This window comes from Bradyrhizobium sp. RDM12 (assembly GCF_051917485.1).
In the GTDB taxonomy this organism is placed as follows: Bacteria; Pseudomonadota; Alphaproteobacteria; order Rhizobiales; family Xanthobacteraceae; genus Bradyrhizobium.
On the sequence record NZ_CM133064.1, the window covers coordinates 1,373,020 to 1,602,383 of the forward strand.

Consider the following 229,364-nt stretch of genomic DNA (forward strand, 5'->3'; position numbering starts at 1 on the left):
CGTAGCTGAGCGCGAATTCGGTCTGCCAGACCGGCAGCAGCACGTAGATCAGATCGGTGTAGCCGTCGTGCAGGGCATGGTTGACGCCGGTCGCCGCGAGGGTGCGGCGAGCCTTGCTGGCCGTCTCGCTTCCGGGAGTGGATGTTCGCCATTGCGACAGAAAACCTGAAGGCACGATCGCCACGGCCAGAACCTCGAGGCTGCTAAAAGGGAGAGCTATATGAGTGCTTTGGCCTCTATTATGCGGCCTTCAAGAAACCGTCACAAACGAGTAATATTCGGTTCATGCGCTAGAAATTCTCTTGTATGTCCCCATGTTCGTCCCTCGCCGCAGCCTGCCGCCGTTGAACGCCGTCCGCGCTTTTGAGGCGGCGGCGCGGCTTGGCAGTTTCAAGGAGGCCGCGGTCGAGCTAGGCGTGACGCATGGCGCGGTGAGCCAGCAGATCCGTCTGCTTGAGACATGGCTTGGACCGCCGGCGCTGTTCCGGCGGTCGGTGCGGCGGGTGGTGCTGACGCCGGCCGGAGCCGCGATGCTCGCGGAGTTCGCGCCCGCGCTCGACCGGATTTCGGCTGCCGTGCAGCAGCATCGCAAGCGTCGCGGCGAGGCGCCGGCGGCGGTGTTGCGCGTCAACGCGCTCGCGACCTTCAGTCTGCGCTGGCTGCTGCCGCGCATGACCCGGTTTCGCACCGAGCATCCCGACATCGAGGTGCGGCTGTCGACGTCGAACGATCAGGTGGACGCGCTGCCCGAGCTGTTCGATGTCGTGATCCGCGGCGGTCCCGACACCTTTCACGGTTTCGCGTCGCGCTTCCTGTTGTCGGAGCAGCGGCTGCCGGTGTGCAGTCCCGCACTGCTTGCGAGGCTGCCGCTGACGGAGGTTGCCGACCTCGGCCGGCATACGCTGCTGCACGTCACATCGATGCCGCGGCTCTGGCGTGACTGGCTCGCCGATGCCGGCGAGTCAGCACTGGAGCCGGCGTCGTCATTGACCTTCGATCATTTCTATCTGACGCTTCAGGCCGCGCTCGACGGTCTCGGTGTCGCGATGGGGCCGACGGCGCTCATTGCCGACGATCTCGCTGCCGGACGCCTCGTGACGCCGTTTCCGAACGTCAGTCTGCCCGCCCGCAGCTATTTTGCCTATTTCCCCGAAGGCCGCGACGACGATCCGCATCGCGCGGTGTTTTGCGACTGGCTGGAACAGCAGGGCCGTCAGACGAGCTAGCGCTCCTCGCCCTCGACTTCCTGCGGCAGCTCGATCACGACGCGGCCGCCGGCGATATCGACCTCGGGCACCACTGCGTTGGTGAACGGCAGCAGTATCGTCGCGCCCTTGAGAGGCGCGATCTCGATGATGTCGCCGGCACCGAAATTATGGATTGCGAGCACGCGGCCGAGCGCATCGCCTGCCGCGCTGACGGCGGCGAGCCCGATCAGATCGGCATGATAGTATTCGTCCTCATCGGTCACGGGCAGTTTTTCGCGCGCGACATAGAGCTCGATTCCGTTGAGGCGCTCGGCCTCATCGCGGGTCGTGACGCCCTTGAAGGTCGCGACCAGATGGTCCTTGGCTTCGCGGGCCTGCGCCAGCTCGAACTGGCGCTTGCCGTCCTTGGAGAGAAGCGGACCGTAGCGCTTAACGGCAAAGGGATCTTCGGTGAAGGTCCACAATTTGACCGCGCCGCGCACACCATGCGCGGCGCCGATCCGCGCGACGCAGATCAGCGCCGACATGGATGAGCCTTAGCCCTTCGCAGCGGCTTCGGCCTGCGCCTTGCGCTCCTTGCGCGGCACGGCCTTCTCGGGGTTGTTGCGCGCTTCACGCTTCTTGACGCCGGCGGCGTCGAGGAAGCGGGACACGCGGTCCGACGGCTGCGCGCCCTTGGCGAGCCAGGCCTTCACCTTGTCCATGTCGAGCTTCAGACGGGTCTCGTTGTCCTTCGGCAGCAGCGGGTTGAAGTAGCCGAGACGCTCGATGAAGCGGCCATCGCGGGGGAAGCGCGAATCGGCGACGACGACGTGATAGACGGGACGCTTCTTGGTGCCTGCGCGGGCGAGGCGGATAACGACGGACATTCAGTTCTCCTTCAAAGTACGTTTTGTTCGGTTGATTGTTCGGTTGATTGGTATTCCGCGTCGCGCGGGACCGATGCGATCCCGTGCGACGAATTCCTCATTTCTTCTTGCCTGGAAAACCGCCGAGGCCCGGCAGCGTCGGCTTCCCGCTCAGCCCCGTCAGTCCAGGAACGTTCGGCAGGCCGGTGCGAAGACCGGCCGGCAAATCCTTCGGCAGGCTGGGCAGACCCTGTCCGCCGCCGCTCTGCATTTTCTCCTGCAGCGCCTTCATCTCGTCAGGAGACGGCATCTTCATGCCGCCGCCAAAGCCCATGGCTTGAGCGATGCCGGCCAGCGGGCCGCGCTTGCCCGAGCCCATCGCCTTCATCACGTCGGCCATATTGCGGTGCATCTTCAGGAGCTTGTTGACCTGCTCGACGCTCTGGCCGCTTCCGGCCGCGATACGCTTCTTGCGGCTGGCTTTGAGCAGGTCGGGATGACGGCGCTCATCGCGCGTCATGGAATCGATCACCGCGACCTGCCGCTTCAAAATCTTGTCGTCGATGCCGGCGGCCGCAATCTGGTTCTTCATCTTGGCGATGCCGGGCATCATGCCCATCAGGCCGCTGATGCCGCCCATGCTCGCCATCTGCAGCAGCTGCTCGCGCATGTCGTTGAGGTCAAACTGACCCTTGCGCATGCGCTCGGCGGTGCGCGCGGCTTTCTCGGCGTCGATGTTGGCGGCGGCGCGCTCGACCAGCGAGACGACGTCGCCCATGCCGAGGATACGGCCGGCAATACGGTCAGGGTGGAAATCTTCCAGCGCATCGGTCTTTTCACCGGTGCCAATCAGCTTGATCGGCTTGCCGGTGACAGCGCGCATCGAGAGCGCAGCACCGCCGCGACCGTCGCCGTCGACGCGCGTCAGCACGATGCCTGTGAGGCCGACGCGCTCGTCGAAAGCACGGGCGAGATTGACGGCGTCCTGGCCCGTCAGGGCGTCCGCGACCAGCAGCACTTCATGCGGATTGGCCGCCGCTTTGATCGCAGCTGCTTCCGCCATCATCTCTTCGTCGAGCGTGGTGCGGCCGGCGGTGTCGAGCAGCACGATGTCGTAGCCGCCGAGCTTGCCGGCTTCGAGTGCGCGCTTTGCGATTTGCGGCGGCTGCTGACCGGCGACAATGGGCAGCGTCGGAATGTCGAGATCGCGGCCGAGCACGGCCAGCTGCTCCATCGCCGCCGGGCGATAGATGTCGAGCGAAGCCATCAGCACCTTGCGCTTGTCGCGCTGGACCAGACGGCGAGCGAGCTTTGCGGTGGTGGTCGTCTTGCCCGAGCCTTGCAGACCGACCATCATGATCGGCACCGGCGGCACGGAATTGACGTCGATGGTCTGGCTTTCGGCGCCGAGCGTGTTGATCAGCTCGTCGTGGACGATCTTGACCACCATCTGGCCTGGCGTGACCGACTTGACGACGGTGGCGCCAATCGCCTGCTCGCGGACGCGCTCGGTGAAGCTGCGCACGACCTCGAGCGCGACGTCGGCCTCGAGCAGCGCGCGGCGCACCTCGCGCATCGCGGCGTCGACGTCCTTTTCGGTCAGCGCACCGCGCCCCGTCAGACGATCGAGAATGCCGCCAAGCCGTTCCGACAGATTGTCGAACAATGCAATTGTCCCTTGTCCTGCTTGTGCAGGGTTGCCGCGTTCACCACTGTCATGCCCCGGCTTGACCGGGGCATCCAGCACGCCGCGGCATCTCGGTTCACGCCGAATTGCCTCTGGGGTACTGGATCCCCGCCTTCGCGGGGAATGACCACTTCCTTGGGGAAGCGATCTTCCAAACACCCTTGCGCCCGAGGGCGCACAGCGCTGTCGGGCGTTGGCCTCCGGCCTCAAGGGCCAGGCGGCGGGTCGAAAAGAAAGCCTTTCCGAGAAAGTGGCGGGGTTAAACGCCGCTCACGCCCAAAAGTCAAGGAAAGTTAGGGCGTGCGGACGGCTCTGCCAGGGCAAGGGCTTGAAAACAGGACGTTTCCAGCGATGGGTTCCTTTTCCGGCCGGCCCGCCCATATAGCCCGTCATGTCTTGCCGTGCCAACCCTGCCTAAGACCTGCCCATGTCGATCACCCGCCGCCGCCTGTTCGGACTGCTTGCCGGGACCGGCGCGCTGGCCGGTGTTCCCCTCTGGATGTTCCGCATGAAAACTTATGACGGTCCCGTCTCCGACCATTTTGATGGTCTGCACTTCTTCGATCCGGACGGCGCGCCGCCGAGATCGCTCGGTGAAGTGTTCCGCTGGCAGTTCGGCGGTGGCCAAAAGCGCGCGAAATGGCCGGATTGGGCGCCGAGCCCCCATGCCGATAGCCCGCCGGAGCGCGTCGATGGCAGCAAGGTGCGGCTCTCCTTCGTCGGCCACGCCAGCTGGCTGATCCAGACCGGCGGCCTCAACATCCTCGTCGACCCCGTCTGGTCGATGCGGGTCTCGCCGGTGGGGTGGGCCGGACCAAAACGCCACAACGATCCCGGTATCGCCTTCGACAAGCTGCCGAAGATCGACGTCGTGCTGGTCTCGCACGGGCATTACGATCATCTGGACATCGCGACGCTGTCGCGGCTGGCAAGAATTTTGCGCCGCGCGTGGTCACCCCGCTCGGCAACGACGTGACGATGCGCGGCGCAGACGCCTCGATCAAGGCGGAGGCGTTCGACTGGCACGACCGCGTCGAGCTCGGCAATGGTATCGCCGTGACGCTGGTGCCGACCCGGCACTGGTCGGCGCGCGGCATGTTCGACCGCAACAAGGCGTTATGGGCGAGCTTTGTGCTGGAGACGCCTGCGGGGAAAATCTACGTCGTCTGCGATTCCGGCTATGGCGACGGCGGCCATTTTCGCCGGGTTGCCGAGAAGCACGGGCCATTACGTCTGGCGATCCTGCCTATCGGCGCCTACGAGCCACGCTGGTTCATGCGTGACCAGCATATGAACCCGGAAGACGCGGTGAAGGCGCTGGACGATTGCGGCGCGCAAGCCGCGCTCGGGCATCATCACGGCACGTTCCAGCTCACCGATGAAGCGATCGACGCGCCGGCCAAGGCCCTGGTGGAAGCGCTCGATGCCGCCAACATTCCGCAGGAGCGGTTCGTGGCGATGAAGCCCGGGCAGGTGGTGGAGATTTAGTCCTTTCCACGTCTACCGCTCGTGCCCCGCACGCAGCGCAGCGTCTTTTTGACGGTGCGCTGCCGAGCCGGGGCCCATGTCGCCGTATTGCACCGTGGTACTTGCTGCGTCCCGGCCCTGCGCAGCATCGCTACGCGCTGCAGCGCGTCCGGGACGCGAAACCTATTGCTCTTTCGGCTTGATCGCCCAGCTCACATTCACCGTCACCGACAGCGTTTCCTCGCCCGGCGCAAGGGCGGCAGGCGCGGCCATCGGGGCCGCGGCCATGCGGCCCTTGAACAGCGGCATGGGAGCGCCGCCTTCGGAGACGCTGAGCGGCGCGCCCAGCGTGACGCCGGTGGCCTTGGCATAGATTTCGGCCTTGCGGCGGGCGTCGGCGACCGCCTGCACGCGGGCGTCGTCGAGCAGCTTTGACGCCTGCGTCACTTCAAACGAGATGTTGCCGATATCATTCGCGCCGGCGCCGACCAGCGTGTCGATGATACCAGCGACCTTGGTCACGTCGCGGATTTTTACGGTGACGCGGTTGGAGGCGCGGAAGCTGACCACGGGCGAGGCGCCGTTCGAGCGGTTCGGCGCATATTGTGGCTGCAGTGACAGCCGCGAGGTCTGATAATCCTTTTCGTCGATGCCGGCGCCCTTCAGCGCCAGCAGCACCTTGCCCATCGCGGCGTTGTTGGCGTCGGACGCTTCCTTCGCCGACTTGGCATCATTGGCGACGCCGGCATCGATGTGCGCGAGATCGGGTGCCGCCGAGACGGTCGCCTCGCCGCTCACGGAGATGGCGGACGGAAAATCGTCGGCGAACGCGGGCGCGGCCGGCAGGGTGGCTGCGACAATTGCGGCCAGCGACGTAAAGAGGGCGGCGGTTTTATTCATCGGTCTCACTTCAGGGGCACGAACACATTGATCACGAGCTTGTCCTCGGCCGTCTTCAAGGGATCGGTCAAGTACTCCTCGATGAACGTGTCCTTGGCTTCCAGCTTCTTGTCGTCGAGATGATTGGTGATCGCCTCATAGGTGTTGTCCATGTTGTCGTAGGAGCCGCGATGGACGAATTTCAGCGCCTTGCCCTCCGGCGATTTGCCGATGCTCATGTCCTTGGGCAGGTTCTTCGGATCCTGCTCGACAGGAATTTCGGCGAGGAAGGTGAAGCCGGTGTCGTCGGTCGAAGTGTAGACGATCATCGAATTGCCGGCGTGCTTGATGCCCTGCTTGTCGAGCAGCGCGTTCAGCGCCTTGAAGGCGTCGACCAGGGTGTCGAAGGCCGAGTCCCAGTTGGCGGTGCCCTTGAGCATCACGACCTTCTTGGCTTCGAGCGTTGTCTCCAGGCCGAAGGGATCGGCGGTCTGCACCGGGGCGGGAGTCACGGCCGCGGCGGGCGGGGGTGCCGCCGGGCTCGGCGACGGTGAGGCACTGGCCGCCGGCGATGGTGCCGGCGAGGGAGTTGCTGCGGGCGCAGGCGAGGCACTTGCGGCTGGGGAGGGCGCGGCTGACGGGGCCGGCGAGGGACTAGCCGACGCCGCGGGCGCCGGACTTGGGGTCTGCGCCAGAGCGCCGGACGGGCCAAGCGACAACGCGACTGCCGGGATCAACGCGGCCAGAGCGAGACGACGAAAACCATTCATTTTATTCTCCCCAGACCTTGCCCGCCAAGGCCTTAACCCGGCCGCGCATCCCGGTTTGCGCGAACTCCGCCGTTCTAACACGCGAGCGCCGAATTCGTCCCATGACAGATGCGTCATGGCAGACGCCATGGTGGGCCTCGACGGCAAAACACTGGCCAAGCCGGCAAGGATCGCCATATAAGGCAGGCGAAATTCGGGAATTTTCATGAGCGCGCTGGCCAATCACGCATTTGCCAAGATGAACGGCATCGGCAACGAGATCGTCGTTGTCGACATGCGCGATTCCGCAGGAAAGGTCACGCCGGACGACGCCCGTGCGGTGGCCTCCGCGGACGGCGGCGTGCCCTATGACCAACTCATGGTGCTTCAGAAGCCGCGGCTCGACGGCACCGAAGCCTTCATCAGCATCTACAACAGTGACGGCTCGGAAGCTGGCGCCTGCGGCAACGGCATGCGCTGCGTGGTGCGGCAGATTTTTGGGAAGAGCGGGCAAACCACGGCGACCTTCGAGACCGCGGCCGGCCTGCTCAATGCCTGGCAGGGGCCGGCGCCGGACCTCTACACCGTCGACATGGGCGCGCCAAAGTTCGGCTGGCAGGACATTCCGCTGGCGGAAGAGTTTCGCGACACCCGCTACATCGAATTGCAGATCGGGCCGATCGACCAACCGATCCTGCATTCGCCGTCCGTGGTCAGCATGGGCAATCCGCATGCGATCTTCTGGGTCGACGACGTCAACGCCTATGATCTCGCGCGCTTTGGTCCGCTGCTGGAAAATCATCCGATCTTCCCCGAGCGTGCCAACATCACGCTCGCCCACATTGTCGATCGCGAGCACATCACGATGCGCACCTGGGAGCGCGGTGCGGGTCTCACCAGGGCTTGCGGCTCGGCGGCCTGTGCGACTGCGGTTGCGGCTGCGCGCCTGAAGCGGACCGAACGCAAGGTCGAGATGACGCTGCCCGGCGGCAAGCTCGGCATTGAATGGCGCGAGCGCGACGACCACGTGCTGATGACGGGCACGGCGACCTTCGAGTATGAAGGCAAATTCGATCCGGCGCTGTTCGCGCCGGCCGGGTAATGGCTGTCGAGGTCGTCACTTTCGGCTGCCGCCTCAACGCCTTCGAGGCCGAGGTGATCCGCCGCGAGGCGGAGGGTGCCGGTCTCTCCGACACCATCGTCATCAATAGTTGCGCCGTCACCAACGAGGCGGTGGCACAGGCGCGGCAGTCGATCCGGAAGTTGAAACGCGAACGGCCCGGGGCGCGCATCGTCGTTACCGGCTGCGCGGCGCAGACGCAGAGTGGCATGTTCGCTGAAATGCCCGAGGTCGACCGCGTCGTCGGCAATGACGACAAGATGCGCGGCGACGCCTGGCGCGAGGCGCGCGAGGCCTTCGATCTCGGTGCCAGCGAGAAGATCGCCGTCAGCGACATCATGGCGGTGAAGGAGATGGCGCCGCATCTTCTCGACGGCTATGCGAACGGCCTGCGGCGCGTGTTCGTGCAGGTGCAGAACGGCTGCGACCATCGCTGCACCTTCTGCATCATTCCCTATGGCCGCGGCAATTCGCGCTCGGTGCCGATGGGCGCGGTCGTCGATCAGGTGCGGACGCTGGTCGAGCGCGGCCATGCCGAGATCGTGCTGACAGGTGTCGATCTCACCAGCTACGGTGCCGATCTGCCGGGTGCGCCAAAGCTCGGCCTGCTGACGAAGCAGATCCTGCGGCATGTGCCGGAGCTGAAGCGGCTGCGTATCTCCTCGATCGATTCGATCGAAGCGGATCGCGATCTGTTGGATGCCATCGCCGACGATGCGCGGCTGATGCCGCATCTGCATCTGTCGCTGCAATCCGGCGACGATATGATCCTGAAGCGCATGAAGCGGCGGCATTCGCGGCAGGACGCGATTCTCTTCTGCGATCAGGTGCGTCGCCTGCGGCCGGACATCGTCTTCGGCGCCGACATCATCGCGGGCTTTCCGACCGAGACCGAGGGGATGTTTTCCCGCTCGCTCGATCTGGTCGAGGAGTGCGGGCTGACGTTCCTGCACGTTTTCCCTATTCCCCGCGCCCCGGCACGCCGGCCGCGCGGATGCCGCAGGTCGCCGGCGGTGCGATCAAGGCGCGTGCAAAGCGGCTGCGCGCGGCTGGCGCGGTTGCGTTACGGCTGCGGCTGCAAGCCGAGATCGGCGCGACGCGTGAGGTGCTGATCGAGAGCGACGGGCAGGGGCGCACGGAGCACTATCTGCCGGTGGCGATTGCGGGCGAGCGCGTGGGAAGCGTCGTGCCGCTCACGATTGCCGGCAGCGATGGCGCGCGGCTGAGGACATAAATAAAAGGTGTCGTCGCGCGGCTTGACCGGGCGACCCAGCAAGCGCAGCTTCTCCGTATCCCACTAATGTCCCTGGAATACTGGATCACCCGCTTTCGCGGATGATGGCACCGTCAGTTTGACGAATGGCGCGTCGCTACGACGCCCGCACCTGCCAGAATCGCAGCGTGCGCCGTGCATTTTCCGGCGACATGCGTGAGAAATTGTTCTGCGCCCTCGCAACATCCGCCGGCTTCATTGCACCTGTCGCAAAGCGGCTTTCGAGCACGGCGGCGGTGGTCTCCCAGCTCAGCTGCGCCGCCTTGCACGGCACCAGCATGCCGTCTTCGCGCAGGCTCTGCATCAGCGGGCGAATCACCTCGACCGTCGATCCTGACAGTGCCGCCAGCGCGGCCACGGCCTCTTCGTAGCGCCGCTGCCTGGCGAAGCCGAGCAGCGTCGCCTCGTTGAGCTGACCGGATGCCTTGAGATCTCGCGATCGCGCGCTTGGCGCCCTCGAAGTCGCGGACCCCCGACATCTCGCGCTCGACGCCGACGGTAACGGCGGCGATCGCACTCTGGATTTCGTCGAACAGATCGGGCGGCGCGCGCGACAGCAATCGCGTGCGAACCGTGTCTGTCGCCGAGCGCAGCAATTGGCGGCGCAGCTCCGACGGCAGGTCGACCCGGACGCCGACGCTCACCGCGAGTTCGGGATCGCTCTCGGCCTGTCCGACGACAACGGCGAATCCCTTTCCGGACATGCGCGCGCCGGGATTGGCGGCGAGACGGCGGCTGACGCTCGGATAACGGCGCGCCAGCAGCGCGTCGGTGACGATCTCCCTCAGCCACCAGCGGCCGGCGACCGCGAGCAGATGCGGCTCGCCTTTGGACGATGCGATCTTGACCAGCTCGCTATCGTGGAGGCGCGCGGATTCCTGCAGCACGGGGCCGGCAATGCGGATCTCGTCATTGTTGGCGAGGCGGCGGATGACGGACGGCGGGGCCTGCGCGATCGGCGCAAGCTGGGCACTGATTTCGGCGAGCGCCACGCGTGCACCCATGTCGGCGATGGCGCGCAGCTCAATGGTGCCGATCAGGCGCTCGAGCACGTCGTCGAACAGCGCGATCTGCTCGTCGTCAAAACTTCCGGCGGAGGACAGGAACAGGTCGGTGACGCGCCGGGCCGTTTCGAGGCCCTTTTCCGCCGAACCGACTCGAATGGCGGCTTCAATCTCGTCGATGATCGATAGTTCGGCCGTGGGCATGACGCGTTGCTCGTCCTGAGCGGATGACGGAAGCTTGTTCTAAGCAACCGCTATCATTAGAGACGAGCACTGAACGTTTCGTAAACCATCGAGCAATGACCTCGCCCTGGGGAGCCGCCAAAGTGGGTGTCTCGAAGGCTGGCCATGGGCGAGATCGGGTCTTTCATGGTTCGAGACGGCCGCTACACGGCCTCCTCACCATGAGGCACTGACGCGCCTATTCCCCGTTCCATCCGCAGGCGCGGAGCTTCTTATGCATGTGGGGCGGGGCCGGTGCGACGACGCGGACCGGCTCCTTGTTCCGGGAGATCGGCACCACGATCTCGCGGGAGTGCAGGTGCAGCTTCGGCTCACCGAAACGCGGGCCGTTGCCGTAAATGTTATCGCCGAAGATCGGCCAGCCTGTCGCAGATGAATGCACCCGCAACTGATGGGTCCGGCCGGTCACCGGTTCCATGGCGAGCCAGGTGAACCCGTCACCCCGACCCATCACTTTCCAGTTCGTCACGGCCTTCTGCCCCTTCGGATCGGGCTTCTGCCACCAGCCGCGTTCGGCGTTAAGCCGGCCCAGCGGCATGTCGACCGTGCCTTCGTCCTCTGCAGGGCCGCCCTCGACCACGGTCCAGTAGGTCTTGCCGATCTTGCCGTGCTTGAACAGCAGGCCGAGCGAAGCGGTCGCCTTGCGATGGCGGCCAAGCACAAGGCAACCGGAGGTGTCCTTGTCCAGCCGGTGGGCCAGCACCGGCGGACGCGGCAAGCCGAAACAGAGCGCGTTGAAGGAGGCTTCCAGATTGGCGCCGCCCTTGGGGCCGCGATGCACCGGCAGTCCGGCCGGCTTGTCGATGACCAGCATCAGCCCGTCGCGATGGAGCACGCGCGACTGGATCTCCTCAGCGGTCAATTCGGGAACATCGAGCAATTGCAAGACTTTCGTTTAAGAGCCGGAACGGCTAACACACCGCCACCATGAACGATACCACCCCCGAGACCCCCAAGCTGAGCTGGTGGCGCCGCCTGTCCAACGGGCTGAAGCGCACCTCGTCCTCGCTCGGGACCGCGGTCGCCGACCTCGTCATCAAGCGCAAGCTCGACCGCGCCATGCTCGACGACATCGAGGACGTGCTGCTGCGCGCCGACCTCGGCACCTCGGTCGCGGTGCGGATCGCGGACGCGGTCGGCACCGGGCGCTATGACAAGGCGATCTCGGCCGACGAGGTCAAGGACGTGGTCGCGACCGAGGTCGAGAAGGTGCTGGCGCCGGTGGCGAAGCCGCTTGAGATCGATACGGCCAGGAAGCCGTTCGTGATCCTCGTGGTCGGCGTCAACGGGTCCGGCAAGACCACGACGATCGGAAAACTCTCACAGAAATTCGCCTCCGAAGGCCGCAAGGTGATGCTGGCTGCCGGCGACACGTTTCGCGCAGCAGCGATCGAGCAGCTCAAGGCGTGGGGCGAGCGCACCAGGACGCCCGTGATATCAGGCGCGCAGGGCTCCGACTCGGCGAGCCTCGCCTTCAATGCGCTGACGGCGGCAAAGGAGCAGAGCATCGATGTGCTCCTGATCGACACCGCCGGCCGCCTGCAGAACAAGGCCGAGCTGATGAACGAGCTCGAGAAGGTCGTGCGCGTCATCCGCAAGGTCGATGCTTCGGCGCCCCATGCGGTGCTGCTGGTGTTAGATGCCACCGTCGGCCAGAACGCGCTGTCGCAGGTTGAGGCCTTCCACCGCACCGCTGGGGTGACGGGCCTCGTGATGACCAAGCTCGACGGCACCGCGCGCGGCGGCATTCTGGTGGCGCTCGCGGAGAAATTCAAACTGCCGGTGCATTTCATCGGCGTCGGCGAAGGCGTCGACGATCTCGCGCCGTTTACCGCGCGTGATTTCGCCCGTGCGATCGCCGGAATCGAATCGTAGGTTTCTTTCGTCGTGCCCGCCTCTAGTGCGCAATTGCGCACGGGGGCGGGGCACCCAGTACGCCGCGCCGCTGATTGTAGATCATGGGCCCTCGGAATACTGGATCCCCCGCCTTCGCGGAGGATGACAACAAAAAAGGTCAGGTAATGGACAAAACCCAGCCGCATCCGCTGTTCAAGCTTGCGACCGAGCTCGGTCCGCTGCTCGTGTTCTTCTTCGTGAATGCGAAGTTCAATCTGTTCGCCGCGACCGGCGCGTTCATGGTCGCGATCGTGGCGGCGATGATCGCCTCCTATGTGGTGACGCGCCATATCCCGATCATGGCGATCGTGACGGGCGTCATCGTGCTGGTGTTCGGCACGCTGACGCTGGTGCTGCACGACGAGACCTTCATCAAGGTCAAGCCGACCATCATCTACGGCCTGTTCGCCGCGATCCTCGGTGGCGGCCTGTTGTTCGGCCGCTCCTTCATTGCCGTGATGTTCGACCAGATGTTCAACCTGACCCCGCGGGGCTGGCGCATCCTGACGCTGCGCTGGGCGCTGTTCTTCGCCGGCATGGCGGTGCTGAACGAGATCGTCTGGCGCACCCAGAGCACGGATTTCTGGGTGAACTTCAAGGTGTTCGGCGTCACCCCGCTGACGATGATTTTCGCCATCGCCCAGATGCCGCTGACCAAGCGTTACGGTGTAGAGCCGGTGTCGCTGGAGACCAGCGAGGCTGAGGCGGGGGATGTGAGGAAGGGCTGAGGCTCGCCACACGCACAGCTGTCGTCGCCCGGCTTGACCGGGCGATCCAGTAGTGTGCCGAGTATGAACGACAGCTTGGAGGTGGAAGTCCTCTATCCAGCCTGATGACGGCGAAGGATTAGCAAAGCGCAAGGGCGTCATCGCGAGGTGGGGTCTGAAGACAGCGTGGAGCAAAGCCGCGGCCCGATGAACAAACACCGGATAACGAGGCCTACCCGACCGGACGAGCGAGCTACTGATCGCGAAGTCCATAGTCATCAAGGGCCGGGGTGGTAGATCCGGCGGGCGTGCGGCGAAGGCGGTCGATCTTACCTCGGGAGGTCTGCACGGTGTCCCGGCAACGGGACTGAGGTCGCCGCAAGGCGGCCTGACCGCAGTGCAGAAGTCAGCAGAGGGCATAGTAGGCGGCGGCGCGCCGCCGAAGGCCTGAACGGTGGAAGAGGCCAGTAGAGCGGCGATCTCGTGCGAGCCATGCGGCAGAAGAATCAGGTCGAGCTGAACTTGGGCACCGGGGCGGAGGGTGAAGCCCGAAGCGCTGCCGCCCGAGAGCCTGAAGCCTGCACGGCGGAAGCCTGTCTCGAACGCCCGGCGGTCGCGGGACCGTCGATGGAAGACGTTGTCGGGCGTGAGAACCTGAAGGCAGCGTTGGCGCGAGTGAAGCGCAATAAGGGTGCGGCAGGCGTTGACGGGATGACCGTCGGCGAACTGCCGGCCTATCTGAAGGAGCACTGGCTCACGATCCGCGTCCAGTTGCTTGACGGCACCTACAAACCGCAGCCGGTGCGGCGGGCGGAGATACCGAAGGCGTCGGGTGGCCTGCGGCCGCTCGGCATTCCGACGGTGCTCGACCGCTTCATTCAGCAGGCGGTGATGCAGGTGCTGCAGGCGGATTGGGACGGAACATTCTCCGAGACGAGCTTCGGCTTTCGGCCGGGCCGCTCGGCGCATCAGGCGGTGGAACGAGCGCAGGCGTATATTGCGTCCGGGCACACTGTCGTCGTGGACATCGACCTGGAGAAGTTCTTCGACCGGGTCAACCACGACATCCTGATGGGGCTCATTGCCAAACGGGTTGCTGACAAGCGTCTCCTGAAGCTCATCCGCAGCTTCTTGAATGCGGGTGTGCTGGAGGGAGGATTGGTCAGTCCGACGGAAGAGGGCACGCCGCAAGGTGGACCGCTCTCGCCGCTGTTGTCGAACCTGATGCTGGATGTGCTGGACAAGGAGCTGGAGAAGCGCGGCCATCGCTTCGTGCGCTACGCCGACGACTGCAACATCTATGTGCGCAGTCAGAAGGCGGGTGAGCGGGTGCTGGCGGGCATCGAACGTTTCCTCGAAAAGCGCCTCAAGCTGAAGGTCAACAGGGCCAAGAGTGCGGTGGCCAAGCCGAGCATCCGCAAGTTCCTGGGCTTCAGCTTTACCCGCGAGCCGCTGCCACGACGGCGCATTGCGCCGCAGGCGATCGCCCGCTTCAAGGCGAGAGTTCGGGAGCTGACGCGACGCACGTGTGGCCAAAGCCTTGCGCAGACTGTCAAGGAGCTGTCACGCTATCTGATCGGATGGCGTGGCTACTTTGGCTTCTGCCAGACGCCGTCGGTGATGCGCGCACTTGACGAATGGATCAGGCGGCGGTTGCGCGCCATCGCCTGGAAGCAGTGGAAGCGTGGACCGGCTCGCTTCGCCGAGCTGCGACGCCGCGGCGTCGGCCGGGTTCTGGCGGCAAAGACCGCCGGCAGCCCACGTGGCCCTTGGCGGCTCAGCAACAGCCCCGCGCTCAACATTGCCGTGCCAAAAGCTCTCTTCGGTTCGCTCGGTCTGGCTTCCATCGCGGCACAGCGGCCTGCATAATCCATCGAACCGCCGTATACGAGACCCGTACGTACGGTGGTGTGGGAGGGAGTCGCGAGACCTCCCCTATCCCGATCCCCGAGACGATTGTGGTTCAACGATAGGCTGCGGCGTACTGGATGCCCCGCCTTCGCGGGGCATGACAGCAGTGAGGGATAACGATCAGCTCCCCGCCTTCAACGCCTTCTCCATCTCCGGCAACAGCACCGTCCGCAAATTCTCCGGCGTGATCGGGCCGACCAGCTTGTAGACGATAGTGCCTTCGCGGCCGACGACGAAGGTCTCGGGCACGCCATAGACGCCCCATTCGATCGAGGCGCGGCCATTGGCGTCGGTGCCGACACGGCCGAACGGGTTGCCGTAGCGGCCGAGGAAGCGCCGCGCGTTGTCGGGCGCATCCTTGTAGTTGATGCCGACAAGCTGGAACCGCTTGTCCTTGGCGAGTTCGGTCAGCAGCGGCGCCTCGTCGTGACAGGGCACACACCAGGAGGCCCAGACGTTGACGAGGCTGACCTTGCCCTTGAACGCGGCGGGATCGAGCCCGGGCACCTGCGCGCTGTCGGTCTGCAATCCCTCGAGCGGCGGCAGCGTGGTTTGCGGCGCGGGCCGGCCGATCAGCGCAGAGGGAATTCGCGAAGGATCGCCGCTGCCGAGGCGAAACCAGAACAGCACGGCAAGGGCGATGAAGGCGAGCAGCGGCAGCACCATCAGGAAGGTGCGGCGCTGCGGCGGTGCCGAGGTCGATTGCTCGCTCATAATGTGTTCACGGCAGTTCGGCCCGAGCGGCGGGTGACGCCGCTGCGGTCGAGCTCGCGCAGACGCTGCGTCTGGTTGCGATAGTCGATGAAGACCCAGCCGATCAGGATCGCGACGACGATGGCGGCGGCGGCATATGACGTCACGATAAAGAACGCGTAGGGACCAAGCGACATGATCACGCAGCTTTCTGACTGGCCTGCATCATCTGCAGCGAGCGCACGCGGCGGCGCAAGATCTCGTTGCGCATCGCAGCCAAATGAAGCGTGACGAACAGCAGCGTGAATGCCACCGCCATCACCAGGAGCGGAATCAGGAATGCTTGGTCGAGGGTCGAGCCGCCCATGCGCATCACCGAGGCCGGCTGGTGCAGCGTGTTCCACCAGTCGACCGAGAATTTGATGATGGGCAGATTGATTGCGCCGACCAGCGTCAGCACGGCGGCGGCGCGCGCCGCGCGCGAGGGATCTTCCACCGCGCGCCACAGCGCCATCAGGCCGAGATACATCAGGAACAGGATCAGCACCGAGGTCAGCCGCGCATCCCATTCCCAATAGGTGCCCCACATCGGCCGGCCCCATAGCGAGCCCGTGAGCAACGCGAGGAAGGTGAAGCTGGCGCCGATCGGTGCTGCGGCCTTGGCGGCGACGTCGGCGAGCGGATGCCGCCACACCAGCGTGCCGAGCGAAGCGACGCTCATGACACCCCAGACGAACATCGACAGCCACGCATTGGGCACGTGGATAAACATGATCTTCACGGTTGCGCCCTGCTGATAGTCGTCGGGCGCGAGAGCGGATTGATAAAGGCCGATCGCGAGCAGGATGACGGTCGCGGCCGCGAGCCACGGCAGCACCCGCGCACTCAGCGCGAGGAACCTGGTGGGGTTGGCGAGGTCGATCAACGTCATTGTATCCTGATAATCACAGGGCGGCGCTCACGCAATCAGCATGAAAGCACGCAGCGAAAGTTGATCGGGCTCAAGGTCAATCCAGTCCATGCTTCAAGCTCGCCGCCGCCGCAAACGGGCCGATCACGAGGCTGGCCAGCGACAGCGCGCAGAGAATCGAGAACGGGGCGCCGAATGACAATGGTCTGGTGATCGCCGCCTGCGAGGCCGCAACCCCGAAGATCAGGACGGGAATCGACAGCGGCAGCACCAGCACGGCCATCAACAGCCCGCCGCGATGCAGCGTCACCGCCAGCGCCGCGCCGATCATGCCGGTAAAGGTTAGCGCCGGCGTGCCCGCCAGCAACGTCAGCGCCACCGCACCGGTCGCGACCATGTCGAGGTTGAGCAAGAGGCCCAGCACCGGGGTTGCGACAATCAGCGGCAAGCCGGCGGCCAGCCAATGCGCCAGTGCCTTGGCCGCGCACGCCAGTTCCAGCGGCGTCCGGCTCATCGTGATCAAATCGAGCGAGCCGTCCTCGTGGTCGGCCATGAACAGCCGGTCCAGCGTCAGCAGGTTGGCCAGCAGCGCGCCGAGCCAGAGGATGGCGGGCCCCAGCCGCGACAACAGCGCCAGGTCCGGCCCCACCGCAAACGGCATCAGCACCACCACGGTCAGGAAGAACAGCGCGCCGATCAGCGCCCCGCCGCCGACGCGGAGCGCGATCCGGATGTCGCGGCGGATCAGGGCGGCGAGGGCGGTCATGGAACGCTCCCATCCTGCTGCAAAGGCAGTGCGCTCCCTCCCCCTTGTGGGGAGGGCGGGGAGAACCGCGGGGAAGGTGCTCGTCGGAGATACGCCGCCAGCAAAGGAGCGCCTGCTTCCCGAGCGCCAAAATCGGAATGCCCTGCCGTGTGGCCCCCCCCCCCTGGCCCTCCCCCACAAGGGGAGGGAACGGAGAGAGCGGAGGCTGGGCGCTTGAAAAGCTGAGGGTCCATCGGAATCACACCATTCCCCCGATCCGCAGTTCGCGCGGATCGATCCCCAGCGGGGCATGCGTCGCCGCGATGATCAGGCCGCCGCGCGCCAGATGGTCGCGCATCAGGCTGCCGAACATATCCTGGCCGGGGAGATCCAGCGCATTGGTCGGCTCGTCCAGCAGCCAGACCGGGCGGCGGCTTGTGAGCAGGCGGGCCAGCGAGAGCCGGCGGCGCTGGCCGGCCGACAGGAAGGCCGCGGGCAGATCGGCCGCGTGGTCGAGGCCTACGGCGGCGAGGCTTTCAGCTGCGTCAAAACGCTCCCCGCCCAGAAAATCGGCCCAGAATGACAGATTTTCCGCCACGCTTAGCGCCGGTTTGAGGGCATCGCGATGGCCGAGATAGTGGCATTGCTCGGGCAGCGTCATTTCGGCGTCGCCCCCGTCCAGCACGATCCTGCCGCCAGCCGGAATGAGCAGGCCGGCAATCAGCCGCAATAGCGAGGTCTTGCCCGATCCGTTGCGCCCCGTCACCGCCACGGCCTCGCCGGAGACCGCTTCGAAGTCGAGCCCGGAAAACACCTCGCGGCCGCCCCGCACGCAGGTGAGCCCCTGTCCAGAGAGCCGCATCTCGCCTCGTTTCAACCCGCTCAAAACCGGGCCTCAGGAAATCTTGGGGTAGCGCATCAGAATTTTTGGCTCGCGAATTGCTGCGGTACGATTGAGGCTGTGGCGGCGCGGTTAGAAAGCTTCTATAAGCCCGGAACTACTTGATGCAGCAACTCAACCTGCCCCTGCAAGCGACGCAGCCTGCTACGCTGACGGTGTTAAGATACCCCTTGCCGGGTATAACTAACAATTGGGATTTCCTACATGACCTCGCTCGACAGCTTCAAATGCAAAAAGACCCTCAAGGTCGGCGCCAAGACCTACGTCTATTACAGCCTGCCTACGGCCGAGAAGAATGGTCTGAAGGGGATTTCGAAACTTCCCTATTCGATGAAGGTCCTGCTCGAGAACCTCCTCCGCAATGAGGACGGCCGCTCGGTCAAGAAAGAGGACATCGTCGCGGTCTCGAAGTGGCTGCGCAAGAAATCCCTGGAGCACGAGATCGCGTTCCGCCCGGCGCGCGTGCTGATGCAGGACTTCACCGGCGTGCCGGCGGTGGTCGATCTCGCCGCGATGCGCAACGCGATGCAGAAGCTCGGCGGCGAGCCTGAAAAGATCAACCCGCTGGTGCCGGTCGATCTCGTCATCGACCACTCCGTGATCGTGAACTTCTTTGGTGACAACAAGGCTTTCGGCAAGAACGTCGCCGAGGAATACAAGCAGAACCAGGAGCGCTACGAGTTCCTGAAGTGGGGCCAGAAGGCGTTCTCGAACTTCTCCGTCGTGCCGCCCGGCACCGGCATCTGCCATCAGGTCAATCTCGAATATCTCTCCCAGACCGTGTGGACCAAGAAGGAGAAGATGACGGTCGGCAAGAAGACCGGCACCTTCGAGGTCGCCTATCCCGACTCGCTGGTCGGCACTGACTCGCACACCACGATGGTGAACGGTCTCGCCGTGCTCGGCTGGGGCGTCGGCGGCATCGAGGCGGAAGCGTGCATGCTCGGTCAGCCGCTGTCGATGCTGCTGCCCAACGTCGTCGGCTTCAAGCTGAAGGGCGCGATGAAGGAAGGCGTCACCGCGACCGACCTCGTGCTGACCGTCACGCAGATGCTGCGCAAGCTCGGCGTGGTCGGCAAGTTCGTCGAGTTCTTCGGCCCCGGCCTCGACAATCTCTCCGTCGCCGACAAGGCGACCATCGCCAACATGGCGCCGGAATATGGCGCGACCTGCGGCTTCTTCCCGGTCGACGCTGCCGCGATCGATTACCTCAAGACCTCCGGCCGCGCCGCACCGCGCGTCGCGCTGGTGCAGGCCTATGCGAAGGCCCAAGGGCTGTTCCGCACCGCCAAATCGGCCGATCCGGTGTTCACGGAAACGCTGACGCTCGACCTCGCCGATGTCGTGCCGTCGATGGCCGGTCCGAAGCGTCCCGAAGGCCGCATCGCGCTGCCGTCGGTCGCCGAAGGCTTTTCGCTCGCGCTCGGTACCGAATACAAGAAGACCGACGAACCCAAGAAGCGCTTTGCCGTCGAAGGCAAGAACTTCGACATCGGCCACGGCGACGTCGTCATCGCCGCCATCACCTCCTGCACCAACACCTCGAACCCGAGCGTCTTGATCGGCGCGGGTCTGCTCGCGCGTAACGCAGCCGCGAAGGGCCTCAAGGCAAAGCCGTGGGTAAAGACCTCGCTCGCGCCGGGCAGCCAGGTGGTCGCGGGCTATCTCGCCGATTCCGGTCTGCAGGCTGATCTCGACAAGGTCGGCTTCAACCTGGTCGGCTTCGGCTGCACCACCTGCATCGGCAATTCCGGCCCGCTGCCGGAGGAGATCTCGAAATCGATCAACGACAACGGCATCGTCGCCGCCGCCGTGCTCTCCGGTAACCGCAACTTCGAAGGCCGCGTCTCGCCGGACGTGCAGGCGAACTATCTCGCCTCGCCGCCGCTGGTCGTCGCCCACGCGCTCGCCGGCAGCGTCACCAAGAACCTCGCCGTCGAGCCGCTCGGCGAAGGCAAGGACGGCAAGCCGGTGTATCTCAAGGACATCTGGCCGACGACGAAGGAGATCAACGCCTTCATGAAGAAGTTCGTGACCGCGTCGATCTTCAAGAAGAAGTATGCCGACGTGTTCAAGGGCGACACCAACTGGCGCAAGATCAAGACGGTCGAGAGCGAGACCTATCGCTGGAACATGTCTTCCACCTATGTGCAGAACCCGCCCTATTTCGACGGCATGAAAAAGGAGCCGGAGCCGGTCACCGATATCGTCGAGGCGCGCATCCTCGCCATGTTCGGCGACAAGATCACCACCGACCACATCTCGCCGGCCGGTTCGATCAAGCTCACCTCTCCCGCTGGCAAGTATCTCAGCGAGCACCAGGTGCGTCCCGCCGACTTCAATCAGTACGGCACGCGTCGCGGCAACCATGAAGTGATGATGCGCGGCACCTTCGCCAATATCCGCATCAAGAACTTCATGCTGAAGGGCGCGGATGGAAACATCCCCGAGGGCGGTCTCACCAAGCACTGGCCCGACGGCGAGCAGATGTCGATCTACGACGCGGCGATGAAGTACCAGCAGGAGCAAGTGCCGCTGGTGGTGTTCGCCGGCGCCGAATACGGCAACGGCTCCTCGCGCGACTGGGCTGCGAAGGGTACGCGTCTGCTCGGCGTGCGCGCCGTGATCTGCCAGAGCTTCGAGCGCATCCATCGCTCCAACTTGGTCGGCATGGGCGTGCTGCCGCTGACCTTCGAGGACGGCACCTCCTGGTCGTCGCTCGGCCTGAAGGGCGACGAGAAGGTGACGCTGCGTGGGCTTGTCGGCGACCTCAAGCCGCGCCAGAAGCTGACCGCGGAGATCGTGTCCGGTGACGGTTCGTTGCGGCGCGTTTCGCTGCTGTGCCGCATCGATACGCTGGACGAGCTCGATTATTACCGGAACGGCGGCATTCTGCACTATGTGCTGCGCAAGCTCGCGGTCTAAGCGCGAATTTGTGAACGGTGGCTCACCGCGACGTGAGTAGAAGGTTAAACGAAGGCGGCCTATCACAGGGTCGCCTTCATGCGTTACGGATGCTTCGGATGGATTCGCCCCACCGTACACTTCGCATCGGACGGTTGAATGTGCCGCGCCCGTAAGACTACGGTGACCATCAGGCGATAGAATATCCCTCCACGAACACGAGATGTGACGTTCGACATGACTGGAATGATGGCTTCTCATTTGGTTTCGCGATGGTCCGGCGCACTCTGGTCGGGAGCACTCGGCATCTGCGCAATCTTCGCCGTCATCCGTCCCGCCCAGGCCGATCCCCGCGCCGTGGTCGAGCTCTTCACCTCCCAGGGCTGCTCATCCTGTCCGCCCGCCGACAAGATCATCGGCGACCTCGCCAAGGATCCCTCGATCATCGCGCTGAGCATGCCGATCGATTATTGGGATTATCTCGGCTGGAAGGACACGCTGGCAGATTCACGTTTCTCGGCGCGGCAGCGCGCCTATTCGCGCATGCGCGGTGACCGCGAGGTCTACACGCCGCAGGTCGTGGTCAATGGCGCTGTGCATGTCATCGGCAGCGATCGCGCCGGCATCGAGAGCGCGATCGGCAAGACCGACAAGGGCACGGGCGTGATGAGCGTGCCGGTGACGATGTCGCTGGCAGGCAAGCAGATCAACGTGTCGGTGGCCGCGGGCAACGAGCCGGCGGTCTCGCACGGCGAGGTCTGGATCTGCTCGATCGCGAAGGCGGTGCCGATCGAAATCAGCCGCGGTGAAAATCGCGGCCAGCAGATCACATATCACAACGTCGTGCGCAATCTGCTCAAGGTCGGCGACTGGAACGGACATCCGGAAACCTGGACCGTGCCGCTCGAGAACCTCACCTCGCGCGAGGGCGTCGACGGTGCGGTGGTCTATGTCCAGGACGGCAGCCGCGAGAAGCCGGGCGCGATGCTGGGTGCGGCGTACACGTCGCTGCACTGACGCAAGCTTCGCATTCTCTCTGACACGAACTCACTCTCAACCCTCATGGTGAGGAGCGCGCCTTTGCGCGTCTCGAACCAGGCAGGCCTCCCGCTGCTACGGCTCGGCCGCGCGGGCGTTCGGAGGGATGTTCGCTGCGGCAACTCCCCGACATAAACAAAAAAGGACCAACTTGCGTTGGCCCTCCTTGTCGCGCGTACAGACCCGATCCTGTCCGGCCCCGGGGGGCTGGGGGCTGAGGAATCCGGAACCGAAAGGACCGGGTCAACGCACATAAGCCTTTTCGCAACGCAGGGCGGCGGGCGGTTGGCGGAAAAGCGGCGATCCTGTGATTCCTGCTAACGATCCCGTGACGGTTTGCCGCTGAGAAGTTCCACCGTTGCGTGTGTCATGATTGCAACCAGTCGGCGAGACGAGCCCAAGGTCCTTCAAGAAGCCCCAAGAGCCTCTTGCGGCGGGGAACAGTTGGCGCAATCATGCAACCGTCATGATCCGCGGCTCCGGGGACGGCTTTCGCGGAGGCGGTTCATGCTGATGCGACAGGAGGCGCTGCATGAGTTTAATGCCGGAGGATGCGGATCCGAGCGAGCAGCGCGCAGTGGCGCGCCCCGCCGCTGCGAATGCCCAATTGAGCCGGGTGACGTTCAACCGGCTCGAGTTGAACCGCATCCTCAACCTCTACGGCCGCATGGTCGCCGACGGCGAGTGGCGCGACTATGCCATCGACTTCCTGAAGGACCGCGCGGTGTTCTCGGTCTATCGCCGTGCCTCCGAAGTGCCGATCTACCGCATCGAGAAAGATCCGCGGCTGGCCCGCAAACAAGGCATGTACAGCGTGATCTCGGCGACCGGCCTGATCCTGCGCCGCGGCCACGAGCTCGACCGCGTGCTGCTGGTGATCGACCGCAAGCTGGCGGTGGTGTAGCGGCCTCAATCGCCGAGCATGGTGGGCACGCTACGCTTTGCCCGCCCTGCGAGACCGGATTATTTCTCCGGCACCGTGCGCGCGCCCTCGCCGAGATCGCGCTGCATCATCACCGTATCCAGCCAGCGGCCGAATTTCAGGCCGACATTCGGATGCGTGCCGATCATCTTGAAGCCGCCTCTGGTGTGCACGCCAATCGAGCCGGCATTGGCGGAATCGCCGATGACCGCGATCATCTGGCGGAAGCCGCGCGCCTCGCATTCGATGATCAGCCGCTCCAATAGCAGCGCGCCGATGCCGCGGCGGTGGAAGGCGGGATCGAGATAGATCGAGTTCTCGACCGTGAAGCGATAGGCCGGGCGGGGCCGGTAGGCGCCGGCATAGGCGTAACCGGCAACACGGCCGTCGAGGACGGCGACGAAATAGGGATAGCCGCCGTCGACCAGCGTGCGATAGCGCCGCGTCATCTCGGCAAGGTCTGGCGGCTCCAGCTCGAACGTCGCGGTGCCCTCGCGGACAGCCTGCTGATAGATGGCGGTGATGGCGGGGAGGTCGGCCTCGAGGGTGGGCCTGATTTCGGGTGTGGACATGGGCGAAGATTAGAGCGTTCGCGCTGCGGCTGGAAGAGGCAACGGTGCTTCCACGCCCCGTCGTTGTGAGCGCAGCAATCCAGAAATGCATCCGCGGAGGGACTCTGAATTACTTCGTCGCAAGGGCTTCTCGCAATGACGGAGCGCGAGGAAACACCGGGCCGTAAACAAAAACCCCGGCCTCACGGCCGGGGTTCGTGTCCATTCGCTCGGGTGGCGCTCAGTCGCGCTGGCCGAGGAGCTGCAGCAGCAGCGTGAACAGGTTAATGAAGTTCAGGTACAGCGACAGCGCACCGGAGATCGCCGCACGCTCGGCGATGTCACCGCCGGCCGAAGCGTAGCCGTAAATGTAGTCGTTCTTCAGCCGCTGCGTATCCCAGGCGGTGAGGCCCGCGAACACCAGCACGCCGACCACCGACACGATGAACTGCAGCGCCGTGCTGGCCAGGAACAGATTCACCAGGCTCGCGATGATGATGCCGATCAGGCCCATGAACAGGAACGAGCCCATGCCGCTCATGTCACGCTTGGTGGTGTAGCCGTAGAGGCTCAGCGCGCCGAATGTCGCCGCGGTGATGAAGAACACCCGCACGATCGACGTGTGCGTGTACACCAGAAAGATCGAGGACAGCGAGATGCCCATCAGCGCCGAGAACACCCAGAACAGGATCTGGGCGGTCGAGGGAGCGAGACGGTTGATGCCGGCCGAGATCACGAACACCATCGCGAGCGGCGCGAGCATGAACAGCCACTTCAGCGGGCTGACGAACATCGCGTAGCCGAACGGCGTCAGGAACAGCTTGCCGACACGGACGGCTTCCGGAGTTGGAACGTCAGTCACGGCAGCCATGTAGACACCGAGCGCGGCGAGGCCGGTGATGGCAAGGCCGATGCTCATGTAATTGTAGATGCGCAGCATGTAGGCGCGCAGGCCGGCATCGACCGTCGCGGCGTCAACACGCCCGGCGGCCCTGCCGAAAGGAGAAGCGTAATTGCGGTCTAGGTCCGACATGGTCGAATTCCCGTTGGTTGGCCCGGTCCGGCATGAGGGTCGCCATGCCGCCGGTTCGTCAAACTCTATCTCGGATACCGATGTCTGCCGACATTAAATTTGGCTAACAATCGGGGCTCCGAACCCATTCGATATGTGGGAAACTAACACATTCGCTGCAACCGTCCACGCGCGGCCGAATGTCGCCCTCCGCGCTCACTCCTGACGCGAGCCTGACAAGGGCGTGGTTAATCGCTCGAATCGCACGATTCCGGTCCGGCGCAGCCTCCCGCTACCTTTTGTCACAAATTGCGCAACACCGTGGCAGGCTTTTTGTTCAACGCCAGCAGCGTGCCGGCAAGCCCCAGCCCGACCGTGACGACCAGGGCGGCCGCCACCACGCCGGCCGCGCTGCCGGCCTGCCAGACGAAGCTCAGCGTCATCAGCCGGGTCACGATCATCCAGGCCGCGATGCTGCCGGCGATCACGCCGAACACCGCGGTGGCGAGGCCGATCAGGAGATATTCGAGTGCATAGGCGCCGAGCAGCCGCAGCCGCGTCGCACCCAGCGTCTTCAGGATCACCGCGTCATAGACCCGGTGGCGATGGCCGGCGGCGAGCGCGCCGCCCAGCACCAGGATCGCCGAGATCAGGGTCACGGCGCTGGCGCCGCGGATCGCGAGCGCGAGGTTGGTCACGACCGCGCCGACCGTTTCCATCACCTCGCGCACGCGTACGCTGGTCACCATCGGGTAGGCATCCGCCACCTGCTTGATGATGTTGCCGTCGCCGGTCGCATCCCCGCCGGCTTCGGTCAGCGTTGCGATGTGGGTATGCGGCGCGCCCTTGAAGGCGTTCGGCGAGAACACCAGCACGAAATTGATGCCGAGCCCCTGCCAGTCGATGATGCGGAGATTGCCGATTTTCGCCGGGATGTCGCGGCCGAGCACGTTGACCACGATTTCGTCGCCGAGCTTGAGGCCGAGGCCCTCGGCGATCTTCTTCTCCATCGAGACCAGCGGCGGGCCGGAATAGTCGGCGCCCCACCATTCGCCCTCGACCACCTTGGAGCCCTTCGGCAGCTCGCCGGTATAGGTCAGGCCTCGGTCGCTCTGCAGCACCCATTCGGAATCCGTGGTCGGCTTGAGGTCCTCGGCCCGGACGCCGCGGGCGGCGACGATGCGCCCGCGCAGCATCGGCACGTCCTCGACCTTCGCACCAGGGGCGATCTGGCGCAGATAATCGTCGAACGGTGCCGCCTGGGTACTCGGAATGTCGATGAAGTAGAACGCCGGCGCGTGCTCGGGCAACGCCGCCAGGAATTGCCGGCGCAGATTGCCGTCGATCTGGGTGATGGTGACGAGCACGGCGAGCCCAAGACCGAGCGAGAGCACGACCGAGGGCGTCAGTGCGCCCGGCCGGTGAATATTGGCGATCGCAAGCCGCAGCATGGTGAAGCGCGTGCGCGGCAGCCGTCGCGCGATGGCCATCAGCACGGCCGCGACACCGCGCAGCACTGCGAACACGACGACGGAAGAGGCCACGAACACCGCGGCGATGCGCTTGTCGAAGGACAGGCCGATCACGACCGCAACCAGCAGCGCGACGACGACGCCCATGAATACGAGATAGCTCCAGCGCGGCCGGTGCCATTCGGCAGCGATGGTGTCGCGGAACAGCGCGGCGACCGGCACGTCGTGCACGCGGCCGAGCGGCCACAGGCCGAAGGCGAGCGCGGTCAAGAGACCGTAGACAAAGGACAGCGCGAGCTCGTCGGCGTGCACGGCCGGCACCACCGGCAGCGGCAACAGCTTTCCGAACAGGCCGACGATAGCGAAGGGCATCGCCGCGCCGAGCGCCAGCCCAATCACCGAGCCGATCGCCGCGAGCAGGACGACCTGCGCGAGATAGATGCCGAAGACGTCGCGGCCCGTGGCACCGACGGCCTTGAGGGCCGCGATCACCTCGAGCCGGCGATCGATATGGCTCTTCACGGCATTGGCGACGCCGACACCACCGACCAGCAGCGCGGCGAGGCCGACCAGCGTCAGGAATTGCGTGAAGCGGCCGATATTGCGTTCGAGTTGCGGTGAGGCATTGGAGCGGCTGCGGACTTCCCACCCGGTCTGCGGCGCGGCGTTGCGCGCATCCGCAATGAAGGCGTCGGTGGCGCGGTCGCTGTTGGCGGTATCTGGCAGCTTCACCCGGTAGACCCAGCGCACCAGGCTGCCGGGCTGGATCAGGCCGGTGGCGCGCAGGGCGGCCTCGCTGATCAGGAAGCGCGGACCAAAACCGATGCCGCTGGCAAGCTTGTCGGGCTCGGCCTCGACGCTGCTGCAGATCTGGAAGGTCGCAGAGCCAATGGTGACGCGGTCGCCGATCTTCAGCGACAGCCGCGCCAGCAGCGTCGGATCGGCCGCGGCGCCGAATGCGCCGTCGCGCATCGCGAGCAGATCGGTCAGCGGCAGTTGCGGCGCCAGCGTGAGTTGGCCGAGCATCGGATAGGTGTCGTCGACCGCCTTCATCTCGACCAGCGCAAGCTTGCCCTCGGCCGAGCGCGCCATGCCGCGCAGGGTGGCGGCGACGGAGACGGTGCCGCGCGAGCGCAGGAAGCCAACTTCCTCGGGCTTGGCCTCGCGCTGGAACAACACGAAGGAGACGTCGCCGCCGAGCAGCGTACGCCCCTCACGCGCAAGGCCGTCGCTCAGACTCGCCGACACCGAGCCGACGCCGGCGATCGCCATCACGCCGAGCGCGATGCAGGCGATGAAGACGTAGAAGCCGCGCAGGCCTCCGCGCAATTCGCGCAGCGCATAGCGCAGCGACAGCGCGACGCCGTTCGGCTTCGCAAACGGTTCGACAGCTATGCTCATGCGTTGGTCGTCTGGGTGTCGATGCGGCCCGAGCGCAGGCGGATCACGCGATCGCAACGATGCGCGAGCGAGGAATCGTGCGTGACCAGCACCAGCGTCATGCCGCGCTCGGCATGCTTGGTGAAGAGCAGATCGATGATCTGCTGTCCCGTGGTCTCGTCGAGATTGCCGGTCGGCTCGTCGGCGACGAGAATGGCGGGATCGGGCGCGAGCGCGCGCGCAAGCGCCACGCGCTGCTGCTCGCCGCCGGAGAGCTGGGTCGGATAATGATGCAGGCGATCACCGAGCCCGACCGATTGCAGCTCCTCGGCTGCGCGCTTGCTGGCATCCGGATTGCCGGCGAGCTCGAGCGGCACGGCGACGTTCTCCAGCGCCGTCATGGTCGGGATCAGATGGAAGGATTGGAAAACGATGCCGACCTGACGGCCGCGGAAGCGAGCCAGCGCGTCCTCGTCGAGGGCATTGAAAGGCGTGCCGTTGACCACCACCTCTCCGCTATCAGGACGCTCCAGCCCCGCCATCACCATCAGCAGCGTGGATTTGCCCGAGCCTGACGGGCCGATCAGGCCGATCGTCTCCCCCGAGCCGACGCGCAGGCTGATATCCTTGAGGATGTGAACGCGTGCCGCCCCCGATCCCAATGAGAGATTGACGTTGGAAATGGCGATGGTGTCCGGCGCGGTGCCGGCGAGCGAAGAGGATTCGATGCGACTGTCCATGGTCCGGTCATATGGCAACTCCGCACGCGCGGTCGAGAGGCGTTACGGTTTCTTCATGCACATAGCCGTGTTGATGCTCGCTTTGATGACGGTCGCGAACCCGGCTTCGGCAGAAACGACAAAGCCGATCAAGCTTGTCGTCTTGGGCGATTCCTTGAGTGCCGGTCTCGGCCTTCCGGCCCAGGACGCGTTTCCGGCCAAGCTGCCAAAAGCCTTGCAGGCCAAAGGTATAGCCGTGGACATGACCAACGCGGGCGTGTCCGGTGACACCTCGTCGGGGGGCCGCGACCGGCTCGACTGGTCGGTGCCCGACGGAACCGGAGGCGTCATCGTCGAGCTCGGCGCCAACGACGCGCTGCGCGGCGTCGACCCCGGCTTGACGCGGACGGCGCTGACCGACATCGTTGGGCGCCTCAAGGCGCGCAAGATCGCCGTGATGCTGTGTGGAATGCAGGCGCCGCCGAATTTGGGCGCGGATTATGCCGCGCGCTTCAATTCGATTTATCCGGATCTGGCAAAGCAGTTCGACGTGCCGCTCTATCCGTTCTTCCTCGACGGTGTCGCGGCGGACGCCAAGCTCAACCAGGCCGACGGCATTCATCCGACGGCAGCCGGCGTCGACATCATCGTCAACAACATGCTGCCCACGGTAGAGGCATTCCTGCGCACGATCGGCGAGCAGCGCCGTTGAAAAGCAGGCAGCGCCAACCCTGACAACCAGGGTTTTCCCGGTGTAGCCTTGGTCACCCTTCGCAGAGTCACACAACTGCGATGGAATCAGGGTACCGGTGATTCGTCGCTGGCTCTAAATTTGGATATGCTTCTTCCCAAGAATCATACCCAAGCATCGGGAGTGTGAAACGATGCCGCGTTTGTTCACTGGTCTGGAAATTCCGGCCGAGATCGGCCAGTCGCTTTCCAATCTGAGAGGCGGCCTTCCCGGCGCCCGGTGGATCGATCCCGAAAATTATCACGTCACTCTGCGCTTCATCGGCGACATCGACGGCGTCTCCGCCAACGAGATCGCCTCGATGTTGTTCCGTGTCGACCGCAAGCCCTTCGAAGTGAAAGTGCAGGGCTTGCAAAGCTTCGGCGGTCGCAAGCCGCGCGCGGTGGTCGCCACCATCGCGCCGAGCAAGCCGCTGATGGATCTGCAGGCTGAGCTCGAACGCCTGATGCAGCGGATCGGTCTCGATCCGGAGGGGCGCAAATTCATTCCGCATGTCACGCTGGCCCGGCTGCATGACGCCACCGACCGCGATGTCGCCGACTACCTCTCGCTGCGCGGCTATTTTCCGAGCAAGACGTTCATGGCGGAGCGGTTCGTGCTGTTCTCGTCGCGCGCATCGACCGGCGGCGGCCCCTATGTGGTCGAGGATGCCTATGAGCTGTGTGAGTGAGCTTGGCTCGCAAGAAGATGGGGCCATATGGCGCTTAGACGCGTAACGTCCATAGCGGCTAGAATGGCAATCCGTGTTTATCGTAGGCAACAATTTCGTCTGCGGCCTGGTCGGCTACCACCGGCAGTTCACTCCAGCGTCGGCGGATCGCTGCCATCTCTTCCAGGAGAGCAGCCTTGCAGTCCTGATTGTCGATCCGGCTAAGCCGCTCCTCGATAGCTCGCTTCGTCGCCATCGCTACGGTCTTGCCGGTGAGTTGCGCAAGTCTCCACGCGAGATGCTCGATCTCGGGGTCCTCGATACTGAGAGCCATCTCCAGGAACCTCAAAGTAGCCGCTTAAAACCTCTGATAGTTCAATTATCCGCCCGCATCACCCTTGACGAGGGTAAGCGCATACGCCCCTTGCGCCAATACGCAGTTGCAATTTCCGCCGGTCTCTGGCGGTAAAGAGCGATGCTCTCCACCCAAAATTCCTCCTTCAGCGAAGCGTACGAGGCCGAGATCGCGTCCGGCGCGATCGAGCCTGACGCTGCGCAGGCCGAGGTGGCCGAGGCCTATGCGGCGCTCGACCTCAGGCTCGCGAACTACAAGCCGCCGCGCAAGCAGGGGCTGCTCGCCCGCCTGTTCAACGGCAGTGACAAGGATGAGGCGCCGCGCGGGCTCTACGTCCATGGCGAGGTCGGCCGCGGCAAAACCATGCTGATGGATCTGTTCTTCCAGCACTCGGCCGTCGAGCACAAGCGGCGCGCGCATTTCCACGAATTCATGGCGGACGTGCACGAGCGCATCTACGACTATCGCCAGAGCATCGCGCGCGGCGAGACCGCCGACGGCGATGTCATTGCGCTGACCGCGCATGCGATCTTCGAGGAGAGCTGGCTGCTCTGCTTCGACGAATTCCACGTCACCGACATCGCGGACGCGATGATCCTGGGACGCTTGTTCGCAAAGCTGTACGAGCTCGGCACCGTCGTGGTCGCGACATCCAACGTCGCGCCCGACGATCTCTACAAGGGCGGCCTGAATCGCGCGCTGTTCCTGCCCTTCATCAAGCAGATCACCGATCACATGGACGTGCGGCGGCTCGATGCGCGCACCGATTTCAGGCTGGAGAAACTCCAGGGCGTGCCGATGTGGCTGACGCCGGCGGACGGCGATGCCGATGCCGCGCTCGACCGCGCCTGGTCGAAGATGACCGGCAACGCCAAATGCAAGTCGCGCGACATTTCGATCAAGGGTCGCATCCTGCACGTGCCGTGCTCGGCCCATGGCGTGGCGCGCTTTGCCTTCGCCGATCTCTGCGAGAAGCCGCTCGGCGCATCCGACTACCTCAGGCTGGCGCACGACTATCACACCATCCTGGTCGACCATATTCCAGTGATGGATTTCTCCCAGCGCAACGCCGCCAAGCGCTTCATCACGCTGATCGACACGCTCTATGACAATGCCGTGAAGCTGATGGCCTCGGCCGATGCCAACCCGATCTCGCTCTATCTCGCAGATGAGGGCAACGAGGCGAACGAGTTCAAGCGGACCGCGTCGCGCCTGATCGAGATGAGTTCGGATCCTATCTGGCGCTGGCTCACGGCCGCAAGGATTCCACCGCGAGCGGCTCGACCAAGGGCCTCGTGGAGACTTAAGTCCTATTTCTCCGCCTTGACCGGTGTCCTTCCGGGGCGCGACAAAGTCGCGAGCCCGGTATCCATCAGGCCACCAAATTTGACCGCCCGATGGATTCCGGGCCCGCGCCTGTCGGGGCATCCCGGAATGACGGACGGGGTATGCTGGCTGCTCTCTCGGCAAGCCCGACAATTGGGCATTCGGCGACTTGAACGGCGGAAGCGAAAGGGATAACCACCCTCTCAGTTTTCCCCTCCTTATGTGTCTAGAGGACAGGTTCACATGGCGCGCGACAAGATTGCTTTGATTGGCTCCGGCCAGATCGGCGGAACGCTGGCTCACCTCATCGGCCTGAAAGAACTGGGCGACGTCGTGATGTTCGACATCGCCGAGGGTGTGCCGCAGGGCAAGGCGCTCGACATCGCGCAGTCCTCGCCGGTCGACGGTTTTGACGCGCACTACACCGGCGCCAATTCCTACGAAGCGCTTGATAACGCCAAGGTCTGCATCGTCACCGCCGGCGTGCCGCGCAAGCCCGGCATGAGCCGCGACGACCTCCTCTCCATCAACCTCAAGGTCATGGAGCAGGTCGGGGCCGGCATCAAGAAGTACGCCCCCGACGCATTCGTCATCTGCATCACCAACCCGCTCGACGCCATGGTCTGGGCGCTGCAGAAGGCCTCGGGCCTGCCGCACAAGAAGGTGGTCGGCATGGCCGGCGTGCTCGACTCCTCGCGCTTCCGCTACTTCCTGGCCGACGAGTTCAACGTCTCCGTTGAAGACGTCACCGCTTTCGTGCTCGGCGGTCATGGCGACACCATGGTGCCGCTGGTGAAGTACTCCACCGTTGCCGGCATCCCGCTGCCCGACCTCGTCAAGATGGGCTGGACCTCGCAGGCGCGCCTCGACGAGATCGTCGACCGCACCCGCAACGGCGGCGCCGAGATCGTCAATCTGCTCAAGACCGGCTCGGCCTTCTACGCGCCGGCGGCCTCGGCAATCGCGATGGCCGAGAGCTACCTGCGTGACAAGAAGCGCGTGCTGCCTTCGGCTGCGTACCTGAACGGCGAATACGGCGTGAAGGACATGTATGTCGGCGTCCCCGTCGTGATCGGCTCCAAGGGTGTCGAGCGCGTCGTCGAGATCGAGCTCGCGGGCAAGGACCGCGAGGCCTTCGACAAGTCGGTCGGCGCGGTGCAGGGCCTCGTCGACGCCTGCAAGAAGATCGCTCCGGACCTTCTCGGCCGCTGAAGACCAACAATTCCCGCCGAAGATCGAAACCCGGTCTTCGGCGGTTTCATTTCGGTCCCCGGCTGCAACTCTTGTTCGAGGCTGGGCGGGTTCCGGGGCAAGTCCAGATTTCGATGTCGAGAATCCGGGTTGCAGTTCCTGTGGTATATGGTATGCCAGCCACAAGACTGAGGTGGCCCCTGGGGGTCATCGCCCGCGGGTTCAGGGAGCGACCATATGAATATCCATGAATATCAGGCCAAAGCGCTGCTGAACGAGTTCGGCGTAGCGATCTCGAAGGGCGTTCCGGTCCTGAAGCCCGCGGACGCGGAGGCTGCTGCCAAGGCTCTCCCGGGCCCGGTCTGGGTGGTGAAGAGCCAGATTCATGCCGGCGGCCGCGGCAAGGGCAAGTTCAAGGAAGCCTCGGCCGGCGACAAGGGCGGCGTCCGCATCGCCAAGTCGGCCGCCGAGGTCTCCGAATTCGCCAAGCAGATGCTCGGCGCCACCCTCGTGACGATCCAGACCGGCCCCGCCGGCAAGCAGGTCAACCGTCTCTACATCGAGGACGGCTCCGACATCGACAAGGAATTCTATCTCTCGATCCTGGTCGACCGCGAGACCTCGCGCGTTTCCTTCGTGGTCTCGACCGAAGGCGGCGTCAACATCGAGGACGTCGCGCACAACAGCCCTGAGAAGATCGTGACCTTCTCGGTCGATCCGGCGACCGGCATCATGGGCCATCACGGCCGCACCGTCGCCAATGCGCTGAAGCTCTCGGGTGATCTCGCCAAGCAGGCCGAGAAGCTCACCGCGCAGCTCTACGCGGCCTTCGTCGCCAAGGACATGTCGATGCTGGAGATCAACCCGCTGGTCGTGACCAAGCAGGGCCAGCTCCGCGTGCTCGACGCCAAGGTCTCGTTCGACGATAACGCGCTGTTCCGTCATCCCGAGGTGCTCGCGTTGCGCGACGAGACCGAGGAAGACGCCAAGGAAATCGAAGCCTCGAAGTACGACCTCAACTACGTCACCCTCGACGGCAATATCGGCTGCATGGTCAACGGCGCCGGTCTCGCCATGGCGACGATGGACATCATCAAGCTCTACGGCATGGCGCCGGCGAACTTCCTCGACGTCGGCGGCAGCGCCAGCAAGGAGAAGGTCGCGGCCGCGTTCAAGATCATCACCGCGGATCCCAACGTGAAGGGCATCCTGGTCAACATCTTCGGTGGTATCATGAAGTGCGACGTGATCGCCGAGGGCGTCACCGCCGCCGTGCGCGAGGTCGGCCTCAGCGTGCCGCTGGTGGTTCGCCTCGAAGGCACCAATGTCGAGCTCGGCAAGAAGATCATCCGTGAATCCGGCCTGAACGTGGTGCCGGCCGACAATCTCGACGACGCCGCGCAGAAGATCGTGAAGGCCGTCAAGGAGGCTAAGGCCATGACCCAGGACCATCTCTCCGCATCAGCCCCGCTCGCAGAGCACGCGCGTCTCGCCGCGTTCGCCGACGAATGGAATGGTGAAGAGGTGGTCTTTCCGTCGCGCTGGACCGCCGGCGGGCCGGCCACCTCGCACGTCGTCGCGCGCATGGACCTGAACGGATTCTACCTGATCCAGGATGCCATCCAGATCCGCGACGGCAAGCAGGCCTTCGCAACCCATGGCCTCTTCACTTACGACCGCGAGGACCGGACCTACAAATTGTTCTGGTACGATTCACTCGGCTACACGCCGCCCTCGCCCGCCTCCGGTGGGTGGGTCGGCAAGACCCTGACGCTGGTGCGCGGCTCGCTCCGCGGCAATGCGCGCCACGTCTACGAGATCATCGACGACAATTCCTACGCGTTGAAGATCCAGTTCTCGCCGGACGCGGAAGGCTGGGCTGACGTGCTCACCGGCGTCTACCGCCGCATCCACTGACCTCTCACTCGTTAGTTTCGCGAAAGCAGACCTCATGTCCATCCTGATCGACAAGAACACCAAGGTCATCTGCCAGGGCTTTACCGGCAAGAACGGCACTTTCCACTCCGAAGCCGCGATTGCCTATGGCACCAAGATGGTCGGCGGCACCTCGCCGGGCAAAGGCGGCGCGACCCATTTGAACCTGCCGGTGTTCGACTCGGTGCGCGAGGCGCGTGGAAGACCGGCGCGGATGCATCGGTGATCTACGTGCCGCCGCCGGGTGCAGCGGACGCGATCTGCGAAGCCATCGACGCCGAGATCCCGCTGATCGTCTGCATCACCGAGGGCATTCCCGTCATCGACATGGTGCGCGTGAAGCGCTCGCTGGCCGGCTCCAAGTCGCGCCTGATCGGGCCCAACTGCCCCGGCGTCATGACCGCCGGCGAATGCAAGATCGGCATCATGCCGGCCAATATCTTCAAGACCGGCTCCGTCGGCATCGTCTCCCGCTCGGGCACGCTGACCTATGAAGCCGTGTTCCAGACCTCCCAGGAGGGCCTCGGCCAGACCACCGCGGTCGGCATCGGCGGCGATCCGGTCAAGGGCACCGAGTTCATCGACGTCCTCGAGATGCTGTTGGCCGACCCCAAGACCGAATCGATCATCATGATCGGCGAGATCGGCGGCTCCGCCGAGGAAGACGCCGCCCAGTTCCTCAAGGACGAGGCCAAGCGCGGCCGCAAGAAGCCGATGGTCGGTTTCATCGCCGGCGTGACCGCACCTCCCGGCCGCCGCATGGGCCATGCCGGCGCGATCATTTCGGGCGGCAAGGGCGATGCCGGTTCCAAGACCGACGCGATGAAATCCGCAGGGATTACAGTGTCGCCGTCTCCCGCACGCCTCGGCCATACGCTTGCCGAAAAGTTGAAGGGCTAATTCACTCCTTCGTACTTTTCCGGGCGAAGTTTCGCAGCAAATAGGATAAATGGTGCCTGTCGCGCTGAGCCTCTGCCGGGGAGCTCGGCGCCAGCGCCATTTGTTATGCGCGAACCGAAATCGCCAGGAACTCAAGTATGTCTCGCCAGGACGCGAACGCAGCCTTTGCCCTCTCATCATTTTTGCAGGGCACCAACGCCACCTACATCGACGAAATCTACGCCCGCTACGAGAAGGACCCGACCTCAGTCGATCCCGAGTGGCAGGAGTTCTTCAAGAGCCTCAATGACCAGCCCGCTGACGTCCGCAAGAATGCCGAGGGCCCGTCCTGGAAGCGCGCCAACTGGCCGCTGACACCGACGGACGACCTGACCTCCGCCCTCGACGGCAACTGGGCCGAGGTCGAGAAGGCGGTCGGCACCAAGATCGCCGCCAAGGCGCAAGCCAAGGGCGCGGATGTCTCTTCCGCAGATGTGCTCCAGGCCACGCGGGATTCGGTCCGCGCGCTGATGCTGATCCGCTCCTACCGCATGCGCGGTCACTTTCATGCCAAGCTCGATCCACTCGGCATCGAAGCCCCGCGCAACCGCGAAGAGCTCGATCCCCGCACCTACGGCTTCAGCGAGGCCGATTTCGACCGCAAGATCTTCCTCGATCACGTGCTCGGCCTCGAATACGCCAACTTGCGTGAGATCACCGCGATCTGCGAGCGCACCTACTGCCAGACGCTCGGCGTCGAGTTCATGCACATCAGCAATGCCGCGCAGAAGGCCTGGATCCAGGAGCGCATCGAGGGGCCGGACAAGGAAATCTCGTTCACCCGCGAAGGCCGCCGCGCCATCCTGATGAAGCTGGTCGAAGCCGAAGGCTTCGAGAAGTTTTGCGACACCAAGTTCACCGGCACCAAGCGTTTTGGTCTCGACGGTGGTGAATCGCTGATCCCCGCGCTCGAGCAGATCATCAAGCGCGGCGGCAATCTCGGCGTGAAGGAAGTCGTGGTCGGCATGCCGCATCGCGGCCGCCTCAACGTGCTGACGCAGGTGATGGGCAAGGCCCATCGCGCGCTGTTCCACGAATTCAAGGGCGGCTCGGCCAATCCCGACGCGGTCGAAGGCTCCGGCGACGTCAAGTACCACCTCGGCGCGTCCTCGGACCGCGAGTTCGACGGCAACCGCATCCATCTGTCGCTGACCGCAAACCCCTCGCATCTCGAGATCGTCGATCCCGTCGTGCTCGGCAAGGTCCGCGCCAAGCAGGACCAGCACGGCGATCCGCCGGACCAGCGCATCTCGGTGATGCCGCTGCTCATGCATGGCGACGCCGCGTTTGCGGGCCAGGGCGTGGTCGCGGAATGCTTCGGTCTGTCGGACCTGAAGGGCTACCGCACCGGCGGCTCCGTGCACTTCATCGTCAACAACCAGATCGGCTTCACCACCTATCCGCGTTATTCTCGTTCTTCGCCCTACCCGTCGGATGTGGCGAAGATGATCGACGCGCCGATCTTCCATGTGAACGGCGACGATCCGGAAGCCGTGGTGTTCGCCGCCAAGGTCGCGACCGAGTTCCGGCAGAAATTCCACAAGCCCGTCGTTATCGACATGTTCTGCTACCGCAGGCATGGCCACAACGAAGGCGACGAGCCGGCCTTCACCCAGCCGGTGATGTACAAGAAGATCGCGGCTCATCCGACGACGCTTGAGCTCTACGCCCGCCGCCTGATCAACGAAGGCGTGATGACCGAGGGCGAGGTCGACAAGGCCAAGGCCGACTGGCGCGCGCGGCTCGATGCCGAGTTCGAGGCCGGCACCTCCTACAAGCCGAACAAGGCGGACTGGCTCGACGGCAAGTGGGCCGGCTTCAAGATCGCCGACCAGGAAGAGGATGCGCGGCGCGGCGTCACCGGCGTCGACGTCGCCGCGCTGAAGGACATCGGCCGCAAGATCACCAAGGTGCCGGACGGTTTCCGCGTTCACCGCACCATCCAGCGTTTCCTGGAGAACCGCTCGAAGGCGATCGACACCGGTGTCGGCATCGACTGGGCAACCGGCGAGGCGCTGGCGTTCTGCACGCTGCTCAACGAAAATCATCACGTCCGCCTGTCAGGCCAGGACTCGGAGCGCGGCACCTTCTCGCAGCGCCACTCGGTCCTGATCGATCAGGAGGACGAGAGCCGCTACACCCCGTTCAACCATCTCGGCAACGAGCAGGGCCATTACGAGGTCATCAACTCGCTGCTGTCGGAAGAGGCCGTGCTCGGCTTCGAATACGGCTACTCGCTCGCCGAGCCGAACACGCTGACGCTGTGGGAAGCCCAGTTCGGCGATTTCGCCAACGGTGCGCAGGTCGTGTTCGACCAGTTCATCTCCTCGGGCGAACGCAAATGGCTGCGCATGTCCGGTCTCGTCTGCCTGCTGCCGCACGGCTATGAGGGCCAGGGACCGGAGCACTCCTCGGCGCGTCTGGAGCGTTATCTCCAGATGTGCGCGGAAGACAACATGCAGGTGGTCTATCCGACCACGCCGGCGAACTACTTCCACGTGCTGCGCCGCCAGCTTCATCGCGAGATCCGCAAGCCGTTGATCGTGATGACGCCGAAGTCGCTGCTGCGTCACAAGCGGGCGGTCTCGCGGCTCGAGGAGCTCGCGAAGGGCACGACCTTCCACCGCATTCTGTACGATGACGCACAGATGCTGCCGAACGAGGCCATCAAGCTCGTGCCGGACGACAAGATCCGCCGGATCGTGCTCTGCGCGGGCAAGGTCTATTACGACCTCTACGAGGAGCGCGAGAAGCGCGGCATCGACGACATCTACCTGATGCGCGTCGAGCAGCTCTATCCGGTGCCGCTGAAGGCGCTGGTCGCCGAGCTGTCCCGCTTCAAGAAGGCGGAAGTGATCTGGTGCCAGGAAGAGCCGCGCAATATGGGCGCATGGCACTTCATCGAGCCCTATCTGGAATGGGTGCTGAACCAGGTGAACGGTGCGAGCCGGCGTCCGCGTTATGTCGGCCGCGCCGCTTCCGCCGCGACCGCCACTGGTCTGATGTCCAAGCATCAGGCGCAGTTGAAGGCGTTCCTGGACGAAGCATTGAGCTGAGACGTCTTTACACCTCGTCATGCCCCGCGAAGGCGGGGCATCCAGTATTCCGCGGCGTTCGTTCTGATCACGGACGTCACGGCGTACTCGATTGCCCCGCCCAATGCGCAAGCGCGCACAAGGCGGGCAATGACGTATGAAATTCACGACCGCATTGCCGATCCCTTAAGGAAAAGACCATGACTGAAATTCGTGTGCCGACGCTCGGCGAATCCGTCACCGAGGCCACCATCGGCCGCTGGTTCAAGAAGGCCGGCGATCCCGTCGCCGTGGACGAGCCCTTGGTGGAGCTCGAGACCGACAAGGTCACCATCGAGGTCCCGGCGCCGTCCGCCGGTACGTTGAGCGAGATCATCGCGGCTGACGGTACGACCGTTGCGGTCGGCGCGCTGCTCGGTCAGATCACCGAAGGTGCCGCCGGTGCAAAGCCGGCTGCGGCTCCCGCGAAGCCCGCCGCCGCTGCTCCGGCGCCCGCTGCTGCCGCTCCCGCTCCGGCTGCCAAGGCGCCGCCGGCCGATGCGCCGCTCGCGCCGTCCGTGCGAAAACTCTCCGCCGAGACCGGCGTCGATGCCTCGACCGTCCCGGGCTCCGGCAAGGATGGCCGCGTCACCAAGGGCGACATGCTCGCCGCGATCGAGCGTGCGGCGTCTGCGCCGACCCCGGTCAACCAGCCCGCCGCCGCCGTGCAGGTGCGCGCGCCGTCCCCGGCTGACGACGCCGCCCGCGAAGAGCGCGTCAAGATGACCCGGCTGCGCCAGACCATCGCGCGCCGCCTCAAGGACGTGCAGAACACCGCGGCCATGCTGACGACCTTCAACGAGGTCGACATGACCAACGTCATGGCGCTGCGGGCGCACTACAAGGATGCGTTCGAGAAGAAGCACGGCTCGAAGCTCGGCTTCATGGGCTTCTTCACCAAGGCCGTCGTGCAGGCGTTGAAGGACATCCCGGCCGTCAACGCCGAGATCGATGGCACCGACCTGATCTACAAGAACTACTACCACATCGGCGTCGCCGTCGGCACCGACAAGGGTCTTGTCGTGCCGGTCGTGCGCGATTGCGACAACAAGTCGATCGCCGATATCGAGAAGGGCATCGCCGATTTCGGCCGCCGCGCCCGTGACGGCCAGCTCAAGATCGACGAGATGCAGGGCGGCACCTTCACCATCACCAATGGCGGCATCTATGGTTCGCTGATGTCGACCCCGATTCTGAACGCGCCGCAGTCCGGCATCCTCGGCATGCACAAGATCCAGGATCGCCCGATGGTCGTCGGCGGCAAGATCGAGGTCCGCCCGATGATGTATCTGGCGCTGTCCTACGATCACCGCGTGATCGACGGCAAGGAAGCCGTCACCTTCCTGGTTCGCGTCAAGGAGAGCCTGGAAGATCCGGCGCGGCTGGTGCTGGACCTCTGATCGCTGATGCTCTGCAAGCGCCGTCGCCATTCGCGACGGCGTGTGTCGAACCATGGAGGCGCACATGACCGATAAAGTCGTTGTCATCACCGGCGGCAGCCGCGGCATCGGGCGGGCGACTGCGCTTGCGGCGGCCGCGCGCGGCTATCGCGTCGTGGTCGGCTATGCCAGCAACAAGACCGCCGCCGCCGAGGTCGTCGCGGAGATCGAGGCCGGCAACGGCAAGGCGATCGCGGTGAAATGCGATGTCGCCGAGGAAGGCGATATCATCGACCTGTTCAAGGCGGCGGATAAGTTCGGCACGCTTGCGGCCCTCGTCAACAATGGCGGCATCGTCGGCGAAAGCGGCGTGCGCGTCGACGAGATGTCGGCCGAGCGCATCCAGCGCGTGATGGCGGTCAACGTCACCGGCTCCATCCTCTGCGCACGCGAAGCGGTGAAGCGGATGTCGACCAGGCGCGGCGGCAAGGGTGGCGTCATCGTCAATCTGTCATCGGTTGCTGCCAAGCTCGGTGCGCCCAACACCTATGTCGACTACGCCGCATCCAAGGGCGCGATCGATTCCTTCACCATCGGCCTCGGCTACGAGGTCGCCAGCGAAGGCATTCGCGTCGCCGGTATTCGCCCCGGCCTGATCGACACCGACATCCATGCCTCCGGCGGCGAGCCCGACCGCCACCATCGCCTCGCCCATCTGGTGCCGATGAAGCGCGTCGGCACCGCCGATGAAATCGCCAATGCCATCGTCTGGCTGATGTCGGACGATGCCTCCTACGTCACCTCAGCCATTCTCGATGTGTCCGGCGGACGCTGACCCATCCACATCACGCTAAACTTACGGGACTTTCTCTCATGGCTACCTACGATCTCGTCGTCATCGGCACCGGACCTGGCGGTTATGTCTGCGCGGTGCGCGCCAGCCAGCTCGGCATGAAAGTCGCCGTGGTCGAAAAGAACGCCACCCTCGGCGGCACCTGCCTCAATGTCGGCTGCATGCCGTCGAAGGCGCTGCTGCACGCCTCCGAGATGTTCGAGGAAGCCGGCCATTCCTTCGCCAAGATGGGCGTCAACGTGTCCGCGCCGAAGCTCGAATTGCCGGCGATGATGAACTTCAAGCAGCAGGGCATCGACGGTAACGTCAAGGGCGTCGAGTTCCTGATGAAGAAGAACAAGGTCGACGTGCTCAAGGGCACCGGCAAGATTCTGGGCACCGGCAAGGTCGAAGTCTCCGCCGACGGCAAGTCGCAGGTGATCGAGACCAGGAACATCGTGATCGCCACCGGCTCCGATATCGCGCGCCTCAAGGGCATCGAGATCGACGAGAAGCGCATCGTGTCCTCGACCGGCGCGCTGTCGCTGGACAAGGTCCCCGGCAAGCTTCTCATCGTCGGCGCCGGCGTGATCGGCCTCGAGCTCGGCTCGGTGTGGAAGCGGCTCGGTGCAGAGGTCGTCGTCGTCGAATTTCTGGACCGCATTCTGCCCGGCATGGACGGGGAGATCGCCAGGCAATTCCAGCGCATCCTCGAGAAGCAGGGCTTTGCGTTCAAGCTCGGCGCCAAGGTCACCGCGGTCGACACTTCAGGCAAGACGCTGAAGGCGACCATCGAACCCGCGGCGGGAGGCGCCGCCGAGACGCTCGAAGCCGACGTCGTGCTCGTCTGCATCGGCCGCGCGCCTTACACGGACGGCCTCGGCCTGAAGGAAGCCGGCGTCGCGCTCGATCCTCGCGGCCGCGTGCAGATCGATCCGCATTTCGCCACCAGCCTGAAGGGCGTCTATGCCATCGGCGACGTCGTCGCCGGCCCGATGCTCGCACACAAGGCCGAAGATGAAGGCGTCGCCGTTGCGGAGATCATTGCGGGCCAGGCCGGTCACGTGAATTACGACGTTATCCCAGGCGTCGTGTATACCACCCCGGAAGTGTCCTCCGTCGGCAAGACCGAGGAAGAGCTGAAGCAGGCCGGCGTCGCCTATACCGTCGGGAAGTTTCCCTTTACCGCCAACGGCCGCTCCAAGGTCAATCAGACCACCGACGGCTTCGTGAAGATCCTCGCAGATGCGAAGACCGATCGCGTGCTCGGCGTGCACATCATCGGCATCGAGGCCGGCGAAATGATCCATGAGGCCTGCGTTCTCATGGAGTTCGGCGGAAGTGCGGAGGATCTCGCGCGCACCTGCCATGCGCATCCGACCCGCTCCGAGGCCATCAAGGAAGCCGCGCTTGCAGTCGGCAAGCGGGCCATCCATATGTAGGTCCGGTCCCAGAGCCGAATCGGGCGGGAAACATATGCTGCGCCGCCTTCTTCAACCGGTCTGGGTCCTGCTGGCGATCATCTTTTTGATCGAAGCCTGGCTGTGGGACCATTGCGAGCCGATCGTTGCGCGGGTTGTCGCGCTGATCCCGCTCACCCGGTTCAAGGAGTGGCTGTCGGATCGTGTCGACGCGCTCTCCCCGGCGATGACGTTGATCGTCTTCGTGGTCCCGATCATCCCGCTGTTTCCGCTCAAGCTGGTGGGCCTGTGGTTGCTCACGCACGAATACTGGACCAGCGCGCTGTTCACGATCCTGTTCGCCAAGATGCTCGGCGTCGGCGTCACCGCCTTCGTGTTCGACGTCACGCGCGACAAGCTTCTGGAGATGCACTGGTTCGAGCGGCTCTATGAGCTGGTGCTGAAGCTGCGCGCCAAGGCCACCGAACTGGTCGAACCGGTCAAGCGGCGTATCCGCGAGTTGATCAAGGGCAACGGCGAAGGCTGGTCCTCGCGCACGCTCCGTCTGATCCAGCGTTTTCGCAAGAGCGTGCACGAAGCGCGCTAGGCGCGCCGGGCGCGCCTTTATTCTTCGTCATTGCGAGCGCAGCGAAGCAATCCAGAATCTTTCCGTGGAGGCAGTCTGGATTGCTTCGTCGCTTCGCTCCTCGCAATGACGCGGTGAGAGCCCTGGCTCAGCCCCTCACCCATGCAGATGCAACAAATGCGGCCACCATGCGCCGAGCACGGTCATACCGAGTCCGGTGAGCGTCAAGAGGCCGGCGATCCAGGCGAGCGGCAGCATGCCGGTGATGATGGTGGCGGACGCCAGCACGATGCCGATCTGGAATGCGGCCGAGGCCAGCTCGAAATGATGATATTTCGCGGTCGCCTCGTCGCGCACGTGCTCGGCTTCCTTGGCTTTTTCGGCAAGCTGCTCGGTGCCTTCGCCGGTCTCGGGCTCGGAGCGGTAGCGCGCCGCAGTCTTCTGCCAGTCGTCGATCTGCTTCTGCACGGCGGCCTTCATGGCGTCGTCGGTGGCGGTGCCCAGCGTCAGCTTGCCCTGGTCGGCGGCGGTCTGGACCACGGTGCGGCGGATGCTCTTGGCCTGGAAGAACGCCCAGAGATTGGAGGCCTCGACGTTCTTGCTGATCGACTCGGTCTGGGCGCCCTTGCCGAGCGTCTCGGAGATCGCCAGGAACAGCGCCAGCACCGCGATCAGCAGGGCGATCTTCTTGTTCTCGCCGGATGCGTGCTCGGCATGCTCCGCGTGCTCCATGCTTTCGTGTGCGCTCATAAATCCCTCCTGCCTCGGTCCCGCGACGATTGACCGAACCGCGCGGCCTGCGCAAGAGGCATGCTCGCCGACAGAGCCTGCCATGACAGCTTCATGTCAGGTGTCAGCGTCTGGGATGCGCGCTCGCATAGACCTCCAGCAACCGCTCGGAATCGATGCCGGTGTAGATCTGCGTGGTCGAGAGCGAGGAGTGGCCGAGCAATTCCTGGATCGCACGCAGATCGCCGCCGCGTGACAGCAGGTGCGTGGCGAAGGAGTGCCGCAGCGCGTGCGGCGTGGCGCTGTCGGGTAGCCCAAGCGCGCCGCGCAGCCGCTCCATCGCGAGCTGGATGATGCGCGGGCTCAGCGGACCGCCGCGCGCGCCGACGAAGATCGGTCCCTCCGGCCGCAGCGCATGCGGGCACATCCCGACATATTCGTCGATCAGCGCGAGCACGTTTTGCAGCACCGGCACCATGCGGGTCTTGTTGCCCTTGCCTGTCACGATCAGCACGTCGCCCTCGCCTGCCTTCGGCACCTCGCGGCGCTTCAGGCCGAGCGCTTCGGAGATGCGCAGGCCCGAGCCATACAGGAGTGCCATCACGGCCGCGTCGCGCACCAGAATCCAGGTCTCGCGATCCTCGCCGGCGCGCTCGTCGGCGTCGGCCAGGCGCTTTGCCGACGCCATCGGCAGCGGCTTAGGCAAGGTTTTTGCGACCTTCGGCGCGCGGATCGCCGAGAGTGCTCCGACCTTGCCCTTGCCTTCGCGCTCGAGGAAGCGGCCGAAGGAGCGCAGGCCCGCAAGCGCGCGCATCAGCGAACGGCCGGCAATATCGTCGGCACGCCGCATCGCCATGAAGGCGCGGATGTCGGTGGCTTCCAGCGATGCAAACCGCGCGAGCGTCACGCGCTCGCCCCAATGGCTGCACAGGAAATCGAGGCATTGCCGCAAGTCCCGGCCATAGGCCTCCAGCGTCTTCGGCGACAGCCGCCGTTCGGCGCCGAGATGCGCCAGCCAGCGCGTCATCTCCTGCGCGATGTCAGGATCGGCGCTGGCGAGCTCGATGGGAGGGGCGGCCGCTTTGCTCATGCGCTCTAGACGTAATGATTCCGCACAGTATATCGCATCACACCCGTTTACTGTTCGCTAAGGCCGCCACGGGGCGCTAGCTTCCAGGCCTAAAGGTTCCGATTCTCCCGCCCAAGACTGTTGAACCCCAAGACCATTGATGGATCATTCGCCGCGCAGCCAAACCGCCACCGCCAGCGCGACCCGCATGGTCGACGTGCTGGTGCCGGTCGCGCTCGACCAGACCTATTCCTACAAGGTGCCGCGCGGCATGGAGCTGAAGGCCGGCGATCTCGTCGGCGTGCCGCTCGGGCCGCGCGAGGTGCTCGCCGTGGTCTGGGCGGAAAATGCCAATCCCGACCCGCGCCTGCACAATCGCCTCAAGGAGGTCAACGAGAAGCTCGATCTTCCCCCGCTCAAGAGCGAGCTGCGCGCGGTCGTGGACTGGGTCGCCAATTACACCCTGAGCCCGCGCGGCATGGTGCTGCGCATGTGCTTGCGGATGGGCGAGAATCTCGGGCCCGAGCGCGTGCGTGCCGGTGTGCGCCTGGCCGGCGATCTCCCGCGGCGGCTGACGCCGGCACGTCAGCGCGTGATCGAGGTGCTGTCGGACCGGCTGCTGCACGCCAAATCCGAGGCCGCCAAGGAAGCCGGCGTGTCGACCGGCGTGATCGACGGCCTCGTCGACGAGGGCACGCTCACGGTCGAGCCGATGCCGCCCCCGCCTCCGCCGCCCGCACCCGATCCGGATTTCGGCCGGCCGGATTTTTCGCCGCTGCAGCGTGCCGGCGTGGACGCAATGCGCGCGCTCGCCGCCAACGGCACCTTCCACGTCGCGTTGCTCGACGGCGTCACCGGCTCGGGCAAGACCGAGGTCTATTTCGAAGCCGTCGCGGAATCGATCCGCCGCGGCAGACAGACGCTGATCCTGATGCCGGAGATCGCGCTCACCGGCCAGTTCCTCGATCGTTTCGCGCAACGTTTTGGCGTGCGTCCGATCGAATGGCACTCCGAGCTGACGCCGCGCACCCGCGCCCGCAATTGGGCCGCGATTTCGGAAGGTACCGCGCCGGTCGTGGTCGGCGCGCGCTCGGCGCTGTTTCTGCCTTACGCCAATCTCGGCCTCATCGTCGTCGATGAAGAGCACGACCAGGCCTACAAGCAGGACGATGGCGTGCACTATCACGCGCGCGACATGGCGGTGGTGCGCGCACATATCGCCAAGATCCCGATCGTGCTGGCCTCAGCCACGCCGTCGGTCGAGTCCGAGGTCAATGCGCGCAAGAACCGCTATCGGCGCATCGCGCTGCCGTCGCGCTTCGGCGGCCAGCACATGCCGCATATCGAGGCGATCGACATGCGCCGCGAGCCGCCCGCCCGCGGCCGCTTCATCTCGCCGCGGCTGGCCGGCGAGATCCGAGCGGCGATCGAAAAGCGCGAGCAGGCGCTGCTGTTCCTCAATCGCCGCGGCTATGCGCCGCTGACCCTGTGTCGCGCCTGCGGCCATCGCTTCGCCTGCACCATCTGCGACGCCTGGCTGGTCGACCACCGCTTTCGCCAGCGTCTGGTCTGTCATCACTGCGGCTTCTCGATGCCGCGTCCGCAGACTTGCCCGCATTGCGCGGCGGAGGAATCGCTCGTGGCCGTCGGGCCCGGCGTCGAGCGCCTGCAGGAGGAGGCGGCCGCGTTGTTTCCTGAGGCGCGCACCATGGTGCTGTCGAGCGATCTCATCACCTCGATCGACACCATGCGCAGCGAGCTTGCCGAGATCGCGGAAGGCCGCGTCGACATCATCATCGGTACGCAGCTCGTCGCCAAGGGCCACAATTTCCCGCGGCTCAATCTGGTCGGCGTGGTCGATGCGGATCTCGGCCTTTCCAATGGCGATCCGCGTGCGGCGGAGCGCACCTGGCAGTTGCTCAACCAGGTGATCGGCCGTGCCGGGCGCGAGCAGGGCCGCGGCGTCGGCTATCTCCAGACCCATCAGCCGGATCATCCCGTGATGAAGGCGCTGATCGCCTGCGACCGCGAGGCCTTCTACGACAGCGAGATCGATCTGCGCGAGCGCACGCTCTATCCGCCGTTCGGCCGGCTCGCGAGCCTGATCATCTCGGCCGGCGACCGTCCGAGCGCGGAAGGCCTGGGCCGCAAGCTCGTGGCGCTCGCGCCGCACGATGAGCGCGTCGTGGTGCTGGGCCCGGCCGAAGCCCCGCTCGCCGTGATCAAGGGCCGCTACCGCTTCCGCATCCTGGTGAAATCGGCGCGCGGTTTTGATCTGTCGGATTATTTGCGCAACTGGCTCGCGGTGTGTCCGAAGCCGAAAGGCAATCAAAAACTCGAGGTCGACGTCGATCCGCAGAGCTTTTTGTAGGTCCCACTGTCATTCCGGGGCGCGACGAAGTCGCGAGCCCGGAATCCATCGGGCGGCATGTCCTGCGGTGAAACGGATTCGGGGCTCGCGCTCCGCGCGCCCCGGAATGACGAGGACAACAAAAAAGCCCGCTGTCCCCCAAGACAGCGGGCTTTGTTTCACCACGCAGCAGGCCGCTCACGTCCATGCGGACAATGACACTGCTGCGCCTGCTGGTGAGGCGCCAGGTGCGCCTTAGGAGACGACTTCCGCGGTGACGCGGCCGACGCCGGCGCCGGTGAGGCCGATGGCGCGGGCAGCGCCGGTGGAGAGGTCGAGCACGCGGCCGCGCACGAACGGGCCACGGTCATTGATGGTGACGATCACGCTCGAGCCGCCATGGGTGACGCGCAGCTTGGTGCCGAACGGCAGCGAACGGTGCGCGGCGGTCAGGGCGTTCTGGTTGAAGCGCTGGCCCGAGGCGGTGCGGCTGCCGGACTCGTTGCCGTAATAGGAGGCCATGCCCGAGAAGCTGCGGCCCGTGCCCGACGACGGCGTCATCGACGCACTGGCGTTGCGCCAATCGGAGGTCGCGTTGGTATCGTCTTGGGCGTGGTGACGGTGATGATGGTGAGAGTAGCTGTGGTGATGCCTGGATTTGGCGGAAGCTTCGGTGGCGGTTCCCCCGATGAGGAGAGTTACGGCGACAAAGGCAATCGCCGTACGCGGCCGGGTCAGAGCGCCCAGCGTCTTGAAAGACAGCATTTAGTGGTCCCTACGCTAGTATTGCCACATATGTGGCTAATGGAGCCCCCATCAGTTTGTGAGCGGGTTGGCGTTTCGATTCCTAATGAGGCGTGAATTGGGCAGTAAATCCATTCTGTGTCGCCATGAAACATCTTGTGACCGGAGCTGCTATTCAGCCGATGTCTCGTAACAGTTCGGTTTAACGATTTATTAACTCATTTATTACTCATGAATACTGTAGAACGAAGTCATTCCTTTCCGCGTTTAGAATTGGGTAAGTATTCGGTCGGCCCCATCTCGGCCGATCGAGTCACGCCTCTGCGAGCCGTGTTCATGGCCGCTATGCGCTGAGGGCAGGAACGAATGGGCCGGTTGCTGACGTAACGGTCGTGGCAATTCCGTGGCATGGCAGGTTCATGCCAGGTTGCCGGCAGGTGGGTGGTCAATGATCACAGCGTGCGGCGAACTGGCGAGGAAACAGCCAAGCCTTTAAGTTGCCGTCATGTTGCACGTGCTCGCCTGCTATGTTAGCAAAGCCGCGATTTTAACGGACCCGGCACGTCCCGTGTCGGCCGAGAATCAAAGTCCCGCTTGAATTCCAAGGGCTTGGATCGCTAGGCGCCGCTTCGTGGCGACGGTTTTTCCCTTGCGAATTTGACAGCTAAAAGAGCGCGTCTGTGGCTGCAGAAGATACGTCCGTGTCAGGTGTGTCGGGCCGTTATGCAACGGCCTTGTTTGAACTGGCCCGCGACCAGAAGGTGGTCGATGAGGTCAAGGCCGATCTCGATCGGTTCGAGGGGCTGCTGAACGAAAGCGCCGATCTCAAGCGCCTCGTCCGCAGTCCGGTTTTCGCGGCTGACGCCCAGTCGAAGGCCCTGTCGGCCGTGCTGGACAAGGCGGGGATCGCCGGCATCTGCGCCAATTTCCTGAAAGTGCTGACCGCCAACCGCCGCTTGTTCGTGGTGGCTGACGTCATCCGCGCCTATCGCGCCCTCGTCGCCAAGTTCAAGGGCGAGGCGACCGCGGATGTCACTGTGGCGGAGGCGCTTTCGGACAAGAATCTCGACGCTCTCAAGGTTGCCCTGAAGTCGGTGACCGGCAAGGACGTCGCGCTCAACGTGAAGATCGATCCCTCGATCATCGGTGGCCTCGTCGTGAAGCTTGGCAGCCGCATGGTCGATAGTTCGCTTCGCACCAAACTCAATTCGATCAAGCACGCGATGAAAGAGGCAGGCTGATGGACATCCGCGCCGCGGAAATTTCCGCGATCCTGAAGGACCAGATCAAGAATTTCGGCCAGGAAGCTGAAGTCTCCGAAGTCGGACAGGTGCTGTCCGTCGGCGACGGTATCGCCCGCGTCTACGGTCTGGACAACGTCCAGGCCGGTGAGATGGTCGAGTTCGAGAACGGCACCCGCGGCATGGCGCTGAACCTCGAAACCGACAACGTCGGCGTGGTTATTTTCGGTGCCGACCGCGAGATCAAGGAAGGTCAGACCGTCAAGCGTACCCGCGCTATCGTGGACGCGCCGGTCGGCAAGGGCCTGCTCGGCCGTGTTGTCGACGGCCTCGGCAACCCGATCGACGGCAAGGGCCCGATCCAGGCCGACAAGCGTATGCGCGTCGACGTCAAGGCGCCCGGCATCATTCCGCGCAAGTCGGTGAACGAGCCGATGGCGACCGGCCTCAAGGCGATCGACGCCCTGATCCCGATCGGCCGTGGCCAGCGCGAACTGATCATCGGCGACCGTCAGACCGGCAAGACCGCGATCGCGCTCGACACCATCCTGAACCAGAAGCCGCTCAACGCGCAGCCCGACGAGAACATCAAGCTGTATTGCGTCTACGTCGCGATCGGTCAGAAGCGTTCCACCGTTGCGCAGTTCGTGAAGGTGCTGGAAGAGCAGGGGGCGCTCGAATATTCGATCATCGTCGCCGCCACCGCGTCCGATCCGGCGCCGATGCAGTACATCGCGCCCTTCACCGGCTGCACCATGGGCGAGTACTTCCGCGACAACGGCATGCACGCGGTCATCATCTATGACGATCTGTCCAAGCAGGCCGTCGCCTACCGCCAGATGTCGCTGCTGCTGCGCCGCCCGCCGGGCCGCGAAGCCTATCCCGGCGACGTGTTCTATCTGCACTCCCGCCTGCTCGAGCGCGCGGCGAAGCTGAACAAGGACCAAGGCTCCGGCTCGCTGACGGCGCTGCCGGTCATCGAAACCCAGGCCAACGACGTCTCGGCCTACATTCCGACCAACGTCATCTCGATCACCGACGGTCAGATATTCCTGGAAACCGACCTGTTCTTCCAGGGCATCCGTCCCGCGGTGAACGTCGGTCTGTCGGTGTCGCGCGTCGGTTCTTCGGCGCAGACCAAGGCCACCAAGAAGGTCGCCGGTAAGATCAAGGGCGAGCTCGCGCAATACCGCGAAATGGCGGCGTTCGCGCAGTTCGGCTCCGACCTCGACGCCTCGACCCAGCGCCTGCTCAACCGCGGCTCGCGCCTGACCGAACTGCTGAAGCAGCCGCAGTTCTCGCCGCTGAAGATGGAAGAGCAGGTCTGCGTGATCTGGGCCGGCACCAACGGCTATCTCGATCCGCTTCCGGTCAACAAGGTGCGCGCGTTCGAGGACGGCCTGTTGTCGCTGCTGCGCGGCAAGAACACCGAGATCCTCAATTCGATCCGCGACACCCGCGACCTCACCGACGACACCGCTGCCAAGCTGAAGTCGGTGGTCGAAGGTTTTGCGAAGTCTTTCGCATAAGAAAGCACCGTCACGGCCGGGCTAAAGCGCGAAGCGCGTCTTCGCAATTGATGTCCCGGCCCTCCACGCCTTGCCGTGTGGAAGACGAGACGTGGATGCCCGGGACGAACCCGGGCATGACGACTGGGATAGGCTCGTGGCTTGGCTGTAAGGGCCGAACCGCCGGGGTGAACGAAGAATGGCGTCACTTAAAGACATGCGCGTCCGCATCGCCTCCACCAAGGCGACGCAAAAGATCACCAAGGCCATGCAGATGGTCGCGGCGTCCAGGTTGCGTCGCGCCCAGCAAGCGGCCGAGGCGGCGCGGCCCTATGCCGACAAGATGAGCGCGGTGATCTCCAACATCGCGGGCGCCGCTGCGGGCTCGCCCGGCGCGCCGGCGCTGCTTGCCGGTACCGGCCGTGACCAGGTCCACCTGCTGCTGGTCTGCACCGGCGAGCGCGGCCTGTCCGGCGCCTTCAACTCCTCGATCGTGCGCCTCGCCCGCGAGCGCGCCCAGGCGCTGATCGCCCAGGGCAAGGAAGTCAAATTCTTCTGCGTCGGCCGCAAGGGCTACGAGCAGCTCCGCCGCCTCTACGACAGGCAGATCGTCGAGCACCTCGACCTGCGCGGCGTTCGTCAACTCGGCTTCGTCAACGCCGAGGACATCGCCAGGAAGGTGCTGGCCCGTTTCGACGCCGGCGAGTTCGACGTCTGCACGTTGTTCTACGCGCAGTTCAAGTCGGTGATTGCCCAGATCCCGACCGCGCAGCAGATCATTCCGCTGGTCGTCGAGCAAAAGGCGGCGAACGCGCCGACGACGTCCTATGAATACGAGCCTGAGGAGGACGAACTCCTCTCCGGCCTGTTGCCGCGCAATATCGCCGTGCAGATTTTCCGCGCGCTCCTGGAAAACAACGCCTCGTTCTACGGAGCGCAGATGAGCTCGATGGACAACGCCACCCGCAATGCGGGTGAAATGATCCGCAAGCAAACCCAGATCTACAACCGAACCCGTCAAGCCCAGATCACCAAGGAGCTGATCGAGATCATCTCCGGCGCCGAGGCGGTCTGACGCACGAACCAAACGACGGTCGTTCAAGTACAGAATTTCGAAGGAGAGCTTCATGGCTACAGCAGCTAACCAGGTCGGTCGCGTCACCCAGGTCATGGGCGCCGTCGTCGACGTTCAGTTCGAAGGCCACCTGCCGGCCATTCTCAATTCGCTGGAAACCAAGAACGGCAACATCCGCCTCGTGCTGGAAGTTGCTCAGCATCTCGGTGAGTCCACCGTGCGCACGATCGCGATGGACGTGACCGAAGGTCTGGTGCGCGGCCAGGAAGTGACCGATACCGGCCAGCCGATCGCGGTTCCGGTGGGCGACGGCACGCTCGGCCGCATCATGAACGTCATCGGCGAGCCGATCGACGAAGCCGGTCCGATCAAGTTCGAGGGCAAGCGCGCCATCCATCAGGAAGCGCCGAGCTACACCGACCAGTCGACCGAAGCTGAAATTCTCGTCACCGGCATCAAGGTCGTCGACTTGCTCGCGCCCTACGCCAAGGGCGGCAAGATCGGCCTGTTCGGCGGCGCCGGGGTCGGCAAGACCGTGCTGATTCAGGAGCTGATCAACAACGTCGCGAAGGCGCACGGCGGTTATTCCGTGTTCGCCGGCGTCGGCGAGCGTACCCGTGAGGGCAACGATCTCTATCACGAATTCATCGAGTCCAAGGTCAACGCCGATCCGCACAATCCGGATCCGAGCGTGAAGTCGAAGTGCGCGCTGGTGTTCGGCCAGATGAACGAGCCGCCGGGTGCGCGCGCCCGTGTCGGCCTCACCGGTCTGACCGTCGCCGAGCACTTCCGCGACCAGGGCCAGGACGTGCTGTTCTTCGTCGACAACATCTTCCGCTTCACGCAGGCCGGCTCGGAAGTGTCGGCGCTGCTCGGCCGCATCCCGTCGGCGGTGGGTTATCAGCCGACGCTCGCCACCGACATGGGCGCGCTGCAGGAGCGCATCACCACCACGCAGAAGGGCTCGATCACCTCGGTGCAGGCCATCTACGTTCCAGCCGACGACTTGACCGACCCGGCGCCCGCGACCTCGTTCGCGCATTTGGACGCCACCACGGTGTTGAACCGCGCGATCTCGGAAAAGGGCATCTATCCGGCGGTGGATCCGCTCGACTCGACCTCGCGCATGCTCTCGCCGCTCGTCGTCGGCCAGGAGCACTACGACACCGCGCGTCAGGTCCAGCAGGTGCTGCAGCGCTACAAGTCGCTTCAGGACATCATCGCCATTCTCGGCATGGACGAGCTTTCGGAAGAGGACAAGCTGACGGTGGCCCGCGCCCGCAAGATCGAGCGTTTCCTGTCGCAGCCGTTCCACGTCGCCGAAATCTTCACCGGCTCGCCCGGCAAGTTCGTCGACCTCGCGGACACCATCAAGGGCTTCCGCGGCCTCTGCGAAGGCAAGTATGACCATTTGCCGGAAGCCGCCTTCTACATGGTCGGCACCATCGAAGAGGCGATCGAGAAGGGCAAGAAGCTCGCCGCTGAAGCGGCTTAAGATGCGATTGGCGATCGGGAGTAGCGAATAGTCGCTGTTCCCACTCGCTACTCGCCATTCGCCACTCGCTATTCGCAGGTTCTCAATGGCCACCTTCCACTTCGATCTCGTCTCTCCGGAAAAGCTCGCATTCTCGGGCGAAGTCGACCAGGTCGACATTCCCGGCGTCGAGGGTGATTTCGGCGTGCTGGCGGGTCATGCGCCGGTCGTGGCTGCGATCCGCCCCGGCATCCTCATCATCACCACCGGCGGCCGGCACGAGAAGATCATCGTGCTCGGCGGCCTCGCCGAAGTCTCCGAGAAGGGCCTGACCGTGCTCGCCGACGTCGCGACGTCGCTGGCCGAGCTCGACCGCGCCAAGTTCGCCGAGACCATCTCCGATATGGAAGAGGGGCTGAAGGAGCACGAGGGCAGCGAGCTCGATCAGGCCATCGAGCGGCTCGATCACTACAAGAGCATCCAGCAGCAGCTCAGCAGCACAGCGATGCACTAAGCCCCGGGGCAGTGCTTCGGGGCTCACACGAAATTCCTGAATAAGTTCAGCGCTCGTCACGGTTGTGGCGGACGCTGAACTTTGTTGCACCGCGCCGCCGATACCGGCATTCTGCCCTCGCGGATTTTGTTCCAGGGCTTTTGCAGATGAAACGCAAGATCGCAGCGATCTTTGCAGCCGATATTGCCGGCTATTCAAGACTGGTCGCGGAAGACGAGGAGGAGACGCTGCGGCGCCTGGCCTCCTACCGCGAGGTCATCGACGATTTTATCGCAAAGGCAAACGGCCGGATCTTCAACACCGCGGGCGATGCCGTGCTCGCGGAATTTCCGAGCGCGGTCGATGCGGTGCGCTGCGCGATCGATATCCAGGAGAGCTTGCGAACCCGCAACATGGCCTATCCGCCGAGCCGGCAGATGTCGTTCCGCATCGGCATCACCATCGGCGACGTGGTCGAGCGCGACGGCGATCTCCTCGGCGACGGCGTCAACATCGCAGCCCGGCTGGAGGGGCTGGCCGAAGTCGGCGGCATCTGCGTCTCCCGTGCCGTGCATGAGCAGGTCGCCAACAAGCTGTCGGTGCAGTTCGCCGATATCGGCGCGCAGGAAGTCAAAAACATCCCGACGCCGGTGCACGCCTATATGGTGGCGATGCGGCGCGAGGACGGGACTTATGCGACGCCGCAGCTGAAGAAGATCGCCAAGGCGCAGCCCGCGCCGAACTGGATGTGGCCGGTGGTGGTCGGCGTCGTCTCCGTCGTCGCCATCGGCGTCGGCGGCTTCCTCTATTTCACCAAGCTCGAGACCACCCAGCTGTCATCGACTGCGGCTGCGCCGTCGCCGAGCACGATCGCCGCGCCATCCCCGAGCCCAACGCCCACGATGGCGGCGAAGGCGCCGATGCCCTCGCCAATGCCGACGCCGACACAAGCAGCTGCCGTGACGCCGCCGGTGGCACCGATCCCGTCGCCCCCGGCCGCGTCGGGCGGCAAGATCGCTGTGGACGCGGTGCCGTTCGTCGGCGAGCGCCAGCGCACCTATCTCAAAAACGAATATTCCGCCGCCGGCGATTACAAGGCCTTCGCCCTGAACATCGGCGGCTTCAATGGCGCCGCGCTCGATCAGCCGAACGAGGAGGCCGCGCGCAATGCTGCGCTCGACCAGTGCCAGAAGCGCGCGGACGCCGCGCAATCGCCGCGGCGCTGCGAGCTCTATGCGCTCGGCAACAAGGTCGTCTACAGCCATGGCAGCGCCGATGCCGCCGCAGCCCTGGCTGCGCCGCGACGCAATCACCGAGCGCCCGTTCGCGTCGAAAGATTTTCCGATCCTGCGTGATCAGGCCAGGACCCGCGTCGAGAACATCTACGCGCCGGCGGCGAAATCGCGCTCGGTCGCGCTCGGTCCGGCCGGGCAATATTTCATGGTGCTGGGGGCGTCGTCGGTCGACGAGGCGACGCGGCGTTCGCTGGAGTCCTGCGGTGCGATCGCGGGCTCGGCCTGCATGATCGTGGCAGTCGACGACGTCTTCGTCGTGCCGATCCCGATCCTGCTGAAGCCCAACGGCTTCTTCCATGCCGCGACCAGTTCCTCGATCGTGGCCGATGCGCGCGACGAGGTCGTGCGCAAGCTCGGTGACGGCATCGGCTGGAACGCGGTCGCCGTCGGTATCGCCGGCCGTCCCGGCCTCGGCCTCAAGGCCGCCGACGAACAGACCGCCGTCAATGGCGCGCTCGCCGACTGCGTCAAGCACGACAGCGACTGCCACGTCATCGCGGTCGGCCCGTTTACGGTCGGGCCGACGAACTAGCGCGAATGCGATCTCAGCTTGCGAAGCACGAAAACTGATGTGCCACCGCGCGGTAGACCTCGCGGCGGAACGGCACCACGATGTCGGCGACGCGGTCGAGACGCTCCCAGCGCCACGCATCGAACTCCGCGGGCTGGCCGTTGCGCGGCGTCAGCGGATCGATCTCGTCATCCTTGCCGGTGAAGCGCAGTGCGAACCACTTCTGGCGCTGGCCGCGAAATTTTGCCAGCCGATGCGTCTGCGGTCCGTCATAGGGCGGGAATTCGTACGTGAGCCAGTCGGTCTCGCCGAGATAGTCGGCGCTGATGACGCTGGTCTCCTCCCAGAGCTCGCGCATGGCGGCATCGCGCAAGACCTCGCCCTCGTCGACGCCGCCCTGCGGCATCTGCCAATCGAGCCCCGGCAAGATGATCTCGGGGCCGTCGCCCTTGAAGCGGTGCCCGATCAGCACACGGCCATCGGCATTGAACAGCGCGATCCCGACATTGGGACGGTAGGGTTTTTCGTTCGTCACGCGTGAATCTCTCGTTGCCAGCCCAGCCGGTGCCTTAGCATCAAAGCCGGATGACAATTCGATTTAGTGACCCGCGAGTGCGGAAAATTCCTTCACCACGCGCTCGTAGACCGGGCGCTTGAACGGGATGATCAGCTCGGTGAGGTTCTTCATCGGCTCCCAGCGCCAGCTGACGAATTCAGCCTTATGGCCGCCGCCGCCCGGTTTCTCGACGTTGATCTCGCTGTCCTTGCCGGTGAAGCGCACCGCGAACCATTTCTGGCGCTGCCCGCGATAGCGGCCCTTCCAGGCGCGCCCCGCCACCGTGCGCGGGATATCGTAGATCAGCCAGTCGGGAACCTCGCCGAGCCGCTCGATCGAGCGTACGCTGGTCTCTTCATAGAGCTCGCGTTTCGCGGCCTCCCAATTGTCCTCGCCGGGATCGACCCCGCCCTGCGGCATCTGCCAGACATGGCTGTCGTCGACATGCTCGATGCCGCCGGCACGACGACCGATGAACACCAGGCCCTTCGCATTGATCAGCATCACACCGACGCAGGTTCGGTAGGGCAGATCCTCATAACGCGCCATTCCGCCAAACCCCTCGCGTACTGCCGGCCGGGCTGTCGGGCCTCGGCCGTACCACTTGTTTGATTTAGCTGGATTTTGATTTCAGCATCGCGGTTGTCAATGGCACCAAAAGGATACCCCGGTCGCTCAATGTCTTGATCCAGGCGCCGACCCGCTCGATCGAGACAGGCAGCGCGGAGGCGGTGCCGACGGCAACGCCTCGTTCCCTCGCCACCGATTCCAGCTTGTTCAGGGCGCGGTCGATCTCGGTCGGGGTCGGCACCGCGTCGAGCGCGATATCGCCCTTGCCGAACGGCACCGCGAGGCTTCCTGCGGCCTGCGGCGCGATGCTGCGGGGCGAGGAACCATCGTCGAAGAAGCCGAGCCCGCGCTTGGAGGCCTCGCGCATGATCGGCTGCATCGCCGCATCGGTGGCGATGAAGCGGGCGCCCATGAAATTGGTGATGCCGGCATAGCCCTGCATCCGGCTGAGGTGCCAGTACAGGCGGTCGGTGTTCTGGTCGGCGGTCAGCGAGGTCAAGAGCGTCTGCGGCCCCGGATCGTTGTCCGGGAAGTCGTAGGGCTCCATCGGGATCTGGAGGAAGATCTCGTGGCGCTGGGCGCGGGCGCGCTCGGCGAGCTTGCCGGGATCGGCGCCATAGGGCGTGAAGGCCAGCGTCACCGCGCCCGGCAGCTTCATGATCGCATCGGTGGTCTTGGCGGCGCCGACGCCGAGGCCGCCGATCACGATCGCCACCACAGGCATTTTCGCGGCCTTGGCGCGGTCGGCCTCGGCTGCGTAGACATTGAACGGCTTGAGATCGCCTGAGATCGCGGGGATCATGCCGTAGCGGGATTTCTCCAGCAGTTTTGGATCGATCCCGGCCATGACGGCCGGCGCTGCGGAAGCTGCCTCACCCTTGTCGGCGGCGTCGCCCGCGCCGATCACCACGTCGTGGCGCGCGCCGGTCGAGCCGTCGATCATGGTGACGGTCTTGTGCTCGCCCGCGGCCGCCTCGTTCGGCGCTTGCTTGGCCTCTTGCTTATTCACACTGGGGCCGGCCGGCTCCGCGGCGGGCTTGTCTTCGGTGGCTTTCGGCTCGCGGATCGCGAGCCGCGTCATCGGCTCGCCGCCGAGCGGGTCCGTGTTGAAGATGGCAAAGCCGGCAAAGGCGACCAGAAACAGGCCGAGCATCACGGCCAGCGCCTGCATGGCCGTGAACGGCAGCCGCAGCCGCCGTTTCCGGCGCGGCTTGTCCTGTCCGAGCGGGGCGCTCAGATCATCGGCCGTTTCAGTCATGCGAGATCCCGATCACTCCACCGACGATACCACGCCGGGGTCAAGTGGCGGCAGGCCGGGAGAGGCCGGGGACGTCGGCAGTTCAAAGCAAAAAGGGCGGCTCCTGGAGCCGCCCTTTTCGTCAGATTTCGCAGATCGCGCCTAGTTTGCGGCTTTGGGCTTGTCCGTCGCCGCGCCCTTGTTGTCGCTGCCGGGCGTCGGCGCCGCAGAGGCGCTGTTCTTGATGCCGTGGAGCAGATCGTCGGCGAGCTTGAGCGCCTTGTCGTCCTTGGCATCCGGCGGAACGTAGGACTGCGAGCCGGTCTTCTCGTCGCCGTCGTTCTTGAGATGGCCGCGCAGCGAAGCCTCGCCCTTGGTGTCGGTGCGGGACTTCAACTCGTCCGGCACGTCCTGCAGCACTTCGATGTCGGGCACGATGCCCTTGGCCTGGATCGACTTGCCCGACGGCGTGTAATAGCGCGCTGTGGTGAGGCGCAGCGCGCCGTTGCCCGAGCCGAGCGGGATGATGGTCTGCACCGAGCCCTTGCCGAACGACCGCGTGCCGACGATGGTCGCGCGCTTGTGGTCCTGCAGCGCGCCGGCGACGATTTCCGACGCCGAGGCCGAGCCGCCGTTGACGAGCACGATGACCGGCTTGCCCTTGGTGAGGTCGCCCGCGTGCGCGGTGCGGCGCTGGGTCTCCTCGGCGTTGCGGCCGCGGGTCGACACGATCTCGCCCTTCTCCAGGAACGAGTCGGAGACGGTGACGGCCTCCTCGAGCAGGCCGCCCGGATTGTTGCGGAGATCGATGATGTAGCCCTTGAGCTTGTCGCCGATCTGGGTCGAGAGGTTGGCGATCTCCTTCTTCAGGCCTTCGGTGGTCTGCTCGTTGAAGGTGGTAATGCGGATATAGGCGATGTCGTCGGCCTCGACGCGCGCGCGTACCGAACGGACGCGGATGTTGTCACGCACCAGCGTGACGTCGATCGGATTGTCCTGGCCCTTGCGGATGATCTTGAGCTTGATCTTGGTGTTGACGGGGCCGCGCATCTTCTCGACCGCTTGGTTCAGAGTGAGGCCCTGTACCGCTTCATCGTCGAGATTGGTGATGATGTCGTTGGCCATGACGCCGGCGCGCGAGGCGGGCGTGTCGTCGATCGGCGAGACCACCTTGATCAGGCCGTCCTCCATGGTGACCTCGATGCCGAGACCGCCGAACTCGCCGCGGGTCTGCACCTGCATGTCGCGGAAGCTCTTGGCGTCCATGTAGCTCGAATGCGGATCGAGGCCGGTGAGCATGCCGCTGATGGCGGATTCGATCAGCTTGGTGTCGTCGGGCTTCTCGACATAGTCGGAGCGCACGCGCTCGAACACGTCGCCGAACAGATTGAGCTGGCGATAGGTATCAGCGGTCGCGGCTCGCGCGCTGGAGCCCATGAACACCGCGCGCGGCTGGGTCACGAACAGCGTCAGCGCCGCACCGGTGGCCGCGCTGAGGAGGATAACTGAAGTCTTGCGCATCATCCGCGAACCTTCTCGCCTTCATTTGCGGCCCACCATGGGCCTGGATCGATTGGAGTGCCGTCTTTGCGGAACTCGACATAGAGCACAGGTTGACTCGCGTTCGTGGCGAGAATGGAGGCGACTTGAGATGTCGACCCCATGGTCGCGACCGGCTCTCCCGTGAGCACAAACTGTCCGATGTTTACCGAAATGCGCTCCATCCCGGCGATCAGGACATGATACCCGCCCCCGGCATTGAGGATCAAGAGTTGTCCATAGCTGCGGAACGGGCCGGCATAGACCACCCAGCCGTCGCACGGCGTTGTGACCTGCGAACCGGGCTTGGTGGCCAGCGAAATGCCCTTCTGGACCCCGCCAATCCCGTCGGAACCGCCAAAGTCCCTGATCTTGTTACCGTTAACCGGCAACGGCAGGAGCCCCTTGGCCGAGGCGAACAGGATGGCCGGGCTGGTCCGGGAGCGATCCTTGAACGCGGCCGGCCCGGGTTTGGCGCTGGCGGCCGCGTTTGCCGCTGCCTTGGCCTCGGCCTGCTTTGCGGCCTCGGCCGCCTTCTCAGCCGCCTTGGCTGCGCTTTGCAGGTCCTGCTCCATCTTGGCGATCAGCCCCTGGAGATCGCCGACCTGCTTTGACAGCATGATGGCGCGCGAATTCTCGGCGTCGAGGTCCTTTTCGCGCGAGGACTGCTGACGCTGCCGTTCGTCGACCAGGGCGGCGAGCCGGGTCTGGTCGCTGCGGATCTTGTCGCGGTCGGAGGCGAGCTGGTCGCGTTCGCTGGCGATGCTCTTTCGCAAGGCCACGAGCTCGCCGAGCTCGCCCGCGATCTTCTCGGCGCGGCTGCGCAATTCCGGCACGACGGCGCCGAGCAGCATCGCGGTGCGCAGCGATTGCAGCGCATCTTCGGGCCGAACCAGCAGCGCCGGCGGGGTGCGTCGTCCGGCGCGCTGCAGGGCGGCCAGCACCTCGACGATATCGGCGCGGCGCGAATCGAGCGAGGCGCGCGCCGCCTGCTCGCGGCCGTTCAAAGTCCTCAGCCGCGCCTCGGCCTCGTCGATCTTGGTCTCGACGGTTCGGACGTTGGCGGCGGTGTCGATCAATTGCTGATTGAGCTGGGTGCGATCCTGGCCGAGCGAGGTGATCTCGGCCTTCAGCTTGGCCTGCGCCTCCTCCGCGCTCTTCTTGCTTGCGCGTGCGGCTTCCAGCTCCTGCTCGCGCTGCTTGATGGCGTCGGGCGAGATGGCCGCGGTCTGGGGCGCCGGTGCCGCCGTCTGAGCTTGCGCGAGGCTTTCTTCAGCGAAGACGCTTGCGCCGGCGCAGCTCGCAATCAGCAGCAAATTGAGGATCGGCGCTCGCATCTCGTCGGCAAGGTGCTCGTTGTGGCGCGAATCACGCGCGATGATAGGGATGCCCGGCCAGAATGGTGGCGGCCCGATACAGCTGTTCCAGAAGCATGACGCGGACCATTTGATGCGGCCAGGTCGCAGAGCCGAACGCGATCGCGAGCTTGGCCTTACGGCGCAATTCGGGCGAAAGTCCGTCCGCCCCTCCGATCACGAAGATAGTATGACCGGCGCCCTCGTCGCGCCAGCGCCCGAGATGCCGTGCGAATACGGTGGAATCGAGGTTTTGTCCGCGCTCGTCCAGCGCCACCAGTATCGATTTTTCGGGAATATGCGCGGCGATTGCCGCGGCCTCCTCGGTCATTCGCGTCGCGGTGTCGCGCGCGCGGCTCTCGGGGATTTCGTGGATGGTGAGCTCGCGGAATCCGAGCTTGCGGCCGGCCTCGTCGAACCGCTCGAAATAGCGGTCGGCAAGCTCCCGTTCGGGGCCCTGCTTCAGCCGGCCCACCGCAATGACAGCAACACGCATGAGGTTTCAGAGTCGTGTGTTCAGGACCGCGCGCAATCCGCGCGCGCACGACGCTAGCATGCGCGTCAGCCGATTCGAAATCGGCCAGTCGCCTCTAAGATCGCGTCAGATCGCTTTCGCGGCCCCTGGGCCCTGCGTGTACAATCTCTCGAGATTGTAGAACTCACGGACCTCGGGTCTGAACACGTGCACGATCACATCGCCGGAATCGATCAGCACCCAGTCGCAATTGGGCAAGCCCTCGACGTGGATGTTCTTGATGCCGGTTTCCTTGAGGCTCTTTGCGACGTTCTCCGCGATCGCGCCAACGTGCCTGTTCACGCGGCCGGTGGTGACGATCATGTAGTCGGAGTATGCCGATTTGCCGCGAAGGTCGATGGTGACCGTCTCTTCCGCCTTCATGTCGTCGAGGCGGGAGAGGATCAGGCTCAGCGTCTTGTCGGCGTCGGGTTGCGCCTTCAAGGCTGCAGCTTTTGTCGATGTTTTACGCGTCGGTTTCGTAGCCTTGGGTAAAACAGACTTCGTTGAAGCTGACTTGGACAATACAGATGTGGCCAGGGACCATTCCTTTCACTGTATCGCGAGGGCCGAATCCGCCCCTCACGGGTTACACTACATCATGTGGGGTTAAGGGTTTCAATATGCCAGAGAGCCCCTCAATCCGCACACTCTGTCTCACTTCGTACCTTTCCAGCTCCCGTCCGGGTTCCGCAAGCCCGTCGAGGAGAGGTTGAGCTTCAATCCGGTCAGGAAGACCCAGGCCGGCGCCGGCTGATCCGCAAGCAATGCCGCCTTGTTCTCGGGCAGGCGATAGCGCGCGAGCGCCTGGGCCGCGGGCGAGGCAAGGGCACGAAAACTCTGCGGCGGGCGATCGATGACCGCCATCGGCACCTGGTCGGCGATACGCCGCCAGTGCTGCCAACGATGGAATTGAGCGAGATTGTCGGCGCCCATAATCCAGACAAAGCGCAAGCCGCTGAGACGGCGGCGCAAGGTGTTGATCGTATCGATAGTATAGCGGGTCCGAATGACGGATTCGAGACAGCTCACCTCGATCCTGGAATCGTTGGCGACATCGCGCGCCGCCTGCATGCGCTCGCCGAGCTCATGCAGATTGCCGTTCTCCTTCAGCGGATTGCCCGGCGATACCAGCCACCACACGCGGTCGAGCTGAAGGCGTTTCAGCGCGAACTGGCTGATCGCGCGATGGGCCTGGTGCGGCGGATTGAACGAGCCGCCGAGCAGGCCGATGCGCATGCCTTCGGTGTAGGGCGGTATGGCCTGCGCGAAGAAACGTGGCGCGACGAAATTGTTACTCAATGCCCCACGCCTCGCGCCATGCCTTACGGCCGCGTCTGCCCTGTGCCGTGAACGCGATATTTGAAGCTCGTCAGCTGCTCGGCACCAACGGGACCACGGGCATGGAAGCGGCCAGTGGCGATGCCGATCTCGGCGCCGAAGCCGAACTCGCCGCCATCGGCGAACTGCGTCGAGGCGTTGTGCAGGACGATCGCGGAATCGACTTCGCTGAGGAATTTCTTCGCAGCCTCGTCGTCCTCGCTCACGATCGCATCGGTGTGATGCGAGCCGTGATCCTGGATGTGCGCGATTGCGCCGGCGACGCCGTCGACCACCTTGGCTGCGATGATCGCGTCGAGATATTCGGTGTCCCAATCGTCTTCGCTGGCAGATTTTACCCGCGGGTCGGTCTTCTGCACGGCCTCGTCGCCGCGCACCTCGCAGCCGGCCTCGAGCAGCATTTCGACCAGCGGCTTGAGAGTCTTCGCAGCCGCCGTGCGATCGACCAGCAGCGTTTCGGCCGCGCCGCAGACGCCGGTGCGGCGCATCTTGGCGTTGAGGACGATCGACTTCGCCATGGCGAGATCGGCGCTGCCGTCGATGTAAACGTGGTTGACGCCTTCGAGATGCGCGAACACCGGCACGCGCGCGTCCTGCTCGACGCGCGCGACGAGGCTCTTGCCGCCGCGCGGCACGATCACGTCGACGGCGCCGTTGAGGCCCGACAGCATCATGCCGACCGCCGCGCGGTCGCGCGTCGGCACCAGCGTGATCGCGGCTTCGGGCAGGCCGGCTTCACGCAGACCCTGCACCAGGCATTCATGGATGGCACGGCAGGAGCGGAAACTGTCGGAGCCGCCACGCAGGATCACGGCATTGCCGGACTTGAGGCACAGGACGCCCGCGTCCGCGGCAACGTTCGGCCGGCTCTCGAAAATCACGCCGACGACGCCGAGCGGCACGCGCACGCGCTCGATGCTCATGCCGTTCGGCCGCTGCCAGCTTTCGGTGACGACGCCGACGGGATCGGCGATGCCGCGCACGACGGCGATGCCTTCGGCCATGCCTTCGACACGGGCCGGCGTCAGCGTCAGGCGGTCGATGAACGAGGACGTGGCATTGCCGGAGGCGCGCGCCTCGGCGACGTCCTCGGCATTGGCGGCGAGAATCGCTGCGGAGTTCGCGCGGATCGCCCGCTCCATGGCTTCCAGCGCCCGGTTCTTCTGCTCCGGCGGCGCCAGCGCCAGCACGCGCGCGGCGGCGCGGGCACGGGTGGCGAGATCGGACATCAGCGCCTGAAGATCGGCATTGCCGTCAACGGCTTTGAGGGGGGCGGCCATGGGGAGTTCAACCTTCTGCTAAGGCAGTGTCCTAGCACGGAAATCCCGCGTCTGCGAAGGGCGGGGCGGGTATGGCAGGGGCCCGGCCGGCGCCGCCGAGTCGGTCAATGACCTGGTTGTTTGGGAGGCCGGATCGATCCTTGCGGGGCGCTCGAATATCAATAAATATCATTATCTGATAACGGAGCTCCCAATGGCGAGCAGCTACAGCATCGGCAAGCATTTCGAGGGGCTGATCGACGATCTGGTCGAGAGCGGCCGTTACGCCACTGCGAGCGAGGTGATGCGCGAAGGTCTTCGCTTGGTCGAGGAGCGCGAGGAGCGGCGCAAGGTCAAGCTGGAGGCGCTACGGGAGGAAATCCAGAAGGGCTTTGACAGCGGGCCGACGGAAGAGGTCGATCCCAAAGAGTGGATGAACGACATCAAGGCGCGGGGACGGCAGCGACTGGCCGCGCGCAAACGTGCCAAATAGATTCCGCAAAGCTCCACAAGCCGACCAGGATCTCGATTCGATCTGGGATTTCATTGCGTTGGATAGCGTTCAGGCGGCCGACAAGCAGATTGCGCGCATCGGCGAGATTTTTGAGATGCTCCTGGAAAATCCACTGGCTGGCCGCGAACGGCGAGAATTGCGCGCGAGCCTGCGGAGCTTCCGCGCCGGCAATTACGTGATCTTCTATGTCCCGCTGCCCGATGGAGTCGAGATCATTCGCGTGATGCACGGCCGCCAGGATATCGGCCCAGACGACATGCAATAGTTGGCGGACTTGCTGGCGCTTACCCGCCCACCACCAGATCGTCGCGGTGGATCATCTCCGAGCGGCCGCTGATGCCGAGGATGGTCATCACGTCCGGGAAGAGCGGCCCTTGATCCGCTCGGCGACCTCGGCGTCGTAGGCGATCAGGCCGCGGCCGACTTCGCTGGCGTCGGGGCCGCGGACGATCACGGCGTCGCCGCGGGCGAACTGGCCTCGACCTTGATCACGCCGGCCGGCAGCAGGCTGGCGCCGGCGCGCAGCGCCGTCACCGCACCGGCATCGATGGTCAGCGTGCCCTTGGGCTCCAGCGTGCCCGCGATCCAGCGTTTGCGCGACGTGATGGGGTTGGCAGGTGTCAGGAACCAGGTGCAGCGGCCGCCATTGGCGATCGACTGCAGCGGATGCTCGATCTTGCCGGACGCAATCAGCATATGCGTGCCCCCGGTGGTGGCGATCTTGGCCGCCTCGACCTTGGTGCGCATGCCGCCGCGCGACAGTTCGGACTCGGCGTCTCCCGCCACCGCTTCGATCTCCGAGGAGATGCTGTCGACCACAGGAATGAGCTTGGCGTTCGGATTGTTCTTCGGCGGGGCATCGTAGAGCCCGTCGATGTCCGACAGCAGCACCAGCAGATCCGCGCTCGCCATGGTGGCGACGCGCGCGGCGAGGCGGTCATTGTCGCCGTAGCGGATCTCGTTGGTCGCGACCGTGTCGTTCTCGTTGATGACGGGGATCGCCCGCCATTCCAAAAGCTTACCGATGGTGGAGCGGGCATTGAGATAGCGGCGGCGCTCCTCGGTGTCCTGCAGCGTCACCAGAATCTGTCCGGCGTCGATGCCATGCGCGCCAAGCACCTCCGACCAGATCCGCGCCAGCGCGATCTGGCCGACGGCGGCGGCAGCCTGGCTCTCCTCGAGCTTCAGCGGCCCGCGCGGCAGCTTGAGGCGGCTGCGGCCGAGCGCGATCGAGCCCGAGGAGACCACGAGGACGTCGCGCCCTTCCTTGTGCAGCTTGGCCATGTCGTCGGCGAGCGCGGCGAGCCACGATGCCCGCACCTCGCCTTTGTCGGAATCGACCAGCAGCGCGGAACCGACCTTGACGACGATGCGGCGGAATTGACTGAGTTCGGGGCTGGCCATCTGTGTATGTGCTGGCGCTACGGGACGAATTGCTCGGGAAACGGCGGAGCGCAAGGCGGCGCCGATGGGGCTGCTTTTGCAGCAGGACGATGGCCGGCGCAAGGCGGCCGGCGCGGTAAACGGCACCAATGTCGGCCTTGTGCCGCGTGCCAGGCTGGCTCTAATGGCCTCCAACCAAATGGGCTGGAAGGGGGGACGTATGGATCGCCGCAAATTCATGGCCGGCTGTCTGGGGCTGCCGCTGCTGACGCTGGCGGGCGAGGCGGAAGCGCAGGCCGGGCTGAGCAAAATCATCTTTCCGTTCGCGGCGGGGGCGGGTGGCGACACGCTGTGCCGGCTGATCGCGCAGGAGATGGCGCCGCTGCTGCAACGGACTCTCGTGGTCGAGAACCGCACCGGCGGTGACGGTCTGATCGGCATCAAGGCGGTGAAAGGTGCTAGCCCCGACGGCAGCATGGTGCTGGTGACGACGGGGCCGACCATGTATCTGCTGCCGATGGTGGAGACGGCACCGAGCTTCGATACGGCGAAGGATTTCGTGCCGGTGTCCCTGCTTGCGCGGTTCGAGTTCGCCGTCGTGATCGGCCCGGCAGTCGATGCCGCTGACTTCAAGGCGTTCGTCGCGTGGCTGAAGGCGCATCCCGACAAGACCTCGTTCGGAGTGCCGAGCAACGGCACCATTCCGCATTTCATGGGCTCCAAGCTCGAGAAGGATCTCGGCATTCCGCTGACGCGCGTGCCTTATCGTGGCAGCGCGCCGATTCTCAACGACATCATCGGCGGCCACATTTCCTTCGGGATCACCACGCTGGCCGATGCGCTGCCGCAGCATCGCGCCAAGGGCGTGAAGATTATTGCGGTTTCGAGCCCGGAGCGGTCGCCGTTCGCGCCCGACGTTCCGACACTGAAGGAGAGCGGCATCGATCTCGTCGCGGATGCCTGGTACGGCATGTGGCTTCCCGCCGGCAGCCCGCCGGAATTTGCGAGCAAGCTCGGCGTGGCCGCGAGTGCTGCGCTCGCCAGGCCCGAGGTGAAGCAGAAGCTGACGGCGATCGGCCTGATCCCGGTCGGCAGCTCAGCGGATGGACTGACCAGGGAGCTCGCAGCGAATACGGCGTTCTGGCAGCCGATCGTGAAGGCGACGGGGTACAAGATCGAGAATTGAGAAGCGCCGCGCACTCTATCCCCTCATCCTGAGGCGCGCGCTCTTGCGCGCGTCTCGAAGGATGAAAGGCCGAGCTGTCGCAGCGGGGGCCTCCATGGTTCGAGACGGCGCTGTCGCGCCTCCTCACCAGAGGATTACATCTTCGCGCGCTGCGCGATTCCGTCCTTGATCGACGCAAGCTCCGCCTCATCCCACACGCCGATCAAAATCCCGCCCTTCACCTGGAGCTGGTTGTCGGCATAGTTCGCAATCTTCTCGCGCGGCGTGGTGATGTGGTCGTTGGGATGCAGCGCCCAGTCGAACAGCTCGGCTTGTAACCGCGCGATAACGCCGGCGCATTCGGGGTCGTCGCCGCGATCCAAGAACTCGTCCGGATCGGTTTCGAGGTCGTACAGCATCGGGCGGAAGCCGGAGGCGTGGATGTATTTCCAGCGGCCGTCGAACACCATGAACAGCCGGCAGCGCTCGATCGGCTGGTTCAGCTTCAACCGTACATCCTGCATGGCGTAGTCGTATTCGGAGAACACCACCTTGCGCCAATCGTCCGGCGTCGGGCCGCGCAGCAGCGGCAGCAGCGAGCGCCCTTCGAGGATGTGCCCCGGCACCTTGCCGCCGAAATAGTCGACGAAGGTCGGCGCGAGATCGATGCCTTCCACCAGCGCATCGCTGCGCGTGCCGCGCGTGGCGTCGGCTTCGGTGGAGGGATCGATGACGATCAGCGGGATTTTTGCCGACTGCTCGTGGAATAGATCCTTCTCGCCCATCCAGTGATCGCCGAGATAGTCGCCGTGATCGGAGGTGAACACGATCATGGTGGTTTCCATGAGGCCGCGTTCCTCCAGGAACTTCATCAGCACGCCCATCTGGTCGTCGATCTGGGTGATCAGGCCCATATAGGTCGGGATCACCTTCTCGCGGGCGTCGTCGCGCGCCATGTTGCGGGAGTAGCGCATGTCCATATAGGCGCCGAACACCGGATGCGGATTTTGCCGCTCGCGCTCGGAGCGGATGACCGGGATCATGTCATCGGTCGAATACATGCTCGCGTAAGGCTCTGGCGCGATGTAGGGCCAGTGCGGCTTGATGTAGGACAGATGCAGGCACCATGGCCGGCCGTCGCTCTCGGCCTCGCCGATGAAGTCCATCGCGCGGCGCGTCATGTAGGGCGTCTCGGAATGCTCGTCCGGCACGCGCGCGGCCTTATCGGCGTGCACCAGCAGCCAGCCGTTCTGCAATGAGCCGTCTTCCGCTGCGCCGGAATTGGCCCAATGCTCCCAAGGGTTGGTCGCTTCAAAACCCTGCCGGCGCAGATACTCGTCGTATTTCGGGCGTGGCCGGCCGGTCGGATGCAGGCCGTCGTCGCGCTCGTAAGGCTCGAAGCCGCATTCGGCGACGTGCACGCCGATCATCGATTCCGGCGGGATGCCGAGTGCCTTCATGCCCTCGAGGTCGGGCGCCATGTGGGACTTGCCGACCAGCACGTTGCGCACGCCGATTTTCTTGAGGTGATCGCCGAGCGTGGGCTCACCGACGCGCAGCGGCCAGCCGTTCCAGTGCGAACCGTGCGAGCGCATGTAGCGGCCGGTGTAGAACGACATTCGCGACGGGCCGCAGATCGGCGACTGCACGTAGGCCTTCGAGAACAGCACGCCACGCTTGGCCATGGCGTCGATGTTCGGCGTCTTCAGCGTGGGGTGGCCGGTGCAGCCGAGATAATCATAGCGAAGCTGGTCGCACATGATCCAGAGAACGTTCTTTGCGCGCGCCATGCTTGTCGCTCCATCGTTCGATTGCGGGATATTGCGCTATCGATGGCGCGAAGAAAACCTCTCCCCGTTGGAGAGAGGTGTGGAGAGAGTCTCGCTCAATCAGGCCGACCACGGCTCCGCTTCGGCCGCGCTCTTCGCCTTCGCCGACACCGGCGCCTCGCCAATCACATCCACCAGCGCGCGCAACGCTTCCTTGACGCCCTCGCCGGTGATGCCCGAGAGCAGCAGCGGCGTCTTCTTCGCCGCGCGCTTCAGCCGTTCCTTCTGCTTCTTCAGCTCGTCCGGCCCGACCGCGTCGATCTTGTTCAGCGCGACGATCTCGATCTTGTCGGTGAGCAGCCCGCCATAGGCGTCGAGCTCCTTGCGCACCGTCTTGTAGGCCTTGCCGGCGTGCTCGCAGGTCGCGTCGATCAGATGCAGCAGCACGCGGCAGCGCTCGACATGACCGAGGAAGCGGTCGCCGAGGCCGGTGCCTTCATGCGCGCCTTCGATCAGGCCGGGAATGTCGGCGAGCACGAATTCGCGGCCGTCGGCGTTCACGACGCCAAGCTGCGGATGCAGCGTGGTGAAGGGATAGTCCGCGATCTTCGGCTTGGCCGCGCTGACCTTGGAAAGGAAGGTCGACTTGCCGGCATTGGGCATGCCGACCAGACCGGCATCCGCGATCAGTTTCAGCCGCAGCCAGATCCAGCGCTCTTCGCCGGGCTGGCCGGGATTGGCATTGCGCGGCGCGCGGTTGGTCGACGACTTGAAATGCGCGTTGCCGAAGCCGCCATTGCCGCCCTCGGCGAGCACGAACTTTTCGCCGACATTGGTGAAGTCGTGAATCAGGGTTTCGCGATCTTCGTCGAAGATCTGCGTGCCCATGGGAACCTTGAGCACGATCGGCTTGCCGTTGGCGCCGTGGCGGTCGGAGCCTGCGCCGTTCTCGCCCTTCTGGGCCTTGAAATGCTGCTGGTAGCGGTAATCGATCAGCGTGTTGAGGCCGTCGGCGACTTCGAGGATGACACTGCCGCCGCGGCCGCCATTGCCGCCGGAGGGCCCGCCGAATTCGATGAACTTCTCGCGGCGAAACGCCACGCAGCCGTCCCCGCCGTCACCGGAGCGGATATAGACCTTTGCTTCGTCGAGGAATTTCATGGGCCATAGGTAGGCCAGCCGGTCCTGCGCGGCAACCCGCAGTTGCCCGCAAATCGGCCGAATTTCGGCGAATTGGCCGCTTGCTTAACCAGCCGGGCGGCGGCGGATCAGGAATTTCTGCATGCCTTCCAGCAGCAGTTCCTTGCGCTGGTTGAATACGGTGCTTTTGAGCGTCACCGCGCCCGTCGTCCGTCCCGGCACGAGCTCGGTGACCTCCAGCGCGGGATAGATCGTGTCCCCGGCGAACACGGGTTTAAGAAACCGGCTCGACTGCTCGAGAAAGCCGACCAGGGATTCCTCGACCATGAACGGAAACAGGCCGGCGCCGGGCGCGGTGTGGATCAGCGTCTGAAAGCCGTGCGCGAGCAGGTGCGGCATGCCGCGGGCGCGGCAATACTCCACATCATAGTGCACCGGATGGGTATCGCCGCTCGCGGTCTGGAAGGCCGCGAACACCGCCGACGTCTGGGTGCGGCTCGGGAGCACGAAACGCTCGCCGACGACGAAATCCTCAAACCAGCGTTGCGCGGTGATCATGCGGTGCTGGGCCGGGTCGAAGTCGGTCATGTCCATGCTCTCTGTTCGTGTCCGGCTTATCGCTACCGCGGCGCGAAGAGTGCGACAATCCGCTCAATTCGGCTTGCGCGGGCTTGTCGCGCGCGCCGGCTTCATTAAAACGGCGCTCGATGCCCTTCTTCAAGAATCTCTCCGCCTATGACGACCGCTCGGCGCGCCTCGCAGGCATCGCCCTCATGGTGCTGTCGATCTTCATGTTCTCGTTCGGCGACGCCATGGGCAAGTTCCTGGTCGGGACGTATTCGGTGGGGCAGCTCCTGTTCCTGCGCGCCTGCGCGGCGCTGCTGCTGCTGTCGCCGTTGATCTGGCGGCAGCGCCGTCAGTTCCTGCAACTGGAGCGGCCGTATTTGCAGCTGTTTCGCGTGGTGCTGTCGACGCTGGAGGTCGCCGCCTTCTTCCTCGCCACCGTCTATCTGCCGCTCGCCGACGTCATCACCTACTATCTCGCCGGTCCCATCTTCGTCACCGCGATGTCGGCGATCTTTTTGGGCGAGAAGGTCGGCTGGCGGCGCTGGACCGCGATCCTGATCGGCTTCTGCGGCGTGCTGATCGCGCTGCGGCCATCGGCGCAGACGGTCAGCCTGCCCGCGCTGATCGCGCTCGGCGGCAGCCTGTCGTTTGCAACGCTGATGCTGATCACGCGCAGCCTGCGCAAGACGCCCGATATCGTGATGGCGTCCTCGCAGTTCGTCGGGACATTTTCGCTGGGAGCGGTGCTGTCGGCCTATCACTGGGTGCCGCCGACGCCGGGCAGCCTCGTGTTCTTCGCGCTGGCCGGATGCATCTCGGTCACGGCGCTGTTCTGCGTCAACCGCTCGCTGAAGCTCGCGCCGGCCAGTGTCGTCGTGCCCTACCAATATTCGATGATCGTCTGGGCCGTGATCTTCGGCTTCGTCGTGTTTGGCGATGTGCCGTCGATGGCGACCGTCGTCGGCGCCGTGATCATCATCGGCGCCGGCTTCTATATCTATCTGCGTGAGCGCGATCTGGGGCGCGCCGGCGGAGAGGTTGCTCCGCCGGCCTGATGCCTACCTCATGCGCCGCGCGCTGCTCCAGCTCTTCAGCGACGACCACACCCCGCGCGACAGGCGGAAGCAATCGACCGGCGTCGAGGAGCCCAGCGCGAGGAAGCGATGCAGCTGCACGCCGCTCCACTGGAAGCCGCATTTCTCCAGCACGTTGCGCGAGGCCGGATTGGTGACGCGCGCGCCCGCATGGAGATGGTCGTCCTCGAACTCCTCGAAGAAGAAGTCGATGGCGCCGCGCGCCGCCTCGGTGGCAAAGCCCCGGCCCCAATGCTCGACGCCGAGCCAGTAGCCGAGCTCGGCATTGTCGGGCGTGGAGCGGTCGATGCCGACCATGCCGACCGGCGTGGTGTCGTGCTCGATCAGGAACACGGTCTCGCTGCCGAGCGCGGCGGTGGCGCGGATGAATGCGACGGCGTCGTCCTGCGAATAGGGATGCGGGAGGCGGCGGGTGTTTTCCGCGACGCGGCGGTCGTTGGCGAGGCGGGCGATGGTCCTGACATCGGCGAGTGTCGGCCGCCGCAAGGTCAGCCGCTCGGTGGCGACGACATCAGGTCTCGCCTCCCGCAAGGTCACGCTCGAGAAATCCTGCAACATGTCCGGCTCCGTCAAAGTCACTAAGTGGAAAGTGAGCTGGTCAAACGAAAAGGGGGAGGCCGGTTTCCCTGCCTCCCCCTGGAGCCGTCGATCTCTATGATCTCAAGGACTCCGCCGGTTCGGTCAAGGACCCGGCGGACTCCAAATAAGATCCGCCGTCTATTCAGCAGCCTCTGCAAGCGGGAGTACCGCTACGAAGGTGCGGCCATTGGCTTTGGCCTGGAATTCAACGCGACCCTCGATTTTGGCGAACAGAGTGTGGTCAGTGCCCATGCCAACATTGAGGCCTGGATGCCAGGTGGTACCGCGCTGACGCGCAATGATGTTGCCGGGAATCACGTGCTCCCCGCCGAACACCTTGACGCCAAGGCGCTTACCCTTTGAATCGCGACCGTTGCGCGATGAACCGCCTGCTTTTTTGTGAGCCATGGCTCGTCTCCAAATCCTGCGTATTTCTAGGTCAATTCCTTGACCGAATCATTTCAAAATGTCTCACGCATCAATTCGTGAATTGGCGTGATCGATTTTATGCGGCGGCTGCTTCTTCTTTCGCCGGATCCTTGGCGACCTTCTCCCGCTTCGGGCGCGGGCCCTTGGTGGGCTTCGCGTTGTCGGTCAGGATCTCGCTGACGCGCACGACCGTGATCTCGTCGCGGTAGCCACGCTTGCGGCGCGAATTCTTGCGGCGGCGCTTCTTGAACGCGATGACCTTCGGCCCGCGCTTGTGATCGAGCACCTCGACGGCCACGGTCGCACCGGCCACCGTGGGCAGGCCCAGCACCGGCGTGTCGCCGCCGACCATCAGGACTTCGCTCAGCTGCAGGATCGTGCCGACTTCGCCTTCGATCTTGCCAATTTCCAGGACATCATCCGGAACGACGCGGTACTGCCGGCCGCCGGTTTTGATGACTGCGAACATCGTTATTTTCCTTCGTGTTCAATCCCGGCCTCGCGACGAAAATCGTCAGGGGCCGGCTTTTTGTCAGTCGCTATGGGTTTATGCGAGTTTTGTGCGGGCGGGAGTTATCCCTTTGAAAACCCACGCAAAAACAAGCGGCGCGAGAAACGCCCCGCGCCGGTTGTGGGACTTATAGCCGCGAGCTGCGAAGAGTCAAGGAAAACTGCCGAAAACGGCCCTGATTGGAAGGATTTGGTGCCAATCCGGCCTCTCCGCCGAATGTGGGGGCGGGCCTGCAACCAACGAGTTCCCCGCCGTTGTCTCCGCGAATTCGCACACGGGCAAGGGCTTTCCATGGCAACGGACGAACTGGTCGCGACCACCGGCATCGCGCAGCATGGCGCGAGCCGGCTGCCGTCGGTCGATATCGACGGCTTCAACATCGAAATGAAGGACGAGGACGGCTTCCTCGGCGACCGCGCCAGCAAGGGCGCGTTCCGTGGATTCTCGAGCGCTGGCGCAAGCCGCTGCGCAAATCCGGCGAGGATCCGTTCGGTAAGGAGCCCTCGGAGAACATCAGCAAGAAGACGCTGGACGCGATCCTGATCGGCGACGACACCGAAGCCTCCGCGGTGGTGCACAGCGCGATCGAGGAGTTCGCCCAGGAGCTCGCTTACGTCACGCGCCGCTTCCTCAAGACCAAGGCCTGGGCCAAGACCGAGCGCATCGTGGTCGGCGGCGGCTTTCGCGATTCAAGGCTCGGTGAGCTCGCGATCGCGCGCGCGGAAATCATCCTGAAATCCGAGGATTTCAAGATCGACATGATGCCGATCCGCGCCCATCCCGACGAGGCCGGCCTGATCGGCGCGCTGCATCTCGCGCCATCCTGGATTTTCGAGGCCCATGACAGCATCCTCGCGGTCGATATTGGCGGCACCAACATCCGCTGCGGTCTGGTGGAAACCAGCTGGAAGAAGGCCAAGGACCTCTCCAAAGCAAAGGTCGTGAAGTCCGAGCTGTGGCGTCATGCCGACGACGAGCCGACGCGCGAAGGCGCGGTGAAGCGACTCGTGAAAATGCTGAAGGGGCTGATCACGGAAGCCGAGAATGACGGCTTCAAGCTCGCGCCCTTCATCGGCATCGCCTGTCCCGGCGTCATCAACGAGGACGGCTCGATCGAGAAAGGCGCGCAGAACCTGCCGGGCAATTGGGAGAGCAGCAAGTTCAACCTGCCGGCGAGCCTGATCGAAGGCATTCCGCAGATCGGCGAGCACGACACCGCGATCCTGATGCACAATGACGGCGTGGTTCAGGGTCTCTCGGAAGTGCCGTTCATGCAGGATGTCGACCGCTGGGGCGTCCTCACCATCGGCACCGGCCTCGGCAATGCGCGCTTCACCAATCGCCACAAGGACGGCGGCAACGGCAAGGACTCTGCGGGCAACGGCAAGGACAACAACAAGAAAAAGGCAAAGGAAAACAACAAGAACAGCCAGAAGTCCGACAAGGAGTAACCTTGACCGGTTAGGTTAAGGAGCGGATTGCGTTGCGGCGGAGCCGCTGCACGCTAGGGTCAGATCGTCGCCTCATCTGGCCGGCGAAGCCGCCCTTCCCAGCCAGAATTTCGATGGAGCGGCACGGGACCGCCAGTATTTACCGCGTCTGGCGGTCCCACTCGTTCTCTCAGGCATGATCGATGAGACTGGAGTCGCGCCCCGACGAAGGTGCGTTCCCTCCTCTCGTGGGCAGGGCAATCGCATGTGGGAGCGATTTCCCTGTGGCCATCCTTCGAGACGCCCGCCGTTGGCGGGCCCTCAGGATGAGGACCGAGTGTGCGGCCGTAGTTTTGACGAGCACCAATGCCGCTTAGCCTCATCCTGAGGAGACCGCGAAGCGGTCGTCTCGAAGGACGAGGCGCGCCCTCAGGTCGTGCAAAGCGCCATATGCGATCGCCTGTTCGACCACCCACCCTGCTCTAGCTTCCCTGCCGCTCAGCTCCAGCCGACGCGTTGAAAGAATGCCGCGATTTCCGCTGCCGCGCGATCCGGATCCTCGCGATGCGGGAAGTGTCCGACGCCCGGAAACATCGCCAGATCAACCTCGCTAAAAGTCTCTCGCAGCCGGTCGGTCCAGGCATAGGGAAACAGCGGATCGTGCTCGGCCCAGCGCACGCAGGTCGGCACATCGATCGGCGGTAATTGCGGCGCTTCGCCCTTCATCATCGCGATGCGGCCTGCATGCGACGCCCGATAGTGCGCAAATCCGCCGGCGAGATTGCCGTCCTTGAAAAAATTGTCGCCGAAGAGATCGAGGACGTCGTCGAACGCGTCCTTGCGATGGGCCCAACCTCTCAGGAAGTGCGCGATATAGAGCCGGCAGCTCTCGCGGCTCGCGCCGACGAGCGCGGGCGCCATCTCCATCTGGTGGAAAGATTGATACCAGATGTGGTTGAGCCTATCGGGCGCGGCCATCCGCGGCCCGATGCCGGGATAGACGAAATCGAAGAAAAATAGCCCGGCGAGCCGCTCCGGCGCCTGCCGGCCGAGCTGCTGCATCACCGCGCCGCCGACATCATGGCCGACCACGCCGAATCGCGCGATGCCGAGCCGGTCCATCAGCGCCTGCATGTCGGCCGCATGGCCGTCCGGCGCGTAAGGGCTATCAGGCTTGTCGCTGTCGCCAAAGCCGCGCAGATCGGGCGCGATCAGCGTGAAACGGTCCGAAAGCCGCGCCATGACCGGCTCCCAGGTCAGCCAGAATTCCGGCCAACCATGCAGCAAAAGCAGCGATTTGCCCGTCCCGGCGCGGACCAGATGGAAATTGGCGCCATTGGCGGAGATCGTCAGGTGCTCCATGGCAGTTCCTCCCGGTGAGAAGCGTTTTCAAGCGAAGTGGACGCCGGTTCGCGGTCCAAGAAAACGCGTCAAACAAGAATTGAGCCGGGCGTGGGTGAAAGAGGCAGCGGATTTTCCCCTATCGCGCCTTGTCTGGCCCGCCATCCTCGCCTATTAACGCCCCCCAACCACAGGGGCCCTGCTCCTCATATGGCGCCTTCAGGAGAGGTGGCAGAGTGGTTGAATGCACCGCACTCGAAATGCGGCATAGGTGCAAGCCTATCGGGGGTTCGAATCCCTCCCTCTCCGCCATCTGCCTCGAATCTCTCCGCAAAGTGGCTCAGAGTGCCGCTGCTCCGCGCCGACATCGGGCCATTCTAATCCTTTAGCGGCACAAGCTCTGTGACCGCGGGGTGCCGCTGGATGTCAGCCGGGTTCGTGGCTACAATCGCTGATATGTAAAGCATCTCCTCGCACGTAGCGCTTGGAATGCCGGACGCGATGGTGGATTCGCGAGGGGGATGGATAAGCGCGGGCTAAGCGAACGCGATATTTGCACCAAGTTCATCACTCCGGCCCTGCGCGAGGCCGGTTGGGATGAGATGCTGCAAATCCGCGAGGAGGTCGGCTTCACCAAAGGCCGGATTATCGTGCGAGGCAAGCTGGTCACGCGCGGCCGGGCCAAGCGTGCAGATTATATTCTCTACTTCAAGCCGAACATCCCGGTCGCGCTCATCGAGGCCAAGGACAACAATCACAGTGTTGGCCACGGCATCCAGCAGGGCCTCGACTATGCGGCGACGCTGGATATTCCCTTCGTGTTCTCCTCGAACGGCGACGGCTTCGTCTTCCACGACCGGACTGGCCTCAGCGCCCCCGTCGAGGCGAATCTGGGCCTTGACGCCTTTCCGTCGCCGGCCGAATTATGGACGCGTTACCGCGCCTGGAGGGGCCTCGACGCAGAAGCCGAACAGATCGTTCTTCAGGACTATTTCGACGACGGCAGCGGCAAGGCGCCGCGCTATTATCAGGTAAGCGCTGTCAACGCCGCGATCGAGGCGATCGCCAAGGGCCGCGACCGCGTGCTGTTGGTCATGGCGACCGGCACCGGCAAGACGTACACGGCATTTCAGATCATCTGGCGCTTGTGGAAGGCGGCCCGCAAGAAGCGCATCCTGTTCCTTGCTGATCGCAATGTGCTGATCGACCAGACGATGGTGAACGACTTCCGGCCATTTGGCCCGGCGATGGCGAAGCTTTCGACCAACGCCAAGACTATCGAGAAGCAAGATGGCACGAAGGAAGACCTGCCGCTGGCACTCGACAAGAAGCGGCGCATCGACACCGCTTTCGAGATCTATCTCGGGCTATATCAGGCGATTACCGGGCCTGAGGACCGCCAGAAAATCTACCGCGAGTTCTCGCCCGGTTTCTTCGACCTGATCGTGATCGACGAATGCCACCGCGGCAGCGCGGCTGAGGATTCTGCGTGGCGCGAAATTCTCGACCACTTCGCGGGCGCCACACAGATCGGCCTGACCGCCACGCCGAAGGAAACGGCCTACGTCTCGAATACGGACTACTTTGGGCCGCCGGTCTTCACCTATTCGCTGAAACAAGGGATCAGCGATGGTTTTCTTGCGCCATACAAGGTCATCAAGGTCCACATCGACCGCGACGTGGAAGGCTACCGGCCCGAGCTTGGACAACTTGACCGTGATGGCAACGAGGTCGAGGACCGTATCTACAACACCAAAGATTTCGACCGGAATCTCGTGCTCGATGACCGCACCCTGCTGACGGCAAAAAACGTAACTGAGTTTCTGAATGAAAGCGGCGACCGTTTTCAGAAAACCATCGTCTTCTGCGTCGATGAGGAGCATGCGGCGCGGATGCGGCAGGCGCTCATTAACGAGAACCCCGATCTTGTCGCCGAAAACCAGCGCTACGTCATGCGCATCACCGGCAGCGACAAGGAGGGGCAGGATCAGCTCGGCAATTTCATCGATCCAGAATCGAAATATCCAGTGCTGGTCACAACCTCTCGGCTTCTCTCGACCGGCGTCGATGCTCAGACCTGCCGGCTAATCGTGCTCGACCGCGCGGTTGGCTCGATGACCGAGTTCAAGCAGATCGTCGGGCGTGGCACCCGCGTCCACGAGGATACCAAGAAGTTCTATTTCACGCTGATCGATTTTCGTGGCGCGACCGACCATTTCGCCGACCCGGATTTCGATGGCGAACCAGTGCAGATCTATGAGCCGGGTGAAGGCGACCCAATCGCGCCGCCCGATGATGGTTCTACCGACTTCGGAGAGAACGATCAATCATCCTACGGGGAGAATGACGACGAAGAAAGCGTCATTGACCAGCCAGCCTCGGTCGTTTCGGCCGGCGATCGTGCACGAAAAATCTATGTCGATGGTATTGGTGCTCGCATTGTGGCTGAACGCGTCGAATATCTTGACGAAAACGGCAAGCTTGTCACCGAATCTTTGCGCGATTTCACCAAGGCGGCTCTGAAGAGGCGCTACGCAAGCCTCGACGATTTTCTCAAGCGCTGGAAAGCGACCGAGCGCAAGCAAGTGATCATCGAGGAACTGGAAGCCGAGGGCTTGGCGCTCGATACCATTGCCGACGAGCTCGGGAAAAACCTTGATCCTTTCGATCTGATCTGTCACGTCGCCTTTGACAGGAAACCGTTGACGCGGCGCGAGCGAGCCGACAACGTCAAAAAGCGCGATGTCTTCAGCAAATATGGCGGGCAGGCCCGTGCGGTACTCGACGCATTACTCGTGAAATACGCCGACGAGGGCGTTCTCAATCTTGACGACGCCAATATCCTGCGTATTCCACCGCTCAGCACGCTGGGCACGCCTTTTGAACTCATCAAGGCATTCGGGGATCGCCATGGGTTCGAGCGCGCGGTGCATGAGCTCCAATCCTCTCTCTACCAGGAAGTCGTCTGACTATGTCCGTTCGTAACACCGTCAAATCGATCCAGGACATCATGCGCCAGGATGCCGGCGTTGACGGCGATGCCCAACGCATCAGCCAGTTGTGCTGGATGTTCTTTCTCAAAATCATTGACGATCAGGACCAGGAACTTGAGGTCACCCAGGACAATTACCGCTCTCCGATCCCCAGAAGGTATCAGTGGCGCGCATGGGCAGCGGACCCTGAAGGAATTACGGGCGAAGAGCTGCTCGCATTTGTCAACGGAGATATGTTTCCGGCTTTGAAGGGCCTCGCAATCTCGAGTAAGTCCGGCGACCGCCGCCGCGTGGTCAAGGACGTCTTTGAAGACGCGTACAACTACATGAAATCCGGCCAGCTGATGCGGCAGGTCGTCAACAAGATCAACGACGTCGATTTCAACAATTTAACCGAGAGGCAGCATTTCGGCGATATCTACGAGCAGATTCTGAATGATCTGCAATCGGCCGGCAATGCCGGCGAATATTATACACCGCGCGCCGTCACCGCTTTCATGGCCGACCGCATCGACCCGCGCCCCGGCGAAATCTTGTTCGATCCCGCGTGCGGTACCGGCGGCTTTCTGACCTGCGCCATCCGCCACATGGAGAAAAATTACGTCAAGACGATCAAGCAGCGCGAGAAGATGCAAGCTGCCTTGCGAGCGGTCGAGAAGAAGCAGCTTCCGCATATGCTTTGCGTCACCAACATGCTCTTGCACGGCATCGAGGACCCGAGCTTCGTGCGGCACGACAACACCCTGGCGCGCCCGTTGATCTCGTGGAGCAAGGATGAACGCGTAGATATCGTGTTGACCAACCCACCATTCGGAGGACGCGAGGAAGATGGCATCGAGAACAATTTTCCCACTTTCCGCACCAAAGAGACGGCAGATCTGTTTCTTGCCCTGATCGTCAGGCTGCTCAAGTCAGATGGCCGCGCCGCTGTGGTGCTGCCCGACGGCACGCTGTTCGGCGAGGGCGTCAAGACGCGGCTCAAGGAACATCTGATGGAGGAGTGCAACCTCCACACTATTGTTCGTTTACCCAACTCCGTGTTCAAGCCTTATGCGTCGATTGGCACGAATCTTTTGTTCTTTGAGAAAGGCAAACCGACCAAGGACATTTGGTTCTACGAACACCGTGTGCCCGATGGCCAGAAAGCCTATTCGATGACCAAGCCAATTCGGCTGGAGCATTTCCAGGGCTGCATCGACTGGTGGGGTGGCAAGGAACGGAACGGGCGCGAAGTGACCCCGCAGGCTTGGCGCGTCACCGCCGCAGACGTTAAGGCGCGCGGTTATAATCTCGACATCAAGAATCCGCATTCGGTGGCGGACGATCACGGTGACCCGAAAATGCTGCTGGTGAAGCTGGCCGCTGTTGAGGCCGAGACGACGGGCCTGCGCGACCAGTTGTAAGCGCTTAGCCGCAACCCTATTGAGGCTGGCTTGACGTTTTGCGGAATCGCCACGGCATAAGGTCTTCGATGCGGCTATGGGGATGGCCGTCGATGATCGTCTCGAGTGTTTCGGCGATGTAGGCGGCCGGGTTGATGTCGTTGAGCTTGCAGGTGGCGACGATCGACGCGAGCAAGGCCCAGTTTTCCGCGCCGACCTCATGACCGGCGAAGAGCGCATTTTTTCTAGTCAGGCAGACTGGCCGGATGGCGTTCTCGACCGGGTTCGTGTCAAGCTCGAGGCGCCCGTCTTCGAGGAAGCGGGTCAGCCCTTGCCAGTGATTGAGCGCGTAGCGGATGTCCTCGGCGAGCGTCGAACCACTGGAGATCATCGACAGCTGTTTTTCGAACCATGGCTTTAGCGCGGCGACGATTGGCAGCGAGTGCTCCTTGCGCGCGGCCAGCCGGATGTCCGGCGATGAACCGCGTACCATGGCTTCGATGGCGTAAAGCTGTGCGATGTGCCGAACCGCAGCCTCGGCGATCGGCGATTTGCTGTTGCGGGCCAATTTGACGAAGCGCCGCCGCAAATGGCTCCAGCAATGCACAAGCGTCCACGGCCCCTGCGGTCGAGCGACTTCGGTCAGCCGGTCATAACCGTCATAGGCATCGCATTGCAGGAAGCGTCCGTTAAAGCCATGCAGGAACTGCTCCGCGAAGGCGCCGCTGCGACCGGGGCATATCGGAACAGCACGATCGGAGGACTTGGGCCGCTGTGGCCGCGGTCGTCGGAGACGATCGCCCAGAAGTAGCCTTTCTTCGTTTGGCCACGCCCGGGATCGAGCACCGGTGCCGTGGTTTCGTCCATGAACAGACGATCTGCCCTCTCCAGATGGCGACGCATGTGGTCCGCTACGGGTTGGAGATGGAAGCAGGCGCGGCCGGACCAGTTGCCCAGTGTCGCCCGATCAAGCCGGATCCCCTGCCGAGCATAGATCTCGGCCTGACGGTAAAACGGCGTATGGTCGCCGAACTTGGAGACGATCACGTGCGCAATGGCCGCTTCGGTCGGCAGCCCACCAGGCACGACGTGCTCCGGCGCGTGGGCCTGCACGACAGGGCCCGAGCAGCGGCGACAGATGTATTTCGGGCGGCGCGTGACCAGCACGCGCCATTGCGCCGGGATCACGTCGAGGCGTTTGCTGACGTCCTCGCCGATCTTTGTCATGGCGCCGCAACCGCACGGACAGAGCGTGCTCGCAGGCTCGATGATCCGTTCCACCCGAGGCAAATGGGCAGGCAAGCAGCCGCGATTGCGATGAGAACCTTGATCCGGCGCGCTCCGCGATCGGCCCTGGATCACAGCCTCGGCTCTCTCCTGAGCCGCGTCCAGGATGCCTTGCGCGATCTCCACGTCTTCCAGCGGCAAGTGATACTGATCTGGCCGTAGCTTCTCGGACTTCGCGCCGAACTTCTCGCGTCTCAATTCCCCGAGAATGACCTCCAGCCGACGTCGCGCTTCCTCCGATGCCGCCAATGCCCCCTGATGCTCGCTCAAGGCTGCCTGCGTTTGCGCCAAAAGCGCCTTCAGGCGTTCGTTTTCGTTGCGCAGCGCCGCAATGCTCATGCGCTATTTCGAGCACGTCGCCACCGCGCCTGCCACGTTCAAAATAGCTCCCGAGTCAATCTGCCGCAGTTATCCAGCCGCCTGGGGACGCCGCGCTTCTTTCGGGCGGACTAACCTCCAATCCAGCCCTTCGAACAGGGCTGCGAACATCGCTGGCGATATGCGCATCACGCCGTCTGCGATCGTTGGCCAAACGAACTTGCAGCCTTCGAGGCGCTTATGAACTAACACCAGGCCCGTTCCATCCCAGACCAAAATCTTGATCCGGTCCGCTCGTTTCGATCGGAACACGAAGGCTGCGCCGCTGAACGGGTCGAGGCCAAGCATCTCCTGCACCTTCGCCGCAAGTCCATCGTGGCCACAGCGGAAGTCGATCGGCCGCGTCGCGATGTAAATCTTCAGATCGGCACCGGCCGCGATCATCGTGACGCTCGCACTGCGCGGATCACCCGGGACAGCTGCTCGCCATCTATTGCTGTGTCCGTCCGCAGCACGACATCGCCGATCGCGATCTCAAGCTTGATCGCCGGAACGTGACCCTCCTCCAACGCGCTTTCCACGACCAGCGGCGCGAATGTCGACTGCGACGCCTCGCACGGCGCCAACAGGCCTCGCTGTCGAAAGCGTCGTCGCCAATCGTAAATCTGCCAGCGCGTCGCCCCGTGCTTGCGCGCCACCTCGGAGACCTGGGCACCGGGTAGCAGACTCTCGGCGACGATCCGAGCTCTCTCAGCCTCCGAACGCACGCGGCGTCCCGACGCTCCTTCAAGGACCTCCAGCCGGCTCACCGGCCCTACCGATGAGCCGTCCAAATGGACGTCCTTTTTGCTGTCCAATCCCATCCCAAACCTCCGTCCAAGCCGGAGGCTTCTTCGCACGTTCATTCGAATTCTGAAGCAAGGGTATCGGCTTCGCGCTTACGACCAGTTGAGGGCGATTCTAGCCGAGGCGCTTGCCCGATGAACGCAGAACGTCTGCTGGCGCATTACAACGAGATCGCCGACGCGCCTGATGCGATCCGCCGGCTGCGCCGCTTCATTCTCGATCTGGCGGTCCGCGGCAAAGTTGTGCAGCAGGACGCAAACGACGAGACTCCGAAAGGCTTCAAGAAGCCGAGCGATCCGGCCGCGCCATTTAATCTACCCGGCAATTGGAAATGGATCGAGATCGGCGACCAACTGCAATTGTTAAACGGCATGGCATTCAAGCCGACCGAGTGGACCAGATCGGGTTTGCGGATTGTGCGGATTCAGAATCTGAACAAACCGGATGCGCCTTTTAACTTTTGTGATCCCGAAACAGCCCGCGAGCGGTCGCTAATTGATAATGGCTCATTCTTGATAAGCTGGTCGGGCACGCCTGGCACGTCCTTTGGTGCGTTCATTTGGGATCGTGGACCGGCGGTTTTGAATCAACACATCTTTCGCTGCGATTTCAAGACACGGGCGTTCATCCCATCGTTCCTGCGGCTCGCGGTCAACGGTCGGCTTGACGAGATGATCGCCAAGGCGCACGGGGGCGTCGGCCTTCAGCACATTACAAAGGGAAAGTTGGAAGAACTGCTGATCCCCCTCCCACCGCTCGCCGAGCAGGGCCGCATCGTCGCCAAGGTCGATGAGCTGATGGCGCTGTGCGACGGGCTGGAGGCGGCGCTCGGAAGACGCGAGGCTGCGCGAGACCGGCTGGCAGCGTCGAGCCTCGCTCGCCTCAACGTACCCGATCCCGAAACCTTCCAAGCGGACGTCCGCTTCGCCCTCGATGCGTTGCCTGCACTTACCACACGTCGAGATCAGATCGAACGCCTCCGTCAGACCATCCTCAACCTCGCCGTGCGCGGGAAATTGGTGCAGCAGGATGTGAAGGACGAGCCAGCGTCCGCGTTATTGGGCCAACTCGTGAAGGGAGGTGGCAATCCTAGGCTGCGGAGAACTGTGCCAGAGGAGGTACAAGTCCCAATCGAATTGCAATCTCATGAATCGCCCCCCGGCTGGAAGTCTGGAACCTACCGCCAAACTTCTACGAATTGGTGCGATTAGTGATCTCAAAGATGGCAATCACGGTGCCAATCATCCGAAGGTCTCCGATTTTTTGGATGAAGGACTTCCATTCATAACAGCAGCGCAGGTCTCAGAGAGAGGGACAATCGACTATGTTGGTGCTTATAAACTTGCCGGATCGCCACTAAGAAAGCTTCGAGTAGGGTTTGCCCAAAGAGGAGACGTTATTTACACACACAAGGGAAGCGTTGGCCGCGTAGCTCTGTGCGACAGGGACTGCGTACTTTCTCCTCAAACGACCTATTATAGACCAAACGCATCCGTCTTCAGCGCCGCATTTCTTCGTATAGTGCTTCTCAGCGACGTATTTCGAAATCAAGTGGATTCCGTAAAAAAGCAAACGACGAGAGACTTTGTTTCCATTCAGAAACAGTATGAGTTTTTTCTTCCCATTGCGCCGCTCGCTGAACAGCGCCGTATAGTCGCTAAGGTTGATGCATTGGTGGCGCTCTGTGACCGGCTGGAAGTTAGTCTCGCTGCTACAACCGCTACCCGATGCCATCTTCTCGATGCTCTCCTGGTTGAAGCTCTAGCGCCGGTCGAGGAACGAGACCTGGAAGCAGCGGAATGAGCGTCGCGGGGTTACGGTGACAGTGCACAAAAGTTTGCGGCGCGCCTGACCGACCATGAGCGCGCCTGAACTAGGTGGCGTGTCAAACGAACTGAAAGCGTCGCCTACCGCGTCCGCTTCGATGAGCTAAAAGCGTTTTGCCACGATGACATCGTGCTCCTGTTTTGCCCGACGTGTCAAACGACGCGCGACGTCATCCGAAATCCTTCGACACAACGATCAACGCTCCCCTCGGCCGCCCCTGAACGGATTGCGCACCTTCGCACCCAGCCCCGCGATGTCACGATCGTTGCGCGTCACCAGCGTCAAATCATGCGTCAACGCGGTTGCCGCGAGCAGGCCGTCGATGACCGGGACGGACCTGATCGCGCTGATGCGGCCCCATTGATCGGACACGGCGTTGTCGATGCCGAGCACGCGTCCCTCGAATGCGGCCTCGACGTCACGCAGCCAGCGTTCGAGCGCCGCTGCCTTGCCCGCATCCCGTGCGCGAGCGAGCTCGATGCCCTTTCGGATCTCGCCAAGCACGAGCGTGCTCAGGAAGATGTCCGCATCGGCAATTGACGCATACCAGGCGGAGACGTGGACGTCGCAACGCGCGCCCTTGCGAATCTCGGAAATGATGTTGGTGTCGATCAAATAGCTCACAAGTCGATGTCGCGGCCGGGATCGGCGCTGCGATCAAGCGCGATGCCGTCGAGCGGCGCGGAGGCGAGCAGCGCCTTCAGGCTGACATGGGACGGCTCGGCAAAGCGCTGCCGTAGCAGCGCGCGCGCCTCCGCCTGACGCGCGGGATCGGACAGCGCTGAAGCCACCCGGCGAACCAGGCTCGCATCTTCCTTGCGGACATTGACCTCGACCCGCACGAAGCCTTGGCGCTCTCGACGTGCGCGGTGGCTGGCGACCGGGGATTTTGCTTTGCTGGTCATGGAATACCCAGTTTCCGGAAACATTACCGGAAACATCGGCGAACGCAAGCGGCAATCGGTCGCTTGAGTCTCTTGAGTCTCTTGAGTCTACTGTGCATGGGGTTGTTTTCGACATTTTTGTTGTCAGGCTGGGGAACACCCTTAGCGCGATGCTACGTTGAACGTGCCCCCGGCGCGGGCCGACCAACATCCCGCGGCCGGCAGGGAGCCAGCCGCGGGCCAGCCGTCAGGTGATCCACCACGATGTTCGACAAGACCTACCGGCAACGCCTCGAAGCCGACCTCGCGCAATGGGAAGCCGATGGCGTGATTGCGCCGGCGGCCGTCGCCTCCATTCGTCATGCGCTGCCGCCGCTGTCGCCGGGCATCAACATCGCGGTCGTCGTTGCCATCGTCGGCGGCCTGGTGATTGCGGCCGCCTTCCTTGCCTTCGTCGCGGCGCATTGGACCGAGATCGCGCGGCTGTTGCGGTTCGCGATCCTGCTGGCCGGCATGATCGTCGCCGGCGGCCTCGGGGCGTGGTTCGCGGCGACGGGGCGCATCGTTCTCGCCGACCTCTGTTCGAGTATCGGCGCGATCGTCTTCGGCGCAGGCATCGCGCTGGTCGGCCAGATGTATCATCTCGGCGACGATTTTGCCGGCGGCATGCTGTTGTGGTCGATCGGCGCATTTGCCGCGGCACTGCTGACCGGCTCGCGCGGCGCGCTTGCGGTCGGGCTCGCGGCCGCGTGCATCTGGACCTGCATGCGCGTCTATGATGCGCCGGACGACCTCCATCTTCAATTCGCAGTGGTCTGGCTGATCGCCGCCGCGATCGCGTTGGCGTGGAATTCCCGCGTCGCTGCCCATCTCGTCGCGACCGCGGTGCTGCCGTGGTGGATCGCGACGTCGCTTCGCTTCGACTTCGATGGCGCCCAGCCTGCCTTCGTGCTGGCGAACGGTGCGGCCCTGCTGTTCGGCGCCGGGCTCGCGATCGCCGCCGTGCCGGCGCCGCGGTCGCGCAGGCTTGGATCTGTCCTGGCGATCTATGGCGCGTTCGCGCTGGCCGTCGTCGCCTTCCTGGAGGTGACAACGGTCGACGATCTCTTCCGCCTTCGGACAAGCACGACCGCGGCCCAACCCTCGTGGGCGATCATGTGCGGCGTCGCCGGTGTGGTCCTCGCGCTCGCCTCGGCCGGCGTGACCGGGCGTGTCGGCGAAATCCTCGCGGCATGCGCGATCGGGCTCGTCCTGCTCGCTGCGCCGATCTGGCCGGCGTCCGCGGCCGGCGAGCCCTGGTTCGCTTATGCCGCGCTGCTCTGCGCCATGCTGTGCCTCGTCGTCTCCGGCGTGCTCGACGATGTGCGTCCACGGATCGTCGCCGGCTGGCTCGGCATCGCCGGCGTCATCGCTGCGATCACCTGGGCGGTGAAGGGCTCGCTGCTGCGCCGCTCGGCCTTCCTGGCGGTGGCCGGCATCGTCGCCGTCGTCTTTGCAACAGCACTCAATCGCGCGCTGCCGAGGGCTGAACGATGATCAAGCTCACCGGACTATGGCACCGCATCCCGAAGGCCGTGCTGTTCGGTGCCGCCATCCTGCTGCAATGCGCGCTGCTGATGTTGATGGTTGCCGACCGCGTGAAAATCCTGCGCGAAGGCCGTGAGGTGACCTTGCAGACGCGGCCGCTCGATCCCCGCGATCTCCTGCGCGGCGACTATGTCGTGCTCGGCTATGACATCTCGCAACTGCCGGCAGGTGCGCTCGCCGGCCAGCCGACCGCCGAGCGCAATCCGGTCGTGTTCGTCAAGCTCGCGCCCGATGCCAACGGCCTCTATCAGGCCGTTTCCGTACATGCCGCGCCTGTGACGGTCACGGCGCCCGACGTGCTGATCCGCGGCCGCGTCGTTTATTCCTGCGGTTCGACCAGCCGCACCTTCTGCGACAAGCTGCAGATCAGATACGGCCTCGAAAGCTATTTCGTGCCGGAAGGCGAGGGCAAGACGCTCGAGCAGGCCCGCAACCAGCAAAAGCTGCGCGTCGTCGCCGCCGTGCTGCCCTCAGGCCGCGCCACCATCAAGCGGCTGCTGCTCGACGGCGAGCCGATCTATCAGGAGCCGTGGTACTAGCTGTGCGGCTACGCGCTCAACGCCCGCCGCAGCACGTCCCAGATCCGCGGATCGCTCATATGCGCCACGTTGAATCGCATGCAATTCGACGCTGATTGCGATACGCTGAACACGTTGCCGGGCGCGAGCACCACGTCCTCTTCGAGCGCGGTGCGCGCAACGGCCGTGGCATCCTGCCCGCCGGCGAGGTGGCACCACAGGAAGAAGCCGCCGCGCGGCATCAGCCAGGGCTCGATCCCCAACGCCTGAAGTTTTCGCGCGACGTCGCGCCGGGTGCGCGTGAGCTTTTGCCTGAGCTCGTCCATGTGCTTGCGATAGTTGCCGCCGGCCAGCACCTTTGCGATGATCTCGGTCGCGACCGGGCTCGGGCCGCCGAAGCTGGTGGCGACCTGGAGGTCGACGAGATGCTCGACCCAGTCGGCACGCGCCGCAATGTAGCCGCAGCGAACCGAGGCCGAGAGCGCCTTGGAGAAGCTGCCGATGCGGATGACGCGGTTCAGTCCATCCAGTGCGGCAAGGCGCGGCGATCGCTCCGGCTCGAAGTCGCCAAAAATGTCGTCCTCGATGACGGTGAGATCGTGCGCGGCGGCCGCGGTCAACAGCCGGTGCGCGGTCTGGAGGAAAGCGTCGCGCCGGTCGGATTGTGCAGCGCTGAATTGGTGATGTAGAGCCGTGGCCGTTCGGCCACCAGAATCTGCTCGAAGCGTGTGACATCGGGGCCCGACGGGGTGTAGGGCACGCTGACGATCTTCGCCTGATGCGCGCGCAGCAGCGCACGAAAATTGAAGTAGCAGGGATCGTCGACCAGCACGGTGTCGCCGGGACGAAGCAGGAAGCGGCAGATCAGGTCGGTTGCCTGCGTGCCCGAACCCGTCAGCATCAATTGGCTGATCGAGGCCTCGATCTCGTCTTCGGCGAGGCGCGCGAGCAGCAGCCGGCGCAGCGCAAGCGAGCCGGATGTCGAGCCGTAATTGGTCAGCACGCTCGCGTCGGTGCGGGCAAGCGCACGGGTGGCGCGCCGCAGTGCCGCTTCCGGCATCCACTCCGGCGGCAGCCAGCCGCAACCGGGTTTTGGCACGGCCGCGTCGGTGTCGAGCGACTGCCTGGAGACCCAGAACGGATCGACCGCCCGATCGCGGCGCGGCTCGACCTCGGTCAATGCGAGCGGCGGCGTGACCGTCGGCGACACATAGAAGCCCGAGCCGCGGCGCGCGCGGATCAGACCTTCCGCGGCGAGGCGATCATAGGCTTCGACCACCGTGGACGGCGACACGTCCATCGTTGCGGCAAGGCTGCGGATCGACGGCAGGCGCTCGCCGGCGCTGAGCGCGCGTCCGGCGATCTTGGCGCGGATCGCGCTCATCACGTCAACGGTCAGCGTGCCGCCGCGACCCTTCATTCGCGCTTCGATGTCCAAAGTGTATTGCCTTCCACACCAATACAGATTGGCTGGATTGTACTGGATTGTCACTGGTCTCGCCACCGCCGAAGGCCGAAGGTGACAGTTCAAAAAGTGGAACGGACATGCAATCTGCGGGCAGCGGCTGGGGCAACGGGCTTCTCGGCGTCATCATCTTCAGCGGCTCGCTGCCGGCGACGCGTGTCGCGGTCGGCGGCTTTTCGGCGCTGTTCCTGACGTCCGCCCGGGCAATCATCGCGGCGCTGATCGGTGCGGCCGTGCTCGGCCTGCTGCGCCAGGCGTGGCCGGAGCGCAGGGATCTCGCCTCGCTGACCATCGTCTCCATCGGCGTCGTGGTCGGCTTCCCTGCTGACGGCGCTGGCGCTCCAGTACATCACCTCGGCGCATTCGATCGTCTTCATCGGCCTGCTGCCGCTGTCGACCGCGATCTTCGCCGTGCTGCGGGGCGGCGAGCGGCCGCAGCCGCTGTTCTGGCTGTTCGCAGTTCTCGGCAGCGCCACGGTTGCGGGCTTTGCCCTCTCGAATGACGGCACCGCATCAGTCAGCGGCGATCTCCTGATGGTGGCCGCGATCGTGCTGTGCGGGCTCGGCTACGCCGAAGGCGCCGCGCTGTCGCGTCGGATCGGCGGCTGGCAAGTCATCTCATGGGCATTGCTGCTGGCCTTGCCGCTGATGCTGCCCGTCATGATCTGGACCTGGCCCTCGACATGGAGCGGGGTGAGCCTGCCGGCCTGGATCGGGCTCGCTTATGTCTCGATCTTCAGCATGTTCGTCGGATTCATCTTCTGGTATCGCGGGCTTGCGATCGGCGGTATCGCCCGCGTCGGCCAGTTGCAGCAGCTGCAGCCCTTCCTCGGGCTGGCGCTCGCGGGCTTCCTGCTGCACGAGCCGGTCGCATGGAGCATGATCGCCGCGACCGCGCTCGTCGTCGTCTGCGTGTTCTTCGCGCGACGGTTCGCCTGAGGGCGTTGCCTCACGCCTGCCCCATCACCGTGCGCGTCAGCGCGCTTCTTGCAAATTTCTTCAGCGGCATCGGCTTGCCGAACAGGTAGCCCTGCACCTGGTCGAAACCGAGTTCGTTGACGGCCATCAGGTCGCCGCGGCTTTCAATGCCTTCGGCGGCCGTGCGCACGCCGTAACCCTGCGCAAGCTCGACGATGTGGCGGCACACCGTCCGCTTCAGGCGATCATTGCCGCAGCCGGTGATGAACTGCCGGTCGGCCTTCACATTGATGAAGGGGATATTGTCCAGGCCCATCAGCTCCGGCCAGTTGGCGCCGAGATTGTCGATCGACAGGCCGATATTGTGGAAGCGCATTTCGCGTGCAGCTTCGGTGAGGAATTCGATGTCGTGGATCGCCTCCTCGCTGGCGATTTCGATCGTCAGCCCGCCGAAGGCCGGATGCGTCGGCACGCGGCGACAGAGATCGCGCACCGCCTGCGGCTCCCTGAGGTAGGGCGCAGGCAGGTTGATCGACAGATCGACCGCGCTTTGCCGCTCCAGGAGATAGTGCCAGTCCTGCAGCGCGCGCTCGATCACGAATTCCGACAGGTCGCGGAAATGCGGATCATGTGCCTCGGGGATGAAATAGGCCGGCGGCACCACGCCCCAGGTCGGATGCCGCATCCGCACCAGCGCCTCGGCGCCGCACCGGACCAGCGAGCGCGCGTCGATTTTCGACTGGTACCAGAGCTCGAGCCAGCCCGCATGCAGGGCCTCGCCGACATGCACGGCCGGGCTCGGCGCCGGCTCATCGGGCAGCAGCATCGCCACGCGCTCGCGCAGCGTCTCCGCGGCAAAGGGCGTGGTGAGCGGCGGCAGCATCGCAAGTCCATATTCCTCGCCGACCTGCTGTACCGCCTTCAGGATGATCGATTCGCGCGCGCCGACCGCCACCACCTTGCCGACAAAGGCCTCGCGCACCAACGTCTCCAGAAATTTTCCCGGCTCGATGCCGTCAGCGGCTATGCCGAACAGGATCAGGTCCGGCAATTCGTTGGCGAGCACCGTTTGCAGCTCGTCTGCGCTGCCGCATTCGCTGGTGACGAAGCCGAGATCCTCGAGCACCTCACGCAGGAAAGCGCGCAAATGGCGCTTGCCGTCGGCCACGCAGGCGCGCGGCGTCACCTTTCGCTGTCCGAAAGTCTTTGGCCCCCTCTCGGCGACTTCTCTGATCCCATCACTCATCGCAAACCACTCCCGTTCCGTGACAGTGGTGTTACCGATATGAACGGATTCAAATATGGAGAGCTTCAGCCGATTGTTGAATTATCCGGGTAACGTTAAAGCCGCCATCATGTGTAAAATTGTCCGGATTATCTTCCAGAAGATTTCACGTTTGCCGTCGTCTTGCGTGCAGCGACGCGACAATCGCTGAGATTTCCAAGAGGACGACGGCCGCGCGTGAGCGCAGCCGGTGTCCTGCAATTGGACGACGCTGCGCGTGCTTCGCCCAAATCAATAACGCCGGTATCAGTTGGCCGTCGCCTTCTCGTGCTCGGCCATGCCGACCGCCTTGTAGTCATAGGTCGGATAGAATTCGGTGCGGTACGGCCCCCACGCGGTGTCCTCGATGATGCGGTTGACCTCGCGCAGCCGCGAGGCCGGCAGCCGCAGCGTGACTATCTGGCCGATACCCATCATCACGTACCAGCTCACGACCTCCACGCCCGCCGGTGGAAAGGCTTTGCGGAAGCCTTGCTTGTCGAGCTGCGCATTCAGCTCACCGAGCGGACGCGACTGGTCATGCTTGAAGAACACGGTGAGCAGCACGGCATTGTCGGCGGTCGGCGCGGCGTTGCCGGAGGGCGGCGCCGTCTGCGCCATCGTCGCCGGTGAGAGCGCGCATGCGCCCGTCAGCCACGCCGTCAACATCAGCGCCAGTCGGATCGATCTCATCGCCTGTCTCCTTCCCAATGCAGCATGCGAGGCATCGGAGAATAGGAGCCACACGTTCAGTCCACGAATTCATTTTCGCGCGATGCGCGCAAGTTGCGCCGCCGCGCGTGACAGTCATGCGACAACTCGCGCAGGCGTCGGGCCGAGAAGTGTGAAGCACCTCACATGCGTCTTGCTGCACCTGCGCTATTGGTCCACCCAGCCGGTGGTGGGCTGTCAGGGATTGCAGCTATGACAACGCGGCGATTGATCTATTGGTGGTTCAGGATCGTGATGTCAGGGCGATTTCTCGATCGCTTCCTGTGCCTGCCGCACGCGCCCGAATAACGGGGAAGACAGTTTCTGTTTGAGCATGATCTTGTCGGAAAACCGCTTCACAATCTTCCGGATCATGCTCTAAGTCGCCCCGATTAATTTGCGAAGCGCCGCCGCGCCGTCCTGCACGGCGTCGCGGCCCTTCCAGGCCAGATAGCTGAGCTTGCCGCCCAGCGTTTCCTGGCTGCGCAACCGGCGCGAACCGAGGATGTGACCGACATTGGCGGGGAAGCGACTGACTTCGGCCGACACCAGCGCCGCGATCGCATCCATCAATTGCTGAAGCCGGACGCCCCATTCGCTCTGCTCGATGCCGTCGATGCGAAGCTTGAGTGCATGCTCGGCCTCGTAGATTTCGGTGAGCAGGTCGCGCGCGACGAGGAAGCGGTTGTGGCGGAGTGCAATCCGCAGGGCGAGGCGCTTGTCATCGAGCCGGTCGAGCGCCATGGGAACCACGCAAGCATAAGGCGCCGCTGCGATGTCGGCAGCGCTCTTGCTCGCGGCCGCATTTGTCGCAAGATAGGCGAGCTGCCAGAATGTCTTCAGGCGCCTCGCCACCAGCGCCAGTGCAAAGGGCAGCGCATTGGGATTGGCCTTTTTGAAAGCGTCGAGCCGCGCGGTGATCTGGGCGACCTGGCCGTCGTCGAACTTCGTGATGGTCTCGGGCAGCTTCTCGTTGAACTTCCGCAGGGCATCACCGGCGCGCAGCACCTGCTGCATCTTCTTCACGTCCTCGAAGGCGGTACGCGAAGCCGTGTATTGCGCGAGCTTGCCGCGCGCGAACTCTGTGCTCTCGGCCGAGGCGAGCGTGTTCTCGAGCACCTTGACGACCTTGACCTGAAAGGTCGTCGCGATCTTCGTCACTTCCTTGAGATTGTTGGCGGTGACCTGGTCGTTGATGGCCTTGACGTAGTCGCGCGCCATGGTCGGCAGCAGGTCGCGGCAGATCCATTCCCAGATCGGGGTGAGCGTGTTGCGCGAAATTCGTCCCGCATTGGCGTGCTCGGGCGCGCCGTCCATCAACAGCAGCTCGAGCGGCGCGAAGAAGTAGCGCGAAGGATTGGTGGCGCGCGCCTGGCTCGACCCGTCCTTGCGAAACTCGGCGCGCAGTTTTGCCTGCACGCCGGCCGAGCCCGGCATGTCGATGCCGCACAGTTCGAGTCGCTCGAGTTCGCTCAGCAGACAGCTGCGCGATAACGGCGTCAGCTTGTGCAGGAACTCCGAAAGCTGGTCGACCTCGTCCATGGCACGCAATCTCTCGCAACGATTCCAGCAGGCCCGCCGGTGGCCCAGTGCATGGAGGCATTTGCGCGCTCTCAATTGTGACAAAGAGAAGCAGGCCACCGTTAATTTATCCGTAAAATCCGGGGCGCCCCCGGGGCAAGCGGAGTCGCGATCGCAGAGAATGCCTTCGGCGTTCTGCTTATGATTTAGGCAGATTTATCAACCCTGACATAGTCAAACAGTCAAATCTGCAAGCACAGATTGTGCCTGCGTCGCCTTTTCAGCACAGAACCGACAAAATCGCCGTAGTCTTACGGAGAAAAAGTTAACCACAGACCGCCTCTGGTTCCGCTACATCATCACATGGGGTCACACAATGATACGGTTGCTGATTCGTGGCCGTCGGAATTGTTCGAAAGCAGCACTGCTCCGGCCGAAGAGCTCGATTTCGTCCGGCTGAACGCCGCCCGTGCCAACGCGGCCGACGAGATGGCTGCGGCCATCGCCCGCGAGCTCAACGGTCCCCTGACCGCGCTCCTGCTCTACATGGGCGAGATCAAGCATCACAGCGACCAGCTCGCGCCCGTCTCGACGGACCGCGCCTATTTGCAGCAGGTGGTGGAGAATGCACTGGCGCAGACCGAGCGCGTCTGCGGCCTGGTCAAGCGGCTCGCCGGATCTCACAAGGGCGCCTTGCCTGCACCGTCCACAGCCGAGGGTTCCGAATTGAGTGCCGGCCGCGCGCTGCCGGCGCCGCGCGAGGCGGGCTCCGAATCATCGGGCCTGCCGGGCAAGCGGCTGACCAAGCGCGAGCGTGAAGTGCTGCGGCTGATCAGCGAGGGATTTTCGAACAAGCAGGGGGCGCTGCGGATGCAGATCAGCCCGCGCACGTTCGAGAGCCATCGGGCCGAAGCGATGCGCAAGCTCGGCGCGCGCAACACCGCGGACCTCGTCCGCGCGGCGCTGCTGCATTCGATCGATTGAGGCTTCGTCCTGCGCCGCCGAGGAGCAGCGCACCTAAAAATAATCTTCGGCAAAGGGGCGCACGCGCGAATTGGGCCGCCGCGCGTTCGGCTCGTCCTTCGGGGCATTCGGGATGATGGTGATGGTCCAGCGCGGCGGGATGGTCGAATCCTGCTCCAGCACCGAACGGACAAAACCCGTCACCGTGGACTCGCCCGCCTTCACCGTGGCCATCCGGCCGTTGAACTGTGCGATGCGGAAGCGACGGACCTCTTTCTGGTCCGCAGTCTCATAGGTGAACATGGAAACCCTCCTGGTTTCCGGCGACTATCGCCACCTATGATTAGTCATCTGTGAAAATTGCAAACCGTATAAGTACGGCGGGGTGCCTCAGCCCTGCGGTTCCTGCGCCTTTGCGGCGGTGAAGGCGTCATCCATCTGCCGCAGCAGATCGTTGAATTCGGCGTCGTCGAGCGTGCCGGCGGAGCTCTCGAGCCGCAGCGCCAGCGCCGCGAGCCGGAGATAGCCGAACGTCCTGGCCGTGCTCTTCAGCGAATGCGCCTCGCGCGCGATCCGGCCACGATGCTGGCCCAGCGCGAACGTATGAAACAGCTTGAGCCGCGCACTTGTCTCGCTCCAGAATACCGCGCGCACTTCACAGGCGCCGTCCTCGCCGATCTCGCGCACCAGCACGGTGAACGCGCCAGGCTCGCGCAGCGGTTCAGGCTCGCGCAGCGCTCAAGCTCGCGCAGGGGCGCGGTATCGAGCGCGCCCTGCATGGGCACAAAGGCGGCGTCAAACATGGTGTCCCCTGATGCGCGTCGTCGTGCGCGGCGTCCGGGACATCTACGCCATCCCCATTTCGGTTCTGGTCACGAGATATGCGGTGTTTGCAGGCGGCGTTAAGCACTTGCTTTACTATGTGCCGCGGCCGTCAGGGCCCGAGGAGCCGGTCGTACTGGGCCTTGACCGTGGCGTAGCATTCGCATGCCGTCTGGCGCAGCCCGTCCAGATTGAGGATCTGGATATGTCCGCGGCTGTAGTGGATGAAATTGGCCTGCTGCAGGGTATTGGCGACCAGCGACACGCTGTTGCGGCGCGCCCCGATCATCTGCGCCATGGCCTGCTGGGTCAGGAGCAACCGGTAGTCGCCCGACAAATCATGGGTGTGCAGCAGGCAGCGCGACAGCCGCGCCTCCACCGGATGCGCAGCGTTGCAGCCCGCGGTCTGCTGCACCTGCGCGTAGACCGCGAGCCCGTGGCGCGTCAGCAGCGTCCGCACAGCGGAGCTCTGTTCGGCAGCCATGCGCAGCCGATCGAGGTCCATCACCGATGCGACACCGGGAACCAGCACCACCGCCGTGTTCAGTGCGCAGGCATCACCCATTGTCGAGAGTGTCCCGAGCAGGCTGTCGCGGCCGACCATGGCCACCTGCACATGCTCGCCCTTGGCAAGTTTCACGATCAGGGAGATCACGCCACGGTGCGGGAAATAGGCGCGCTTGAGCATTTCGCCGGCTTCGACCAGTAAGGCCTCGTGCGGCAGATCGACTGTGCGCAGATGTGCGCGGATCAATTCATAGTCGTCGGCCGACAGTGCCGACAGGAAACCGTTCGATGGGCGTGCCATCGTTTCCAAATCTGCCTCCCGTCTCCTCCGCCCGTGGATCGCCCGGAATCCGCCATTCGTGTCGGGTAAGTTCCATCATGTTCTCAGCGGGACATATTGGCAATTGGTTCATTGTTCGCACCTGCGCCCCTCCAGCGCCACCACCTTTCTCCTTCGTCGATTCTTTTCAGCCGTCAGCAATTGCCTCGCGCCATTGCGTGACCTGGCGCCGCGCGCGGCCTGCGCAGGCCGTTCCCGCCGGATGTGCCGCTGGCCGCCATCGAGGACTGCCTTGCCCAACGTCATGCCGCTGCTGCGCGGCTGGGTTAGCGCGTTATTGTCCGCGACGCTCGCGAGGTAAGAGTCCGTTTACCGCGAGCGCAGTGCTTGCGGATTCAGCGCAGCATCGGCAGACGGTCGCAGAGCCGATTTCGGTCGCGCGTGATTTGATTCAATTCGTGGGTGCCGTGCATATCTTCCGATTTTGGCGGGATTATTTTGCGCATGTCGTGACGCTATTATTGGTGCGTTTACCTGTTGCGCTTCCGGCCCGATGCCGCGTGCGGGTTGGTCGAAAACCGCAGCCTCACGCGGTCGAACAGCCCACCTCACTTCAATATCCGTATTAGCACGGAGGATGAAATTAACGAGACCGTGAAATGGGTTGTCTAACAACCTAGAAGCGGACTTCCGCCGATCTAAGCGCGGCGCAGGCGTCGAGGTCAGCTCAGTCAAGGCGTAACTTATGGATGATCTGTTGCGGGAGTTTCTGACGGAGACCGGCGAGAGCCTGGACACCGTGGACAATCAGCTGGTGAAGTTCGAGCAGGAGCCGAACAACGCCAAGATCCTGGATAACATCTTCCGCCTGGTCCACACCATCAAGGGTACGTGCGGCTTCCTCGGCCTGCCGCGGCTCGAAGCGCTGGCGCATGCCGGCGAGACGCTGATGGGCAAGTTCCGCGACGGCATGCCGGTGACGGGACCGGCCGTGACGCTGATCCTGTCCTCGATCGACCGCATCAAGGAGATCCTGGCCGGCCTGGAGGCGACCGAAGCCGAGCCCGAGGGCACCGACCGCGATCTCATCGACAAGCTGGAAGCGATGGTCGAGCAGGGCATGGCGGCAATGGCCGCCGGCGCTGCGGCTCCCGTTGCTGAAGCGCCGCCGCTGGTGCCGGACGTCCCGGCTGCCGCTGCGCCTGCTCCCGTAAAAGAGATGACCACAGGCGCGCTGATCGACCAGACCCTGGAGCGTCCGCTGCGTCCGGGCGAAGTCTCGCTCGACGAGCTCGAGCGCGCCTTCCGCGAGACCGCGATCGAAGCGCCAGCGCCTGTTGTCGCGGTCAAGGCCGCGCCCGCGCCGGCCGAAGCGCCCGCCCCTGTTGCCGCCAAGGAAACTGCCAAGGACGCCGTCAAGGAAGCTGCGAAGCCCGCCAAGGAGAAGGCCGCGCCGAAGAAGTCGATGGCCGAGGAGGGCGCTGGCGAAGGCGACCGCATCGCCAACCAGTCGATCCGCGTCAACGTGGATACGCTGGAGCATCTGATGACCATGGTCTCCGAGCTGGTGCTGACCCGCAACCAGCTGCTGGAGATATCAAGGCGCAACGAGGACACCGAGTTCAAGGTGCCGCTGCAGCGCCTCTCCAACGTCACCGCCGAGCTGCAGGAAGGCGTCATGAAGACGCGCATGCAGCCGATCGGCAATGCCTGGCAGAAGCTGCCCCGCATCGTCCGCGATCTCTCGAGCGAACTCGGCAAGCAGATCGAGCTGGAGATGCACGGCGCCGACACCGAGCTCGACCGCCAGGTGCTCGACCTGATCAAGGACCCGCTCACCCACATGGTGCGCAACTCCGCCGACCATGGCCTGGAGACCCCCGCCGAGCGGCTCGCCTCCGGCAAGGGCGAGCAGGGCACCATCCGGCTCTCCGCCTATCACGAGGGCGGCCACATCATCATCTGCATCGCCGACAACGGCCGCGGCCTCAAGGCCGCTACATGGTGCAGTACCGCGAGCAGCTGATGCCGCTCATCGCCATGGAGAGCGTCACTATTGCCAGCCAGGGCGCGCAGCCGATCCTGGTGTTCTCCGACGACGGCCGCTCCATGGGCCTCGTCGTCGACGAGATCATCGACATCGTCGAGGAACGGCTCAACATCGAGGTCGGCGGCTCCGCCTCCGGCATCCTGGGCTCGGCCGTGATCAAGGGCCAGGCCACCGAGGTGATCGACGTCGGTCACTTCCTGCCGATGGCGTTCGCCGACTGGTTCACCCGCAAGGAGATGAAGCCGTCGATGCACTCGCAGTCGGTGCTGCTGGTCGACGACAGTGCGTTCTTCCGCAACATGCTGGCGCCGGTGCTGAAGGCGGCCGGCTACCGCGTCCGCACCGCGCCGACCGCGCAGGAGGGCCTGGCGGCGCTCCGCGCGCAGAGCTTCGACGTGGTGCTGACCGACATCGAGATGCCCGACATGAACGGGTTCGAGTTCGCCGAAACCATCCGCTCCGACAGCAATCTCGGCGCGATGCCGATCATCGGCCTCTCCGCCCTGGTGTCGCCGGCGGCGATCGAGCGCGGCCGTCAGGCCGGCTTCCACGACTATGTCGCCAAGTTCGACCGTCCCGGTCTGATCGCGGCGCTGAAGGAACAGACCGCGGGCGCCGCCGGCGCCTCCGAGCTGAGCCGGGCAGCGGCGTAAGGACTTCAGGGATCAGGAGAGACCGAGATGAGCAAGAAGACGCAAACGGGCGAAGGCGCCATGGTCGAATACGTCACCGCGATGATCGGCGGCCAGTTGTTCGGGCTGCCGATCTCCCGCGTCCAGGACGTGTTCATGCCCGAGCGCGTCACCCGCGTTCCGTTGTCCTCGAGCGAGATCGCGGGCGTGCTGAACCTGCGCGGCCGCATCGTCACCGTGGTCGACATGCGCGCCCGCCTCGGCCTGCCCAAGCCCGAGGACGGCAAGACCGCAATGGCGGTCGGGGTCGATTTGCGCGGTGAATCCTACGGCCTGCTGATCGACCAGATCGGCGAGGTGCTGCGCCTGCCCGAGGACGGCAAGGAAGACAACCCGGTCAACCTCGACCCCCGCATGGCCAAGCTCGCCGGCGGCGTCCACCGCCTCGACGGCCAGCTCATGGTCGTCCTCGACGTCGATCGCGTCCTCGAGCTCAAGACCGAAGTGCAAATGGCTGCCTGAACTTTCACGAAAGACATTTCAAGCCGGAGAACGAAGATGAAGACCTGTTTGGTGGTTGACGATTCCAGCATCGTTCGCAAGGTCGCCCGTCGTATCGTCGAAGCGCTGGGCTTCCAGGTCATTGAAGCGGAAGACGGCGTCGAGGCGCTGGTTCATTGCAAGAAGGCGATGCCGGAAGCCATCCTGCTCGACTGGAACATGCCCGTCATGGACGGCTTCCAGTTTCTCGGCACGCTGCGCCGCATGCCCGGCGGCGAAGAGCCCAAGGTCGTGTTCTGCACCACCGAGAACGGCATCGACCACATCACCAAGGCGATGGGCGGCGGTGCCAACGAGTACATCATGAAGCCGTTCGACAAGGACATCGTGTTGGCGAAGTTCCAGGAGGTCGGGCTGGTCGCGCGCGAAGAAGAGACGACTGCCTGAAAATACACCTGCCAGTAGCGTCAAGAGGTATCCTGTGAATCCGCCCGAGTACGAGTATCTGCGTAAGTTGCTGAAAGAGCGCTCCGGTCTCGATCTGTCCGCCGACAAGCAATATCTGATCGAAAGCCGCCTGCTGCCGCTGGCGCGCAAGGCCGGGATCTCCGGCATCCCCGAGCTCGTGCAGAAGCTGCAAGGCGGCTCGATCGCGCTGATCACCAGCGTGGTCGAAGCGATGACCACGAACGAGACCTTCTTCTTCCGCGACAAGATCCCGTTCGACCATTTCCGCGACACCATCATGCCTGAAGTCCTCAAGGCCCGTGCTGCCCGCCGCAGCGTGCGGATCTGGTGTGCTGCAGGCTCGACCGGGCAGGAGCCCTATTCGCTTGCGATGACTCTGAAGGAGATGGGCGCGGCCCTGACCGGCTGGCGCGTCGAGATCATCGCGACCGATCTTTCGCAGGAAGTGCTGGAGAAGGCCAAGGCTGGCGTGTACAGCCAGTTCGAGGTGCAGCGCGGCCTGCCGATCCAGATGTTGATGAAACATTTCAAGCAGACCGGCGAGACCTGGCAAGTCAATCCCGATCTGCGGGCGATGATCCAGCACCGGCAGCTCAATTTGCTGCAGGATTTCTCCCATCTCGGTACGTTCGACGTCATCTTCTGCCGCAACGTGCTGATCTATTTCGACCAGGAGACCAAGATCAACATCTTCAACCGCCTGGCGCGCCAGATCGAGCCCGACGGCTTCATGGTGCTCGGCGCTGCGGAGACCGTGGTCGGACTGACCGATACGTTCAGGCCGATTGCCGATCGCCGTGGCCTCTACAGGCCGAACGATCCGCGTGCCGCTATGGCGGCCGGTGCACCGGCGCCGCGGATGGTCGCGATGGCAGGGCGATAAGCATGGCCGAGGATGGCAAGGGCGCAGAGCGCGTCACATTCAGTCGGGGCTACGATGTCTGCATCATGGCCATCGATGGCACGTGGCGGCGCGACTGCACCCTCAATGCGATTTCCGACACCGATGCCATCCTCACGGTGGAGGGCTCGATTCAGGGGTTGAACCTGAAGGAGTTCTTCCTGCTGCTGTCGTCCACCGGCCTTGCCTATCGCCGCTGCGAACTGGTGCGCGTCAACGGCGCCGAGATGGACATCCAGTTCCTGCGCGGCAAGAACCGCAAGAAGCGTGGTGCGGCCAACGGCCATGATGCGGTGGCGTGATCGCCACGCGCAGTGTGCTGCCCCTCCCGGCACGTTGCTTCACATTTTCTGAAAACATCCGAACGAATTCGCAGGCCCGGCTTTACGTGGCCTAAGCGCGCACCCTGTATCAATGACAGGTCGCAATTTCAGGGTCCGGCCATGCCAAGAAGCTCTCTCTCCCCATCCCGTCAAACCTGCCCGACATCGCCGAGCGGCGCGCGCTTCAGCTCCTGGTGGTCGATGACGACGCCACGCAGCGCAGCCTGATCACGGTCGCCGCCAAGCAGGCCGGCCACGAAGTCGTCGTTGCGCCGTCGGTTGCGGAAGCGATCGAAAAGCTGCGCGCGGGCCGCTTCGACTGCGTCACGCTCGATCTCGTGCTGGAGGATGGCGACGGCATCGACGTGCTGCGCGAGATGGCGGCGGCGAAATTCACGGGCTCCGTGATCGTCATCAGCGGCATGGACGGCAAGCGCCGGAGCGGTGCACGCAGCTTCGCGCGCTCGGTCGGGATCGAGCTTCAGAGCCTGCCGAAGCCGCTGGATCTCGCGGCGCTGCGCATCAGCCTCGCCAATCTCGGCAAGACGGCGATGGGGCTGCCGACGATCCATACCTGGGGTGGCGTCGCGACCGACGCGATCGTGGAGCGGCACCGCGCCTGACGCGCGGAGCTGCCATGCAATCGGCTGCGGCAACCCCGCCGTGCCGATTGCAGCCTAATCCGGATTGGCAGATTCAGATAGCTTCTGAAGCGCCTGGCCGAGCTCCGCCCGGCAGGCGTTGAGGGCGGCGGTCGCTGTCGCGTAACGGGGCGTAACGTCGTCGAGCACGACAATTTCGGTGGAACCCGAGATCGCACTCAAGATAGCGCTATCGTCTTCAGGCTCCATCGCCGCGTCGATCAGGCGTATACTGATCTCGATGCGCGCGATCAGGGAGCGAAGTTCGGCCGTGATCAGCTGACGGTTGTCGGTTTCAGCCATTGCGGCGAGTGGGGGTATGCCGGCGTAATTTAGCATGGATATTCTCCGTCACCCGCAATAAGGCACCTTGGCGCTACTTGTGCGTTAAGTTCATGTCCCGTACTAATGCGGGGTGGGTCAGATCTGCGCCGAAAGCCATAACGTTGGGCGCGGACGCGAGTCCTTGAACGCCGAACGGACTGGGCAATCGCCTTGGCGAATGGACATGGCACATGGTCGAACAAACCTCCCGTGGTGAGATCTTCGTGGTCGATGACGACCCGGCTGTTCGCGACACCCTGTCGATGGTGTTGAAGGCGGCGGGGTATGAGGTGATCTGTTTTGCGGACGGCGCAGCACTGCTCTCCGTTGCGCGAAGCCGCACGCCCGCTGCCGTGCTGCTCGACGTGCACATTCCGGGAAAGTCGGGCCTCGATATTCTCAAGGAGCTGCACGGCGAAGACTATCCTGCGCCGATCTTCATGATCTCCGGCCAGGGCGACATTGCGATGGCGGTGGGCGCCATCAAGAGCGGCGCGCTCGACTTCATCGAGAAGCCGTTCCGCGGCAGCGAGATCGTCGCCCGGCTGGACGAGGCGATCGGCGCTTATGCACGCCGGCAGTCGGAGAGCGCATCACCGAAATTCGGTTCGCTGCATTTCCCCGGACGCGAGCCGCTGACCCGCAGGGAGCGCGAAGTGCTCGAGCAGTTCGCGGCCGGTGCCTCCAACAAGGAAGCCGGTCGCACTCTTGGCATCAGCCCGCGCACCATTGAGGATCACCGCGCCAACATCATGAAGAAGCTCGGCGCCCGCAATGCCGCCGATCTGATCCGCATCGTGATGACCGCGGCCCAGCGAGCGTCGTAAAGTCTATTGGTGGCGTGGCGTAGTGTCGTAGCCCGGATGGAGCGTAGCGAAATTCGGGGACTGCATATGCGGTAAGACTGTCCCGGATTGCGCTGCGCTCCGTCCGGGCTACGGGCTTTCCCCTTACGCCTGCAGCGCCTTGCGAATGATCCGCGCCAGATCGGACTTGCGATAGGGCTTCGCCAGCAGCAATACGCCTGAATCCAGCCGGCCGTGATGGATGATCGCGTTTTCGGTATAGCCTGATGTGTAGACCACCCTGAGGCCGGGGCGCGACTTCAACACCTCGTCAGCGAGCTGCCGTCCGTTCATCTTGCCGGGCATGATCACGTCGGTGAACAGCAGGTCGAACGGCTTGCCGCTCGCGACGATGGTGAGCGCCTCCGCGGCATTGGCGGCCTGCAGGGTGACGTAGCCGAGCGAATGCAGCTGGGCCAGCACGTAATCGCGCACCAGCCGGTCGTCCTCGACCACGAGGATGGTCTCGTGCCCGCCCTGGATCGAGGCCGGCATCATGCCATCGGCGGCCGGCGTCGGCGTCTTGCCGGGCGGCAGATACATCTTGATCGTGGTGCCGTGACCTTCCTCGCTGTAGATCTTGATGTGGCCAGCGGACTGCTTGATGAAGCCGTAGACCATCGAGAGCCCGAGCCCGGTGCCCTTGCCCGGGCCCTTCGAGGTGAAGAAGGGATCGAACACGCGCGCCAGCATGTTGACTGGAATACCGGTGCCTGTGTCGCTCACCGCGATCAGCACGTAGTGCCCGGGCCTGACGTCGTTGACGCTGGCATAGACCTCGTCGAGATAGGCGGCGCCCGTCTCCACGATCAGCTTGCCGCCGCCGGACATTGCGTCGCGCGCGTTGAGCGCGAGGTTGAGGAGCGCCGTGGTGAGCTGGTTCGGGTCGACCACGGCGACGCAGCTCTCGTGCTCGAACACGGATTCGATCTGGATGTGCTCACCCAGCGTCGGCCGCAATAGCCTCGCGGTGTCGATGATCAGCGAATTGATGTCGATCTCGCGCGGCTGCAGCGGCTGCTTGCGTGCGAAGGCCAGCAGGTGCTGGGTCAGCTCGGCGCCGCGGCCGGCGGCCTCGTCGATCATCTTCGTGATCGCGGCAAGCCCCGGATCGCTGGCCACGGCCTCGGCCAGGATCTCGATCGTCCCGGTGATCACGGTGAGGATATTGTTGAAATCGTGCGCCACGCCGCCGGTGAGCTGGCCGACCGCCTCCATCTTCTCGGCTTGACGGCTGCGCTCCTCGGCCGCGATCTTCTCGGTGAGATCGCGGTAGAACGAATTGAAGAAGACGCCGTCGCGCCGACGCAGCGCCGTGACGCTGAGCTCGGCCCTGAATTCCTTGCCGTCGCGCCGGCGCACCAGAAGCTCGCGCCGTGGACCGGACAGCTGTTGCTCGCTGGATTCGAGAAACAGCTGAAGTCCGGCCCTGACCCCTTCGCGCTCGGCGGGAGCGACGAACAGATCGATGGCATTCTTGCCGACAGCCTCCTCGCGCGACCAGCCGAACAGCTTCTCGGCCTGCGAATTCCAGGTCAGGATGGTGCCGGTCTGGTCTGTCTGAGTGAAGGCATCGAGCGCGGTCTCGACGATGTTGCGCGCAAGCTGCTCGCTGTCCCGCAAGGACTCGGCGGCTTGCCTCGCCTCGGTCATGTCGCGCCCGACGAAGAAGAAGCGCCTGGCCTGGTCCGACCAGCTGCCGAGCCAGGATAGCCAGACCTCGTGGCCGTCCTTGTGAATGCACCGCGTATCGGCGAGCTTCGGATGTCCGCCGCGCCGGAGTGCGCGCATCTCCTCGCGGGATTGCTCGAGATGGCCGGGATGGAGGAAATCGACGCCGCTGCGCCCGATCATCTCGTCGGGCCGGTAGCCGAGAATGGTTTCGCTGCTCGGGCTGATCTGCACGATCTCGCTGTGCGAGTTCATGATCATGATCAGATCCTGCGAGGTGTCAAAAAGCTGCCGCCGCTCCTCCAGTTGCTGCTGTACCGTCCGCTCGGCGCGCCGCGCTTCGGTCAGGCTGCGCGCGGAGCCGGAAGCGCCGACGACCTCGCCCGACGGCCCCCTGATCGGGGAGAGGCCGAGCGAGATCTCGACCGGCGTGCCGTCCTTGCGCAAGCGCACGGTTTCGAAGCGCTCGATGGGCTCGCCCCGGGCGATCCGCTGCAAAATATTTTTGCCCTGCTCGCGGCGGTCGGGCGGGACGATGATGGAGGTGGATTTCCCGATCGCCTCGTCGGCCGAATAGCCATAGAGGGCGTTCGGCGGAAGGATTCCAGCCCGTGATAATGGCATCGAGCGATTGCATTACGATCGCATCGTCGGATGACTCGATCGCGGCACTGAACAGGCGCTCACGCGCTTCATGATGAATTCGCGCGGCCTCGGTGCGGCGATGCTCCTCGATCTCGCGTTCGAGCGCGGTGGTTTTTGCCCGCGTCTCTTCGACCATCTGGGCAAAGGCCCGCGCCAGCACGCCCGTCTCGCCGCTGGCGTCGACGGGTATGTCTGCCGGCCGTCCGCTGCCGATGGCCTCCACAGCTTCCGTCAGACGCACGATCGGGCGCGTCAAGGACCGCGCCAGGAGCACCGCGAGGGCAGCCGCGGCGAGCACGGCAAGTACGCCGACGAGCAAGGAGGTCTTTTGAATGGCCGCCGGCACCCGGCCGAACACGGGCGGGGGATGGTTTCGATGATCGCGATCCATTCCTTGCCTGCAAGCAGCGCTGGCGCGATCGCCGCGCCGTTCGGCTTGCCCGACGCGTCGGTCGTCAGGTGGGTGGATCCTTCGAGCTTGCCGGCCAGCGCTGCAAAAAACGGAAAGTCCTGACGCCAGTCGGTGGGATGGCCGCGCATCGAGCCGAATTCCCGCGCGCGATCGGGGTGGACGAGATAATCGCCGCGCGCGTTTACGACGTAGATTTCTCCCCCTGTGCTCGTGGTCGCGCGGACGCGGTCCAGTGCCGGGCGCATGTCGATGTTGGCGATGATGATGCCGAACGGCTTGCCGTCCGGCGTGAACAGCGGCGTCGCGACCCGCAACGTCGGAATGTGAAGATCGGTGGTTCCCCCGTTGCGGCTGGCGAGATCGACCGGAGAAACATAGACCTCGCCCGGCGCCAGTCGCATTGTGTCCTGAAAATAGGCCCGCTCGGTCTTGTGCTCCAATTCGTCATTGGGGACGATCCGCGCCGCTCCGTTCGGGCCGGAGCGATCGACGCGGACCAGCTCGCGCTGATCGTCATCAAGGCCGATAATTCGAAACTGTCCGTAGCTGGGTTTGGCGTTGATCTCGGCCGCGAGGCGCGCTGCGATGCGCTCGCGCCAGGTTTGCTCGAAACGCCGTCGAGAGCGTCGATGCCGCCTGCGATGTGGGCGCGGATCAGGCCATTGATCGCTGCGGCGGAGCGATAGCCGAGGAGATCGCCGCGGGCTCCGGCAACGTAGGATTCAAGATTGGTCGCCAGGAGACGTGACTGGGCTTCGACGCGTTCCATGACCCGCGGAGTGACGGCTTCAGTCGTATTGCGATAGCCCAGCCACCCCACTGCGGCTACGGTCACCGCCACCAGCAGGATCATCGCGATCGTGAGCCGCGTTGCGAGCCTCATGGGAATCTTCGCTCCGCTTCCCGCATGGCCGCGCCTGTTCCGGTCTGGGACGGAACGAAGGCCCTTGTCATCGGCGGCCGGTGCCGACATCGAGCCCCGCCGGCTCGCTCGCCTTCAGGCACCTGTCGACCGCCGCCGGCAGCGCATCCGCCCGGAACGGCTTCTGCAGGCTTGCGACCGCGCCGAGCTTGGTCGCCATCTTCAGGAAGTCTGGCTCGGCATAGGCATCCGGCGTGATCGAGCGGCCCGAAATGACGACGATCGGGATCGCCGGCTGCAGCGCCCGGACGTGACGCATTGTTTCCAGCCCGTCCATGCCGGGCATCAAGATGTCGAGGAACAGCAGGTCGAACTGGCCGCGCTCGAACAGGAAGAGCCCTTTTTGGCCGTCGCCGGCGACCGTCACGTGATGACCGGCCCGCTCCAACAGCAGGCGTATCGTAAGCTGGACGGCCGGGTCGTCATCCACAATCAGGATGTTGGCCACGTCAAAAAACCTCCGGATCGGGCAGGGAAGTTCCCTGCGACCCAAATCAAAGCATCAAATATGAAATTGTTGCGCGGATTGTCGTCTACCTGCAAGCACTTCGGGACATCTCCGGGGACGTTCGTGCGGATATTGCACCGCACCTTGGCCAGCGCACCTTCTCGTGCACAGCAAAACCTTGCGCCCTGCCCGCGCGGCGTCTTGCGAGGAGTGGAGGGCTTGTGGGAAGAGCAGGACGGATTTCCCGGACGGACAAGGAATGATGACCGAAAAGAAGAAAACACCCGACCAGCTCCGCAGCGCTCGCTGGTTCGCGCCCGATGATCTCCGCTCGTTCGGCCACCGCTCCCGCGCCATGCAGATGGGCTATGCCCCGGAGGAGTGGAAGGACCGGCCGTGCATCGCGATCATCAACACCTGGTCGGAAGCGCAGCCCTGCCACATGCACTTCAAGTCGCGCGTCGACGACGTCAAGCGCGGCATCCTGATGGCCGGCGGCCTGCCGGTGGAATTGCCGGCGCTGTCGCTGTCGGAATCGCTGCTGAAGCCGACCACGATGCTCTATCGCAATCTGCTGGCGATGGAAGCCGAGGAGCTGTTGCGCAGCCATCCCGTCGACGGCGTGGTGCTGATGGGCGGCTGCGACAAAACCACGCCGGCGCTGCTGCTCGGTGCGACGTCCATGAACATTCCGGCGATCTATCTGCCGGCAGGCCCGATGCTGCGCGGCAACTGGAAGGGCAAGACGCTCGGCTCCGGCTCCGACGGCTGGAAATACTGGGACGAGCGGCGCGCCGGCAAGATTTCCGACAAGGACTGGCTCGACATCGAAGCCGGCATCGCCCGCAGCTACGGCACCTGCATGACCATGGGCACGGCCTCGACCATGACCGCGATCGCGGAGGCGATCGGCATGACGCTGCCCGGCGCCTCCTCGATTCCCGCCGCAGATGCCAACCACATCCGCATGGCCTCCGAATGCGGCCGCCGCATCGTCGAGATGGTGTGGGAGGATCTGACGCCGACGACGATCCAGACCCGCAAGGCGTTCGAGAATGCCATCGCGGTTGCGATGGCGATGGGTTGCTCGACCAATGCGATCATCCATCTGATCGCGCAAGCGCGCCGCGCCGGCCAGGACATTGGCCTCGACGATTTCGAGATCGCGAGCCGCAAGGTGCCCGTGATCGCCAATGTCCGCCCCAGCGGCGATGCCTATCTGATGGAAGATTTCTTCTATGCCGGCGGCCTGCCGGCACTGATGGGCCAGATCAAGCCGCATCTGCATCTCGACTGCATCACGGTGAGCGGCAAAACCCTTGGCGAGAACATCGAGGGCGCCGAGGTTCACAATGCCGATGTCATCCGCGGCGTGGATAATCCCATCTACAAGGAGGGTGCGCTTGCCGTGCTCAAGGGCAATCTCGCCCCCGACGGCTGCGTCATCAAGCCCTCCGCCTGCGCGCCGCGCTTCCTCAAGCACACCGGGCCCGCGCTGGTGTTCGACGACTATCCCTCGATGAAGAAGGCCGTCGACGATCCCAACCTGGACGTCACCGAGGATCATATCCTGATCCTGCGCAATGCGGGGCCGCAGGGCGGACCGGGCATGCCGGAATGGGGCATGCTGCCGATCCCGACCAAACTCGTGAAGCAGGGCGTGCGCGACATGGTGCGGATCTCGGATGCGCGCATGAGCGGCACCAGCTATGGCGCCTGCATCCTGCACGTCTCACCGGAGTCCTACATCGGCGGCCCGCTGGCGCTGGTGCGGAACGGCGACCGCATCACGCTCGACGTCGCCGCGCGCACCATCAATCTCGATGTGCCCGAGGCCGAGCTCGACAAGCGCCGCGCCGCCTGGAAGCAGCCCGAGCGGCGCTTCGAGCGCGGCTATGGCTGGATGTTCACCAGGCATATCAAGCAGGCCAATGACGGCTGCGACTTCGACTTCCTCGAGACCGATTTCGGCGCGCCGATCGGCGAGCCGTCGATTTACTGAGCTGTCGTTCCGGGGCGTGCGGAGCGCGAGCCCGGAACCCATTTCACCGCGCGGTATGCGGCCCGATGGATTCCGGGCTCGCCGCTGCGTGGCGCCCCGGAATGACAAGAGGATGCACCCATGACCAAACTTTCCGAAGCCACCCGCAATAAGCTCAAGGCCGTCTCCACTGCCACCGTCGCCACTGCGCTGTTCAAGCGCGGCCTGCGCATCCAGATGATGCAGGATGTGCACCCGCTCGGTGCGGACCAGCCGACCATGGTCGGCGAGGCCTTCACGCTGCGCTACATGCCGGCGCGCGAGGATCTCAACACCATCGACGTCTTCAGGGATCGCTCCCATCCGCAGCGCAAGGCGGTCGAGGATTGTCCGGCAGGCAGCGTGCTGGTGATGGACAGCCGCAAGGACGCCCGCGCGGCTTCCGCGGGCGCCATCCTGGTGACGCGTCTGATGAAGCGCGGGGTCGCCGGCGTCGTCACCGACGGCGGTTTTCGTGATTCCGCCGAGATCGCCAGGCTCGGCATCCCCGCTTACCATCATCGCCCCTCGGCGCCGACCAATTTGACCCTGCATCAGGCGATCGAGATCAATGTTCCCATCGGTTGCGGCGATGCGCCGGTGTTTCCAGGCGACGTCATTCTGGGCGATGCCGACGGCGTCATCGTCATCCCCGCGCATCTTGCGGATGAGATCGCCAACGAAACTTTCGAGATGACGGCATTCGAGGATTTCGTCACCGAGGAAGTCGGCAAGGGCCGCGGCATCTTCGGTCTCTATCCCGCGACCGATCCGCAGACGCTCACCGATTTCGCGGAATGGCGGAAGAAGAACGGACGATAACTCTCCATCCGGGCCACGTCCTTACGCCTCCGCCATTCCCGCGGCCCACAGCGCGAACGCATACACGATCGCGACTTCATCGAGCCTGTCAAAACGCCCCGAGGCGCCGCCGTGGCCGGCGCCCATGTTGGTGCGGAGCAGGACCGGCCCGCCGCCCGTCATGGTCGCACGCAGGCGGGCGATCCATTTGGCGGGCTCCCAATAGGTGACGCGCGGATCGGTCAAGCCGCCCATCGCCAGGATCGCCGGATAGTCCTTGGCCGCGACATTGTCGTAGGGCGAGTACGACAGGATGGTGCGAAAATCCTTTTCGCTCTCGATCGGGTTGCCCCATTCCGGCCATTCCGGCGGCGTCAGCGGCAGCGTGTCGTCGAGCATGGTGTTGAGCACGTCGACGAACGGCACCTCGGCGACGATGCCCGCGAACAATTCGCCGGCACGGTTGGCAACCGCGCCCATCAGCATGCCGCCGGCCGAGCCGCCATGGCCAACGATGCGCTTGGAGCTGGTGTATTTCGCGTCGATCAGCGCGCGGGCGCTGGCGGCGAAATCATCGAACGAATTGGTCTTCTTCTCGCGCTTGCCGTCGAGATACCAGCCCCAGCCCTTGTCGGCGCCGCCGCGGATATGAGCGATGGCGTAGACGAAGCCGCGGTCGACCAGCGACAGGCGGTTGGCGTTGAAGGAGGCCGGCATCGCCATGCCGTAGGAGCCGTAGCCATAGAGCAGCAGCGGCGCCGTACCGTCGAGCTTCAATCCGCGGCGATAGAGAATCGACACCGGCACCTCGGCACCATCCTGCGCCTTCGCCATGATGCGGGTGGTGACGTAATCGCTCGCGTCGTGCCCGGACGGAATCTCCTGACGCTTGCGCAAGGTTCGCGTCCGCTTGGCCATGTCATAGTCGTAGACCTCCGACGGCGTCGTCATCGACGAATAGGCAAAGCGCAAATTCGTCGTGTCGAATTCGTAGGAGCCCATCGCGTCGAGCGAATAGGCGGCCTCGTCGAACGCGATCGCGTGCTCCTCGTTTGAAGCGAGATCGCGGATCACAATCGCCGGCAGCGCGTTGGCGCGCTCCAGCCGCACCAGATGGCCGGCATAGAGATCGAGATCGATGATGTAGATGCCGGGACGATAGGGGTCAGGTCGCGCCAGTTCTTCCGCTCGGGCGAAGCGAGCGGCGCGGTGACGATCTTGAAGTCGATGGCGCCGTCCGCATTGGTCAGAATGAAGAGCTCGTCGCCGCGATCGGCCAGCGAATACTGCACGCCCTCCTCGCGCACCGCGACAAGGCGCGGCGGCGCTTCCGGACGGGTGAGATCGATCAGCCGCTGCTCGCTCGTCTCGTGGTCGCCACCGGCGATCACGCAGAAGCGGCCGCTGGTGCTCTCATGCAGATGGGTGAACCAGCCGGAATCCGGCTCCTCATATACCAGGGTGTCGTCCGCCTGCCTGGTGCCGAGCCTGTGCCGCCACACCTGCATCGGGCGATGATTGTCGTCGAGCTTCACGTAGAAGAAGGATTTCGCATCCTTGCTCCAGACCACGCCGCCGTCGGTCTCCTCGACGAGGTCATCAAGATCCGTGCCCGTCGCCCAGTCGCGCACGCGGATCGTAAAATATTCCGAGCCCTTGGTGTCGGCACTCCACGCCTGCAGCTTGTGATCGTCCGAGTGGCGGCTGCCGCCGAACTTGAAATATTTGTGGTCCTTGGCGAGCGCATCGCCGTCGAGCACGATATGGCTCTCCCCGCCGTCGCGCGGCATCCGGCCGAACAGCTCGTGCTGGCCGCCCTCGCGAAATTTGCGGAAATAAGCGAACGGTCCGTCCGGCGACGGCACGCTGGAATCATCTTCCTTGATGCGGGCGCGCATCTCGCGCACCAGCGTCTTCTGCAAGCTCGCGGTGTGGCCGAGCAGGCCCTCGGTGTAGCCGTTCTCTTCGTCCAGATATTTGCGGATGTCGGGATCGAGCACTTTGGGCTCGCGCAGCACCTCCTGCCATTTCGCGTCCTTCAGCCAGGCATAATCGTCGGTCACGGTGATGCCGTGACGGGTGAAGGAATGCGGCCGGCGCGGAGCGACGGGAGCCGTGCTGGTTTTGCTGGTGTCGGGCAAATCGATCCTCGAAGCAGGGATGTGTCTTGCCTCTATATCAGATCGAATATGGGGGATTTAAAGAAGCGGCGCTTGCACCGGCGCCTGGCTCCCTCGCCCCGCTTGCGGGGAGAGGGTGGGGTGAGGGGGAGTCTCCGCGGGAACGGTGAGAATTGGACTTGCGGAGAGTCCCCCTCACCCGGAATGCGCGCGGAAGCGCGCCCATTCCGGCCTCTCCCCGCACGCGGGGAAAGGCGAAGAAGCTTACACCGCCACCTGTTCGCCGAGATACGCCACCGCCGCCTCGAGTCCGCCCTTGCCGTGCGGGATCTTCAGGGCATTGAGGCCGACCTCGATGACCCCGAGCGTGCCGAGCAGCATCGGCGCATTGACGTGGCCCATATGGGCGATGCGGAAAGCTTGTCCCGAGAGGTCGCCGATGCCGGTGCCGAGCACGACGCCGCACTTCTCCTTGCAATAGCGCTGCAGCACTGCGGGATCGTGGCCGGTGGTCATGGTCACCGTGGTCACGGTGTTGGAGCGCTCATGCGGTTCGGCGACGTTGAAGCCGAGCGCCTGGCCCTCCGTCCATGCGCCGACCGCGCGACGCGCGGCTTCGCCGAGCAGGGCGTGGCGGCGGAACGCGTTCTCCAGGCCTTCCTCGTGAATAAGGTCGATCGCCTGGCGCAGCGCGAACAACAGATGCACCGGCGCGGTGCCGGCATATTTGCGATAGTTCTCGGTGCCCTCGCGCTCGCTCCAGCTCCAATAGGGCGTCGCCATGTTGGCGCGTCTGTGCGCGTCCTGCGCGCGTGCGCTGGCCGCGACGAAGCCGAGGCCGGGCGGCGTCATCAGCCCCTTTTGCGAGCCGGACATCGCGACGTCGACGCCCCATTTGTCCATCTCGAACGGCATGCAGCCGAGCGAGGCGACGGTGTCGACCATGTACAGCGCGGGATGGCCGGCCGCCTTGATCGCCTTGCCGATCGCCTCGATGTCGTTCTGCACGCCTGAGGCCGTATCGATCTGGACGACGACGACGGCCTTGATCTTGTGCTCGGTGTCGCGGCGCAGCCGCTCCTCGACCTCGTGCGGCCGCACTGCACGGCGCCAGTCGCCCTTGAGCACCTCGACCTCGGCGCCCATCAGCGCTGCCGCATTGCCCCAGCCGATCGCAAAGCGTCCGCTCTCCAGCACCAGCACCTTGTCGCCGCGCGACAGCACGTTGCTCAGCGCGGCTTCCCAGGCGCCGTGGCCATTGGCGATGTAGATGTAGGACTTGCCCTTGGTCGCGAACAGATTCGACAGGTCGCCGAGCAGGCTTTCAGTGAGCTCGAGCATCTCCTTGGAGTAGATGTCGATCGCCGGACGATGCATCGCCTGCAGCACCGCATCGGGCATCGTGGTGGGCCCGGGGATGGCCAGAAATTCCCGGCCCGCGCGAACGGTCATTGCTATCTTCCTTGTGTCGTGAAGACTGTCTGGTGGGTCGCTGATTCACACTTCTACGCGGCGGCGCGGCCTGAGAAAAGCGCGTAAAATGCAGGTCTGAGCTGGGTTATCGCTTCGTCTCGCGGCAGCCGGCGGCCTCGGCCTCTTCGACCGAGCAGAACCAGCGGGTGCCCTTGCTGATCTTCATCTTGATCTGGGCGTACCAGCGGCTGGTCGGGGTGTGGTAGATGCACTCGCCGGCGGTGTTGACATTGCCCTTGATGGTGCAGTCCGGCGAGGGCGCGACCGGCCCCGAGGCCGAGGCGAGCAACACCGCATGGGCGCCTTCGGGCGGCTTGGTGGCGCCCAGGATCGTCGTCTTCTTGTTGCGCACGCGCCAGTCCCAGGGCGCGATGAAGGCGCCCTGCCACATGCCGGCCTTGGCCTCGCGCGCGGCAGCCTCATCCGCATCGTAATCGTGGGAGACGCGGGCGTAGGCCAGCGCCCAGCCGCTGCGCACCAGCCATTTCTGGATGTCCTCGCCGCCGACCTCGCAGCGCGCCACGGTGCGGCCGCGCCGGTCGATCGAGCGGGCATGGCAGACCCAGTTCTTGCCGTCGCTGTATTTGGCAAGCTCGTCGCGCGCTGCCGCGCCGCAAGTCCAGCGCTCGGACTTGTTGTTGAGGCAGAGCTGGTCGGCCGACGGCGCGTCGATGCCGCCGAGCCGGATCCGCGTGCTACCGATCACGACGGAATCGCCATCGTGGATCTTGGCTGTACCGGTGATGTCGGCCGCCTGCGCCAGCGACGGGAGCGTGAGCGGAGACAGCGCAATCAGGAGTTTTCGCAACATGCCGGTCCGCATTGTCGTCCGCATTGTCTTGGGAACACCTCGATAAGCTGCGCAATTGTGGTCGGCTTTGGGCTGCTCGGCCAGCAAATGCTTAGCCGAGAGGCTTTCAACTTCCCGTCATTGATCAACAGTCCTCGTGTCCCGGACGCGGCACGGCGTGCAACGCCGCTCCGCAGAGCCGGGATCCAGAAAATCGCGGAGGAGCCTTTCGGTGTCGTGGGCCCCGGATCTGCAGCGCACGCCGAAGAGGCGCTGCGCCGCGTCCGAGGCACGGATGGAGTGCGTCTCACCGCCCCACCATTCGCCGCCTCGCCACCGTCAGCCCCATCAGCACAAATGCCGACGTCACCTCCGGGCCGCCGACCAAAATCCGTGTCGGGGTCTTCATCTTGTTCCATTCATAGGCGCGGAACGGGCCGCGGCGGCCGCCTTCGCCCATGGCATCGACGATCACGTTCAGAGCCGGCGCGAACGCGCGCGGATCGGCGCCGAGATGGCCGAGCGCGATCAGCGCCAGCGCCGCGTCGAACACGTTCATCTCGGCGGCCATCAGCTCGCCCTGGACATAGGAGAGCACGCGGGCGCGGATGAAATCGAGATCGCCGTCGGGATCGATGGCGGCCTGGGCCGGCAGCGGCAGCGCTAGGAACGCGGCATAGCAGCGGCCGAAATATGCGCTGTAGAGCTCCGGCAGGTAATAGATGTGCGAGCGCGGATTGGCGAAGGCACCGCTCGCCGCCAGCCGTTTCTGGAAACCGATGATGCGATGAACGGTCGCAAGCCGCGCCGGCGTCTGCAAAATCTTCCAGCGTGCCAGGTTGCGAAAGCTCACCTCGAGAATGTCGAGATTGAGCGTCGGATCGAGATCGTTGCCGTAGGGCCGCTCGCCCTTGAGATTGTCGATCCAGGTCGCAACGCCGCCTTCGTAGTCGATGTTGTCGTTGAGCGGCACCGTCACGCGCGGCTCGTTGACACCCGCATGCACCTGATAGCCCGCGTAGAAATCCAGCAGCGGCTGGTCGATGATCGGATCGGTGCAGCCGGCCTGCGTCGCCGCGGAAATCGAGCACGCCGTGGTGTCGCAATCGGGCACATAGACGCCGAAGCCGAGGTCCTGCTTGATCTGGGCGAAATAGCGCGAAAAGCGCGGATGCGGTGCCGGCGCCAGTGCGGTGATGACGTCGAAGCGCGAGCCGTCGCTACCCCGAACCTCTTCGCGGCTGATATTGACGCAGAAATCGACCATGTCGGCGATGGCGCGCTTCGCCGCGATCGCGTCGGTCGGCGAGGCGAGACCGGTCTCGACATAGCTGAGCAACGCTTCGATGAAGAACGCGTCGTAGTAGGCCGAGCGGTGGCGGATCTGCACCGGCTCCCACATCGGCTCGGCAATCCCGCGCCAGGGCGGATTGACCACGGCGCGCGCGGGCGAGCGCGCGATGAAGACGCGGGCGAGATTGAACAGCAGCGATGAATTCTTGTAGCCGCGCGCGTTCAGCCCGGTGAGCGCCATGATCAACTCGCGGCCGCGGAAGTCGGGATCGCCGATCAAGTTGAAGGCGGCATAGGTCGGCAGGAAACCGTTGTTGCGGTACGAGCCGAGCAGATGCTGCGCGCAATCGCGCAGCACGCCGTCGATCTGCGATTGTGCCGGCATCGCGCCGACGAAATTGACCGGCGGCGGTTTTGGATGGTCGAGCGCGATGGTGTCGACAAGATCGGCGATGGGTTGGCCGACCGCCGCCCAGTCGGGTTCGGCATCGTCGCGGGCGCGGACCAGGGCCTCGCGCAGCCGGCTCAACTTGGCGTCGTCACGCAACTCGCTCAGGCCGGCGCGGCGCAGCAGCACCCGCAGTGCGGGGTTGCCGAGCGCGGTTTTGTAGAATTTCGCCAGATGCGGATCGCCGCTGGCTTGGCCCGACAATACGGGATCGCAGGCGTCATAAAGGGAAGGGCCGTCTTTCCGCGCCGTCAGCACCCGGCACGCGGCACCTGCAAAATAATGAAAGCTCATGAAATACCTGGTCGCGGGGGGACTTCGCGGGGCCAGGTCGATGATCTGCCCCCGCAAGTCTTTGAAAAAGCTACCCGGATTCGCAGGAAATACAAATGTGATGAATGTCACGGAAAAACCCGGTGCGGGGGCCGCATGATTGAACCCCGGAAGGCTACGGGGGCGGAAAAAGCGGAGATCCGCATAGGGTAATTACCAACAAATTCAGGGGTTTATTTCAAGTGTTGGGTGGTCTATTGCGGGGCCGGCGATATCCGGTTAAGAGTTTGTTTGGTGCGGTGCCGCAAATTGCGCGCAATTCGGGGACATATCCCCGGCCAATCCCTCAAACCTAAAGCCGCCATCGCGCTACTCAAGCAGTGTGCGCGCGCTTGGCCGGTCTTTGGCACTGACAGGAATGAACCGAGATGAATGTAAGGCAGCTCGCAATTTCCCGACGTTCGATTGCCCTCGCCGCAGCCCTCATCGGCACGGTGTCGCTGGCGATCGGCGCCCATGCTGCCCTCAACATGCGCGCGCTCGACGCCGCCAAGGCCGTCGCGACCGACCAGGTCACGGGCACGCTGGGCCAGAGCTCGCGTCTCGCGCTGGTCATCGGCAATGGTCATTATCCCGATGCGACCGCGCCGCTGACGCAGTCGATCAACGACGCGCGCGCGCTGTCCTCGTCGCTGCGCAAGAACGGTTTTGACGTTGATATGGTGGAAGACGCCAGCAAGGACGACATGGTCCGCGCCGTCAACCGCCTCAAGTCCCGCATCAAGCACGACACCGTTGTCATGCTGTTCTTCGGCGGCTACGGCGTGCAGGCCGGCCGCGAGAGCTACATGCTGCCGGTCGATGCCGTGATCTGGAAAGAGAGCGACGTTCGCCGCCAGGGCGTCTCGATCGAGGGCGTGCTCGAGATGATGAAGGAGCAGGGCGCCAAGGCCAAGCTCGTCGTGGTCGATGCGTCCCGCCGCAATCCCTATGAGCGCCGCTTCCGCTCCTATTCGCATGGTCTCGCGCCGATCGGCACGCCCGATAATGCGCTGATCCTCTCCTCGGCCTCGCCCGGCAAGGTCGTCGACGACGGCAAGGGCGATCACAGCACGCTGGTCAGCGAGCTCCTCAACAATCTCGATGCGCAAGGTAGCAGCGCCGAAAGCGTCTTCAACAAGACCCGCGTCGCAATTTCTCGCGCCTCCGAAGGCGACCAGGTCCCGACGGTTTCGTCCTCGCTGCTCGAGGACGTGCAGTTCAACGAAGCCGGCGGTTAGTTTTTCTCATTCGGCAATGTCTCGTGCCCCGGACGCGGCGCATCATGTAATGATGCGACGCTGAGCCGGGGCCCAGTTTTTGGCCTCAGGCTGAACGGCATTGTGGGTCCCGGCTCTGCGCAGCAGCGTTGCACGCTGCAGCGCGTCCGGGACACGAGCATCTCTACTTCGCCGCGCCCGCGCTCGCCATCACCGGGCGCACGGGATCGCCTTCGCGTAGCAGCGCGCCGGCACGGGCGACGACGATATCGCCCTCGTTGAGGCCGTCGCGGATCTCGATATTGCCGCCCGACATCAATCCGGTCTCGACCCGCTTGGTCTCGACGCGATTGCGGCGGATCACCTGCACCACGGTGCCGGCGGATGAATATTGCACCGACGTCAGCGGCACCGCCACGTTGCAGCTCTGCCCGGTCTTGATCAGCGCGCGGCCGCTCGCATTGAGCAGCAGCCGCTTCTGCGAGGCGATGCCGATATAGACCATGCCCTGCTGGATGTTCGGCTCGACGGTCGGGCCGATGCGGCGCACCTTGCCCTCGATATCGCCGGCGCCGGCAATGCGCACGGTGGCCGGCTGATTGACCGCGAGCTTCCTGACATCGTTGGTCGCGACCAGGCCGACGAGATCATATTCGCTGCGCGCCACGATCGTGAACAGCGCCTCGCCCTTGGCCGAGGCGAGATTGCCGATCTGCGCGGTCGAAGTGGCGATGATTCCGGCGACGGGGGCGGTGACCTGCAGCGTGCCGCCTTCGGGCAACGCCAGCCGTGCCAGCACCTGGCCGGCCGTCGTGGTCTCGCCGGCTTCGGCCAGCACCTCGGTCACCTTGAGCCCAGGACGCTCGGGCCGCACCGAGGTCTCCTCGCGTGCGACGATCGAGCCCGTGGCCTCGACGATGTCGGAGAAGCAGGATTTTGCGGCCTTCAGCACGGTGACCGCCGGCCCCTTGGGCGGGTCGTCATCGGCAGCGAGCACGGGCTGGGCGGAGACCAGCACCAGTCCGGCGAGGGCAACGAAGATCTGCGAAAAGGAACGCGCAGGCAATGAACGCATAGTCATTCCAGTTGGCCATGAGAAGGCTATCAGTCGATAGCAGATGCGATTGCGGCGGGCCATGGGCTGACCGGATGAGAAATGCCGCAGCGCAGACGGCGCGATGCCGCCCGTTGATTTAGTCGCTGCACAAGCGAAGAGGTTCGCCGCTCTTACCCTCCAGAGGAGGGTAAGAGGCTCAGCCTCACTTCAGCGTCAAGAACTCCACCCAGTTCGGCTTCTTACCGGTGGCGTAGGATTTCAGCTTGCTGAGTGCGCCGCTGGTCTGGTCGATGGTGTAGACACTCATGCCGTCGGACAGCTCGCCGACCGCGGCGAGGTAGCGGCCGGTCGGATCGATATTGAAGCCGCGCGGCTGTTTCTCGGTCGGCACGCTGCCGATCGTGGTCAGCTTGCCGCTGGTGGCGTCGACCTTGTAGGCGGTGAGCGTGTTGCTGGTGCGCTCGGAGGCGTAGAGGAAGCGGCCGTCCGGGGTGATGTGGATGTCGGCGGCCCAGGGCTTTTGACCAGAGTCCTTGCCGTTGAAACCTTCCGGCAGCGCCGTGGTGCGCTGGATCTCGCTCCATGCGCCGCTCTTGGCTTCATAGCTGTAGGCAGCAACGTCGCCGTTCAGCTCGTGGATGAGATAGACGAACTTGCCGTTGGGGTGAAACACGAAGTGCCGCGGCCCGGATTTCTCCGGCGTCTTGAGTGATGGCGGATCGCTCGGCGTCAGCGTGCCCGCGGCGGCATCGAACGCAAAGCTCAACACCTGGTCCGAACCGAGATTGGTCGCGAACACAAAACGGTTGTCGGGCGAGGGCAGGAAGGCGTGCGCGTTCAGGCCGGTCGGGATCACCTGCTTCGGCTCGCTGACGACGCCGTTGGCAGAAAGCGGATTCAGCGCGACCTTGTTGCCGCCATAGGAGGCGCTGAACAGCATCTTGCCGCCGCGATCGGTGGCGATGTTGGCCATGCTGTCGGCGAGCGGCCCGTTGCCGATATGGCTGAGCTGGCCGGTCTTTTGGTCGATCGCAAAGCTCACCGCGAGGAACGGCTGCGAGCGGACGCCTGCGATCAGCACGCGGTGATCGGGCGTGATCGCGAGTGGCGTCGAGGATCCCGGCTTTTCGACGCCGGTAAAGGCGGCCGTCTGCACCGGTGTCATCTCGCCGCTCTCCGCGAGCTTGAACACGCTGATGTCGTTGCTGTCGGCATTGCCGACATAGGCAAAGGTTTCGGCCATGCCGGCACGGACTCCGGAAACGAGGGCAAGAGTGGTGACAAGAGCGGTGAAGAGCGTGGTGGCGATCGCCACGCGGGATGCGGGGCGTGTCGGGTTGATCATGGGCCGTCCTCCTTGAGCCGGTGTGGCTTGTGGTTTTGCCACGGAGGATAGCGGCTGGGGTTCCGTTGCACCAAATTCCAATGGGGATCGATCGATGCCGAAATGGTATCGTTGCGGTTACTGGCGCACCGACGCAGTCAGGTCGCGTGAGGGCAGATGCGGGCCGGCCGGATGGTCGGGCGGCCCGAGCACCGTCCACACGGCAATCGCCAGCAGGGCCGCGGTCAGGATGGTCCGGGAAACCAGTTGTCTGCGCATCAGGCCAAATCCGTCGGTCGAAGGTTCGGCCATCGTGCACTGCAAACCGCGACGCCCCTATGAACTCGTTCACAGCCGGACAACGCCGGGGCAAATGCCGAACCATTGCCGGGTGAGCGCATTAACCCGGCATGCCCCGCGAAAACGACCTCGAAGGCGAGCCCGACATGGGCGGCAAGCACGGCGGCCAGTCCGGCCAGCCCAAGCCGCCGCCGCGTCCGCGCCAGGGTTCGCGGGATGAAGACGTCGTGGCAAAGCGCCACACCGGTCAGAGCAGTCAAACCAATCGCAAGGTCTCGCCGACCAACCCCGGAAAGCGCTAAGCTTCGTCCGCTCCTGCTCGAGCCGCAGGGGTCATGCGATCTTCGGGGAACGGCAGCCTCGGCCCGCCGTTATTTCGAACTCGCGGAGGGCGCCTAAAACGGAGGCTGGAAGTGTTTTGGATTTATTGGGACACCGCCTGGTCGCTCATCATCAGCGGCATCATGTTTACGACCATTGTCACGCATCCGGACGCCGAGTTGGTCGAGATCCATCCCGCAAGACGGGTGAAATGAGCCTCGCGAGATGCTGGCGCGCCTGTCGGACGATCTGAAGCGCGATATCGACCGTTTCGTCGGCGATCTCCGGGCGGCGTAGCGCAAAGGTGGGCAAAGCGCAGCGTGCCCACCATTCTCCCTACGAAAGCAGATGCATGGTGGGCACTGCGCGCGAAGAGCGCGCGCCTTTGCTCACCCTACGAAGCCACACCGCATCACTGCATCATCGCGGCTGCGATCTTCTCCGCCGACATCAGCACCGGAAAATTGGTGTTGGCGCACGGCACCACCGGGAAGATCGAGGCGTCGACGACGCGCAGGCCCTGAATGCCTTTGACGCGGCCTTGGGCATCGACCACTGCCATGGGATCGTCGGCCCGGCCCATGCGACATGAGCACGAGGCGTGCCAGACGCCGATGGTGGCCTTGCGCACGAAGGCTTCCAGTGCCTCATCGTCGTTGATCACGTCATCAAAAGTAAAACCTTCGACCACGAAATTGTCGATCAGATAGTGGCGCAGCGCCGCGGGTCCATCCATCAGGGTCGCGGCGATCGCAGTCAAGATTCTGTTCCTGGTGTTGACCACGCCGATCTTGCGGACCTTGTCTGTATAGGCGGCCGGGAACGGCTTGTCGGTCACCGCCTTCACGGCATCGCTCATCTGAATGGCCGCCATCTTGCGGAAGCCGCTCATCAGGCGCTCGAGGTCGCGCCGGTCGGACAGCAGATTGAACTCGACGATCGGCTCAGTGGAGGGATCGCGCGAGGCAAGCTTGACCTGTCCGGTCTCGGAATAGGTCTTGTTGACGAAGGTCAGCGCCGAGCCGATCTGCGCGCCGACCGCGTGCCAGGCCGACTTGCTGAGCAGGACGACGAACATGTCGCCCTTCGGCACGCCCGGCAGCCCCGACGAATAACGCAGGCCGAGTTGCATGTGCCGCCTGGTATGCGCGTTCATGCGGGCGCTGCGGCGGACGAAGGACGACAGCGAGATCGAAGGATGATCCATCAGGCGCTGGCCGACGCCTGCGAGCCCCATCAGGACCGGAATGCCCATATCCTTGAGGTGGCCGACCGGGCCGATGCCGGCGCGCAACAGATGCGCCGGCGAATGGATCGCGCCGCTGGAAAGAATGATCTCGCGTCCCCGGAATTCCTGCTCGCGTCCGTCGATGACCGCCTTCACGCCGACGCATTGCGTGCCTTCGAACAGCAGCTCTCTCACCTGCGTGTTGGTGGAGATCGCCAAATTTGCGCGCTTGCGGGTGTCGCGATCGAGATAGCCCATCGCGGCCGAGACGCGTTGCTCGGCCTGGTTGGAATGCGTCACCGGGAAATAGCCGTCGACGAACTCGCCGTTCTGGTCGGGCAAATACTGATGGCCGGCCTGCTGGAAGGCGTCGGCGAAGGCCTGGGAATGGCGGGTCCAGTGCTCGCGTGGTATCCTGCGTACGGGAATTCGGCCGTCCTTGCCATGGTACGGACCGTCGAAATCGAGGTCGCGCTCGACCTTCTTGAAGAAGGGCAGCACGTCGTTCCAGGTCCAGCCCGCGGCGCCGCGCGCGTCCCATTCGTCGTAATCGGTCGGCGCGCCGCGGTTGGCCATCTGGCCGTTGATGGAGGAGCCGCCGCCGAGCACGCGCGCCTGCTCGTATTTGCGCAAAGGCGGGCGCGCTTCGTTCGGATTGTTGTGGCTGACGACCTGGGTCGTGACCTTCAATTCCGTCCAGTGGAAGCGTGGATCGAAATAAGCCGTGCCCGGATAGCTGTCCCTGATTTCGGCCGGCTCGTTGCCGGGTGGGGTGTCCTGTCCGGCTTCGCACAGCAGGACCTTGTTGGCGCTCCTGGCGGAGAGCCGGTGGGCCAGCACGGACCCCGCCGAGCCGCCGCCCACGATAATATAGTCGTACACGATTGGCGTTTCCTCTTGTTCTTGTTCCAAGAGGGTAGCGTGGATTCATCGCGAGGTCACGCCATCGTCGGCCGGTCCGCGAGCGCTGTCGGCGCGCCCTATTGCAGAACCTTCGGCATCACGACGACGACGTCGACCTGCCGCTTCAGCACCCGCGCTGCGACCGCGGCGATATAAATCGAATAGCCGTCCTCGATGTCGGACGCGTTCTCCTCGTCCTTGGCGAAGGCGTAGAGCATGGTGCCGTCGAGCTTGTCGAAACGGATGCCTGCAAACAGGCGATCGAACGTCTCGGCGCCAACGGCGCCCGCCATCAGCGCCTGTATGGCCTGGTCCTGGACGAGTGTGAGCTTCATCATGCCGATGAGATATGAAACGGTTGCGCGAATGCAAGGTCGGCTTGCGACCTCAGGTCATGCTTCCCGGCATGAAGCAGCGGATCATGGCGCGACCGTTGACATAATAAGGCCAGACGATGGTGCGGCCGATCCGGTTCGGCTCGGTGATCACGGTGTCGTCAGGCACCTGGATCCACTCACCCTGGATCCTGACCCGGTAATGTCCGTTGCTTGTGTCCCAATCGACGTCGTCGAGCGCGGTGCCATCGGCGTCCGCGCAGCAGGGTCCGCCGCCCTTGCTGTGCAGGCTCTCGAACCAGCCCTTGAGTGGAGAGTTCGCGTAGCGCCCGTCATCGCGCGCCCCCGCCGGCGCTCCGGTCAGGGCGATCGCCGCAGCAACAAGAAACATTCGCAAAAACAACATTGCCATGTCGCCTCGCTCGATCTGCGCACGCCCGCAGAGCGCGAGACGCAAGCGTCCGCGATGCGCGCGATGCGGCTGGCCGACTGCCGGCGGCCGGGGCTCCAGCCACCGCAGCACGGCCATAACCGCGAGCCGGGGCGTTTGATCCTATTTTCGGGGAGGCCGCGGACGGATCATTGCGGGCGACGGAACTGAGGTCAGGCCGCGGCGGCCTGCTTCGACAGCAATTGCTTCAGCTTCGCCGCCGGCACCGCCGGGCTGAACAGCCAGCCCTGCATCTGGCTGCAGCCGAGCTGCCGCAGCACCTCGCGCTGGGCTTCGGTCTCGACGCCTTCGGCCGTCGTCGCCATGTGGCGGGCGGCGGCCATGTGCACCACGGCCTGCACGATCGGCGAGGAATCCTCGGGCTCGCCGATGTCGCTGATGAAGCTGCGGTCGATCTTGATCTTGTCGAACGGGAAGCGGTGCAGATAGCTCAGCGACGAATAGCCGGTGCCGAAATCGTCGAGTGCGATGCGCACGCCGAGCTCGCGGAGCTGCTGGAGAACCGTGAGCGCTTCCTCGTCGTCGCGGATCAGCACGGTTTCTGTGATCTCGAGCTCGAGCCGTCCCGGCGCGAGGCCTGACTCGGCGAGCGCTGCGGCAACCTTCAGCGCCAGCGTCTTGGATCGGAACTGCACCGGCGAGACGTTGACCGCGATGTGGATGTCGCCGGGCCACGAGGCGGCCTCGGTGCAGGCCTGCTTCAGCACCCATTCGCCGATCTCGCCGATCAGGCCGGTATCTTCCGCGACCGGAATGAAGTCGGCGGGCGAGACCATGCCGCGCTCCGGATGATGCCAGCGCAGCAGCGCCTCGCAGCCGGTGACGACATTGGCCGCAAGATCGACCAGCGGCTGGTAATGCACCTCGAACTCGCCGCGGCCGAGCGCCTGGCGCAAATCGAGCTCGAGCTGGCGGCGCAGCCTGGCCTTGGCGTCGTATTCGGGCACGAAGATGCGGAAGGTGCCGCGGCCCTCGGATTTCGCGGCGTACATTGCGAGATCGGCGCGCTTGAGCAGATCGTCGAGATTGTCGCCGTGGTCGGGCGCGATCGCGATGCCGATGCTGGCGTCGGTCGCGATCTCCTGGCCCTTGCAATCCACCGGCATGCGCAGCGACGTCAGGATCCGTTCGGCGAGCGCGGTCAGCCCGGCCTGGTCGCAGGTCCCGGCCTTGACGATGGCGAATTCGTCGCCGCCGAGGCGTGCGACGAGATCGTTGCCGCTGACGCAGGCGCGCAGGCGGTTGGCGACCTGGCGCAGCAATTCGTCGCCGACCTCGTGGCCGAGCGAATCGTTGACGCCCTTGAACTCGTCGACGTCGATATAGAGGATCGCAAACGGCTTGCCCTGGCGGAGCTCCGCCACGCGCCGCTCCAGATGGCCGCGCATCAGCACGCGGTTGGGCAGGTCGGTCAGCGCGTCGTAATGCGCCATATGCGCGATGCGCTCGTCGGCGCGGATGCGTTCGGTGACATCGTCATGCGTGGCGAGCCAGCCGCCGGCGGCGCCGGGCTGGTTCTTGATTTCGATCAGCCGGCCGTCGGAGGTCTCGACGATGTTGCTCTGCATGCGCCCGACATTGTTCAGGATGTCGTCGCAATAGGAATCGACGTCGCCTTCGAACGAGCCGGTGTCGGCGCGATGCTGGATCACGTCGCGGAAATGGACCCCGGGTTTCACCAACGCGGTCGAGAGCCCGTACATGTCGATGTAGCGGCGGTTGCAGACGATGAGCCGCTCGTCCTGGTCGAACATGAGCAAGCCCTGCGTCATCGTGTTCATCGCGGTATCGAGCCGCTGCTTCTCCAGCGAGACGCGGTTCGTCACCTGGCGGAAGATCAGGAGCAGCGTGAGCACGAGCAGGCCGATCGACAGCACGGCGACGGTGACGAAGAACTTGGTTTGCGTGCGCCAGGTGGCGAGCGTCGCGTCCAGCGATTTGGTGGCGACCACGACCAGCGGCTCGCCGGTCAGCATGCGCGAGGCGACGATGCGATCCTTGCCGTCGATCGGGCTGGCGAGCTCCGTGGTGACGAAACTGCGCTCGAACACGGCCATCTGCTCCGGCGAGCCGGTGCGGTAGTTCTGCCCGATCATGGCGTCGACATGCGGAACGCGCGCGAGCAGCTGGCCGTTCTGGTGGTGCATCGCGATCGAGGATTCCTCGCCGAGCCCGGTCGATGCGAAGAAGGACTCGAGCTGCTCCGGCGTAATCGCCCGCGTCACCACGCCAAGGAATTCACCGTGCGGGCCCGACACGCGCCGCGCGAACACGATCGCCGGACCTTTGCCGAACCGGCCGGGCACGACCTCGATTTCTTCTTGCGACGCCGGATCGTTCTTGAGCCGGTTGAAATAGCCGCGATCGGACACCGAGACGTCGGCGACCGGCCAGCGCTTCGAGGAGTTGATCAGCACGCCATTGGCATCGAACACGTTGGCGCCGGCGACGTCGGACCAGCCGCTGGCCTTGGTGCGCAGCACCTCGTGCACGGCGAGCGTCGCCATCTCGCTGCGGAACATATCGGCGGACTCGATGCCGTGGCTTTCGAGTTCCGCGATAACGCTCTTCTGCAGCACCGCAAAGTCTTCGAACTCACGGTCGAAATGGCGAGCGAGCAGGCGGACATTGCTTTCCAGGCTGTCCCGGCCGCTCGCGATGGCGTTCTGGCGGAAGCGGTCGACGGTGAGCCCGGTGCCGATGGCCATGGCCGCCATCAGCACGAAGCCGCCGACGATCAGCCATGTCAGCGGCGCGCCCCGCCATTGGCGAAGCAGCGCGCGCAGTCGCGCGGTCCATCGAATTGATGCGCCCATCCAGTCCTCCCGTGGGATGCAGGATGCCGCAAAACCGCCAAGACCCCGTTACCAGTGAGGGTTAGTGAAATGTGAATCGGAGCGGAATCAGGCAGTTGGTTCCGCTCGCGCACCAGACCATGGCGCGTTCACCGCTTGATCTCCCAGTTCAGGGCTTCCACCTTGCCTTTGGCGAACATCGCCGGCATGTCGAACTTGCCGGGTCTTGAGGTCATGGCGGCATTTCCACTGGCAACGGGCCGGAGGCGGCAAGTGCGGGAGCGACGGCGAGCGTCAAAGCAAGCGCCAGCCATGGGGCCGCGCGGCAAAATGTGGTCACGGGAAAAATCCTCAAAAAAATGCCGCAGTGCGGCCTCGCTCATTTGACGCCGGCGGGAATACCTCGGTTCATCCCATTGACCGTCTTGCTGCCGCAGCCAAATCGGCGCAATTTGCGCAAGCCGATTTGCGACCCAGGGTTTCGATTAAAAGATTTCGATTAAGGTTTGAGGACTGATGATCACCGCATCCAAGGCCTTCATGGCATTCTGTCTGCTCGCGGTGGTCGGCACCGTTCTGGTGATCGGCCCGACCGAGCTGCGCCGTCTGCTGCCGGGCGGGGCGGGCACCGAGGTCGCGGTCGTCGCCAAGCCCGATGTCGAGCCCGAGGTCAAGCCTGAGGTGAAAGCCGAATCCAGGACAGAGCCGAAGCCGCAAGAACCGAAACTCGCCGCGCTTGCACCACCCACGCCGTCCGCCTCGCCGGCACCATCGGACACCGCGAAGCCGGGGGCGCTGGCCGAAACCGAGAGGCAGGTTGCGGCGCTGGCCGATATCGCGCCGGCCAAGCCGCAGCCTTCAGCTACGGATACCGGTCCCCGTTTCGACGTCGCACGGGTCGATGATCATGGCGAGGCCGCGGTGATCGCGGGCCGGGCCGCGCCGGGTTCGAAGGTCGAGTTGATGCGTGACGGCCAGCCGCTCGACAGTGTGGTGGCTGATGCGTCGGGCCAGTTCGTGATGACCCCACCCAAGCTTCCCGCCGGCAGCTATGAGCTGACGCTGCGCGCCAAGGCGCCCGACGGCTCCGTCATGCAGTCCAGCCGCACCATGCCGGTGACGATCGCCGACGCCGCGCCGCCGCCAGCGCGCGTGGCGACTGCAGCGAAGCCGGCTGAAAACGACAAATCCGACGTCGTCGCGTCCCTGCCGGCGCCGCATCTCGCCTTGGCTTCGGACCGGTCCGCGGCTCGGCCGCGCATGATGGGCCCTCCCAAGCCAAAGGCCATGGCGAGGGTGCCGGCGGGTAACGCGGTCGCGTCCGCGTCGCCCGCAGACGTCCTCAACACGGCAACGGCGGAGGCCGGCGGCAGCCGGGTGGTTTCCCGCGGCGACAGCCTGTGGGCGCTGAGCCGTCTCGCCTATGGTGACGGCAACCGTTACGCGGTGATCTTCAACGCCAACCGCCAGAAAATCCACAATCCCAATCTGATCTACCCCGGCCAGACCGTCGTGCTGCCGCAAAAGCCGCAGTGAGTGCTCGTTCTTCTCCCTCGCCCCGTTCTTACGGGGAGAGGGCGGGGTGAGGGGCCTCTCCGCGACCCTTGTCTGTCGATAGACCCGTACCCCCTCACCCGGATGCCATCTGCGATGTCATCCGACCTCTCCCCGCAAGCGGGGCGAGGTTAAGATGCCGCGGCGCTTCGACCGTCTCGCCGCGGAACATTTGGTTCCCCGCCGAGTTTTTCCGAGCGACGCGATGTGCGCTTGGCGCTGGAGGAGGGCCAGGAAGTGATCGTCTCGGTGGTCGGCTCTGTGGTCAGGTCGAGATCCCGTCTCGGACCGGCGCTGGCCGGCGCGTTCCTCGCGATTCTGACCGTGGCGTTGCCAAATCAAGCACAGGCGCAGTTCGGATTCCGCGGCGGGCCGCTCGGCATTGCGCGCTTCGCCGTCGGCCACGTCATCGGCCTGTCGCGGCTGCGCCACGCCCGCATGGCGGTGCGCGGCAGCCGCTATCGTTCCGCTGCGCTGAGGTCGCAGGATCCGCGCCAGAGTCCCAACGGAGCCGAGCGGGGTCAGCCCGCCAATCCCTACATCATGCGCGCGGCGCTCACGGCGCAGGCGGCGCTGTCGGGCTGGCACGGCGGCCGCCGTCCGCAGGGCTGGTGGCGGCATCCCGACGGCAGCTACGGTTGGGTCGGTCCCGTGTTCTGGCCGTTCGCGCATGACGATCTCACCACCGCAATCATCTTCGGCGATATGACCAGCCTCTCGCTCTATGGCTATGGCGATATCTATGCCGCGATCTTCGCGCCCTATGCGGCCCCGGAGTTCGCCGCCTACACCGCGCCGCAAGGACGTCGAGCGCGACGAGTCCCGCCGGCGGAGGCGGTCTGCGACGCCAGCGACACCGGCGGCCTGCCGGTCGACCGCGTCGCCGCCGCGGTGCAGCCGAACGAGATGCAGCGCACCGCGCTCGACGATCTCGGCGCCGCCTGGGCCTCCGCGCGCGAGACCATCCGCGCCTCATGCCCGGCGCAGGCGCCGCTGACTGCGGCGGAGCGTCTCGGCGTGATGCAGGCCCGGCTCGATGCCATGATCAAGGCAACGGACGCGCTCGCGGCGCCGCTCGCAAAATTCGTCGATCTCCTCGATGACGGCCAGAAAGCAAAGCTCGAATCGCTGGCCAACGAGCGCCGTGCTGCGCTCGCCTTGGCCCAGCACAAGGACGCGCAAGCCGCCGCAGCCTGCGATCCGAACAACGATCCCCGCGACGATGTGCAGGCGCAGCGTCAATACGAGCAGCTCGTGCAACAGCAATGGCCCGCCGCCGAGATCGCATCGACGCTGAAGCTCGACGACACCGGACGCGCCCGCCTCGACGTGCTCCAGGACACCACGCTGCGCACCATGCAGACGCTCAGCCCTTGCCCGACAAGCGCGGCATCAACACCCCAAGCCCGCCTCGCCGCCGCGAAGGCCCGGCTCGAGCGGATGCAGCAGGCGGTCGGCGGCGTCGCCGATGCGCTCGATGATTTCGAGTTCGATCTCAGCGACGAGCAGAAGGGCGGGTTCGAGGCGATCGGACCGAAGCGGGGGACGTGAGTGTTGCGAAACGTCCGCTTGCGCGGCATCCAACATTTGCCGCGAAACAAAACCTCATCCTGAGGCGCCCGCAATAGGCGGGCGTCTCGAAGGATGGCAGCAAGGAAGCTGCCGGCCGCATCATTATCCAATTCGCTGGCTCGTCTCCGCAAGTCCTCCACAGCCCCTCCCATTCCCACCAAAGCCGCACTTCGCTTCCCCCGCCTCATTTGCTAATGCAACCTCCGGCAAGCGCAAATCGAGGCAGGGAATGCTCACGGGTGAACTTCGTTCCAAGATCGACAACGTCTGGAACGCCTTCTGGGCTGGCGGCATCGCCAATCCGATCGAGGTGATCGAGCAGATCACTTACCTCCTCTTCATTCGCGGCCTCGACGAGGCCCATACTCGCGAGGAGAACAAGGCCAACCGCCTCGGCAAGCCGATGGAGCGGCGTATCTTCCCCAGGGGCAAGGACGGCATCGGCAAGGGCGGCGGCGTCGCCTACGAGGACATGCGCTGGTCGCGACTCAAGAACAATGACCCCGCGACGATGTTCGCTATCGTCTCCGAGCACGTCTTCCCGTTCCTGCGCAACATGGCGGAGGAGGGCACCGCGCACGCCACCCACATGAAAGGCGCGCGCTTCACCATTCCGACGCCGGCGCTGCTCGCCAAGGTCGTCGATCTCCTCGCCGATATCCCGATGGAGGACCGCGACACCAAGGGCGACCTCTACGAATACATGCTCGGCAAGATCGCGAGCGCCGGGCAGAACGGCCAGTTCCGCACGCCGCGCCACATCATCGCGCTGATGGTCGAGATGACCGCACCGACGCCGAAGGACGTGATCTGCGATCCCGCCTGCGGCACCTGCGGCTTCCTGGTCGCAGCAGGCGAATATCTCCGCGACAACCATCCAAAACTGTTTCACGACAAGGCAAGCCGCGATCACTTCAACGAGGAGATGTTCCACGGCTTCGATTTCGACGGCACGATGCTGCGCATCGGCTCGATGAACATGACGCTGCACGGCGTCGAGGACCCCGACATCCGCTACAAGGATTCGCTGTCGCAGGAGCACGCCGGCGACGAAGATCGCTACAGCCTCGTGCTCGCCAATCCGCCCTTCGCCGGCTCGCTCGACGCGGATCAAGTCGCGAAAGACTTGCAGGCAGTGGTCAAGACCAAGAAGACCGAACTCCTGTTCATGGCGCTATTCCTCAAGTTGTTGAAGCGCGGCGGTGATCGTGCCCGACGGCGTGCTGTTCGGCTCGTCCACCGCGCACAAGTCGATCCGCAAGATGCTGGTCGAGGATCACAAGCTCGATGGCATCGTGAAGCTGCCGTCGGGGTGTTCCGGCCGTACGCCGGTGTCTCCACCGCGATCGTGCTGTTCACCAAGACCAATTCTGTTCTATGATTGCCAAGCGGACGGATTTTCACTGGATGACAAGCGCAACGCATTGCTGCTGTCGGGGAAGACCGGCCCGCGCGCAAATCTCGATGCCGCCGAGCACGCGAAGAACAATCTCCCGGATATCGCCGCGCGCTGGAAGGAAAGGGCCGGCCAGGAGCGTGATCGACCGCGCACGACGCAGAGTTTCTGCGTGCCCAAGGCCGAGATAGCTGCGGCTGGCTATGATCTCTCGATCAATCGCTACAAGGAGGTGGTGCACGAAGCGGTGAAGAATTACCCTCCGAAGGAAATCATCGCGGAATTGAAGGCGTTGGAGAAGGAGATCGCGGACGGGTTGGCGGAGTTGGAGGCGCTACTGTGAACGCGCATCCTCAGCTCGCGATCGAGGAATTCTGTGAGACGGGTAGTGGCGGAACTCCCGACCGCAGCAAGCAGCAATATTACGGCGGTTCGATTCCGTGGGTAAAATCCGGCGAGTTGCGGGAAGATGTGATACAGGACACCGAAGAAAGAATCACGGAGCTGGGACTAAAGGAAAGTAGCGCGAAGTTGGTGCCGAGAGGTTCGATATTGCTGGCCATGTATGGTGCGACAGTCGGTCGAATGGCGTTTCTAGGTATTGATGCTGCGACAAATCAAGCTGTCTGCAATGTCAGGCCGGATCCGGAACTAGCCGATCCGCGATACGTATTTCATGGCTTGCAATCAAAGATGAGCCACTTCCTTGCGCGCGCTGCGGAGGGGCTCAACCCAACATTTCGCAGGCCATAGTCCGAGAAACAAAGCTAGTACTTCCGCCACTCGACGAGCAGCGCCGGATCGCCGCGATCATGGACAAGACGGATGCGCTGCGCCGCAAGCGCAAGAGCGCGCTCGATCTACTTGGGAGACTTGCTCGCTCGATCTTCTTGGACCTGTTCGGTGATCCAAGTTCGAATCCGAAAGGCTGGAAGCGTGGTAGGATCGGCGACCTTCTTGATAGCGTTCAATATGGTACCAGCGCCAAGGCGGGAGATGTTGGCCGGTATCCGGTCTTGAGAATGGGAAATATTACTGTTGATGGAAGAGTAGTATTCGACAATCTAAAGTTTATAGACTTTCCAACCGCTAACCTTGAGAAGTTTATGCTGAAGCGCGGTGATATTCTTTTCAACCGTACCAATAGCGCCGATTTGGTCGGCAAGACGGCTGTGTTTGATAGGGATGAGCCGTTTGCCTTTGCTGGCTATTTGGTGCGCGCTCGAGTTAAACAAGGCTTTAGTCCTCACTATGTTTCCGGCTATTTGAATTCCCGCCATGGCAAGGCGACGCTCCGCGGAATGGCCAAGAGCATCGTTGGAATGGCTAATATCAACGCAAAGGAGATGCAGAGCATTCCAATTCTTTTGCCCGACCGGGAGACGCAGCGCGTCTACGATCGGGAGGTTGCGGCAATTGCTGGACTTCGAAAGATTTACGAGCAAGATGCTACGGCTCTAGAGTATCTCTTCTCCTCGCTCCAGCACCGCGCCTTCTCTGGGCAGCTCTAACCCTGCAGTTCGAGCTCGATTGGGACCCGGCGAAAGCGGACGAGCAATCGGCGCAAGCACGGGCTGGCCTTTGAGGGCGACGATAGGTATCTTCAGCGGTCCGCCGGCCCTTTTTGCGATGGGCCGAACCCGGCCGACAAGCTGCTTCTGGTCGTGCATACCTATGTCGAGCTGCCCCGGAGCGGACGGCTATCCGCATCATCTCCGCGCGCCACCCGACCCGCCGAGAGATCAAGTCCTACGAAGATGGGTGATCCGATGAAGGACGAATCCGATTCCTCGGCCGCCGAGCGCGGTAAGTTCTTCCGGAAGGGCGCACGCCTCGTGCCGCCCGTCCATCTGGAGCCCGATGTGCTGGCCTATCTGTCCGAATTGGCCGATGCCAAGAGAACTTCGCTGAATGAGCTGGTGAACACCCTCCTCAAGGAGGATATCGAGCGGATCGACGCGGGCAAGTCATCGGGCCTGCTGTAGAGCTCAGTGTCCGGCCGAGGACCGCCTATTGAGCGCTGTCCCTCCCGTCCCGCGCCCGCGCGTCACGCCGCCGACGTCAGCGGTCGCGCCCGTTCGATCCGCTTGCGGTCGCGGGCCGAATGCATCGCTTCCCACAAATCGGTTCGCCGCTGCACGTTCAGCCAGAAGTCCGGGCTGTTGCCGAACACGCGGGCGAGAATCAGCGCCGTGGCCGCGGTGACGTTGCGACGGTCGTTACAGAGTTCGTTGACGTGCTTGCGCTGTACGCCCATAGCCTCGGCCAGCGCGCCCTGGGTCAGGCCCATCGGCTTCATGAATTCCTCGGAGAGGATCTCGCCTGGTGTCGCCGGTTTGCGTTTCGTGCTCTGCCGGGTCATGTTCCCCCCAGCGTGTAGCCGCGATGTTTCGGTTGCAGGTTGGTAACGTATACGATACCATAGGATCCGAATAGAAGAATATGTTTCGAAAAGTCGTAGTCCGTTCCGTCGCTGGTTCGACGGTCTCGACGCCCAGGCGGCCTCTGGCGTGACCGTCGCCATCGAGCGGCTGGCTGACGGTAATGTGTCGAACGTCAAATCGATCGGCGAAGGCGCCGCCGAACTGAAGATCAATCGAGGCCCCGGCTATCGGGTCTATTTCGGCTGGGACGGCAACGCGCTGATCATCCTGCCTGGTGGCGGTACGAAGCGAAGGCAGCGCAACGATATCGACGCCGCGCTTCGCTGCTGGGGACTACAAGGCGCGCAAGCGCGGTGAAAGGTGACGACAATGGCGTTGACGCGGGATTTTCGTGACACGGTACGGAAACGAGCGGAGCGCGATCCGGCCTTTCGCGAGGCCCTGTTTCAGGAAGCGGTGCAGGCCTTGCTCGCCGGAAATACTGCCGATGGCCGCGCCACCTTGCGCGCCTACATCAATGCGACCATCGGCTTCGAGCGGTTGAGCAAGGTGCTCGGCCGGCCGGAAAAGAGCCTGATGCGCATGTTCGGTCCCGAAGGCAATCCGACCGCCGAGAACCTGCTCGGAGTCATCAGCGTGCTGCAGACGGAGACTGGCGTGCATCTCGAAATTCGCGCCGTCGCGGACGCGGCCTGACGGCGCGCCCGATGTCGAATTTCACCTTCCTCGCGGCCGAATTCCCCAACTTGCACGAAGCTGCGGTGGAGGCCGAGCGCCAGGCGGCGGCGTCGCCGACGGCGGCGGCATTCTTCGCCGGCAAGACCGTCGAGCTCGCCGTGAAATGGGCGTTCCGCAACGATCCCGGCCTGAAACTGCCGTATCAGGACAATATCGCAGCGCTGCTGCACGAGCCGAGCTTCCGCAAGGTCGCGGGCGAAGCCGTGTTTGCCAAGGCGCGCTACATCAACACGCTGCGCAACCGCGCCGTCCATGAAGAGCGCCGCATCAGCTCCGGGGATGCCACCGGCGCGGTGAAGGAGCTGTTTCACGTCTGCTTCTGGTTTGCGCGCACCTACGCCAAGGTCAAACCGGCGGATAGCCTCGTCTTCGATCCGTCGGTGCTGTTGCGCCGCGACGAGGTCTTGAAGAAGGCGTTTGTCCAGCTCAAGACGCAGCAGGCCGAGCTCGACGCCAAAAACGGCGAACTGACGAAGCTTCTCCTCGACAAGCAGAACCTCGACGAAGAGCTGAAGACAATTCGCGCCGAGGTCGCCGCGGCCCGCAAGGCGGCGGAGGCGCGGCCCGATCGCCACGACTACAACGAGGCCGAGACACGGGATCGCTATATCGACCTGTTGCTGCGCGAGGCCGGGTGGGCGCTCGACAAGCCCGACGATACTGAGTTTCGGGTCGAGGGCATGCCGAACAATGAGGGCATTGGCTTTGTCGATTACGTGCTCAGGGGCGCGGATGGCAAGCCGCTCGGCCTGGTCGAGGCCAAGCGGACCCGCAAGGATGCCCGCGCGGGCCAGCAGCAGGCCAAGCTTTATGCCGACTGTCTGGAAGCACGCTACGGCCAGCGTCCCGTGATCTTCTATTCCAACGGTTATGAGCACTGGATCTGGGACGATAGCAGCTCACCGCCGCGCCAGATCGGCGGGTTTTACAAGCACGACGAACTGGAACTACTGATCCAGCGCCGGTCTCGCCGCAGATCGCTTGGCGCGGAGGCGATCAACCGGAAAATCGTCGAGCGGCCGTACCAGCACCGGGCCATCCGCTCCATCGCAAAACATTTCGAGGAGGACGGGGAGCGCAAGGCGCTGCTCGTCATGGCGACCGGCTCCGGCAAGACGCGGACCGTGATCGCGCTTGTCGATCTCCTGATGCGCGCCGGCTGGGTCAAGCGCGTGCTGTTCCTCGCCGACCGGGTTGCGCTGGTGAACCAGGCGGCCGGCGCCTTCAAGGCGCATTTGCCGGATCCGCTCCGGTCAATCTCGTGACCGAGCGAACCAGCGAAGGCCGCGTCTTCATCTCGACCTATCCGACCATGATGGGCCTGATCGACGGCAAGCAGGAAGGCAAGGCCAAGTTCGGTCCCGGCCATTTCGATCTCATCGTCATCGACGAGGCGCATCGCTCGGTCTACCAGCGCTACCGGGCCATCTTCGAGTATTTCGACTCCTTCCTCGTGGGCCTCACCGCGACGCCAAAGGACGAGATCGATCGCAACACCTACTCGCTGTTTGATCTCGAAGACGGCGTGCCGACCGACGCCTACTCGCTGGAGGAGGCGGTGGCCGAGGGGCATCTCGTGCCGCCAAAGACGATCTCCGTGCCGTTGAAGATCGTCCGTTCCGGGCTGCGCTATGACGATCTCAGCCCCGAGGAAAAAGACCAGTGGGACATGCTGGAATGGGGCGAGGACGATGTTCCCGACACCATTGAAGCCGCCGAGGTCAACAAGCGTCTCTTTAACGAGGAGACGGTCGATCTCGTCATCGCTCATCTCATGCAGAACGGCCTGAAGGTCGAGGGCGGTGACCGGCTCGGCAAGACCATCCTCTTTGCCAAGAACGAGGCACACGCGAAATTCATCGAGAAGCGATTCAATTTGGCCTATCCAGCGTTGACCGGACATTTCGCGCGGGTGATCACGCACCAGACGGGAGCCTACGCCCAGACGCTGATCGACGACTTTTCGGCCAAGGCCAAGGCCCCGATATCGCGATCTCCGTCGATATGCTCGATACCGGCATCGATGTGCCCGAAGTCGTCAACCTCGTCTTCTTCAAACCGGTACGTTCCAAGACGAAATTCTGGCAGATGATCGGTCGTGGTACGCGGCTGTGTCCCGATCTGTTTGGCCCTGGGCAGGACAAGGAATTCTTCCGTGTCTTCGATTACTGCCAAAACATCGAGTTCTTCGGTGCCAATCCCGAATTGAAGGAGGCGAGCGCGGCACGCTCGCTGTCCGAGCGCCTGTTTGCAGGTCGGGTCGATCTGGTGCGGGCGTTGGATGAGAAGCATGCCAAGGCAGACGGCTTTGCTGCGGGCGCACAGACCCCCTACGAGCTGGGCGACGACGCGCCGCCGAGCGAGCCGGACATTCGCGCGTCCGCCGCCAAAACGCTGCAAGAGATCGTTGGCGGAATGAACGAAGATAATTTCATCGTGCGTCAGCATCGCCGCTCCGTGGAAAAGTTTCGCGAGCCGAATGCATGGCGCGTGATCGATGACGAGAAGCGCAAGGAGCTGGTCGACGAAGTCGCGCCGCTGCCGTCAAGCCACATGCTGGGCACCGAGGATGCCAAACGCTTCGACCTCCTGATGTTCCAGCTCGAACTGGCGCTGCTCAAGGGCTCAAAGCGTTTCGACACGCTGCGCAAGCAGCTTCTCGACATCGCGTCCGCCCTGGAAGAGCAGACCGCCATTCCCGCGATCGCGCAGCATGCCGAGCTGATCGAAGAGATCCAGACCGATCAGTGGTGGGAAGGCGTCACCGTGCCGCTCCTCGAGCTGGTGCGTTTGCGCCTCCGTGACCTCGTGCAGCACATCGAGAAAGGCAAGAAGGCGCTGGTTTATTCAAACTTCGCGGACGAGATCGGCGAAGGCGTCGAGCTGCAATTGCCCCAAGTCGGCGAGGCCGATTTCGCTCGCTTCAGGAGCAAGGCCCGTCATTTCCTGCGCGCTCATCAGGACAATATCGTCCTGCACAAGCTACGCCAGGGCAAGCCGCTGACCTCGTCCGATCTCACCGAGCTGGAGAAGATGCTGCTCGATGCCGGCGTTGGCGCGGCCGGCGACATCGAGCGCGCGCGTGAGACGAGCCACGGCTTTGGACGGTTCGTGCGCTCACTCGTAGGACTTGATCGCGCCGCTGTGAGCGAAGCATTCGGCGGGTTCATCGCCTCTGGCACCGCGACCGCAGCCCAAATCGAGTTCATCAACATGGTGGTGGAGCATTTGACCGATCAAGGCATGATGGACCCGTCGTTGCTATACGAGCCGCCTTTCACCGCGATTGCGCCGACGGGGCCGGAGCATTTGTTCGACGAGGCCAAGGTCGTCCGTCTCGTCAGCACGATACGTGAGATTAACGACAGCGCGGTTGCTTGAGGGGGACGGCTGTGACCCGACGGGCAAGCACATCAGAGCCTGGTGATATCACGCGCAAACGCCCGATGATGCCATCCTGCCAGTGTTTTGCCCGACGTGTCAAAGAGAATTTCGCAAAATCCGTAAGCTGCGTGGAATTCGCCATGCGGCTCAGGGCTATGGCTACTATGCATGGGGTTGTTTTCGATTTTTGTGTTGGAGGTCACCCCCGCCGCCGCGCCGCGGAGCGCTCGAGCTTGCGGATGCGCTCGATCTCGCCGAGCTGGGTCGCGACGCGGTCTTCGAGCGACTTGTTCAGCGATGTCTTGGTGGCGCGGTAGGAGATCCAGGTCTCCATCGCGCCGTGATCGGCGTCGGCGCTACGGGCCGCACGGGGCCACGGCCCTTTTACCACAAATTGGGCTTTTGGACCGGTGAGGACCGGTCGAGGGCGGGTGTGGCGCCAATCACCGATTGAACAGCTGCCGCATCACATCGTTCATCGGTTGGCTGTCCTGCTGCGCCTCAGGCGGGTCCTGGGTCGGAGGGTCGGCGAAGCCTGGGGTGCCGGTGTGGCCGATGCGCCGGGCAGGCTGCGGCTTCGGCCGGCGCCGTTGCCGGCACCGCTCGAGAGGCCCTGCTGGATCAGATTGCCGATCGCCTCGCCGAGCGGGCCGCCGAGCAGATTGGTCTGCCCTTGTCCTTGTCCTTGCCCTTGCTGCTGCGTCGGCGGGTTGGCGTTGCCGCCACCCGGCGCAGCGGCGCCGCCGAGGCCAAAACTGTTCAGGATGTTGCCGAGCCCCGCGCCATCAGGTCCGAACAGGCCCTTGCCCATCTCGCGCAGCTTGGCATAGGCGGCATCCGGATTGTCGAGCACGCCGGCCATGTCAGGGTAGATCCGCGGCTGCGACCACGCGCCGGTGATCATCACGGGAATGCCGAAGCCGACGGGATCGGAGGCGCGGCCCTGGCCTTCGGTCGTCATCACCAGCTTCGGCTCGACGCGAAAGCCCATCATCTTGGTGTCGAGCGCAATGGTGCCGGTGCCGGTGACGCGCACCAGCGGTCCGATCAGATTGAGATCGGTGGTCACCGCCTGGCCCTTGTCGATGCGGAAGGACGCGGAGAGCTGCGACAGGTCGGTGCTCTGCTCCTGGCTGTTGTTTTGGCTGTCCTGCCAGCCCGACAGCGTGCCCGACGTCAGCGAACGGATCATCTGCGCGACATTGATGCCGCGGATGGCGCCGTCCTGGAAACTGACGAAGGCCGTGCCCTGCATGTTCGCCATCAGCTCGCGCTGGCTGGTGCCAGCGCTGCGCAGCGCGAGCTTGGCTTGCAGCTTGCCGTCGATCCGGTCGAATTCGGCAAGCCCCTGCAGCAGCGGCAGCGCGCGCACGCCGACGAGGTCGGAATGCATCGCAAAGCTCGGCGCGCCGCTGGTCGCATCGAGGATTACCTCGCCCGAAACCTGGCCGCCATAGGCGCCGAGATTCGCCGTGCTCACTTTCAATATCCCGCCGGCGAGTTTTGCATCGAGCGCCAGCGGCGCAAGGTGGGCGTCGCCGATCACGGCTTCGTTGGCCGAGATCCTGACCTGCGCATCGACATAGTTCAGCCCCGACACATCGATCGGCGCGTCGCTCCAGGGCTGCCCGGTGCTGCCGTCAGGCGATTTCGCCAGCGGAATCGCCAGCCGCTGGAAGTCGAGATCGACCTTCACCAGCGGCTTGCTCGCGATGTCGACCGAGGCCCAGCCGTTGAACGCGCCATCGCCGAGCGTGCCATTGACGCCGTTGACCATCACGACCGCACCGTTGAGCCGCAGCTCGGCATGGCCGGCGAGCTGAGACTTCAGCACGTCGGGCATATCGATGGCGAAATCCACCGGGATGGTTTGCCGCTCGATCGGCGGCGCTGGCGTGGTCGCCTTGATGTCGAACTTGGTCGGGTGCTCGCCGACGCGCGCGGTGCCGGCGACATTGACCTTGCGGTCGCGGCCCATGACGGCGTCGGCATTGATCGCGCTGATACGGCCGTCGACGCGATCGCGCACGCGCGAGAATGCGACTTCGCCGTTGATGATCCTGATACGGTCGATGCTCGCACCGTCCATATCGAGCGCAAGCGGCTTCGGCGCCGCATCGGCGTTTGGCAGGCGCTCGCGCAGCAGCGGCTGGTACAGCACCGGATGGGTGACGACGATCTCGCTGATGTCAGGGCGACCCGACCACACGCTTGCGAGCGACATGTCGGCCTGCACGCTGTCGATCGTCACGCGCGTGATGCCGCTGCGGTCCTTGGGGTCCTGGAGCGTGAGGTCGTTCAGCTTGACGTTCAGCGTCGGCCACAGGCTGATCCTGGTGGTGCCATCGATCGAGAGGCGATAGCCGCTCGCCTGCTCGACGCGCGAGGCAATCCTCGCGGTCAGGAAGCCCGAGGGGATCCCGATCACCAGCAGGAGTGCGATCACAACGATGATTGCGACCAAAGCTGCGCCGACGAATTTCACTGCTCTCATGTCGACTTTCCAACGATGGACGAGTGGCGCCGAAACCGGCAGATGGCCCGCCCTTTACGCCTGAGTTTATCCCGGGACGGGAAGCCGCTCCAAGCCGGTAAAAATAATCGGAACGTACTGCAAAGTTATGTGACTTATGACACACTTGCCCAACGCGGTTTTACGCGATTCTGATGCTGATGCTTCCGAGCGATTTGCCAAAGAAATTCACAAGGACGTTGAAATGAGCAAGCAGGCCGAATTTGCGGTCATTCTCAAAATGAATGCCATGTTCGCCGATCTCGGAACGGACGAACTCCAGCGGTTGTCCAACCTCTGCCACACCCAGCATCTGGCAAATGGCGAGTTGCTGTTCCAGAAGGGCGACCCCGGTGACGCGCTGTTCGGCGTGCGCCGCGGCCAGGTCCGCATCGAGACCGGCGCCTCCGACGGCAGCCGGCTGACGCTGAACTTCATGGGCCCAGGCGACCTGTTCGGCGAGGTCGCGGTGCTGGACGGCCAGAGCCGCACTGCGGATGCGACCGCCGGTGAGGTGAGCGAATTGTTCGTGCTGCGGCGCGAAGACTTCCTCGCCTTCCTCGAGCGCGAGCCCAAGGTTGCGATCAAGATCATCGCGCTCTTGTGCCAGCGCATCCTCTGGCAGAGCGAGCGCATGGAAGAATCCATGTTGCAGCCGCTACCGGTGCGGCTGGCGCGGCGGCTCTGCGCGCTCGCCGCCGATTTCGGTTCCGAGGTGCACATCTCGCAGGAGCAGCTCGGCGTCTTCGTCGGCGCCGCCCGCGAGAGCGTCAATCGCCAGCTTCAGACCTGGCGCAAGGAAGCGATCCTGGACCTCCAGCGCGGCCGCATCCTGCTGCGGAACATAACCAAGCTGACGGCGATCGCGCGGAACGAGTGAGATCAAGCGATCGCGGCGACGAATTCCGCTATTCGGCGCGATCTACTCCGCCGCCGGATGCACAATGCGCTTCGGCGGCGGTGCCGCATCCGCATGATGATCACCCGTCTCCGCATCCTCGCCGTGCACGATCAGCCGCTTGCCAAAGCGCCAGATCAGGGCGCCGAGGTCGTCCATCACCATGAACATCGCAGGCACGAACACCAGCGACAGGATGGTGGAGAAGATCAGGCCGCCGATCACCGCGAGGGCCATCGGCGAGCGGAACTCGCCGCCGGCGCCGACCGCAAGTGCGCTCGGTATCATGCCTGCGGCCATCGCGATCGTCGTCATCACGATCGGGCGGGCGCGCTTCATGCCGGCGTCGATCATCGCCTCGTCGCGCGGCTTGCCGGACTTGATGGATTCGATCGCGAACTCCACCAGCATGATTGCGTTCTTGGTGACGATGCCCATCAGCATCAGAATGCCGATCCACACCGGCGTGGTGAGCTGCTTGCCGGTGACGAGCAGCGCCGCAATCGCGCCGCCGATCGAGAGCGGCAGCGAGAACAGGATGGTGATCGGCTGCAGGAAGGTGCCGAACAGCAGCACCAGCACCGCATAGACCATCATCAGGCCGGCCGTGATCGCGGTGGCAAAGCCGCCGGACAGCTCGTTGAGGCTTTCGGCGTCGCCGGAGGGTGAGACCTTTACGCCCTTCGGCAGGCTCTTCATGACCGGCAGGTCGTAGATCCTCTTGGTGGCGTCGCCGAGCGCCGCTGAGCCGACGAGGTCGGCGGCGACGGTTGCCTGTCGCTCGCGGTCGTAGCGGTTGATGCTGGTCGGACCCTGGTCGAGCTTGACGTCGGCGATGACCGAGAGCGGAACGCCGCCCTTCTCGCCGTGCTCGCCGAGCGGCACGCGCAGCTGCTCCAGTGTCTTGAGATTGCCGCGCGCGGCGTCCTCGAGCTGCACCCGGATCGGGACCAGGCGGTCGCCGACGTCGAACTTGGCAAGCGCCGGGCCGACGTCACCGATGGTCGCGACACGGATGGTCTGCGACAGGCTTTCGGTCGAGACGCCAAGCCGGGCGGCGAGATCGGCGCGCGGCTCGATGCGCAGCTCGGGACGCTCCAGCGAGGTTTCCGAGATCACGTTGGAGATCGTCGGAATCCGCTTCATCTGCGTCGCGAGCTCGCTGGCGACGTTGTTGACGATGTTGGCATCGACGCCGGTCACCACCAGCGAGATTGCGCGCAGCCCGTTCTCGTCCAGGAACCAGAAGCGGATATCGGGAACGTTCTCCAGCTCCTGGCTGATCGAGAATTCAAGCTCGCGCTGGGTGATGTGGCGGTCGTTCTTGGGCGTGTAATTGATGATCAGGGCGGCGCGCCGGACTTCCTGGGTGCCCGGCGGGACGCGCCCGCCGTCGACGAAGATGCTCTTCACCTCGGGCCGCTTGCGTAGCCGTGCGACGATGTCCTCGGTGACCTTTTCGGTGTAGGCGAGTTGCGTGCCCGGCGGCAGTTCGAGGGCGAGCAGCGAGCGGGCGCTGTCCTGCGCCGGCAAGAAGCCTTGCGGCAGCAGCGTGATGCTCCAGATCGAGGCCGCGAAGATGCCGAACCCGATCAGCACGGTGATGAAATAGTGTTTCACGGACCACGACACGAGGCCGTGATAGGTCCGCAGGAGGCGGCCGGGCGGCGGCTCCTCATGATTGCCATGTTTGAGAAAGTAGGCCGCCAGCATGGGCGTCACGAAGCGCGCTGCGAGCAGCGAGAAGAACACCTGCACCGAGACGGTGATGCCGAATTGCTTGAAGAACTGTCCGGCGATGCCCGACATGAAGCTTGCGGGCGCGAAGATCGCGATGATGGTCAGCGAGATCGCGATCACGGCGAGGCCGATTTCATCGGCGGCTTCGAGCGCAGCACGATAGGGCGATTTGCCCATGTTCATGTGCCGTACGATATTCTCGATCTCGACGATGGCGTCGTCGACCAGAATACCTGTCGATAGCGTGATGGCGAGGAAGCTGACGAGGTTGAGCGAGAAGCCGAGGATGTCCATCGCCCAGAACGCCGGGAAGATCGACAGCGGCAGCGAGACGGCGGCAATGATGGTGGCGCGCAGGTCGCGCAGGAACAACAGCACGATGACGACGGCGAGGATGGCGCCCTCGAACAGGGTCGAGATCGCCGCCTCGTAATTGCCGTTGGTGTATTCGACGGAGGTGTCGATCAGCTTGAGATCGACGTCGGGGTAGGCGGCCTTGAGCGCGTCGATGCGCTTCTGCACGGCTTCGGCGACCTTGACGTCGCTGGCGCCCTTGGAACGCTTGATGCCGAGCGCGACCACCGGCTCGCCGTTGAAGCGGGCGAAGGTGCGGCGGTCGGCGATGGTGTCGGTGACGGTACCGAGATCGTCGAGACGGACCTCGCCGCCGCCGAACAGCGGAACCATCGTGCCCGCAAGATCGCTCAGCGTCTTGGCACCGGCCAGGGTCCGGATCGCCTGGTCGTTCTTGCCGATTTCGGCGCGGCCTCCGGCGACGTCGACATTGGTGCCGCGCAGGCTCTGGCTGACATTGACGGCGGTCAGCCCCATCGCCTGCAGGCGGTCGGGGTCGAGCGAGACCAGGATCTCGCGCTCGACACCGCCGATGCGCTCGACCTGGGCAACGCCGCGGACGCCTTGCAGTGCGCGCTTGACCACGTCGTCGACGAAATACGAGAGCTGCTCCGGCGTCTTGCCGGGCGAGATCGCCGCATAGGTGACGATCGGCAGGCCGATCACGTCGACGCGCTGGATCAGCGGCTCGGTGACGTTCTGCGGCAGATTCGAGCGCACGCGCGTCACTGCGTCCTTGACGTCATTGAGCGCGCGATCGGTATTGGTCTCCAGCGCGAACTGGATGGTGGTGACCGACACGCCGTCGGTGATCGAGGAGGTGATGTGCCGCACGCCCTCGACGCCGGAGACGGCGTCTTCAACGGTCTTGGTGACCTGGGATTCGAGCTCCGCGGGCGCGGCGCCGAACTGCGCTACTGCGACCGAGATCACGGGAATGTCGGCAGAGGGCAGTCGCGTGATCGCGAGCTTGGTGAAGGAGGTCCAGCCGAGGATCAACAGAATGATCGAGAAGACCACCGACGGCAGCGGATTCCGGATCGACCATGCCGAGATATTGAGAGCCATCAGCGTACCCGCGTGCGATCGAGTTCATCGGCGAACATGGTCCTGATCTGGTCGCCGTCGTGGAGCGAAGAGCCGGCGTCGGCCACGACGATTTCGCCGACGTCGACCCCTTCAAGGATTTCGGTTTGGCTGTCGGATGTCAGCCCGACGCGCACCCGGCGCGTCTCGACGGTGTTGCCTTTGACCACCTGCACGGTGAGATGGTCGATCGCGGTCTTGGGAACTGCGACGCCGCAGCTTCGCTTGGCGTCGATCGAGGCACGGGCAAACACGCCGACCTTCAGCGACGGATTGTTGGTGACGCTGATGCGAACGCGGCCGAGCTGCGTGGCGCGGTCGATCTCGGGGGCAACCAGCCGGACCCGGCCGATCAGATCGGCGGCGTCGTCCCGGCTGATCCGTACCGTCGCGCCGGGGCTGAGTTTTGGCATGTGCACGGCCGGGACCTGCGCATCCAGCTCGATCTCGTTGTTGACGGCGATACGGAACATCGGTCCCGCCTGCGGCGAGGCCGGCGCGCCGACAATGGTCCGCACTTCCGTGATGAGACCCGGTGCGGGTGCCTTCAGCGAGATCGGGCCTTGCGGGCCCGGCCTTTGCGGCTGGCCGGGCATCTGCGGCGGCGCTGTCAGGCGCGCCAGCTCCTGGTTGTCGGTGACGACAGCGCCTTCGGTGACGAAGACGTCGGTGACCTTCGACCCTTCCTGGTCGGCGATGACCACGGCCTCGCGCCGCGGCACGAAGAAGCCGGTGACGCGCACCAGATCGGAGAAGCAGGCATTGGTCGACTTCGTCACGATGACGAGCGCCTCGCCCGGCGTCTCCTTCGCCTCGGGGCGATGCCGATGCTCGAACCAATAATAGCCGACGCCGAGCGCAACGATGAACGCCACGGTTCCTGCAGGCTTGAGATATTCGGAGATGTTCATCGCCGGATCATCCTGGCCTGGCTCGGGGTTGCTGGGAACGTTTCCCTGAAACGAAGCGGCGTCCCGCAGGGCTGCGGGACGCACGCCGGGAGCAAGACTTTACACCACATCACGACTTGTCACTTCAACGGATTACGTCGTGGTCACTTCGATGCGGTGGTCTTGTTTTCCATGTTCACGACCTGCACGCGGCGGTTCACCTCCGCCATCGGCTGGCTCGGATCCTTCAATTTGCTCTTGCCATAGCCGACGGTGACGAGGTCGGTGGCGGCAATGCCGCACTTCTCGACGAGGTAGCGTTTGATGGAATCCGCGCGGCGTTCCGACAGCTCCTGATTGTAGCCCTCGCTGCCGGCGGCGTCGGTGTGGCCGGCGACCACGAAGGTCGAGCCCTTCAAATCGGGGCTGGTGAGCGCGCGGCCGAGCGCCTGCACCGAAGGCAGCGACTTGGTGCTGATGTCGGCCGAGTTGTAGTCGAAGGTGATTTCGAGATCGATATTCGGCTTGTCCTTGGCGACGGAGGCGATCTCCTCACGCTCGGTCGACGACAGCGAGCGGGTGGCGCGGCCGCGAACGGACTGGATCAGCTTGGTTTCCGCCGGGTTCGGCGCCGGATCGGTCTGCGGGGCAATCGAGAGGCCGCGGGTCAGGGGCTTCTTCGGCGCCGGCGCCAGCGCGCGGACGATCTCGTCCTCGGTAACGTTCTTACTGTTGCCGTCGTCGCCGGCGAAGGCGGGCGGGAGCGTCAGTGCGGCACTGATGGTGATGATGGACAGGATCGCGGTCAGTCCATTTGCAGCCAATCTCATTGCCAGTCCTTCCTGCGCGAGCCCGCGCGGTTCAAAATTTCCTGCCAGTGGCCCCACCGCAAGGCCGCCTGCGCCGTCCGTTCGGTTAGTCTTTGGCGGGCCGCCACGGGTTCGAGGCGCCGCGGGTCTCAAATCAAAAAATATCAACGTACTCCGTAGCTTGCGAATTCCTGCACGATGTTCGGATCCATCGCCTTGGCATTGGCGAGGTCGAGCGCCCCTTCCTGGGCCGAGCCGTTGCGCTGCTTGGCAATCCCCCGCCCAAACAGCGAGGAGGTCAGTCGCGGGTTGATCTTGAGCGCCGCGTCGAAATCGGCGATGGCATTCTTGACCGCTCCCGATTTGAGGTTCACCAGCCCCGGCTGTCCAGCGCATCGACGAAGTTCGGCCGCAACCGCAGCGCCTCGTTGCAATCCTTCAGCGCGGCCTGGAGGTCGCCGACCACGGCCCGGGTCCAGCAGCGGTTGTTCAGCGCTTCGACGTCCTTCGAATTGATCCGGAGCGTGTCGTCAAAATCCTTGATGGCGAGGCTGTAGGCGCCCTTGCTGGCATAGACCTGGCCGCGCCGGTACAGCGCATTCACGTCATCAGGATTGGTGGCGATCTTGGCCGTCAGGCCCTTGATGGTGGGATCTTCAGCCAGCGCGGCCGCGCCCGGCCCGCCATCCGCGTTCGGCGCCGCAGCTGGCTCGGCCGGTTTGGCCGGCGGTTGCGGCACAGGCAGCGCGGCCTCGACCTGCGGCTTCGGTGCCGGCGGCGGTGACGGAGGTGCAGGCGGCGCCGGCGGATTGTTCAGAGCTACGGGTGGTGCTGGCGGCGCGGGCGGCGCCGGAGGCGGGCTGTTGGCAACCACGGGAGGTGGCGGTGCGGGAGGTGCCGCCGACGGGGTCGTTGCCGTCGGGCGCGATCCAGCGGTCCCCGGAATGAACGAGAAATCCTCGGCGAGCGAGGACGAGATCCACGGCACCTGTTCGCCGCGCGATGCGCGGGTGACACCCATCTTGGTGCGGTTCAGCGTCTCCTCCGCCATCAAGTCGGGGACGCGGATTTCCTTGAGCAGTTCCTGAACGAACAGGCTGTGGTCGCCGCCGGCGTCCGACACCACGGACGCCAGCGCCGCCGAATACATCACCAGCGTGCCGTTCGGCGCGATCACCGGGGTCAGGCCCGCCGAAAAGCTGCGGAACCGCCGTTCGAAGGGATTGCGCCGGCTGGCATCGATCAATGCGATCTTGACGCCGGCGCCGCGGGTGTTGAGCTCGCCCAGGATGGCTTCGATGCTGAAACCGTCGCGACGGACGTCGGACTCAGTCCAGATCTGCGCATCGACCGGAATCATGTAGCTCTGCCGTGCCGACTGGATGCCGAACCCGCTGTAGAAGATCAGCGCCACCGAGCCCGGCTTGATCTTGCCGTAGAGCTTGTCGAAGGCGCGGCGCATGCCGTCGCCGGTCAGGTTCTCGCCGATCTCAACGGAAAAGCCGTCGCGCTTGAGCTCGTCGGCGATGTCGCGGGCGTCGTTGATCGGCTCCTTCAGCGGGCTGTCCGCGTCCGGATATTTGGCATTGCCGATGACCAGCGCGTAGCGGTCACCGGCCGCATGCGACGCCGCGGTCGGAATGAGCGATATAAGGAATGGCAGAAGAAAAAGCAGGCGAATTTTCATAGTCAGCGCGGTCCAGCCAAAAAAGGCGCCGTTACCAGCTTGCGCCGCGGCGACATTAACTTACGCAATGTGCATTATCAAACCGGGGAGTGGGGGCGTCAACCGCTTGGAGATCCGGCACTATCGCGACAATTGACCGCGACGCAAGGGTCGGCTGCGAGGGAATAATTCGCCGATCACGGTTCTACTCGACGCGTTCTCGTTCAGGGTTCCGGCTGTCATGCTAATTTAGGCTGGTACTCGCGACGAAGACGAAGATGTGATTGGTCTCACATTGCGGCCTGCGTCAACCGCAGGCTCGGGGAGGTTTGACCTTTGCTGCGGGCGATGGCTTGGTGCGCGACAGGTCCATTCAGAAAAAGCAAAATCCAGGATCGAAGTCATGGGAAACGCCTACGAAATCTACGCCCTGCGTTATGCGACCATGTCGCCGCGCACCCCCAGCATGAATTTTTCTGGCGCCCGACCCGCATGACAGCGCGGCGCAGGATCTCGACTATTTCGTTTGGCTGATCCGGGGGCAGGGCCGCGATATTCTGGTCGATACCGGCTTCAATGCCGAGGAGGCGACCTCGCGCGCCCGCAAGCTGACGCTCAATCCGGTCGATGCGCTGGAGCGTTTTGGCGTCGCCGCGTCGAGCATTCGCGACATTATCGTGACGCATCTGCATTACGATCACGCCGGCAATCTCGACCGCTTCCCGAATGCACGCTTCCACCTCCAGGAGCGCGAGATGGCTTACGCCACCGGCCGCTGCATGTGCAACGGACTGCTGCGACATCCATTCTCGGTCGAGCACGTCACCCAGATGGTGCGCCATGTCTATGGCGAGCGCGTCAATTTCTATGCCGGCGACGGCGAGATCGCGCCCGGTGTCACCGTGCACCGCGTCGGCGGCCATTCGGACGGCTTGCAGGTGGTCAAGGTCGAGACCGCGCGCGGTCCGGTGGTGCTGGCGTCCGACGCCGCGCATTACTACGGCAATCTGCAGCGCCGCAGCCCGTTCCCGATTGTCTACAATGTCGGCGACATGGCCGTGGGCTGGGAGACCATCGAACGCCTCGCCGGCCATCCCGACCGCTATATTCCCGGGCACGATCCGATCGTGACGGAGATCTATCCGCGCGCGAGCGACAAGATCGATGCCTGGGCGCTGCATTTGCCGCCGTCGCGGTCTTTTGCGAAGTGACGGAGAAGCCGTCATTCCGGGCGCCGCAACGCGGCGAGCCTGGAATCCATCCCACCGCCGGTTACGTGGATGAATGGATTCCGGGTTTGCCCTAGACGCGCACCGGAACGACAGAGGGGTCTAGTACGCCTGCTTGGCGTCGGCCTCTTCGCTGGTCTGGATCAGATCGAGACTCTGCTCGATCTTGCCGAGAAGGGCCGAGAGTTGCTTGCGCTCCTGTGCGGAGAGGCAGGCGAGGATCTCGTCTTCCCGCCGCAGCAATTGCGGGAACAACTCCTCGTACAGCGCGCGGCCCTTCTTCGTCAGTTGCAGGCGGAATTCGCGGCGGTCGGCTTCGTTCTCGACCCGCTCGATCAGCTCTTGATGCAGCAGTGTGGTCACCGCGCGGCTGATGGTGGATTTGTGCGTGCGGGTGCATTGCGAGATATACTGCGCGCTACAGGCATCGTTGCGGAAGCCGAGCGTCGCGATCACGCGCCAGGCCGGAATGTCGAGGCCGTGACGCTCCTGATATTCGACTGCGAGCGCGGAACTGACCTCCGCTGCCAGCCGGTTGAGGCGGAACGGCACGAACTTGAACAGATCGAGCCGCGCTTTCGGCCGCGGCGGCGCCTCGTCCATCTCTTGTCGCTTCAGCGCGGCGTCGCTGGATGTTCTCGCCAAGGCTTGCGCTCCGAATTCCAGTTGACGGCCGGCCGGCTCCGGTCCAAAATAGTTGCACGTGAGACTATCTAGCAGATCAGTCCTCTCCTGACCAGAGCCGAGGTTAGCGCATGGCGGGCGCCAATACGCATCAGGCCAAATCCCAGTTCGGCTATCGCCGCCATCCCGACCAGGATCGTGCCGGCCAAAGTCCGGCCGAGCACCCGGTCGTGGTCGTCGGCGCCGGGCCCGTCGGGCTGTCGCTGGCGATCGATCTGGCCCAGCGCGGCCAGCGCGTCGTCCTTCTGGATGATGCCGACCGCATCGGCGAGGGCTCGCGGGCGATCTGCTTCTCAAAGCGCTCGCTGGAATATTGGGACCGGCTCGGCGTTGCCGACCGCATGGTCGACAAGGGCGTCGTGTGGAATGTCGGCCGCATCTTTCACGGCGAGTCCCAGCTCTACCAGTTCAACCTGCTGCCCGAGGAGGGCCACAAGCGGCCGGCCTTCATCAATCTCCAGCAATATTACGCCGAGGCCTATCTGGTCGATCGCATCAGCGATCTGCCCGCGATCGATCTGCGGTGGCGCAACAAGGTGACGTCGATCGAGCAACGCAACGATTCCGTTGCACTGACAATCGAGACGCCCGAAGGCGCCTATCGCCTGCACGCGCAATATGCCGTCGCCTGCGACGGCGCCCGGTCCTCGTTGCGGCAGATGGTCGGCGCCGAATTTGCCGGACAGGTGTTCGAGGATCAGTTCCTGATCGCCGATGTCAAGATGACGGCGGAATTCCCGACCGAGCGCTGGTTCTGGTTCGATCCGCCGTTTCATGCTGGACGCTCGGCGTTGCTGCACCGGCAGCCCGACGATGTCTGGCGCATCGATCTCCAGCTCAACCGCTACGCCGATCCCGTCGTCGAGAAGAAGCCGGAAAACGTGCGGCCACGCATCGAGCGCATGCTCGGCCACGACAAGTTCGAGTTCGAGTGGATATCGCTCTACAAATTCCAGTGCCGGCGCATGGACCGCTTCATTCATGGCCGCGTGATTTTCGCCGGTGATTCCGCACACCAAGTCTCACCCTTCGGCGCGCGTGGGGCGAATTCGGGACTTGAGGACGCCGAAAACCTGTCCTGGAAGCTCGACCGGGTGCTGCGCGGCACCTCGCCCGCGAGCCTGCTCGAAAGCTACCATGTCGAACGCAGCGGGGCTGCCGACGAGAACATCCGCGAATCCACCCGCTCGACCGATTTCATGGCGCCGAACTCGCATCAGGAAGCCCGGTTGCGCCAGGCGGTGCTGTCACTGGCCAAGGAGACAGAGTTCGGCAAGCGTATGGTCAATGGCGGCCGGCTCTCGGTTCCTTGCAGTTATGATTCGCCCCTGTCATCGCGCGATGCAGATGTCTGGCGCAGTGGACCATCGCCGGGCTGCTCCATGCTCGATGCGCCGGTTGCAACGCGCGCGGGCGAGCAAGCTTACCTGACGGATGCCTTCCGCAAGGATGGAACGGATTTCACTTTGCTGTCGTTCAGCAATGGCGCAGCGGTCGACGCGCCCGAAGGCGTGAAGGATCTCCGCATCGGCGGCGACGGCGGACTTGCCGATCCCAAAGGTCTCGTCGGCAAGCGCTATGATGCCGAGCCGGGCTCCGCCTATCTGCTCAGGCCGGACGGCTACGTCGCAGCGCGTTTCCGCCATGCGACGCGTGAGGCGATCGCGGCCGCGCTGTCGCGGGCCGCAGGTCTGAATTGAGGCTGATATGCCGTTATCCACCAGCTCCAATTTTGCGCGGCCCGACGATGCTTTTCGCTCCATCGTAGAGGCCCATCGCGGCCTCAGCGACGAGCAGAGCGCCGATTTCGACGCGGCGCTGGTGCTGATCCTCGCCAATCATATCGGAGACATCGACGTGCTGCGGGAAGCGCTCGTGCTGGCGAAACGCCGCATGATCGACGGCCAGCAACAGCAGCAACAGCAACAACAATAACCCAAGACTTGAAGGACGAACTGATGGCGAAGAACTTCGCATCCACCGGCGATCTCTCCGAGAAGAAGATCACCTTCTCCGAGATCGGTCCCGATCTCTACGCGTTTACCGCCGAAGGCGACCTGAACACGGCGATCATCGTCGGCGATGACGGCTGCCTCGTGTTCGACGCGCAATCGACGCCGGCGATGGCCAACAAGGTGATCGAGCGTGTGCGCACCGTCACCGACAAGCCGATCAAATATGTCGTGCTGTCGCATTATCACGCCGTGCGCGTGCTTGGCGCCTCCGCCTACAAGGCGCAGGGCATCGTCGCCTCGCAGGAGACTTATCGTCTGATCGAGGAACGCGGCCAGCAGGATTGGGATTCCGAGTATGGCCGTTTTCCCCGGCTGTTCCAGGATGCCCAAAGCATTCCTGGCCTGACCTGGCCCACGCTGACATTCGAAGGCGAGATGTCGATCTATCTCGGCAAGCGCGAGGTGCGCTTGATGCAGCTCGGCGCCGGCCACACCTCCGGCGACATCGTCGCCTGGGTGCCGGATGCGGAGGTGATGTTCTCCGGCGATCTCATCGAGTATCACTCGGCCTGCTATTGCGGCGACGCGCATCTGCGCGAGTGGCCGCTGACGCTGAACGAGATCCGCAATTTCAATCCCAAGGCAATCGCGCCGGGCCGCGGTGATGCATTGAAGGGCACAGCCACCGTGCGCGAGGCCATCGCGATGACGCGCGATTTCGTCACCTCGCTCTATGGCGCCGCCGAAATCTCGGTCGCAAAGGGCCGTACGCTGAAGGAATCGATGGCCGCGACGCGCGAGGTGATGGACCCGAAATTCCACAGTTTTGCCATCTACGAGCACTGCCTGCCGTTCAATGTGTCGCGCGCCTATGACGAAGCGTCGGGGATCGACGATCCCGTGATCTGGACTGACAAACGCGACCAGGAAATGTGGGCGGCCCTGCAAGGAGGAGGATAGTCATGAACATCAATACCTCGCCTGATCAGATCATCCGCAGCTCGGCGCAGGTGACGCCGGGCTACATGTCCGGATTCGGCAACAGCTTCGAGACCGAAGCGCTGCCGGGCGCGCTGCCGATCGGGCGCAACTCGCCGCAGCGTTGCGCCTACGGCCTCTACGCGGAGCAGCTCTCGGGCTCGCCCTTCACCGCGCCGCGCGGCACCAATGAGCGCTCCTGGCTTTATCGCATCCGCCCCTCGGTGAGGCACTCCGGCCGCTTCGAGAAGGTCGATGCCGGTCTTTGGCGCTCGGCGCCCTGCCATGAATACGATTTGCCGATCGGGCAGCTGCGCTGGGACCCGGCGCCGCTACCGAAGGAGGACGTCACCTTCCTCGGGGGCGTGCAGACCATGACGACCGCCGGTGACGTCAACACGCAGGCTGGCATGGCCGCGCATGTTTATCTCATCACCAAGTCGATGGTGGACCAGCACTTCTACAATGCCGATGGCGAGCTGATGTTCGTGCTCCAGCAGGGCAATCTTCGCCTCGTTACGGAATTCGGCCGCATCGACGCCGAGCCCGGCGAGATCGTGGTGATCCCGCGCGGCGTGAAATTCCGCGTTGAAATTCCAAACGGACCGGCGCGCGGCTATCTCTGCGAGAATTATGGCGGCGCCTTCACGCTGCCGGAGCGCGGGCCGATCGGCGCCAATTGTCTTGCGAACGCGCGGGATTTCCTCACGCCGGTCGCGCATTACGAGGACAAGGACACGCCGACCGAGCTGTTCGTGAAATGGGGCGGCTCGCTGTTCAAGACCACCTTGCCGCATTCGCCGATCGACGTCGTCGCCTGGCACGGCAATTACGCGCCCTACAAATACGATCTGCGCACCTTCTCGCCGGTCGGTGCCATCGGTTTCGATCACCCTGATCCCTCAATCTTCACGGTGCTGACCTCGCCGTCCGAGACAGCAGGCACGGCGAACATCGACTTCGTCATCTTCCCCGAGCGCTGGATGGTCGCCGACAACACCTTCCGTCCGCCCTGGTACCACATGAACATCATGAGCGAGTTCATGGGTCTGATCTACGGCGTCTACGATGCCAAGCCGCAGGGCTTTGTGCCCGGAGGCATCAGCCTGCACAATTGCATGCTGCCGCACGGCCCTGATCGCGACGCCTTCGAGCACGCCAGCAATGGCGAGCTGAAGCCGGTCAAGCTCACGGGCACCATGGCCTTCATGTTCGAGACCCGCTATCCGCAGCGCGTGACAGCGCATGCGGCGAATGCCTCGACGCTGCAGGACGATTACGCGGATTGCTGGAAGGGACTGGAGAAGCGGTTCGATCCGAACCGGCGGTGATGTTCTTGCCCTCTCCTTGCGGGAGAGGGTGGCTCGCCGCGTAGCGGCGAGACGGGTGAGGGGTTCTATCCGCGAGTGAACCTCTCCCATTCGGACTCGCGGATAGAACCCCTCATCCGGCGCTTCGCGCCACCTTCTCCCAGAAGAAAGGACCGGGCCAAAAGTGACGACGCACCCCAACGATCCCAGCCTCCGTTCCTTCATCGAAGTCGACCCCGCCTCCGACTTCCCGATCCAGAACTTGCCCTATGGCGTGTTCTCGACCGCGGCCAATCCGACGCCGCGGGTTGGCGTTGCGATTGGCAATCACGTGCTCGATCTCTGGGAGCTCGAACAGGATTCCCGGCTCGATGTCGGCCCGCTCGGCGTCTTCTCCGGCTCCTCGCTTAATCCCTTTATGGCGCTCGGGCCAAAAGTCTGGACCAGGACGCGGGCGCGGATCAGCGAACTGCTGCGGCACGATCATCCCGAACTTCGCGACAACGGGGAGCTACGCAAGCAGGCGCTGGTGCCGATGCGCGAGGCAAGGCTGCATCTGCCCTTCACTGTCTCCGGCTACACCGATTTCTATTCGTCCAAAGAGCACGCCACCAATGTCGGCGTGATGTTCCGCGGCAAGGACAATGCGCTGCAGCCGAACTGGCTGCACATGCCGATCGCCTATAACGGCCGCGCGTCCACCGTCGTGGTCTCGGGCACCAAAGTGAAGCGTCCGCGCGGGCAGTTGAAGCCGCCGAATGTGGAGGTGCCGAGCTTCGGGCCGTGCAAGCGGCTCGATTTCGAGCTGGAGATGGGTGTCGTGATCGGCCAGCCGTCGCCGATGGGCGGCATGCTCACGGAGAGCCAGGCCGAGGAGATGATTTTCGGCTTCGTGCTGCTCAACGACTGGAGTGCGCGCGACATCCAGCAATGGGAATATGTGCCGCTCGGACCGTTTCTCGCAAAGGCGTTTGCGACCTCGATCAGCCCGTGGGTGGTGACGCGTGAAGCGCTGGAGCCGTTCCGGCTGCAGGGGCCGGCGCAGCAGCCGGAGCCGCTGGATTATCTCAAGCAGGCCAAGCCGCAGAATTATGATCTGGAGCTCGATGTCTCCTTGCGTGCCGCGGGCGTCAACGCGCCTGCCGGCATCAGTCGGACCAACTTCAAATATATGTACTGGTCTTCGGTGCAGCAGCTGGTGCATCACGCCTCCTCCGGCTGCGCCATGAATGTCGGCGATCTCCTCGGCAGCGGCACCATCTCCGGCCCGGAGAAGAACCAGCGCGGCAGTTTGCTGGAGATCAGCTGGAACGGCACCGAGCCGGCCGAGCTTCCCGGTGAGGTCAAGCGGTCGTTCCTGGAAGACGGCGACAGTCTCGTGATGCGCGGCTGGTGCCAGGCGGATGGCTATCGCGTGGGGTTCGGCGAGGTCGAGGGGACGATTCTCGCGGCGGAGTAGCCTCCGTTGCTGCTACAAACTCCGTCATTGCGAGCGCAGCGAAGATTCCATGGGGAGTGGATAGCAGCCAAGTCTGAGGCCAGACTGAGGTTGCTGAAACACTCAACCTGGAGACAATGATGTTGCTCGATCATCCTTCCGACGGACTGGCCGCTATCCGCACGCAGTTTGGCGCAATTTTCGTGTCATTGGAACTGAGCCGCTCGACATGGCTGGTGACCTCGCTGTCGCCCGGCAAGGGCGAGAAGATGTCGAAGCGCAGCGTGGAGGCCGGCGATCTTGCGGAACTCTTGAAGCTGTTTGCGGAGCTGAAGCGCAAGGCACAGGCGCGAACGGGTGAGAGCTATCCGATCATCACGATCCAGGAGGCGGGGCTGGACGGGTTCTGGCTGCACCGCGCTTTGCAGCAGGAAGGCATCGAGAGCCACGTGGTCGATCCGGCCTCGATTGCGACGCCGCGCCGGCGCAGGCGGGCCAAGACGGATCGGCTCGATGGCGAGACGCTGTTGCGGGCGCTTCTGGCCTATAAGCGCGGCGAGCCGCGGGTCTGCGCGATGGTGGTGGCGCCCTCTCCGGAAGCGGAGGACCGCCGCAGGCTTTGCCGCGAGCGGCGGACATTGATCGCCGAGCGGATCGAGCATGTGAACCGGATCAAGGGCGTTCTGTTCGCGCAAGGGATATTCGGCGACGTGCCGCTGCGGCGCGATCGACGGGCACGGCTCGAAGCCTTGCGGACCGGAGATGGGCGCATGCTGCCGGCGCATCTGAAGGCCCAGATCAGCCGCGAGCTCGATCGTCTCGAACTGCTGCTCGACCAGATCGCGGCGGTGGAGCGCGAGCAGGAGGCGTTGCTGGTCGGAGCAAGCCAGCCGGGGAGAAGGCGGATCCCGTCACGATGCTGCTCGCCCTGAAGAGCATGGGCCCGAACTTCGCGGCCGTTCTCTGGACGGAGGCGTTCTGGCGGCAATTCGCCAACCGCCGTCAGGTTGCGTCCTATGCCGGTCTTGCGGCCACGCCATGGCGGAGCGGCGGCATCGAGCGCGAACAAGGGGTGTCGAAGGCCGGCAATCCGCGGCTGAGGACCACGATGATCCAGCTCGCCTGGTTGTGGATACGCCACCAGCCTCAATCGGCGCTGACCCAGTGGTTCAAGGCCAACAGCCAGCGCGGCCGCAAGCGCACGATCGTGGCGCTGGCCCGCAAGCTGCTCGTGGCCTTGTGGAAGTACGTGACCGCCGGCGTCGTGATCGAGGGAGCCGTGATGAAGACCGTCGCCTGATGCAACGCTTCCCGCAGCCTTAAAACCAATCAGCCGAGGAACGATCAGCCTCGGCCGATCCGGGTGGACGAACCGATGGATTGCATGGCTTCAAACGCCGCAACGAAGAATGGTCCCGTCCTCTCGAGCCTGCCCGCCGCAAGCGGAATGTTGGTGCAGTCGCTACCGCGCGACGACCGGATGTGAGTTTGATCTGGCACGCAAAACCAGATTGTCAAAACCGGCTCGACCCTGAGATCGCTGAACCATAAGGAGTAGTTCGCCCGCGGCCTCCCGACCACACAAGCCTGATGGCGTGCTCGATCACGTCAAGGTCAAGCCGCTGCGCGGCGGCTCTAACGAGCCGACCTTGACGCGATCTCCGCGCGCCATCCGAAACATCCCGCGGTCGGGACGAAGAGCTGGCCTGCAATCGAACAAAGAGCTGAACAACCGCCTTGACACACCTAATCCCCATGTGAGCAATCCAGAATCTCTCCGCAGCGGCAGTCTGGATTGCTTCGTCAAGGGCTCCTCGCAATGACGTGGAGAGAGACTACCGCCTCTCGGGCGCCACTTCCTTGATCCTCGCGCAGTGTGCCGCGACATCCTCCAGGCTGTATTTCAGATGAATCCGCTTCTCCGACGGCGCCTGTTTGCTCGTGCATACGCCCGGGCGCCATTCCTGCGTCGGGCGGATCGGGCGCGGGGCAAAGCCGCCGCCGCAGTTCGGGCAGACGTTCGAGAGCTTTGTCTCCACGCAATCCGCACAGAACGTGCACTCATAGGAGCATATCCGCGCTTCCGTTGCATGAGGCGGCAGGTCGCGATCGCAATATTCGCAGTTCGGTCGAAGCTGGAGGGCCATGGGTGAATCTCCGAAAGCTGGCCGGGATCATTGCAGATCGCGCTTGGGGCGCGAATGGCGTAGTTCCCTCGATTTCAGCCAGGCTTGATTTCCTTGAGCGGCAGCTTTGAGCTTTCCTTCAGCCTGTCGAGCACGATCGAGGAGCGCACATGCGCCACGCTCTGGTGCGGCATCAGCACGTCGTTGACGAGGTTGGAGAGCCCCTTGAGGTCGCGTAGCACGGCCTTGAGCACGTAATCGGCGTCGCCCGTGAGCGAATACGCTTCCTGGATCTCATCGATCCGGTTCACCAGCGTGCGAAAGCGTTTTGAGTTGTCCGGCGAGTGAGTCGCGAGCCCTACCTGGATGAAGGCGATCACGCCAAAGCCGAGCGCCTCGCTGGAGAGGTCGGCGTGGTAGCCCGCAATGACCTTCTCTTCCTCCAGCCGCATTCGCCGCCGCGAGCATTGCGAGGCCGACAGCCCGGCGAGATCAGCAAGTTCCTGATTGGTGAGGCGGCCGTCATCCTGGAGCGCGCCCAGGATCTTGAGGTCAAACGCGTCTACCGAAATCATGCGCCATTTGTCCATTTCATGCACAGATCCTGCATAGAATAGCCAAATGGCGTCCCGTTTGCACGCTCCTTGCGCGTCCAATGAAGGATAGTTCAAGGCAGCAGCAAATTGGGAGAGCACCATGGGTCCGTTTCCGCACGATGCACTGCCGGCCACGATCACAGCCGAAAATCCGATGGGCACCGACGGGTTCGAGTTCGTCGAATATGCGCATCCCCACCCGCAAGAGCTGCATGAGCTGTTCAAGCTGATGGGCTATGCGCCCGTCGCGCGCCACAGGACCAGGAAGATCACGGTCTATCGCCAGGGCGACATCAACTATCTCGTCAACGAGGAGCCCGGCACCCACGGCTACGAGTTCGTTGCCGCGCACGGCCCCTGCGCGCCGTCGATGGCGTTCCGCGTGGTCGATGCGAAGGCGGCCTATGAGCGCGCAATCGCGCTCGGTGCGGAGCCTGGCGACGTCTCATCGGCGCAGAAGACGCTCGACGTGCCCGCGATCAAGGGCATCGGCGGCAGCCTGCTCTATTTCGTCGATCGCTACGGCACCAACGGCTCGGCCTATGATACCGAGTTCGAATGGCTCGGCGCGCGCGATCCACGGCCGGTCGGTGCGGGCCTGTTCTATCTCGATCACCTCACCCATAACGTCCATCGCGGACGCATGGATGTCTGGACCGGCTTCTACGAAAAACTGTTCAATTTCCGCCAGATTCGTTTCTTCGACATTGAGGGCCGCGCGTCGGGCCTGTTCTCGCGGGCGTTGACCAGCCCGGACGGCAAGATCCGGATTCCGATCAACGAGGACGCCGGCGATTCCGGCCAGATCGAGGAATATTTGAAAATCTATCGCGGCGAGGGCATCCAGCATATTGCCTGCGGCTGCCGCGACATCTACCGCACCATCGAAGGCCTGCGCGAAGCTGGCCTGCCGTTCATGCCGGCGCCGCCCGAGACCTATTTCGAACGCATCGATGCGCGGCTGCCGAAGCATGGCGAGGATGTCGTGCGCTTGCAGAAGAACGGCATCCTGATCGACGGCGAAGGCGTCGTCGACGGCGGCCGGACCAAGGTGCTGCTGCAGATCTTCTCGGCCAATGCGATCGGCCCGATCTTCTTCGAGTTCATCCAGCGCAAGGGCGACGACGGCTTTGGCGAGGGCAACTTCAAGGCCCTGTTCGAATCGATCGAGGAGGATCAGATCCGGCGCGGGGTGCTGAAGGTGGATACGGCGGCGTAGCTTGGAGCCTTCAGGCACACTGCCGTAAGGCTGGGCAAAGCGAAGCGTGCCTACCCTTCTATCGGGATCGGCGCTTTGCGCCTTCGCTCACGCTACGAGAGCGTGCTCGTTGCTACGCTAGCTCGACGAGCCCGCCACCACTGCGACCGGTGCTGCACCCTCGCGCCGCCGCTCCACCCCTTCCGGCACCCGTATGGCAATCGTGGCGATCAGGCTGACGACTCCTATGGCGATGACGTACCAGACCCATGACAACTTGTCGCCCGTGGACCCGATGATCCAGGTGAAGACGAGCTGTGCCGTGCCGCCAAAGATGGTCACGCCGAGCGCATAGGCGATCGACAGCCCGCTGGTGCGGACAATCGCCGGGAAGATCAGCGGGATGAGGATGATGCCGGCGCCGCCCGACATCGCATGGAACGCCATCAGCACGGCGACGGTGACCACGTACACGAGCGGCGAGCCCGACGACACCACCAGAAGCAATGCGGGATAGAACAGCAACGTCACGATGATGCGCGGGACCACGGCGATGGTCTTCAGGCTGTATCTGTCCGCGAGCGCACCGCCGAGCAGCGCGAAGATCGTGCCGCTCACGAAGGTGGCGAAGTTGGCCGTCATCGCCCAGTTCTGGCTGTAATGCAGCGTGTTGATGGCGTAGGTCGCGGTATAGAGAAAGAAGTATTGACCGATGGTCGCGCCGGAGATCAGCAAGATGCACAGCACGATCTTGCCCCAGTGGTTCGCCAGGATGTCGGAGAGCACGCCGCCGACGCTGGCATGGGCTTCCTCGGCATCCAAGGTCTCATCGAGATTGCGGCGGATGAAGTAGCCGACCGGCGCAATCAGGATCCTGAGAAGGAAGGGAATGCGCCAACCCCAGCTGTCGTTGGCGCCGGGCGTGATCAGGAATGCCAGGCCAAGGCCGACGAGTGCCGAGAAGAGGCTTCCCAGGTTCTGGCTGGCGAGCTGCCAGCTTCCGAAGAAACCTTTGCGGTGCGAAGGCGCGCTCTCAAGCAGATAGGTGGTCGCCGGCCCCATCTCGCCGCCGGTCGAAAAACCCTGCAGCAGCCGCGCGAAAACCAGCAGGACTGGCGCCAGCAATCCGATCTGTTCGTAGGTCGGCAACAGGCCGATCATGCCAGTGCCCAGCGCCATCAGCCAGATCGTCAGCGTCATCGCCGGCTTGCGGCCGTAGCGATCGGCGTAGGCGCCGATCACGATACCCCCGAGCGGCCGCGCCACGAATCCGACGCCGAAAGTCGCAACCGTCAACAGCAGGCTCGTGTTCGATTCTCCGCCGGAAAGATCGCCTTGGCGAGCCAGACGGCGAAGGCGGCGTAGACGGTGAAGTCGTAGAATTCGAGCGCGTTGCCAAGAATGGCCGCGCCGACGCGCATGGTTTGGGAGGGACGCGGGCGGTCAGTCTGGTTCACGGATTAGCACCTTGTCTCAAATCTATAAACGCGACGTGACGCAAAACGTACCGGCTTGCAACCCCTAAGCCCGTCTTAGCGGCCCGCTTTCCACGCAGCCGTCACCGCGGAAATCTCCGCGCCTTGCGGCTCGCGAACCGCCGACGGCGTGCGCGAAAAGCGCGGCGCGGGCGCGGGCTGTTTCACGCCGTGGCGCTCGATGAAGACTTCACGGGCGACCATGTGCGGATGCTCGGTCGCTTCCGACATGGTCAGCACCGGCGCGAAGCAGATGTCGCTGCCTTCCATGATCTTGCACCAGTCCTCGCGCGTCTTGCTCTTGAACACGGCCTTCAGCTTCTCCTTCAGCGCGGGCCAGGCCTTGGGGTCCATCTGCGCGTCGAAATCGGCATCGGAGAGGCCTGCGTGCTCGCGCAGCAACGCGTAGAACTGCGGCTCGATCGAGCCGATCGAAACGAAATGGCCGCAGGCGCATTCATAGACGCCGTAGAAGTGGGCGCCGCCGTCGAGGAAGTTCCGGTTGCGGCCTTCGGTCCAGCGGCCGAGCGTTTTCATGTCGAAGAAGAACGACATCAGCGATGCCGCGCCGTCGCACATCGCGGCGTCGACCACCTGGCCCTGGCCGGACTTTTGCGCTTCCAGCAGTGCGGCGAGCACGCCGACGACGAGATAGAGCGCGCCGCCGCCGAAATCGCCGACCAGGTTGAGCGGCGGCACCGGCGCTTCCTTCGGTCCGATCGCTGCGAGCGCACCGGTGATCGAGATGTAGTTGATGTCATGGCCGGCGGCATTCGCCAGCGGGCCGTCCTGACCCCATCCGGTCATGCGGCCGTAGACGAGCTTGGGATTGCGCGCGAGCACGACATCGGGGCCGAGGCCGAGCCGCTCCATCACGCCGGGACGAAAACCTTCGACCAGCGCGTCGGCGCTGGCGAGCAAGTCGAGCACCTGAGCAATGGACGCCTTGTCCTTGAGATCGAGCTCGATCACCTTGCGACCGCGGCCCGCCACCGACTTCATGCTCTTCTTCGCGCCGACGCGGTCGAGCGTGACGACATCGGCGCCCATGTCGGCCAACATCATGCAGGCGAACGGGCCCGGTCCGATGCCGGCGAATTCGACGACGCGGAAGCCCGCGAGCGGGCCTGAGCTGCGGACGGATGTGGTCTGGGCGGGTTTATCGAGCACGTGTTGTTTCCTCGGGTCACGGGCGGATGCCGGTGGTTTCGGCAGGCGCGTCGGACGTTCCTCTCTGGGGCGAGTTAATTGGCTGATTAATTTTTCTCGCCTTCACGCCAGCGAGGCAAGCGCTTTTCATGCATGGGCGCATCATAAAAACGGCGCGCATTTCTGCGCGCCGCGGAAGATTTGTGTTGAGGCGCTATCAGCCGGCGGCAGTGACGGCGCGCTGCGCCATCACCTTGATCAGGTTGGCGCGGTACTCTGCAGTGCCGTGAATGTCGGCCAGCAGATTGCTCGCCGAAATGTTCACGCCATTGATTGCTGCCGGCGACCAGTTCGCCTTCAGCGCTGCCTCGATTGCAGGCACCCGCATCACGCCGCTTTGCGAGGCGCCGGTCGCGGCGACGCGGATCTCGCCCGATTTCGTCTGCGCGACGAAGACTGCGGTCAGCGCGAAGCGTGAGGCCGGATGCCGCATCTTGGCGTAGCCCGCCTTCGCCGGAACCGGGAACGACACCGCGGTGATGATCTCGCCGTCTTCAAGCGCCGTCGTGAACAGGCCCTTGAAGAAGTCTTCCGCAGGGATCGACCGCTTGTTGGTCTTTACGGTAGCGCCGAGCGCGAGCAGCGCGGCCGGGTAGTCCGCGGCAGGATCGTTGTTGGCGATCGAGCCGCCGATCGTGCCGCGGTAGCGCACGGCGGGATCGCCAATCAGTGACGCCAGATAGGCGAGCGCGGGGATCGCCTTCTTCGCGGCGTCGCTGGTGGCGACATCGTAATGCGGCGTGGCGGCTTTGATGGTCAGCGTGTCGCCGGCGGCCTCGATACCGGTCAGCTCCTTGATCTTGCCGAGATCGATCACGTCGGAGGGGCTGGCGAGGCGCTGCTTCATCACCGGCAGCAGCGTCTGGCCGCCTGCGAGGAACTTTGCATCGCTGCCCTTCGCGAAGAGAGAGGCTGCCTCATCGACTGAGGAGGCGCGATGATAAGTGGTCTGATACATCTTTGATGCTCCCTCTTAAGCCGCGTGGATCGTGCGCCACACCCGGTCCGGGGTTGCAGGCATTTCCAAATTGTTCTTGCCGATCGCATCCGTGATCGCGTTGATCACGGCCGCAGAGGCGCCGATCGCGCCGGCCTCACCGCAACCCTTGATGCCGAGCGGATTGCCCGGGCACAGCGTCGTGGTGTGGGAGAGATTGAACGAGGGTAGATCGTCGGCGCGCGGCATGGAGTAGTCCATGAACGAGGCCGTGACCGGCTGGCCGTTGGCATCGTAGATGGCGTGCTCGAGCAGTGCTTGTCCGATGCCTTGGGCAAGACCGCCATGGACCTGGCCCTCGACGATCATCGGATTGATCAGCCGGCCGAAATCGTCGGCCGCGACGAAGTTGACGAAGGAGGTCTTGCCCGTGCCGGGATCGACCTCGAGTTCGCAGATGTAAGCGCCGGCCGGGAAGGTGAAGTTGGTCGGGTCGTAGAAGGCGCTTTCCTTCAGGCCCGGCTCCATCCCGTCAGGCAGATTGTGTGCGGTGTAGGCCGCAAGCGCGACCATCGGCAGCGCAATCGCCTTGTCGGTACCGGTCACCTTGAACTCGCCGTTCTCGATGACGATGTCGGCTTCCGACGCTTCGAGCGCATGCGCTGCGATCTTCTTGGCCTTGGATTCCATCTTCTCCATCGCCTTCAGGATCGCGGTGAGACCGACAGCTGCGGAGCGGGAGCCGTAGGTGCCCATGCCGAACTGCACCTTGTCGGTGTCGCCATGGACGATCGAGACCTGGCTGATGGGAACGCCCAGGCGCTCTGCGACGAGTTGGCAGAACGTGGTCTCGTGACCCTGTCCGTGGCTGTGCGAGCCCGTGAGGATCTCGATGGTCCCGACCGGGTTGACGCGCACCTCGGCGGATTCCACAGGCCGACGCCGGCGCCGAGACTGCCAACCGCCTTCGACGGCGCGATACCGCAGGCCTCGATGTAACAGGACACGCCGATGCCGCGCAGCTTGCCGTCGGCCTTCGCCTTTGCCTTGCGGGCGGGGAAGCCGGCATAGTCAATTGCCTTCATCGCGGCGTCGAGCGAGGCATTAAAGTCGCCGGTGTCATAGGCCATGATCACGGGCGTCTGGTGCGGAAACTGGGTGATGAAGTTGGTCCGGCGCAACGCGGCCGGATCGACGTTCAACTGCCGCGCCGCGGTCTCCATCAACCGTTCGATCAGATAGCTTGCTTCGGGACGGCCCGCGCCGCGATAGGCATCGACCGGCGTGGTGTTGGTGTAGACCCCGACCACCTCGGCGTGGATCGCCGGGATGTTGTACTGGCCCGACAGCAGCGTCGCGTAGAGATAGGTCGGCACCGATGACGAGAACAGCGACATGTAGGCGCCGAAATTGGCGTAGGTCTTCACCTTCAGTCCGGTGATCTTGTTGTTGGCATCGAACGCCATCTCGGCATGGGTCACATGGTCGCGGCCATGCGCATCGGTGAGGAAGGCCTCGGTGCGGTCGCCGGTCCACTTTACGGGACGGCCGACCTTCTTCGAGGCCCACAGCGCCACCATCTCTTCGGGATAGATGAAGATCTTTGAACCGAAGCCGCCGCCGACATCGGGGGCGATCACGCGCAGCTTGTGCTCGGGAGCGATGTTGTAGAACGCCGACAGCACGAGGCGGGCGACGTGCGGGTTTTGCGAGGTCGTATAGAGAGTGAAGTGCTCTTCCGCAGCGTCGTAATCGGCGATCGCCGCGCGCGGCTCCATCGCGTTCGGGGCGAGGCGGTTGTTGGTGACGTCGAGCTTGACGACGTTGGCGGCCTTGGCGAAGGCGGCATCCGTCGCACCCTCGTCGCCGATCACCCAGTCATAGACCTGGTTGCCGGGGGCCTCAGGATGAAGCTGCGGCGCGCCGGCCTTGATGGCGGCGTGGATGTCGGCGACGGCCGGCAACTCCCAATAGTCCACGACGACAGCTTCCGCAGCATCACGCGCGAGGTTCTTGCTGTCGGCGATCACGACCGCGACGGCCTGACCGACGAAGCGCACGGTCTCCGGCGCCATAGCCGGCCATGCGCCCATCTTCATCGGGCTGCCGTCCTTGGAGGTGATGGCCCAGCCGCAGATGAGGTTACCGACCTTGTCGTCGACCAGCTCTTGTCCGGTGAGCACTGCGACCACGCCCGGCATCTTCAGCGCGGCGGAAGAATCGATCTTCCTCACCTTGGCGTGCGCGTGCGGGCTGCGGATGAAATGGGCATGGGTCATGCCCAGCAATTTGATGTCGTCGACGTACCGGCCCTTGCCGGTGATGAAACGCTTGTCTTCCTTGCGCACGACGCGCGCGCCGATGCCTTCAACACCCATGTCTGGTCCTCCCGACCGGAATTGTCTTGACTGCGCTTTCCCTCGAAAGCCGCAGCGCTGGTTCTTTTTTCGAGGCGCGCCGCTTTACTCGGCCGCCTGCGAGACCTTCATGCGTCCGGCTGCATCGAGCACGGCTTTGACGATGTTGTGATAGCCGGTGCAGCGGCAGATATTGCCTTCGAGCTCGTGCCGGACGGTAGGCTCGTCGAGCTGGCCGCCATGACGGTTCACGATGTCGATCGCCGACATGATCATGCCCGGGGTGCAATAGCCGCACTGCAGGCCGTGATTGTCCCGGAAGGCGGCCTGCATCGGGTGCAGCTCGTCACCCTTGGCGATGCCTTCGATGGTGGTGACGTTGGCGCCGTCGGCCTGGCCGGCCAGCATGGTGCAGGACTTCACCGCCTTACCGTCCATGTGAACGACGCAGGCGCCGCACTGGCTGGTGTCACAGCCGACGTGGGTTCCGGTGAGGTTGAGGTTTTCGCGCAAGAGTTGGACCAGCAGCGTGCGGTCCTCGACGTCGACGGCGACGGCCTTGCCGTTCACCGTCAGTTTGACTGTAGACACGGAACATACCTCCCGGGATTGGTTTTGATTGTTTCTAATTAGAGACCGCGGCGCCCGGGCTTGGCAACTAGGATTTTGGTCGCCCCGGTCGGCCTTTGGCCGATAGAGCCTCGAATTGCGCCAGCCTGACGAATTTACCGGCCTTTATCCATTCTGCCCTAGTTTTGCGCATCCGGGTCTGGGGCGGGGCGCCCCTTGATTGCGGCTGAAGAGAATAAATGGGGGTTGGGAATGTCCGGGCGTACCGCGTCGCAGTCCAAGCGCAACATATTTCCGACTCTGCGGTTTCGCGCCAAGATCATCCTCGGCTTTGCTGCCGTGCTGGTGATCTCCGCCGGCAGCATGGCCTTCGCCTATTTCGGGTTCGAGCGGGTCTCAACCGGCGTCGGGTCGTACCGAAGCAGCGTCTCGGAGGCCGATCTCGCCCGCAATATCGACCGCGAGCTGCTCGGCTACCGTTCGGCCGTCAAATATTTTGTCGTCACCGGCAAGGAAGATGATGCCAAGGTGGCGCTCGCCGCCGAGGCCAACCTGAGGAGTGCCATCGACCAGGCCGTCAAGAGCGCCAAGACGCCGGCACGGCAGGACAGTCTTGGCAAGCTCGCCAACGAGTTCTCGAATTTCTCCGCGACCTTCGCCAAGGTTCTCCAGGCCAAGCGCGACAGCACGCTGCTGGTGCAGAACCAGCTCTCGCGCCAAGCCAATCTGCTCAAGTACAAGCTCGACGATATCGGCAATAACGCCTCCGATTCCGAGGCGCAGTCGATCGAGTTCGGTACCAAGCAGGTCAACGCCCAATTCCAGACCGCAAGCGCGGCGGCGACCAATTTCGTGCTGACGTCCGACCAGGCGATCGCGACAAGTGCGCTGGCCCGGCTGAAGTTCGTCGAGAACTCGCTCGGCGCGGTCTATTCCATGGACGACAAGATCGTCGCAGGCCTCAAGGACGCCAAGACCATCCTTGTCGCCTATCGGGAAGCGCTTGAGAAGCTGATCGTCAATGCCAAGACGGTCGACGAACTCGTCACCGAGATGAGCGGCTCGGCGGGTGCGATCCTTCGCGGCGCCACTGCCATGAAGGCTGATCTGGTCGCCGAGCAGCAGCGGCTGGATTCGGAATCGGAAGCGACCATCGGCAAGACCGAGCAACTGGTGCTGATGCTCGCCGTCGGCGGCACGCTGCTCGGCGCGGTTCTGGCGTTCCTGCTCGGCACCGGCATCTCGCGGCCGATGATCGCGATGTGCAAGGCGATGCGCGAGCTGGCCGCGGGCAATTTCGATGTCGTGCTGCCGGGTTTGGGGCGCAAGGACGAAATCGGCGAGATGGCCGGCGCGGTTGAGGAGTTCAAGGTTCAGGCGGTCGCCAAGGCCGAGCGCGATGCGGCCGCCAGCGAAGCCCAGAACAAGGAGGCCGGCGCTGCCCGCCGCGCCGAACTGATCCGCTTTGCCGATGATTTCGAGAGCGCCGTCGGCGCCATCGTCTCCAACGTCTCGGCCTCCGCCGTGCAGCTCGAATCCTCGGCCTCCACGCTGACCCGTACCGCCGAGACCACGCAGACCCTGTCGAGCCAGGTCGCCGGTGTCTCCGAACAGGCCTCGAGCAACATGCAGTCGGTCGCCACCGCGACGGAAGAGCTGTCGGCTTCGGTCGAGGAGATCGGCCGTCAGGTCCGCGATTCCAGCCGCATCGCCGAGGCCGCCGTGGTGCAGGCCAAGGAGACCGACGGCCGCATCGGCAAGCTGTCGCACGCCGCCCAGCAGATCGGCGAGGTCGTCAAGCTGATCACGGCGATCGCCGAGCAGACCAATCTTCTGGCGCTGAACGCCACCATCGAAGCAGCCCGCGCGGGCGAAGCCGGCCGCGGCTTCGCGGTGGTCGCGAGCGAAGTCAAGTCCCTGGCGAGTCAGACCGCCAAGGCCACCGACGAGATTTCCTCGCACATCACGGGCATGCAGGGCGCCACCGCCGAGTCGGTCGCCGCGATCAAGGAGATCGGCGCGACCATCGGCAAGATATCGTCGATCTCGACCTCCATCGCGAGCGCCGTCGAGCAGCAAGGCGCCGCGACCCAGGAGATCGCCCGCAGCGTTCAGACCGTTGCCCAGGGCACCCAGACCGCCGCCACCGATATCGGTCAGGTCAACCGCGGCGCCGCCGAAACCGGCTCGGCTTCGGAAGAGGTGCTGAATTCGGCCAAGACGCTGTCGAGCGAAAGCACGCGGCTGCGCGCCGAGCTGGATCGCTTCATGGCGAATATCCGGGCGGCGTAAGGGATCAATCCCTCCCAAACGCCCGCTTCAGCTCCACCTTCGCTTTCTCCAACCGTTCACGCTGCGTCTTTGGCAGCGTCTTGCCGGCGCGGTTGATATAGAACGTCAGCATCGACAGTGCAGAGCGATAGGCGCCGGTCTTGCGGCGCGCGCTATGCTCGGCGGAGCGCTTCAGTGAGGCCGCGATCCGCTTCGGGCTCGTGAGCGTGAACACGCCGCGCCTGAGGTCGAGTGCGTCGCTCTCCTTTGTGACACGCTGCGACCAGCGTTTTGGCGCCGCGCGCTTTGTGCTCTTGCGCGCGGTGCTGCGCCTCGCCCCAGTCTTGTGTGCTGCGGTTTTGCGCGAATGTGTCGTCTTTCTGACATGAGCCATGCGTCAACTCCTTGTGGCTCCAGCGGAAACGGCCGGCATTCGGCGGCGTTCCCAAGGGAACCTGCTCTTGCGGCAGACGTTGTCGCGGGTGGCAGGCGGAATGCCGCACCCCCATGACCCAGCAACGCGATGGAATTGCAGCAGAGCCCGGCGCTGAATGATGGACCTGCAGCCTCGATGGAGGCCGCGACCGATCGCATCATCGAGACCAGCATTCCCGCGCGGCTCGATGCGCTGCCCTGGAGCGGCTTTCACAGCCGCGTGGTGCTGGCACTCGGGATCACCTGGATTCTAGACGGCCTCGAGGTGACGTTGGCCGGCGCGCTCTCAGGTGCGCTGAAGCAGAGCCCGACCCTGCACTTCTCCAACCTCGATCTCGGTGTTGCCAATTCCGCCTACCTCGCCGGCGCGGTGCTCGGCGCGCTCGGCTTCGGCTGGCTCACCGATCGCATCGGACGCAAAAAGCTGTTCTTCATCACGCTCGCGCTCTACCTCTCCGCGACGGCCGCGACCGCGCTGTCGTGGGATATCGCAAGCTACGCGCTGTTCCGCTTCCTGACCGGCGCCGGCATCGGCGGCGAATACACCGCAATCAACTCGACCATTCAGGAATTGGTGCCGGCGCGCTACCGTGGCTGGACTGACTTGGTCATCAACGGCAGTTTCTGGATCGGCGCGGCGATGGGCGCGGTTGCGGCCATCGTGCTGCTTGATCCCGCGGTGATCGGCCCCGATCTCGGCTGGCGTTTTGCCTATCTCATCGGCGCGACCATCGGTCTCGTCGTGCTCTTGATGCGGATGTGGATCCCGGAAAGCCCGCGCTGGCTGATGATCCATGGCCGCCCGGAGCAGGCTCACAAGATCGTCGACGACATCGAGCGTTCGGTGATCGGGTATGATCAAGATGCGGGCGATGGACGCTTCGCCAAGATGCGCCTGAAGATGCGCGATCACACCCCGATCAGCGAAGTCGTGCACACGCTGTTCTTTGTCTATCGCCGGCGCGCGCTGGTCGGCCTCGTGCTGATGGTCGCGCAAGCCTTCTTCTACAACGCGATCTTCTTCACCTTCGCGCTGGTGCTGACAGACTTCTACGGCATCAGCGCCGACCATGTCGGCTGGTATCTGCTGCCATTCGCCGCCGGCAACTTCCTCGGTCCGCTGCTGCTCGGTCGCCTGTTCGATACGCTCGGCCGCCGCGCGATGATCATGTTCACCTATGGCGTCTCGGGCCTGCTGCTCGCGGTGTCGGGTTATCTGTTCTCGATCGGCGCGCTGAGTGCGCAGGGGCAGACCATTGCCTGGATGGTGATCTTCTTCTTTGCCTCGCCTGCGGCGAGCGCCGCCTATCTCACTGTGAGCGAAACCTTCCCGCTCGAAGTTCGCGCGCTGGCGATCGCGGTGTTCTATGCGGTGGGCACCGGCATCGGCGGCGTCGTGGGCCCGGCGCTGTTCGGCGCCCTGATCGACACGGGTTCACGCAACAGCGTGTTCGCCGGTTATTTGCTGGGGGCGGCCCTGATGATCGCGGCCGCGATCGTGGCGTGGCGCTACGCCGTCTCCGGAGAGCGCAAATCGCTCGAACAAATAGCACGGCCGCTCGCCTCCATGGAGTAGACTCATGAAATCGGAACTCGCTGAATTGGATCAGAAGCACGCCATGCTCGACGAAGAAGCGCCCGATGCCGTGCCGGTGCCGCATGCACTCGTCCCGCATCTTGGTGAGACCGCGATCCTGCTCGATATCGACGGAACGCTGCTGGATTTGATGCCGACGCCGCGCGAGGTGTGGGTGCCGCCGGGCTTGTCGGAAACGCTGAACCGGCTGACGGAACGCACCTCAGGTGCACTGGCCATGGTGAGCGGTCGCTCGCTCAACGACATCGATCTGATCTTTGCGCCGGATGTGTTTCGCGCCGTCGCCGGTCACGGTGCGGAGATGCGGCTGTCGGTGGCCAGCGAAGCCGACGACGTTCACGCGCCGCCGATGGACAAGGAACTGAAGCGGCGGCTGGCCGCGATCGCAAAGCTCAGTCCCGGCATTCTGCTCGAGGACAAGGGCTATTCGCTGGCGCTGCATTACCGTCTCGCGCCGCATGCGGAGAAGGCGATCTATGAAGCCGTCTCGCTGATCCGGGCCGATCTGCCCAATGCGCCGATCGAGGTGCTGCCCGGCAAGTTCGTTTGCGAGATCAAGCATTCCGGTTTCACCAAGGCAACCGGCGTGCGCGAGCTGATGAAGCACGAGCCTTTCAAGGGGCGCCGCCCGATCTTCATCGGCGACGACGTCACCGATGAAACCGTGTTCGCGATCATGCCCGAGATGGACGGGCTCTCGTTCTCGGTGGGCCGCCGCGCCGTCGGCGTCAACGGCCACTTCGATGCGCCGAACGATGTGCGTGCGTTCCTCGCGCACCTGCTCGACGATACAAGGTTGGAATAAGGCATCGTCATCGCAGAGCCACATTGTGACGCGTGCAGTTCCATTACGGGTTAACTCAAGCCCCGTAAATTTCACGCCAAGGCTCTCTTTCCAGAATGAAATCCCCGGGTTCCCCAGGAAAACTGGTTCCAGCGCGCGCGCCTGACTTTGGTTTCATTTCGCAGAAATGATGACCGGAACCATATTGATGAACGGCAGTTAAACGGGGTGGAATGAACAGGAGGGGACGACCTGTGAATTTAGTCGTCATTTCGAATCGAGTTGCGCGCGGGAAACCCAACGAGCCCATGACCGGCGGCCTCGCTGCGGCATTGCTTCCGGTCGTGGAGCATTCGGGTGCCATCTGGGTGGGTTCCTCCGGTCGCGTTCGTGACGGCCATCAGAAGGAGCCTTTCGCCGAGATCGAGGCGCTGGGCTCTGGCGCGATTGCGACGCTGGATCTGCCAGCAGCGCATTACGGCGGCTACTACGAAGGTTTCGCCAATTCGGCGCTGTGGCCGGCGCTGCATTCGCGCAGCGATTTGATCCGCGTCTCGCGCGACGACTATGTCAGCTATCGCGAGGTCAACGCGTTCATGGCGCGCGCCTTGATGCGCTTCCGCAAGGCACAGACAGCGTTCTGGGTGCAGGATTATCATTTCCTCGCGCTCGGCGCGGAGCTGCGCGATCTCGGCGTCGATGATCCCATCGGTTTCTTCCTGCACACGCCATGGCCGGTCGCCGCGGTGATGCAGGGCGTGCCCAATCATCGCGAACTGATCGCGGCCATGCTGGCTTACGACCTGCTCGGTTTCCAGACCGAGGAGGATTGTCAGAATTTCCTTGGTTATGCCGGCGGCGAGCTCGGCCTCGACGTCGAGGACGGCGTGGTGCTCTCGCAGCATGGACGGACCCGCTGCGAAGTGTTTCCGATCGGTATCGACGCCGAGAAGTTCGCAGCTTATGCCGCGAAATCGGCCTCGCACCCGGACGTCTCGCGCCTGCGCCGCAGCCTCAATGGTGAGCGGCTTGCGATCGGCGTCGACCGGCTCGACTATTCGAAGGGACTCGTCAACCGCATCAGCGCGTTCGACCGTCTCTGGACCGATCAGCCGCAGTTCGCGCGCAGCATCTCGCTGCTGCAGATCGCCAACCCGTCGCGCGGCGCGATCGAGGCGTATGGCAATCTCCAGAACGAAGTCGCCCGCCTCGTCACCGACGTTAACGGCCGACATGGCGAAGTCGACTGGACGCCGATCCGCTATCTCAACAAGGGTTTCAGCCAGACCGTGCTGGCGGGCCTTTATCGCACCGCGCAGATCGGCGTGGTGACGCCGCTGCATGACGGCATGAACCTTGTCGCCAAGGAATATGTCGCCGCGCAAAACCCGGCCGATCCCGGCGTGCTGGTGCTGTCGAAGTTCGCCGGTGCCGCCAACGAGCTCGAGACAGCGCTGCTGGTCAATCCGCACGACATCGACGGCATGGCCCGCGCCATCGCGGTCGCCGCCGCGATGCCGCTTGCCGAACGCAAGATGCGCTGGGATGCGATGATGAAGACGCTGCGTGGCCACACCATCCAGCAATGGTCGTCCGATTTCGTCGCCGAGCTCGAGAAGTGCCGCACCGAGAAGGTCGCGGCCGCTCCGCTCGCCACGCAGCCGCCGCAGGCGCTGCGCTGGTTGAAGTCCGCGATATCGGGTGTGCGGTTGATCTGACTCGCTGCTCCTTCGCGCCGTTCTTACCGGGAGGGGCGAGCCTCAATAGCAATACGACACGCCGTCCAGAATCGCGCACGACCGCTTGTTCGGCGCGTTCGGATCGTCCATTGGCACCACGCCCTTGCCTTGGCCGACGAACACGCCGGGTCCGATATGCACCGAGCTTTTGTTGCCAATGATCACGCTCTGGTGCGGGGTTGAACTGGAACGGGTCCCGTCCGGCCAGAGGACGGTATCGCCCGAAAGCACCCCGCGCCGCCCATCGTCGCAGGTGACATCAATGCCCTGACGGGGTGCAGGCCTGTGCGCTTGCCGACGCGGTCAAGGCGGCGCCAAGAGCCAAGACAAGGGCCAAAATCAGGCCCAGCGCGGCAATGGCTTTGCAGATGGTCATTGTGTCCCAGCGGGTGTTTGGCGTCATCGCGTGAATCGTCGCGCCAAACCCGCGCCTGGTTCAGCCTTAGACAGGTTCCGGGCGGTTTCGTGATGCGACATATTTTCTTGTAATTACAACACGTTGCGGAAAATTCACGCGTTTTATCTGCGATCCCTTGCAAAATCACCGGCGCCCCTTCAAGAGAGGGCGCTCCGGAGAGATGGCCGAGTGGCTTAAGGCGCACGCTTGGAAAGCGTGTGTGCGGGAAACCGTACCGTGGGTTCGAATCCCACTCTCTCCGCCACTTGCGCGATTTTTGAACGTTGTTTGGATCGCATCAATCTCGGATCATCGCGCTGGTTTATTGACTTAGGGGCCGGCAATCGTCGCCAAGCGCCCGAGCAGGGTCGCCTCGGCCTTGGGAGTCAGACGGTAGCCTTCCGCCAACTCGACGATGTCGCGCCGGCGACCCACGCGTCCCACAATCCCTCACAAACACCTCGGTGTACCTGCGCGTGTTGAAATCATAAGGGTCGGCGACAAGGTCGAAAGCGATCATCAGCTCGTAACAAGGCGAGTCGTCGTAGAAGGTGCCGGTCTCGGGACGGACGATGACATCATGGCTGGCGACGCGCCGCTCGAAGTCCGCCATGCTGGACTTGACCGAATGGCTGGTGGACAAGATCGGGGAGATCGCCGAGGCCGATAGCGCCAGATTTCTCGTCGGAATGCAGACCATCGACTCCAGCCGATGTCCGAGAAGCCGCGCCGGTGAGGGCTGGCGTCTAGCTTTCCACGGATGACACGCCATTTTCCCTCTCCCACGCGCTTCAGCGTGGGGTCGTTCACCCGCACGTGCTCGGCGAGAAAGTCGATGAAGGCGCGCACCCGCGCGGGCAGCGGCGCTGTGTGACCGACATAGACGGCGTGGATGTCCTCGCGGTCGCCGGGATTGTAGTTTTGAAGAACCGGAACAAGATGTCCGGCCTCGATGTCGGGGCCGATGTGGAAGAGGGCGAGACGGGCAAGGCCGACGCCGCCGAGCGCAAGGCGGCGGGCTATCTCGCCGTCGCTGGCGCGCGTGGCCGGCGGCGGCACGGCTTCCTCGGTGCGGTCGCCGCGCTTGAACGGCCAGCCGCGGATCGAGCGCGGAAACGTCCAGCCGATGCCGCGGTGATCGGCGAGATCCGCCGGCGTCTTCGGCGTGCCCGCGCGTGCGAGGTAATCCGGCGCGCCGACGACGACCATGCGGCTGGTGCCGAGTTTGCGCGCGATGAGGCGTGAGGCGCGCAGGGGGCCGGCGCGGATGGCGACATCGGCGCGCTCCTGCATCAGGTCGATCAGCGTGTCGGTCAGCACCAGATCGAGCGTGACGTCGGGATGCTCCGCGAGAAAGCGCGGGATCAGCGGCATCACATGCAGCATGCCGAAGGGAATGTTGCTGTTCACCGTGAGGCGACCGCGCGGCGTGGCGCCGGATGGGGCTTCACGTTCGGCTTCCTCCATCTCGCCGAGGATGCGCACGGCGCGCTGGTAGAAGGCCTGGCCTTCCTCCGTCAGCGTCAGCTTGCGCGTGGTGCGGTTGATGAGCCGCGAGCCGAGCCGCGCCTCCAGCCGCGAGATCAGCTTGCTGACGCCCGATGGCGTCAGGCGCAGTTTTCGTGCGGCCTGGGTGAACCCGCCGAGGTCGATGACGCGGGCGAAAACCTCCATCTCGGCGGAGCGGTTGGTGTCGAAACGGGCCATGTTGAATTCACGTCACAAATGATTGGATTGCGGATATTCTAATGGTTTTGCGCAGGTGCGGCTATCTGCGTGGCTCGTCTTCATCCATCGGAGCCACGCATGCCTCCCGCCGTCCTCGCGCTCACTGCCGGTGCCTTCGGTATCGGTACCACCGAATTCATCATCATGGGCCTGCTGCTCCAGGTCGCCGCCGACATGCATGTCTCCGTGCCGGTCGCGGGCCTGCTCATCTCCGGCTATGCGCTCGGCGTGTTCGTCGGCGCGCCGGTGCTGACGCTCGCGACACGTCGGCTGCCGCGGAAGACCGTACTGCTGGCGCTGATGGCGATCTTTACGCTCGGCAATGCAGCGTGTGCGCTCGCGCCGAACTATGAGCTCCTAATGGCGGCGCGCGTGCTGACCTCGCTCGCGCACGGCACGTTCTTCGGTGTCGGTTCGGTCGTTGCCACGAGTCTGGTTGCCGAGGACAAACGCGCCTCGGCGATATCGACCATGTTCATCGGCCTCACGGTCGCGACCCTGCTCGGCGTGCCCTTCGGCGCCTGGCTCGGCGTGATGCTCGGCTGGCGCGCGGCGTTCTGGGCGGTGACGGTGATCGGTGTGATCGCCTTTGCGGTGGTCGCGGCGCTGGTGCCCGGGCATGTCGGCAACGGCGACAAGCCGATCTCGCTGGCCGAGGAGATCGCCGTGCTCGGACGAGGACAGGTGCTGCTCGGCCTCGCCATGACCGTGTTCGGCTTTGCCGGCCTGTTCGTCGTTTTCACATATATCCAGCCGATCGTGACGCGCTTCACCGGCTTCTCGGAGGCCGCCGTTTCGCCGATCCTGCTGGTGTTCGGAGTCGGGCTTGCGATCGGCAATGTCGCCGGCGGCAAGCTCGCCGATCGTGGTCTCGCCCGCGCGCTGACCGGCACGCTCGCCGCGCTCGCCATCGTGCTGCTTGGTCTCTCCGCCGTGCTATCGGGCAAGATACCCACCATCGCGCTGGTACTGCTGCTCGGCATCGCGGCGTTTGCGACCGTTGCGCCGCTGCAGCTGCGTGTGCTGGAGGCGGCCGGCCCGAGCGGCCGCACGCTTGCCTCGAGCCTCAACATCGCCGCGTTCAATCTCGGCAATGCGCTCGGTGCCTGGGCCGGCGGCGTCACCATCGATCGCGGGTTCGGCCTCTCCGCGCTGCCGCTGGTTGCGGCCGGCATCACCGCGGTCGGACTCGTGCTGGCGCTGTGGAGCCTGCAGCTCGATCGCAGACAGGCCGCCGTCGCGGCGTGCCCGGCGGAATAGGGGAGACGCACATGGAATACCGCAATCTCGGCGCTTCCGGACTCAAGGTGGCCGTTCTCAGCTTCGGCACCGGCACCTTTGGCGGCCAAGGCCCGCTATTCTCGGCCTGGGGCCGCAGCGGCACTGATGAGGCACGCACGCTGGTCGACATCTGCCTCGAGGCCGGCGTCAATCTGTTCGACCGCGCCGACGTCTATTCGAACGGCGCCTCCGAGGAGATTCTCGGCGCCGCGATCAAGGGCCGACGCGGCAAGGTGCTGATCTCGACCAAGATGAGCCTGCCGATGGGCGACGGCCCGCTCGATGCCGGTTCCTCCCGGCATCGCCTGCTCGCCTCGGTGGAATCGGCGCTGCGGCGTCTCGGCACGGACTATATCGATCTGCTCCAACTCCATGCCTTCGACGCCTTCTCCGATCGAGGAGGTGCTGTCCACGCTCGACACGCTCGTGCGCGCCGGCAAGCTGCGCTATGTCGGCGTCTCCAATCTCGCCGGCTGGCAGTTGATGAAGTCGCAGGCGATCGCCGATCGTCACGGCTGGCCGCGCTATGTCGCGCATCAGGTCTATTACTCGCTGCTCGGCCGCGACTATGAGTGGGAGCTGATGCCGCTCGCGCGCGATCAGGGTGTCGGCGCGCTGGTCTGGAGCCCGCTCGGCTGGGGCCGTCTCACCGGCAAGATCCGGCGCGATCAGCCCTTGCCGCAAAACAGTCGTCTGCATGCGACGGCGCAGTTCGGTCCACCCGTGGACGAGCAGCGGCTCTATGCGATCGTCGATGTGCTCGACGCGATTGCCGAAGAGACCGGCCGTACCGTGCCGCAGGTCGCTATCGCCTGGCTGCTGTCGCGTCCAACGGTATCATCCGTGATCATCGGTGCTCGCGACGAGGCGCAGTTGCGCGACAATCTTGGTGCTATCGGCTGGTCGCTGAGCGTGGATCACCTCAAGCGGCTCGACGCGGTCAGCGCGGTGATGGCGCCTTATCCCTACTATCCCTATCGCATCCAAGACGGATTTGCGCGACTGAACCCGCCGCCGGTATGAGCGGCGGCGGCCGCTGACATTTGGTCGCATTGGTGATTGCCGCTAACGCGCCATGCAGAAACGGACCTGTACAGGCCCGTATGCCCTCCGTAACCTTCGCCGCGCAATTTCAGGAGATGCGGCGTGGCGAACAAGACGGCGAAGGCAAAAAAGATTTCGAAGAAAGCAGTGAAAACCTCTGGCAAGAAGAGTCCGGTGCGTAAAGGGACCACCAAGAACGTCGCGTCGCCAGTGCGCAAATCGGCCGCCGCGCGCCGTCCCAAGGGGCCGGCCTGGCAATGGTCGGCAGTGGAGACCGCGGCCGCGATCCGCTCCGGCGTAATCTCTGCGGTAGAAACCGTCGAGGCGCATCTGGAGCGAATGCATGCGGTCAACCCCCGGCTGAACGCGGTCGTCGTCGATCTCGGCGAGGACGCGCTGAAGGTCGCGCATGCGGCCGACGAGCAGCGCGCCAAGGGCGGCGAGCTCGGCCTGCTGCACGGCGTGCCTGTCACCATCAAGGAGAATGTCGACTTCGAAGGCCGGCCCAATTTCAATGGCGTTCCCGCCAACAAGGACCTTGTCGCGCCGTCGGATTCGCCCGTGGTGCGCAACCTGAAGAAGGCCGGCGCGATCGTTCTCGGTCTCACCAATACGCCCGAATTCTCGTTCCGTGGCTTCACTGACAATCCGCTGCACGGACTGACGCTCAATCCCTGGGACCCGAACATCACCTGCGGCGGCTCCTCGGGCGGCGCGGGTTCGGCGGTTGCCGCCGGCATTGGCACTATCGCGCATGGCAACGACATCGGCGGCTCGCTGCGCTGGCCGGCGCATTGCAATGGTGTTGCTACCATCAAGCCGACGCAGGGGCGCATCCCGGCCTTCAACGGAAGTGCCACCGCCGAACGGCCGATGCTGGCGCATTTGATGTCGGCGCAGGGGCCGCTCGCCCGCCACGTCGGTGACGTACGCCTTGCGCTGGAGGTAATGAGCCAGCGCGATCCGCGCGATCCCTGGTGGGTGCCGGCGCCGTTGAGCGGGCCGAAGCCGAAGGGCCCGATCAAGGTCGCGCTGGCCAGGATCCCGGGCGACATGGCGGTCGATTCGGCGGTGAGCGCGGCGCTTCGCCAGGCCGCCGATCATTTGGAGCGCTCAGGCTATCGCGTCAGCGAGGTCGAGGTGCCCGACATCAACGGCGTCTGGCAGACCTGGTGCGACATCATCACCAACGAGACGGTGGTGATGCAGGAGGCCGGCATGCTGAAGGTCACGTCGGAGGACTTCCACAAGGCGTGGGGCGGCATGAAGATCAAGGCCAACGTGCTCGATCTCAAGGCGTGGATGCAGGCGACAGCCGCGCGCAACGGCCATATCCGCGCCTGGCAATTGTTCTTCGAAGAGTATCCGGTGGTGCTGGCGCCGACCACGGTAAAGCCGACGCCGGGACCGCGCGACGACACCGTCAGTGCCGAACGGGTGCAGGAAATCTTCTGGGGTGAGATCCGCTTCATCTCAGCGATCAACGTGCTGGGGCTGCCCGGCGCCGTGGTGCCGGTGGCCGTGCACGACGGCAAGCCGATCGGCGTCCAGCTCATCGCAGGCCGCTATCGCGAGGATCTGGCGCTGGACGCTGCCGCCGCGGTCGAGAAGCGCGCGGGCGTATTGACCCACCGGCTCTGGGAGACGATGGAGTAGGGTGATAAAATCGGCGCGTCCCTTCTCCCGTACGGGAGAAGGGACTGACAACAAATCCGAGAGATGAACCATGCCGGACAATCCTCCGATCATCCTGCATCACTTCGGCGAGTCGCCATTCTCTGAGAAGTCCGACTCATTTCGGTAAGCTGAGAGCAATTGATTAATCCCAATTGATTCAAATTTTAGCCAATTCACCAATAGCCATTAGGGTTACTTCCTCGATCTCTAAGCGAATTATTGTCCGCTTTACCACCCGCCTCTAACAGAGGGACGGCGGACAACGCACATGCCTCATACAGGCCGATAAGTGCGGCCCGCTCCACGCGGAGGTGGCACGATGCGCAACGAGACGATCGCTATTCACGCCGGCTACGAGCCCGAGGCCACCACGCACGCGGTTGCCGTGCCGATCTACCAGACCGCCGCCTACGCCTTCGACAGCGCCGACCACGGCGCGGCCCTTTTCAATCTCGAGGCCGAGGGCTATCGCTATAGCCGCATCGCCAATCCGACCAGCGCAGTGCTGGAGAAGCGCATCGCCCAGCTCGAAGGCGGCGTCGGCGCGCTCGCAGTGGCGACCGGCCAGGCAGCGCTGCATTTCGCCTTCGTCAATGTCGCCGACCACGGCGGCAACATCGTATCTGTGCCGCAGCTATACGGTACCACCCACACGCTGCTCTCGCACATTCTGCCGCGACAGGGCATCACGGGCCGCTTCGCCGAGAGTGACAAGCCCGAGGCGATCGAGAAGCTGATCGACGAGAATACCCGGGCAGTATTCGCCGAGACCATCGGCAATCCCGCCGGCAATGTCTGCGACATCGAGGCGCTGGCCCGGATCGCGCATGCCCACGGCGTGCCGCTGATCGTCGACAACACCGTCGCCACGCCCATCCTGCTCAAGCCGTTCGACTATGGCGCCGACATCGCCGTGCATTCGCTGACCAAGTTTTTGGGTGGCCATGGCACCACGCTCGGCGGCGCCATCGTCGATTCCGGAAATTTCCCCTGGGCCAAGCACGCCGATCGCTTCCCAGGCTACAACAAGCCGGACGCCTCCTATCACGGCCTCGTCTATGCCGAGCGCTTCGGCAAGACCGCCTATATCGAGCGCGCGCGCAGCATCTATCAGCGCACCATGGGTTCGGTATTGTCGCCGTTCAACGCCTTCCTGCTGCTTCAGGGCATTGAGACGGTGGCGCTGCGCATGGAGCGCCATTGCGAGAACGCCCGCAAGGTCGCCGAATTCCTCCGCAACGATCCGCGCGTTGCCTGGGTCAACTATACCGGGTTCCCGGACAGCCCCTATTATCCGCTCGTCCAGAAGTATCTCGACGGCAACGCCTCCTCGCTGTTCACCTTTGGCATCAAGGGCGGCATGGAAGCCGGCAAGACGTTCTATGATGCGCTGAAGCTGATCACCCGGCTCGTCAATATCGGCGACGCCAAGTCGCTGGCCTGCCATCCGGCCTCGACCACGCACCGGCAAATGTCGCCGGAGCAGCAGCGCACAGCCGGTGTACTGCCGGAGACGATCCGCCTCTCGATCGGCATTGAGCATGCCGCTGATATCATCGAGGACATCGACCAGGCGCTGGAAAAGGCCTGTCCGGCCGCGCGTCTTCAGGCGGCGGAGTAGGCAATCGGGCCGATGAGCGTCTTGATCGACAGGGATCAAGGTATCGCAAGCCCGGCGCTGGTGCCGGCCGAAGGCGACCTCGTGCGCAATCATGCCGGCACCGAGCTCAACATCGGGCTGATCAACAACATGCCTGATACGGCGCTGAAGGCGACCGAGCGGCAGTTCATGAAGCTGCTCCAGGCTGCTGCAGGGCCGCGCCGCATCCGCTTCCATTGCTTCTCGCTGCCGTCGGTGAAACGCTCGCCGGAAGCCAAGTGGCACGTCGAGAGCGAATACTCCGATCTCTCTGATCTCAAGCGTCGGAAGTTCGACGGGCTGATCGTGACCGGTGCCGAACCGGTCGCGTCCGAGCTCGATCGGGAGCCGTACTGGCGCGACCTCACCGAGTTGATCGACTGGGCCAGGACCAATACCCGCTCGACGATCTGGTCATGCCTTGCCGCCCATGCGGCGGTGCTGCACCTCGATCGCATCGAACGGCAGCGGCTGCCATCTAAATGTCATGGCGTCTTCGACTGCGAGACTGTGACAGGCGACGCGCTGACGCGCGATGCGCCGGCGCCGCTCAAGGTTTCGCATTCGCGCCTCAACGAAGTCACCGAGGGAGATCTTACGCAGGCCGGCTATCAGGTGCTGACCCGGTCGGCCGAGGCTGGCGTCGACGTCTTCGTCCGCCAGTACGACAGCCGCTTCGTGTTCTTCCAGGGGCACCCGGAATATGACGCGCTGTCGCTACAGCGCGAATATTTGCGCGACGTCGGCCGCTTCCTCGCCCGCGAGCGGGAGGCCTATCCGGCGCTGCCCGTGAGCTATTTTGACGCAGTGACGGAGGAAAGACTCGCACGCTTCGAAAAGCGGGCAAGGCACCAGCGGCACCCGGCACTGACTAATGAATTGCCGGCGCTGACCTTGCGAACCGATATTGCGGCCGGCAGCGCCGCGGCCGCGCTTTTCCGCAATTGGCTGCAGTATATCGGCGCGGAAGCGCCGCTGCCGGCGCGTCAAGCCGGGGCTGTTGGTTCAGCATTAGGATTACCCAAGCGTTAAGCTTGCCTCAGGCCGCGCGCAAATGTTTCAGTAGAGAAATATGCAATCACAGGGAATGCACCCGTGCTGTCGGTCCTCAACGGACGCTTGAGCAATCGGCTGGCCCGGCATTTCCGCGCCACGCCGCACCGCTTGCCGGCGCAGGCGCCGATGGTGAGCTTCACCTTCGATGACGCCCCCGACAGCGCCGCAGGCGAGGGCGCCTCGTTGCTGGAAGCGCATGGCGGGCGCGGCACGTTCTATCTCGCCGGCAGCTTGATCGATCAGCCGGGAGACCACTGGCACGGCCTGTCGAACGATGCGATCGTCCGGCTGCATCGCGGCGGCCACGAGATTGCTTGCCACACGTTCTCGCATTTGCGCGCCGTCGATCTCGACGAGAGCGCGATGGCGCGCGAGATCGAGCGGAACCGCAGTTATTTTCTCGGCATCGACTCCTCGATCCGGCTCGAGAATTTCGCCTATCCGTATGGCCTCGCCTCGGTCTGGCGCAAACCGCAACTCGCCCAAAGCTTCCGCTCCGCGCGAGGCATCCTTCCGGGCGTCAACAGCGATGTGATCGATCTGCAGTTCCTGCGCGCTTCGCCGTTGGTCAATTGCGAGATCGATACGGCGGGCGTAGATCGTTATTTCGACGAGGCGATCACAAGCGGCGGCTGGCTGATCTTCTACGGCCACGATGTCGCCGACGCGCCGAGCCCCTATGGCTGCACGCCGGCCCTGATGCGCCATGCGTTGAAAGCTGCGGAAAAGCGCAACATGCCGATCGTGACGATCGCCGAGGCGCTGCGCAGGATCGGGGCGTAGCTTTTAGCCTGTGCCTGCTTGCGCGGAGAAGATGGACTTGCAACGCCGGCGCCGTCATGCGACTGGCGTTGTGACGAATCTCGCAAAGCCCCGACACGCCCATGTCCGCCCCTTCCACCGCTCCGCTGCCAGCGCCGACCGATGGCCGCGATGCGCTGTCGGTGCTGCATTCGGTGTTCGGCCTGCCCGGGTTCCGGGGCGCGCAAGGCGAAATCATCCGGCACGTTACGAACGGCGGCAATTGCCTGGTGCTGATGCCGACCGGCGGCGGCAAGTCGTTGTGCTATCAATTGCCGTCCCTGTTGCGTGAGGGCTGCGGTATCGTGGTCTCGCCGCTGATCGCGCTGATGCGCGATCAGGTTGCGGGCCTGCTTGAGGCCGGCGTCAACGCCGCCGCGCTGAACTCGTCGCTGACATCGCAGGAGGCCTCCGACATCGAGCGGCGCCTGATCGCGGGCGATCTCGACCTGCTCTATGTCGCGCCGGAACGCCTGCTGACGCCACGCTGCCTGTCGATACTGGCGCAGGCCAAGGTGGCGCTTTTCGCGATCGACGAAGCGCATTGCGTCTCGCAATGGGGGCATGACTTCCGGCCCGAATATGTCGGCCTCTCCATCATCGCCGAACGCTTCCCCGACGTGCCGCGTATCGCGCTGACCGCGACCGCCGACGACCTGACGCGGAAAGAGATCGTCCAGCGGCTCCAGCTGACAGATAGCCCGCAATTCGTCTCGAGCTTCGACCGGCCCAACATCCGCTACGAGATCGTCGACAAGCGCAATGCGGTGTCGCAGCTGAAGGAGTTCATCCGGGAACGTCACGCCGGAGACGCGGGCGTGGTCTATTGCCTGTCCCGTAACCGCGTCGAGGAGGTTGCTGCCGCACTCGCCGAGTCCGGCATTGCGGCGCTGCCCTATCATGCCGGGCTCGACAGCCAGGTGCGTTCGCGCAATCAGGACCGCTTCCTCAACGAGGACGGCATCGTCATCGTCGCGACCATCGCCTTCGGCATGGGCATCGACAAGCCCGACGTGCGCTTCGTCGCCCATCTCGATTTGCCCAAGAGCATCGAGGCCTACTACCAGGAAACCGGGCGTGCGGGGCGCGACGGCAAGCCGTCGGCGGCGTGGATGGCCTACGGCCTCTCCGACATCGTGCAACAGCGCCGCATGATCGACGAGTCCAGTGGCTCCGATGACTTCAAACGCGTGTCGATCGGCAAGCTCGACGCGCTGGTCGGGCTCGCCGAGACTGCGCAGTGCCGGCGCAAGCGACTGCTCGGTTATTTCGGCGAGACCTCGCATGGCGAGACTTGCGGCAATTGCGACAATTGCCTGAGCCCGCCGCAAATGCGCGACGGCAAGGTACTGGCGCAAAAGCTGCTCTCCTGCGCCTACCGCACCGGACAACGTTTCGGCGCGATGCATCTGATCGATGTGTTGATCGGACGCCTGACCGAGAAGGCGACCCAGTTCGGCCACGACAAACTGTCGGTGTTCGGGATCGGACGCGAACTCAATGAGAAGCAGTGGCGCACCGTGCTGCGGCAATTGGTGGCGATGGGGCATTTGCGGAGCGACAGTGAAGCCTTTGGCGCGCTGAAGCTGACGGATTCTGCGCGCGGCGTGCTGCGCGGCGAAACCGAGGTATGGCTGCGCGAGCAAGCGCCCGGCACTCGCGTTCGGTCAAGTCGCGCGAAATCCCGCCGCGGCGACCTCGCGCCGGCGGCCAATGCTCCGCAAGGCGATGTCGATCCCGAATTGCGAGCGCGGTTGCGCGCCTGGCGCTCGGATATCGCGCGCGAGCGCGGCGTGCCGGCCTATGTCGTGCTGCACGACGCCACCATCGACGGCATCGTCCGGGCCTGGCCGACCACGCTGGACGAGTTGCGCAACGTCCCCGGCATCGGCGACAAGAAGCTCGAGCACTACGGCGATGAACTGCTGCAGATCGTGCGGACGCGGTAGCGCGCCTCTTTCTCACCCGTTCCGGAACGCGTACCCGTAGCCATTCAGCGCCGGCGCACCGCCCAGGTGCGCGTAGAGTATCTTCGCGCCCTTCTCGAAATGGCCCTTCCGGGTCAGGTCGATCAGGCCCTGCATCGATTTGCCTTCATAGACGGGGTCGGTGATCATCGCCTCTAACCGTGCGGTGAGGCGGATCGCCTCCTTGGTCTCCTCCGACGGCACGCCATAGGCGGGATAGGCGTAGTCCTCGATCAGCACGACATCGTCTGCCACAATGTCCTTGCCGAGCTCGACGAGCTTTGCCGTGTTCTGCGCAATCTCGAGCACCTGTGCCTTGGTCTGCGCCGGCGTGAACGACCCATCGATGCCGATCACTTTTCGCGCGCGGCCGTCGGCGGCAAAGCCGACCAGCATGCCCGCATGGGTCGAACCGGTCACGGTGCAGACGATGATGTAGTCGAACTTGAAGCCGAGCTCTTGCTCCTGCTTGCGCACTTCCTCGGCGAAACCGACATAGCCGAGCCCGCCAAATTTGTGCACGGAAGCGCCGGCCGGGATCGCATAGGGCTTGCCACCCGCGGCTTTCACCTCCTCGATCGCCTGCTCCCAGCTCTTGCGGATGCCGATGTCGAAGCCGTCGTCGACCAGGCGCACGTCGGCGCCCATGATGCGCGAGAGCATGATATTGCCGACGCGGTCATAGACCGCGTCTTCGTGCGGCACCCAGGCTTCCTGGACCAGGCGGCACTTCATGCCAATCTTGGCGGCGACCGCCGCGACCATGCGGGTGTGGTTCGACTGCACGCCGCCGATCGAGACCAGCGTGTCGGCGTTCGAGGCGATCGCATCGGGGATGATGTATTCGAGCTTGCGCAGCTTGTTGCCGCCATAGGCGAGGCCGGAATTGCAGTCCTCACGCTTGGCGTAGATCTCGACATTGCCGCCGAGGTGCTTCGATAGCCGCTCCAGCTTCTCGATGGGCGTCGGGCCGAAGGTCAGCGGATAACGCGCGAATTTGTCCAGTCTCATTGGATGATCCCGACTACGTTGGTACCTGGGATGGGCTAACATCGCCATGCAGGAAGGTGCTTTCGAATATTGCGCCAATGTTGCACATGATCTTGCAAAAGCGGCCGCGCTGACTGATACCTCTTCCGCAATATCGCCTGTATCTGGAAGTTTCTTCCATGCCCGCACGTCTCGACCGCCTCGATCTCAAGATGTTGAGGTTGCTGCAGAATCATGGCCGGCTTAGCAACGCCGAGCTGGCCGAAACCGTTGGGATCAGCCCTGCCACCTGCCACCGTCGCACCCAGCGCCTGTTTGAGGACGGCTTTATTGCTGCGGTCCGCGCCATGGTGGCGCCGAAGAAGGTAGCCAAGGGCACGCTGGTGATGGTCGGCGTCGTGCTCGACCGGTCGACCCCGGAGAGCTTTGCGACCTTCGAGCAGGCGATTGCGAGGCTGAAATTCGTGCTCGACTGCCATCTCGTCGCCGGCGACTTCGACTACTTCCTCAAAATCCGTGTCGGCGACATGGAGGACTTCAACCGTATCCATGGCGAGCAGCTCATCGCGCTTCCCGGCGTTCGCCAGACCCGCACTTTCTTCGTGATGAAGGAGGTCGTCGACAACGCGCCGCTGGAGTTTTGAGCCGGAGCTATTGATGCGTGATGAGCATCGTGAGAAATTCGTCCGATGCAGCCGCTTCCCTTTCGCCCGCATGATCCTGTCGCCCCGGCCTACCGGCGCGGCTGGGTCGATGAGGCCGTAGCTGCGATCGAAGCCGACCAGTGCCGCACGGCCGACACCCACCTGATCCGGCTGATCGTGCCGGCGCTGGCCGGCATCGACCTCTATCTGAAAGACGAGTCCACGCATCCGACCGGCAGCTTGAAGCACCGGCTGGCGCGGTCGCTGTTCCTCTACGCCCTCTGCAACGGCCATATCCGCGAAGGCACGCCCGTCGTGGAGGCGTCGTCGGGTTCGACCGCGGTGTCGGAGGCGTACTTCGCGCAGATGATCGGTGTGCCCTTCTACGCCGTGATGCCACGCACGACCTCTGCGGAAAAGATCGCCGCGATCGCGCATTATGGCGGCAATTGCCATCTGATCGACGACAGCCACGCGCTCTATGCGGAGGCCGCCGCGCTCGCGACCCGGCTGAGCGGTCACTACATGGACCAGTTCACCTTCGCCGAGCGCGCCACCGACTGGCGCGGCAACAACAACATCGCCGAATCGATCTTCACGCAGTTGAAGGGCGAGCCGCACCCGCTGCCGGACTGGATCGTGATGGGGGCGGGCACCGGCGGCACCTCGGCCACCATCGGCCGCTATCTGCGCTATCGCCAATATCCGACGCGGCTGTGCGTCGCCGACGTCGAGCATTCCGCTTTCTTCGACTGCTTCCGCTCGCAGGACCGCACCCATGTTTGCGAACGGCCCTCGCTGATCGAAGGCGTCGGCCGTCCCCGGTGCGAGCCGTCGTTCGTGCCGGGCGTCGTCGATCGCATGATGAAGATTCCGGATGCGGTCACGATTGCCGCGATGAACGTGCTGTCGCGCCGGCTGCGGCGAGCGGTCGGCGGCTCTACCGGCACCAATTTCCTGGCGCTGTGCCGGCTTGCCTCGGAGATGCGCAAGGCAGGCCGAACGGGATCGCTGGTGACGCTGATCTGCGATTCCGGCGAGCGTTACCGGCAGACCTACTATGAGCCCGCCTGGCTCGCCGCGCGCGGTCTCGATCCGGCGCCGTTCGAGGCGGCCTTGTCGTCGTTCCTCGACACCGCGCAGCCGCTGGCGCTCGCGGTCGACGATATCGTCAATCCGCAGAGCCGGTGACGCCCTGAAGGCTTCATAGCGGTGTCTCTCTGACATTTGCGAAATTGCACGGTCGTCACGGCAACTTCACTTGCCTTGCGCGCGCATGCGGGCGAGCTTTCTATCTTCTCAACGAGGAGATCCCGCCGTGCGCCTTCCCATTCTCGATCCGAAAGAGCTGAGCGACGAACAGAAGCCGCTGTATGCCGACATGCAGGCGGGCATCATTGACCATTTCAAGGGCTTTGTGAACATGCGCGACGACGGCGCGCTGCTCGGCCCCTGGAATCCCTGGATCCGCGAGCCACGCTTCGGCAAGCCCGTGTGGGAGCTGGTTAAGGCGATCGCGGCGAAGCCGCTGCTACCGGCGCCGGTGCGCGAGGTCGCGATCCTCGTCACCGGTTCGCATTTCCGCTCCGGCTACGAGCTCTATGCGCATGTGCTGGTCGCCGAGCAGCGCGGCCTCTCCGACGAGAAGCTTGCGACCATCGTTGCGGGACAGCGGCCGGTCGATCTGACCAAGCAGGAAGCGGTCGCCTACGACATGGCATCTGCCCTGGTCAGCGGCGGCGTGCTGCCTGAGCTGACCTATCGGGCCGCGGTCAAAGAGTTCGGCGAGCACGGCGCGGCCGAGCTGTCCTATCTCGTCGGAATCTACTGCATGGTCTCGGTCACGCTGAATACGTTCGACGTACCAGTGCCGGAGTAGCCGCACCCATCCGCAGCAGAAGCAACCGGTCCCGTGCTATTGCCCGATCTGCTGCGTCTGGACCGGACAAAAGTACGGGTCTATCTTGCTGTGGTCAGAGCGACGCATTCGCCGCTCATGATCGGTACGCGACAAATCTGGATCGAAAGCGATGAACACGTCACGCCGCATCTTGCTTGCCGGACTAGCGGGGCTCGCCGTGGCTCCATCCGCAGCCCCCGTCTTCGCTGGGACCCAAGCGGACCACGGCGCGACGGTGGCCGAAGAGCGCTTTGCCCGCACCATCGCCGCAGCGCATGCGCCCGATATCGCCTGCGCGTACCAGGCCGAGCGTTACGCCGACGCGCATTGGCGCGAGTATCTTGGGGCGGCGCGCGCAGTGCTCGACGCGCGGGCGTAGTCGCGCCCCTATTTCTCCACCGCGCGCCTGACCTGCTCGCCGATCTGCGACAGCACGAGCTGCGCCTGCGGCAGGATCGCGCCCATGGCGTGGAAGTTGTGGACCATGCCGTCATGGCAAACGTGCTCGACCGCGACGCCCGCGGCGAGCAGCTTGCGCGCATAGGCATTGCCCTCGTCGCGCATCGGGTCGAACTCGGCGGTGTGGATGATTGCGGTCGGCAGGCCTGAGAGACGCGTCGCGCGCAGCGGGGAGATGCGGGGATCGGCGGTATCCAGGCCCTCGGGCAGGTAATCGGCGAGATCGGCATCGATGGTGGTGCGGTCGATCAGATGGCCCTCGGCGAAGGCCTCGCGCGAGGGCGAGGTCTCCTCGAAATCCAGCACCGGGCAGATCAGGCATTGCGCGACGATGGAGAGGCCGGCGCTCCGCGCCGCCCCTGGCATACGATCGCAGCCAGCGTCGCACCAGCGGAATCGCCGCCGACCACCAGCCGCTCGGCATCGATGCCGAGCGATGAAGCTTCGCGCGCCACCCATTCGGTGGCCGCGATCGCGTCGTCGACGGCAGCAGGAAATTTGTGCTCGGGCGCGAGGCGGTAGTCGACCGAAACGAGCCGGCAGCCGGTCGCATGCGCCAGTGCCGCCGCGACACGGTCATGCGTCGCAATGCTGCCTGCGACGAGCCCGCCGCCATGAAAGAACACGAAGCCCGGCGCGCGCTCGCCGGCGGACGCCGGCGCATAGAGCCGATAGGGCAGCTCTCCGCCAGGGCCGGGCAACTCGCCGTCGGAGGTCGTCACGTCCTGCGCCTCGGTGCGCGCGAACTGCATCAGCTTCGCCAGCGATTGCCGCCGCGCCTCGACGCTTGGCCGGTTCCGCGCCTGCGGCGCAGCCGCAGCCATCATGGTCAACAAGCGCTTTGCGAGCGGATCGAGCGGCATGGGAAACTCCGGGACGTGCCCGACATTATAGCCGGTTTGGCCGCGCTGTTATCTTACCTCCTGGTAGGGGAGAGTTGGTGCTTCCCCGCAGCAAATCGTTTAGAAATTGGGACAATAGTGCCCGGATATTTTTCGAGGGGGCCGGTCATGGCCGAGATCAGCAAGCCGATCGAATATTCGCCGAGTTGGACCTTCTTCGAAGGCAAATGGCATGACGGCAACGTGCCGATCATGGGGCCGCGCACGCATGCGGCCTGGCTCGGCTCGGTCGTGTTCGACGGTGCGCGCGCATTCGAGGGCGTGGCGCCGGATCTCGACCGCCACGTCGCCCGCGCCAATCAGTCCGCGATCAATTTTGGCTTGAAGCCGGTGGTCGATGCCGGCACCTGGCTCGCGCTCGCAAACGAAGGCATCGCGCGCTTTGCGCCGAATGCCGAGCTCTATGTTCGTCCGATGTACTGGGCGCAGAACGGCGCAGGAGGCGGCGTGCTGTTCGATCCCGAAACCACCAATTGGTGCCTGTGCATCTACGAGGCGCCGATGCCGAAACCGGTCGGCAACGCGATCACGTTGTCGCCGTTCCGCAGGCCCACCGCCGAGTGCGCGCCGGTCGACGCGAAAGCCGCTTGTCTCTATCCGAACAATTCGCGGGCGCTGGCGGAGGCCGCCTCGCGCGGCTTCCAGAACGCGCTGATGCTCGACATGCTCGGCAATGTCGCGGAGTTCGGCAATTCCAACGTGTTCATGGCGAAAGACGGCGTCGTGTTCACGCCGGTGCCGAACGGCACCTTCCTCAACGGCATCACGCGCCAGCGCGTGATCAGCCTGCTTCGCGGCGACGGCGTCACCGTGGTCGAGAAGACGCTGCGCTATGCCGATTTCCTTGGCGCCGACGAGATCTTCTCCACGGGCAATTTCGCCAAGGTCGCGCCCGTGATTCGCATCGATGCGCGCGAATTGAAGCCGGGCCCGATCTACAGCAAAGCGCGCAAGCTCTATTGGGATTTTGCGCACGCCGTGAAGCTGGCGGCGTAGGCGCCTCAGTTTCCCGTCACTGCGAGCGCAGCGAAGCAATCCAGGCTGCCTCTGCGGAGGGATTCTGGATTGCTGGCGCGCCTTACGGGAAAGACTTACTCGTCCTTCTTCGACATCTTTTCGAGGCGTTCCTGCATCTCCTTCATCTGCTGGCGCAGGTCGTCGATGTTGGTGTCCTTGACCGGCTCGGCGCTTGCCTCGGGTTCTGGCTCCGCTGTGCCCGCGGGGCGGCCCGGCGTGGGGACAAACGGCTTGAACATCGAGAAGGTCTGCTGGAACAACTCCATGTTGCGGCGAACCTGTTCTTCCAGGGGCGCAAACGGAGTGCCCGACAGCGAATTGGCGATCTGCTTGCGGAACTTCTCCTGCTCCTGGGTCAGCGTCGCGATGGACTGCTCCAGATATTTCGGCACCACCATCTGCATGCTGTCGCCGTAGAAGCGGATCAACTGGCGCAGGAAGGTGGTTGGCAGCAGGTTCTGGCCGGCCTTGTTCTCCTGCTCGAAGATGATCTGGGCGAGCACGGAGCGGGTGATGTCGTCGCCGGTCTTGGCGTCGTAGACCAGGAAATCTTCGCCTTCCTTGACCATGGCGGCAAGGTCTTCCAGCGTCACGTAAGTGCTCGTTCCGGTGTTGTAGAGCCGGCGGTTCGCGTATTTCTTGATGGTGGTGGGTTGGTCTGATTTCGCCATGGGCTCTCACTTCAAAGACGCTGAGAACGGGAACCTGCAGGGTCAATGCCGCAGGGCGGGAAGAGTACGCAACGCAACAAAATAAGCATTTTCAAAGGGTCCACGCTACCGTTTTGTGCGGCACGGTTAATTGCACAGCAAAAACCTGCTTGCGAAATCGCCAAGAACGCTATTTTGAATGCGCTGCGGCATAAATTCGGTCGCCAGCCAATTGACATGCCGCAACGACGTTAACAGGATGCCGTTCGAGACTGGCGAGCCGTTTCCCAGCCCCGTCTGCCCCCATTCAACCTCAGGAGATGCCCATGTCAGACGATGTCGTCATCGTCAGCGCCGCCCGCACCCCGGTCGGCAGCTTCAACGGAGCCTTCGCGACCCTTCCCGCCCATGACCTCGGCGCGATCGCCATCAAGGCCGCGCTGGAGCGCGGCGGCATCGAGCCCGGCCGGGTCTCCGAAGTCATCATGGGCCAGATCCTGACCGCGGCTCAGGGCCAGAACCCCGCTCGCCAGGCCTCGATCGCCGCTGGCATTCCGGTCGAGAGCCCGGCTTGGGGCGTGAACCAGCTTTGCGGCTCGGGCCTGCGCACGGTTGCGCTCGGCTATCAGGCGCTGCTCAACGGTGATTCGGAAATCGTGGTCGCCGGCGGTCAGGAATCCATGAGCATGGCCCCGCACGCGCAGTACCTGCGCGGCGGCGTCAAGATGGGCGCGGTCGAGTTCGTCGACACCATGATCAAGGACGGCCTGTGGGATGCCTTCAACGGCTATCACATGGGCAACACCGCCGAGAATGTCGCGCGGCAGTGGCAGATCACCCGCACCCAGCAGGACGAGTTCGCGGTCGCCTCGCAGCAGAAGGCGGAGGCCGCGCAGAAGGCCGGCAAGTTCAACGACGAAATCGTCCCCGTCACCATCAAGGGCCGCAAGGGCGATGTCGTCGTCAGCGCCGACGAATATCCGCGCCATGGTGCCACGCTCGACGCGATGGCGAAGCTTCGTCCCGCCTTCGAGAAGGACGGCACGGTCACCGCTGGCTCGGCCTCGGGCATCAATGACGGCGCTGCCGCCGTGGTGCTGATGACGGCCAAGCAGGCCGCCAAGGAAGGCAAGAAGCCGCTCGCGCGCATCGTGTCGTGGGCGCAGGCCGGCGTCGATCCGAAGATCATGGGCTCGGGTCCGATCCCGGCCTCGCGCGCCGCGCTGAAGAAGGCCGGCTGGAGCGTTGGCGATCTCGATCTGATCGAGGCCAACGAGGCCTTCGCGGCGCAGGCTTGCGCCGTCAACAAGGATCTCGGCTGGGACACGTCCAAGGTCAACGTCAACGGCGGCGCGATCGCGATCGGCCATCCGGTCGGCGCCTCCGGTGCGCGCGTGCTGGTGACGCTGCTGCACGAAATGCAGAAGCGTGATTCGAAGAAGGGCCTCGCCACGCTGTGCATCGGCGGCGGCATGGGTATCGCGATGTGTCTGGCGCGCGACTGACACATAGCTGACGCGTGCGCTGCACGCGTCAGTGAGTGCGTTGCACGCGATTAAAAAGGCAGCGGTTGCAAATCAAATATTCTTCGCAACCGCGCAAGCCTCGACTAAATACAAACGCCCGGCTCAACGCCGGGCGTTTTGTTCTTGATGTCCGTCAAACCAGCCGCATAATCCGACCGTTAAAAACGATCACTTAGAAACGTCCGAAGAGTCCAAGGGAAGGAATACGACATGGTACGAGTTGCATTGGTGACGGGTGGTACGCGGGGCATCGGAGCTGCAATCAGCAAGGCGCTGAAGGCCGCCGGCTACAAGGTCGCGGCGAGCTACGCCGGCAATGATGCAGCAGCGGAGAAGTTCAAGGCTGAGACCGGCATCGCCGTCTACAAATGGGACGTCAGCAATTTCGATGCCTGCGCCGAAGGCGTGAAGAAGGTCGAGGCCGAGCTCGGTCCGGTCGATGTGCTCGTCAACAATGCCGGCATCACTCGCGACACTGCTTTCCACAAGATGACGCTCGAGCAGTGGAACGCCGTCATTAACACCAACCTCGGTTCGCTGTTCAACATGACCCGTCAGGTGATCGAGGGCATGCGCGCGCGCAAATTCGGCCGCGTCATCTCGATTTCGTCGATCAACGGCCAGAAGGGCCAGTTCGGCCAGGTCAACTATTCGGCAGCCAAGGCCGGTGACATCGGTTTCACCAAGGCGCTCGCAATCGAGAACGCCAAGGGCGGCATCACCGTCAACGCCATTGCGCCTGGCTACATCAACACCGAGATGGTGCAGGCCGTGCCGAAGGATGTGTTGGAGAAGAACGTGATCCCGCAGATCCCGGTCAACCGGCTCGGCGAGCCCGAAGAGATCGCGCGCGCGGTCGTGTTCCTGGCGGCCGACGAGGCCGGCTTCATCACCGGCTCGACCCTGACCATCAATGGCGGCCAGTATCACGCCTGATATGGCACCAAGCCTGTAGCTTCAGGCGCGACAAGGCGATAGTGAAGACGACCATGCCCGGCCTCGTGCCGGGCATCATCGTCCTCAGAGCCTTTGATTCATGACCGCGCGCACCGCCACGCTGATCGGACTGACCGCGATCCTGATGTGGTCGTTGTTGTCTGTGATGACGGTGGCGACCGGAAGAATTCCGGCGTTCCAGCTCGCTGCGATGACCTTTGCGATCGGAGGTCTCGTCGGCCTGCTCACCTGGGTCGGCCGCCGCGACGCCGCGAAGAGCCTGCGTCAGCCGCCCGTCGTGTGGCTCGTCGGCGTTGGCGGCCTGTTCGGCTATCACGCGCTGTATTTCCTCGCGCTGCGGTTCGCGCCGCCCGCCGAAGCCGGCCTTCTGAATTACATGTGGCCGCTGCTGATCGTGCTGTTCTCGTCGTTCCTGCCGGGCGAGCGGCTCGCCATGCACCACATCATTGGCGCCGTGCTCGGCCTTGTCGGCACCGTGCTGCTGTTTGCCGGCAATATCTCCGGCTTCGCGCCGGGCGCGGTGCCGGGATTGGTCGCGGCCTTTGTCGCCGCCTTCGTCTGGGCGACCTATTCGGTGCTGTCGCGGCGGTTGAAGACGGTGCCGACCGATGCGGTCGCGGGTTTCTGCCTCGCCACGTCAGTGCTCGCCGCGCTGATGCATGGTCTGTTCGAATTCACGGTGTGGCCCGAGACGATGTTGCAGTGGCTCGCCCTGATCGCACTCGGCGTCGGTCCCGTCGGCGCTGCCTTCTATGCGTGGGACATCGGCATGAAGCGCGGCGACATCCGCGTGCTCGGCGCCGCCTCCTACGCGACGCCGCTCTTGTCGACCGGCTTTCTCATCGCCGCCGGTTTTGCCAAAGCCAGCGCCAATATCGCAATTGCCGCAATCCTGATCGCCGGCGGCGGCCTGATCGCTGCAAAGGACATGGTGCTGCGGAAGCGATAAGTGCTCGCCCGCCCTACGGCTCCCAGCCCTGCGGCGCGAGCTCGAATTTTGCGAATTCGAAGGCGGGCGCCACGGTGCAGCCGACCAGCGTCCACTCGCCGGTGGTCTCCGCCATCTGCCACGCAGCCACCGGCACGATGGCCTGCGGTCGCTCGCCGCTCACGAGATCGGCGCCGAGCCGCACCTCATGCTGCGAGCAGCCCTCATGTGCGATGCGCAGCGTCAAAGCGCTGCCGGCATAATAATGCCAGGTCTCGACCGCATCGATGCGATGCCAGTGCGAGCGCTCGCCGCGCGCGAGCAGGAAATAGATGAGGGTCGAGCGCGAGCGGCCATTGGCGTCGGTGGTCTGGTCGCGAAAGGTCTCGCGATAATGTCCGCCCTCGGGGTGCGGGCGGAGCTCAAGGCGCGCGATGATCTCGGCTGCAGTCGGCATCGATCCCCGTCAGGACATGGTCTTGAGGACTTTGGTCTTCAGGACTTGTTCTTGCGCTCGCGCAGCTCGCCGAACACCGCGGCGGCATCCGCGCCCTTCATGTGTAGCCTGGCTGCGACCGACGGTTCATCAGCGCGCAGGAACACGTTTGCTCGCTTCTCATCACCAAGCAGTGAGGGAATGGTCGGTTTGTTCTCCGCCCGCAGCCTCGTTACTTCCGCCGCGCGCGCCTGGAGGGCCGCATTGTCGGGATCCACGGTCAGCGCGAACTTGATGTTGGACGCCGTGTATTCGTGGCCGCAATACAGCTTGAAGTCGTCGGGCAAGGCGCGCAGCTTCAACAGCGAGTCCCACATCATCGGGTAAGTACCCTCGAACACGCGGCCGCAGCCGATCGAGAACAACGTATCGGCGGCGAACAGCGTCTTCTCGGTGTCGAACACGTATGAGATGTGGTCGAGCGTGTGGCCGGGCGTCTCCAGCACGCGTGCCAGCAGGGTGCCGATCTTGACCACGTCGGCATTGGCGACGCGCAGGTCGACATCTGCAATCTTCGTCGTCTTGTCATGCGGCGCGACGACGCGGCAATTGTATTTCTGCTTGAGTTCGGCGACGCCCCCGACATGATCGCCGTGATGATGGGTGATCAGGATATCGGTGAGCTGCCAGCCCTCGCGCTCGAGCGCCGCCAGGATCGGACCGGCCTCCGGCGCGTCGATCGACGCCGTCGCCTTGGTTTCCACATCGTGGATCAGATAACCGAAATTGTCGTTTAAACAGTTGAAAGTACGAATTTCGGCGGCCATGTTATCTCCATCGCGCTCAGCCCCGTCAGACAAATATGGCGTTAGCGTTGCGCAGGCAATGCAATATTCCGCGCGCAGCCGCCGCCTGGTGCATGTTACATTGCCGTCATGACCATCGACGTCGTCGACCTTCGCGAATTCTATTCCCGGCGCCTCGGCATCGTGGCACGGCAGATGATCAATCGCGGCATCCGGGAGCGCTGGCCGAACGCCGACGGTCAGCGCGTGCTCGGCATCGGCTATCCGACGCCCTATCTGGGGCTGTTCCGCGAGGACGCGGAACGCTGCATCGCCTTCATGCCGGCGGCCCAGGGCGTGTTGAAATGGCCCACGGGAAGGCCCGCGCTGGCTGCGCTGATCGATGAGTTCTCGCTGCCGCTTCCCGACGCCGCGGTCGACCGCATCCTGCTGGTCCACGCGCTCGAGATGTCGGACGACCCGGCCGCGCTGCTGCGGGAGGTCTGGCGGGTGCTGTCGCCGTCCGGCCGGGTCATGGCGGTAATCCCGAACAGGCGCGGCGTGTGGACGCGCAGCGACAATACGCCGTTCGGCCATGGCCGTCCCTATTCGCGCTCGCAGATCACGGACCTGTTGCGCCAGACCTGGTTCACGCCGACCGGCTGGGGCGAGGCCTTGTTCATGCCGCCTTATGCAGGCCGCTGGGTGCTGAAATCGGCGCAGATGTGGGAGCGTGCCGGTGCTGCGCTGTCCCTGCCGTTTGCCGGCGTCCACATCGTCGAAGCGACCAAGCAGGTCTATCGCGCGATCCCCGCCAAGCGCGAACGGGCACGGCTGATTCCCTCTTTGAAGCCGGTGCTGGTGCCGTCCTCGACAGTGACGCGGACCTGAAAACAATCGTCCCGGCGAAGCCGGGACGATACAGTCCATGAAGATCGGAAGATCTGGCGCGGCTTACTCGCTGGGGGCGAGATCGTCGCCGGAAGCGGCAGGAGCCGCCTCGCGCTCGGGGCGCGGGCCGTTATGCGGCCGGCGGCGCCGCCGCGGGAAACGCTCGCCAGCGCCGCCATTGCCACCTTCGAAGCTGCCCGGAGTGCCGCTCGTCTGCGGCTGCGCGCCGGTGATGAAGGACGGCAGGCGGTCGACATTGCCCGCGTCGGCGATGAGAGGCTGCGGCTGGTTCGGCGGTTGCGGCTGGTTCTGCTGATATTGCGGCTGCGGACGGTGGTCGCGCTCGCGGTGCTCGCGCGGCGCTGCTGGTCGCGAACATAGGGCTGCTGGTTATTGTCGCGCTGCTGATAGTCGCGATTGTGATCGCGCTGGCCGTCACGCTGATAGGGTGATTGCTGCTGCGGAGGCTGCGGAACGAAGCCCGGCTCCTGGCCGAAATTCGAGAAATTCTCGCCGTCGTCCTCGCCGTCGTCGCTGCTGTTGCTGATGGGCTCGTCGCCGCGCGGCTGCTGGTTCTGGCGGAACTGTTCCTGCGCCGCTGCGATCAGCCGGAAATAATGCTCGGCGTGCTGGTAGTAGTTTTCGGCCGCGACCGGATCGCCGGAGGAACGCGCGTCACGCGCCAGCTGAAGATATTTCTCGGCGATGTGGGAGGCGGTGCCGCGGATCTTGATGTCGGGGCCGTTCGATTCGTAGACCCGGGTCATCGGGTTCTGGCCGCGCCGGTTATTGTTGTTGTTATTATTATTGTTGCGGTTGCGCATCCGCTGCTTGTTCTGACCGTTTCTCATGTCCTGCCTTTAATTCCAGCCCTAGAGGTTGCACGCATTACTGATTGCTAGGAGTGACCTGATGACAGCGGTTCACATGCCTCGCGCGCACCGCGCGAAAGAGCGGATTGAACCCTGCCGATGTTCGTCGACCGTCGCGTTCAACAAAGACGCGTTCCCCACTTGCCAGCATTCATTGCCAGCGAACCCATTCATATCGCTTGCCGAAACAAGCCCTGCTTTGTTGCGTAAGTCTTCAAGCGCAATATCAGGCTTTCGTTCACGTTGCGGTCGGAAAGCAGCGTACCTCAATGGGCCATCGCGCTTAACAGGACCTGCGGCTTGGAACCTTAGATCGGTGAAGCTCTCGCCTGAGAGCCCGGCTTTCGCCCGTAGGTCTACGGGGCCGACACCGATGTGCTGACCGGAAGGTAGTCGTTCCCACGGGATATTCCAAGAGGTTTTTTAGAGCCCAATCCGGCTTTTATCTGGGCATTTTTCGGGCCGGGACCGCCCTCGGAATGCCTGCCAGGTCGACCCTGGGCGGCCTGTCGGTCGACAACGCGGCTGCCGCCATCAAGGTCTGGATGTCGCCCGCCTGGCCCTGTCCGGCCTCGACGATCAGGCTGCCGCCGGGCACGAGCCGTTCGGCCGCCTGCGGAATCAACGCGCGGTAGGCGTCGTAGCCGTCATTGCCGCCGTCGAGCGCCAGATGCGGATCATGCTCGCGCACCTCGATGCTGAGTTTCGGAATTTCTCCGGCAGGAATATAGGGCGGGTTCGACACGATCAGATCGAACGGGCCGTGAAGCGCCGATGCATAGGAGCAGGCGACGAACGCTGCGCGATCGGCAAGGCCGAGGACGGCCGCATTGCCCTTTGCCGTGCCGAGCGCGGTGAGGCTGAGGTCGGTGCCGACGCCGAAAGCATCCGGAATCTCGTGCAGCAGCGCCAGCAGGATCGCGCCTGATCCGGTGCCGATATCACCGATGCGCAGGCCTTGTCCCGGGGTCGTGCGTTCGCGAATGATCTCGAGCGCCAGCTCCACCACCGTCTCGGTGTCCGGCCGCGGCACCAGCGTCGCCTCGGAGAGGCGGAACGGCAGGCCCCAGAACTCGCGCGTGCCCAGAATGCGGGCGACCGGCTCGTGTCCGAGCCTTCGCTGCGCATATGCTTGGAGCCGTGCAGCCTCCTCGGGTGTGAGCTGCCGTGCCGCCTGCGTGATCAGGCCGGTCAGATCGAGCCCCACCGCGGCGCCGACGAGCAGACGGGCATCGAGAGACGGCTCTTCGATGCCGGCCGCTTGCAGCCGCGCCGCGAGCGCGCGCCGCGCACTCTCGATGCTGTGTCCGGAATCGAAACCTGTCGCCAAGGGAACCATCCTGCCTGGCATCGTGGATAGATCGGCGGCATTGCTTGCGTCAACGGAAAGCAGCGCGTTTGATCGCAGCGCGCAGCCGAGGAGGGCATCCATGACGGCCTATGACGACCAGAACGTCTTCGCAAAGATCCTGCGCGGCGAGATTCCCTGTTTCGAGGTGTTCAGGGATGACCGCAGCTTCGCCTTTCTGGACATCATGCCGCGCTCGCCCGGGCATACGCTGGTAATTCCGAGGGCGCCCGCGCGCGGTATTCTCGACATTGCGGATGACGATCTCGCCGCGGTCGCCCGAACCGCCAAGCGGATCGCGATTGCGGCGATGCAGGCGTTCGACGCGGAAGGGATCATCCTGCAGCAGTTCAGCGAGCCGGCCAGCGGGCAGGTGATCTTTCACCTGCACATGCATGTCATGCCGGTCAGGGCTGGCGTCGAGCTGCTGCCGGCGCAGACGCGCAAGGAGGAGATGGCGGTGCTCGCCGATCATGCCAAGCGGATGATCGCGGCACTTGGCAGTTGATCCTGGCGCCTGACTAGACGCCGAGATAGCGCTGCAGCAGCTCTGGCTGGGCCTTGAGCTCCTGCGCCGGCCCCTCGTGGACGATGTGGCCGTTGTTGATGATGTAGATCCGCGTCGCCAGTGCCAGCGTTGCTGCCAGATTCTGCTCGACCAGCACGATGGTCTGGCCGGCGGCCGCAAGCTCGCGACAGGCCTTGACGAGATCGTGGACGATGACGGGCGCCAATCCTTCGAACGGCTCGTCCAGCAGCACGATCTTGGGATCGCGCACCAGCGCCCGCGCAATCGCGAGCATCTGTTGCTCGCCGCCGGAAAGCTCGGTGCCGCGATTGCTGCGCCGCTCCTTCAGTCGCGGGAACATCTCGTAGATGCGACCGAGCGGCCAGCGTTTCGGGGCGGTGATGCCGGCGAGGACGATGTTCTCCTCTACCGACAGGCTGCCGAAGATGCGACGTTCCTCGTGCACGAGCTGCATGCCCGCCTGCGCGATCTTGTGGCTCCTGCGGCCCGCGATATCGGTGCCGTCGAACTTCACGCTGCCGCTGCGCGGCGTCACGACGCCCATCAGGCTTTTCAGCGTGGTGCTCTTGCCGGCACCGTTGCGGCCAAGCAGCGCCACCACCTCGTGACGTTCGACATGCATGGCGACGTCGAACAGGATGTGGGAATCCCCGTAATAGCTGTTCAGGCCGTTGACCTCGATCAGGCTCATGCGGCGATCTCTCCGTGCACGCCGCCGAGATAGGCTTCCTGCACCGCGGCGTTGGTCTTGATTTCCTCAGGCGTGCCGGAGACCAGCACGCGACCCTCCTGCAGCACGGTCACGCGCTCGACCAGCTCGAACAGCGAATCCATGTCGTGGTCGATGATGATCATGGTGCGGCCGCGCGCGATCGATTTGAGCAGCTTGACGGTCTCGACCCGCTCACGCGGGCTCATGCCGGCCAGCGGCTCGTCGAGCAGCAGCAGGCGCGGCGATGTCGCGAGCGCGAGCCCGATCTCCAGCCTGCGTTTCTCGCCATAGGCGAGCTCGGACACGGGCGTGTCGGCGCGGCGGGTCAGGTTCACCAAAGCAAGCGTGTGCTCCACCTGCTCCGTCAAGCCTTTGACGCCGGTGAGTGTGCGAAACAGATCGAGCCGGAATTTTCCGCGCAGCTCGGCGAGAGCTGCGATCGTCAGGTTCTGCCGCACAGTCAGGCCCGTGAACAGCTGGTTGACCTGATAGCTCTTGGTCAGCCCGAGCTGGCAGACTTCAGTGACCTTCAGGCCGGTGATGTCGCGGCCTGCGAACACAATCTGGCCCGAGGTCGGCGGGACCTCGCAGGTCAGCATCTTGAAGAAGGTGGATTTGCCGGCGCCGTTGGGGCCGATGATGCCGCGCAACTCGCCGTGATTGACGCTAAAATCGATATCGCTGTTGGCAACGAGGCCGCCGTAGCGCTTGGTGAGACCGGTGGCTTTCAGGATCGGTCCGGAATAGGCGGGATGCTCGACCTCCCTGGCCTGCATCGGTGCCGGAGCGGGTGGCTGCGTGACATCGGCGTCCGCGGCGTCCGGCTCCGCTTCCGTCCGCTTCCGCTTGCCGAACATGAGGCCGTAGAGATCGACGAGGCCGCCGACGATGCCGCCGCGCAGGAAGCAGACCAGCAGCACGAACACGACGCCGAGCACGAGCTTCCAGGCCGCTCCCAAACCGAGCGCGGACTGGAGGAAATCCTGCAGGAACAGCCACACGGTCGCGCCGACCAGCGGGCCGAACAGCGTCCCCCTTCCGCCAATGGCGGTCTGCATCACGAGTTGGCCGGAGGTGTCGAAGGTGAAGGCGTCCGGCGGCATGAAGGCCTGGAGCACGCCGAGCAGGCCGCCGGCGAAGCCCGCGTAAGCGGCGGCGATCACGAAGGCGGTCAGCTTGTAACCATGGATGTTGTGGCCGACGGCAGTGGCGCGCAGTGGATTGTCCCGGATCGCGCTCAGAATCGCGCCGACCGGTGAGCGCACGATCCTGAGTGCGATGATGACGCCGATGAAATAGCACAGCGCGATGAACTGATAGAGCGACCAGCCATTGGTGAAGTGGATGGTGGTGAAGCCGAGATTGAAACTCGGGGTCGGCACGCCCGGCAGGCCGTTCTCGCCGCCGGTGAAATCGGAGAGCGGATTGAACTCGACGAAGAAGAACACTTCCGCGATCGCCACCGTGATCATCGCGAAGTAGATGCCGGTGCGGCGCAGCGCAATCAGGCCGATCAGATAGCCGGTCGCCGCCGCCGCGATCATGCCGATGACCAGCGCGCCCAGGACGTTGCTGAAGCCGGCCCGGGTCAGGAGGTAAGCGGCGACGAAGCCGCCGGTGCCGTAGAAGGCGGACTGTCCGAACGACAGCAGCCCGGTGAAGCCGAACAGGATATCAAAGCCGAGGCCGAACAGGCCCCACACCAGGATCCGGTTCACCGTGTTCGGCGCAAAGCCGAGATGAGGCAGCACGAAGGGAGCCACGATCAGGCCGATGGCCGTCAGTGTCTCGATCAGGAACGGGCGTTGCTTGAGCATCAGCGGATCACTTATTCGCGGCCCTGAACGCCGAGCAGGCCATGCGGTCGCACCACGAGCACGAGCGTCATCGCCGCAAACAGCATCACATAGGCGTAGCCGGGATTGAACATGGAGGTGATACTGATGATCTCGCCGGCGATCAGGCCGCCGAGGATCGCACCGGGGAACGAGCCGACGCCGCCGATCACCACCACCACGAAGGTCTGGACCAGGATGTCGTCGCCGATACCCGGTGTCAGCGACACCACCGGCGCGTTGACGATGCCGGCAAAGCCGGCGGCCATTGCGCCGATGCCGAACACGATCATGAAGACGCGGTAGACGTTGATCCCGAGCGAATCGACCATTACCGAATCCTCGATGCCGGCGCGCACGATCATGCCGAGCCGGGTGCGGTAGAGGATGATGAACAGCGCGCCGAGCGCGACCGCGACGATGCCGACCACGGCGAGCCGGTAGGTCGGATAGAACATGAAGCCGAGATTGGTGATGCCCTGGAACAGCGCGGGCGGCGGCACCAGCTGCGACTGGCTCGAAAAGATCAGGCGCACGAGTTCGACGAAGCAGATGCCGAGCCCGAAGGTCACCAGCAGCTGATCTTCGTGCGGCCGATGATAGAAATGGCGGATGATGACGCGTTCCATCACGATGCCGAGCAGCATCACGAACAGCGAGCCCGCGATGACGGCGAGGATGAACGATTGCGTGTACTGGTAGGTGACGAAACCGGCATAGCCGCCGATCATGAACATCGCGCCATGCGCGAGGTTGAGCACGCCGAGCGTGCCGTAAATGATGGTCAGGCCGGAGCTGATCAGCGCGAGCAGGGCGCCGAGCGCGAGCCCGTTGAAAAGCTGCGAAACGAGATTGGGCCAACTAATCATGCGACGATCGCTGTTGTGACGCGCGAAGGCTTGCGTCAAAAAAGGTGACGCCGCAGGTCCAGAGGCGGCCCTACGGCGTCACAGGGGTTAGCTCGGGATCAGGTGTAGTCGCCGAGATGGCAGCCGAATGCGTCCGGCTTCTGCATCAGGCCCTCACCCGGAACGATCTCGACGACGTCGTACCAGTCTTCCTTGTTCTTCATGTCCTTCTGCTGCTTGCCCTTGACGATGATCACCGGGCGAACGCACTGGTGATCCTCGGGGCGGTAATGCACGTCGCCGACGAGGGAGGGGATCGTCTCGCCCTTCTCATAGGCCTTGATCACGTCGGGCGGATTGAAGCTGCCGGCTTCCTCGCACATGCGGGCCCAGTGAGCGAAGCTGACATAGGCGTTCTCGGCGCCCCATTCCGGCTTGTAGCCGTACTTCTTCTCGAAGGTCTCGTTGAACATCTTGGCGAGCGGGAACTTGTCTTCGATCGTCCACCAATAATCGGTCGCGGCGTAGACGCCTTGCATCAGGCCGCCGGTCTCGCGCGCGATGAACGGCACCTGGTAGGGGACGACCAGCTTCATCTTGTCGAGCACGCCGAACTGCTTGGCCTGCTGGGTCGAGAGCACCGCGTCATGGCCCCAGTTGACGTTGATCAGGACGTCGGCGCCGGAGTTCGCGACATTGAGCAGATACGAGGAATAATCGGGCGCGCCGAGCGGCGCGACCTGGTTGGTCGCGGTGGTCCAGCCGGCGCTCGCCAGGAAGTCCTGCATCGACTTAGTGACGGTGTGGCCGTAGGTGTAGTCAGGGGTGAGATAGGCGGCTTTCTTGCCCTTACCGAACTCTTTCACCATCACCGGTCCGATCGCGGCAGCCGCGGTCTGGCCGAAGAAATTCTGGCGAAAGCCGTAGCGAACGCAATCCTTGCCGGTCGTGTCGTTCGAGCCGGAAATGCCGCACACGAAGATCACATGCTCGCGCTGTGCGAGCTTGTTGAGCGCGACCGCAACGGCGCTCGATGTGCCGCCGGTGATCATGATCGCCTTGTTCTCGCTGATGAAGCGCTGCTGCGCCTGCACCGCTTCGTTCGGCTTGGCCGCGGAGTCCGCGACGCCGAACTTCAGCTCCTTGCCGAGCACGCCCTTGCTGGTCTTGGGTGAGATCTTCTTGATCAGCTCGTGGCCTTCATTGATGTGCTCGATCGCGAGCTGATAGCCCTTGAGCTCGTCCTCGCCCTGCACCGCGTAGGTGCCGGTGCGCGGCACCGAGATTCCGATGAAGGCGGTGGAACCCGACACGCCTGCCGGATAGGTGCCGATCGCCGGCTTGTCCTCGGCAAAGGCCGGCATCGCCGGCAGCACCGAGCCGCCGATCAGGCCCGCTGTGGTCTGGAGCAGGCCACGGCGCGAAAGGCCGCGGCGGATGAGATCGTCAGTCATGGTCGTTTCCTCCGGACATCGTTCTTGTTTGCAGGCACAACACGACTTGTCCGGCGGCAAGCCGGCCCCATGGGCCTGCCCGCGCCGGGCACGTCACATCCGCGTGTAGCTCTTGGCCATAAGCATTGCTTGTGAACGCCTTCTGTCAATTCCGTCTTTGGTCGAACGACGAAAATTATGTCGTGAAAACATATCGGACCACGATATATATTAGTCTTTGTGAGTACGAGGCTGGCGGGTTCGGCGAGAGAGATGGCGCGGCAGACGACAGTGGCAGGTGCCCGGAAGCGACGATCCTGGCCGCAGGAGGCGGAGCGGCCTGAGGCGGCGTGGCCCGCGGAGGGCAACGACCAGCGCGTAACGCCGCAGTCCGGCGAGGCCTCCCGCACACCCGAGCCCCGCAACCGGCCGCCCGGTGAGCGGCGACCGGCCATCGGTTCCGTCCGGGCCAAGCGCGCGCCGGCGCCCATGAAGAGACTGAGCGTGCGGGCCCAGAACGTCCTGAAGGAGCTCGCGGTCGAGCTCACCGGCGAGCAGCCGCCGAAGGGCGACTGGTCGCCTTCACGCGAGCTGCTGCGCGCGTTGACGGCCGAGCGCCTCGCGACCGCGCGCAATTGCGGTCCGCATACGATGCGGGAGATCGTCGATTGGGCGCAGGGCTGTGGCGTGACCATCAAGCCGGTGCTGCCGCCCGGCGGCTCGCTGTCGCAGATGTGGGCGGAGCTGATCGCCAATGCGTCGGCCGGCGCCCTGACCAGTGCGGAGATCGCCGGTGCGCTGCAGCGATCGATCCGGCGGAAGAGCGTCCGCATTCCGATCGCGCTTCAGGTCATCCTGGTGAAGATCCTGCTGTCCAGCTTCGAATAGGCGGACGGATAGCTGTGCATCCATGATACCGGCCGGTTGGTCCGGCTACGGCAGCTTGCTACTTTAGGCTATGTCTCCCGCGACGCCGGGCGGCGTGGTCGAGGTGGCATGGTTCAGGCGAAGAAGGCGCAGCGGTCCAAGGTGGTAACGTCGGCCAGGCGCACGGGCAGCGCGATGCGTGATTCCGATTACGCAGCACTGGCGCAGTTTCGCTACCAGATCCGGAGCTTTCTGGCATTCAGCGAGACGGCGGCGGCCGAACAGGGTTTGACGTCGACGCAGCACCAGGCGCTGCTCGGCATCAAGGGTTTTGTCCGCCCCGGTCCCGCGACCGTCGGTGATATCGCGCGATTCCTGCTGATCCGGCATCATTCCGCTGTCGAGCTGATCGATCGATTGGCCAAGCTCGGGCTGGTCAGCCGCGGTGCCGATCCGGCGGACGCCAGGCGCGTCCATCTTAAGCTGACGAAGAAGGGCGAGCAGAAGCTCCAGGCGCTCTCGCGGAAGAATCTCGAGGAGCTCCGCCGGGCTGCGAGCCCGGCGCTGAGCCGTCTGTTGAAATCGTTCGGAGAGTCCAGCGAGGTCTGAGCACCGCGCCGCCTCTCACGCTGCCGCGCCTTGTGCGGCGAGCTGTGCGGCCTGGTGCTCGGTGGTCAGCGCATCGGTCAGTTCGCCGAGCGCTTCGCCCGCGATCACCTGCGGCAGCTTATAGAGCGTCAGGTTGATGCGGTGGTCGGTGACGCGCCCTTGCGGGAAATTATAAGTGCGGATGCGCTCGCTGCGGTCGCCGGAGCCGACCTTCTCCTTGCGCTCGGCCGAGCGCGCCGCGTCGACGCGCTGCCGCTCGGCGTCGTAGATGCGCGAGCGCAGGATGTTCATGGCGGAGGCGCGGTTCTTGTGCTGCGAGCGGCTGTCCTGCATCATCACCACGATGCCGGTCGGGATGTGGGTGATGCGGATTGCCGATTCGGTCTTGTTGACGTGCTGGCCGCCCGCGCCTTGCGCGCGCATGGTCTCGATGCGCAGATCATCGTTCTTGATCTCGACGTCGACATCCTCGACCTCGGGCAGCACGGCAACGGTTGCAGCGGATGTGTGAATGCGCCCCTGCGTCTCGGTGTCGGGCACGCGCTGCACGCGGTGCACGCCGGACTCGAATTTCAGCTTGGAGAACGCGCCGCGGCCCTGCACCTCCGCGATGATTTCCTTGTAGCCGCCGACGGTGCCTTCGCTCGCCGAGATCACCTCGACTTTCCAGCCCTGCAAGGCGGCAAACCGCTCGTACATCCGGAACAGATCGCCGGCGAACAGCGAGGCCTCGTCGCCACCGGTGCCGGCGCGGATTTCCAGCACGACGTTACGGTCGTCCATGGCGTCCTTGGGCAGCAGCGCGATGCGGATCTTCTGGACCAGATCCTCGATCTTCGGCGTCAGCTCCTCGCGCTCGGCCTCGGCCATGCTGCGCATCTCGGCATCGGTCGCAGGATCGGCGATCAGCGCCTCGGTGTCGGCAAGTTCCTTGACGGCTGACCGATAGGTCTTCACCGCCTCGATCAACGGGGTGATCTCGGCGAGCTCGCGCGTGACTTGCACGTAGCGCTCGGAAGAGAGCTGTCCCAGCGATTCGGCCTCGAGCGAGGCGTGATGCGCAAGCAGGACGTCAAGTTTGGCTTCGGGGAGTGACGACATCGGTTTGGTCTCAAAGGGCGGAGGGCAGGCGAGGCGGCGAAACGAGCGGCAGGCCCGCTACAACGCCAAGCCTTCGGCCTCGGCAAATTCCGTCAGCTTCTGCCGGATCGAGACGCTGCCGGTCGGTGCATCCAGCAGCGGCCCAAGCATCGTTTCGGCTTTCTTGGCGTCGAGATCGATCACCATCGCCTTGACCGGACCGAGCGCGGTCGCTGACAGCGACAGCGAACGGTAGCCCATCGCGATCAGCGCCAGCGCGCCGATCGGCTTCGACGCCATCTCGCCGCAGAGCGACAGTGACTTCTTCGCGGCGAGAGATTTTTGCGCGATGTCGCGTAGCGCGCGCAGGATCGGCGTCGACATGGTGTCGAAGCGCTCGGAGACCTTGGGATTGCCGCGGTCGACCGCGAACAGGAACTGGAACAGATCGTTCGAGCCCACCGAGATGAAGTCGACCTTCTTCAAGAGCTCGTCGAGCTGGTAGAGCAGCGCCGGCACCTCGACCATTGTGCCGATGTCGATGCGTTCCGGCAGCGTGTGGCCGTGCTGGCGCAGATAAGTCAGCTCGCGCTCGACCAGCGCTTTCGCCGAATCGAACTCGGCGACCTCCGAGATCATCGGGAACATGATGCGCAGGGCGCGGCCGCCGCCGGCGCGCAAGAGCGCGCGGATCTGGCCACGCAACAGGCCGGGACGGTCGAGCCCGAGCCGGATCGCGCGCCACCCGAGCGCGGGATTCTCCTCGATCACGGTCTCCATGTAAGGCAGCGCCTTGTCGCCGCCGATATCGAGGGTGCGGAAGGTGACGGGCTTCTGGCCCGCGGCATCCAGTACGGTGCGATAGAGCGCGAGCTGATCGCTGGTGCGCGGCAGGCTCTGGCCGACCATGAATTGCAGCTCGGTGCGGAACAGCCCGATGCCCGCGCTGCCGGTGTCCTCGATATGCGGCAGGTCGATGGCGAGACCCGCATTGATCATCAGCTCGACGTTCTGGCCGTCCCTGGTGACGCAGGGCCGGTCGCGCAGCGCCAGATATTGCGCCTGGCGACGGGCGCGGAAGCGCACCCGCTCGGCATAGGCGGCCTCGACTTCCTGCGAGGGCCGCACATAGATCGCGCCCGAGGTGCCGTCGACGATGATGGCGTCGCCGGGATCGGCGATGCCGGGCGCGTTCGGCACCTCGCCAACCGCGGGAATGCCGAGCGCGCGCGCCACGATCGAGACGTGGGAGTTGGCGGTGCCTTCCTCCAGCACGATGCCGCGCAGGCGCTTGCGGTCGTAATCGAGCAGCGCCGCCGGTCCCATCGCGCGCGCGATGACGATGGCATTGTCGGGCATCTGCTCACGCGAGGGCGCATGGTCCTGGCCGACCAGCTGCCGCATCAGGCGATAGCCGAGATCCTCGAGATCGTGTAGCCGGTCGCGCAGATAAGGATCGGTCACGCGCAGCATGCGGGCGCGGGTGTCGGACTGGACGCGTTCGACCGCGGCTTCCGCCGTAAGGCCGGTGGCGACCGCCTCGTGCAGCTTGTGCGACCAGCCCTGGTCGTTGGCGAACATGCGGTAGGCTTCGAGCACGTCGCGATGCTCGCCGCCCTCGGCGACGTCGCCGCGCTCAAGCATCCGGTCGAGATCGGAGCGCAGCTTGGCGAGCGCGGTATCGAGCCGCTTGATTTCCTTCGGTAGATCCTCGGCGATGTAGTCCTTGATGACGACGCGCGGCTCGTGCAGCACGACATGACCGAGCGCAATGCCTTCCGAGAGGATCGCGCCGGCCTTTTGCGTCGAATGGCGCGCGGCCGGCTCGGCGCCGGGCTGGGCGAGCGCGGACAATTCGCCCGACGCGATCAGCTCCGCCAGCACCATGGCGGTGGTCTGCAGCGCCTCGAGCTCTTCCTCGACATAGGTGCGCTTGGCGCGGTTCTGCACCACCAGCACGCCGAGCGTATTGCCGGCGCGCAGGATCGGCACGCCGAGAAACGAGTGGTAGATCTCTTCGCCGGTTTCGGGGCGGAACGAGAAGGCCGGATGGCTTTGGGCGTCGTTCAGGTTGAGCGGCGTCGCCTCGCTGGCGACGAGGCCGACCAGACCCTCATGGGCACTCAAGACGGTATGATGCACGGCCTCGCGGTTGAGGCCTTCAGTGGCGTAGAGTTCGAGGGTGTTGTCGATGCGCAGTACATAGACTGAGCAGACCTCGGCCACCATGTTGGCGGCGATCAGCACCACGATCTTGTCCAGCCGCTCCTGGGCCGAGACCTGCTCCGCCATGGTTTCGCGGAGCCGTCTCAACAAGACGCGGGGACCTCCCGACGCGCTCCGCATGAACCGTCAATCTCCTTCGTCTGCCCGACCCGGCGATATTGGCCGGCGGCTGGCCCAAAATTCCAGAAAAACAATCTAATTGTCCGTCCGGCGCAGGCGCAAACCACCGCTTGCACCGAATCAGCAGCCTGAACTGGGATACAGTCTGCGGCAGCCCACCCTGATCGCCGTATAGCCAATTGAGGCTTGTTTTGCCAAGCAAAACGCCTGCCAAACGCGTAGGTGTGTACACCTTCGCGTTTGCTGCAACCGCTAAGAGAAAATTAGTCTAAGCTTGGTCGAGGCCGTAGAGCGTGTGCAGGGTGCGCACCGCAAGCTCGGTATAGGCGGTGTCGATCAAAACCGAGAATTTGATCTCGGAGGTTGTAATGGCCCGGATGTTGATATTCCGTCCGGCGAGGGCCGAAAACGCCTGGGCGGCGACGCCGGCATGGCTGCGCATGCCGCTGCCGATCACCGAGATCTTGGCGACGTCGGTGGCGGTATCCAGCCTTTATAGCCGATCGTGGCCTTGGCGGCGGTGATCGTGTCCTTGGCCCGGGTGTAGTCGGCGGCCGGCACTGTGAAGGTGAGGTCGGTGGTCTTGCCGTCCTCGGACACGTTCTGAACGATCATGTCGACGTTGATATTGGCATCCGCGAGCGGGCCGAAGATCGACGCCGCCACGCCGGGCTTGTCCTCGATCTGGCGCACCGAGATCTGGGCCTCGTCCTTCGAAAAGGCGATACCGGTGACGACGTGGCTTTCCATGATCTCCTCCTCGCTGCAGATCAGCGTGCCGGGCGGCTGGTTGGCATGCGGGTCGATATCCTCGGGCTTGTCGAAGCTCGAGCGGACGAAGATCGGCATGTTGTGGACCATGCCGAGTTCCACAGAGCGTACCTGGAGCACTTTCGCGCCCTGGGACGCCAGTTCCAGCATGTCTTCGAACGCGATCTTGTCGAGCCTCTTGGCCTTTGGCACGATTCGCGGGTCGGTGGTGTAGACGCCGTCGACGTCGGTGTAGATGTCGCAGCGGTCGGCCTTGACGGCGGCGGCAATCGCCACAGCCGAGGTGTCGGAGCCGCCGCGGCCGAGCGTGGTGATGCGGTTGGTCCTGGGATCGATGCCCTGGAAGCCGGCGATCACCGCGACCTCCTTGTGATCCCTGAAACGGGTGATGATCTCGCTGCCGTCGATGTCCTCGATTCGGGCCGAGGCGTGGGCGTCGCTGGTCTTGATCGGAATCTGCCAGCCCTGCCAGGAGCGGGCCTGGATACCCATGCCCTGGAGCACGATCGCCAGCAGGCCCGAGGTCACCTGTTCGCCAGAGGCAACGACGGCGTCGTATTCGCGCGCGTCGTGCATCGGCGAGGCCTCGGTGCACCAGGCCACCAGCTCGTTGGTCTTGCCCGACATCGCCGAGACCACCACGGCCACTTCATGGCCGGCGTCGACCTCACGCTTCACATGGCGTGCGACGTTGCGGATACGTTCGATATTGGCGACCGACGTGCCGCCGAATTTCATCACGAGGCGGCTCATGACGGCGCGTGCATTCCTTCATAAGGATCAGTATGGTGGCCCGCGCTGGACGGGCCTAGCGGACACCGACCGCGCGTATACATAGCGGCGGGGCCGGGGGCAAGCGGGTTCCTGCGGCGGCAGGCTAAGGCTTGGGGGCAGGCCTTTGGGGTAATGGGTTAACCGAGATCATGGCGCGTTATATCGACGAGATTCTTCAGCCCGGCGAGAAGGTGCTGTATTCGACGAATGCGCACTGGATTTTCTATTTTCCGGCCATCCTGGCCTGGATCGTGGCCCTGGCGCTGTTCGTGGCCTCCCGTCAGATCGACATCTACAGCGTGATGGTGCTGTGCCTGTGGGGCTCCGGCCTGGTGGCGCTGGCCGCGCTGTTCTGGACCCTGAAGGGCTGGTTCCATCGCTTCACCACCGAGACCGACGTCACCAATCTCAGGGTTGTGCACAAGACCGGATTCATCAAGCGCCGCACCTTTGAAATGGCGCTGGACAAGGTCGAGAGTGTCGACGTCAACCAGTCGATCCTTGGACGTATTCTCAACTACGGCGATGTGACCATCAACGGCGTCGGTGAAGGTCGCGAGACTATCGCAACCATCGCCTCACCACTGGCCTTCCGTAGTTCGATCACCACGCGGTAGGACCGCGCCTGACCCATGAGCATGCAGCAAGATACTTCCGCAACCGCAAGCCCCGCGCCGGGTTCGACTGTCGACGCCGCCGAGATCGCGAAATTCTCAAAGCTCTCGGCCGAATGGTGGGACCCCAAGGGCAAGATGGCGCCACTGCACCGGATCAATCCGCTGCGGCTCGGCTATATTCGCGACGCCGCTTGCCGCAAGTTCGAGCGCAATGTGCGCAGTCTCAACTGTCTCGGCGGCCTGCGCGTGATCGACATCGGCTGCGGCGCCGGCCTGCTGTGCGAGCCGCTGTCGCGGCTGGGCGCACAGGTCATCGGCGTCGATCCCTCGGCCAGCAACATCGCCGCGGCGAAGCTGCATGCCGACAGGAGCCATCTGTCGATCGACTATCGCTGTACCACGGTGGAGGAGATCGACCCGCGCGAGCGTTTCGACATCGTGCTGGCGATGGAGGTGGTCGAGCACGTCGTGGACGTCGGCCTCTTCCTGAAACGCTGCGCCGCGATGCTGAAGCCCAACGGCCTGATGGTCGTGTCTACCCTCAACCGCAATTGGAAGAGCTTTGCGCTCGCCATCGTCGGCGCCGAATACGTCCTGCGCTGGCTGCCGCGCGGCACCCACGAGTGGAACAAGTTCGTCACCCCCGACGAGCTGACCAAGCATCTCCTCGACAATCGCCTCGTCATCACCGAGCAGACCGGCGTCGTCTACTCACCCTTCGCCGACAAATGGACGCTCTCGTCGGATATGGACGTGAACTACATGGTCGTGGCGGAAGGGATGGTGTGAGGCCACACGGCTTCCAAACATTAGGTGTCGTCCCGGCGACGGCCGTTCGTGGCGCGGACATCGCTCCCATGATTTTCGTGCGGTTGACCTGTTGGACAGCTAACGGCAGGTTGGCCACAATCTTCCTCACCCCATCATCGCCGCCCCATGTTCACCGTCACCAGCCTCTGGATTCCTTCACCGTCATTGCTGCGCTCGGCCAGGTCGCGCGCAACGCGATGCAGCGATCCTTGACGAAGCCGCTGGGGACCTGGGGCGCGACCAATATCCGCTTCCTGTTCGGCTTCCCGTTCTCGCTATTGTTTTTAGGTTGTGTGCTGGTCGCGACCGGCGATCATCTCGGCATGCCGCCGACCGTGTTCTGGCCGTGGCTGCTGCTGGGGGCACTGAGCCAGATCGTCGCCACCGGGCTGATGCTGCTTGCGATGAACGACCGCTCCTTCGTGGTGACGACGGCCTACCTGAAGACCGAGGCGATCCAGACTGCGATCTTCGGCTTCGTCTTCCTCGGCGATCACCTGACATGGCTGAAGGTGCTGGCGATCGTGATCGCGACCGTCGGCGTCGTCATCACCGCGCTGCGGTCGGGCGGCGAGAAGAGTTTTGCCGAGCTGAAGCCGACGATCACCGGCCTGGTTGCGGCCGCGGCCTTCGCACTCTCCGCTGTCGGCTTCCGCGGCGCGATCATCAACGTTCCCGGCGTCTCGTTCGTGACCGCGGCCTCGTTCACGCTGGTGCTCGGCCTGTTCGTGCAGACGCTGATCCTGACGATCTATCTGCTCTGGCGCGCGCCAAAGGTGCTTCAGTCGATCCTGGGGCTGTGGCGGCCGTCGCTGCTCGCGGGCTTCATGGGGGCCTTCGCTTCGCAATTCTGGTTCCTGGCGTTCGCGCTGACGGCCGCCGCCAACGTTCGCACGCTTGCGCTGATCGAGGTGCTGTTCGCGCAAGCCGTGGCGTATTACTCGTTCAAGCAGCCGATCGCGACGCGCGAGATCTTTGGCATCGTGCTGATCGTGGTGGGCGTGGCGCTGCTGGTGGGATTTTGACACGCATCGCGCGTCAATTCCGGTCTTCCGGCAGCGTCGGCAGCGGCGATACGTCGATTCCCTCGTCGATCAGCGATTTTGCCTCGTCCGGCGAGGCCTCGCCGTAGATCGGACGGTGCTCCTTGTCGCCGTAGTGCATCGCGCGGGCTTCGTTTGCAAAACGTTCGCCGACATTGTCGGCGTTTTTGACGATGTGGTCGCGCAGCTCTTTCAGCTTGGCACGCAGCTCGCGCTCCTGCGCCATCATCAGCGAGGTGGATCCAGACTGCGCAGCCTCGGGCGTTGGCGTCGTGGTGGGCTCCGGCGGCGGTGTCGCGGAGCGGCGGCCCTTCTTGCCGACGATGCGCGGCGCCATGATCGCCTTGTCGACCTTGGCCGAGCCGCAGATCGGGCAGGTCACGAGCTTGCGCTTCACCTGCGAATCATAAGCCGACGAGCTCTGGAACCAGCTCTCGAACTCGTGCTTGCGGTCACAATGGAGCGCGTAGCGGATCATACCGATCCCCGCACCAGATGCAGATGATCCGGCCCGGCCTTGGGATCGGAGACGCCGAAGCGGCGGCCGTGTTGGAGCGAGGGGATCGCGCGGCGCGCGGTTTCGACCTTCGCCGGATCGATCCTGGCCATGATGATGCCCGGCTCGACGTCGCCCTCGGCGAGAATCTCGCCCCAGGGATCGATGATCAGCGAATGACCATAGGTTTCGCGCTTGTTCTCGTGGGTGCCTGCCTGGGCTGCTGCGAAGATGAAGCAGCCCGTCTCGATCGCGCGCGACCGCAGCAGGATATGCCAGTGCGCCTCGCCGGTCTTGCGGGTGAAGGCGGAGGGAACGGTGATGAAGCAGGCACCGCTTTCAGCGAGCGCGCGGTAGAGCGCGGGGAAGCGCACATCGTAGCAGATCGTCAGCCCGACGCGGCCCCAGGGCAGGTCGGAGATCACGGCGGTCTCGCCCGGCTGGTAATTGGCGGATTCGCGATAGCTCTCGCCGTCCGGCAGCTCGATATCGAACATGTGGATCTTGTCGTAGCTCGCGAGCAAGTTGCCCTCGGGCCCGATCAGGAAGGAGCGGTTGACCGCCTTCTCCGACGAGAAGCGCAGCGCCAGCGAACCGACATGGATGTGGATCTTCAGCTCGGCCGCGAGCGCGCGATACGCCTTCAGCGAGGCGTCGTCCTCTTCGCTCTGGAGATGCTCGAACAGCGCCTTGCGGTTCAGCTGCATCATGTTGCTGACCTCGGGCGTCTGCACATAGTCGGCGCCGTCCGCCGCAGCCTGCCGGATCAGCCTGGTGGCCTGCGCGAGGCTCGGCTCGGGCATCAGGCCGGTGCGCATCTGGATCATCGCCGCGGTGAAGGTGCGATCCTCGCTCATGATACGGCCTTGACGCTCTCGAGCATGCCGTCAAGCTTGCCTTCGCGGTCGAGTGCGTAGAGATCGTCGCAGCCGCCGATATGGGTTCCGCCGATCCAGATCTGCGGGAAGGTCGAGCCCTCGCCGGCGCGGTCGTACATTTCGTCGCGCCAGGACGGGTTCTTGGCGACGTCGAACTCCGTGAAGCTCGCCTTCTTGCGGGTCAAAAGCGACCGGGCTGCGGAACAATAGCCGCAGCCCGGCCTGGTGTAGATCTCGACAGCAGCGGTCATGGCGTCCAGCGCTCTCATGTCATGAATTTGTTGAATTATATGGGACTTTACCGGCTTTCGACAACCCGGGCAAAGACCAGCACGTCGACCTGGGCCGCCTTGGCGCGAAGAAGCGCGCGTGCGCAGGCATCCAGCGTCGCACCTGAAGTCAGGACATCGTCGACCAGGACGATGCGCCGGCCCTGGACCTCGGCCTGACGGTCCGGCGATACCTGGAATGCGCCCTGCACATTGGTGGCACGCTGAGCCCTGGACAGGCCGATCTGCTGCTCGGTGGCGCGCACCCGGCGCAGCACCTCGCCCCGCACTTCGACCCCGCTCTGTCGCGCGATGATATGCGCCAGCGCGCCGGACTGGTTATAGCGGCGGCGCCAGGCCCGGCGCCAATGCAGGGGCACCGGCACCAGCATGTCGGCGCCGTCAAGCAGTTCGCCGCCCGCGCGCGCCATCCAGCGCCCCATCGCGGGCGCGAGATCCGTGCGGTCCTGATACTTCAGCGCATGCACCAGGGTGCGCGCGACATCGTCATAGCGCACCGCCGCGCGTGCCCGCTGGTAGGCCGGCGGGCTCGCGATCGCCTCCATCGACAGCATGTCGGGACCGGGGTCATAGACAAAGGGAATGCCGAGGCGCGGGCAGTAAGGCCGTTCGATGAACGAGAGCCGCGACCAGCACGCCGCGCAGACCCCCTCGCCATCCACCGGCTCGCGGCAGGACACGCACAGCGTCGGCAGCGCGACGTCGAGCGCGAGCCGCGCCGCGCGCGTCAGCACGTGCCGGCCGGCGGTCCATGCGGCACGCAACGGCATGGAGATGGAACGTATGTGGGCGCCCTCGGCTTTCATATCGGAAGGCTAGCGCCGCACACACCGGATTGCCATAGTCTGCATGATCAGCGTAACCAGCGGCATGGCTCAGAACCCGCAAACCCCGCCCGCCTTGTTCGATCGTGCTTTGCTGCATGCGCGGCAGCAGCGTGCACAGGTGCAGGGCGAGGTGACATTTCTGCTCGATCGCGTCGCCGAGGATATGTCCGACCGGCTGGCTGCGGTGATGCGCGAATTTCGCGCGCCGGCTGATCTCTGGACGCCCGGTGAGGGGCTCGCGGCGCTGCACGCCCGGCTGCCGTCCATCGAACGGATCGCGCTCGATCTGGCGGGCTCGGAGAAGCTGCCCTTCGCTCCCGGAAGCCTCGATCTCGTCGTCTCCGCGCTGGCGCTGCAATTCGTCAACGATCTTCCCGGCGTGCTCGCGCAAATTCGTCGTGCGCTGAAACCCGACGGGCTACTGCTCGCCGCGATGATTGGCGGCGACAGCCTGACAGAGTTGCGCCAGGCGTTTGCTGCGGCTGAAGCTGAACGCGAGGGCGGCGTGTCGCCGCGGGTGGCACCTTTCGCCGATCTGCGCGACATCGGCGCGCTGTTGCAGCGGGCGGGCTTTGCGCTGCCTGTGACCGACGTCGACCGCGTCGTGGTGCGCTATTCCAGCGCGTTCGCGCTGATGCAGGATCTCCGCCGCATGGGCGCGGCCAATGTGCTGATCGAGCGGCGTCGCCTGCCGAGCCGTCGCGCGACGCTGCTGCGCATGGCCGAAATCTATGCCGAGCGCTTTGCCGACACCGACGGTCGCATCCGTGCGACCTTCGATATCATCTGGCTCTCCGGCTGGGCCCCGCATGGGAGCCAGCAGCAGCCGCTGAAGCCGGGATCGGCGAAAGCGAGCCTTGCGGAGGCGGTGAAGAAGGCGGGAGAGAAGTGACGCGTGTCCCGGACGCGCTGCAGCGCTCTTGCGCTGCTACGCAGAGCCGGGACCCAGCCTGCCGCTAGCATGGGCCCCGGCTCTGCAGCGCACCGCTGAAGACGCGCTGCGCTGCGTCCGGGGCAGGCAAGCCTCACATCAGCAAATCAATCAAATGCGGGATCAGTGGAATGTCCGCGGGCGGCATCGGGTAGTCGCGCAGCTTGTTGGCGCGGACCCAGGCGAGTTTCTGGCCTTCGCGGGCTTCGACGATCCCCTCCCAGCGCCGGCAGATATAGAGCGGCATCAACAGATGAAAGGTTTCGTAGCCGTAGCTCGCGAAGGTCAGCGGCGCCAGGCACGGCTCGGCGACGATGATGCCGAGTTCCTCCTGGAGCTCGCGGATCAGGCTCTGCTCCGGCCGCTCGCCGGGCTCCAGCTTGCCGCCGGGAAATTCCCAGAGCCCCGCGAGCGTCTTGCCCTCGGGGCGCTGCGCGATCAGGACGCGCTTGTCGGCGTCGACCAGCGCGCACGCCACCACCAGTGTCAGTTTGAGATCAGCCATCAGCTTCAGCTATGACCTGTAATCGCCGTTGATCGCGACATATTCCTTGGTGAGGTCACAGGTCAGCACGCGGTCGCGGCCCTTGCCGAGGCCGAGCGACACCTTGATCGCGATCTCCGGGGCCTTCATCGCCTCCGACACCTGCGCTTCGTCATAGGACGGATCGCGCGCGCCGCTCTTGGCGACGCGGATGCCGTTGAAGGAGATCGAGAGCTTGTCGCGGTCGGCGGGCTCGCCGGCCTTGCCGACGGCCATGACCACGCGGCCCCAATTGGCGTCCTCGCCGGCGATTGCGGTCTTTACCAGCGGCGAATTGGCGATCGACATCGCGATCTTGCGTGCCGAAGCCTTGGTCTTGGCGCCCTCGACAGTGATCTCGACCAGCTTGCGCGCGCCTTCGCCGTCGCGCGCGACCTGCTCGGAAAGATTGGCGAGGATCTGGTTGAAGGCCTTGGTGAAGGCCTTCAGGCGCGGATCGCTGGCGCGGCTGATCTTTGGCGCGCCGTGTTCGGCGGCAGCGCCCGTCGCAAACGCCAGCAGCGTATCCGAGGTGGAGGTGTCGCCGTCGATCGTCACGGCATTGAAAGTGTCCTCGACGCCGGCCTTGAGCAGCGCCTGCAGCGCGGCGGGCGCGATCGGCGCGTCGGTGAATACGAAGGACAGCATCGTCGCCATATCCGGGGCGATCATGCCGGCGCCCTTGGCCATCCCGTTGATGGTGACCTTGGCCTTGCCGAGCTTCACGGTCGCGGTCGCGACCTTGGGGAAGGTGTCGGTGGTCATGATCGCCTTGGCGGCGGCAAGGTAATCGCCGGCTTCAGCTGTCTCGGCGAGGCGTCCCAGCACGCCGTCGAACTTGGTCGCGTCCAGCGGCTCGCCGATCACGCCGGTCGAGGCCAGGAAGATCTCGCTCTCGCTGCAGCCGACGGCCTTGGCCGCGATCTTCGCGGCCAGCGCCGTGGAGCCGCGGCCGGTCTTGCCGGTGAAGGCGTTGGCATTGCCGGAATTGACGACCAGCGCGCGAGCCTTGCCGCCCTTCAGTTTTGCACGGCACCATTCGACCGGCGCGGACGGGCACTTCGACCTGGTGAAGACGCCGGCGACCGCGGTGCCCTTGTCCAAGATCGCCAGCAACACGTCGGTGCGGTTCTTGTAGCGGATGCCGGCCTCGGCCGTCGCGAGACGGACACCCGCGATCGCGGGCATGTCGGGAACGTTTTTGGGAGCGAGCGGAGAGACGGAGGAGGACATCGCAGGGCGCCTTGGTGAGGTCTGGATATGCAGATGCCCGGCACGAGGCCGGGCATCACAAAAGCGTAGATACTCTTGTTAGATACTCTTGGCGTCAGCGAAGTGACAGCGAATTCTTACTTCTTCGCCGGCGGAGCCATCTTGCTGTCGGATGGCTTCGCATCGGAAGGCTTGGCATCGGAAGACTTCGCATCGGAAGACTTGGCCGCATCAGCCGGCTTGGCGTCGGCCGCCGGCTGGTCCGTCCGCTCGACCTTGGCTTCGGCGCGGAGCTTGGCAACGTAGTCCGCCTGCGCCTTGCGGGTGACGTACTGCTCGATCTGGGGCCTGACCTGGTCGAACTCCGGCGCCTTGCGGTTGCGCTTTTCCTCGACCTTGATGATGTGCCAGCCGAACTGCGACTTCACGGGATCGGAGATCTTGCCCGGCTCGAGCGCGAACGCGACGGCCGAGAATTCGGGCACCATCTGCTCCTTGGTGAAGAAGCCGAGGTCGCCGCCGTCGGCGGAGCCCGGATCCTTGGACTTCTTCTTGGCGAGCTCGGCGAAATCGGCGCCCTTGTCGAGCTCGGCCTTCACCGCCTTCGCCTCGTCCTCGGTCTCGACCAGGATGTGGCGGGCGCGAACTTCCTGCTCGCCGGTGATCTGCTTGGAGGCCTCCTCATAGACCTTCTTCATGGCATCGTCGGTGGTCGCGGCCTTGCCTTCCTGGGCCAGCAGGCTGTCCATCAGCAGGCGGTTGCGGGCGAACGCCATCCGCTTCTTGAATTCCTCGCCGTCGGCGACCTTTTTGTCCTCGGCGGCCTTGGACACGATCTTCATGTCGATCAGGAACGACAGGACGTTCTCGTCCTTGGTCGCGGGATCCATCTGGGCGAGGCTCGGTCCGAGTTCCTCCTCGGCCATGGCGACGTCGCTCTTCTTGATGTCAGCGCCATTGACCTTCGCCAGGACCGGATCGTCGGCGGCCCGGAGCGGGCCAGCGAACGCCAGGGCCAGCGCCAGGGCAAAGCAGCCAGCCAGGGCGGACGCGTGGCGGAAACGCTGGCCGGTGGTTACCGGGAACGAGGTGGTCATGCAAAATCCTTATGTTGAAGCAGGGGGCTGCTTAAGCGGGGCGGACACTCGCCCAATTCAGGGGGGCTTGGCAACGCGAAAAGTCTGTCAAAATGATGAATTAGCCGCAATGCGCCCGCCGTTGACAAGGCCCCGACCGGGCCATATCTCTGCGCGGTCGCGACCATGGCGATGGCGTTTATTTTGCTGCGTTTTTGGCCGTTGAACCCAGGCTAGCCCAATTCCCACCCATATGGCGGATGACCCCGGCAGTCCGGGCTCTGACGCCGACAGGCGTCACGGTGAGTTGATAGGCAGTCGGGTGACAACTTCTTGGCTGCAACGCGGTTAAATCGCGAACACAGGAACTAGGCATGATCGGCGCGCTCGCCCGCAAGTTTTTCGGCTCCGCCAACGACCGGCGGGTGAAGGGATATCAGTCCCGCGTCAACGCGATCAACGCGCTGGAGCCCGAGGTCTCGAAACTCTCCGACGAGGCGCTCAAGGCCCGCACCGCCGAGTTCAAGAAGCAGCTCGCCGAGGGCAAGACGCTGGACGATTTGCTGGTGCCCGCCTTCGCCACCGTGCGCGAGGCTGCCAAGCGCACGCTCGGCCAGCGCCATTTCGACGTCCAGCTGATCGGCGGCATGGTGCTGCACGAGGGCGACATCGCCGAGATGAAGACCGGCGAAGGCAAGACGCTGGTGGCAACGCTCGCGGTCTACCTCAACGCGCTCGCCGGCAAGGGCGTCCACGTCGTCACCGTCAACGATTACCTCGCCCGCCGCGACTCCGCCTGGATGGGCGAGATTTACGGTTTCCTCGGCCTGACCACCGGCGTGATCGTCCATGGCCTCGACGACGCCGAGCGCAAGGCGGCCTATGCCTGCGACATCACCTACGGCACCAACAACGAATACGGCTTCGACTATCTCCGCGACAACATGAAGTACCGGCTCGAGGACATGGTCCAGCGGCCGCATTTCTATGCGATCGTCGACGAAGTCGACTCCATCCTGATCGACGAGGCGCGCACGCCGCTGATCATCTCCGGCCCGCTCGACGACCGTTCCGATTTCTACAACACCATCGACTCGTTCCTGCCCAAGCTCGACAAGAGCGACTACGAGGTCGACGAGAAGCAGCGCACGGTGACGCTCACCGAAGCCGGCATGGAGAAGATCGAAGGGTTGCTGCGCGATGCCGGCCAGCTCAAGGGCGAGTCGCTCTACGACGTCGAGAACGTCTCGGTCGTGCACCACATCAACCAGGCGCTGCGCGCCCACACGCTGTTCACACGCGACAAGGACTACATCGTCCGCGACGACGAGGTCGTGATCATCGACGAATTCACCGGCCGCATGATGCAGGGCCGCCGCTATTCCGAAGGTCTGCACCAGGCGCTGGAAGCCAAGGAGCACGTTCAGGTCCAGCCGGAGAACCAGACGCTCGCCTCGATCACCTTCCAGAACTATTTCCGGATGTACGAAAAGCTCGCCGGCATGACCGGCACGGCGCTGACGGAAGCCGACGAACTGTTCGACATCTACAAGCTCGAGGTCGTGGAGATCCCGACCAACCTGCCGGTCGCCCGTCTGGACGAGGACGACGAGGTCTATCGCACCCAGAACGAGAAATACGCAGCGATCCTGGCCGAGATCGAGCGCGCCAATGCGCGGCTGCAGCCGGTTCTGGTCGGCACGGCCTCGATCGAAAAGTCGGAGGTGATTGCCGAGTACCTCAAGAAGCACGGCTACCGGCAGATCGACTTCGGCAACGAGAACTCGATGCAGAAGCTCTACGCCGCGGCGCGCGCCAACAAGCCCGCAAAGCTGTTCGCGGTGCTGAACGCGCGCTTCCACGAGCAGGAAGCCTACATCGTCGCCGAAGCCGGCGTTCCCGGCGCGATCACCATCGCGACCAACATGGCCGGCCGCGGCACCGACATCAAGCTCGGCGGCTCGCTCGAAATGCGCATCCAGCAGGAGACCGCCGGCATCGAGGACGAGGCCGAGAAGGCCAGGAAGATCGAGCAGATCAAGGCCGACATCGAGCACTTCCGCGACATCGTGCTGAAGGCCGAGGAGACCGTCGAGATCGAGCCGGCGAAGGGCAGCAAGCCCGCCAAGACCGTCAAGAAGCCGGGCGGCCTCTACATCATCGGTTCGGAGCGGCATGAATCCCGTCGCATCGACAACCAGCTGCGCGGCCGTTCCGGTCGTCAGGGCGACCCCGGCCGCTCGAAGTTCTTCCTGTCGCTGGAAGACGATCTGATGCGAATCTTCGGCTCGGATCGTCTCGACAGCATGCTCCAGCGTCTCGGCCTGCAAGAGGGCGAGGCGATCATCCATCCCTGGATCAACAAGGCGCTGGAGAAGGCGCAGCAGAAGGTCGAGGCCCGCAACTTCGACATCCGCAAGAACCTGCTCAAGTTCGACAACGTCCAGAACGATCAGCGCAAGGTGATCTTCGATCAGCGCGTCGAGTTGATGAAGGACGACAGCGTTGCCGAGACCGTCACCGACATGCGCCACGCCTTCATCGACGACCTCGTTGCCAAGCACGTGCCGGAGCATGCCTATGCCGAGCAGTGGGACGTCGCCGGCCTGAACGAAGAGCTGAAGCGCGTTCTCGATCTCGACCTGCCGGTCCAGGACTGGGCCAAGGAAGAGGGCATCGCCGACGAGGAGTTGCTCAAGCGCATCGAGACCCGCGCCGACGAGCACATGGCGGCCAAGGTCGGGCAATGGGGTCCCGACGTGATGCGTTACGTCGAGAAGACCATCCTGCTGCAGACGCTCGACCATCTCTGGCGCGAGCACCTGGTCATGCTCGACCATCTGCGCCAGGTCATTGGCTTGCGCGGCTACGGCCAGCGCGATCCGTTGCAGGAGTACAAGACCGAGGCCTTCAATCTCTTCCAGGAGATGAGCGCGCATCTGCGCGAGGCCGTCACGGCGCAGCTGATGCGGGTCGAGATCGTCCCGCCGGAGCAGGAGGCGCCGATCCTGCCGCAGATGGAAGCGCACAAGCTCAATCCGGATACCGGCGAGGACGAAATGGCGCTCGCCAGCGTCACGCTCGCCCCGCAGGCCACGGATGCAGCGCTGCGCGATCCGAAGAACCCGGCTTCGTGGGGCAAGATCGGCCGCAACGAGGACTGCCCCTGCGGCTCGGGCAAGAAGTACAAGCACTGCCACGGGCGGTACGCTTAGCGAATGGATGTGAGGCGCGACGTCGGCGCCTCACTCTTCTGTCGTCGCCCGGCTTGACCGGGCGATCCAGTAGTGTGCCGAGTATGAACGACAGCTTGGAGGTGGAAGTCCTCTATCCAGCCTGATGACGGCGAAGGATTAGCAAAGCGCAAGGGCGTCATCGCGAGGTGGGGTCTGAAGACAGCGTGGAGCAAAGCCGCGGCCCGATGAACAAACACCGGATAACGAGGCCTACCCGACCGGACGAGCGAGCTACTGATCGCGAAGTCCATAGTCATCAAGGGCCGGGGTGGTAGATCCGGCGGGCGTGCGGCGAAGGCGGTCGATCTTACCTCGGGAGGTCTGCACGGTGTCCCGGCAACGGGACTGAGGTCGCCGCAAGGCGGCCTGACCGCAGTGCAGAAGTCAGCAGAGGGCATAGTAGGCGGCGGCGCGCCGCCGAAGGCCTGAACGGTGGAAGAGGCCAGTAGAGCGGCGATCTCGTGCGAGCCATGCGGCAGAAGAATCAGGTCGAGCTGAACTTGGGCACCGGGGCGGAGGGTGAAGCCCGAAGCGCTGCCGCCCGAGAGCCTGAAGCCTGCACGGCGGAAGCCTGTCTCGAACGCCCGGCGGTCGCGGGACCGTCGATGGAAGACGTTGTCGGGCGTGAGAACCTGAAGGCAGCGTTGGCGCGAGTGAAGCGCAATAAGGGTGCGGCAGGCGTTGACGGGATGACCGTCGGCGAACTGCCGGCCTATCTGAAGGAGCACTGGCTCACGATCCGCGTCCAGTTGCTTGACGGCACCTACAAACCGCAGCCGGTGCGGCGGGCGGAGATACCGAAGGCGTCGGGTGGCCTGCGGCCGCTCGGCATTCCGACGGTGCTCGACCGCTTCATTCAGCAGGCGGTGATGCAGGTGCTGCAGGCGGATTGGGACGGAACATTCTCCGAGACGAGCTTCGGCTTTCGGCCGGGCCGCTCGGCGCATCAGGCGGTGGAACGAGCGCAGGCGTATATTGCGTCCGGGCACACTGTCGTCGTGGACATCGACCTGGAGAAGTTCTTCGACCGGGTCAACCACGACATCCTGATGGGGCTCATTGCCAAACGGGTTGCTGACAAGCGTCTCCTGAAGCTCATCCGCAGCTTCTTGAATGCGGGTGTGCTGGAGGGAGGATTGGTCAGTCCGACGGAAGAGGGCACGCCGCAAGGTGGACCGCTCTCGCCGCTGTTGTCGAACCTGATGCTGGATGTGCTGGACAAGGAGCTGGAGAAGCGCGGCCATCGCTTCGTGCGCTACGCCGACGACTGCAACATCTATGTGCGCAGTCAGAAGGCGGGTGAGCGGGTGCTGGCGGGCATCGAACGTTTCCTCGAAAAGCGCCTCAAGCTGAAGGTCAACAGGGCCAAGAGTGCGGTGGCCAAGCCGAGCATCCGCAAGTTCCTGGGCTTCAGCTTTACCCGCGAGCCGCTGCCACGACGGCGCATTGCGCCGCAGGCGATCGCCCGCTTCAAGGCGAGTTCGGGAGCTGACGCGACGCACGTGTGGCCAAAGCCTTGCGCAGACTGTCAAGGAGCTGTCACGCTATCTGATCGGATGGCGTGGCTACTTTGGCTTCTGCCAGACGCCGTCGGTGATGCGCGCACTTGACGAATGGATCAGGCGGCGGTTGCGCGCCATCGCCTGGAAGCAGTGGAAGCGTGGACCGGCTCGCTTCGCCGAGCTGCGACGCCGCGGCGTCGGCCGGGTTCTGGCGGCAAAGACCGCCGGCAGCCCACGTGGCCCTTGGCGGCTCAGCAACAGCCCCGCGCTCAACATTGCCGTGCCAAAGCTCTCTTCGGTTCGCTCGGTCTGGCTTCCATCGCGGCACAGCGGCCTGCATAATCCATCGAACCGCCGTATACGAGACCCGTACGTACGGTGGTGTGGGGGGAGGTCGCGAGACTCCCCTATCCCGATCCCTGCGGCGTTTCGGCTCAATCACATTCGTCTCTGGGATACTGGATCGCCCGATTAAATCGGGCGATGACAGGTGTGCGTGTGGCGCGGAATTGTCGTCGCGGCGAGAAGCCGCGAAGCTGCGACTCAATTCGAGCTGTCGATCAAGCTCTCCAGCAGCCGCTTGAGCTCGCTGGTCGGCTTGTCGCCGTAGCTCTCCAGGATATGCTCTTCCTGGTCGACCGCGAGCGAGTTGAGTTTTTTGCACAGCACCTTGCCCCGGTCGGAGATGAACATCAGCACCTTGCGGCGGTCGTTCGGGTCCTGCACGCGGTAGACCAGCGTGTCGGAGACCATGCGGTCGATCATCTTGGTCAGCGTCGGATGGTTGAGCAGCACCGCGTCGGCAAGCTCGCCCATCGAATGGCCGTCGCCGTCCGACAGCACTTTCAGGATGCGCCACTGCTCGACGGGAACCCCTTCCTTGCTCAACCGCAGTTCGAGCTGCCGGTTGATCTCCCGGTTGGCTTGCGCAAGCAGGTAGGCGAGGTGTTCGGTGATTGGAGCGTTCATTTTTGCCACGGCTAAGACTTCGTCTTGACCCAAATGAGTGAATGTCTTGCAATCGATGCTGCTTCTATATGCACTTCAATTCTTGAATATTCAATATTTTCAAAATAGGATGATTGCACAACAAAAGGGCGGATGCCGCGGCCGCCTGCTCAATGTGCTTTCAGGTCTGGTACCAGACAGGAGTTGGCGTGCGCGCGACGGTAAACTTCCCGGCTCACGGCGATCCGGCGTTGCCGCCGTCGTTGCTGTTCAGGAATCTGTCGCCCGCGGCGACCGACTTTCACCTGTCGCCGATTGACGCGCATTTCCAGAAGCGCCGCGGCGCGCGCAACAAGCTGCGCATCGGCAACTTCCTCACCTTCACCGGCTCGCCCGGGATCTGGGGCCCGACCTCCACCAACAGCGCGATGCTCGCGGTTGCCGAGATCAACAAGCGCGGCGGTATTCTCGGCCGCGAACTGGAACTGTCGATCTACGATTCCGGCGGCCCGATCGACGAGGTGGTGCAGCGTGCCGAGCAGGCCATCGCCTTCGATGAGGTCGATCTGATCATGGGCTCGCATATCAGCGCCGTTCGCGTTGCGTTGCGCAAGGTCACCGGCAACCGCATCCCCTATATCTACACGCCGGTCTATGAGGGCGGCGAGCGCACACCCGGCGTGATGGCGATCGGCGAGACGCCGCGCTGGCAGAGTCGTCCGTCGATCCACTGGCTCGCAGAGGCCAGGAAAGCGGCGCGATGGTATTTGATCGGCAGCGACTACGTCTGGCCGTGGCAGTCGCATCGCGCGGTGAAGCGCTACATCAAGGAAGCCGGCGGCCAGGTCGTAGGCGAAGAGTTTGTTCCCGTCGGCGAGGACAATCACGAGCCGCATCTGGCGCGCATCCGCGCCGCCAAGCCGGACGTCGTGCTGATCTCGCTGATCGGCACCGACAGCATCACCTTCAACCGCGCCTTCGCCGAAGCGGGCCTTGCCACCTCGACGCTGCGGCTCGCGGGCGCGATGGACGAGACCGTGCTGCTCGGTATCGGCGCCGACAATACTGAGAATTTGTTCTGCGCCTCCGGCTATTTCAATTGCATGGTCTCGCGCGCCAATGACGAGTTCCTCAGCGGTTACCACGGCATGTTCGGCTCCAACGCGCCGCCGGTCGGGTCCGTTGGCCAGTCGAATTACGAGGGGTTGCGCTTCCTGGAGGCCGTCGCCAACCGTGCCGGCTCGCTCGCAATGCATCCGCTGCTCAGGGCGGCGCGTAACACGGTGTACTCGGCGGGCCGCGGCCCCGTGACCCTTCGCGATGGCCGCGCCGAGATGCCGATGTATCTCGCCGAAGCCGACGGACTCGACTTCAAGCTCGTCAAGACGCTCTGAGAACCCGCGTACGGCGGCACAAGCTGATCTGCAAAATAATACTTGAAAAGGAAAATATTTCCGCCTCTAGTATCAACGTGGACACCGATTGGCCCCGCCGTGCAGGCGCGAGCCAAGCGGATGTCCGTACAAAGCCAGGGATCAAGAAGCCTCAAGGAGCGCGCCGTGCCAGTTGTCCTTCCCACGCCAGCCCAACTCCGCAGCGTCGCCGAGCAGTGCGGCCTCGCATTGACCGACGACGACGTGACCTCGTTCCGCGGCCTGATGCAGGGCTCGATCGATGCCTACAACCTCGTCGGCGCCATGCCGGACGAGGTGCCGGAGGTGAAATATCCGCGCACGCCAGGCTACCAGCCGTCGGCGGAAGAGAACCCGCGAAACGCCTGGTATCGCAAGTCGACGGTAAAGGGCGCTGCCAGCGGCAAGCTCAAGGGCAAGACCGTCGCGCTGAAAGACAACATCATGCTGGCCGGCGTGCCCATGATGAACGGCTCGACGACGCTGGAGGGCTATGTCCCCGATTTCGACGCCACCATCGTCACGCGCATGCTCGATGCCGGCGCCGAGATCGCTGGCAAGGTGCATTGCGAATCCTTCTGCATGTCGGGCGGCAGCCATACCAACGCGGTGGGGGCCGTTCACAATCCTCATAAGATGGGCTATTCCGCCGGCGGTTCGTCCTCCGGCAGCGGCGTCGTCGTCGCTCTCGGCGAGGTCGACATGGCGATCGGCGGCGACCAGGGCGGCTCGATCCGCATGCCGTCCTCGTTCTGCGGCACCTACGGCATGAAGCCGACCTGGGGCCTGGTTCCCTACACCGGCATCATGCCGATCGAGATCTTCGTCGATCACACCGGCCCGATGACGGCGACCGTCGCCGACAACGCGCTGCTGCTCGAAGTGCTCGCGGGCGATGACGGCTACGATCCCCGCATCAAGTCGCCCAAGGTCGAGGACTACACCAAGGCGCTCGGCCAGGGCGTCAGGGGCATGAAGATCGGCATCTTGAAGGAGGGCTTTGAGCAGGCGAATGCCGAGGCCGCCGTCAATGAAAGCGTGCGCGAGGCAGCTAAGCGCTTCAAGGATCTCGGCGCCACCGTCGAAACCGTCTCGATCCCGATGCATCTTGCCGGTCCCGCCATCTGGACACCGATCGGTACCGAGGGCATGACCCAGACCATGATGTATGGCGACGGCTACGGCTTGAGCCGGTCCGATCTCTATTCGACTTCGCTGATGGACTTCCATCGGGGCTGGCGCCGGCAGGCGGACTCGCTGTCCGAGACGACAAAGCTGTTTCTGCTGCTGGGCACCTACATCAACAACACTTTTGGCCCACGCTACTACGGCAAGGCTCTGAATATCTCCCGCCGCCTGACCGCTGCCTACGACAAGGCGTTCGACGAATACGACCTCTTGCTGCTGCCGACGACGCCGATGAAAGCGACCAAGCTGCCGGAGCCCACCGCCAGCCGCGAGGATTATGTCGCCCGTGCACTGGAGATGATCACCAACACCGCGCCGTTCGACATCACCCATCATCCCGCGATGTCGCTGCCCTGCGGCATGGTCGACGGGCTGCCGGTGGGCCTGATGCTGGTCGGCCGCATGTTCGAGGAATCCACCATCTACCGCGCCGCGCACGCCTTCGAGCAGATCGGCGACTGGAAGAAGATGTGAGAGAGGCATTGATGCAGACGAACGGAAGACCGGAGCGTTTTCAAACGAAGTGGGTACCGGTTCGCGTCAAGAAAACGCGTCAAAACAAGATTCTATCGCATGGCTAACGCGTTCGTCGCGGCTTTCGAGATCCTGAGCTTCGGCGCGATCATCGTCTTGATCGTGCTTGGGCTCGGGATCATCGCCAGCATGATGGGCATCTTCAACTTCGCGCAGGGCGAGTTCGTCCTGCTCGGGGCCTACATCACCTATCTCGCCTACGCCAAGGGCCTGCCGATCTGGACCGGCATGGTTGCAGCGCCCTTTCTGGTCGGTGCGCTCGGCTTCGTGCTGGAGGCGCTGATCATCCGCCGCTTCTATGCAGCGCCGATCGTGGCCATGCTCGGCACCTACGCGCTCGGACTCATTATCCGCGAATCCGTGCGCGGCCTGATCGGCGGCTTCTATCTCACGGTGCCCGAGCCGATCGGCGGCTCGATCGACATCGGCACCATGCATATCTCGGCGTGGCGCTTCACCATCATCGTCATCACGCTGCTGGTGATGGTCGGCTGCTATCTTCTGTTGTCGCGCACGAGCTTTGGTTTGCGCATGCGCGCGACGCTGGAGAATCCGTCGCTGGCGCGCGCATCCGGCATTTCGACGCCTCTGATGTACGGCGCCACGTTTGCCTTCGGCTCCGCGCTCGCCGGCCTTGCCGGCGCGCTGATCGTGCCGGTGTTCAGCCTCTACGCCGATCTCGGCATCCGATTCCTGATCCAGGGCTTTGTCGCCGTCATGGTCGGGGGCATCGGGTCGTTCATCGGCCCCGTCGCCGGCGCCGGCGTAATCGGCACGCTCAGTGCCGCACTGCCCTGGGTCATGGCGCCCGTGGTCGCCGACGTCCTCGTCTTCGTTCTCGCCATTGCCTTCATCAAATTCCGGCCGCAGGGCCTCATCGCTGGAAGAGGGGTTTAGTCATATGTTCGATCGTCAGCTCTCACGCCGCCGCTTTCTGTCCAATTTCGCTTTCGCCTCCGGCGCGGTCGCGACCGGGGTCGGAAGCTGGGTGATCCCGGCGCCCTGGGCCAATGCGGCCGAAGCCCCGATCAAGGTCGGCATCGCGACCGACCTCACCGGGCCGATCGCCTACGCCGGCAATGCCGACGCCAATGTCGCGAAAATGGTGATCAAAGAGATCAACGCCTCGGGCGGCCTGCTCGGCCGTCCGCTCGAGCTCTATATCGAGGACACCGCGTCGAATGAATCGGTCGCCGTCGGCAACGTGCGCAAGCTGATCCAGCGCGACAAGGTCGACATGGTGCTCGGCGGCATCACCTCGTCGATGCGCAACGCGATCAAGGATCCGATCGTGGCGCGCGGCAAGACGCTCTACATCTATCCGCAGCTCTATGAAGGCAAGGAGTGCACGCCTTATCTGTTCTGCACCGGGCCGACCCCGGCGCAGCAGTGCGACGAATTCATCCCCTGGCTGATCAAGAACGGCGGCAAGAAGTTCGCGCTGCCGAGCGCCAACTATGTCTGGCCGCACACGCTCAACGTCTATGCCCGCAAGGTGATCGAAGCCAATGGCGGCGAAGTCGTGTTCGAGGAATATTATCCGCTCGACCAGGTCGACTTCTCCGCGACCGTCAACCGCATCATCTCCAACAAGGTCGACGTCGTCTTCAACACGGTCATCCCGCCGGGCGTCGGCCCGTTCTTCAAGCAGCTCTATGAAGCCGGCTTCCTCAAGAACGGCGGTCGTCTCGCCTGCGTCTACTATGACGAGAACACGCTCAACATCAATCAGGCCGCCGAGATCGAGGGCCTCGCGAGCTGCCTCGACTACTTCAAGGTGCTGACCAAGGAGAACCCGTTCGACGCAAAGATCCAGGCGGCCTACGAGAAGGATTTTCCGGGCAACTTCCTGTTCGCCGCCGGAAGCGCCGCGACCGGCACCTATCGCGGCCTCAAACTGTGGGAGGCCGCCGTCAAGGAGGCCGGCAAGGTCGACCGCGACTCGGTTGCCGCCGCGCTCGATCACGCCAAGATCGCGGAAGGTCCGGGCGGACCGGCCGAGATGGTGCCGGGCAAGCGCCACTGCAAGATGAAGATGTACACCGCGGTCGCCAAGGCCGGGAACTACGAGATCGTCGGACGTAGCGACGGTCTCGTCGATCCCAAGGAATGCTAAGGTCGGATGCCGAAGTCGATGGGCGCAGTGAAACAGGCGATCCCCGCCGAGATCGGCGGGGAGACGGACGTGGCAATGGCTGAACGCGAAACGGCGGTGCAGGCCGCCGGGGGCGAAAGATGCTGCCGATCGTGGAGGGCGTGGTGCTTGTCGCCGCGCTCGTCGCGCCGTTTGTCCTGCAGGATTACCTCACGGTGTTCGCAACACGCGTGATCATCCTCGCACTGTTCGCGCTGTCGTTCGATCTGGTCTGGGGCTATGCCGGCATCATGAGCTTCGGCCAGGCCCTGTTCTTCGGTTCAGCCGGCTATGGCGTCGCGCTGCTCGCGCGCGATCTGGACATCACCAACATCTTCCTGGTGTTGCCCGCGGGCACGATCATCGGCCTCACCTTCGCACTCCTGCTCGGCGGTTTCCTGCTGCTGGGCCGGCATCCGTCCAGTGTGATCTTCGTCTCGCTCGGCACCTTGACCGGCTCCTACGCCGCCGATCGCCTGGCGCGTGGCTGGTACTATCTCGGCGGCCAGAACGGCATTCCCTCGATTTCATCCATGACGCTCGGTGGCTACGAGTTCTCGGAAGGGCCGGCGTTCTATTACCTCGTGCTCGGCATCCTCGTCGTCGTCTACCTGCTCTGCCGCTTCCTGGTG

General features: G+C 64.2%; 186 protein-coding genes, 2 tRNA genes and 30 pseudogenes (2 of these 218 only partly in view). 112 read left to right on the forward strand and 106 right to left on the reverse strand.

What is annotated here, in order from left to right; genetic code table 11:
• A protein-coding gene (locus ACTGJ9_RS06515) for an MFS transporter (RefSeq protein WP_456678454.1) crosses the window boundary here: on the reverse strand, positions 1-178 show its beginning. Its footprint begins 1,079 nt before the window's first position; only the first 178 of its 1,257 coding nucleotides appear in the window; it begins with the start codon at positions 176-178; its stop codon lies off the left edge, out of view.
• A 136-nt stretch (positions 179-314) separates the two neighbouring features.
• On the opposite strand from ACTGJ9_RS06515, the gene ACTGJ9_RS06520 reads away from it, so the two are divergent.
• Positions 315-1,226, forward strand: coding sequence for a LysR substrate-binding domain-containing protein (locus ACTGJ9_RS06520; protein WP_456676401.1), 912 nt, complete (start codon positions 315-317; stop codon positions 1,224-1,226).
• On the opposite strand, the gene rimM is transcribed toward ACTGJ9_RS06520, so the two are convergent.
• The 3 genes from rimM to ffh all read right to left on the reverse strand — a co-directional run bounded on the left by rimM (position 1,223) and on the right by ffh (position 3,722).
• Positions 1,223-1,735, reverse strand: coding sequence for a ribosome maturation factor RimM (gene rimM / locus ACTGJ9_RS06525; RefSeq protein ID WP_456676402.1), 513 nt, complete (start codon positions 1,733-1,735; stop codon positions 1,223-1,225). The two genes, ACTGJ9_RS06520 and rimM, sit on opposite strands and share 4 nt — an antisense overlap.
• 9 nt (positions 1,736-1,744) lie before the next feature.
• Positions 1,745-2,077 (reverse strand): 30S ribosomal protein S16, encoded by a 333-nt coding sequence (gene rpsP, locus ACTGJ9_RS06530; protein WP_014438992.1) that lies wholly within the window; start codon positions 2,075-2,077, stop codon positions 1,745-1,747.
• Positions 2,078-2,174: 97 nt separating this feature from the next.
• Positions 2,175-3,722 (reverse strand): signal recognition particle protein, encoded by a 1,548-nt coding sequence (ffh, locus tag ACTGJ9_RS06535; protein WP_456676403.1) that lies wholly within the window; start codon positions 3,720-3,722, stop codon positions 2,175-2,177.
• A gap of 448 nt (positions 3,723-4,170) precedes the next feature.
• Between ffh and ACTGJ9_RS06540 the strand changes: the two are divergent.
• A pseudogene (locus ACTGJ9_RS06540) lies at positions 4,171-5,231 on the forward strand (MBL fold metallo-hydrolase).
• A gap of 162 nt (positions 5,232-5,393) precedes the next feature.
• Here the strand turns inward: ACTGJ9_RS06540 and ACTGJ9_RS06545 are convergent.
• Positions 5,394-6,110, reverse strand: coding sequence for an SIMPL domain-containing protein (locus ACTGJ9_RS06545; protein WP_456676404.1), 717 nt, complete (start codon positions 6,108-6,110; stop codon positions 5,394-5,396).
• Between the two features lie 5 nt (positions 6,111-6,115).
• A complete protein-coding gene (locus ACTGJ9_RS06550) occupies positions 6,116-6,859 on the reverse strand; it encodes a GyrI-like domain-containing protein (protein WP_456676405.1) in 744 nt (247 codons plus the stop codon).
• A gap of 205 nt (positions 6,860-7,064) precedes the next feature.
• Here ACTGJ9_RS06550 and dapF point away from each other — a divergent pair, with 205 nt between their 5' ends.
• Complete coding sequence (dapF, locus tag ACTGJ9_RS06555; RefSeq protein ID WP_456676406.1) at positions 7,065-7,940, forward strand: diaminopimelate epimerase; 876 nt, start codon at positions 7,065-7,067, stop codon at positions 7,938-7,940.
• Positions 7,940-9,192, forward strand: a pseudogene (gene mtaB, locus ACTGJ9_RS06560) (tRNA (N(6)-L-threonylcarbamoyladenosine(37)-C(2))-methylthiotransferase MtaB). The gene dapF and the pseudogene mtaB overlap by 1 nt, the downstream one beginning before the upstream one ends.
• A gap of 136 nt (positions 9,193-9,328) precedes the next feature.
• Here the strand turns inward: mtaB and ACTGJ9_RS06565 are convergent.
• Both ACTGJ9_RS06565 and ACTGJ9_RS06570 read right to left on the reverse strand, forming a co-directional pair.
• Positions 9,329-10,235 (reverse strand): annotated as a pseudogene (locus tag ACTGJ9_RS06565) (DUF2336 domain-containing protein).
• Positions 10,236-10,656: 421 nt separating this feature from the next.
• Positions 10,657-11,358 carry an RluA family pseudouridine synthase gene (locus ACTGJ9_RS06570; RefSeq protein ID WP_456678455.1) on the reverse strand — a complete coding sequence of 234 codons (702 nt, stop codon included), beginning with the start codon at positions 11,356-11,358 and terminating at the stop codon, positions 10,657-10,659.
• 47 nt (positions 11,359-11,405) lie between these two features.
• Here ACTGJ9_RS06570 and ftsY point away from each other — a divergent pair, with 47 nt between their 5' ends.
• The 3 genes from ftsY to ltrA (ACTGJ9_RS06585) all read left to right on the forward strand — a co-directional run bounded on the left by ftsY (position 11,406) and on the right by ltrA (ACTGJ9_RS06585) (position 14,950).
• Positions 11,406-12,353 (forward strand): signal recognition particle-docking protein FtsY, encoded by a 948-nt coding sequence (gene ftsY / locus ACTGJ9_RS06575; protein ID WP_456676407.1) that lies wholly within the window; start codon positions 11,406-11,408, stop codon positions 12,351-12,353.
• A 146-nt stretch (positions 12,354-12,499) separates the two neighbouring features.
• Positions 12,500-13,102 (forward strand): septation protein A, encoded by a 603-nt coding sequence (locus ACTGJ9_RS06580; RefSeq protein WP_456676408.1) that lies wholly within the window; start codon positions 12,500-12,502, stop codon positions 13,100-13,102.
• A 471-nt stretch (positions 13,103-13,573) separates the two neighbouring features.
• Positions 13,574-14,950: a group II intron reverse transcriptase/maturase gene (gene ltrA, locus ACTGJ9_RS06585; protein ID WP_456676409.1), complete on the forward strand. Its 1,377-nt coding sequence runs from the start codon at positions 13,574-13,576 to the stop codon at positions 14,948-14,950.
• Between the two features lie 162 nt (positions 14,951-15,112).
• Here ltrA (ACTGJ9_RS06585) and ACTGJ9_RS06590 read toward each other — a convergent pair whose 3' ends face one another.
• The 5 genes from ACTGJ9_RS06590 to ccmA form a co-directional block, all read right to left on the reverse strand.
• Positions 15,113-15,706, reverse strand: a complete 594-nt coding sequence (locus ACTGJ9_RS06590; protein WP_456676410.1) for a DsbE family thiol:disulfide interchange protein — start codon at positions 15,704-15,706, stop codon at positions 15,113-15,115.
• Entirely contained in the window at positions 15,703-15,888 is a 186-nt protein-coding gene (ccmD, locus tag ACTGJ9_RS06595; RefSeq protein WP_456676411.1) for a heme exporter protein CcmD, read from the reverse strand. The genes ACTGJ9_RS06590 and ccmD overlap by 4 nt, the downstream gene beginning before the upstream one ends.
• Positions 15,885-16,616 carry a heme ABC transporter permease gene (locus ACTGJ9_RS06600; RefSeq protein WP_456676412.1) on the reverse strand — a complete coding sequence of 244 codons (732 nt, stop codon included), beginning with the start codon at positions 16,614-16,616 and terminating at the stop codon, positions 15,885-15,887. The genes ccmD and ACTGJ9_RS06600 overlap by 4 nt, the downstream gene beginning before the upstream one ends.
• Positions 16,617-16,692: 76 nt before the next feature.
• On the reverse strand, positions 16,693-17,361 hold the full coding sequence (ccmB, locus tag ACTGJ9_RS06605) for a heme exporter protein CcmB (RefSeq protein ID WP_456676413.1): 669 nt from the start codon (positions 17,359-17,361) through the stop codon (positions 16,693-16,695).
• Between the two features lie 238 nt (positions 17,362-17,599).
• On the reverse strand, positions 17,600-18,202 hold the full coding sequence (ccmA, locus tag ACTGJ9_RS06610; RefSeq protein WP_456676414.1) for a heme ABC exporter ATP-binding protein CcmA: 603 nt from the start codon (positions 18,200-18,202) through the stop codon (positions 17,600-17,602).
• A gap of 243 nt (positions 18,203-18,445) precedes the next feature.
• Between ccmA and acnA the strand changes: the two genes are divergently transcribed.
• From acnA to ACTGJ9_RS06625, 3 genes are all read left to right on the forward strand, one after another.
• Positions 18,446-21,166, forward strand: coding sequence for an aconitate hydratase AcnA (gene acnA / locus ACTGJ9_RS06615; RefSeq protein WP_456676415.1), 2,721 nt, complete (start codon positions 18,446-18,448; stop codon positions 21,164-21,166).
• 216 nt (positions 21,167-21,382) lie between these two features.
• Positions 21,383-22,162, forward strand: a complete 780-nt coding sequence (locus ACTGJ9_RS06620; protein ID WP_456678456.1) for a DUF1223 domain-containing protein — start codon at positions 21,383-21,385, stop codon at positions 22,160-22,162.
• A gap of 553 nt (positions 22,163-22,715) precedes the next feature.
• A complete protein-coding gene (locus ACTGJ9_RS06625; RefSeq protein ID WP_456676416.1) occupies positions 22,716-23,087 on the forward strand; it encodes a DUF2794 domain-containing protein in 372 nt (123 codons plus the stop codon).
• A gap of 59 nt (positions 23,088-23,146) precedes the next feature.
• Here ACTGJ9_RS06625 and ACTGJ9_RS06630 read toward each other — a convergent pair whose 3' ends face one another.
• From ACTGJ9_RS06630 to ACTGJ9_RS06645, 4 genes are all read right to left on the reverse strand, one after another.
• Positions 23,147-23,677: an N-acetyltransferase family protein gene (locus tag ACTGJ9_RS06630; protein ID WP_456676417.1), complete on the reverse strand. Its 531-nt coding sequence runs from the start codon at positions 23,675-23,677 to the stop codon at positions 23,147-23,149.
• A 220-nt stretch (positions 23,678-23,897) separates the two neighbouring features.
• Positions 23,898-24,689 carry a Bax inhibitor-1/YccA family protein gene (locus tag ACTGJ9_RS06635; RefSeq protein ID WP_456676418.1) on the reverse strand — a complete coding sequence of 264 codons (792 nt, stop codon included), beginning with the start codon at positions 24,687-24,689 and terminating at the stop codon, positions 23,898-23,900.
• A 281-nt stretch (positions 24,690-24,970) separates the two neighbouring features.
• A complete protein-coding gene (locus ACTGJ9_RS06640; RefSeq protein WP_456676419.1) occupies positions 24,971-27,541 on the reverse strand; it encodes an ABC transporter permease in 2,571 nt (856 codons plus the stop codon).
• A complete protein-coding gene (locus ACTGJ9_RS06645) occupies positions 27,538-28,260 on the reverse strand; it encodes an ABC transporter ATP-binding protein (RefSeq protein ID WP_456676420.1) in 723 nt (240 codons plus the stop codon). The genes ACTGJ9_RS06640 and ACTGJ9_RS06645 overlap by 4 nt, the downstream gene beginning before the upstream one ends.
• Positions 28,261-28,315: 55 nt before the next feature.
• On the opposite strand from ACTGJ9_RS06645, the gene ACTGJ9_RS06650 reads away from it, so the two are divergent.
• Both ACTGJ9_RS06650 and thpR read left to right on the forward strand, forming a co-directional pair.
• Complete coding sequence (locus ACTGJ9_RS06650) at positions 28,316-28,951, forward strand: arylesterase (RefSeq protein WP_456678457.1); 636 nt, start codon at positions 28,316-28,318, stop codon at positions 28,949-28,951.
• A gap of 172 nt (positions 28,952-29,123) precedes the next feature.
• On the forward strand, positions 29,124-29,660 hold the full coding sequence (thpR, locus tag ACTGJ9_RS06655; protein WP_456676421.1) for an RNA 2',3'-cyclic phosphodiesterase: 537 nt from the start codon (positions 29,124-29,126) through the stop codon (positions 29,658-29,660).
• A gap of 58 nt (positions 29,661-29,718) precedes the next feature.
• Here thpR and ACTGJ9_RS06660 read toward each other — a convergent pair whose 3' ends face one another.
• Complete coding sequence (locus ACTGJ9_RS06660) at positions 29,719-29,973, reverse strand: type II toxin-antitoxin system VapB family antitoxin (protein ID WP_456676422.1); 255 nt, start codon at positions 29,971-29,973, stop codon at positions 29,719-29,721.
• 141 nt (positions 29,974-30,114) lie between these two features.
• Between ACTGJ9_RS06660 and zapE the strand changes: the two are divergent.
• From zapE to ACTGJ9_RS06710, 10 genes and pseudogenes are all read left to right on the forward strand, one after another.
• Positions 30,115-31,301, forward strand: a pseudogene (gene zapE, locus ACTGJ9_RS06665) (cell division protein ZapE).
• A 262-nt stretch (positions 31,302-31,563) separates the two neighbouring features.
• Positions 31,564-32,532 (forward strand): malate dehydrogenase, encoded by a 969-nt coding sequence (mdh, locus tag ACTGJ9_RS06670; RefSeq protein ID WP_094972741.1) that lies wholly within the window; start codon positions 31,564-31,566, stop codon positions 32,530-32,532.
• A gap of 216 nt (positions 32,533-32,748) precedes the next feature.
• Positions 32,749-33,936, forward strand: a pseudogene (gene sucC / locus ACTGJ9_RS06675) (ADP-forming succinate--CoA ligase subunit beta); the annotation flags it as partial.
• A gap of 12 nt (positions 33,937-33,948) precedes the next feature.
• Entirely contained in the window at positions 33,949-34,428 is a 480-nt protein-coding gene (locus ACTGJ9_RS06680) for a DUF1579 family protein (protein WP_456678458.1), read from the forward strand.
• A 34-nt stretch (positions 34,429-34,462) separates the two neighbouring features.
• Positions 34,463-35,346 (forward strand): annotated as a pseudogene (gene sucD / locus ACTGJ9_RS06685) (succinate--CoA ligase subunit alpha).
• Positions 35,347-35,483: 137 nt separating this feature from the next.
• Complete coding sequence (locus ACTGJ9_RS06690) at positions 35,484-38,441, forward strand: 2-oxoglutarate dehydrogenase E1 component (protein WP_456676423.1); 2,958 nt, start codon at positions 35,484-35,486, stop codon at positions 38,439-38,441.
• A gap of 179 nt (positions 38,442-38,620) precedes the next feature.
• The gene (gene odhB, locus ACTGJ9_RS06695) at positions 38,621-39,859 is read left to right on the forward strand and encodes a 2-oxoglutarate dehydrogenase complex dihydrolipoyllysine-residue succinyltransferase (protein ID WP_456676424.1); all 1,239 of its coding nucleotides are present in this window, start codon (positions 38,621-38,623) and stop codon (positions 39,857-39,859) included.
• A gap of 64 nt (positions 39,860-39,923) precedes the next feature.
• Complete coding sequence (locus ACTGJ9_RS06700; protein WP_456676425.1) at positions 39,924-40,673, forward strand: SDR family oxidoreductase; 750 nt, start codon at positions 39,924-39,926, stop codon at positions 40,671-40,673.
• Between the two features lie 38 nt (positions 40,674-40,711).
• Positions 40,712-42,112 (forward strand): dihydrolipoyl dehydrogenase, encoded by a 1,401-nt coding sequence (lpdA, locus tag ACTGJ9_RS06705; protein WP_456676426.1) that lies wholly within the window; start codon positions 40,712-40,714, stop codon positions 42,110-42,112.
• A gap of 34 nt (positions 42,113-42,146) precedes the next feature.
• Positions 42,147-42,677, forward strand: a complete 531-nt coding sequence (locus tag ACTGJ9_RS06710) for a hypothetical protein (RefSeq protein WP_456676427.1) — start codon at positions 42,147-42,149, stop codon at positions 42,675-42,677.
• Positions 42,678-42,812: 135 nt separating this feature from the next.
• Here ACTGJ9_RS06710 and ACTGJ9_RS06715 read toward each other — a convergent pair whose 3' ends face one another.
• Together ACTGJ9_RS06715 and ACTGJ9_RS06720 are read right to left on the reverse strand one after the other, a co-directional pair.
• Positions 42,813-43,406 (reverse strand): DUF4337 domain-containing protein, encoded by a 594-nt coding sequence (locus ACTGJ9_RS06715; protein WP_456676428.1) that lies wholly within the window; start codon positions 43,404-43,406, stop codon positions 42,813-42,815.
• 103 nt (positions 43,407-43,509) lie between these two features.
• Positions 43,510-44,475, reverse strand: coding sequence for a tyrosine recombinase XerC (locus tag ACTGJ9_RS06720; protein WP_456676429.1), 966 nt, complete (start codon positions 44,473-44,475; stop codon positions 43,510-43,512).
• A gap of 139 nt (positions 44,476-44,614) precedes the next feature.
• On the opposite strand from ACTGJ9_RS06720, the gene ACTGJ9_RS06725 reads away from it, so the two are divergent.
• Positions 44,615-46,825: a primosomal protein N' gene (locus tag ACTGJ9_RS06725; protein ID WP_456676430.1), complete on the forward strand. Its 2,211-nt coding sequence runs from the start codon at positions 44,615-44,617 to the stop codon at positions 46,823-46,825.
• Between the two features lie 234 nt (positions 46,826-47,059).
• On the opposite strand, the gene ACTGJ9_RS06730 is transcribed toward ACTGJ9_RS06725, so the two are convergent.
• Positions 47,060-47,569 carry a septal ring lytic transglycosylase RlpA family protein gene (locus ACTGJ9_RS06730; protein WP_456676431.1) on the reverse strand — a complete coding sequence of 170 codons (510 nt, stop codon included), beginning with the start codon at positions 47,567-47,569 and terminating at the stop codon, positions 47,060-47,062.
• 659 nt (positions 47,570-48,228) lie between these two features.
• Between ACTGJ9_RS06730 and ACTGJ9_RS06735 the strand changes: the two genes are divergently transcribed.
• From ACTGJ9_RS06735 to ACTGJ9_RS06760, 6 genes and pseudogenes are all read left to right on the forward strand, one after another.
• On the forward strand, positions 48,229-48,789 hold the full coding sequence (locus ACTGJ9_RS06735) for a F0F1 ATP synthase subunit delta (RefSeq protein WP_456676432.1): 561 nt from the start codon (positions 48,229-48,231) through the stop codon (positions 48,787-48,789).
• Complete coding sequence (gene atpA, locus ACTGJ9_RS06740; RefSeq protein WP_456676433.1) at positions 48,789-50,318, forward strand: F0F1 ATP synthase subunit alpha; 1,530 nt, start codon at positions 48,789-48,791, stop codon at positions 50,316-50,318. The genes ACTGJ9_RS06735 and atpA overlap by 1 nt, the downstream gene beginning before the upstream one ends.
• 178 nt (positions 50,319-50,496) lie before the next feature.
• Positions 50,497-51,372 (forward strand): F0F1 ATP synthase subunit gamma, encoded by an 876-nt coding sequence (locus ACTGJ9_RS06745; protein ID WP_456676434.1) that lies wholly within the window; start codon positions 50,497-50,499, stop codon positions 51,370-51,372.
• 52 nt (positions 51,373-51,424) lie between these two features.
• Positions 51,425-52,867: a F0F1 ATP synthase subunit beta gene (gene atpD, locus ACTGJ9_RS06750; RefSeq protein ID WP_456676435.1), complete on the forward strand. Its 1,443-nt coding sequence runs from the start codon at positions 51,425-51,427 to the stop codon at positions 52,865-52,867.
• An 85-nt stretch (positions 52,868-52,952) separates the two neighbouring features.
• Positions 52,953-53,360, forward strand: coding sequence for a F0F1 ATP synthase subunit epsilon (locus ACTGJ9_RS06755; protein WP_456676436.1), 408 nt, complete (start codon positions 52,953-52,955; stop codon positions 53,358-53,360).
• Between the two features lie 146 nt (positions 53,361-53,506).
• Positions 53,507-55,166: pseudogene (locus ACTGJ9_RS06760) on the forward strand (adenylate/guanylate cyclase domain-containing protein).
• Between the two features lie 13 nt (positions 55,167-55,179).
• On the opposite strand, the gene ACTGJ9_RS06765 reads toward ACTGJ9_RS06760, so the two are convergent.
• The 9 genes from ACTGJ9_RS06765 to ACTGJ9_RS06805 all read right to left on the reverse strand — a co-directional run bounded on the left by ACTGJ9_RS06765 (position 55,180) and on the right by ACTGJ9_RS06805 (position 63,537).
• Positions 55,180-55,680 carry an RNA pyrophosphohydrolase gene (locus ACTGJ9_RS06765; protein ID WP_456676437.1) on the reverse strand — a complete coding sequence of 167 codons (501 nt, stop codon included), beginning with the start codon at positions 55,678-55,680 and terminating at the stop codon, positions 55,180-55,182.
• A 63-nt stretch (positions 55,681-55,743) separates the two neighbouring features.
• Positions 55,744-56,250: an RNA pyrophosphohydrolase gene (locus ACTGJ9_RS06770; RefSeq protein WP_456676438.1), complete on the reverse strand. Its 507-nt coding sequence runs from the start codon at positions 56,248-56,250 to the stop codon at positions 55,744-55,746.
• A 64-nt stretch (positions 56,251-56,314) separates the two neighbouring features.
• Positions 56,315-57,529: a divergent polysaccharide deacetylase family protein gene (locus tag ACTGJ9_RS06775; RefSeq protein ID WP_456676439.1), complete on the reverse strand. Its 1,215-nt coding sequence runs from the start codon at positions 57,527-57,529 to the stop codon at positions 56,315-56,317.
• A gap of 141 nt (positions 57,530-57,670) precedes the next feature.
• Positions 57,671-59,032 carry a S41 family peptidase gene (locus ACTGJ9_RS06780; RefSeq protein ID WP_456676440.1) on the reverse strand — a complete coding sequence of 454 codons (1,362 nt, stop codon included), beginning with the start codon at positions 59,030-59,032 and terminating at the stop codon, positions 57,671-57,673.
• A complete protein-coding gene (locus ACTGJ9_RS06785; protein WP_456676441.1) occupies positions 59,029-60,384 on the reverse strand; it encodes a murein hydrolase activator EnvC family protein in 1,356 nt (451 codons plus the stop codon). The genes ACTGJ9_RS06780 and ACTGJ9_RS06785 overlap by 4 nt, the downstream gene beginning before the upstream one ends.
• A 31-nt stretch (positions 60,385-60,415) precedes the next feature.
• A complete protein-coding gene (rlmH, locus tag ACTGJ9_RS06790; protein ID WP_148755144.1) occupies positions 60,416-60,898 on the reverse strand; it encodes a 23S rRNA (pseudouridine(1915)-N(3))-methyltransferase RlmH in 483 nt (160 codons plus the stop codon).
• 105 nt (positions 60,899-61,003) lie between these two features.
• A complete protein-coding gene (rsfS, locus tag ACTGJ9_RS06795; protein WP_456676442.1) occupies positions 61,004-61,360 on the reverse strand; it encodes a ribosome silencing factor in 357 nt (118 codons plus the stop codon).
• Between the two features lie 213 nt (positions 61,361-61,573).
• Entirely contained in the window at positions 61,574-62,218 is a 645-nt protein-coding gene (locus tag ACTGJ9_RS06800; protein ID WP_456676443.1) for a nicotinate-nucleotide adenylyltransferase, read from the reverse strand.
• A gap of 23 nt (positions 62,219-62,241) precedes the next feature.
• Positions 62,242-63,537: a glutamate-5-semialdehyde dehydrogenase gene (locus ACTGJ9_RS06805; RefSeq protein ID WP_456676444.1), complete on the reverse strand. Its 1,296-nt coding sequence runs from the start codon at positions 63,535-63,537 to the stop codon at positions 62,242-62,244.
• A 193-nt stretch (positions 63,538-63,730) separates the two neighbouring features.
• Between ACTGJ9_RS06805 and ACTGJ9_RS06810 the strand changes: the two genes are divergently transcribed.
• Positions 63,731-64,009, forward strand: coding sequence for a type II toxin-antitoxin system ParD family antitoxin (locus tag ACTGJ9_RS06810; RefSeq protein WP_456676445.1), 279 nt, complete (start codon positions 63,731-63,733; stop codon positions 64,007-64,009).
• 58 nt (positions 64,010-64,067) lie between these two features.
• Positions 64,068-64,295 (forward strand): type II toxin-antitoxin system RelE/ParE family toxin, encoded by a 228-nt coding sequence (locus tag ACTGJ9_RS06815; RefSeq protein WP_456676446.1) that lies wholly within the window; start codon positions 64,068-64,070, stop codon positions 64,293-64,295.
• 19 nt (positions 64,296-64,314) lie between these two features.
• On the opposite strand, the pseudogene proB reads toward ACTGJ9_RS06815, so the two are convergent.
• Positions 64,315-65,434, reverse strand: a pseudogene (gene proB, locus ACTGJ9_RS06820) (glutamate 5-kinase).
• A gap of 64 nt (positions 65,435-65,498) precedes the next feature.
• On the opposite strand from proB, the gene ACTGJ9_RS06825 reads away from it, so the two are divergent.
• The gene (locus ACTGJ9_RS06825) at positions 65,499-66,599 is read left to right on the forward strand and encodes a Bug family tripartite tricarboxylate transporter substrate binding protein (protein WP_456676447.1); all 1,101 of its coding nucleotides are present in this window, start codon (positions 65,499-65,501) and stop codon (positions 66,597-66,599) included.
• Between the two features lie 134 nt (positions 66,600-66,733).
• Here the strand turns inward: ACTGJ9_RS06825 and ACTGJ9_RS06830 are convergent, their stop codons facing one another.
• The 3 genes from ACTGJ9_RS06830 to ACTGJ9_RS06840 form a co-directional block, all read right to left on the reverse strand.
• Positions 66,734-68,368 (reverse strand): alkaline phosphatase family protein, encoded by a 1,635-nt coding sequence (locus ACTGJ9_RS06830; protein ID WP_456676448.1) that lies wholly within the window; start codon positions 68,366-68,368, stop codon positions 66,734-66,736.
• A gap of 99 nt (positions 68,369-68,467) precedes the next feature.
• Positions 68,468-69,508, reverse strand: a complete 1,041-nt coding sequence (gene obgE, locus ACTGJ9_RS06835; RefSeq protein ID WP_456676449.1) for a GTPase ObgE — start codon at positions 69,506-69,508, stop codon at positions 68,468-68,470.
• Positions 69,509-69,592: 84 nt separating this feature from the next.
• Positions 69,593-70,075, reverse strand: coding sequence for a MaoC family dehydratase (locus ACTGJ9_RS06840; RefSeq protein ID WP_456676450.1), 483 nt, complete (start codon positions 70,073-70,075; stop codon positions 69,593-69,595).
• Between the two features lie 119 nt (positions 70,076-70,194).
• On the opposite strand from ACTGJ9_RS06840, the gene ACTGJ9_RS06845 reads away from it, so the two are divergent.
• A complete protein-coding gene (locus tag ACTGJ9_RS06845) occupies positions 70,195-71,109 on the forward strand; it encodes a DMT family transporter (RefSeq protein WP_456676451.1) in 915 nt (304 codons plus the stop codon).
• Positions 71,110-71,112: 3 nt separating this feature from the next.
• On the opposite strand, the gene ACTGJ9_RS06850 is transcribed toward ACTGJ9_RS06845, so the two are convergent.
• From ACTGJ9_RS06850 to rplU, 3 genes are all read right to left on the reverse strand, one after another.
• Positions 71,113-71,706 (reverse strand): GNAT family N-acetyltransferase, encoded by a 594-nt coding sequence (locus tag ACTGJ9_RS06850; RefSeq protein WP_456676452.1) that lies wholly within the window; start codon positions 71,704-71,706, stop codon positions 71,113-71,115.
• Between the two features lie 159 nt (positions 71,707-71,865).
• A complete protein-coding gene (rpmA, locus tag ACTGJ9_RS06855) occupies positions 71,866-72,135 on the reverse strand; it encodes a 50S ribosomal protein L27 (protein ID WP_128962840.1) in 270 nt (89 codons plus the stop codon).
• 97 nt (positions 72,136-72,232) lie between these two features.
• Complete coding sequence (gene rplU / locus ACTGJ9_RS06860) at positions 72,233-72,625, reverse strand: 50S ribosomal protein L21 (RefSeq protein ID WP_456676453.1); 393 nt, start codon at positions 72,623-72,625, stop codon at positions 72,233-72,235.
• A 333-nt stretch (positions 72,626-72,958) separates the two neighbouring features.
• Between rplU and ACTGJ9_RS06865 the strand changes: the two are divergent.
• Positions 72,959-74,118, forward strand: a pseudogene (locus tag ACTGJ9_RS06865) (ROK family protein).
• A gap of 477 nt (positions 74,119-74,595) precedes the next feature.
• On the opposite strand, the gene ACTGJ9_RS06870 reads toward ACTGJ9_RS06865, so the two are convergent.
• Positions 74,596-75,459 (reverse strand): alpha/beta fold hydrolase, encoded by an 864-nt coding sequence (locus tag ACTGJ9_RS06870; RefSeq protein WP_456676454.1) that lies wholly within the window; start codon positions 75,457-75,459, stop codon positions 74,596-74,598.
• A 201-nt stretch (positions 75,460-75,660) separates the two neighbouring features.
• On the opposite strand from ACTGJ9_RS06870, the gene ACTGJ9_RS06875 reads away from it, so the two are divergent.
• The 3 genes from ACTGJ9_RS06875 (at position 75,661) to ACTGJ9_RS06885 (ending at position 79,834) form a co-directional block, all read left to right on the forward strand.
• Positions 75,661-75,750: transfer RNA gene (locus tag ACTGJ9_RS06875), tRNA-Ser, on the forward strand.
• Positions 75,751-75,959: 209 nt separating this feature from the next.
• Positions 75,960-78,407 carry an EcoAI/FtnUII family type I restriction enzme subunit R gene (gene hsdR / locus ACTGJ9_RS06880; protein WP_456676455.1) on the forward strand — a complete coding sequence of 816 codons (2,448 nt, stop codon included), beginning with the start codon at positions 75,960-75,962 and terminating at the stop codon, positions 78,405-78,407.
• A gap of 2 nt (positions 78,408-78,409) precedes the next feature.
• Positions 78,410-79,834 (forward strand): N-6 DNA methylase, encoded by a 1,425-nt coding sequence (locus tag ACTGJ9_RS06885; RefSeq protein ID WP_456676456.1) that lies wholly within the window; start codon positions 78,410-78,412, stop codon positions 79,832-79,834.
• A 16-nt stretch (positions 79,835-79,850) separates the two neighbouring features.
• On the opposite strand, the pseudogene tnpC reads toward ACTGJ9_RS06885, so the two are convergent.
• The 3 genes and pseudogenes from tnpC to tnpA all read right to left on the reverse strand — a co-directional run bounded on the left by tnpC (position 79,851) and on the right by tnpA (position 82,281).
• Positions 79,851-81,439: pseudogene (gene tnpC, locus ACTGJ9_RS06890) on the reverse strand (IS66 family transposase).
• Positions 81,440-81,508: 69 nt separating this feature from the next.
• Positions 81,509-81,862, reverse strand: coding sequence for an IS66 family insertion sequence element accessory protein TnpB (gene tnpB, locus ACTGJ9_RS06895; RefSeq protein WP_456675766.1), 354 nt, complete (start codon positions 81,860-81,862; stop codon positions 81,509-81,511).
• Positions 81,859-82,281, reverse strand: a complete 423-nt coding sequence (tnpA, locus tag ACTGJ9_RS06900; RefSeq protein ID WP_456676457.1) for an IS66-like element accessory protein TnpA — start codon at positions 82,279-82,281, stop codon at positions 81,859-81,861. Before tnpA ends, tnpB begins: the two co-directional genes overlap by 4 nt.
• 117 nt (positions 82,282-82,398) lie before the next feature.
• Here tnpA and ACTGJ9_RS06905 point away from each other — a divergent pair, with 117 nt between their 5' ends.
• On the forward strand, positions 82,399-83,475 hold the full coding sequence (locus ACTGJ9_RS06905) for a restriction endonuclease subunit S (RefSeq protein ID WP_456676458.1): 1,077 nt from the start codon (positions 82,399-82,401) through the stop codon (positions 83,473-83,475).
• Complete coding sequence (locus ACTGJ9_RS06910; protein ID WP_456676459.1) at positions 83,411-84,067, forward strand: hypothetical protein; 657 nt, start codon at positions 83,411-83,413, stop codon at positions 84,065-84,067. Before ACTGJ9_RS06905 ends, ACTGJ9_RS06910 begins: the two co-directional genes overlap by 65 nt.
• 219 nt (positions 84,068-84,286) lie before the next feature.
• On the opposite strand, the gene ACTGJ9_RS06915 is transcribed toward ACTGJ9_RS06910, so the two are convergent.
• Together ACTGJ9_RS06915 and ACTGJ9_RS06920 are read right to left on the reverse strand one after the other, a co-directional pair.
• Positions 84,287-84,715 carry a PIN domain-containing protein gene (locus ACTGJ9_RS06915; protein WP_456676460.1) on the reverse strand — a complete coding sequence of 143 codons (429 nt, stop codon included), beginning with the start codon at positions 84,713-84,715 and terminating at the stop codon, positions 84,287-84,289.
• A complete protein-coding gene (locus tag ACTGJ9_RS06920; protein ID WP_456676461.1) occupies positions 84,712-84,996 on the reverse strand; it encodes a hypothetical protein in 285 nt (94 codons plus the stop codon). The genes ACTGJ9_RS06915 and ACTGJ9_RS06920 overlap by 4 nt, the downstream gene beginning before the upstream one ends.
• Before the next feature lie 243 nt (positions 84,997-85,239).
• On the opposite strand from ACTGJ9_RS06920, the gene ACTGJ9_RS06925 reads away from it, so the two are divergent.
• The gene (locus ACTGJ9_RS06925; RefSeq protein ID WP_456676462.1) at positions 85,240-86,511 is read left to right on the forward strand and encodes a DUF2157 domain-containing protein; all 1,272 of its coding nucleotides are present in this window, start codon (positions 85,240-85,242) and stop codon (positions 86,509-86,511) included.
• The gene (locus ACTGJ9_RS06930) at positions 86,508-87,101 is read left to right on the forward strand and encodes a GDYXXLXY domain-containing protein (RefSeq protein ID WP_456676463.1); all 594 of its coding nucleotides are present in this window, start codon (positions 86,508-86,510) and stop codon (positions 87,099-87,101) included. Before ACTGJ9_RS06925 ends, ACTGJ9_RS06930 begins: the two co-directional genes overlap by 4 nt.
• 8 nt (positions 87,102-87,109) lie before the next feature.
• Here the strand turns inward: ACTGJ9_RS06930 and ACTGJ9_RS06935 are convergent.
• Positions 87,110-88,500: pseudogene (locus ACTGJ9_RS06935) on the reverse strand (aminotransferase-like domain-containing protein).
• 125 nt (positions 88,501-88,625) lie between these two features.
• On the opposite strand from ACTGJ9_RS06935, the pseudogene ACTGJ9_RS06940 reads away from it, so the two are divergent.
• Positions 88,626-89,484 (forward strand): annotated as a pseudogene (locus ACTGJ9_RS06940) (DMT family transporter).
• Positions 89,485-89,494: 10 nt separating this feature from the next.
• On the opposite strand, the gene ACTGJ9_RS06945 reads toward ACTGJ9_RS06940, so the two are convergent.
• The 3 genes from ACTGJ9_RS06945 to ACTGJ9_RS06955 form a co-directional block, all read right to left on the reverse strand.
• Positions 89,495-90,709 carry an EAL domain-containing response regulator gene (locus tag ACTGJ9_RS06945; protein WP_456676464.1) on the reverse strand — a complete coding sequence of 405 codons (1,215 nt, stop codon included), beginning with the start codon at positions 90,707-90,709 and terminating at the stop codon, positions 89,495-89,497.
• A 285-nt stretch (positions 90,710-90,994) separates the two neighbouring features.
• Positions 90,995-91,420: a hypothetical protein gene (locus ACTGJ9_RS06950; protein ID WP_456676465.1), complete on the reverse strand. Its 426-nt coding sequence runs from the start codon at positions 91,418-91,420 to the stop codon at positions 90,995-90,997.
• A 396-nt stretch (positions 91,421-91,816) separates the two neighbouring features.
• Positions 91,817-92,980 (reverse strand): hypothetical protein, encoded by a 1,164-nt coding sequence (locus tag ACTGJ9_RS06955; RefSeq protein ID WP_456676466.1) that lies wholly within the window; start codon positions 92,978-92,980, stop codon positions 91,817-91,819.
• Positions 92,981-93,322: 342 nt separating this feature from the next.
• Between ACTGJ9_RS06955 and ACTGJ9_RS06960 the strand changes: the two genes are divergently transcribed.
• Complete coding sequence (locus ACTGJ9_RS06960) at positions 93,323-93,943, forward strand: LuxR C-terminal-related transcriptional regulator (protein WP_456676467.1); 621 nt, start codon at positions 93,323-93,325, stop codon at positions 93,941-93,943.
• A gap of 33 nt (positions 93,944-93,976) precedes the next feature.
• Here the strand turns inward: ACTGJ9_RS06960 and ACTGJ9_RS06965 are convergent, their stop codons facing one another.
• From ACTGJ9_RS06965 to ACTGJ9_RS06975, 3 genes are all read right to left on the reverse strand, one after another.
• Positions 93,977-94,225, reverse strand: a complete 249-nt coding sequence (locus tag ACTGJ9_RS06965; RefSeq protein WP_456676468.1) for a hypothetical protein — start codon at positions 94,223-94,225, stop codon at positions 93,977-93,979.
• Positions 94,226-94,312: 87 nt separating this feature from the next.
• Positions 94,313-94,615 carry an Hpt domain-containing protein gene (locus tag ACTGJ9_RS06970; RefSeq protein ID WP_456676469.1) on the reverse strand — a complete coding sequence of 101 codons (303 nt, stop codon included), beginning with the start codon at positions 94,613-94,615 and terminating at the stop codon, positions 94,313-94,315.
• A gap of 241 nt (positions 94,616-94,856) precedes the next feature.
• Positions 94,857-95,552 carry a Crp/Fnr family transcriptional regulator gene (locus ACTGJ9_RS06975; RefSeq protein ID WP_456678459.1) on the reverse strand — a complete coding sequence of 232 codons (696 nt, stop codon included), beginning with the start codon at positions 95,550-95,552 and terminating at the stop codon, positions 94,857-94,859.
• 724 nt (positions 95,553-96,276) lie between these two features.
• Here ACTGJ9_RS06975 and ACTGJ9_RS06980 point away from each other — a divergent pair.
• From ACTGJ9_RS06980 to ACTGJ9_RS07005, 6 genes and pseudogenes are all read left to right on the forward strand, one after another.
• Positions 96,277-98,234, forward strand: a pseudogene (locus ACTGJ9_RS06980) (hybrid sensor histidine kinase/response regulator).
• 27 nt (positions 98,235-98,261) lie between these two features.
• Positions 98,262-98,735: a chemotaxis protein CheW gene (locus ACTGJ9_RS06985; RefSeq protein ID WP_456676470.1), complete on the forward strand. Its 474-nt coding sequence runs from the start codon at positions 98,262-98,264 to the stop codon at positions 98,733-98,735.
• Between the two features lie 36 nt (positions 98,736-98,771).
• Positions 98,772-99,161: a response regulator gene (locus ACTGJ9_RS06990; RefSeq protein WP_456676471.1), complete on the forward strand. Its 390-nt coding sequence runs from the start codon at positions 98,772-98,774 to the stop codon at positions 99,159-99,161.
• A 34-nt stretch (positions 99,162-99,195) separates the two neighbouring features.
• Positions 99,196-100,065: a CheR family methyltransferase gene (locus ACTGJ9_RS06995; RefSeq protein ID WP_456676472.1), complete on the forward strand. Its 870-nt coding sequence runs from the start codon at positions 99,196-99,198 to the stop codon at positions 100,063-100,065.
• A gap of 2 nt (positions 100,066-100,067) precedes the next feature.
• Positions 100,068-100,385, forward strand: a complete 318-nt coding sequence (locus ACTGJ9_RS07000; RefSeq protein ID WP_212333651.1) for a PilZ domain-containing protein — start codon at positions 100,068-100,070, stop codon at positions 100,383-100,385.
• Between the two features lie 164 nt (positions 100,386-100,549).
• Entirely contained in the window at positions 100,550-101,029 is a 480-nt protein-coding gene (locus tag ACTGJ9_RS07005; protein WP_456678460.1) for a response regulator, read from the forward strand.
• Between the two features lie 54 nt (positions 101,030-101,083).
• Here ACTGJ9_RS07005 and ACTGJ9_RS07010 read toward each other — a convergent pair whose 3' ends face one another.
• Positions 101,084-101,386 (reverse strand): hypothetical protein, encoded by a 303-nt coding sequence (locus ACTGJ9_RS07010; RefSeq protein ID WP_456676473.1) that lies wholly within the window; start codon positions 101,384-101,386, stop codon positions 101,084-101,086.
• A gap of 176 nt (positions 101,387-101,562) precedes the next feature.
• Here ACTGJ9_RS07010 and ACTGJ9_RS07015 point away from each other — a divergent pair, with 176 nt between their 5' ends.
• Positions 101,563-102,198 (forward strand): response regulator transcription factor, encoded by a 636-nt coding sequence (locus ACTGJ9_RS07015; RefSeq protein ID WP_456676474.1) that lies wholly within the window; start codon positions 101,563-101,565, stop codon positions 102,196-102,198.
• A 123-nt stretch (positions 102,199-102,321) separates the two neighbouring features.
• Here the strand turns inward: ACTGJ9_RS07015 and ACTGJ9_RS07020 are convergent.
• Both ACTGJ9_RS07020 and ACTGJ9_RS07025 read right to left on the reverse strand, forming a co-directional pair.
• Positions 102,322-105,917 (reverse strand): annotated as a pseudogene (locus tag ACTGJ9_RS07020) (PAS domain S-box protein).
• Positions 105,895-106,314, reverse strand: coding sequence for a response regulator (locus tag ACTGJ9_RS07025; RefSeq protein ID WP_456676475.1), 420 nt, complete (start codon positions 106,312-106,314; stop codon positions 105,895-105,897). Before ACTGJ9_RS07025 ends, ACTGJ9_RS07020 begins: the two are co-directional and overlap by 23 nt.
• Positions 106,315-106,576: 262 nt before the next feature.
• Here ACTGJ9_RS07025 and araD point away from each other — a divergent pair, with 262 nt between their 5' ends.
• Both araD and ACTGJ9_RS07035 read left to right on the forward strand, forming a co-directional pair.
• Positions 106,577-108,316: an L-arabinonate dehydratase gene (araD, locus tag ACTGJ9_RS07030; RefSeq protein WP_456678461.1), complete on the forward strand. Its 1,740-nt coding sequence runs from the start codon at positions 106,577-106,579 to the stop codon at positions 108,314-108,316.
• A gap of 120 nt (positions 108,317-108,436) precedes the next feature.
• The gene (locus ACTGJ9_RS07035) at positions 108,437-109,156 is read left to right on the forward strand and encodes a ribonuclease activity regulator RraA (protein WP_456676476.1); all 720 of its coding nucleotides are present in this window, start codon (positions 108,437-108,439) and stop codon (positions 109,154-109,156) included.
• Between the two features lie 21 nt (positions 109,157-109,177).
• On the opposite strand, the pseudogene ACTGJ9_RS07040 reads toward ACTGJ9_RS07035, so the two are convergent.
• The 4 genes and pseudogenes from ACTGJ9_RS07040 to ACTGJ9_RS07055 all read right to left on the reverse strand — a co-directional run bounded on the left by ACTGJ9_RS07040 (position 109,178) and on the right by ACTGJ9_RS07055 (position 115,553).
• A pseudogene (locus ACTGJ9_RS07040) lies at positions 109,178-111,276 on the reverse strand (S9 family peptidase).
• Positions 111,277-111,519: 243 nt separating this feature from the next.
• On the reverse strand, positions 111,520-112,707 hold the full coding sequence (locus ACTGJ9_RS07045) for a pyridoxal-phosphate-dependent aminotransferase family protein (protein ID WP_456676477.1): 1,188 nt from the start codon (positions 112,705-112,707) through the stop codon (positions 111,520-111,522).
• A 106-nt stretch (positions 112,708-112,813) separates the two neighbouring features.
• Positions 112,814-113,539 (reverse strand): thermonuclease family protein, encoded by a 726-nt coding sequence (locus tag ACTGJ9_RS07050; protein ID WP_456678462.1) that lies wholly within the window; start codon positions 113,537-113,539, stop codon positions 112,814-112,816.
• Positions 113,540-113,825: 286 nt separating this feature from the next.
• Positions 113,826-115,553 carry a hypothetical protein gene (locus ACTGJ9_RS07055; RefSeq protein WP_456676478.1) on the reverse strand — a complete coding sequence of 576 codons (1,728 nt, stop codon included), beginning with the start codon at positions 115,551-115,553 and terminating at the stop codon, positions 113,826-113,828.
• 407 nt (positions 115,554-115,960) lie between these two features.
• Here ACTGJ9_RS07055 and ACTGJ9_RS07060 point away from each other — a divergent pair, with 407 nt between their 5' ends.
• Entirely contained in the window at positions 115,961-116,812 is an 852-nt protein-coding gene (locus ACTGJ9_RS07060) for a caspase family protein (RefSeq protein WP_456676479.1), read from the forward strand.
• Between the two features lie 163 nt (positions 116,813-116,975).
• Here the strand turns inward: ACTGJ9_RS07060 and ACTGJ9_RS07065 are convergent, their stop codons facing one another.
• From ACTGJ9_RS07065 to ACTGJ9_RS07075, 3 genes are all read right to left on the reverse strand, one after another.
• Complete coding sequence (locus ACTGJ9_RS07065; protein ID WP_456676480.1) at positions 116,976-117,866, reverse strand: efflux RND transporter periplasmic adaptor subunit; 891 nt, start codon at positions 117,864-117,866, stop codon at positions 116,976-116,978.
• Between the two features lie 184 nt (positions 117,867-118,050).
• A complete protein-coding gene (locus ACTGJ9_RS07070; protein ID WP_456676481.1) occupies positions 118,051-119,193 on the reverse strand; it encodes a lactonase family protein in 1,143 nt (380 codons plus the stop codon).
• 117 nt (positions 119,194-119,310) lie between these two features.
• Positions 119,311-119,484, reverse strand: a complete 174-nt coding sequence (locus ACTGJ9_RS07075; protein WP_456676482.1) for a hypothetical protein — start codon at positions 119,482-119,484, stop codon at positions 119,311-119,313.
• Positions 119,485-119,582: 98 nt separating this feature from the next.
• Between ACTGJ9_RS07075 and ACTGJ9_RS07080 the strand changes: the two genes are divergently transcribed.
• Together ACTGJ9_RS07080 and ACTGJ9_RS07085 are read left to right on the forward strand one after the other, a co-directional pair.
• Entirely contained in the window at positions 119,583-119,774 is a 192-nt protein-coding gene (locus ACTGJ9_RS07080; protein ID WP_456676483.1) for a hypothetical protein, read from the forward strand.
• A 111-nt stretch (positions 119,775-119,885) separates the two neighbouring features.
• The gene (locus ACTGJ9_RS07085) at positions 119,886-120,008 is read left to right on the forward strand and encodes a hypothetical protein (protein ID WP_456676484.1); all 123 of its coding nucleotides are present in this window, start codon (positions 119,886-119,888) and stop codon (positions 120,006-120,008) included.
• A 197-nt stretch (positions 120,009-120,205) separates the two neighbouring features.
• Here ACTGJ9_RS07085 and ACTGJ9_RS07090 read toward each other — a convergent pair whose 3' ends face one another.
• From ACTGJ9_RS07090 to ACTGJ9_RS07110, 5 genes are all read right to left on the reverse strand, one after another.
• Positions 120,206-121,903 carry a GMC family oxidoreductase gene (locus ACTGJ9_RS07090; RefSeq protein ID WP_456676485.1) on the reverse strand — a complete coding sequence of 566 codons (1,698 nt, stop codon included), beginning with the start codon at positions 121,901-121,903 and terminating at the stop codon, positions 120,206-120,208.
• Between the two features lie 98 nt (positions 121,904-122,001).
• On the reverse strand, positions 122,002-122,262 hold the full coding sequence (locus ACTGJ9_RS07095) for a hypothetical protein (protein WP_456676486.1): 261 nt from the start codon (positions 122,260-122,262) through the stop codon (positions 122,002-122,004).
• 49 nt (positions 122,263-122,311) lie between these two features.
• The gene (locus ACTGJ9_RS07100) at positions 122,312-122,665 is read right to left on the reverse strand and encodes a hypothetical protein (RefSeq protein WP_456678463.1); all 354 of its coding nucleotides are present in this window, start codon (positions 122,663-122,665) and stop codon (positions 122,312-122,314) included.
• A 197-nt stretch (positions 122,666-122,862) separates the two neighbouring features.
• Positions 122,863-125,526: a bifunctional diguanylate cyclase/phosphodiesterase gene (locus tag ACTGJ9_RS07105; RefSeq protein WP_456676487.1), complete on the reverse strand. Its 2,664-nt coding sequence runs from the start codon at positions 125,524-125,526 to the stop codon at positions 122,863-122,865.
• 128 nt (positions 125,527-125,654) lie between these two features.
• Positions 125,655-125,888 carry a hypothetical protein gene (locus ACTGJ9_RS07110; RefSeq protein WP_456676488.1) on the reverse strand — a complete coding sequence of 78 codons (234 nt, stop codon included), beginning with the start codon at positions 125,886-125,888 and terminating at the stop codon, positions 125,655-125,657.
• A 133-nt stretch (positions 125,889-126,021) separates the two neighbouring features.
• Here ACTGJ9_RS07110 and ACTGJ9_RS07115 point away from each other — a divergent pair, with 133 nt between their 5' ends.
• The 6 genes and pseudogenes from ACTGJ9_RS07115 (at position 126,022) to ACTGJ9_RS07140 (ending at position 132,012) form a co-directional block, all read left to right on the forward strand.
• Positions 126,022-127,041: a LysM peptidoglycan-binding domain-containing protein gene (locus tag ACTGJ9_RS07115; protein ID WP_456676489.1), complete on the forward strand. Its 1,020-nt coding sequence runs from the start codon at positions 126,022-126,024 to the stop codon at positions 127,039-127,041.
• Between the two features lie 237 nt (positions 127,042-127,278).
• On the forward strand, positions 127,279-128,610 hold the full coding sequence (locus tag ACTGJ9_RS07120) for a Spy/CpxP family protein refolding chaperone (RefSeq protein WP_456678464.1): 1,332 nt from the start codon (positions 127,279-127,281) through the stop codon (positions 128,608-128,610).
• 250 nt (positions 128,611-128,860) lie between these two features.
• Positions 128,861-130,370 (forward strand): annotated as a pseudogene (locus tag ACTGJ9_RS07125) (type I restriction-modification system subunit M).
• On the forward strand, positions 130,367-130,780 hold the full coding sequence (locus ACTGJ9_RS07130; protein ID WP_456676490.1) for a restriction endonuclease subunit S: 414 nt from the start codon (positions 130,367-130,369) through the stop codon (positions 130,778-130,780). Before ACTGJ9_RS07125 ends, ACTGJ9_RS07130 begins: the two are co-directional and overlap by 4 nt.
• Positions 130,781-130,839: 59 nt before the next feature.
• On the forward strand, positions 130,840-131,538 hold the full coding sequence (locus tag ACTGJ9_RS07135; protein ID WP_456676491.1) for a restriction endonuclease subunit S: 699 nt from the start codon (positions 130,840-130,842) through the stop codon (positions 131,536-131,538).
• 258 nt (positions 131,539-131,796) lie between these two features.
• Positions 131,797-132,012: a hypothetical protein gene (locus tag ACTGJ9_RS07140; RefSeq protein ID WP_456676492.1), complete on the forward strand. Its 216-nt coding sequence runs from the start codon at positions 131,797-131,799 to the stop codon at positions 132,010-132,012.
• Between the two features lie 62 nt (positions 132,013-132,074).
• Here the strand turns inward: ACTGJ9_RS07140 and ACTGJ9_RS07145 are convergent, their stop codons facing one another.
• Entirely contained in the window at positions 132,075-132,389 is a 315-nt protein-coding gene (locus ACTGJ9_RS07145; protein ID WP_456676493.1) for a HigA family addiction module antitoxin, read from the reverse strand.
• Between the two features lie 148 nt (positions 132,390-132,537).
• Between ACTGJ9_RS07145 and ACTGJ9_RS07150 the strand changes: the two genes are divergently transcribed.
• The 5 genes from ACTGJ9_RS07150 to ACTGJ9_RS07170 are packed head-to-tail and all read left to right on the forward strand — an operon-like array spanning position 132,538 to position 136,530.
• On the forward strand, positions 132,538-132,768 hold the full coding sequence (locus ACTGJ9_RS07150) for a type II toxin-antitoxin system RelE/ParE family toxin (protein ID WP_456676494.1): 231 nt from the start codon (positions 132,538-132,540) through the stop codon (positions 132,766-132,768).
• A 12-nt stretch (positions 132,769-132,780) separates the two neighbouring features.
• Complete coding sequence (locus tag ACTGJ9_RS07155) at positions 132,781-133,107, forward strand: transcriptional regulator (RefSeq protein WP_456676495.1); 327 nt, start codon at positions 132,781-132,783, stop codon at positions 133,105-133,107.
• Between the two features lie 11 nt (positions 133,108-133,118).
• Entirely contained in the window at positions 133,119-134,414 is a 1,296-nt protein-coding gene (locus tag ACTGJ9_RS07160) for a DEAD/DEAH box helicase family protein (RefSeq protein ID WP_456676496.1), read from the forward strand.
• Entirely contained in the window at positions 134,411-135,241 is an 831-nt protein-coding gene (locus ACTGJ9_RS07165; protein WP_456676497.1) for a DEAD/DEAH box helicase family protein, read from the forward strand. The genes ACTGJ9_RS07160 and ACTGJ9_RS07165 overlap by 4 nt, the downstream gene beginning before the upstream one ends.
• Positions 135,154-136,530 (forward strand): type I restriction-modification enzyme R subunit C-terminal domain-containing protein, encoded by a 1,377-nt coding sequence (locus ACTGJ9_RS07170; protein WP_456676498.1) that lies wholly within the window; start codon positions 135,154-135,156, stop codon positions 136,528-136,530. Before ACTGJ9_RS07165 ends, ACTGJ9_RS07170 begins: the two co-directional genes overlap by 88 nt.
• Before the next feature lie 202 nt (positions 136,531-136,732).
• Here ACTGJ9_RS07170 and ACTGJ9_RS07175 read toward each other — a convergent pair whose 3' ends face one another.
• Complete coding sequence (locus ACTGJ9_RS07175; protein ID WP_456678788.1) at positions 136,733-136,867, reverse strand: hypothetical protein; 135 nt, start codon at positions 136,865-136,867, stop codon at positions 136,733-136,735.
• 109 nt (positions 136,868-136,976) lie between these two features.
• Positions 136,977-139,027, reverse strand: a pseudogene (locus ACTGJ9_RS07180) (AsmA family protein).
• A gap of 223 nt (positions 139,028-139,250) precedes the next feature.
• Between ACTGJ9_RS07180 and ACTGJ9_RS07185 the strand changes: the two are divergent.
• Positions 139,251-139,925 carry a Crp/Fnr family transcriptional regulator gene (locus tag ACTGJ9_RS07185; RefSeq protein ID WP_456676499.1) on the forward strand — a complete coding sequence of 225 codons (675 nt, stop codon included), beginning with the start codon at positions 139,251-139,253 and terminating at the stop codon, positions 139,923-139,925.
• Between the two features lie 42 nt (positions 139,926-139,967).
• Here ACTGJ9_RS07185 and ACTGJ9_RS07190 read toward each other — a convergent pair whose 3' ends face one another.
• The 4 genes and pseudogenes from ACTGJ9_RS07190 to ACTGJ9_RS07205 all read right to left on the reverse strand — a co-directional run bounded on the left by ACTGJ9_RS07190 (position 139,968) and on the right by ACTGJ9_RS07205 (position 146,509).
• Positions 139,968-143,105 (reverse strand): efflux RND transporter permease subunit, encoded by a 3,138-nt coding sequence (locus ACTGJ9_RS07190; RefSeq protein ID WP_456676500.1) that lies wholly within the window; start codon positions 143,103-143,105, stop codon positions 139,968-139,970.
• Positions 143,105-144,034, reverse strand: a complete 930-nt coding sequence (locus ACTGJ9_RS07195) for an efflux RND transporter periplasmic adaptor subunit (RefSeq protein ID WP_456676501.1) — start codon at positions 144,032-144,034, stop codon at positions 143,105-143,107. The genes ACTGJ9_RS07190 and ACTGJ9_RS07195 overlap by 1 nt, the downstream gene beginning before the upstream one ends.
• Positions 144,035-144,177: 143 nt before the next feature.
• Positions 144,178-144,843, reverse strand: a complete 666-nt coding sequence (locus ACTGJ9_RS07200; protein ID WP_456676502.1) for an OmpA family protein — start codon at positions 144,841-144,843, stop codon at positions 144,178-144,180.
• A 143-nt stretch (positions 144,844-144,986) separates the two neighbouring features.
• A pseudogene (locus ACTGJ9_RS07205) lies at positions 144,987-146,509 on the reverse strand (caspase family protein).
• A 382-nt stretch (positions 146,510-146,891) separates the two neighbouring features.
• Between ACTGJ9_RS07205 and ACTGJ9_RS07210 the strand changes: the two are divergent.
• A pseudogene (locus ACTGJ9_RS07210) lies at positions 146,892-147,699 on the forward strand (N-acyl homoserine lactonase family protein).
• A gap of 120 nt (positions 147,700-147,819) precedes the next feature.
• Here the strand turns inward: ACTGJ9_RS07210 and ACTGJ9_RS07215 are convergent.
• A complete protein-coding gene (locus tag ACTGJ9_RS07215) occupies positions 147,820-148,362 on the reverse strand; it encodes a MarR family winged helix-turn-helix transcriptional regulator (protein ID WP_456676503.1) in 543 nt (180 codons plus the stop codon).
• Positions 148,363-148,472: 110 nt separating this feature from the next.
• Here ACTGJ9_RS07215 and ACTGJ9_RS07220 point away from each other — a divergent pair, with 110 nt between their 5' ends.
• The 6 genes and pseudogenes from ACTGJ9_RS07220 (at position 148,473) to ACTGJ9_RS07245 (ending at position 155,382) form a co-directional block, all read left to right on the forward strand.
• Positions 148,473-150,101, forward strand: coding sequence for an FAD-dependent oxidoreductase (locus tag ACTGJ9_RS07220; protein WP_456676504.1), 1,629 nt, complete (start codon positions 148,473-148,475; stop codon positions 150,099-150,101).
• Positions 150,102-150,108: 7 nt separating this feature from the next.
• The gene (locus tag ACTGJ9_RS07225; RefSeq protein ID WP_456676505.1) at positions 150,109-150,336 is read left to right on the forward strand and encodes a DUF2783 domain-containing protein; all 228 of its coding nucleotides are present in this window, start codon (positions 150,109-150,111) and stop codon (positions 150,334-150,336) included.
• Positions 150,337-150,359: 23 nt separating this feature from the next.
• Positions 150,360-151,316, forward strand: a complete 957-nt coding sequence (locus tag ACTGJ9_RS07230; protein ID WP_456676506.1) for an MBL fold metallo-hydrolase — start codon at positions 150,360-150,362, stop codon at positions 151,314-151,316.
• Between the two features lie 2 nt (positions 151,317-151,318).
• Positions 151,319-152,665 carry a homogentisate 1,2-dioxygenase gene (gene hmgA / locus ACTGJ9_RS07235; RefSeq protein ID WP_456676507.1) on the forward strand — a complete coding sequence of 449 codons (1,347 nt, stop codon included), beginning with the start codon at positions 151,319-151,321 and terminating at the stop codon, positions 152,663-152,665.
• 163 nt (positions 152,666-152,828) lie between these two features.
• Positions 152,829-154,103 (forward strand): fumarylacetoacetase, encoded by a 1,275-nt coding sequence (fahA, locus tag ACTGJ9_RS07240; RefSeq protein ID WP_456676508.1) that lies wholly within the window; start codon positions 152,829-152,831, stop codon positions 154,101-154,103.
• Between the two features lie 116 nt (positions 154,104-154,219).
• A pseudogene (locus ACTGJ9_RS07245) lies at positions 154,220-155,382 on the forward strand (IS110 family RNA-guided transposase).
• A gap of 535 nt (positions 155,383-155,917) precedes the next feature.
• On the opposite strand, the gene ACTGJ9_RS07250 reads toward ACTGJ9_RS07245, so the two are convergent.
• Entirely contained in the window at positions 155,918-156,229 is a 312-nt protein-coding gene (locus ACTGJ9_RS07250; RefSeq protein WP_456676509.1) for a DUF1272 domain-containing protein, read from the reverse strand.
• A gap of 74 nt (positions 156,230-156,303) precedes the next feature.
• Positions 156,304-156,783, reverse strand: coding sequence for an Lrp/AsnC family transcriptional regulator (locus ACTGJ9_RS07255; protein WP_456676510.1), 480 nt, complete (start codon positions 156,781-156,783; stop codon positions 156,304-156,306).
• 121 nt (positions 156,784-156,904) lie between these two features.
• On the opposite strand from ACTGJ9_RS07255, the gene hppD reads away from it, so the two are divergent.
• The gene (hppD, locus tag ACTGJ9_RS07260; RefSeq protein WP_456676511.1) at positions 156,905-158,023 is read left to right on the forward strand and encodes a 4-hydroxyphenylpyruvate dioxygenase; all 1,119 of its coding nucleotides are present in this window, start codon (positions 156,905-156,907) and stop codon (positions 158,021-158,023) included.
• Between the two features lie 117 nt (positions 158,024-158,140).
• On the opposite strand, the gene ACTGJ9_RS07265 is transcribed toward hppD, so the two are convergent.
• From ACTGJ9_RS07265 to ACTGJ9_RS07290, 6 genes and pseudogenes are all read right to left on the reverse strand, one after another.
• A complete protein-coding gene (locus ACTGJ9_RS07265; protein ID WP_456676512.1) occupies positions 158,141-159,298 on the reverse strand; it encodes an MFS transporter in 1,158 nt (385 codons plus the stop codon).
• Positions 159,295-159,459 carry a hypothetical protein gene (locus ACTGJ9_RS07270; RefSeq protein WP_456676513.1) on the reverse strand — a complete coding sequence of 55 codons (165 nt, stop codon included), beginning with the start codon at positions 159,457-159,459 and terminating at the stop codon, positions 159,295-159,297. The genes ACTGJ9_RS07265 and ACTGJ9_RS07270 overlap by 4 nt, the downstream gene beginning before the upstream one ends.
• Before the next feature lie 75 nt (positions 159,460-159,534).
• A complete protein-coding gene (locus ACTGJ9_RS07275; RefSeq protein ID WP_456676514.1) occupies positions 159,535-160,647 on the reverse strand; it encodes a CaiB/BaiF CoA transferase family protein in 1,113 nt (370 codons plus the stop codon).
• A gap of 196 nt (positions 160,648-160,843) precedes the next feature.
• Positions 160,844-161,644 (reverse strand): FAD binding domain-containing protein, encoded by an 801-nt coding sequence (locus ACTGJ9_RS07280; protein WP_456676515.1) that lies wholly within the window; start codon positions 161,642-161,644, stop codon positions 160,844-160,846.
• Between the two features lie 15 nt (positions 161,645-161,659).
• Positions 161,660-164,001 (reverse strand): annotated as a pseudogene (locus ACTGJ9_RS07285) (xanthine dehydrogenase family protein molybdopterin-binding subunit).
• 84 nt (positions 164,002-164,085) lie between these two features.
• Complete coding sequence (locus ACTGJ9_RS07290; RefSeq protein WP_456676516.1) at positions 164,086-164,571, reverse strand: (2Fe-2S)-binding protein; 486 nt, start codon at positions 164,569-164,571, stop codon at positions 164,086-164,088.
• A 231-nt stretch (positions 164,572-164,802) separates the two neighbouring features.
• Here ACTGJ9_RS07290 and ACTGJ9_RS07295 point away from each other — a divergent pair, with 231 nt between their 5' ends.
• The gene (locus ACTGJ9_RS07295) at positions 164,803-166,842 is read left to right on the forward strand and encodes a methyl-accepting chemotaxis protein (protein ID WP_456676517.1); all 2,040 of its coding nucleotides are present in this window, start codon (positions 164,803-164,805) and stop codon (positions 166,840-166,842) included.
• 4 nt (positions 166,843-166,846) lie between these two features.
• Here the strand turns inward: ACTGJ9_RS07295 and ACTGJ9_RS07300 are convergent, their stop codons facing one another.
• Positions 166,847-167,215 carry a DUF3175 domain-containing protein gene (locus ACTGJ9_RS07300; protein WP_456676518.1) on the reverse strand — a complete coding sequence of 123 codons (369 nt, stop codon included), beginning with the start codon at positions 167,213-167,215 and terminating at the stop codon, positions 166,847-166,849.
• A gap of 129 nt (positions 167,216-167,344) precedes the next feature.
• Here ACTGJ9_RS07300 and ACTGJ9_RS07305 point away from each other — a divergent pair, with 129 nt between their 5' ends.
• The 3 genes from ACTGJ9_RS07305 (at position 167,345) to ACTGJ9_RS07315 (ending at position 171,355) form a co-directional block, all read left to right on the forward strand.
• Positions 167,345-168,832 (forward strand): MFS transporter, encoded by a 1,488-nt coding sequence (locus tag ACTGJ9_RS07305; protein ID WP_456676519.1) that lies wholly within the window; start codon positions 167,345-167,347, stop codon positions 168,830-168,832.
• 4 nt (positions 168,833-168,836) lie between these two features.
• Entirely contained in the window at positions 168,837-169,658 is an 822-nt protein-coding gene (gene otsB / locus ACTGJ9_RS07310; RefSeq protein WP_456676520.1) for a trehalose-phosphatase, read from the forward strand.
• A gap of 233 nt (positions 169,659-169,891) precedes the next feature.
• Positions 169,892-171,355 carry a trehalose-6-phosphate synthase gene (locus ACTGJ9_RS07315; protein WP_456676521.1) on the forward strand — a complete coding sequence of 488 codons (1,464 nt, stop codon included), beginning with the start codon at positions 169,892-169,894 and terminating at the stop codon, positions 171,353-171,355.
• Between the two features lie 42 nt (positions 171,356-171,397).
• Here the strand turns inward: ACTGJ9_RS07315 and ACTGJ9_RS07320 are convergent.
• Positions 171,398-171,752, reverse strand: a pseudogene (locus tag ACTGJ9_RS07320) (hypothetical protein).
• 196 nt (positions 171,753-171,948) lie between these two features.
• Between ACTGJ9_RS07320 and ACTGJ9_RS07325 the strand changes: the two are divergent.
• Positions 171,949-172,038, forward strand: a tRNA-Ser gene (locus ACTGJ9_RS07325).
• A gap of 494 nt (positions 172,039-172,532) precedes the next feature.
• Here ACTGJ9_RS07325 and ACTGJ9_RS07330 read toward each other — a convergent pair.
• A pseudogene (locus ACTGJ9_RS07330) lies at positions 172,533-173,480 on the reverse strand (LysR family transcriptional regulator); the annotation flags it as partial.
• Between the two features lie 99 nt (positions 173,481-173,579).
• Between ACTGJ9_RS07330 and ACTGJ9_RS07335 the strand changes: the two are divergent.
• The 8 genes and pseudogenes from ACTGJ9_RS07335 to recQ all read left to right on the forward strand — a co-directional run bounded on the left by ACTGJ9_RS07335 (position 173,580) and on the right by recQ (position 182,948).
• Positions 173,580-174,761, forward strand: coding sequence for an MFS transporter (locus ACTGJ9_RS07335; protein ID WP_456676522.1), 1,182 nt, complete (start codon positions 173,580-173,582; stop codon positions 174,759-174,761).
• A gap of 11 nt (positions 174,762-174,772) precedes the next feature.
• A pseudogene (locus ACTGJ9_RS07340) lies at positions 174,773-175,805 on the forward strand (aldo/keto reductase).
• An 80-nt stretch (positions 175,806-175,885) separates the two neighbouring features.
• Positions 175,886-176,008, forward strand: a complete 123-nt coding sequence (locus tag ACTGJ9_RS07345; protein ID WP_456678789.1) for a hypothetical protein — start codon at positions 175,886-175,888, stop codon at positions 176,006-176,008.
• Entirely contained in the window at positions 175,974-177,482 is a 1,509-nt protein-coding gene (locus ACTGJ9_RS07350) for an amidase family protein (RefSeq protein WP_456678465.1), read from the forward strand. The genes ACTGJ9_RS07345 and ACTGJ9_RS07350 overlap by 35 nt, the downstream gene beginning before the upstream one ends.
• Before the next feature lie 340 nt (positions 177,483-177,822).
• A complete protein-coding gene (locus ACTGJ9_RS07355) occupies positions 177,823-179,124 on the forward strand; it encodes an O-acetylhomoserine aminocarboxypropyltransferase/cysteine synthase family protein (RefSeq protein ID WP_456676523.1) in 1,302 nt (433 codons plus the stop codon).
• Between the two features lie 12 nt (positions 179,125-179,136).
• Entirely contained in the window at positions 179,137-180,174 is a 1,038-nt protein-coding gene (gene metA / locus ACTGJ9_RS07360) for a homoserine O-succinyltransferase MetA (protein WP_456676524.1), read from the forward strand.
• Between the two features lie 63 nt (positions 180,175-180,237).
• Positions 180,238-180,981, forward strand: a complete 744-nt coding sequence (locus ACTGJ9_RS07365) for a polysaccharide deacetylase family protein (protein ID WP_456676525.1) — start codon at positions 180,238-180,240, stop codon at positions 180,979-180,981.
• 101 nt (positions 180,982-181,082) lie between these two features.
• Positions 181,083-182,948, forward strand: a complete 1,866-nt coding sequence (gene recQ, locus ACTGJ9_RS07370) for a DNA helicase RecQ (RefSeq protein WP_456676526.1) — start codon at positions 181,083-181,085, stop codon at positions 182,946-182,948.
• 12 nt (positions 182,949-182,960) lie between these two features.
• Here recQ and ACTGJ9_RS07375 read toward each other — a convergent pair whose 3' ends face one another.
• Positions 182,961-183,977, reverse strand: a complete 1,017-nt coding sequence (locus ACTGJ9_RS07375; RefSeq protein ID WP_456676527.1) for a 1-aminocyclopropane-1-carboxylate deaminase — start codon at positions 183,975-183,977, stop codon at positions 182,961-182,963.
• A 158-nt stretch (positions 183,978-184,135) separates the two neighbouring features.
• Between ACTGJ9_RS07375 and ACTGJ9_RS07380 the strand changes: the two genes are divergently transcribed.
• The 4 genes from ACTGJ9_RS07380 (at position 184,136) to ACTGJ9_RS07395 (ending at position 186,879) form a co-directional block, all read left to right on the forward strand.
• Entirely contained in the window at positions 184,136-184,600 is a 465-nt protein-coding gene (locus tag ACTGJ9_RS07380) for an Lrp/AsnC family transcriptional regulator (RefSeq protein ID WP_456676528.1), read from the forward strand.
• Between the two features lie 45 nt (positions 184,601-184,645).
• Positions 184,646-185,791: a PLP-dependent cysteine synthase family protein gene (locus ACTGJ9_RS07385; RefSeq protein WP_456676529.1), complete on the forward strand. Its 1,146-nt coding sequence runs from the start codon at positions 184,646-184,648 to the stop codon at positions 185,789-185,791.
• Positions 185,792-185,918: 127 nt separating this feature from the next.
• Positions 185,919-186,479 (forward strand): carboxymuconolactone decarboxylase family protein, encoded by a 561-nt coding sequence (locus ACTGJ9_RS07390; protein ID WP_456676530.1) that lies wholly within the window; start codon positions 185,919-185,921, stop codon positions 186,477-186,479.
• Between the two features lie 151 nt (positions 186,480-186,630).
• Positions 186,631-186,879, forward strand: a complete 249-nt coding sequence (locus ACTGJ9_RS07395; protein ID WP_456676531.1) for a hypothetical protein — start codon at positions 186,631-186,633, stop codon at positions 186,877-186,879.
• Between the two features lie 8 nt (positions 186,880-186,887).
• Here the strand turns inward: ACTGJ9_RS07395 and ACTGJ9_RS07400 are convergent.
• Positions 186,888-187,822 (reverse strand): annotated as a pseudogene (locus ACTGJ9_RS07400) (alpha/beta hydrolase).
• A gap of 147 nt (positions 187,823-187,969) precedes the next feature.
• Here ACTGJ9_RS07400 and ACTGJ9_RS07405 point away from each other — a divergent pair.
• Positions 187,970-188,857: a branched-chain amino acid aminotransferase gene (locus ACTGJ9_RS07405; protein WP_456676532.1), complete on the forward strand. Its 888-nt coding sequence runs from the start codon at positions 187,970-187,972 to the stop codon at positions 188,855-188,857.
• A gap of 95 nt (positions 188,858-188,952) precedes the next feature.
• Here the strand turns inward: ACTGJ9_RS07405 and phaR are convergent, their stop codons facing one another.
• Positions 188,953-189,549 (reverse strand): polyhydroxyalkanoate synthesis repressor PhaR, encoded by a 597-nt coding sequence (phaR, locus tag ACTGJ9_RS07410; RefSeq protein ID WP_456676533.1) that lies wholly within the window; start codon positions 189,547-189,549, stop codon positions 188,953-188,955.
• A gap of 305 nt (positions 189,550-189,854) precedes the next feature.
• Between phaR and ACTGJ9_RS07415 the strand changes: the two genes are divergently transcribed.
• The 3 genes from ACTGJ9_RS07415 to yddG all read left to right on the forward strand — a co-directional run bounded on the left by ACTGJ9_RS07415 (position 189,855) and on the right by yddG (position 192,960).
• On the forward strand, positions 189,855-191,033 hold the full coding sequence (locus ACTGJ9_RS07415; protein ID WP_456676534.1) for an acetyl-CoA C-acetyltransferase: 1,179 nt from the start codon (positions 189,855-189,857) through the stop codon (positions 191,031-191,033).
• Between the two features lie 231 nt (positions 191,034-191,264).
• Positions 191,265-191,990: an acetoacetyl-CoA reductase gene (gene phbB / locus ACTGJ9_RS07420; RefSeq protein ID WP_456676535.1), complete on the forward strand. Its 726-nt coding sequence runs from the start codon at positions 191,265-191,267 to the stop codon at positions 191,988-191,990.
• Between the two features lie 100 nt (positions 191,991-192,090).
• Positions 192,091-192,960, forward strand: a complete 870-nt coding sequence (yddG, locus tag ACTGJ9_RS07425) for an aromatic amino acid exporter YddG (protein ID WP_456676536.1) — start codon at positions 192,091-192,093, stop codon at positions 192,958-192,960.
• A 13-nt stretch (positions 192,961-192,973) separates the two neighbouring features.
• Here yddG and ACTGJ9_RS07430 read toward each other — a convergent pair whose 3' ends face one another.
• A complete protein-coding gene (locus tag ACTGJ9_RS07430) occupies positions 192,974-193,396 on the reverse strand; it encodes a cupin domain-containing protein (protein WP_456676537.1) in 423 nt (140 codons plus the stop codon).
• Between the two features lie 38 nt (positions 193,397-193,434).
• Positions 193,435-194,202: a hydroxyacylglutathione hydrolase gene (gene gloB / locus ACTGJ9_RS07435; protein WP_456676538.1), complete on the reverse strand. Its 768-nt coding sequence runs from the start codon at positions 194,200-194,202 to the stop codon at positions 193,435-193,437.
• A 108-nt stretch (positions 194,203-194,310) separates the two neighbouring features.
• On the opposite strand from gloB, the gene ACTGJ9_RS07440 reads away from it, so the two are divergent.
• The gene (locus tag ACTGJ9_RS07440) at positions 194,311-195,051 is read left to right on the forward strand and encodes a class I SAM-dependent methyltransferase (protein ID WP_456676539.1); all 741 of its coding nucleotides are present in this window, start codon (positions 194,311-194,313) and stop codon (positions 195,049-195,051) included.
• Positions 195,052-195,114: 63 nt separating this feature from the next.
• Here ACTGJ9_RS07440 and ACTGJ9_RS07445 read toward each other — a convergent pair.
• Together ACTGJ9_RS07445 and prmC are read right to left on the reverse strand one after the other, a co-directional pair.
• Positions 195,115-195,902, reverse strand: a pseudogene (locus tag ACTGJ9_RS07445) (DUF4167 domain-containing protein).
• Positions 195,903-196,365: 463 nt separating this feature from the next.
• On the reverse strand, positions 196,366-197,262 hold the full coding sequence (prmC, locus tag ACTGJ9_RS07450) for a peptide chain release factor N(5)-glutamine methyltransferase (protein WP_456678466.1): 897 nt from the start codon (positions 197,260-197,262) through the stop codon (positions 196,366-196,368).
• A gap of 91 nt (positions 197,263-197,353) precedes the next feature.
• Here prmC and ACTGJ9_RS07455 point away from each other — a divergent pair, with 91 nt between their 5' ends.
• On the forward strand, positions 197,354-197,779 hold the full coding sequence (locus tag ACTGJ9_RS07455) for an HIT family protein (RefSeq protein WP_456676540.1): 426 nt from the start codon (positions 197,354-197,356) through the stop codon (positions 197,777-197,779).
• A gap of 13 nt (positions 197,780-197,792) precedes the next feature.
• On the opposite strand, the gene ACTGJ9_RS07460 is transcribed toward ACTGJ9_RS07455, so the two are convergent.
• The 4 genes from ACTGJ9_RS07460 to ACTGJ9_RS07475 form a co-directional block, all read right to left on the reverse strand.
• Entirely contained in the window at positions 197,793-198,491 is a 699-nt protein-coding gene (locus ACTGJ9_RS07460; protein WP_354086386.1) for an ABC transporter ATP-binding protein, read from the reverse strand.
• Complete coding sequence (locus tag ACTGJ9_RS07465; protein ID WP_456676541.1) at positions 198,488-200,329, reverse strand: branched-chain amino acid ABC transporter ATP-binding protein/permease; 1,842 nt, start codon at positions 200,327-200,329, stop codon at positions 198,488-198,490. The genes ACTGJ9_RS07460 and ACTGJ9_RS07465 overlap by 4 nt, the downstream gene beginning before the upstream one ends.
• A gap of 11 nt (positions 200,330-200,340) precedes the next feature.
• On the reverse strand, positions 200,341-201,216 hold the full coding sequence (locus tag ACTGJ9_RS07470; protein WP_456676542.1) for a branched-chain amino acid ABC transporter permease: 876 nt from the start codon (positions 201,214-201,216) through the stop codon (positions 200,341-200,343).
• A gap of 98 nt (positions 201,217-201,314) precedes the next feature.
• Positions 201,315-202,649 (reverse strand): substrate-binding protein, encoded by a 1,335-nt coding sequence (locus tag ACTGJ9_RS07475; RefSeq protein ID WP_456676543.1) that lies wholly within the window; start codon positions 202,647-202,649, stop codon positions 201,315-201,317.
• Between the two features lie 252 nt (positions 202,650-202,901).
• Here ACTGJ9_RS07475 and ACTGJ9_RS07480 point away from each other — a divergent pair, with 252 nt between their 5' ends.
• Complete coding sequence (locus tag ACTGJ9_RS07480; RefSeq protein ID WP_456676544.1) at positions 202,902-203,516, forward strand: hypothetical protein; 615 nt, start codon at positions 202,902-202,904, stop codon at positions 203,514-203,516.
• Between the two features lie 108 nt (positions 203,517-203,624).
• Positions 203,625-204,104 carry a MarR family winged helix-turn-helix transcriptional regulator gene (locus ACTGJ9_RS07485; RefSeq protein ID WP_456676545.1) on the forward strand — a complete coding sequence of 160 codons (480 nt, stop codon included), beginning with the start codon at positions 203,625-203,627 and terminating at the stop codon, positions 204,102-204,104.
• Between the two features lie 15 nt (positions 204,105-204,119).
• Here ACTGJ9_RS07485 and prfA read toward each other — a convergent pair whose 3' ends face one another.
• The 3 genes and pseudogenes from prfA to ACTGJ9_RS07500 form a co-directional block, all read right to left on the reverse strand.
• On the reverse strand, positions 204,120-205,205 hold the full coding sequence (gene prfA / locus ACTGJ9_RS07490) for a peptide chain release factor 1 (RefSeq protein WP_456676546.1): 1,086 nt from the start codon (positions 205,203-205,205) through the stop codon (positions 204,120-204,122).
• 57 nt (positions 205,206-205,262) lie between these two features.
• Positions 205,263-207,530: a phosphoenolpyruvate--protein phosphotransferase gene (gene ptsP / locus ACTGJ9_RS07495; RefSeq protein WP_456676547.1), complete on the reverse strand. Its 2,268-nt coding sequence runs from the start codon at positions 207,528-207,530 to the stop codon at positions 205,263-205,265.
• A 268-nt stretch (positions 207,531-207,798) separates the two neighbouring features.
• Positions 207,799-209,054: pseudogene (locus ACTGJ9_RS07500) on the reverse strand (aspartate kinase).
• 170 nt (positions 209,055-209,224) lie between these two features.
• On the opposite strand from ACTGJ9_RS07500, the gene ACTGJ9_RS07505 reads away from it, so the two are divergent.
• The 3 genes and pseudogenes from ACTGJ9_RS07505 (at position 209,225) to ACTGJ9_RS07515 (ending at position 211,527) form a co-directional block, all read left to right on the forward strand.
• Entirely contained in the window at positions 209,225-209,692 is a 468-nt protein-coding gene (locus ACTGJ9_RS07505; RefSeq protein WP_456676548.1) for a PH domain-containing protein, read from the forward strand.
• 15 nt (positions 209,693-209,707) lie between these two features.
• Positions 209,708-210,481: a bifunctional 2-polyprenyl-6-hydroxyphenol methylase/3-demethylubiquinol 3-O-methyltransferase UbiG gene (gene ubiG, locus ACTGJ9_RS07510; RefSeq protein ID WP_456676549.1), complete on the forward strand. Its 774-nt coding sequence runs from the start codon at positions 209,708-209,710 to the stop codon at positions 210,479-210,481.
• Between the two features lie 147 nt (positions 210,482-210,628).
• Positions 210,629-211,527 (forward strand): annotated as a pseudogene (locus ACTGJ9_RS07515) (EamA family transporter).
• 13 nt (positions 211,528-211,540) lie between these two features.
• On the opposite strand, the gene ACTGJ9_RS07520 reads toward ACTGJ9_RS07515, so the two are convergent.
• The 4 genes from ACTGJ9_RS07520 to ACTGJ9_RS07535 are packed head-to-tail and all read right to left on the reverse strand — an operon-like array spanning position 211,541 to position 214,015.
• A complete protein-coding gene (locus ACTGJ9_RS07520; RefSeq protein WP_456676550.1) occupies positions 211,541-212,023 on the reverse strand; it encodes a DUF1178 family protein in 483 nt (160 codons plus the stop codon).
• Positions 212,020-212,898, reverse strand: a complete 879-nt coding sequence (locus tag ACTGJ9_RS07525) for a carbon-nitrogen hydrolase family protein (RefSeq protein ID WP_456676551.1) — start codon at positions 212,896-212,898, stop codon at positions 212,020-212,022. The genes ACTGJ9_RS07520 and ACTGJ9_RS07525 overlap by 4 nt, the downstream gene beginning before the upstream one ends.
• Entirely contained in the window at positions 212,895-213,170 is a 276-nt protein-coding gene (gene grxC / locus ACTGJ9_RS07530) for a glutaredoxin 3 (protein WP_456678467.1), read from the reverse strand. Before grxC ends, ACTGJ9_RS07525 begins: the two co-directional genes overlap by 4 nt.
• Positions 213,171-213,217: 47 nt before the next feature.
• Complete coding sequence (locus tag ACTGJ9_RS07535) at positions 213,218-214,015, reverse strand: ComF family protein (protein WP_456676552.1); 798 nt, start codon at positions 214,013-214,015, stop codon at positions 213,218-213,220.
• 43 nt (positions 214,016-214,058) lie between these two features.
• On the opposite strand from ACTGJ9_RS07535, the gene ACTGJ9_RS07540 reads away from it, so the two are divergent.
• Positions 214,059-214,928 (forward strand): methyltransferase domain-containing protein, encoded by an 870-nt coding sequence (locus ACTGJ9_RS07540; RefSeq protein ID WP_456676553.1) that lies wholly within the window; start codon positions 214,059-214,061, stop codon positions 214,926-214,928.
• 133 nt (positions 214,929-215,061) lie between these two features.
• Here ACTGJ9_RS07540 and ACTGJ9_RS07545 read toward each other — a convergent pair whose 3' ends face one another.
• From ACTGJ9_RS07545 to ACTGJ9_RS07555, 3 genes are all read right to left on the reverse strand, one after another.
• Complete coding sequence (locus ACTGJ9_RS07545; protein ID WP_456676554.1) at positions 215,062-215,472, reverse strand: (deoxy)nucleoside triphosphate pyrophosphohydrolase; 411 nt, start codon at positions 215,470-215,472, stop codon at positions 215,062-215,064.
• Between the two features lie 9 nt (positions 215,473-215,481).
• Positions 215,482-216,723: a bifunctional glutamate N-acetyltransferase/amino-acid acetyltransferase ArgJ gene (gene argJ / locus ACTGJ9_RS07550; RefSeq protein WP_456676555.1), complete on the reverse strand. Its 1,242-nt coding sequence runs from the start codon at positions 216,721-216,723 to the stop codon at positions 215,482-215,484.
• Positions 216,724-216,839: 116 nt separating this feature from the next.
• Entirely contained in the window at positions 216,840-217,799 is a 960-nt protein-coding gene (locus tag ACTGJ9_RS07555) for a peptidylprolyl isomerase (protein ID WP_456676556.1), read from the reverse strand.
• 353 nt (positions 217,800-218,152) lie between these two features.
• Here ACTGJ9_RS07555 and secA point away from each other — a divergent pair, with 353 nt between their 5' ends.
• The 3 genes and pseudogenes from secA to ACTGJ9_RS07570 all read left to right on the forward strand — a co-directional run bounded on the left by secA (position 218,153) and on the right by ACTGJ9_RS07570 (position 222,991).
• Positions 218,153-220,993: a preprotein translocase subunit SecA gene (secA, locus tag ACTGJ9_RS07560; protein WP_456676557.1), complete on the forward strand. Its 2,841-nt coding sequence runs from the start codon at positions 218,153-218,155 to the stop codon at positions 220,991-220,993.
• Between the two features lie 626 nt (positions 220,994-221,619).
• Positions 221,620-222,381 (forward strand): annotated as a pseudogene (gene ltrA / locus ACTGJ9_RS07565) (group II intron reverse transcriptase/maturase); the annotation flags it as partial.
• 4 nt (positions 222,382-222,385) lie between these two features.
• Positions 222,386-222,991, forward strand: a complete 606-nt coding sequence (locus tag ACTGJ9_RS07570) for a group II intron maturase-specific domain-containing protein (protein WP_456676558.1) — start codon at positions 222,386-222,388, stop codon at positions 222,989-222,991.
• Between the two features lie 68 nt (positions 222,992-223,059).
• Here ACTGJ9_RS07570 and ACTGJ9_RS07575 read toward each other — a convergent pair whose 3' ends face one another.
• Positions 223,060-223,485, reverse strand: a complete 426-nt coding sequence (locus tag ACTGJ9_RS07575; RefSeq protein WP_148751963.1) for a MarR family winged helix-turn-helix transcriptional regulator — start codon at positions 223,483-223,485, stop codon at positions 223,060-223,062.
• 188 nt (positions 223,486-223,673) lie between these two features.
• Here ACTGJ9_RS07575 and ACTGJ9_RS07580 point away from each other — a divergent pair, with 188 nt between their 5' ends.
• The 5 genes and pseudogenes from ACTGJ9_RS07580 to ACTGJ9_RS07600 form a co-directional block, all read left to right on the forward strand.
• A complete protein-coding gene (locus ACTGJ9_RS07580) occupies positions 223,674-224,858 on the forward strand; it encodes a substrate-binding domain-containing protein (RefSeq protein WP_456676559.1) in 1,185 nt (394 codons plus the stop codon).
• A gap of 165 nt (positions 224,859-225,023) precedes the next feature.
• Positions 225,024-226,538, forward strand: a complete 1,515-nt coding sequence (locus ACTGJ9_RS07585) for an amidase (protein ID WP_456676560.1) — start codon at positions 225,024-225,026, stop codon at positions 226,536-226,538.
• A 99-nt stretch (positions 226,539-226,637) separates the two neighbouring features.
• The gene (locus ACTGJ9_RS07590; RefSeq protein WP_456676561.1) at positions 226,638-227,495 is read left to right on the forward strand and encodes a branched-chain amino acid ABC transporter permease; all 858 of its coding nucleotides are present in this window, start codon (positions 226,638-226,640) and stop codon (positions 227,493-227,495) included.
• A 4-nt stretch (positions 227,496-227,499) separates the two neighbouring features.
• A complete protein-coding gene (locus ACTGJ9_RS07595; protein ID WP_456676562.1) occupies positions 227,500-228,714 on the forward strand; it encodes a substrate-binding protein in 1,215 nt (404 codons plus the stop codon).
• A 6-nt stretch (positions 228,715-228,720) separates the two neighbouring features.
• Positions 228,721-229,364: pseudogene (locus tag ACTGJ9_RS07600) on the forward strand (branched-chain amino acid ABC transporter permease); it runs 459 nt beyond the window's last position.

Coding starts and splice junctions, on each gene's coding strand:
- ACTGJ9_RS06520 (WP_456676401.1), top strand. CDS start 315: ATGTTCGTCCCTCGCCGCAGCCTGCCGCCGTTGAACGCCGTCCGCGCT.
- rimM (WP_456676402.1), bottom strand. CDS start 1,735: ATGTCGGCGCTGATCTGCGTCGCGCGGATCGGCGCCGCGCATGGTGTG.
- rpsP (WP_014438992.1), bottom strand. CDS start 2,077: ATGTCCGTCGTTATCCGCCTCGCCCGCGCAGGCACCAAGAAGCGTCCC.
- ACTGJ9_RS06545 (WP_456676404.1), bottom strand. CDS start 6,110: ATGAATAAAACCGCCGCCCTCTTTACGTCGCTGGCCGCAATTGTCGCA.
- ACTGJ9_RS06550 (WP_456676405.1), bottom strand. CDS start 6,859: ATGAATGGTTTTCGTCGTCTCGCTCTGGCCGCGTTGATCCCGGCAGTC.
- dapF (WP_456676406.1), top strand. CDS start 7,065: ATGAGCGCGCTGGCCAATCACGCATTTGCCAAGATGAACGGCATCGGC.
- ftsY (WP_456676407.1), top strand. CDS start 11,406: ATGAACGATACCACCCCCGAGACCCCCAAGCTGAGCTGGTGGCGCCGC.
- ACTGJ9_RS06580 (WP_456676408.1), top strand. CDS start 12,500: ATGGACAAAACCCAGCCGCATCCGCTGTTCAAGCTTGCGACCGAGCTC.
- ltrA (WP_456676409.1), top strand. CDS start 13,574: ATGCGGCAGAAGAATCAGGTCGAGCTGAACTTGGGCACCGGGGCGGAG.
- ACTGJ9_RS06590 (WP_456676410.1), bottom strand. CDS start 15,706: ATGAGCGAGCAATCGACCTCGGCACCGCCGCAGCGCCGCACCTTCCTG.
- ACTGJ9_RS06600 (WP_456676412.1), bottom strand. CDS start 16,616: ATGACGTTGATCGACCTCGCCAACCCCACCAGGTTCCTCGCGCTGAGT.
- ccmB (WP_456676413.1), bottom strand. CDS start 17,361: ATGACCGCCCTCGCCGCCCTGATCCGCCGCGACATCCGGATCGCGCTC.
- ccmA (WP_456676414.1), bottom strand. CDS start 18,202: ATGCGGCTCTCTGGACAGGGGCTCACCTGCGTGCGGGGCGGCCGCGAG.
- acnA (WP_456676415.1), top strand. CDS start 18,446: ATGACCTCGCTCGACAGCTTCAAATGCAAAAAGACCCTCAAGGTCGGC.
- ACTGJ9_RS06620 (WP_456678456.1), top strand. CDS start 21,383: ATGACTGGAATGATGGCTTCTCATTTGGTTTCGCGATGGTCCGGCGCA.
- ACTGJ9_RS06625 (WP_456676416.1), top strand. CDS start 22,716: ATGAGTTTAATGCCGGAGGATGCGGATCCGAGCGAGCAGCGCGCAGTG.
- ACTGJ9_RS06630 (WP_456676417.1), bottom strand. CDS start 23,677: ATGTCCACACCCGAAATCAGGCCCACCCTCGAGGCCGACCTCCCCGCC.
- ACTGJ9_RS06635 (WP_456676418.1), bottom strand. CDS start 24,689: ATGTCGGACCTAGACCGCAATTACGCTTCTCCTTTCGGCAGGGCCGCC.
- ACTGJ9_RS06640 (WP_456676419.1), bottom strand. CDS start 27,541: ATGAGCATAGCTGTCGAACCGTTTGCGAAGCCGAACGGCGTCGCGCTG.
- ACTGJ9_RS06645 (WP_456676420.1), bottom strand. CDS start 28,260: ATGGACAGTCGCATCGAATCCTCTTCGCTCGCCGGCACCGCGCCGGAC.
- ACTGJ9_RS06650 (WP_456678457.1), top strand. CDS start 28,316: ATGCACATAGCCGTGTTGATGCTCGCTTTGATGACGGTCGCGAACCCG.
- thpR (WP_456676421.1), top strand. CDS start 29,124: ATGCCGCGTTTGTTCACTGGTCTGGAAATTCCGGCCGAGATCGGCCAG.
- ACTGJ9_RS06660 (WP_456676422.1), bottom strand. CDS start 29,973: ATGGCTCTCAGTATCGAGGACCCCGAGATCGAGCATCTCGCGTGGAGA.
- mdh (WP_094972741.1), top strand. CDS start 31,564: ATGGCGCGCGACAAGATTGCTTTGATTGGCTCCGGCCAGATCGGCGGA.
- ACTGJ9_RS06680 (WP_456678458.1), top strand. CDS start 33,949: ATGACCCAGGACCATCTCTCCGCATCAGCCCCGCTCGCAGAGCACGCG.
- ACTGJ9_RS06690 (WP_456676423.1), top strand. CDS start 35,484: ATGTCTCGCCAGGACGCGAACGCAGCCTTTGCCCTCTCATCATTTTTG.
- odhB (WP_456676424.1), top strand. CDS start 38,621: ATGACTGAAATTCGTGTGCCGACGCTCGGCGAATCCGTCACCGAGGCC.
- ACTGJ9_RS06700 (WP_456676425.1), top strand. CDS start 39,924: ATGACCGATAAAGTCGTTGTCATCACCGGCGGCAGCCGCGGCATCGGG.
- lpdA (WP_456676426.1), top strand. CDS start 40,712: ATGGCTACCTACGATCTCGTCGTCATCGGCACCGGACCTGGCGGTTAT.
- ACTGJ9_RS06710 (WP_456676427.1), top strand. CDS start 42,147: ATGCTGCGCCGCCTTCTTCAACCGGTCTGGGTCCTGCTGGCGATCATC.
- ACTGJ9_RS06715 (WP_456676428.1), bottom strand. CDS start 43,406: ATGAGCGCACACGAAAGCATGGAGCACGCGGAGCATGCCGAGCACGCA.
- ACTGJ9_RS06720 (WP_456676429.1), bottom strand. CDS start 44,475: ATGAGCAAAGCGGCCGCCCCTCCCATCGAGCTCGCCAGCGCCGATCCT.
- ACTGJ9_RS06725 (WP_456676430.1), top strand. CDS start 44,615: ATGGATCATTCGCCGCGCAGCCAAACCGCCACCGCCAGCGCGACCCGC.
- ACTGJ9_RS06730 (WP_456676431.1), bottom strand. CDS start 47,569: ATGCTGTCTTTCAAGACGCTGGGCGCTCTGACCCGGCCGCGTACGGCG.
- atpA (WP_456676433.1), top strand. CDS start 48,789: ATGGACATCCGCGCCGCGGAAATTTCCGCGATCCTGAAGGACCAGATC.
- ACTGJ9_RS06745 (WP_456676434.1), top strand. CDS start 50,497: ATGGCGTCACTTAAAGACATGCGCGTCCGCATCGCCTCCACCAAGGCG.
- atpD (WP_456676435.1), top strand. CDS start 51,425: ATGGCTACAGCAGCTAACCAGGTCGGTCGCGTCACCCAGGTCATGGGC.
- ACTGJ9_RS06755 (WP_456676436.1), top strand. CDS start 52,953: ATGGCCACCTTCCACTTCGATCTCGTCTCTCCGGAAAAGCTCGCATTC.
- ACTGJ9_RS06770 (WP_456676438.1), bottom strand. CDS start 56,250: ATGGCGCGTTATGAGGATCTGCCCTACCGAACCTGCGTCGGTGTGATG.
- ACTGJ9_RS06775 (WP_456676439.1), bottom strand. CDS start 57,529: ATGACTGAAACGGCCGATGATCTGAGCGCCCCGCTCGGACAGGACAAG.
- ACTGJ9_RS06780 (WP_456676440.1), bottom strand. CDS start 59,032: ATGATGCGCAAGACTTCAGTTATCCTCCTCAGCGCGGCCACCGGTGCG.
- ACTGJ9_RS06785 (WP_456676441.1), bottom strand. CDS start 60,384: ATGCGAGCGCCGATCCTCAATTTGCTGCTGATTGCGAGCTGCGCCGGC.
- rlmH (WP_148755144.1), bottom strand. CDS start 60,898: ATGCGTGTTGCTGTCATTGCGGTGGGCCGGCTGAAGCAGGGCCCCGAA.
- ACTGJ9_RS06805 (WP_456676444.1), bottom strand. CDS start 63,537: ATGGCCGCCCCCCTCAAAGCCGTTGACGGCAATGCCGATCTTCAGGCG.
- ACTGJ9_RS06810 (WP_456676445.1), top strand. CDS start 63,731: ATGGCGAGCAGCTACAGCATCGGCAAGCATTTCGAGGGGCTGATCGAC.
- ACTGJ9_RS06825 (WP_456676447.1), top strand. CDS start 65,499: ATGGGGCTGCTTTTGCAGCAGGACGATGGCCGGCGCAAGGCGGCCGGC.
- ACTGJ9_RS06830 (WP_456676448.1), bottom strand. CDS start 68,368: ATGGCGCGCGCAAAGAACGTTCTCTGGATCATGTGCGACCAGCTTCGC.
- obgE (WP_456676449.1), bottom strand. CDS start 69,508: ATGAAATTCCTCGACGAAGCAAAGGTCTATATCCGCTCCGGTGACGGC.
- ACTGJ9_RS06840 (WP_456676450.1), bottom strand. CDS start 70,075: ATGACCGACTTCGACCCGGCCCAGCACCGCATGATCACCGCGCAACGC.
- ACTGJ9_RS06845 (WP_456676451.1), top strand. CDS start 70,195: ATGCCCTTCTTCAAGAATCTCTCCGCCTATGACGACCGCTCGGCGCGC.
- ACTGJ9_RS06850 (WP_456676452.1), bottom strand. CDS start 71,706: ATGTTGCAGGATTTCTCGAGCGTGACCTTGCGGGAGGCGAGACCTGAT.
- rpmA (WP_128962840.1), bottom strand. CDS start 72,135: ATGGCTCACAAAAAAGCAGGCGGTTCATCGCGCAACGGTCGCGATTCA.
- rplU (WP_456676453.1), bottom strand. CDS start 72,625: ATGTTCGCAGTCATCAAAACCGGCGGCCGGCAGTACCGCGTCGTTCCG.
- ACTGJ9_RS06870 (WP_456676454.1), bottom strand. CDS start 75,459: ATGGAGCACCTGACGATCTCCGCCAATGGCGCCAATTTCCATCTGGTC.
- hsdR (WP_456676455.1), top strand. CDS start 75,960: ATGGATAAGCGCGGGCTAAGCGAACGCGATATTTGCACCAAGTTCATC.
- ACTGJ9_RS06885 (WP_456676456.1), top strand. CDS start 78,410: ATGTCCGTTCGTAACACCGTCAAATCGATCCAGGACATCATGCGCCAG.
- tnpB (WP_456675766.1), bottom strand. CDS start 81,862: ATGATCGCGGCCGGTGCCGATCTGAAGATTTACATCGCGACGCGGCCG.
- tnpA (WP_456676457.1), bottom strand. CDS start 82,281: ATGGGATTGGACAGCAAAAAGGACGTCCATTTGGACGGCTCATCGGTA.
- ACTGJ9_RS06905 (WP_456676458.1), top strand. CDS start 82,399: ATGAACGCAGAACGTCTGCTGGCGCATTACAACGAGATCGCCGACGCG.
- ACTGJ9_RS06910 (WP_456676459.1), top strand. CDS start 83,411: ATGAATCGCCCCCCGGCTGGAAGTCTGGAACCTACCGCCAAACTTCTA.
- ACTGJ9_RS06920 (WP_456676461.1), bottom strand. CDS start 84,996: ATGACCAGCAAAGCAAAATCCCCGGTCGCCAGCCACCGCGCACGTCGA.
- ACTGJ9_RS06925 (WP_456676462.1), top strand. CDS start 85,240: ATGTTCGACAAGACCTACCGGCAACGCCTCGAAGCCGACCTCGCGCAA.
- ACTGJ9_RS06930 (WP_456676463.1), top strand. CDS start 86,508: ATGATCAAGCTCACCGGACTATGGCACCGCATCCCGAAGGCCGTGCTG.
- ACTGJ9_RS06945 (WP_456676464.1), bottom strand. CDS start 90,709: ATGAGTGATGGGATCAGAGAAGTCGCCGAGAGGGGGCCAAAGACTTTC.
- ACTGJ9_RS06950 (WP_456676465.1), bottom strand. CDS start 91,420: ATGAGATCGATCCGACTGGCGCTGATGTTGACGGCGTGGCTGACGGGC.
- ACTGJ9_RS06955 (WP_456676466.1), bottom strand. CDS start 92,980: ATGGACGAGGTCGACCAGCTTTCGGAGTTCCTGCACAAGCTGACGCCG.
- ACTGJ9_RS06960 (WP_456676467.1), top strand. CDS start 93,323: ATGGGGTCACACAATGATACGGTTGCTGATTCGTGGCCGTCGGAATTG.
- ACTGJ9_RS06965 (WP_456676468.1), bottom strand. CDS start 94,225: ATGTTCACCTATGAGACTGCGGACCAGAAAGAGGTCCGTCGCTTCCGC.
- ACTGJ9_RS06975 (WP_456678459.1), bottom strand. CDS start 95,552: ATGGCACGCCCATCGAACGGTTTCCTGTCGGCACTGTCGGCCGACGAC.
- ACTGJ9_RS06985 (WP_456676470.1), top strand. CDS start 98,262: ATGAGCAAGAAGACGCAAACGGGCGAAGGCGCCATGGTCGAATACGTC.
- ACTGJ9_RS06990 (WP_456676471.1), top strand. CDS start 98,772: ATGAAGACCTGTTTGGTGGTTGACGATTCCAGCATCGTTCGCAAGGTC.
- ACTGJ9_RS07000 (WP_212333651.1), top strand. CDS start 100,068: ATGGCCGAGGATGGCAAGGGCGCAGAGCGCGTCACATTCAGTCGGGGC.
- ACTGJ9_RS07010 (WP_456676473.1), bottom strand. CDS start 101,386: ATGCTAAATTACGCCGGCATACCCCCACTCGCCGCAATGGCTGAAACC.
- ACTGJ9_RS07015 (WP_456676474.1), top strand. CDS start 101,563: ATGGTCGAACAAACCTCCCGTGGTGAGATCTTCGTGGTCGATGACGAC.
- araD (WP_456678461.1), top strand. CDS start 106,577: ATGACCGAAAAGAAGAAAACACCCGACCAGCTCCGCAGCGCTCGCTGG.
- ACTGJ9_RS07035 (WP_456676476.1), top strand. CDS start 108,437: ATGACCAAACTTTCCGAAGCCACCCGCAATAAGCTCAAGGCCGTCTCC.
- ACTGJ9_RS07045 (WP_456676477.1), bottom strand. CDS start 112,707: ATGACCGTTCGCGCGGGCCGGGAATTTCTGGCCATCCCCGGGCCCACC.
- ACTGJ9_RS07050 (WP_456678462.1), bottom strand. CDS start 113,539: ATGTTGCGAAAACTCCTGATTGCGCTGTCTCCGCTCACGCTCCCGTCG.
- ACTGJ9_RS07055 (WP_456676478.1), bottom strand. CDS start 115,553: ATGAGCTTTCATTATTTTGCAGGTGCCGCGTGCCGGGTGCTGACGGCG.
- ACTGJ9_RS07060 (WP_456676479.1), top strand. CDS start 115,961: ATGAATGTAAGGCAGCTCGCAATTTCCCGACGTTCGATTGCCCTCGCC.
- ACTGJ9_RS07065 (WP_456676480.1), bottom strand. CDS start 117,866: ATGCGTTCATTGCCTGCGCGTTCCTTTTCGCAGATCTTCGTTGCCCTC.
- ACTGJ9_RS07070 (WP_456676481.1), bottom strand. CDS start 119,193: ATGATCAACCCGACACGCCCCGCATCCCGCGTGGCGATCGCCACCACG.
- ACTGJ9_RS07075 (WP_456676482.1), bottom strand. CDS start 119,484: ATGGCCGAACCTTCGACCGACGGATTTGGCCTGATGCGCAGACAACTG.
- ACTGJ9_RS07080 (WP_456676483.1), top strand. CDS start 119,583: ATGCCCCGCGAAAACGACCTCGAAGGCGAGCCCGACATGGGCGGCAAG.
- ACTGJ9_RS07095 (WP_456676486.1), bottom strand. CDS start 122,262: ATGATGAAGCTCACACTCGTCCAGGACCAGGCCATACAGGCGCTGATG.
- ACTGJ9_RS07100 (WP_456678463.1), bottom strand. CDS start 122,665: ATGTTGTTTTTGCGAATGTTTCTTGTTGCTGCGGCGATCGCCCTGACC.
- ACTGJ9_RS07105 (WP_456676487.1), bottom strand. CDS start 125,526: ATGGGCGCATCAATTCGATGGACCGCGCGACTGCGCGCGCTGCTTCGC.
- ACTGJ9_RS07110 (WP_456676488.1), bottom strand. CDS start 125,888: ATGAGCGAGGCCGCACTGCGGCATTTTTTTGAGGATTTTTCCCGTGAC.
- ACTGJ9_RS07115 (WP_456676489.1), top strand. CDS start 126,022: ATGATCACCGCATCCAAGGCCTTCATGGCATTCTGTCTGCTCGCGGTG.
- ACTGJ9_RS07135 (WP_456676491.1), top strand. CDS start 130,840: ATGGACAAGACGGATGCGCTGCGCCGCAAGCGCAAGAGCGCGCTCGAT.
- ACTGJ9_RS07140 (WP_456676492.1), top strand. CDS start 131,797: ATGAAGGACGAATCCGATTCCTCGGCCGCCGAGCGCGGTAAGTTCTTC.
- ACTGJ9_RS07145 (WP_456676493.1), bottom strand. CDS start 132,389: ATGACCCGGCAGAGCACGAAACGCAAACCGGCGACACCAGGCGAGATC.
- ACTGJ9_RS07155 (WP_456676495.1), top strand. CDS start 132,781: ATGGCGTTGACGCGGGATTTTCGTGACACGGTACGGAAACGAGCGGAG.
- ACTGJ9_RS07160 (WP_456676496.1), top strand. CDS start 133,119: ATGTCGAATTTCACCTTCCTCGCGGCCGAATTCCCCAACTTGCACGAA.
- ACTGJ9_RS07170 (WP_456676498.1), top strand. CDS start 135,154: ATGCTCGATACCGGCATCGATGTGCCCGAAGTCGTCAACCTCGTCTTC.
- ACTGJ9_RS07175 (WP_456678788.1), bottom strand. CDS start 136,867: ATGGAGACCTGGATCTCCTACCGCGCCACCAAGACATCGCTGAACAAG.
- ACTGJ9_RS07185 (WP_456676499.1), top strand. CDS start 139,251: ATGAGCAAGCAGGCCGAATTTGCGGTCATTCTCAAAATGAATGCCATG.
- ACTGJ9_RS07190 (WP_456676500.1), bottom strand. CDS start 143,105: ATGGCTCTCAATATCTCGGCATGGTCGATCCGGAATCCGCTGCCGTCG.
- ACTGJ9_RS07195 (WP_456676501.1), bottom strand. CDS start 144,034: ATGAACATCTCCGAATATCTCAAGCCTGCAGGAACCGTGGCGTTCATC.
- ACTGJ9_RS07200 (WP_456676502.1), bottom strand. CDS start 144,843: ATGAGATTGGCTGCAAATGGACTGACCGCGATCCTGTCCATCATCACC.
- ACTGJ9_RS07220 (WP_456676504.1), top strand. CDS start 148,473: ATGGCGGGCGCCAATACGCATCAGGCCAAATCCCAGTTCGGCTATCGC.
- ACTGJ9_RS07225 (WP_456676505.1), top strand. CDS start 150,109: ATGCCGTTATCCACCAGCTCCAATTTTGCGCGGCCCGACGATGCTTTT.
- ACTGJ9_RS07230 (WP_456676506.1), top strand. CDS start 150,360: ATGGCGAAGAACTTCGCATCCACCGGCGATCTCTCCGAGAAGAAGATC.
- hmgA (WP_456676507.1), top strand. CDS start 151,319: ATGAACATCAATACCTCGCCTGATCAGATCATCCGCAGCTCGGCGCAG.
- ACTGJ9_RS07250 (WP_456676509.1), bottom strand. CDS start 156,229: ATGGCCCTCCAGCTTCGACCGAACTGCGAATATTGCGATCGCGACCTG.
- ACTGJ9_RS07255 (WP_456676510.1), bottom strand. CDS start 156,783: ATGATTTCGGTAGACGCGTTTGACCTCAAGATCCTGGGCGCGCTCCAG.
- hppD (WP_456676511.1), top strand. CDS start 156,905: ATGGGTCCGTTTCCGCACGATGCACTGCCGGCCACGATCACAGCCGAA.
- ACTGJ9_RS07280 (WP_456676515.1), bottom strand. CDS start 161,644: ATGTATCAGACCACTTATCATCGCGCCTCCTCAGTCGATGAGGCAGCC.
- ACTGJ9_RS07295 (WP_456676517.1), top strand. CDS start 164,803: ATGTCCGGGCGTACCGCGTCGCAGTCCAAGCGCAACATATTTCCGACT.
- ACTGJ9_RS07300 (WP_456676518.1), bottom strand. CDS start 167,215: ATGGCTCATGTCAGAAAGACGACACATTCGCGCAAAACCGCAGCACAC.
- ACTGJ9_RS07305 (WP_456676519.1), top strand. CDS start 167,345: ATGGAATTGCAGCAGAGCCCGGCGCTGAATGATGGACCTGCAGCCTCG.
- otsB (WP_456676520.1), top strand. CDS start 168,837: ATGAAATCGGAACTCGCTGAATTGGATCAGAAGCACGCCATGCTCGAC.
- ACTGJ9_RS07335 (WP_456676522.1), top strand. CDS start 173,580: ATGCCTCCCGCCGTCCTCGCGCTCACTGCCGGTGCCTTCGGTATCGGT.
- ACTGJ9_RS07345 (WP_456678789.1), top strand. CDS start 175,886: ATGCCCTCCGTAACCTTCGCCGCGCAATTTCAGGAGATGCGGCGTGGC.
- ACTGJ9_RS07355 (WP_456676523.1), top strand. CDS start 177,823: ATGCGCAACGAGACGATCGCTATTCACGCCGGCTACGAGCCCGAGGCC.
- metA (WP_456676524.1), top strand. CDS start 179,137: ATGAGCGTCTTGATCGACAGGGATCAAGGTATCGCAAGCCCGGCGCTG.
- recQ (WP_456676526.1), top strand. CDS start 181,083: ATGTCCGCCCCTTCCACCGCTCCGCTGCCAGCGCCGACCGATGGCCGC.
- ACTGJ9_RS07375 (WP_456676527.1), bottom strand. CDS start 183,977: ATGAGACTGGACAAATTCGCGCGTTATCCGCTGACCTTCGGCCCGACG.
- ACTGJ9_RS07380 (WP_456676528.1), top strand. CDS start 184,136: ATGCCCGCACGTCTCGACCGCCTCGATCTCAAGATGTTGAGGTTGCTG.
- ACTGJ9_RS07385 (WP_456676529.1), top strand. CDS start 184,646: ATGCAGCCGCTTCCCTTTCGCCCGCATGATCCTGTCGCCCCGGCCTAC.
- ACTGJ9_RS07395 (WP_456676531.1), top strand. CDS start 186,631: ATGAACACGTCACGCCGCATCTTGCTTGCCGGACTAGCGGGGCTCGCC.
- ACTGJ9_RS07405 (WP_456676532.1), top strand. CDS start 187,970: ATGGCCGAGATCAGCAAGCCGATCGAATATTCGCCGAGTTGGACCTTC.
- phaR (WP_456676533.1), bottom strand. CDS start 189,549: ATGGCGAAATCAGACCAACCCACCACCATCAAGAAATACGCGAACCGC.
- ACTGJ9_RS07415 (WP_456676534.1), top strand. CDS start 189,855: ATGTCAGACGATGTCGTCATCGTCAGCGCCGCCCGCACCCCGGTCGGC.
- phbB (WP_456676535.1), top strand. CDS start 191,265: ATGGTACGAGTTGCATTGGTGACGGGTGGTACGCGGGGCATCGGAGCT.
- yddG (WP_456676536.1), top strand. CDS start 192,091: ATGACCGCGCGCACCGCCACGCTGATCGGACTGACCGCGATCCTGATG.
- ACTGJ9_RS07430 (WP_456676537.1), bottom strand. CDS start 193,396: ATGCCGACTGCAGCCGAGATCATCGCGCGCCTTGAGCTCCGCCCGCAC.
- gloB (WP_456676538.1), bottom strand. CDS start 194,202: ATGGCCGCCGAAATTCGTACTTTCAACTGTTTAAACGACAATTTCGGT.
- ACTGJ9_RS07440 (WP_456676539.1), top strand. CDS start 194,311: ATGACCATCGACGTCGTCGACCTTCGCGAATTCTATTCCCGGCGCCTC.
- prmC (WP_456678466.1), bottom strand. CDS start 197,262: ATGGTTCCCTTGGCGACAGGTTTCGATTCCGGACACAGCATCGAGAGT.
- ACTGJ9_RS07455 (WP_456676540.1), top strand. CDS start 197,354: ATGACGGCCTATGACGACCAGAACGTCTTCGCAAAGATCCTGCGCGGC.
- ACTGJ9_RS07460 (WP_354086386.1), bottom strand. CDS start 198,491: ATGAGCCTGATCGAGGTCAACGGCCTGAACAGCTATTACGGGGATTCC.
- ACTGJ9_RS07465 (WP_456676541.1), bottom strand. CDS start 200,329: ATGCTCAAGCAACGCCCGTTCCTGATCGAGACACTGACGGCCATCGGC.
- ACTGJ9_RS07470 (WP_456676542.1), bottom strand. CDS start 201,216: ATGATTAGTTGGCCCAATCTCGTTTCGCAGCTTTTCAACGGGCTCGCG.
- ACTGJ9_RS07475 (WP_456676543.1), bottom strand. CDS start 202,649: ATGACTGACGATCTCATCCGCCGCGGCCTTTCGCGCCGTGGCCTGCTC.
- ACTGJ9_RS07480 (WP_456676544.1), top strand. CDS start 202,902: ATGGCGCGGCAGACGACAGTGGCAGGTGCCCGGAAGCGACGATCCTGG.
- ACTGJ9_RS07485 (WP_456676545.1), top strand. CDS start 203,625: ATGGTTCAGGCGAAGAAGGCGCAGCGGTCCAAGGTGGTAACGTCGGCC.
- prfA (WP_456676546.1), bottom strand. CDS start 205,205: ATGTCGTCACTCCCCGAAGCCAAACTTGACGTCCTGCTTGCGCATCAC.
- ptsP (WP_456676547.1), bottom strand. CDS start 207,530: ATGCGGAGCGCGTCGGGAGGTCCCCGCGTCTTGTTGAGACGGCTCCGC.
- ACTGJ9_RS07505 (WP_456676548.1), top strand. CDS start 209,225: ATGGCGCGTTATATCGACGAGATTCTTCAGCCCGGCGAGAAGGTGCTG.
- ubiG (WP_456676549.1), top strand. CDS start 209,708: ATGAGCATGCAGCAAGATACTTCCGCAACCGCAAGCCCCGCGCCGGGT.
- ACTGJ9_RS07520 (WP_456676550.1), bottom strand. CDS start 212,023: ATGATCCGCTACGCGCTCCATTGTGACCGCAAGCACGAGTTCGAGAGC.
- ACTGJ9_RS07525 (WP_456676551.1), bottom strand. CDS start 212,898: ATGAGCGAGGATCGCACCTTCACCGCGGCGATGATCCAGATGCGCACC.
- grxC (WP_456678467.1), bottom strand. CDS start 213,170: ATGACCGCTGCTGTCGAGATCTACACCAGGCCGGGCTGCGGCTATTGT.
- ACTGJ9_RS07535 (WP_456676552.1), bottom strand. CDS start 214,015: ATGAAAGCCGAGGGCGCCCACATACGTTCCATCTCCATGCCGTTGCGT.
- ACTGJ9_RS07540 (WP_456676553.1), top strand. CDS start 214,059: ATGATCAGCGTAACCAGCGGCATGGCTCAGAACCCGCAAACCCCGCCC.
- ACTGJ9_RS07545 (WP_456676554.1), bottom strand. CDS start 215,472: ATGGCTGATCTCAAACTGACACTGGTGGTGGCGTGCGCGCTGGTCGAC.
- argJ (WP_456676555.1), bottom strand. CDS start 216,723: ATGTCCTCCTCCGTCTCTCCGCTCGCTCCCAAAAACGTTCCCGACATG.
- ACTGJ9_RS07555 (WP_456676556.1), bottom strand. CDS start 217,799: ATGACCACCTCGTTCCCGGTAACCACCGGCCAGCGTTTCCGCCACGCG.
- secA (WP_456676557.1), top strand. CDS start 218,153: ATGATCGGCGCGCTCGCCCGCAAGTTTTTCGGCTCCGCCAACGACCGG.
- ACTGJ9_RS07575 (WP_148751963.1), bottom strand. CDS start 223,485: ATGAACGCTCCAATCACCGAACACCTCGCCTACCTGCTTGCGCAAGCC.
- ACTGJ9_RS07590 (WP_456676561.1), top strand. CDS start 226,638: ATGGCTAACGCGTTCGTCGCGGCTTTCGAGATCCTGAGCTTCGGCGCG.
- ACTGJ9_RS07595 (WP_456676562.1), top strand. CDS start 227,500: ATGTTCGATCGTCAGCTCTCACGCCGCCGCTTTCTGTCCAATTTCGCT.